The sequence below is a fragment of the Gilvimarinus polysaccharolyticus genome (assembly GCF_001187555.1).
Taxonomy (GTDB): Bacteria; Pseudomonadota; Gammaproteobacteria; order Pseudomonadales; family Cellvibrionaceae; genus Gilvimarinus; species Gilvimarinus polysaccharolyticus.
Genome location: NZ_LFIJ01000001.1, coordinates 1,798,107 through 1,975,709 on the forward strand (window position 1 = coordinate 1,798,107; position 177,603 = coordinate 1,975,709).

At 48.5% G+C, this 177,603-nt stretch carries 166 protein-coding genes, 3 tRNA genes and 1 pseudogene (1 of these 170 cut by a window edge); 83 read left to right on the forward strand and 87 right to left on the reverse strand.

What is annotated here, in order from left to right; translation table 11 throughout:
• A protein-coding gene (locus GILYN3_RS07830) for a TonB-dependent receptor (protein WP_049722323.1) crosses the window boundary here: on the forward strand, positions 1-2,176 show its 3' portion. It extends 968 nt beyond the left edge of the window; 2,176 of the gene's 3,144 nt are visible here — the last part of the coding sequence; the start codon falls outside the window, past its left edge; its stop codon occupies positions 2,174-2,176.
• A 190-nt stretch (positions 2,177-2,366) separates the two neighbouring features.
• On the opposite strand, the gene GILYN3_RS07835 is transcribed toward GILYN3_RS07830, so the two are convergent.
• The 4 genes and pseudogenes from GILYN3_RS07835 to GILYN3_RS07845 all read right to left on the reverse strand — a co-directional run bounded on the left by GILYN3_RS07835 (position 2,367) and on the right by GILYN3_RS07845 (position 7,386).
• On the reverse strand, positions 2,367-2,762 hold the full coding sequence (locus GILYN3_RS07835; RefSeq protein WP_049722324.1) for a hypothetical protein: 396 nt from the start codon (positions 2,760-2,762) through the stop codon (positions 2,367-2,369).
• An 84-nt stretch (positions 2,763-2,846) separates the two neighbouring features.
• Positions 2,847-2,957: pseudogene (locus tag GILYN3_RS17035) on the reverse strand (excalibur calcium-binding domain-containing protein); the annotation flags it as partial.
• 523 nt (positions 2,958-3,480) lie between these two features.
• Positions 3,481-6,102 carry a delta-60 repeat domain-containing protein gene (locus tag GILYN3_RS07840; RefSeq protein WP_049722325.1) on the reverse strand — a complete coding sequence of 874 codons (2,622 nt, stop codon included), beginning with the start codon at positions 6,100-6,102 and terminating at the stop codon, positions 3,481-3,483.
• Between the two features lie 357 nt (positions 6,103-6,459).
• On the reverse strand, positions 6,460-7,386 hold the full coding sequence (locus GILYN3_RS07845; RefSeq protein WP_049722326.1) for a LysR family transcriptional regulator: 927 nt from the start codon (positions 7,384-7,386) through the stop codon (positions 6,460-6,462).
• Between the two features lie 133 nt (positions 7,387-7,519).
• Here GILYN3_RS07845 and GILYN3_RS07850 point away from each other — a divergent pair, with 133 nt between their 5' ends.
• Positions 7,520-8,560: a zinc-binding alcohol dehydrogenase family protein gene (locus tag GILYN3_RS07850; protein ID WP_049722327.1), complete on the forward strand. Its 1,041-nt coding sequence runs from the start codon at positions 7,520-7,522 to the stop codon at positions 8,558-8,560.
• 67 nt (positions 8,561-8,627) lie between these two features.
• Here GILYN3_RS07850 and GILYN3_RS07855 read toward each other — a convergent pair whose 3' ends face one another.
• The 11 genes from GILYN3_RS07855 to mrcB form a co-directional block, all read right to left on the reverse strand.
• On the reverse strand, positions 8,628-11,771 hold the full coding sequence (locus GILYN3_RS07855; RefSeq protein WP_049722328.1) for an efflux RND transporter permease subunit: 3,144 nt from the start codon (positions 11,769-11,771) through the stop codon (positions 8,628-8,630).
• Complete coding sequence (locus GILYN3_RS07860; RefSeq protein WP_049722329.1) at positions 11,768-13,132, reverse strand: efflux RND transporter periplasmic adaptor subunit; 1,365 nt, start codon at positions 13,130-13,132, stop codon at positions 11,768-11,770. Before GILYN3_RS07860 ends, GILYN3_RS07855 begins: the two co-directional genes overlap by 4 nt.
• Positions 13,133-13,194: 62 nt before the next feature.
• Positions 13,195-13,641 (reverse strand): hypothetical protein, encoded by a 447-nt coding sequence (locus tag GILYN3_RS07865; RefSeq protein WP_049722330.1) that lies wholly within the window; start codon positions 13,639-13,641, stop codon positions 13,195-13,197.
• A gap of 162 nt (positions 13,642-13,803) precedes the next feature.
• The gene (locus GILYN3_RS07870) at positions 13,804-14,163 is read right to left on the reverse strand and encodes a VOC family protein (RefSeq protein WP_049722331.1); all 360 of its coding nucleotides are present in this window, start codon (positions 14,161-14,163) and stop codon (positions 13,804-13,806) included.
• 268 nt (positions 14,164-14,431) lie between these two features.
• Positions 14,432-14,593 carry a GRAM domain-containing protein gene (locus GILYN3_RS17060; RefSeq protein WP_198147328.1) on the reverse strand — a complete coding sequence of 54 codons (162 nt, stop codon included), beginning with the start codon at positions 14,591-14,593 and terminating at the stop codon, positions 14,432-14,434.
• A gap of 460 nt (positions 14,594-15,053) precedes the next feature.
• Complete coding sequence (locus GILYN3_RS07880; protein ID WP_157484876.1) at positions 15,054-15,320, reverse strand: hypothetical protein; 267 nt, start codon at positions 15,318-15,320, stop codon at positions 15,054-15,056.
• A gap of 155 nt (positions 15,321-15,475) precedes the next feature.
• On the reverse strand, positions 15,476-16,045 hold the full coding sequence (locus GILYN3_RS07885; RefSeq protein ID WP_049722334.1) for a Rossmann-fold NAD(P)-binding domain-containing protein: 570 nt from the start codon (positions 16,043-16,045) through the stop codon (positions 15,476-15,478).
• Positions 16,046-16,130: 85 nt separating this feature from the next.
• Positions 16,131-16,553 carry a hypothetical protein gene (locus GILYN3_RS07890; RefSeq protein ID WP_049722335.1) on the reverse strand — a complete coding sequence of 141 codons (423 nt, stop codon included), beginning with the start codon at positions 16,551-16,553 and terminating at the stop codon, positions 16,131-16,133.
• An 81-nt stretch (positions 16,554-16,634) separates the two neighbouring features.
• The gene (locus tag GILYN3_RS16630; protein ID WP_157484877.1) at positions 16,635-16,964 is read right to left on the reverse strand and encodes a hypothetical protein; all 330 of its coding nucleotides are present in this window, start codon (positions 16,962-16,964) and stop codon (positions 16,635-16,637) included.
• 905 nt (positions 16,965-17,869) lie between these two features.
• Positions 17,870-18,382 carry a tetratricopeptide repeat protein gene (locus tag GILYN3_RS07895; protein WP_049722336.1) on the reverse strand — a complete coding sequence of 171 codons (513 nt, stop codon included), beginning with the start codon at positions 18,380-18,382 and terminating at the stop codon, positions 17,870-17,872.
• A 47-nt stretch (positions 18,383-18,429) separates the two neighbouring features.
• The gene (gene mrcB / locus GILYN3_RS07900; protein ID WP_049722337.1) at positions 18,430-20,775 is read right to left on the reverse strand and encodes a penicillin-binding protein 1B; all 2,346 of its coding nucleotides are present in this window, start codon (positions 20,773-20,775) and stop codon (positions 18,430-18,432) included.
• 153 nt (positions 20,776-20,928) lie between these two features.
• Here mrcB and GILYN3_RS07905 point away from each other — a divergent pair, with 153 nt between their 5' ends.
• Positions 20,929-21,927, forward strand: a complete 999-nt coding sequence (locus GILYN3_RS07905) for an adenosine kinase (protein ID WP_049722338.1) — start codon at positions 20,929-20,931, stop codon at positions 21,925-21,927.
• 378 nt (positions 21,928-22,305) lie between these two features.
• On the opposite strand, the gene GILYN3_RS07910 is transcribed toward GILYN3_RS07905, so the two are convergent.
• From GILYN3_RS07910 to hemA, 6 genes are all read right to left on the reverse strand, one after another.
• Positions 22,306-23,433, reverse strand: a complete 1,128-nt coding sequence (locus GILYN3_RS07910) for a M48 family metallopeptidase (RefSeq protein ID WP_049722339.1) — start codon at positions 23,431-23,433, stop codon at positions 22,306-22,308.
• An 11-nt stretch (positions 23,434-23,444) separates the two neighbouring features.
• Positions 23,445-24,830, reverse strand: coding sequence for a YjgN family protein (locus GILYN3_RS07915; RefSeq protein ID WP_049722340.1), 1,386 nt, complete (start codon positions 24,828-24,830; stop codon positions 23,445-23,447).
• Positions 24,831-24,899: 69 nt separating this feature from the next.
• Positions 24,900-25,655 carry a HesA/MoeB/ThiF family protein gene (locus tag GILYN3_RS07920; RefSeq protein ID WP_049722341.1) on the reverse strand — a complete coding sequence of 252 codons (756 nt, stop codon included), beginning with the start codon at positions 25,653-25,655 and terminating at the stop codon, positions 24,900-24,902.
• A gap of 5 nt (positions 25,656-25,660) precedes the next feature.
• Positions 25,661-26,494, reverse strand: a complete 834-nt coding sequence (gene prmC, locus GILYN3_RS07925; protein ID WP_408606310.1) for a peptide chain release factor N(5)-glutamine methyltransferase — start codon at positions 26,492-26,494, stop codon at positions 25,661-25,663.
• A gap of 14 nt (positions 26,495-26,508) precedes the next feature.
• Complete coding sequence (prfA, locus tag GILYN3_RS07930) at positions 26,509-27,591, reverse strand: peptide chain release factor 1 (protein WP_049722343.1); 1,083 nt, start codon at positions 27,589-27,591, stop codon at positions 26,509-26,511.
• Positions 27,591-28,925, reverse strand: coding sequence for a glutamyl-tRNA reductase (gene hemA, locus GILYN3_RS07935; protein ID WP_084005202.1), 1,335 nt, complete (start codon positions 28,923-28,925; stop codon positions 27,591-27,593). The genes prfA and hemA overlap by 1 nt, the downstream gene beginning before the upstream one ends.
• 190 nt (positions 28,926-29,115) lie before the next feature.
• On the opposite strand from hemA, the gene GILYN3_RS07940 reads away from it, so the two are divergent.
• The 8 genes from GILYN3_RS07940 (at position 29,116) to ychF (ending at position 36,178) form a co-directional block, all read left to right on the forward strand.
• A complete protein-coding gene (locus tag GILYN3_RS07940; RefSeq protein WP_049722345.1) occupies positions 29,116-30,849 on the forward strand; it encodes a tetratricopeptide repeat protein in 1,734 nt (577 codons plus the stop codon).
• Positions 30,830-31,483, forward strand: a complete 654-nt coding sequence (gene lolB, locus GILYN3_RS07945; protein WP_049722346.1) for a lipoprotein insertase outer membrane protein LolB — start codon at positions 30,830-30,832, stop codon at positions 31,481-31,483. Before GILYN3_RS07940 ends, lolB begins: the two co-directional genes overlap by 20 nt.
• Positions 31,484-31,526: 43 nt before the next feature.
• Positions 31,527-32,402, forward strand: a complete 876-nt coding sequence (gene ispE, locus GILYN3_RS07950; RefSeq protein ID WP_049722347.1) for a 4-(cytidine 5'-diphospho)-2-C-methyl-D-erythritol kinase — start codon at positions 31,527-31,529, stop codon at positions 32,400-32,402.
• An 8-nt stretch (positions 32,403-32,410) separates the two neighbouring features.
• Positions 32,411-32,485, forward strand: a tRNA-Gln gene (locus tag GILYN3_RS07955).
• Positions 32,486-32,691: 206 nt separating this feature from the next.
• On the forward strand, positions 32,692-33,624 hold the full coding sequence (locus GILYN3_RS07960) for a ribose-phosphate pyrophosphokinase (protein ID WP_049722612.1): 933 nt from the start codon (positions 32,692-32,694) through the stop codon (positions 33,622-33,624).
• 105 nt (positions 33,625-33,729) lie between these two features.
• On the forward strand, positions 33,730-34,362 hold the full coding sequence (locus tag GILYN3_RS07965; protein WP_049722348.1) for a 50S ribosomal protein L25/general stress protein Ctc: 633 nt from the start codon (positions 33,730-33,732) through the stop codon (positions 34,360-34,362).
• Between the two features lie 33 nt (positions 34,363-34,395).
• Positions 34,396-34,977: an aminoacyl-tRNA hydrolase gene (gene pth / locus GILYN3_RS07970; RefSeq protein WP_049722349.1), complete on the forward strand. Its 582-nt coding sequence runs from the start codon at positions 34,396-34,398 to the stop codon at positions 34,975-34,977.
• 109 nt (positions 34,978-35,086) lie between these two features.
• Positions 35,087-36,178, forward strand: a complete 1,092-nt coding sequence (ychF, locus tag GILYN3_RS07975; protein WP_049722350.1) for a redox-regulated ATPase YchF — start codon at positions 35,087-35,089, stop codon at positions 36,176-36,178.
• A 162-nt stretch (positions 36,179-36,340) separates the two neighbouring features.
• Here the strand turns inward: ychF and GILYN3_RS07980 are convergent, their stop codons facing one another.
• The 12 genes from GILYN3_RS07980 to GILYN3_RS08035 all read right to left on the reverse strand — a co-directional run bounded on the left by GILYN3_RS07980 (position 36,341) and on the right by GILYN3_RS08035 (position 48,995).
• A complete protein-coding gene (locus tag GILYN3_RS07980; protein ID WP_049722351.1) occupies positions 36,341-36,814 on the reverse strand; it encodes a hypothetical protein in 474 nt (157 codons plus the stop codon).
• A gap of 111 nt (positions 36,815-36,925) precedes the next feature.
• Positions 36,926-37,567: a CDP-alcohol phosphatidyltransferase family protein gene (locus GILYN3_RS07985; RefSeq protein ID WP_049722352.1), complete on the reverse strand. Its 642-nt coding sequence runs from the start codon at positions 37,565-37,567 to the stop codon at positions 36,926-36,928.
• A gap of 4 nt (positions 37,568-37,571) precedes the next feature.
• The gene (locus tag GILYN3_RS07990) at positions 37,572-38,243 is read right to left on the reverse strand and encodes an ATP-binding cassette domain-containing protein (RefSeq protein WP_049722353.1); all 672 of its coding nucleotides are present in this window, start codon (positions 38,241-38,243) and stop codon (positions 37,572-37,574) included.
• Positions 38,236-39,888 (reverse strand): ABC transporter permease family protein, encoded by a 1,653-nt coding sequence (locus GILYN3_RS07995; protein WP_049722354.1) that lies wholly within the window; start codon positions 39,886-39,888, stop codon positions 38,236-38,238. The genes GILYN3_RS07990 and GILYN3_RS07995 overlap by 8 nt, the downstream gene beginning before the upstream one ends.
• Entirely contained in the window at positions 39,885-41,030 is a 1,146-nt protein-coding gene (locus tag GILYN3_RS08000; protein ID WP_084005206.1) for an ABC transporter substrate-binding protein, read from the reverse strand. Before GILYN3_RS08000 ends, GILYN3_RS07995 begins: the two co-directional genes overlap by 4 nt.
• A complete protein-coding gene (locus tag GILYN3_RS08005; RefSeq protein WP_049722355.1) occupies positions 40,999-43,353 on the reverse strand; it encodes a TonB-dependent receptor in 2,355 nt (784 codons plus the stop codon). The genes GILYN3_RS08000 and GILYN3_RS08005 overlap by 32 nt, the downstream gene beginning before the upstream one ends.
• A 63-nt stretch (positions 43,354-43,416) precedes the next feature.
• Complete coding sequence (locus GILYN3_RS08010; RefSeq protein WP_049722356.1) at positions 43,417-44,217, reverse strand: DUF547 domain-containing protein; 801 nt, start codon at positions 44,215-44,217, stop codon at positions 43,417-43,419.
• Positions 44,214-46,373, reverse strand: coding sequence for an FAD-dependent oxidoreductase (locus tag GILYN3_RS08015; RefSeq protein WP_049722357.1), 2,160 nt, complete (start codon positions 46,371-46,373; stop codon positions 44,214-44,216). Before GILYN3_RS08015 ends, GILYN3_RS08010 begins: the two co-directional genes overlap by 4 nt.
• 289 nt (positions 46,374-46,662) lie before the next feature.
• Positions 46,663-46,863, reverse strand: coding sequence for a zf-HC2 domain-containing protein (locus tag GILYN3_RS08020; RefSeq protein WP_049722358.1), 201 nt, complete (start codon positions 46,861-46,863; stop codon positions 46,663-46,665).
• Between the two features lie 21 nt (positions 46,864-46,884).
• Positions 46,885-47,475 carry a sigma-70 family RNA polymerase sigma factor gene (locus GILYN3_RS08025; protein WP_049722359.1) on the reverse strand — a complete coding sequence of 197 codons (591 nt, stop codon included), beginning with the start codon at positions 47,473-47,475 and terminating at the stop codon, positions 46,885-46,887.
• Positions 47,476-47,540: 65 nt separating this feature from the next.
• Entirely contained in the window at positions 47,541-48,386 is an 846-nt protein-coding gene (locus GILYN3_RS08030) for a sterol desaturase family protein (protein ID WP_049722360.1), read from the reverse strand.
• A gap of 27 nt (positions 48,387-48,413) precedes the next feature.
• The gene (locus GILYN3_RS08035) at positions 48,414-48,995 is read right to left on the reverse strand and encodes a TetR/AcrR family transcriptional regulator (RefSeq protein WP_049722614.1); all 582 of its coding nucleotides are present in this window, start codon (positions 48,993-48,995) and stop codon (positions 48,414-48,416) included.
• 274 nt (positions 48,996-49,269) lie between these two features.
• Between GILYN3_RS08035 and GILYN3_RS08045 the strand changes: the two genes are divergently transcribed.
• The 3 genes from GILYN3_RS08045 (at position 49,270) to nrtS (ending at position 50,867) form a co-directional block, all read left to right on the forward strand.
• Complete coding sequence (locus GILYN3_RS08045; RefSeq protein ID WP_049722362.1) at positions 49,270-49,707, forward strand: MauE/DoxX family redox-associated membrane protein; 438 nt, start codon at positions 49,270-49,272, stop codon at positions 49,705-49,707.
• 261 nt (positions 49,708-49,968) lie between these two features.
• On the forward strand, positions 49,969-50,418 hold the full coding sequence (locus GILYN3_RS08050) for a hypothetical protein (protein ID WP_049722363.1): 450 nt from the start codon (positions 49,969-49,971) through the stop codon (positions 50,416-50,418).
• A 212-nt stretch (positions 50,419-50,630) separates the two neighbouring features.
• Positions 50,631-50,867, forward strand: a complete 237-nt coding sequence (gene nrtS / locus GILYN3_RS08055) for a nitrate/nitrite transporter NrtS (protein WP_049722364.1) — start codon at positions 50,631-50,633, stop codon at positions 50,865-50,867.
• 151 nt (positions 50,868-51,018) lie between these two features.
• Here nrtS and GILYN3_RS08060 read toward each other — a convergent pair whose 3' ends face one another.
• Genes GILYN3_RS08060 through GILYN3_RS08075 form a run of 4 tightly spaced genes read right to left on the reverse strand, consistent with a single transcriptional unit; the run spans position 51,019 to position 56,240 of the window.
• The gene (locus tag GILYN3_RS08060; protein WP_049722365.1) at positions 51,019-51,807 is read right to left on the reverse strand and encodes an ABC transporter ATP-binding protein; all 789 of its coding nucleotides are present in this window, start codon (positions 51,805-51,807) and stop codon (positions 51,019-51,021) included.
• Entirely contained in the window at positions 51,804-52,841 is a 1,038-nt protein-coding gene (locus GILYN3_RS08065; protein ID WP_049722366.1) for a FecCD family ABC transporter permease, read from the reverse strand. Before GILYN3_RS08065 ends, GILYN3_RS08060 begins: the two co-directional genes overlap by 4 nt.
• Positions 52,834-54,048: an ABC transporter substrate-binding protein gene (locus tag GILYN3_RS08070; protein WP_049722367.1), complete on the reverse strand. Its 1,215-nt coding sequence runs from the start codon at positions 54,046-54,048 to the stop codon at positions 52,834-52,836. Before GILYN3_RS08070 ends, GILYN3_RS08065 begins: the two co-directional genes overlap by 8 nt.
• Positions 54,042-56,240 (reverse strand): TonB-dependent receptor, encoded by a 2,199-nt coding sequence (locus tag GILYN3_RS08075; RefSeq protein ID WP_049722368.1) that lies wholly within the window; start codon positions 56,238-56,240, stop codon positions 54,042-54,044. Before GILYN3_RS08075 ends, GILYN3_RS08070 begins: the two co-directional genes overlap by 7 nt.
• A 411-nt stretch (positions 56,241-56,651) precedes the next feature.
• Between GILYN3_RS08075 and GILYN3_RS08080 the strand changes: the two genes are divergently transcribed.
• The 10 genes from GILYN3_RS08080 (at position 56,652) to GILYN3_RS16855 (ending at position 62,428) form a co-directional block, all read left to right on the forward strand.
• Complete coding sequence (locus tag GILYN3_RS08080; protein WP_049722369.1) at positions 56,652-57,026, forward strand: MerC domain-containing protein; 375 nt, start codon at positions 56,652-56,654, stop codon at positions 57,024-57,026.
• The gene (locus GILYN3_RS08085) at positions 57,020-57,424 is read left to right on the forward strand and encodes a TraR/DksA family transcriptional regulator (protein WP_049722370.1); all 405 of its coding nucleotides are present in this window, start codon (positions 57,020-57,022) and stop codon (positions 57,422-57,424) included. Before GILYN3_RS08080 ends, GILYN3_RS08085 begins: the two co-directional genes overlap by 7 nt.
• Positions 57,414-58,622, forward strand: coding sequence for a zinc metallochaperone GTPase ZigA (zigA, locus tag GILYN3_RS08090; protein ID WP_049722371.1), 1,209 nt, complete (start codon positions 57,414-57,416; stop codon positions 58,620-58,622). Before GILYN3_RS08085 ends, zigA begins: the two co-directional genes overlap by 11 nt.
• Complete coding sequence (locus GILYN3_RS08095; protein WP_049722372.1) at positions 58,622-59,284, forward strand: DUF1826 domain-containing protein; 663 nt, start codon at positions 58,622-58,624, stop codon at positions 59,282-59,284. Before zigA ends, GILYN3_RS08095 begins: the two co-directional genes overlap by 1 nt.
• Positions 59,281-59,886, forward strand: a complete 606-nt coding sequence (locus tag GILYN3_RS08100) for a ZrgA family zinc uptake protein (RefSeq protein WP_049722373.1) — start codon at positions 59,281-59,283, stop codon at positions 59,884-59,886. Before GILYN3_RS08095 ends, GILYN3_RS08100 begins: the two co-directional genes overlap by 4 nt.
• Before the next feature lie 5 nt (positions 59,887-59,891).
• Positions 59,892-60,359, forward strand: coding sequence for a Fur family transcriptional regulator (locus GILYN3_RS08105; RefSeq protein WP_049722374.1), 468 nt, complete (start codon positions 59,892-59,894; stop codon positions 60,357-60,359).
• Positions 60,360-60,401: 42 nt separating this feature from the next.
• The gene (locus tag GILYN3_RS08110; RefSeq protein ID WP_049722375.1) at positions 60,402-60,830 is read left to right on the forward strand and encodes a MerC domain-containing protein; all 429 of its coding nucleotides are present in this window, start codon (positions 60,402-60,404) and stop codon (positions 60,828-60,830) included.
• A complete protein-coding gene (hisI, locus tag GILYN3_RS08115; RefSeq protein ID WP_049722376.1) occupies positions 60,827-61,264 on the forward strand; it encodes a phosphoribosyl-AMP cyclohydrolase in 438 nt (145 codons plus the stop codon). Before GILYN3_RS08110 ends, hisI begins: the two co-directional genes overlap by 4 nt.
• A gap of 73 nt (positions 61,265-61,337) precedes the next feature.
• Positions 61,338-62,264 carry a GTP cyclohydrolase FolE2 gene (folE2, locus tag GILYN3_RS08120; RefSeq protein ID WP_084005210.1) on the forward strand — a complete coding sequence of 309 codons (927 nt, stop codon included), beginning with the start codon at positions 61,338-61,340 and terminating at the stop codon, positions 62,262-62,264.
• A gap of 80 nt (positions 62,265-62,344) precedes the next feature.
• Positions 62,345-62,428 carry an SEC-C metal-binding domain-containing protein gene (locus tag GILYN3_RS16855; RefSeq protein ID WP_232305550.1) on the forward strand — a complete coding sequence of 28 codons (84 nt, stop codon included), beginning with the start codon at positions 62,345-62,347 and terminating at the stop codon, positions 62,426-62,428.
• A gap of 231 nt (positions 62,429-62,659) precedes the next feature.
• Here the strand turns inward: GILYN3_RS16855 and GILYN3_RS08125 are convergent, their stop codons facing one another.
• A complete protein-coding gene (locus tag GILYN3_RS08125; RefSeq protein WP_049722377.1) occupies positions 62,660-63,208 on the reverse strand; it encodes a DUF3299 domain-containing protein in 549 nt (182 codons plus the stop codon).
• Between the two features lie 66 nt (positions 63,209-63,274).
• Here GILYN3_RS08125 and GILYN3_RS08130 point away from each other — a divergent pair, with 66 nt between their 5' ends.
• From GILYN3_RS08130 to GILYN3_RS08150, 5 genes are all read left to right on the forward strand, one after another.
• Positions 63,275-63,946: an ABC transporter ATP-binding protein gene (locus tag GILYN3_RS08130; RefSeq protein ID WP_049722378.1), complete on the forward strand. Its 672-nt coding sequence runs from the start codon at positions 63,275-63,277 to the stop codon at positions 63,944-63,946.
• Positions 63,943-65,157, forward strand: a complete 1,215-nt coding sequence (locus GILYN3_RS08135; RefSeq protein WP_049722379.1) for an ABC transporter permease — start codon at positions 63,943-63,945, stop codon at positions 65,155-65,157. The genes GILYN3_RS08130 and GILYN3_RS08135 overlap by 4 nt, the downstream gene beginning before the upstream one ends.
• Positions 65,158-65,428: 271 nt before the next feature.
• Positions 65,429-65,974, forward strand: coding sequence for a PIN domain-containing protein (locus tag GILYN3_RS08140; RefSeq protein WP_049722380.1), 546 nt, complete (start codon positions 65,429-65,431; stop codon positions 65,972-65,974).
• A 146-nt stretch (positions 65,975-66,120) separates the two neighbouring features.
• Positions 66,121-66,636 (forward strand): hypothetical protein, encoded by a 516-nt coding sequence (locus tag GILYN3_RS08145; protein ID WP_049722381.1) that lies wholly within the window; start codon positions 66,121-66,123, stop codon positions 66,634-66,636.
• Positions 66,637-66,928: 292 nt separating this feature from the next.
• Positions 66,929-67,447 (forward strand): DUF2726 domain-containing protein, encoded by a 519-nt coding sequence (locus tag GILYN3_RS08150; protein ID WP_049722382.1) that lies wholly within the window; start codon positions 66,929-66,931, stop codon positions 67,445-67,447.
• Here GILYN3_RS08150 and GILYN3_RS08155 read toward each other — a convergent pair.
• Positions 67,414-68,112, reverse strand: a complete 699-nt coding sequence (locus tag GILYN3_RS08155; RefSeq protein WP_049722383.1) for a phospholipase D family protein — start codon at positions 68,110-68,112, stop codon at positions 67,414-67,416. The two genes, GILYN3_RS08150 and GILYN3_RS08155, sit on opposite strands and share 34 nt — an antisense overlap.
• Before the next feature lie 631 nt (positions 68,113-68,743).
• Positions 68,744-68,825, reverse strand: a tRNA-Met gene (locus tag GILYN3_RS08160).
• Between the two features lie 40 nt (positions 68,826-68,865).
• On the opposite strand from GILYN3_RS08160, the gene GILYN3_RS08165 reads away from it, so the two are divergent.
• From GILYN3_RS08165 to GILYN3_RS08285, 24 genes are all read left to right on the forward strand, one after another.
• On the forward strand, positions 68,866-69,735 hold the full coding sequence (locus GILYN3_RS08165; protein WP_084005214.1) for a ParA family protein: 870 nt from the start codon (positions 68,866-68,868) through the stop codon (positions 69,733-69,735).
• The gene (locus GILYN3_RS08170; RefSeq protein WP_049722385.1) at positions 69,732-70,130 is read left to right on the forward strand and encodes a hypothetical protein; all 399 of its coding nucleotides are present in this window, start codon (positions 69,732-69,734) and stop codon (positions 70,128-70,130) included. Before GILYN3_RS08165 ends, GILYN3_RS08170 begins: the two co-directional genes overlap by 4 nt.
• 3 nt (positions 70,131-70,133) lie before the next feature.
• Positions 70,134-71,792, forward strand: coding sequence for a ParB family protein (locus tag GILYN3_RS08175; protein ID WP_049722386.1), 1,659 nt, complete (start codon positions 70,134-70,136; stop codon positions 71,790-71,792).
• Between the two features lie 27 nt (positions 71,793-71,819).
• A complete protein-coding gene (locus GILYN3_RS08180) occupies positions 71,820-72,380 on the forward strand; it encodes an STY4526/YPO1902 family pathogenicity island replication protein (protein WP_198147301.1) in 561 nt (186 codons plus the stop codon).
• Positions 72,380-73,738: a hypothetical protein gene (locus GILYN3_RS08185; RefSeq protein ID WP_049722388.1), complete on the forward strand. Its 1,359-nt coding sequence runs from the start codon at positions 72,380-72,382 to the stop codon at positions 73,736-73,738. Before GILYN3_RS08180 ends, GILYN3_RS08185 begins: the two co-directional genes overlap by 1 nt.
• Positions 73,739-74,175: 437 nt before the next feature.
• The gene (locus GILYN3_RS08195; RefSeq protein WP_049722390.1) at positions 74,176-74,493 is read left to right on the forward strand and encodes a hypothetical protein; all 318 of its coding nucleotides are present in this window, start codon (positions 74,176-74,178) and stop codon (positions 74,491-74,493) included.
• Between the two features lie 72 nt (positions 74,494-74,565).
• Positions 74,566-74,802 (forward strand): hypothetical protein, encoded by a 237-nt coding sequence (locus GILYN3_RS08200; protein ID WP_049722391.1) that lies wholly within the window; start codon positions 74,566-74,568, stop codon positions 74,800-74,802.
• A 37-nt stretch (positions 74,803-74,839) separates the two neighbouring features.
• On the forward strand, positions 74,840-75,691 hold the full coding sequence (locus GILYN3_RS08205; RefSeq protein ID WP_049722392.1) for a PFL_4669 family integrating conjugative element protein: 852 nt from the start codon (positions 74,840-74,842) through the stop codon (positions 75,689-75,691).
• A gap of 26 nt (positions 75,692-75,717) precedes the next feature.
• Entirely contained in the window at positions 75,718-76,290 is a 573-nt protein-coding gene (locus GILYN3_RS08210) for a hypothetical protein (protein ID WP_049722393.1), read from the forward strand.
• A 245-nt stretch (positions 76,291-76,535) separates the two neighbouring features.
• Entirely contained in the window at positions 76,536-76,955 is a 420-nt protein-coding gene (locus tag GILYN3_RS08215; protein ID WP_049722394.1) for a single-stranded DNA-binding protein, read from the forward strand.
• A gap of 32 nt (positions 76,956-76,987) precedes the next feature.
• Positions 76,988-77,233, forward strand: a complete 246-nt coding sequence (locus GILYN3_RS16710; protein ID WP_049722395.1) for a hypothetical protein — start codon at positions 76,988-76,990, stop codon at positions 77,231-77,233.
• Positions 77,234-77,246: 13 nt separating this feature from the next.
• Complete coding sequence (pilL2, locus tag GILYN3_RS08225; protein ID WP_049722396.1) at positions 77,247-78,500, forward strand: PFGI-1 class ICE element type IV pilus protein PilL2; 1,254 nt, start codon at positions 77,247-77,249, stop codon at positions 78,498-78,500.
• 8 nt (positions 78,501-78,508) lie between these two features.
• Positions 78,509-80,026 (forward strand): hypothetical protein, encoded by a 1,518-nt coding sequence (locus tag GILYN3_RS08230; protein WP_049722397.1) that lies wholly within the window; start codon positions 78,509-78,511, stop codon positions 80,024-80,026.
• A gap of 7 nt (positions 80,027-80,033) precedes the next feature.
• Positions 80,034-81,254 (forward strand): hypothetical protein, encoded by a 1,221-nt coding sequence (locus GILYN3_RS08235; protein WP_049722398.1) that lies wholly within the window; start codon positions 80,034-80,036, stop codon positions 81,252-81,254.
• Positions 81,255-81,258: 4 nt separating this feature from the next.
• A complete protein-coding gene (locus GILYN3_RS08240) occupies positions 81,259-81,921 on the forward strand; it encodes a hypothetical protein (protein WP_049722399.1) in 663 nt (220 codons plus the stop codon).
• A 15-nt stretch (positions 81,922-81,936) separates the two neighbouring features.
• Entirely contained in the window at positions 81,937-83,688 is a 1,752-nt protein-coding gene (locus tag GILYN3_RS08245; protein WP_049722400.1) for a GspE/PulE family protein, read from the forward strand.
• Positions 83,678-84,781: a type II secretion system F family protein gene (locus tag GILYN3_RS08250; RefSeq protein WP_049722401.1), complete on the forward strand. Its 1,104-nt coding sequence runs from the start codon at positions 83,678-83,680 to the stop codon at positions 84,779-84,781. The genes GILYN3_RS08245 and GILYN3_RS08250 overlap by 11 nt, the downstream gene beginning before the upstream one ends.
• 2 nt (positions 84,782-84,783) lie before the next feature.
• Entirely contained in the window at positions 84,784-85,230 is a 447-nt protein-coding gene (locus tag GILYN3_RS08255; RefSeq protein WP_049722402.1) for a prepilin-type N-terminal cleavage/methylation domain-containing protein, read from the forward strand.
• A gap of 2 nt (positions 85,231-85,232) precedes the next feature.
• Positions 85,233-85,745, forward strand: coding sequence for a type II secretion system protein (locus tag GILYN3_RS08260; RefSeq protein WP_049722403.1), 513 nt, complete (start codon positions 85,233-85,235; stop codon positions 85,743-85,745).
• Entirely contained in the window at positions 85,742-86,863 is a 1,122-nt protein-coding gene (locus GILYN3_RS08265; RefSeq protein WP_049722404.1) for a competence type IV pilus major pilin ComGC, read from the forward strand. Before GILYN3_RS08260 ends, GILYN3_RS08265 begins: the two co-directional genes overlap by 4 nt.
• A gap of 164 nt (positions 86,864-87,027) precedes the next feature.
• Entirely contained in the window at positions 87,028-88,521 is a 1,494-nt protein-coding gene (locus GILYN3_RS08270) for a hypothetical protein (RefSeq protein ID WP_049722405.1), read from the forward strand.
• Between the two features lie 337 nt (positions 88,522-88,858).
• On the forward strand, positions 88,859-89,611 hold the full coding sequence (locus GILYN3_RS08275) for a DUF3577 domain-containing protein (protein WP_049722406.1): 753 nt from the start codon (positions 88,859-88,861) through the stop codon (positions 89,609-89,611).
• A gap of 211 nt (positions 89,612-89,822) precedes the next feature.
• On the forward strand, positions 89,823-90,062 hold the full coding sequence (locus tag GILYN3_RS08280) for a hypothetical protein (protein WP_049722407.1): 240 nt from the start codon (positions 89,823-89,825) through the stop codon (positions 90,060-90,062).
• A gap of 728 nt (positions 90,063-90,790) precedes the next feature.
• A complete protein-coding gene (locus GILYN3_RS08285) occupies positions 90,791-91,018 on the forward strand; it encodes a hypothetical protein (RefSeq protein ID WP_049722408.1) in 228 nt (75 codons plus the stop codon).
• A gap of 487 nt (positions 91,019-91,505) precedes the next feature.
• On the opposite strand, the gene GILYN3_RS08295 is transcribed toward GILYN3_RS08285, so the two are convergent.
• A complete protein-coding gene (locus GILYN3_RS08295) occupies positions 91,506-91,724 on the reverse strand; it encodes a hypothetical protein (RefSeq protein WP_049722410.1) in 219 nt (72 codons plus the stop codon).
• A 138-nt stretch (positions 91,725-91,862) separates the two neighbouring features.
• Here GILYN3_RS08295 and GILYN3_RS08300 point away from each other — a divergent pair, with 138 nt between their 5' ends.
• The 6 genes from GILYN3_RS08300 to GILYN3_RS08320 all read left to right on the forward strand — a co-directional run bounded on the left by GILYN3_RS08300 (position 91,863) and on the right by GILYN3_RS08320 (position 94,524).
• Positions 91,863-92,093, forward strand: a complete 231-nt coding sequence (locus tag GILYN3_RS08300) for a hypothetical protein (RefSeq protein WP_049722411.1) — start codon at positions 91,863-91,865, stop codon at positions 92,091-92,093.
• Positions 92,093-92,344 carry a hypothetical protein gene (locus tag GILYN3_RS08305; protein ID WP_049722412.1) on the forward strand — a complete coding sequence of 84 codons (252 nt, stop codon included), beginning with the start codon at positions 92,093-92,095 and terminating at the stop codon, positions 92,342-92,344. Before GILYN3_RS08300 ends, GILYN3_RS08305 begins: the two co-directional genes overlap by 1 nt.
• Positions 92,345-92,496: 152 nt before the next feature.
• The gene (gene radC, locus GILYN3_RS08310) at positions 92,497-92,994 is read left to right on the forward strand and encodes a RadC family protein (protein ID WP_049722413.1); all 498 of its coding nucleotides are present in this window, start codon (positions 92,497-92,499) and stop codon (positions 92,992-92,994) included.
• 69 nt (positions 92,995-93,063) lie between these two features.
• Positions 93,064-93,297 (forward strand): DUF987 family protein, encoded by a 234-nt coding sequence (locus GILYN3_RS17065; RefSeq protein WP_084005220.1) that lies wholly within the window; start codon positions 93,064-93,066, stop codon positions 93,295-93,297.
• Between the two features lie 120 nt (positions 93,298-93,417).
• Positions 93,418-93,792, forward strand: coding sequence for a hypothetical protein (locus tag GILYN3_RS08315; RefSeq protein WP_049722414.1), 375 nt, complete (start codon positions 93,418-93,420; stop codon positions 93,790-93,792).
• Between the two features lie 297 nt (positions 93,793-94,089).
• Complete coding sequence (locus tag GILYN3_RS08320) at positions 94,090-94,524, forward strand: antirestriction protein (RefSeq protein ID WP_049722415.1); 435 nt, start codon at positions 94,090-94,092, stop codon at positions 94,522-94,524.
• Between the two features lie 115 nt (positions 94,525-94,639).
• On the opposite strand, the gene GILYN3_RS08325 is transcribed toward GILYN3_RS08320, so the two are convergent.
• From GILYN3_RS08325 to GILYN3_RS08340, 4 genes are all read right to left on the reverse strand, one after another.
• The gene (locus tag GILYN3_RS08325; protein WP_049722416.1) at positions 94,640-94,882 is read right to left on the reverse strand and encodes a hypothetical protein; all 243 of its coding nucleotides are present in this window, start codon (positions 94,880-94,882) and stop codon (positions 94,640-94,642) included.
• 147 nt (positions 94,883-95,029) lie between these two features.
• Positions 95,030-96,346: an RHS repeat domain-containing protein gene (locus tag GILYN3_RS08330; protein ID WP_049722417.1), complete on the reverse strand. Its 1,317-nt coding sequence runs from the start codon at positions 96,344-96,346 to the stop codon at positions 95,030-95,032.
• Between the two features lie 67 nt (positions 96,347-96,413).
• The gene (locus GILYN3_RS08335) at positions 96,414-96,899 is read right to left on the reverse strand and encodes a hypothetical protein (RefSeq protein ID WP_157484882.1); all 486 of its coding nucleotides are present in this window, start codon (positions 96,897-96,899) and stop codon (positions 96,414-96,416) included.
• 114 nt (positions 96,900-97,013) lie between these two features.
• Positions 97,014-108,767, reverse strand: coding sequence for a carbohydrate-binding protein (locus GILYN3_RS08340; RefSeq protein WP_049722419.1), 11,754 nt, complete (start codon positions 108,765-108,767; stop codon positions 97,014-97,016).
• Between the two features lie 451 nt (positions 108,768-109,218).
• On the opposite strand from GILYN3_RS08340, the gene GILYN3_RS08345 reads away from it, so the two are divergent.
• The 4 genes from GILYN3_RS08345 (at position 109,219) to GILYN3_RS08360 (ending at position 113,036) form a co-directional block, all read left to right on the forward strand.
• On the forward strand, positions 109,219-110,637 hold the full coding sequence (locus GILYN3_RS08345; protein ID WP_049722420.1) for a KAP family P-loop NTPase fold protein: 1,419 nt from the start codon (positions 109,219-109,221) through the stop codon (positions 110,635-110,637).
• 220 nt (positions 110,638-110,857) lie between these two features.
• Positions 110,858-111,442 carry a YkgJ family cysteine cluster protein gene (locus tag GILYN3_RS08350; RefSeq protein ID WP_049722421.1) on the forward strand — a complete coding sequence of 195 codons (585 nt, stop codon included), beginning with the start codon at positions 110,858-110,860 and terminating at the stop codon, positions 111,440-111,442.
• Between the two features lie 395 nt (positions 111,443-111,837).
• On the forward strand, positions 111,838-112,164 hold the full coding sequence (locus GILYN3_RS08355; RefSeq protein ID WP_049722422.1) for a hypothetical protein: 327 nt from the start codon (positions 111,838-111,840) through the stop codon (positions 112,162-112,164).
• A 140-nt stretch (positions 112,165-112,304) separates the two neighbouring features.
• Positions 112,305-113,036 carry a hypothetical protein gene (locus GILYN3_RS08360; RefSeq protein WP_049722423.1) on the forward strand — a complete coding sequence of 244 codons (732 nt, stop codon included), beginning with the start codon at positions 112,305-112,307 and terminating at the stop codon, positions 113,034-113,036.
• A 110-nt stretch (positions 113,037-113,146) separates the two neighbouring features.
• Here GILYN3_RS08360 and GILYN3_RS08365 read toward each other — a convergent pair whose 3' ends face one another.
• Both GILYN3_RS08365 and GILYN3_RS08370 read right to left on the reverse strand, forming a co-directional pair.
• On the reverse strand, positions 113,147-114,403 hold the full coding sequence (locus tag GILYN3_RS08365; protein WP_049722424.1) for a Y-family DNA polymerase: 1,257 nt from the start codon (positions 114,401-114,403) through the stop codon (positions 113,147-113,149).
• Entirely contained in the window at positions 114,387-114,815 is a 429-nt protein-coding gene (locus GILYN3_RS08370) for a LexA family protein (RefSeq protein WP_049722425.1), read from the reverse strand. Before GILYN3_RS08370 ends, GILYN3_RS08365 begins: the two co-directional genes overlap by 17 nt.
• Before the next feature lie 573 nt (positions 114,816-115,388).
• Between GILYN3_RS08370 and GILYN3_RS08375 the strand changes: the two genes are divergently transcribed.
• The 9 genes from GILYN3_RS08375 (at position 115,389) to GILYN3_RS08415 (ending at position 128,151) form a co-directional block, all read left to right on the forward strand.
• Positions 115,389-115,592 carry a helix-turn-helix domain-containing protein gene (locus GILYN3_RS08375; protein WP_049722426.1) on the forward strand — a complete coding sequence of 68 codons (204 nt, stop codon included), beginning with the start codon at positions 115,389-115,391 and terminating at the stop codon, positions 115,590-115,592.
• A 70-nt stretch (positions 115,593-115,662) separates the two neighbouring features.
• A complete protein-coding gene (locus tag GILYN3_RS08380; protein WP_049722616.1) occupies positions 115,663-117,228 on the forward strand; it encodes a type I restriction-modification system subunit M in 1,566 nt (521 codons plus the stop codon).
• Complete coding sequence (locus GILYN3_RS08385) at positions 117,225-118,403, forward strand: restriction endonuclease subunit S (protein WP_049722427.1); 1,179 nt, start codon at positions 117,225-117,227, stop codon at positions 118,401-118,403. The genes GILYN3_RS08380 and GILYN3_RS08385 overlap by 4 nt, the downstream gene beginning before the upstream one ends.
• Entirely contained in the window at positions 118,404-120,014 is a 1,611-nt protein-coding gene (locus GILYN3_RS08390; RefSeq protein ID WP_232305532.1) for an AAA family ATPase, read from the forward strand.
• Positions 120,015-120,022: 8 nt separating this feature from the next.
• Positions 120,023-123,136, forward strand: coding sequence for an HsdR family type I site-specific deoxyribonuclease (locus tag GILYN3_RS08395; protein WP_049722428.1), 3,114 nt, complete (start codon positions 120,023-120,025; stop codon positions 123,134-123,136).
• A 103-nt stretch (positions 123,137-123,239) separates the two neighbouring features.
• Entirely contained in the window at positions 123,240-124,499 is a 1,260-nt protein-coding gene (locus GILYN3_RS08400; protein WP_049722429.1) for an SIR2 family protein, read from the forward strand.
• A gap of 12 nt (positions 124,500-124,511) precedes the next feature.
• Positions 124,512-126,251, forward strand: a complete 1,740-nt coding sequence (locus tag GILYN3_RS08405) for an ATP-binding protein (protein ID WP_049722430.1) — start codon at positions 124,512-124,514, stop codon at positions 126,249-126,251.
• 131 nt (positions 126,252-126,382) lie between these two features.
• Positions 126,383-127,300 carry a hypothetical protein gene (locus GILYN3_RS08410; RefSeq protein ID WP_049722431.1) on the forward strand — a complete coding sequence of 306 codons (918 nt, stop codon included), beginning with the start codon at positions 126,383-126,385 and terminating at the stop codon, positions 127,298-127,300.
• Positions 127,300-128,151 (forward strand): putative phage abortive infection protein, encoded by an 852-nt coding sequence (locus GILYN3_RS08415; protein ID WP_049722432.1) that lies wholly within the window; start codon positions 127,300-127,302, stop codon positions 128,149-128,151. The genes GILYN3_RS08410 and GILYN3_RS08415 overlap by 1 nt, the downstream gene beginning before the upstream one ends.
• Here GILYN3_RS08415 and topA read toward each other — a convergent pair.
• Positions 128,138-130,111, reverse strand: coding sequence for a type I DNA topoisomerase (gene topA / locus GILYN3_RS08420; RefSeq protein ID WP_049722433.1), 1,974 nt, complete (start codon positions 130,109-130,111; stop codon positions 128,138-128,140). The two genes, GILYN3_RS08415 and topA, sit on opposite strands and share 14 nt — an antisense overlap.
• A 159-nt stretch (positions 130,112-130,270) precedes the next feature.
• Here topA and vapB point away from each other — a divergent pair, with 159 nt between their 5' ends.
• Together vapB and GILYN3_RS08430 are read left to right on the forward strand one after the other, a co-directional pair.
• Positions 130,271-130,498, forward strand: a complete 228-nt coding sequence (vapB, locus tag GILYN3_RS08425; RefSeq protein WP_049722434.1) for a type II toxin-antitoxin system VapB family antitoxin — start codon at positions 130,271-130,273, stop codon at positions 130,496-130,498.
• Positions 130,495-130,914, forward strand: a complete 420-nt coding sequence (locus GILYN3_RS08430) for a PIN domain-containing protein (RefSeq protein WP_049722435.1) — start codon at positions 130,495-130,497, stop codon at positions 130,912-130,914. Before vapB ends, GILYN3_RS08430 begins: the two co-directional genes overlap by 4 nt.
• 531 nt (positions 130,915-131,445) lie before the next feature.
• Here GILYN3_RS08430 and GILYN3_RS08440 read toward each other — a convergent pair.
• From GILYN3_RS08440 to traD, 22 genes are all read right to left on the reverse strand, one after another.
• Complete coding sequence (locus tag GILYN3_RS08440) at positions 131,446-133,044, reverse strand: conjugal transfer protein TraG N-terminal domain-containing protein (protein ID WP_049722437.1); 1,599 nt, start codon at positions 133,042-133,044, stop codon at positions 131,446-131,448.
• Complete coding sequence (locus tag GILYN3_RS08445; protein WP_157484884.1) at positions 133,041-133,409, reverse strand: hypothetical protein; 369 nt, start codon at positions 133,407-133,409, stop codon at positions 133,041-133,043. The genes GILYN3_RS08440 and GILYN3_RS08445 overlap by 4 nt, the downstream gene beginning before the upstream one ends.
• Positions 133,409-134,761: an integrating conjugative element protein gene (locus GILYN3_RS08450; RefSeq protein ID WP_049722439.1), complete on the reverse strand. Its 1,353-nt coding sequence runs from the start codon at positions 134,759-134,761 to the stop codon at positions 133,409-133,411. Before GILYN3_RS08450 ends, GILYN3_RS08445 begins: the two co-directional genes overlap by 1 nt.
• 20 nt (positions 134,762-134,781) lie before the next feature.
• Positions 134,782-135,834, reverse strand: a complete 1,053-nt coding sequence (locus GILYN3_RS08455) for a TIGR03756 family integrating conjugative element protein (protein ID WP_084005224.1) — start codon at positions 135,832-135,834, stop codon at positions 134,782-134,784.
• An 11-nt stretch (positions 135,835-135,845) separates the two neighbouring features.
• Positions 135,846-136,166, reverse strand: a complete 321-nt coding sequence (locus tag GILYN3_RS08460; protein WP_198147302.1) for a DUF1525 domain-containing protein — start codon at positions 136,164-136,166, stop codon at positions 135,846-135,848.
• Between the two features lie 98 nt (positions 136,167-136,264).
• Positions 136,265-136,645, reverse strand: a complete 381-nt coding sequence (locus GILYN3_RS08465) for a conjugal transfer nickase/helicase domain-containing protein (RefSeq protein WP_049722442.1) — start codon at positions 136,643-136,645, stop codon at positions 136,265-136,267.
• A 16-nt stretch (positions 136,646-136,661) separates the two neighbouring features.
• Positions 136,662-136,859 carry a hypothetical protein gene (locus GILYN3_RS08470; RefSeq protein WP_049722443.1) on the reverse strand — a complete coding sequence of 66 codons (198 nt, stop codon included), beginning with the start codon at positions 136,857-136,859 and terminating at the stop codon, positions 136,662-136,664.
• A gap of 25 nt (positions 136,860-136,884) precedes the next feature.
• Positions 136,885-139,713, reverse strand: a complete 2,829-nt coding sequence (locus tag GILYN3_RS08475; RefSeq protein ID WP_049722444.1) for a conjugative transfer ATPase — start codon at positions 139,711-139,713, stop codon at positions 136,885-136,887.
• Complete coding sequence (locus tag GILYN3_RS08480; protein WP_157484885.1) at positions 139,710-140,126, reverse strand: TIGR03751 family conjugal transfer lipoprotein; 417 nt, start codon at positions 140,124-140,126, stop codon at positions 139,710-139,712. Before GILYN3_RS08480 ends, GILYN3_RS08475 begins: the two co-directional genes overlap by 4 nt.
• Positions 140,092-141,504: a TIGR03752 family integrating conjugative element protein gene (locus GILYN3_RS08485; RefSeq protein ID WP_049722446.1), complete on the reverse strand. Its 1,413-nt coding sequence runs from the start codon at positions 141,502-141,504 to the stop codon at positions 140,092-140,094. The genes GILYN3_RS08480 and GILYN3_RS08485 overlap by 35 nt, the downstream gene beginning before the upstream one ends.
• A complete protein-coding gene (locus GILYN3_RS08490) occupies positions 141,494-142,279 on the reverse strand; it encodes a TIGR03749 family integrating conjugative element protein (RefSeq protein ID WP_084005226.1) in 786 nt (261 codons plus the stop codon). The genes GILYN3_RS08485 and GILYN3_RS08490 overlap by 11 nt, the downstream gene beginning before the upstream one ends.
• On the reverse strand, positions 142,276-142,890 hold the full coding sequence (locus tag GILYN3_RS08495; RefSeq protein ID WP_049722448.1) for a PFL_4703 family integrating conjugative element protein: 615 nt from the start codon (positions 142,888-142,890) through the stop codon (positions 142,276-142,278). The genes GILYN3_RS08490 and GILYN3_RS08495 overlap by 4 nt, the downstream gene beginning before the upstream one ends.
• Positions 142,887-143,255 (reverse strand): DUF3487 family protein, encoded by a 369-nt coding sequence (locus GILYN3_RS08500; RefSeq protein ID WP_049722449.1) that lies wholly within the window; start codon positions 143,253-143,255, stop codon positions 142,887-142,889. Before GILYN3_RS08500 ends, GILYN3_RS08495 begins: the two co-directional genes overlap by 4 nt.
• Before the next feature lie 9 nt (positions 143,256-143,264).
• Entirely contained in the window at positions 143,265-143,651 is a 387-nt protein-coding gene (locus GILYN3_RS08505; protein WP_049722450.1) for a hypothetical protein, read from the reverse strand.
• A 10-nt stretch (positions 143,652-143,661) separates the two neighbouring features.
• Positions 143,662-143,892 carry a hypothetical protein gene (locus GILYN3_RS08510; RefSeq protein WP_049722451.1) on the reverse strand — a complete coding sequence of 77 codons (231 nt, stop codon included), beginning with the start codon at positions 143,890-143,892 and terminating at the stop codon, positions 143,662-143,664.
• A 5-nt stretch (positions 143,893-143,897) separates the two neighbouring features.
• Entirely contained in the window at positions 143,898-144,254 is a 357-nt protein-coding gene (locus GILYN3_RS08515; protein ID WP_049722452.1) for an RAQPRD family integrative conjugative element protein, read from the reverse strand.
• Positions 144,251-144,739, reverse strand: coding sequence for a PFL_4695 family integrating conjugative element protein (locus GILYN3_RS08520; RefSeq protein ID WP_049722453.1), 489 nt, complete (start codon positions 144,737-144,739; stop codon positions 144,251-144,253). The genes GILYN3_RS08515 and GILYN3_RS08520 overlap by 4 nt, the downstream gene beginning before the upstream one ends.
• On the reverse strand, positions 144,736-145,266 hold the full coding sequence (locus GILYN3_RS08525) for a transglycosylase SLT domain-containing protein (RefSeq protein ID WP_049722454.1): 531 nt from the start codon (positions 145,264-145,266) through the stop codon (positions 144,736-144,738). Before GILYN3_RS08525 ends, GILYN3_RS08520 begins: the two co-directional genes overlap by 4 nt.
• Complete coding sequence (locus GILYN3_RS08530) at positions 145,263-145,988, reverse strand: TIGR03759 family integrating conjugative element protein (protein ID WP_049722455.1); 726 nt, start codon at positions 145,986-145,988, stop codon at positions 145,263-145,265. Before GILYN3_RS08530 ends, GILYN3_RS08525 begins: the two co-directional genes overlap by 4 nt.
• A complete protein-coding gene (locus GILYN3_RS08535) occupies positions 145,985-146,746 on the reverse strand; it encodes a hypothetical protein (protein ID WP_049722456.1) in 762 nt (253 codons plus the stop codon). The genes GILYN3_RS08530 and GILYN3_RS08535 overlap by 4 nt, the downstream gene beginning before the upstream one ends.
• Before the next feature lie 8 nt (positions 146,747-146,754).
• Positions 146,755-147,435, reverse strand: coding sequence for a DUF4400 domain-containing protein (locus GILYN3_RS08540; RefSeq protein ID WP_049722457.1), 681 nt, complete (start codon positions 147,433-147,435; stop codon positions 146,755-146,757).
• Positions 147,432-149,492, reverse strand: a complete 2,061-nt coding sequence (gene traD / locus GILYN3_RS08545) for a type IV conjugative transfer system coupling protein TraD (RefSeq protein ID WP_198147303.1) — start codon at positions 149,490-149,492, stop codon at positions 147,432-147,434. Before traD ends, GILYN3_RS08540 begins: the two co-directional genes overlap by 4 nt.
• Before the next feature lie 293 nt (positions 149,493-149,785).
• Here traD and GILYN3_RS08550 point away from each other — a divergent pair, with 293 nt between their 5' ends.
• The 3 genes from GILYN3_RS08550 (at position 149,786) to GILYN3_RS08560 (ending at position 153,186) form a co-directional block, all read left to right on the forward strand.
• A complete protein-coding gene (locus GILYN3_RS08550) occupies positions 149,786-150,196 on the forward strand; it encodes a hypothetical protein (protein WP_049722459.1) in 411 nt (136 codons plus the stop codon).
• A complete protein-coding gene (gene mobH, locus GILYN3_RS08555) occupies positions 150,193-152,136 on the forward strand; it encodes a MobH family relaxase (RefSeq protein ID WP_049722460.1) in 1,944 nt (647 codons plus the stop codon). The genes GILYN3_RS08550 and mobH overlap by 4 nt, the downstream gene beginning before the upstream one ends.
• Positions 152,137-152,253: 117 nt before the next feature.
• A complete protein-coding gene (locus tag GILYN3_RS08560) occupies positions 152,254-153,186 on the forward strand; it encodes a tyrosine-type recombinase/integrase (RefSeq protein WP_049722461.1) in 933 nt (310 codons plus the stop codon).
• A gap of 183 nt (positions 153,187-153,369) precedes the next feature.
• On the opposite strand, the gene GILYN3_RS08565 is transcribed toward GILYN3_RS08560, so the two are convergent.
• The 4 genes from GILYN3_RS08565 to GILYN3_RS08580 all read right to left on the reverse strand — a co-directional run bounded on the left by GILYN3_RS08565 (position 153,370) and on the right by GILYN3_RS08580 (position 159,055).
• Positions 153,370-153,446 (reverse strand) — tRNA-Met (locus GILYN3_RS08565).
• A 153-nt stretch (positions 153,447-153,599) separates the two neighbouring features.
• Positions 153,600-154,481: an alpha/beta hydrolase gene (locus GILYN3_RS08570; protein WP_049722462.1), complete on the reverse strand. Its 882-nt coding sequence runs from the start codon at positions 154,479-154,481 to the stop codon at positions 153,600-153,602.
• A 527-nt stretch (positions 154,482-155,008) separates the two neighbouring features.
• Positions 155,009-157,906, reverse strand: coding sequence for a thrombospondin type 3 repeat-containing protein (locus tag GILYN3_RS08575; RefSeq protein ID WP_084005290.1), 2,898 nt, complete (start codon positions 157,904-157,906; stop codon positions 155,009-155,011).
• Positions 157,907-158,542: 636 nt separating this feature from the next.
• Positions 158,543-159,055: a hypothetical protein gene (locus GILYN3_RS08580; RefSeq protein WP_049722464.1), complete on the reverse strand. Its 513-nt coding sequence runs from the start codon at positions 159,053-159,055 to the stop codon at positions 158,543-158,545.
• A gap of 142 nt (positions 159,056-159,197) precedes the next feature.
• Here GILYN3_RS08580 and GILYN3_RS08585 point away from each other — a divergent pair, with 142 nt between their 5' ends.
• From GILYN3_RS08585 to GILYN3_RS08595, 3 genes are read left to right on the forward strand one after another with little or no spacing between them, the layout of a single operon-like run.
• Positions 159,198-159,854 (forward strand): paraquat-inducible protein A, encoded by a 657-nt coding sequence (locus tag GILYN3_RS08585; protein ID WP_049722465.1) that lies wholly within the window; start codon positions 159,198-159,200, stop codon positions 159,852-159,854.
• Positions 159,841-160,455 (forward strand): paraquat-inducible protein A, encoded by a 615-nt coding sequence (locus tag GILYN3_RS08590; protein WP_049722466.1) that lies wholly within the window; start codon positions 159,841-159,843, stop codon positions 160,453-160,455. Before GILYN3_RS08585 ends, GILYN3_RS08590 begins: the two co-directional genes overlap by 14 nt.
• A complete protein-coding gene (locus GILYN3_RS08595) occupies positions 160,448-162,778 on the forward strand; it encodes a PqiB family protein (protein WP_049722467.1) in 2,331 nt (776 codons plus the stop codon). The genes GILYN3_RS08590 and GILYN3_RS08595 overlap by 8 nt, the downstream gene beginning before the upstream one ends.
• A 4-nt stretch (positions 162,779-162,782) precedes the next feature.
• Here GILYN3_RS08595 and ylqF read toward each other — a convergent pair whose 3' ends face one another.
• The 9 genes from ylqF to GILYN3_RS08640 all read right to left on the reverse strand — a co-directional run bounded on the left by ylqF (position 162,783) and on the right by GILYN3_RS08640 (position 170,829).
• Complete coding sequence (ylqF, locus tag GILYN3_RS08600) at positions 162,783-163,718, reverse strand: ribosome biogenesis GTPase YlqF (RefSeq protein ID WP_049722468.1); 936 nt, start codon at positions 163,716-163,718, stop codon at positions 162,783-162,785.
• A gap of 9 nt (positions 163,719-163,727) precedes the next feature.
• Complete coding sequence (locus GILYN3_RS16640; protein ID WP_049722469.1) at positions 163,728-163,943, reverse strand: RNA-binding S4 domain-containing protein; 216 nt, start codon at positions 163,941-163,943, stop codon at positions 163,728-163,730.
• A gap of 30 nt (positions 163,944-163,973) precedes the next feature.
• Entirely contained in the window at positions 163,974-164,747 is a 774-nt protein-coding gene (locus tag GILYN3_RS08610; protein ID WP_049722470.1) for a hypothetical protein, read from the reverse strand.
• A complete protein-coding gene (locus GILYN3_RS08615; RefSeq protein ID WP_049722471.1) occupies positions 164,740-165,915 on the reverse strand; it encodes an ABC transporter permease in 1,176 nt (391 codons plus the stop codon). Before GILYN3_RS08615 ends, GILYN3_RS08610 begins: the two co-directional genes overlap by 8 nt.
• A complete protein-coding gene (locus GILYN3_RS08620; RefSeq protein ID WP_049722472.1) occupies positions 165,899-166,642 on the reverse strand; it encodes an ABC transporter ATP-binding protein in 744 nt (247 codons plus the stop codon). Before GILYN3_RS08620 ends, GILYN3_RS08615 begins: the two co-directional genes overlap by 17 nt.
• Positions 166,639-168,201 (reverse strand): alpha/beta fold hydrolase, encoded by a 1,563-nt coding sequence (locus tag GILYN3_RS08625; protein WP_049722473.1) that lies wholly within the window; start codon positions 168,199-168,201, stop codon positions 166,639-166,641. Before GILYN3_RS08625 ends, GILYN3_RS08620 begins: the two co-directional genes overlap by 4 nt.
• The gene (locus tag GILYN3_RS17000; protein ID WP_049722474.1) at positions 168,198-168,488 is read right to left on the reverse strand and encodes a GntR family transcriptional regulator; all 291 of its coding nucleotides are present in this window, start codon (positions 168,486-168,488) and stop codon (positions 168,198-168,200) included. Before GILYN3_RS17000 ends, GILYN3_RS08625 begins: the two co-directional genes overlap by 4 nt.
• Before the next feature lie 221 nt (positions 168,489-168,709).
• Entirely contained in the window at positions 168,710-169,351 is a 642-nt protein-coding gene (locus GILYN3_RS08635) for a GDSL-type esterase/lipase family protein (RefSeq protein ID WP_049722475.1), read from the reverse strand.
• A complete protein-coding gene (locus GILYN3_RS08640; RefSeq protein WP_049722476.1) occupies positions 169,348-170,829 on the reverse strand; it encodes an AAA family ATPase in 1,482 nt (493 codons plus the stop codon). The genes GILYN3_RS08635 and GILYN3_RS08640 overlap by 4 nt, the downstream gene beginning before the upstream one ends.
• Before the next feature lie 201 nt (positions 170,830-171,030).
• Between GILYN3_RS08640 and coq7 the strand changes: the two genes are divergently transcribed.
• Positions 171,031-171,675 (forward strand): 2-polyprenyl-3-methyl-6-methoxy-1,4-benzoquinone monooxygenase, encoded by a 645-nt coding sequence (coq7, locus tag GILYN3_RS08645; protein ID WP_049722477.1) that lies wholly within the window; start codon positions 171,031-171,033, stop codon positions 171,673-171,675.
• 86 nt (positions 171,676-171,761) lie between these two features.
• On the opposite strand, the gene GILYN3_RS08650 is transcribed toward coq7, so the two are convergent.
• A complete protein-coding gene (locus GILYN3_RS08650) occupies positions 171,762-172,181 on the reverse strand; it encodes an OsmC family protein (protein ID WP_049722478.1) in 420 nt (139 codons plus the stop codon).
• A 288-nt stretch (positions 172,182-172,469) separates the two neighbouring features.
• Here GILYN3_RS08650 and crp point away from each other — a divergent pair, with 288 nt between their 5' ends.
• A complete protein-coding gene (crp, locus tag GILYN3_RS08655) occupies positions 172,470-173,105 on the forward strand; it encodes a cAMP-activated global transcriptional regulator CRP (protein ID WP_049722479.1) in 636 nt (211 codons plus the stop codon).
• Between the two features lie 129 nt (positions 173,106-173,234).
• Positions 173,235-173,627: a globin domain-containing protein gene (locus GILYN3_RS08660; RefSeq protein ID WP_157484886.1), complete on the forward strand. Its 393-nt coding sequence runs from the start codon at positions 173,235-173,237 to the stop codon at positions 173,625-173,627.
• Between the two features lie 48 nt (positions 173,628-173,675).
• Here the strand turns inward: GILYN3_RS08660 and GILYN3_RS08665 are convergent, their stop codons facing one another.
• From GILYN3_RS08665 to GILYN3_RS08675, 3 genes are all read right to left on the reverse strand, one after another.
• A complete protein-coding gene (locus GILYN3_RS08665) occupies positions 173,676-174,905 on the reverse strand; it encodes an MFS transporter (protein ID WP_049722481.1) in 1,230 nt (409 codons plus the stop codon).
• Between the two features lie 77 nt (positions 174,906-174,982).
• The gene (locus GILYN3_RS08670) at positions 174,983-176,128 is read right to left on the reverse strand and encodes a Gfo/Idh/MocA family protein (RefSeq protein ID WP_049722482.1); all 1,146 of its coding nucleotides are present in this window, start codon (positions 176,126-176,128) and stop codon (positions 174,983-174,985) included.
• Positions 176,128-177,183: a sugar phosphate isomerase/epimerase family protein gene (locus GILYN3_RS08675; protein ID WP_332307863.1), complete on the reverse strand. Its 1,056-nt coding sequence runs from the start codon at positions 177,181-177,183 to the stop codon at positions 176,128-176,130. The genes GILYN3_RS08670 and GILYN3_RS08675 overlap by 1 nt, the downstream gene beginning before the upstream one ends.
• Positions 177,184-177,603 lie beyond the last annotated feature (420 nt).

The following is a 177,603-nucleotide window of genomic DNA, read 5'->3' on the forward strand; positions in this document are numbered from 1 at the left end:
AGTGGAAGGTGTATCAGCGCAACAAATCGCCGAGATTGAGCGAATTTCCAACGACGTTTACGGTTACGATCCAGGCTACTTTCCATCAAGCCTGCCGGTAGAAGATGAAAAACTTCTGGTTAAAGTTGACTGGAACATTAACAACAGTCACCGCGCCGCACTTACCTATAACTACAACGATGGCTACTCTATATCGCAATCCGATGGCGACTCAAACGAGCTTGAGTTTTCTAATCACTACTACGAACGTGGCGCAGAGCTTACCTCTTATGTAGGGCAGCTGTTTTCTGACTGGAGTGATGCATTCTCGACCGAAGTTAAAATCGGCTACCAAGAGCTGGACAACCGCCAATTATCTCTCGGCGGAACTGACTTTGGTGAAGTTCAAATCAGCACCGAAAATGATCACGACAACGACGGTAATTTTTCTGAAGCGACCGTCTACCTGGGCTCGGACGACTCACGTCACGCCAACAAGCTAAGCTACGAGTCATTCAATCTTAAGCTTGCCGGTAGCTATCGGATGGACGACCAAACCTTCACCTTCGGCTACGAGCGTGAAACCTTTGACGTATTCAACATGTTCATCCAAGAATCTGAAGGTGAATACCGTTTTGACTCCATCGCCGACTTTGAAGCGGGTACACCCAGCCGCATCACCTACGAGAACGCAGCAGGCAGCAACGTTAAAACCGATGCCGCCGCTCAGTTTGAGTACGCGATTAACACTTTGTATTTACAAGATGAAATATTTTTAGATGGCGGCGACTTAAAAATTGTGGCGGGTTTGCGTTATGACTACTACGAGAGTGATGACAAGCCTACACAAAACTACGATATTTTAGCGGCCTACCATATTAACAGTGCGCAAAACTTAGACGAGGCCGACCTATTACAACCACGTATTGGGTTTAACTGGAACCTCACTGACGTGTTAGAAATTCACGGTGGCGTGGGCTTATACTCAGGCGGCAACCCCAATGTTTGGCTATCAAACAACTACTCAAACGACGGCGTCACTCAGATCGAAGTTCAAGATCGCTCTGGTGACTCGATCTTAGATATGGCATTTAGCGGCGAAGGCCGGCCAATTTACGACATTCCACAAGGCCTATATGACCAAGTCGCCAACAATCAAGGTTCTAACGGTGGCGTGAACTTACTGGACCCTGAGTTCGATCTACCCTCGGTTTGGAAATACGCCTTAGGTGCTAGCTATGAGTTTTCTGGTGATCTGATTGTGTCGGGAGACATTCTTTACAGCCAATATGAAGACTCCGCTATTATTTCTGACATCTCACGAGTTGCCACTGGCACCGCACTTGATGGCCGCCCAACCTATGGCAGTATTGATGGTCGCTCGCAAGACTTCATGTTAACCAACGTCAAAGGCGACTCTGGCGATGCGCTAACCATTTCGGTAGGGGCCAGTAAGTACTTCGATGTTGGTTTAGAAGTGGCAGCAGGTTACGCCTATAGCGATGCCAAGGACGTAAATCCAATGACCAGCTCGGTGGCCTACTCTAACTACACCAACTTAGCGACCAGCGACCCAGAAAACCCCGGTGCCGAGACATCCAACTACAATATCCCGCACCGCTTTACCACCAAAATCGCCTATGAAGCTGCTTTATTTGACGACTATGAAACGCGCATTACTCTGTTTGGTTCAGCCAACAAAGGTCGCCCTTACAGCTACACCTTCAACCAAGGCAGTATGTTTGGCGACTCGACAGGCTTTGTATCGCGCCACCTGTTGTACGTGCCCGACACTAACGATAGCAATGTCGTTTACGGTGACGATTTTGACGTGGCAGCATTCAACCAATGGATTGATGACGAAGGCTTGGAGCGTGGCGAAATCCTTGAACGCAACAGCCTAAACAGTAACTGGTGGACTAAGATCGATCTAAAAATCGAGCAAGAGCTTCCGGGTATTATGGATGGACACAGCTCATCTATTTACTTAGTCGTAGAAAACCTAGGCAATCTGCTTAATGACGAGTGGGGCGTGAACTACGAAACAAGCTTCCCCCGTGCGCAGGCCGCCGTCGATGCCAGCATGGATGATCAAGGTCGCTATGTGTATGAGAAGTTCCGCGATCCCGCAGGCCCAACCCGCGTAGGTAGCTCCTCGTTGTGGGAGCTGCGTCTAGGCTTGCGTTACGAGTTCTAAAGCACTTAAATCAACAGCAAAAAGTAACACCAATTAGATTAGCCCAGCGTTGCGTCATGCCGCGCTGGGCTTTTTTATAACCGGCTCTAAACCTAAGCGTTTATAATACAAATAACACATCTTTGATGGCTATCTTTCTAACCTAAAATGTACCACGCCCTCAGCTTTGTATGTTGCATAGCAACTCTAATTAATAAGACACCTTAGCCTTATTCTTGAGCTTGTCTTTGAACACCGGATAAAGGTTATAGGTTGGATAGAACTCATTGCTAAAGGCTTTCCAAGCGCTTTTCTCTACCGCCAAATTAACATCGCGCAGCTTGTTGGCGGGAACCTCTAGTGTCACCACCTGCCCTATACCCATCATTACGTACCAATTTACAACAGAAGTCCCCTCTGGAGGAAAACTCTCAAAAAAGTTCTGCTCCTCTAGAATCTGCTGATATTCCTCAAAGCTATTGCTCTGATCATGTTTTAAAAAAACCGTCAGCAATATTGAATCTTCAGGTTGCTTATGGACTTTTTGCTCGGCGAAAGATGTAACACTGATTAACAACGCCATAACAACAGCAGATAACTTAAACATAGAGTTTCCTCATCAGGTAGGGACTTAAAGCACCATTGGCTTTAAGAGATTTAACACGCGGCACACAATTGCCAACGCATAAAATTAAAATCTGGAGTCATTCTCGCAAGGAATACCGTCATGATCACCATCCATTTTGGTATCTGGGCAGTTTCTAATAAAGAAAACGGCCTCTTGCCTAGAGGTCATTTGACTGCAGTGTTGACGCCCATCACAGCTAAATTTTTGGTTAGAAGGCTTATGTTAATTTATAGGCCTTTGGGTTACCCGCGACTCATCAGTTACCATTCGATCTTAGTACAGCGTCCAGCCGGCGAACGCCAGCACACCCATAACTAAGACTTTCTTTATCATTATTCAAACTCACTTGGATTTATATAACCCTTCTTTGCCAAAAAAGCTATAAAAATTATTCCAACAGATAGCTTTCGGTTAATTGCACTTTAGCTATAGAGAACTCTACATGGGATTCAATACTTAAGCTAAAAAGATTCACTTATAACTTTTTATACTATTTAAAAAATAAGCAACTGTATTTTTATAAACGACCACGATGCCTAATTCTACGGCCTAACGTTAAAACCTAAGCCTAAGACCTACAGTTAACATTTGTATACCTACCCCAACACCTACATCCAGCACATATAAAAAAGAGCCCATATAAAAAGGCCAGCTATTGCTGGCCTTTTTAAACACTGTATAGCACTAAAAAATTATACTACCAAATAACATTGCCAGTATTTTTATCAATCGCAATTACTGGCTGATGAGCCCGACCGGCAATAAAGCTGAAAGAGCCAAACAGGTACAGAGTATCGCCATCCAGAATTATATCTGCGACTTGGGCATTGGGCTCCAATCCCAAAGTGTCAGCTGACCAGCTAGACAAATCGTAAGTCAAGAACTTATGACAACAACCAAGATCTTCATCCATCGTCATCATATCGCCCCCAAGGTACACATTCAGGCCATCAAGTAACGCGACTTCTACCGATCCTAAGACTTGGCTGGAAGTTAATATTGGATTGACGATTTCACCATTAAAAGTATTAACCGAGTAAAGCGATTTTTCCGAGCTATCTGCACCACCAATAATCAAAACATTCTCATTGGCCTCAAGCTCTTGAATATCAATTTTGTCTAGAGCTTCGGCATCAACTTCAAAGTCGGTTAATTGGCCGCTAGCAATGTCAAACTGGGCAACACCATTACGATCTTCGCCATCGACGCTTGTAAACTGTCCACCAATGTACAGTTTATCCTCAACCGTCGCCAAGGTTACAACACTGCCATCAATAGCTGCGTTCCAATCCAGCAAGGTATTGCTTGAAAAATCAAATGCGGCGAAACCATTACGACTCTCACCGTTAACCTCGGTAAACTCACCCGCTATAAACAGTGTGTCACCAGACAGTTCAAGCGCGTCAATCGGAGCATTGACCTCTAAAGGCCAATCTACTTCTTTCCCATCCGATACTCTGACCGTACGTGTAAAATTATAAGCCGGTTTGTAAACAGGAGGGTTAGAGCCCTCGACTAGAACGACACCACCGTGTTCTAAACCTAAATATATAACACCGTTGTGTTCAACCATATCATTCGTGGCCGACACATCCACTTCACCTAACGATCCTTCAAATAAGCCAGTATCGGCTTGGTACACTTGCAAGCTTTGAGTTTGCAGCTTGAACCAGCCCATATAACCTGCAAGCAAAAATTTACCCTGCGATACTTCTAGATCGTTAATTGCCCCCAAAGGTTGTGCGGGGATATTAATCAGTGAATCGGTAGTAATATTGTAGGCTCCTAGCGGCTCATTTTCACCGTTAACAAAAGAACCTAAAAGCAGCAGTCCCTCATTGGTCTGAGCAAAGAAGGCTGTATCACTGTGTTCCGGCAAAGTCCAAGATACCTCTGCAGCCGTTTCTACATCAAAGGCTATAGGGTAAGTAGGGACAGTTCGATTTGGCATATCAAACGCATACAACGTATCACCATCAACGGCTATATCAACAATAAAGGTGTTATCGGCCAGCTGCGGCTGCCACTCACTCAGCTCACCCGCCGTGTTAATAAATCCAAGATCATATGCACTTATTATTGTTTCAGTATAAGCGTGAGCAAAGAAAACTCCATCAGCATTAGCGCTGATGCTCATTATCTTTCCGGCTAACACGTGATGCCATAACCACTCGCCGCTTGAAACACTTAAAGCACTGAGTACACCATCACCAAAACCACCGTTCTCTTTCGGTTCATAAGATGCAATATAGAGTGTATCACCCGCCAACGAGACATCTTGCCATTGGTAAGCTTCAGTATAATTTTCGTTATTCGCTATCGTTGGCAACTGCCCTGTCGCAAGGGCCAGCCGCGCGACACCTTGGCGAGAGAAGCCATCGACCGCAGTGAAGTCTCCAACTAGAACGAGATGGTCAGCGACTATTTCCAGATAATTAACTTCACCATCAACTGAAATATTCCAATCTTTATCGACACTTCCCTGAAGGTTAATCCGTGCAATATTAGCGCGAGGCACTCCAGCCACGGCATCGAATTCACCGGCAATAATCCAGCCATCATTATCGGCCACGACAGAATTTACGATGCCATTAACCTGTGGTAAAGCTCCCGTTAACAGACCGTCCGCGCCATCGACCTGAGCCAACGTAAATGTTGTGTAGGCTTTATCGTTTGAAGTGACATATAACTTATCGTCAACAAGCACCGCAAGCTCGCTATTGCTTGCAGATTGAACTAACGGCTTACCCGCTGCCAGCGGCGAAAAACCAGCATCCGACTGTAAAACAAAATAGTAGCTTTCTCCCAGCAACAAATCGGCGGAGGCAGAATCCCAAACCCCTTCACCTGCATTCACACCCATTTGCGCACCCGCGTTTTCACAAGATGCGTAGTTTTGCCAGTCACAATTAGGGTCTGTAGACCATAAAATGTCTACCTCTAGAGAGCTATCCCAGCTTATTTTTACAGCCTGAGGCTCAGAAACTACTTTTAAAGCATTAGGCTTTTGCTCGATAGATATATCGACATCACAACTTTGCGTCACCGACGAAAGCCGAAAAATAACCTCATCATTTTCTTCAATAAGACTACCACCACACCCTGCCGCTGAAACAACCCCAAAACCTGCTGCTAGCCCCAGATCAACATCAAATGCCCCACCATCAGCAACTTGCATAGAGGTGGTAGATGTCTCGCCGGACACAGTTTGATTAACAGTAACGGTATTGGAATCGGAATCTGATGAACTGCTCGAACCTCCGCAAGAGGTCAGCATTATCGCCGATAATGTTGCAATATAGAGTGGATTTACTCGCATGCTCTTTCTCCTTAAAGTTTAAAAAACATGAATCCTGTCAGTGCGAGAGCGCGCAATAGATATTTTATACGGGGAATGTATGCGCAATGAAATTGCGGCGATAAACCAGTAGGCAGAGCTGTCCGTTGCGTACATCATTCCATCTCGAGCACAAATATAACTTTATTGGGCCGAGTCTATCACAACAAATAATAATGACTATTAATATTGTGTGAAAACATTAACTTGAGCCTTATATGTAACACTTTATTACATCTAAGATGGTTGCTTAGGCTTTATCTCGCGCTAGCGAATCGGCCCCCTCCTGTGTACAACTTTATTACTCCGCGTTAAAGCTCTAACGTGTTTTTATACGCGCTATTGGTCAGGCTGCTTTAGCCGCAAGGCAAAGCGCTCGCGCAGAATATCGCGCAGCAGTAAAACCGCTGGCGTAATTTGTTTTCGGTTAGGGCAAACCAAGTGTAAATCGATGGGGGGAGATTGATACTCAGACAACACCCGTACGACTCGCCCCGCTTGTAAATCTGGTGCCATCTCGATGCGTGACTTAAATGCAATCCCCTTACCCGCCACCATCCAGCGCCGCACGACATCGCTATCGTTAGCACAGCGGTTACCCGCTACCCGTATATTAACCGACTCCGATGACTTAGCGCCCACGCCCTGTGTCGGCACAAAATCCCAAACATCGTAAGTGCGGTTGCTGACCTGAAACAGCAAACAATTGTGGCGAGTTAGCTCCTCGGGAGTTTGCGGCGTACCAAATTTGGCCAAATAATCGGGCGCGGCACACAGCACCCGCTCAAGACTGGCCAGCTTAAAGGCTACCCGCGATGAATCATCCTGCTTGCCGTAGCGGATCGCCAAATCCATCCGATCGAGAAAAAAGTCGGCCAATGAATCGCCCAACATTAAGTTAATCGACAACGCTGGATGCTGATCCATAATGTCATCGATCCAGCCAAGCAGCAGGTTGCGGCCTAAATCAGAGGGCGCCGAGACACGTAACTCACCGGCAATTTTACCCTCCAGTGCATGAATCGAGGCGCGCCCCGCCGCAAGGTTATCTAACGCTTTGCGGCAGTACAGCAAAAAGCGCTCGCCCTCATTGGTGATTCTAAGCTGCCGAGTCGAGCGAATAAACAGCTGCACCCCAAGCTGGCGCTCTAACCGCTTAAGCGCTGCACTGGCTGCCGCAGTGGTAATATCCAGCTGCTCGGCGGCGCGGGTAATACTGCCGCAATCGGCGGTATGAACAAAAAGAGCAAGATCGGCTGTATTCATTGTCAAATAATTTTTGATTATGTTTTGGCTATTACCCTATTTATAGCACGCTCTGTACGATCAATAATAGCCCTACGCCGTTACCTAACGGCCCCAAACATAACTCAGTATGACACTTAACAAGGAATCACATATGAAAGCCGTCGGTTATTTAGAGCCTCAAACCATCGATCAAGCAAGCGCCTTAATAGACATCCAGCTGGATACACCCACCGCCACTGGCCGCGACCTTCTGGTTAAAATTCACGCAATTTCGGTCAACCCAGTGGACACCAAAGTGCGCAGCGGTGCCAAGCCCGATGCCGGTCAGCATAAAATTTTAGGTTGGGATGCGGTAGGTGAAGTCGTCGCCACCGGTGATCAAGCGCAACTGTTTAACATCGGCGATTTGGTCTGGTACGCCGGCGACATTACTCGCACCGGCTCTAATGCCGAGTTTCAGTTAGTCGATGAACGCATCGTGGGTGCAAAACCCAGCTCGCTCTCAAACGTAGAAGCCGCCGCCATGCCCCTTACTGGTATCACAGCGTGGGAGCTGCTGTTTGACCGGCTGGACTTTACCCCACTATTAGATGGCCAAGCGGGTGCCTCATCAAATGCACCGCAAGCGCGACTATTAATTATCGGTGCCGCCGGTGGTGTAGGCTCTATCTTGACCCAACTGGCCGCCAAGCTCACCAACGCCATAGTCATTGGCACCGCCTCACGCGAGCAAAGCCAACGCTGGGTAAAAGAGCTAGGCGCAGACCATGTAATCAATCACCATCAGCCGCTAGTGCCGCAACTTAACGCACTGGGGATAGAAGACGTCAGCCACGTGATTAGCCTTACCCACACCGAGCAACACTACGATCAACTGGTAGAGGCACTCGCCCCGCAAGGCAAACTCGCCTTAATTGACGACCCACAAGGCGGCCTTGATGTGATGAAGCTAAAGCTAAAATCACTATCTCTGCACTGGGAGCTAATGTTTACCCGCTCGATGTTTAACACCTGGGACATGCAAAAGCAGCACGAGCTGTTAACCCAGCTGGCACAACTTATTGATAAAGGCGTAATTAAAACCACCCTAGGCGAGCACTACGGCACCATAAATGCCGAAAACCTAAAGCGCGCTCACGCGCATATTGAGTCTAATCAAGCCGTAGGTAAGATTGTTCTGGAAGGTTTTTAAGCCAGCGGTGCTTTTCAAGCTCCGCCTGAGGCGGAGCTAATTTTCTTGATGCCGGCCAAAGCCGACATCAAGCCCCCTTAACCCCCACCTGCCGCCAAAGCAAATAAACCGCCGGCAACACCAACAACGTAAGCACCAGCGTGGTGAAGGTGCCCCCCACCATAGGCGCCGCAATGCGCTGCATAATTTGCGAGCCTGCTCCTGCGCCAAACATAATCGGTAACAAACCGGCAAACAGTGTGCAGGCCGTCATCACAATGGGACGTAACCTTAAGCCCGCGCCTTGCAACACCGCCAATTGCACATCGACGCGGGTTAGCTCGCGGCCTTCTTGCGCGCATTGCGATACAACCTCTTGGTAGGCGATATTAAGGTACACCAACATCAACACCCCGATCTCGACCGCAACACCCGCCAGGGCGATAAAGCCCATCGCCACCGCGACCGATAAATTGTAGCCAAGCGCCAACAGCAACCAAACCCCGCCCAGTAAACCAAACGGTAGCGTGGCTAAAATTAACAGCACCTCGGTCATGCGTCTAAAGTTTACGTACAACAGCAATACAATAATGCCTAAGGTCATTGGCAACACCAACATCAGCCGGTCGCGGGCGCGCTCCATGTATTCATACTGCCCGGCCCAGCTGATCGAGTAACCGGCGGGCAGTTGCAGCTCACTCGCAACCAATTGCTGCGCCCGTTGTACATAATGACCAAGGTCTGTATCTTGAGTGTCGATAAAAACCCAACCATTTATTTTCGCGTTTTCACTTTTAATCGCGGCTGGGCCATCCTCGATTACAACCCGCGCCACATCACCAAGCGCTAGTGTTACACCGTTTTCGGTCACAATTGGTAACGACTCCAGAGCGTCAAGCGATTCGCGATACGCTTGCGGATAACGTAAATTAACGGGATAACGCGCTGCGCCCTCGACAGTGTGAGTAACCACCGCGCCACCCACCGCCGTGTTCACTAGCGTTTGCACATCGACAATATTAAGCCCAAATTGCGCGGCCTTTAAACGGTCGATATCAATACTCACATAGCGCCCACTCGCAACCCGTTCGGCGTACACCGAGGCGGTGCCGTCTAAATCGGCCAGCAGCGTTTCTAGCTGTTGGCCAATAGCACTAATCACGGCTAAATCAGGCCCGGCGATTTTAATACCCACGGGGGTTTTAATGCCGGTGGCCAACATATCGATACGGGTTTTAATGGGCATAACCCAGGCGTTGGTTAAACCCGGAAAGTCGAGCAGCGCATCAAGCTCTTGGCGCAGCGATTCAGGCGTTACCCCGGCGCGCCACTGGGAGCGCGGGTGAAACTGAATCACGGTTTCGATCATGGTTAATGGCGCGGGATCGGTGGCGGTTTCGGCGCGGCCGATTTTGCCAAACACAGTATCTACCTCGGGCAGGGTTTTAATAATCTTATCGGTTTGTTGTAAAATTTGCCGCGCGTTACCAATCGACAAACCCGTATAGGTGGTGGGCATATACATTAAATCGCCCTCATCCAGCGGCGGCATAAACTCGGTGCCCAAATGTTTCGCCGGCCACAAACCCACCAACATTAACAGCAGTGCTAATAACAACACCGTTTTAGGTGCGCGCAACACCGCGGCCAATACCGGCCGATACGCCGCAACTAATCCCCTGTTAATGGGATTTTTATGCTCGGCAAGAATACGCCCACGAATACAATAGCCCATAAGCACCGGCACCAAAGTAACGGCCAACCCCGCAGCGGCAGCCATGGCGTAGGTTTTGGTAAACGCCAGCGGGCTAAACATTTTTCCCTCTTGCGCCTGAAGCGCAAACACCGGTAAAAAACTCACGGTAATAATTAACAGCGAGAAAAACAGTGCCGGCCCCACCTCGGCCGCAGCCGTTGCGACAGTTTGCCAGCGCTGCTCGCCGGTAATCGGGCCGCCATGTTTAGCCTCGGCGCGCTCTAAATGTTTGTGCAGGTTTTCTATCATCACCACGGCACCATCGACCATAGCGCCAATGGCGATAGCAACACCCCCTAACGACATAATGTTGGCGTTAATGCCTTGCAAGTTCATCACAATAAACGCGCACAAAATACCCAGCGGCAAACTAATTGCCACCACCAACGCCGAGTGAAAATGAAACAAAAATACCGCACAAATTAACGCGACAACTAAAAACTCTTCACCAAGTTTTTGGTATAAGTTTTTAACGGCCGATAAGATCAAACGCGAGCGATCGTAGGTGGTGATCACTTCAACGCCGTCGGGTAAGCTTTTTTGCAGCTCGGCCAACCGAGTTTTTACCGCTGCAATGACCTCGGCGGCATTTTCACCGCTGCGCATAATCACAATGCCGCCGGCGACTTCACCCTCACCATTTAGCTCGGCAATGCCCCGACGCATTTGTGGGCCAGTGCGAATATCGGCAATGTCGCCCAGCAACAAAGGCGTACCCTCATCACTTAAGCCTAACGGCACTTGGCGCAAGTCATCTAAGCTTTTTAAATAACCCGATACCCGCACCATGTATTCGGCCTCGGCCATTTCGATCACCGATGCGCCGGTTTCTTGGTTGGCGCGGGCAATGGCGCTGCGTACATGGGCCAGCGGCATTTGATAAGCGCGCAGCTTGTTTGGGTCTACCACCACTTGGTATTGCCGTACCATACCGCCAACGCTGGCCACCTCGGCCACGCCAGATACTGCTTGCAGCTCAAACTTTAAAAACCAATCTTGCACGCTGCGCAGTTGCTCTAAGCTGTGCTGGCCTGTTCGGTCAATTAAGGCATAGTTAAACACCCAACCTACCCCAGTGGCATCGGGGCCCAGCTCGGGCTTGGCGGCGCTGGGCAGCTGAGCGCTTACTTGGCTTAAATATTCCAATACCCGCGAGCGGGCCCAATACAAATCGGTGCCTTCATCAAAAATAACGTAGATGTAAGAATCGCCAAAAAAAGAAAACCCCCGCACCGTGCGCGCATTGGGCACCGACAACATCGCCGTAGTTAGCGGGTAGGTGACCTGATCTTGCACCACTTGCGGCGCTTGCCCGGGATAGCTGGTTTTAATAATCACCTGCACGTTAGACAAATCGGGAATTGCATCGACAGGGGTTTGGTACAGCGCTCGCACTCCCACCAGCAACAACACCACACTTGCCAACAGCACAAAGCCACGATGTTTAATGGAGGCGTAAATTAGCTTAGTAATCATGGCGCCACCTGCTGAGCTTGGCTGCTGTGATTCATATTGCTGTGATCCATGCTGTCGTGATTCATACCGCCGTGATCCATTTCGGAATGATTCATTTCATCGGGCTGCATGTTTGAATGATCACCGGCATTCTTTTGCGCCGCCGATTCCATACGCATCAGCTCGGCATCTATATTGGATTCTGAATCAATTAAAAACTGCGCGTTAATGACCACCCGATCGCCCTCATTTAAACCTTTGAGCACCGCAGTTTTACCATTAGACGTGCGCCCTACCTGGATACGGCTTGAGCGAAAAACCCCATCACTGATTTGGCGCACCACTCGGGTCGATTGCCCGGTGCGAATCACCGCACTTGCGGGTATCACTAAAGTGTCGTCAGCCGGTGCCGCCGCAATAGCTAAATCCACCAGCATATTGGGCTTTAGTCGCGCATCACGATTAGCAAAAACAATACGCGCCTTAACCGTGCGATTAGCCGGGTTTAGTACCGGGTACACATACTCTATTTGGCCCTGCCATTGCTGCCCCGGATAACTGCGGCTGGTAAGCGTAACCGCTTGCCCCTGCTGCAATAAACCCGCGTTGCGCTCAAACACCTCGGCCAGCACCCAAACATTATCGAGCGTACCAATAGACAAAGTGCTTTGATCGAGCTGTACGTAGCTGCCATTAGAAATGTTAATGGCAGCTACGTAACCGTCGCGATCGGCGTAGTAAGACAATTGTGGCCGCAGTTTTCGCTCGCGGGTAATGGCGTTTATCTCTCGCTCACTAACGCCCTGGGCCTTAAGCTTTAAGATCGCCGATTGCGCCAGCGCGGAGTGATTACCCGTGAGCGCCGATAAATATTCTTGTTGGGTATTTAAAATTTCCGGCGAATAAAACTCAAACAGCTTTTGCCCTTTAGTCACCGGATCACCCTCGGCCACTACCGACAACTTAGACACCCAACCGGTCGCGCGCAAATGAAAATGCCGCAACGCTTGGCGATCAAAATCGACCCGCCCTACCGCCGTTAATGGCGTTACCATAGTGCTGAAATAAGCGCTGGCGGTACGCAAGCCAAGGTTGTGTTGCACCGTGGGGTTAATGCGTACATCGCCTGTGCTGTCAGCGCTATCGGCTTGAGCATAGACTGGGACAAGATCCATCCCCATAGGAGACTTACCCGGCCCATCCCGCTTAAAAGAGGCATCCATAGGCGCCACCCAATACAGCGGCTTGCGCTGGGCGCCGGGCGCGGTTGGCGTGGTTAATAAGCCGCCATTAGTAGGCAGCACAGAGGGAAGGTATACGCCGGCACTATAAGCCAAAAGCACAATAGCAAGCGCGGCCGCAGCCATCAAAAACTTGTTCATACGAAGTGTTCACCCAAACATGATCGGTTAACCGCGCAAAACGCGGACGTAACTGTCTTGTGTTAGGCGATAATGGGAGGACGTAAGTGGTCTGCTAGAGAAAGGTCAATCAGTGAGTGAGCAATAAACATAAATTCAGTGGCGCGGTTAGCGCCTAGTGTTAATGCAAACTGCGGTAAAATAGCCGCCGCACTAGAACAAGCCCCAGGGCAACAACAGCTGTTATCACACGCGTGGTTAGCGCTTGTCTCAGCCGTATCTTTAGCATCGGCGCCGCTCATTTGATGGGCAGGATGAACGCCATGCTCCGAGCCAGACATTGTGCTCATATCCATCGTGCCGGTTTTGCAGTGCGCCATATCGGCACTGTTCATAACCGCACCTGTCATAACCGCACCCTGCATAGCCGCGCTATTGACCATCGGGGAGGCAGTCGCCAAAGTACCGGCCAGCGCCTGACAGACGATAACCAGTACGAGTACAAATTGGCGTAACTGCTGTTTTAACATGGGTTGAGTATATCACTACTTTTTAGATATGACGTACCGCTTAAACTTTAAGTTTTGTAGGCGTTGTGGAGCTTATCGGCGTGACAACTCGCCTAACACAGAGGTAACTGGCTGACTTAAAGCGAGATCCGCTGGCCGCAGGCAACGTATTTAATAGCCTGATTATGCATCGGGCTCAGACCAAACAGCGTATTCATTTCCACTTGGATCAGTAAAGTGGAATCTCCGCCCACCAGGGAAATTGAATATATCCTGAACCACCTTGCCGCCAGACGACGTGACCCTCTTCAAGGTTTCCTCAAGCTCTGAACTATAAAGAACGACTAATACGCTACCACTTTCGGGGGAAGATACTTTGTCGGATTTGTAAAAGCCGCCATCTAATCCGGCATTCTCAATAGCCACATACTCGGAACCATAGTCAACGAATGACCACCCAAAAGCCGAAGCAAAAAATGCCTTCGTTGCCTCAAGATCCCTTGACGGAATCTCGACATAGTTGATTTTCCCCGTTCCCTTCATGACGTTCTCCTGAATGCATACACCTGTATATGGGACGACTGAAACGTAGCGAAAAACGAGCAAAGTAAGCCGTCCCAGCCGCGAAACTGGCGCCATGATAGCTTGTATGATTGATTTAACACGACTTCCGTTCCTTGTATGATTTTTGTGACAAAATAGCTGACTCCCATGAACTTCGACCAAAAAGTACAAAGCTAAATACTTTGTCATCAATCGTTTTAACAGCCAACGAATTCGGAATTATAGGAATAAAGCCTAAAAACTTAGTTCAACATTTTTTTACCGACTTTATGTCAGATAACTGAATCTCTGTAATACCTGTTTGGATATTAATTTTATGAGATTTAAAAATTAAACGCTGATTGGTTAAATGAAGTTCCCCTCCAACAGTTTCAATATTTTTTTGGAGGTTGGCACCACCTTCTTTGATTTAAATTTCACTTGGATTTAACTCTACTTTCATCATAATTCCTTTTATAACAGCTAACACTGAATTTATATTAAGCGCCTAACGCCCGCCATAAACAGCGCGAGGAACGAGCGTCCGGCGATCAAAGGGAGCGCATTTAATGGCTTGGTTATGAATTTGATTTGTCACTGAAACCATCTTTCGATAGCCCTTGGATTCGATTTTATGTACCAGCGAATTAGCAATGCCACGCTCAAATACAAAATTGTAAGTAGCGATGCCCCACCAAGCTCCAGGTTTTTGAATGCTCCTTGTGGGTAAATTAATGCTGTAGCTACGAAGCAGAATCCGATATACATTGACCAAAAAGCGAGCTTCTGATTCTTGCTCATAGTCTAAACCCTTGTGTATTCATAACGCCTCAAGCATGGGCGAAGTGCGCAGCACTTTGTCCAATGCCTTGATTTTTTATGCGCTGAATTCATGTACCAGTTCCCAGGCCCATTAAACCAATAAGTAACCAAGCTATAATACCCGCAATTGCACAAACCTGGCCGGTTAATATTTTACTATTTTTAAAGCCATAAATGACAGCCAGCAAAGATAGAGCGAGACCAACGACCATTGCTATTTTGGTTAGTAGTGGGAATGGATAAAGTAAACCCATTGGCACGCCAATTACTCCACCTAAAAGAACCATTAATGGCAACCATGCATTACCTTGCGTGAAATATGAAACAACACTCAAAATAATTAACAATATTGCAATAGTTAAAAATATCCGCTTAATTATTTAGTTCCTCGTGGCGCATAACGCCCGCTCAAGCGGACCAAAATAGTGGGTTAAAATGTGTAGTGAAGCGAAACGTAACCCACTGTTTTAGTTCCGTTTTAAAGCGTTTGTTATGAATTTACATTACTAACTAGACGAGATGCTGCCCGTGTAAATATATAGAGATTATCACCCTTTGAATTATAATCATGACGAAGTAAGCCATATTCAATTAATGTTTTAAGATCATCTTCCACAAACCTAAAATCCGCTATATCTAAAGAGCCACTAGTTTCTAGAAACTTGTATTGAGTTCCCCCCATCATTTTTAATTCGAGAATCTTTGTAGCTCCTGATTCCTGAAATTGTTCGAGAATATTGACTGCTTGGGTTGAAAGTACAGCGTTTGGATTAACTGCATTCGCTAAAACATCGAAACCCTCAATAGTACTAGCAAACGCAGTTATGGCTTTATCAATTTTGTCTAACTTTTCTTTGAAAACTTTATGGTCTTGATTTAAAAGAGCCTTAATGTGAATTGTAGTATTTACATTCAACTCAAGAAGCTCTTTAATTTCCACATGATTGGCTTTAGTAAGCCATTCCATAAAATCATTAAATTCCACTTGAGCTTGGCCCCCTCGTTCCGAACGAAATTGCCCAAGTAGTCCAACAATTACAGCAAACGATTCTGCTATCAAAATATATTCCCCAGTTCAGTGATTCATAACGCCCGCAGCAAGGACCGAGTGAAAGGAGGTCCAGCCGAAGGCGATCTTGACTGTGTTATATTTTCTCGTCATAGAACTCATTAGCAACCTCTTCCCATTTTCCTGTTTTAAAGACAAACGGCCTAAAAATACCTATTTCAAAAGATTCATACGCTGCTTTTAGCTGCATTGTGATACTTGTAAGCTCTAGCGAGTATTTGAAGTACTCGTCGCTTTTCTCGCCCCACCTACTGAAATGATAATTCTCCCACTCATACTCCATGAAGTACTCTTCACATAAATCAACATCAGACTTCAAAGAGATCACGCTATCGTATGCTTCTTTGAAGTCTGATTTGGATATAAAATAGTTATTTTGTTCATGTAACGGGGCAAGAATCTCTTTAACCGAGGGCTTTATAGACTCAACTTCAACTTTACATTCTCCGAATGCGAGAATAGGAAGTATCGGAATTAAAGTGAGAAAAATAAGTTTCATAAAATATAACGCCGCGGTTTGGGGCTGACATGGAGCGCCAGCGGAATGGCAGTCCCAGCCGAAGGCGACAAAACCGCCTTGTTAAGCATTTGGCTTGGCCACCGCAATATGACGTTTAGGAACGCCGTGTTTTTGAATAAACTCAACTATGCCTCTTGTAACCTCACTATCAGCACCCAAACTGGACTGGATTACAAAGCTAAATGATTCGTTGCCAGATATTAGCTTTGAAAGATAACGATCAAATTCAGCCATGGACATCGGATTCTCTACACCCTGAACAAAGATTTCATTTTCAGATGTAAGAGCAACCACTTTGGTAGTAGTTGATTCGCCTGAGCGATGCACTATTGCATCATCTCCACAGGAGGCCAATAAAACTGTCAGAATTATTACTAGAGTCCGTTTCATATTTTGTATGCTTAACAGCTTATTAATGTGCGTGTTGAAAAATGCACATGGCAATGTAACACGCCTAGAAAGCTTTTAAAAAACCAACCCAACTCACTGTAAAGCATATTGTTTTCCTAACTTTGGCGCGGTTTTGTAGAAAGGTAAAGAAGCCAACTTGAACAGCAGACGGCAATGTATCATATCTATTAAATACCGTGAATTTTGATCTTTAAGCCTCTGAAACATTTACCAAACATCAAATTTATTATTGCGATTTCAGAATCTAAAAGTAAGCCGTCTCATGTTCACCGTTGAATTTAGCGCAGTTTGAGACTCCGGTGTGCGCTATTTTTACGATTAAACGTAAGCCTGCTCACAACACATTCGCGGTTACGCGTTTTAGTTGTAAAGGAGCCAAGAGAAAGAGGATAAACGGGGGGGGGGTAAAACCAAACATCCATTTAAACACTACTCTCCATTTGAATACGTACCGATACTGTCTAAGCACTTATTATTGAATAAGACTAACCGATAATGATTTTTATGCCAAGCACAATGTACCGGCATAAGACTTACCCAAGCAACTACGAAGTGCCGCTTTTGGGCCCCCTGCAGCCAGCCGAGCGCAGGCCTATTTTAGGGGGTAAGCACGCATGGACACGTGCGCAAGCATCGCCACGCCATGGACGGCGTGTCGATGCGGCCCGCTAAAATAGGCCGGAGCGAGGGAACCCGTTAGGGCTGAGATGCCGGGGTGCGCTTCTTGGTTACTTCTTGCCGCATCGCAAGAAGTAACTCGCCCGCCCGGCGACCGAGGGCACACAAGGCAGTAGTCAACCAATGTAATCGTGTGGCACCCGCTCACTACGTAGCTAGCTTAAGTCACTGGATACCGGCTCAAGTCCGGTATGACAAAAGCCAAACTACAACTCCCCCAACACCCCCCGCAACGCAGCACTAACCGTGTAATCATCACGGCTATAACGCAACCCCTGTTGCGCAAATTGCTGCGCCTGATCGCTATTGCCCAAACGCAGGTAATTCTCGGCCAGTAACAAATACACCGCCGGGTTGCGGCGATCGATCCGCAGCGCGCGCTCGGCACTGGCAATGGCGCGGCTGTAATCGCCGCTTTGGTATTCTGAGCGGCCTTGAGCCAGCAGCGCATCTACCGCTGAGTTACTGCGCACTTGCACAGGCGCTTTGGGCTCGGCCACAGGTTCGACAACTCGCCAACCGCTGTTGTCTTGTTTATCTTGTTGGTCTTGCTTTGTAGTGTCACTGCCGGGCTGCGTGGGGGCTGGCATACCCGGTACGCTAACACTGGTGTTGCTGTCTTCTACCGGTGCGCCACCATGGGTGTTTACTTGGCTGGCACAACCCGCTAATAAGGCAATCGCCAACAGCGACCCGAGCTTGTTTACTGCACACTGCATAATATTTTGCCTAGTTTGTTTGGCTCGACACTTGAGCCGCATTACATTTAATTCCAAAAGCGATGCCACCAACTGTTCTCGCGCTGCTGCTGATCTAACAAGCATTCAACCGCGCGGCTGGGGGCAAAGTCCGTCTCTAGCGGCACCCAAATGGCACCTTCACAACCCTCGGCACTGAGAGCGCCAGTGGCGTGGTCAAGCCAGTCAAAGCTGACGCCATCGGGCGGGGTTAAGTTTACGCCACGGGTGGGTAGCTGGGTCATTAAATCGGCCCATACTTGTAGCGCACCGCCACTGCCGGTTAACGGCGTGGCCGAGTTGTCATCGCGGCCCACCCAAACCACCGCTAAGTGCTCGCCGCTAAAACCGGCAAACCAGCTATCGCGCTGATCGTTGGTGGTGCCGGTTTTACCCGCTAGCGGTAAGTCGGCCGGAAACTGATTATACACACGCTGACCGGTGCCTTCGCGCAGGACCGCTTGCAGCGCGTATTGCAGCTCAAACGCGCTTTGCGGTTTAAAGCGCTGTTCGATACGCAGCGGGTAGCGTTTAAGCGGCTCGCCAGTGGCGGTTAACACGTCGCGAATCGCTCGCAGCGGGGTATAGCTGCCCTCGGCGGCCAGCGTATGGTAGACGCCCGCGACCTCAAAGGGCGACATCTCTACCGAGCCTAACGTCATGGCCGGCACCGGTGGTATATAGCCTTCAAACCCGGCGCGCTCTAGGGTATTGGCCACTTGCGCCAGCCCCAGTTGCATACCCAAACGAGCCGACGCCTGGTTGTACGAGTGAACCAAGCCATCAATTAACGGCACCTCGCCATGGCTGCGGTGACTGGCGTTTTGCGGCTGCCACAATTGGCCGTCATCGCTGGTGACGGTTACCGGTGCATCCGATATGGTGGTGCCTAAGTTGTACTGCGCCGGCTGTTCTAGCGCGGTGAGATAGACAAACGGTTTCATTAGCGAGCCAATCGGGCGGTGGGCATCCAGCGCGCGATTAAAGCCTGCGTAGCGGGGGTTTTTATCGCCCACCAGTGCCAATACCTCACCGGCACCCACCGAGGTGACCAGCATACCGGCTTGTAAGTCCTCTACTTTGTGTTGCGACTCGAGTGATTTTAAGCGCTCGGCCACGGCTTTTTCGGCTTGGCGCTGCACCATGGGTGAGAGCGTGGTAAAAATGCGCAAGCCTTCGCTTTTTAAATCTTCATCTTGGTACTCGCGGGCCAGCTGGCGCTTTACCAACTGAACATACGCCGGGTACGTGGTTTGCGCATTGCTGCCGGGCTCTACCACCCCCAGCGAGGCGGCTTTGGCGCGCTTAAATTCGGCGTCGTCAATTAGGCCTTCGCGGTGCATTACCAGCAAGACGATGTCGCGGCGTTTTTTGGCGCGCTCGGGGTTGCGCCACGGGTTGTAGTAAGACGCGCCCTTCACCATGCCCACCAATAGGGCCACTTTGGGTGTGTCTAGCTCTGACACTGGCTGGCGAAAGTAGTACTGCGAGGCCAAGGCAAAGCCGTGAATCGCCCGCGCCCCGCTCTGGCCCAAGAACACCTCGTTAACGTAGGTTTCTAAAATCTCAGACTTGCTGTAGTGCACCTCTAGCAATACCGACATCACCGCCTCTTGGGCTTTGCGAGTTAGAGAGCGCTCGTGAGTTAGGTAAAAGTTTTTTACCAACTGCTGGGTTAACGTGCTGCCGCCTTGCACCACATTGCCCGAGCGCAAGTTAACCCACGCGGCGCGAGCAATAGCCAAGGGCGACACGCCGTAGTGATCTAGAAAGTTTTTGTCCTCGACCGCCAGTAACGTCTCACCCAGCAGCGGCGGTAAATCAGACAGCTGCACCAACAGCCGATCCTCTTGCGCGGTGGGGTAAATGCCGCCTATCTGCTCGGGCTCGAGCCGCATGAGCGCCAAGGGTTTATCGCCGCTGACTAAGCGCGATACCTGGCCCCGATTAAGCGTTAAACCAAACCGGCGGGCTTTATCACGGCCGTCCCAAAACTCAAAGCCTCGGCTGTGAATGTCGTAGCCTACTTGTCCGCCACTGGCGTGTTTACTCACCTGCCCTGGGGCCGACACTCGGCTCACAAAGCGGTAGCCCAATGCATTTAGCTCACTTTCGAGCAGCGTTGGGGTTAGCGCCATACCCTCATATAGCTCCAGCGGGCGGGCGTATACCCGTGCCGGCAGCGACCATTTTTTACCGTCAAACTTATTGCGCACCACAAAATCTAGGTACACCACCCACAGGCCAGCGGCGATGACGGCAAAGCCTACCGCGTACCAAAACCAGAGTTTAAGCAGCGCCCAACCGTGGCGCTTTTTAGCAGAAGCCTTTTTACGAGATTTACGGCGTGGGGCGGGTGTACGGCGTTTGGTCATAGATAATTCTGTATTAGCGGCAAGCGAATTACTCGCACTTTGATTAGAGCGCGCTTATTTTGCATAATGTGCGCCCAAATACAACGTCGATGCGTGATTTGTCCGACACTTACGACGATTCTGTGTTCCTTACCCCCATATTAAAGGCTCAACATGACTGATCAATTCCACATCTATGGCATCGGCGCCGCGCTGGTAGACACCGAAATTACCGTTAGCGACGACGATCTAACTCGTATGAACGTAGATAAGGGCGTAATGACCTTGGTGGATGAAGCTCGTCAGGCCGAGCTTATTGGCTATCTGCAAGATAACGACATCGCCTCGCAGCGCGCCAGCGGCGGCTCGGGCGCCAACACCATTATTGCCGCCGGCTATTTTGGCTGCCGCAACTTTTACTCCTGCAAAGTCGCCGGCGATGACAACGGCGATTTTTACTTAAACGATATTCGCGATGCTGGCGTCGCCTACCCCACAAGTTTAGGCAGCCACGATGGTATCACCGGTAAATGCCTAGTGATGATTACCCCCGACGCCGAACGCACCATGAACACCTTTTTGGGCATCAGCGCGACCGTATCGGTAAATGAGTTAAACGAAGCCGCCATTGCCGCCTCCCAGTGGGCTTACATCGAAGGCTACTTAGTTAGCTCCGACACCGGCCGCGCCGCTGCCATTAAGCTGCGTGAACTGGCCGAGGCCAACAATACTCGCACCGCACTCAGCTTATCGGACCCTGCCATGGTGAAGTTTTTTGGCGACGGTCTGGCCGAGATGATTGGCGGCGGTGTTGATTTACTGTTTTGCAACGGCGATGAAGCGCTGGGCTACACCGGCACCGAAACCTTGGCTGACGCTATTACTGCGCTCAAACCTATCGCCAAGACTTTTGCCATTACCTTAGGCGCCAAAGGCTCGGTCGTGTACGACGGCAATAACCTGTTAGAAATTCCCACCGCACAAGCTAAGGCAATTGACACCAATGGCGCGGGCGACATGTACGCCGGTGCCTTTTTGTATGCGTTAAGCCAAGGTGAATCCATGCAGCGCGCTGGCGAGTTTGCCAACCTAGCGGCCACTAAAGTGGTTACCCAGTACGGCCCACGGTTGCGTGCTGAGCAGCATGAAGAATTAAAAGCACAGTACTTTTAAGTGCTGTGCTTTTAATTTAAGAGTGGAGGCTGCCGCTGACGCGGGCTTTATTTATAAGCTCGCATCGCCGAGCGTGGCGAGTAACTTTTCTTTGTTTGGCCAAAGCAAAGTAACCAAAAGGCCGCTCCTGCGCATCCATGCGCTCGCGGCATTAGTGCATCCCTGCACGTCAAAGGCCACCCCGGCGTCTGACCCTAACGGGTTCCCTCACTCCAACCCATTTTAGGGGGCCGCATCGTCAGGCAATTCCTTGCCTGACGATAGCTTGTGCAAACATCCTTGTTTGCTTACCCCCTAAAATAGGCCTCCGTTCGGCTCAGCCGCAGGGGAGCTCAAAAGCGGCACTTCGTAGTAAAGCTCGCCTTTACAAATCGCTTGTTACTCAGCGGTAAAATCAATCAACCGCTGCTTTAACCCAGGGTGGGTCGATAAATAATCTTGCCATTGGCTGTCGTCTTCATCGCCCCCTTCTGCGATCAGCGTTTCGCACAAGGCTAAACGCTCGGTATCCGACAACGCGTCTTCATCAACGTCCTTAGCGTCGTCAATCAGCTCATTACAGCGCATGGTATCGCCCAAGCGTTGCATAAGATCGACAAACGCTTGGCGCTCTATACCCGCATGATCTAAAAACTGGGCGGAGAATACATCGGCCTCTGTTTCGTGATCGCGAGAATATGACATGGTGGTAGCCAACACCGGCAAACCAATCAGCAAATCGCCCATCGCGGTGCCATCGCCCACTAAGGTGACATAAACAAAACCCAACACAGCGTTTTGAATGACTGCTCGCAAACTGTGGCGCTCGGCCACATGGCCGATTTCGTGGGCCAGCACCGCAATACGCTCGGCGGCAGTTTGCGACAGTTCGATCATCTCGTCGGTAAAAATAATGGTGCCGTCGGGTAAAGCAAAAGCGTTGGCACCGATGCTATCACCGCCCTTACGAAACTCGACTTTCAGTGGCATATCGGGGTATTGCGCAAGCACCGGTTTAAACTCCGCCTGTAATTGTGCTTGGCGCTCATCACTCAGCTCACTGTCATCAAAGTGAGTGCGATCCAATATGCCCATGGTTTCGGCGGCAACCGTATCAAGGGTATTTTGTGGCAACTGAAAAGCAATTAGGCGCGCGGTGGCGGGCACGCCATAAACAGCGCCGCCCACCACCAACACGATTACCAAGATAGCGGCTACAGCTACCAATCCCAAGTGCGACTCTAATTTGTGTAATAGCCCTTGGCCGGTGCTTTTATGCCAGCTTTTTTGCAGCGCATCAACGGCGGCGTTATCCACCGTCTCAAACGCACTGCCATTGGCAAAGCGAACAAATCGCGCGCTATTGCCCAGCCGCGATGAGATGTCCAGCTCGGCAGTATCGACCTCGATCAGCACCTCATGGCTGGCCGCATCAGTGACGCTGATTCGACCCGTATCATTTAGCACCAATAAGGCATCACACGACTTAGAGCTTTTGCCATCAAACCAACGGCCTTTAATGGTCACAGTCAACTCCCTTAAAAACCAATTTCGATATCAAACAAATCGCCTACCGATTCGCCCAAGGCATTCACTTTAACTTGCTCGTCAGCGGCCATTGCATCCATATCGCCCACAAACACAGCACTGGTGTACTCAGCTTTAAAGCGCGCGGTGCGCACTTTGGCCCACGGAATAAATAGGCCAAGAGTAAGAACAATAAGCAATGTATTAGAAACCATTAACCAAAGGTAAGGACCCAGCTTCCAATTAGCACGCAGCGCGTGATCGTTAAGGGTTATGGCGTTGTAGTTGATGTTGGCGATTCTAACCATCGCAAATGCAAGCACAACTAGGTACCCAGGAACAAAGACCAGCTGAAACAAAGCAGGATTAACGGTCGTAGCCAACAAAAACCCGACACCCGCAAACAGCGCCAACATCCCAATACCCAATAAAAACGCTAGGTAATAACTACCTGCGGTGGCCGAGAAACGAAACGGACTAGTACCAAAGCTATGATTACCGTAAATAAAATGTTTTTGCTTACAAAAAACAAGCGGAAACAAACCGAACAATACAACAACCATCAGGATAGGCAAAATAAATATCATCTGAATGGTATCAAAGAATATCCAACCCGGCGCAGCCAGCAAGCCCACCACCAGAAAACCCAACATAGGCCAAAATATAAACGCACAAGCGGCGCCCCATACCTTGCCATTAAAAGCAAACGGGACATTGCGATAACTGCTATAGCGAGCATTAAATCGCAGTGACTTACAGATTACCCACGGCATAAACACCATAAGTAAAATCCCCATCACGCCACTGGCAATAATACTCAGCTGTCCAGACACGCTGTAAACAATTAAAAACACCAGTGCGATGATGCGACCAATCAAAATCTTTACTGGGTTGGCGGTATAAGAAAAACTCACATCATCTAAATAGGTATTACCGTAAAAGTATTGTTTATTGCGCACCTTGGCCCAGGCGGAATAAATACCCAGAGTGACAATAGAGAGCAAAATATTGACGATCCAGATTTTAAAATACTCAAAGCCATTACCGTTAAAGACAAAAGCCACGGGCCGAGGCTTAGAGGCTACAGCAGATTGTTCCGCAGTCGGTTGTTCCGTATTAGCTGCAGCAGTAGATTCTGCCGCAGGGCTTGCTACTGGCTCTGCTTGCTGCGGTGATTCTTCACGCATTTCACAGGCAACACCCACCGCAGCCAGCTTGCCTATATAAGCGGTGGCTTGCTCGGAGGTTAAGCCCGATTTTAAAACGCGACCGGTTTTAGCAAACATTGGCGCAGCTTGCTCGGGGGTTAATTTAAATATTTTGGCAAAGCCTGCTTGCGCCTGAATATCGCTAACGCCGGGCGCGGCGCCCAACAAGATGATTTTATAAGTTGGCATAATTTAAAGTTCCTTTTCTATCGCTGTTTTTTATTGTTGATGATACTGATTGAATTTATTTATTCTTTATCACTGGTATGCTCGATCTTTGCATACTGGGCAATCTGGGTCGCGCGGTAAGCGCATTTCGCGCCACGCGCTTTTACGTGCATCGTACAACTGCAGTCGACCGGTTAAACCATCACCGATACCCGCCAGCAGCTTAATGGTTTCTAACGCTTGCATAGAGCCTATCACACCCACCAGTGGCGCCAACACGCCACTCTCTGAACAACTTAAGTTCTCGTCATTTTGCTCGTCGTACAAGCAACGATAACAAGGGCTGCTAGGGTCGCGTGAGTCAAACACCGCCACCTGCCCCTCTAGCCTAATCGCGGCACCAGATACCAACGGTATTTGATGTGCAACCGCCGCCGCATTTAACGCGAACCGAATGGCAAAATTATCGCTGCAATCGAGCAGCACCTGTACCCCATCTAAAAGCGGCGTTAAATTAGCCGCGCTTAACCGCAGACAATGAGTTGTTACCGCCACATCGGGGTTAATAGCCTTAATACTTGCCGCCGCACTTGCGACTTTGCTTTGGCCGATGTCGCCGGTGTGGTGAATCACTTGGCGCTGCAAGTTAGACAGCTCAACAACATCGTCGTCAACCAACACCAGCGCACCCACCCCAGCCGCTGCCAAGTACATTGCCACCGGCGCACCGAGTCCACCCAAGCCCACGATCATTACGCGGGCATCCAGCAACGCCGTTTGCCCTTCGATGTCAACGCCCGGCAACATAATTTGCCGCGAGTAACGCAGTAGTTGATCGTCGTTCATCTCTCTCATGGTTGTTGTCCCACGGTTACTCTGTCGCGGCCGGCCAAATCTTGATGAGTGGCAACGGCGATAAAACCTGCGGCGCTTAAGCGCTCTCGTACGGCACTACCCTGCTGCCAACCGTGCTCTAACAAAAGATACCCACCGGACTCTAAATGCGCTCCGGCATCGACGGCAATACGCTGAATATCGGCCAGCCCTGCGGCGGGTGCAACCAGTGCCGAGCGCGGCTCAAAGCGCACATCGCCTTGGGCCAGATGTTGATCGTCGGCATCAATATAAGGCGGGTTGCTCACAATAAGGTTGTAGCGTTTATCGGTAAGCGCGGCAAACCAATCGCTCTGTAAAAATGTCGCATTGTTGATCGCCAAGGCTTTAGCGTTACGGCCGGCTAGCGCTACCGCCTCAAGTACACGATCAACCCCCGTTAGCAACCAGTTAGGTCGCTCGCTCGCCAAGGCCAAAGCGATTGCGCCAGTGCCGGTGCCTAAATCGAGCACCTGCGCTGGGGTATTTGGCGCGAGCGTTAACGCAAGCTCGACCAAACATTCGGTATCGGCACGGGGAATTAACGTATGGCGATTGGTCATCAACGGCAGCGACCAAAACTCTTGGCTACCCGTTAAATAGGCAATCGGCTCGCCGGCCGCTCGCGCGATAACGAGCCGCTCAAACTGAGTTTGTGCTGCGTTATCCAGCTCGGCCTCGGGCCAGGTGTACAAATACACTCGTGCTTTTTGCAACACAAAAGCCAACAACACTTCGGCATCAAGCCGTGCGCTGTCGCTCGCCTCCAGTTGCGCTTGCGCCCAGCGCAGTGATTGTTGCACATTCATCAGACTGTCACGCTGAATTATTCCGCCAAAGCGGCAAGCTGATCGGCTTGGAACTCATGGGTCAAAGGTTGCACCACTTCATCCAGCGCGCCTTGCATCACTTCGTCTAATTTGTACAAGGTGAGGTTAATACGGTGATCGGTAACGCGCCCTTGCGGGTAATTGTAAGTGCGGATACGCTCCGAGCGATCGCCACTGCCCACCAGCGATTTTCGCTCTTCGGCAATAGACGCTGCGGCGGTTTCTTCTTGCGCATTTTTTAACCTGGCAGCCAAAAGCGACATGGCACGGGCACGGTTTTTGTGCTGCGAGCGCTCATCTTGACACTCGACCACGACGCCGCTGGGTATATGGGTAAGACGAATGGCCGAGTCGGTTTTGTTAACGTGCTGACCACCGGCACCCGAAGCGCGAAAGGTGTCGACTTTAAGATCATTTTTATTGATCGCAATTTCATCCAGCTCATCGGCCTCGGGCATGACTGCAACGGTACAAGCCGAGGTGTGAATGCGACCTTGCGACTCTGTCTCGGGGACACGTTGCACCCGGTGTGCGCCCGACTCAAACTTTAAACTGGCGTACACGTTGGCACCGCTGACACGAGTAATAAGTTCTTTGTAGCCACCGTGCTCGCCAAGGTTTTCGCTTAGCACTTCAATCTTCCAGCCGCGCTGCTCGCAGTAGCGCGAATACATACGAAATAAATCGCCCGAGAAAATTGCCGCTTCGTCGCCACCGGTACCGGCGCGAATTTCCAAAAATACGTTTTTATCGTCGTTGGGGTCTTTAGGCAGCAGCAACCTTTGCAGCTCGGCTTCAAGCGGCGATTTTTTCTCGTTACACTCGTCAATTTCCTCGCGCGCCATCTCGCGCATATCGGCGTCGCCTTCATCAAGCATCGAACGCGCTTCGGCAAGATCAGCAAGCACCGCGCGATAACGATCATAAGCGACCACCAAAGGTTCCAGCTCGGCGTACTCTTTTGACAGCTCACGAAATTTATTTTGGTCAGAGATAACACCGGCATCGGAAAGCAGTGCGCTTACCTCTTCATGGCGTTCGCTTAATCTATCCAGCTTTTCTAAAATAGAAGCTTTCATTAGTTCTCGTTTTCATCCGCATTGTGGGGTTCAATCGTCTCGTTAGAAGACGTTCTCACCGCGTCCGATTGTTGTTCGATATCGTTTTCAGTAATGGCAAATAACCGATGCGCCAAGCGTACTGTCTCGTACTCACCGTTGGCACTTGCCTCACGCAGCGCGGTAGTCGGCGCGTGGAGTAACTTGTTGGTTAAACTGCGGGCCAATTGCGTTAACGCTTTTTCTGGATCGGCTCCGCCGTGCAGTAATTTAAGTGTTTTCTCTAACTCTTGGGCGCGCAGTTGATCGGCTTTAGAACGGTAAGCCTTGATGGTATCAACCGCATCCATCGCTCGCAGCTCGCGGGCAAATGCCGTAATTCGTTGTTCGATAATAGCCAGTGCGGCATCGGCGGCATCGGCACGACTTTTTTTGTTTTTCTCGATAACAACATGCAAGTCATCGACAGTATACAAATACACGTCATCTAAATCGCCCACCTGCTCTTCGATATCGCGCGGCACGGCAATATCCAACATAAACATCGGTTTGTGTTTACGTTTTTTCAGCGCCGCTTCGACCGCGCCTTTACCCAACAAAGGCAACTGGCTGGCGGTGGATGAAATCACAATATCGGCGCGCGCCAAACAGGCGGGGATGTCTGCCAACAGTATCGCCTCACCACCAAACCGCTCGGCCAGCTGTTGCGCCCGCCCCAAGGTGCGGTTAGCCACAATAATGTGCTTAATGCCCTGCTCGGATAAATGCTGCGCTACCAGCTCGATCGTCTCACCAGCGCCAATCAAAAGCGCGGTATCTTGCTTTAAATCCGAGAAAATCTGCTGCGCTAAGGTGACGGCGGTATAAGCTACTGACACTGGGTTTTGGCCAATGGCGGTTTGCGTGCGCACCTGTTTTGCCACCGCAAATGCCTGTTGAAATGCCCGGCGTAAATGCGCCCCTAACGTGCCTGCCTCGTCTGAGGTGGCGTAGGCTGACTTCATCTGCCCTAAAATTTGCGGCTCGCCAAGCACCAGTGAATCCAGCCCACCGGCAACCTTCATCATGTGCCGCAGGGCCTGATCGCCCGAATACAAATAGTGACACTCGATCAATTCAGCTTTGGATACACTCGAGTGATCAACCAGCCAATCCAGCAGAGCATCTGGGTGTTGCTGACTGTGCAAGTACAGTTCGGTACGATTGCAGGTCGACAAAATCACCGCCTCATCGGCACCCGCTTGGCTTTTTAACGCCGTCAGGGCCGCGATGGCCGCATCCGGCGCAAACGCTACCCGCTCGCGAATATGCAGAGGGGCGGTTGTATGATTGATGCCAAAAGCCAATAATGTCATGCAGTCTGGGTCATTACCGATACAGGATTCAAAGGGCGTCATTGTCCAGCTAGCAAAGGCTGCTGACAAGTGGCATTTTATCACGGACTGGCCATTGCCTTGTCATTTACGATCATTCCGCCTTGGTATACTTAAGTTCAAGGCTCAAATGAGCACCGTATTGACCCTGTTTTACGTTTAGGAAGCACACATGAAAGCCGTACATTTAACGATCTACGCAGCCGTATTGGGCGGCCTGTTTGGCTGCGCGCAACAGCCGCCACAAGAAACCGCCCCGCCTAAGCCACAACAGGCCGTTACCGCTAAACCGGCCGCACTACCGGCGCGGGCTTTTACCAGCGATACCTTGTACGCGCTATTGAGCGCCGAGCTTGCCGGCAGCCGTGGCCGCCTAGATGTAGCGCTGGCTAATTACCTACAGCAAGCCCGCCAAACCCAAGATCCACAAGTAGCCGAGCGCGCTTATATGATCGCGCGCTACATGGATATTAATGAGGCGATATTAAGCTCGTCGACGCTGTGGGCCGACACCGCACCCGACAACCAAGACGCTCAAGCCGCCGCCATATTGGCGCAAATAGATGCCGGCCATCTGTTAGAGGCGCTTATGCGCACCCGCACCGCTCATACTCGCGACAATGGCGCCCTATTACAAAGCATCGCCGCCAATGCCGCCACCGCGACCGACACCCAGCGCGAAGTGCTGCTTGAGCACTACGAGCAATTATTGGCCGAGCAACCCCGCGATATTCCATTACTTATTAGCACCGGCCTGTTGCGCCAGCAACAGGGCGATTTCGATGGCGCACTCACATTGGCTAAACAGGCACGCGAGTTGGCTCCCAACAACACGCCGGCCCTGATTCTAAACAGCGGCTTATTACATCAGCGCGGTGACAACGCCGCCGCACTGGATTTGGTTAACAAACAATTAAAAATCGCCCCAGACAACACTCGCCTACGGCTACAATACGCGCGATTACTGACGTTTGAGCATTTAGAGCAAGCGCAGCAGCAATTTCAACAGCTGGTCGATACCAGCCCAGGGGACCCTGAGTTATTAAGAGCGTTGGCGTTAGTGGCTGAAGAGCGCGGCGACACCGATACCGCCGCCGCCAGCTACCAAGGCTTGCTCGACATTAACCAGCAAACCGACGCTGCGCATTTTTATTTAGCTACATTAGCCGAGCAAAATGACGCCCCAGAAGAAGCGATCGCGCACTATCGTCTGGTGCGCTCCGGCGAAGACTTTAACCGTGCCACTACCCGCGTATTAACGCTGTACTTGCAGTTAGATCAGCCCGAAAATGCGGCCGAGTTTTACCAACAACTACGCCACGATTTACCCGAGCAACACGATCACTTAGCGCTACTGTACAGCCAAAGTTTATTAATGACCGGCGACGAGCTGCAGGCCGTAACTGTGCTTAACGATGCGCTAAATGAGGCCCCCAACAATAGCCGCTTATTGTACGCTCGCAGCATGCTGCACGAGCGCTTAGATCGCATCGACTTGGCCGAGGCCGATCTGCGCAATATTTTAGAATACGCCCCCAACGATGCCGCCGCACTGAACGCCCTTGGGTATATTTTGGCAGACCGAACTGATCGCTACTCCGAGGCTTACGACTTTATTAAACGCGCCTTAGAGCAGCAGCCTAACGACCCCGCCACACTCGACAGCATGGGCTGGGTGCAGTACCGACTAGGCAACCTTGAGCAAGCTCAGCAGAATTTAGAGCAAGCCATGCAGCTTTACCCAGACGACGAGATCGCCGCACACTTGGGCGAGGTGCTGTGGGTATCCGGCCAACATAAAGCAGCCCTGAATGTTTGGCGCAGCGGGCTCGAAATAGAACCGCAAAGCCAGCACATTTTACAAACACTACAGCGCTTAAATATTGATGCAGACACCCCCATTTAATATCGCTATGTGTGCTTTACGCATTGCCACAGCACTGCTGGCGATACTGCTATTGAGCCGCTGCGCCCAACTGCCCGGCCCCGCGCCAGCGGCACCGGTAGACCAACAGGCCCACGAGCAACGGGTGCGCGCCATAAACCAATGGCAGCTGCAGGCCAAAGCTGGGCTGCGCTCGCCGGCGCAAAATGGCTCGGCGCGACTCGACTGGCAGCAAACACCAGATAATTTTCAGATCAGTTTATCGGGCCCGCTGGGCCAGGGCCGAGTAGAGCTTAATGGTAACTCCGAGGGCGTTACGCTCACCCAACCGGACAGCGCACCACTGCATTCCGCTAGCGCAGAGGCGTTACTGTACGAACAAACCGGCTGGGAACTACCGGTAAGCTTACTGACCGATTGGCTGCTAGGCTTGCCGGCTTTGACGCTGCCCATCGACAATCTAACCCGCGATGACAATGGTTTATTAAGCACGCTAAGCCAAGCTGGCTGGCAATTGTCGTACGCCAATTATCAAGCTGTCGAGACAGTTTTTTTACCCAGCCGATTAATTGCCAGCCGCAAACTTGATAACGACCAAGAGCTGCGTTTGGTTATTGCGGTATACGATTGGCGCATCGAAAACACAGCACCATGATTGCCAACAAACCATCACCCCATCCGCGTGCAGTGCAACAGCCATGACACACACCACAACTCAGCCCAGCAGCTTAACGTTAACCTCGCCGGCCAAGCTCAATTTGTTTTTACACATTACCGGGCGCCGCGCCGACGGTTATCACAACTTACAAACCCTGTTTCAGTTGCTGGACATAGGTGACCTACTAACTTTTACGATGCGCGAAGACGACTGCATTAAACTCTCGCCAGAATTACCCGGAGTCGCCACAAGCGATAATTTAATTTATCGCGCCGCCAACGCCTTGCAGGCTTATATGCAAACCACAGGCAAGGGCTTACTGGGCGCCGATATAACCATCGACAAGCGCCTACCCATGGGCGGCGGCATTGGTGGCGGCAGCTCAAACGCCGCCACTGCGCTTATTGCTTTAAACCACTTATGGCGCGCCGGCTGTTCGCGCGATACGCTAATGAGCATCGGCCGCACACTGGGTGCCGACGTGCCCGTGTTTGTACAGGGCCGCTCGGCCTGGGCCGAGGGCATAGGCGAACAACTCACCCCGGTACAATTACCGCAACAGTGGTTTTTAGTGCTTTGCCCCAACTGTCATGTCAGCACTCGCGAAATTTTTTGCCACAAAGGTTTGACAAGAGACACACGCCCCATTAAAGTAGCGGCCTTCTCGCAGGGGGGCACTCGAAACGATTGCCAGCCATTAGTTAGAGAGCTTTATAAAGAAGTCGATAAAGCACTGATTTGGTTGAAGAATTTTTCTAACCATGCGAGAATGACAGGAACAGGAGCGTGCGTATTTGCCGCCTTTGATTCAGCCGTTAAAGCCGAGCAAGTTTTGGCTCAGTTGCCAGACGGTATAACCGGATTTATCGGTCGCGGAATCAACAGCGCATCTTACTACCACCTAATTCCTGATTAAGTTGCTACTGGGGCGTAGCCAAGCGGTAAGGCAGCGGGTTTTGATCCCGTCATGCGAAGGTTCGAATCCTTCCGCCCCAGCCATATTCCAAAGCGACGCGGTACCCTTGGCACAATATTATTGCCGCTTGAGCTTTTAGGCACTTCTCTACTACCTACCTCGCTCTGGCCATTGCCGGGTATCATCGCCACACTGCGCATAGCGCGGTGTTTTTGTATTACCCTTTTAAAACTTAAGGGCAAACAACCCGAACAGCTGACTAACAAAGGTACCTGACGTGACAGACTTAATGGTCTTTACCGGCAATGCCAATCCCGATCTGGCAAAAAAAGTTGTCGATCATTTAGGCATGAGCCTTGGTGACGTCTCAGTCTCCCAGTTTAGCGACGGTGAAGTCGCTGTTGAGCTTAACGTCAATGTTCGAGGCCGAGATGTCTTTGTGGTGCAGCCGACTTGTGCGCCCACTAACGACAACCTAATCGAACTGATCGTTATGGTCGATGCTCTGCGTCGCGCATCAGCTGGCCGCATTACCGCAGTAGTCCCCTACTTTGGCTACGCTCGCCAAGACCGTCGCGTTCGCTCGGCCCGCGTACCTATTACTGCTAAAGTGGTTGCCGACATGATGGTTGGCGCTGGCATAGATCGCCTGTTGACAGTCGATCTGCACGCCGAGCAAATTCAGGGCTTTTTTGATGTTCCAGTAGATAACGTGTATGCCTCACCGGTATTGCTCGAGGACATCGAAAAACAACAATTTAAAGATCTGGTGGTCGTGTCTCCAGATATCGGCGGCGTCGTTCGTGCGCGCGCAGTGGCAAAACAACTGGGTGTTGATCTGGCGATTATTGATAAACGCCGCCCCTCGGCCAATGTTGCCGAAGTTATGAATATTATTGGTGATATCGACGGCCGTACCTGCCTACTGGTCGATGATATGGTCGATACCGCCGGCACTTTGTGTAACGCCGCTATTGCTCTTAAAAAGAAAGGCGCCACCAAAGTTGTTGCCTATGCGACTCACCCAGTGCTATCGGGTAAAGCCGCAGAAAACATAAACAACTCCGAGCTGGATGAATTGGTTGTTACCGACTCCATCCCGCTTAGCGATGCCATTAAGCAGTGCGGCAAAGTGCGCACCTTAACGCTATCGCGCATGCTAGCTGAGGCGGTACGCCGTCTTAGCAATGAAGAATCTCTGAGCGCGATGTTCCGCGAGTAATCGCCGGACACCAGCGCTTGGACAACTGCCGCACCAGCGGCTACAACTAACCCACGAAACGTTCTGGTCGCGGACCTTCGTGGATTTACCTTAAAGGAAACTCTCATGAGTGAAGATTTTATTTTGAATGCTGAAGGCCGTAACGATTTAGGGAAAGGTGCGAGCCGCCGCCTGCGTCGTTTGGCTGGCGTGGTTCCTTGTATTGTATATGGTGGCACTAAAAAACCTGCCAGCATTACTGTTAGCCACAAAGAACTCACCAAACACCTAGAAAGCGAAGCGTTTTACTCGCACATCATTAGCTTGGTTATCGATGGCAAAGCCGAAGACGTGATCCTGAAAGATCTGCAACGTCACCCAGCTAAGCCTTTGTTGATTCACGCCGACTTTATGCGCGTCTCTAAAACCAAAAAGCTAAACACTAGCGTACCGTTGCACTTCCTCAACGAAGAAACCAGCAAAGGCGTTAAAACTCAAGGCGGCAACATCGTGCACAACATGGTACAGCTGGAAATTAGCTGTTTACCTGCCAACCTGCCTGAGTTTATCGAAATTGATCTGGCTGACGTTGAACTGGGCCAAGTGGTACACATCTCAGACATTAAATTGCCTAAAGGTGTTACCTCTGTTGCTTTGGCACACGGCGAAGATCACGATCTGCCTGTTGTTGCTATCAACAAGCCTAAAGGCTCTACTGCTGATGATGCAGAAGACGCTGGCGAAGCTGACAGCGAGTAAGTTGCAAGCTTAGCGGTAAAAAGGCACTGCATTATGGATACACCGGTTGAGTTAATTGTAGGTTTGGGTAACCCCGGCCCCGATTACCACCGAACCCGCCATAATGCTGGTGCTGATCTGGTGTCTGAACTGGCTCGCCAGTCAGGCACCAGCCTCTCCTCTGATAAAAAGTTTTTTGGTGACACCGCCCGCGTTAACATTGGCGGCCGCAACGTTCACCTGCTTATCCCCAATACCTTTATGAATCTCAGCGGTAAAGCTATCGCTGCGCTAGCTCTATTTTACAAAATCCCACCGCAAGCTATTTTGGTCGCGCACGACGAGCTAGATCTCGCCCCCGGTGTTGTCCGACTAAAAATTGGCGGCGGCCACGGCGGCCATAACGGCTTACGAGACACCGTTAGCTCGCTGGGCAACAGTAAGGACTTTGCGCGCATTCGCATTGGCATTGGCCATCCGGGCTCGGCGGCACAAGTCACCGGCCACGTGTTAAAGCGCGCCCCCCAAAGCGAGCAGCAGCTAATTGACGACGCCATAGATCGCGCTATTAACGCACTGCCCGATGCGGTAGCCGGCCAGTGGAATAAGGCCATGCATCAGTTGCATAGCCAGTAACACCTCGCGTCAAATCTATCTCTAGCCTCACTCCCCGTTCAACAGCAAAATTCATGTATAATCGCGGGCTTTCACCCAGTGAACACATCAGCAACGCGAGAGATCAACAATGGGCTTTAAGTGCGGAATCGTCGGCTTGCCGAACGTAGGTAAATCCACCCTGTTTAATGCATTGACCGATGCCGGCATTGGCGCAGAGAACTTTCCTTTTTGTACTATCGAGCCTAACGCTGGCGTGGTGGCAGTACCGGACCCGCGTCAAGACAAGCTGGCCGAGATCGTCAAACCTGAAAAGACTATCCCCACCACCATGGAATTTGTCGATATTGCGGGCTTGGTGGCTGGCGCCTCCAAAGGCGAAGGTTTAGGTAATAAGTTCTTAGCCAACATTCGCGAAACCGACGCCATTGCCCACGTGGTACGCTGCTTTGAAGACGAGAATGTGATTCATGTTGAAGGCACAATTGACCCTGCCAGCGACATTGACGTTATCAATACCGAATTGGCATTGGCCGATTTAGAAACCGTTGAGAAAGCTCACCTGCGTTTTAGTAAAGCCGCCAAAGGCCAGGACAAAGACGCCATTGCCATGAAAGCGTTGCTAGAAAAAATTCAGCCGCACCTAGATGAGGCAAAACCACTGCGCTCGTTCGAGCTAACCGATGATGAGGCCAAGCAACTGCGTCAATTATCGTTGATGACATTAAAGCCCACCATGTACATTGCTAACGTGGCCGAAGATGGCTTTGAAAACAATCCACACCTAGACACCGTGCGCGCCATCGCCGCTGCCGAAAACGCTATTGTGGTGCCTATTTGCAACAAGCTTGAAGCCGAAGTTGCCGAACTAGAAGAAGACGAAAAAATTGAGTTTTTACAAGACTTAGGCATGGACGAGCCGGGCTTAAACCGTGTAATTCGCGGCGGCTATCAGCTACTAGGCCTACACACCTATTTCACCGCAGGCGTTAAAGAAGTCCGTGCTTGGACCATCCCGATTGGTGCCACAGCGCCGCAAGCAGCAGGCGTCATTCATACCGACTTTGAAAAAGGGTTTATTCGCGCCGAAACCATCGCCTATGACGATTTTATCGAATACAAAGGCGAGCAGGGTGCAAAAACAGCGGGCAAGGCGCGCAAAGAAGGCAAAGAGTATGTGGTAAAAGATGGCGATGTACTGCACTTTTTGTTTAATGTTTAGTGCTGGCGTTTATGTGCCCGTGTAGCCGATTGTAGCGGGTAGCTTTTGCTTTTTTAAAGTAAGAGGTAACGAGGCTGGCCCTGTGCGCGGCCTCGTTACCCTTCAGCCGTTTAAAGGCCATCATCTTAGCCAGGCCGCTTAATCACTACATACACATACGACTCAACATTTCTCTACGTACTTTTTCAGATAAGCAAAAACTCTCGAGGTATCTACTCGGTCATCCGAAGAGAAAAGTAGTATTTTCTTGTCCGCAACCTTGTCTACCAGAAGAATAGAACATGCCGCGTGCGACCCATACTCCCCCCCGGGCGACCCTCGCATCATTCGAACCGCTTCCGTATCTAAGCAACACCCGCCATAGGAAAATTCTTTAACCCAGGTAACACCCAGAGATTTCTCTACATACAACAGCTTTTCTTCAGGATCAACAAATAACCGAGTGCGATACAACACAAAAAAAAGTACGAGTACAAATAATACTATAGCGCCGATCAAACCAAACCATTGCTCCGCACCACTGCCAGTACAAGCTAAATAAGCAAACGGACACACACCAAAAACAAAAAAAGCAGCGCCAAAAAACATTCTTTTGGGTGACACCCGCTGACCTTCAACCCATTCTTTATTACTCATTAAAAAAACCTCCTAAGCTCACCTAAACAAAACCGCTTACTGCGCCGACAAATACCCCGATACCGCTCGCGAATATTACGCACTGTAATTCACAGCCTATAAAAGCTCGCGCTAAAGGCCTTCGCTCTCACTCACCTCTACACCCAACCTCTTCAAGGTAACATAACCGGCAACAATTCTAGAGCCCGTTGTAATCCAACATAACACTGCAAAAATCCCCGCCAGCCACGGAAAATACGCCGGAAAAAGACAAAACAATATTAAAAAGAATATAGTCTCGGAGCCCTCGGCTAGACCGCCCATGTAGTAGAGGGATTTTTGTGGGTAGTCTGGGTTGGCGATATTATGTTTACTGGATACCGCAGAGAAAGCCAAAAAGGTTGCGCCGCTGCCCATAAAAGAGAGCATTAATAAACCTGCCCATACACCGTTACGATCTAGATCGGCCAGTAAAAAACCAAAACACACCGCACTGTAAAAAATAAAATCTAATACGATATCTAAATACCCACCGGCGTCACTGATGCCGTGAATACGTGCAAGGGCGCCGTCTAGTCCATCAAATATCCGGTTTAGCGCAATTGCAGCCAATGCCACGCTATACCAATTTAATGCCAGTGCAGGCACGGCTAAAATGCCAATGGCAAACCCCACCAGAGTGACCTGATCGGCGTTAACCCCCCAGCGATGTAAGTAGCTCGCCAGCCATTTTAACGGTGCCCGTGTCAGCGGCACTATGCGCGTATCAAACATTGTTTTACTCCTGTACTAAATGCGTGGCGGCGTTGCCGATGCTGAGTAACGGGCCACGTTGTTGCGCCAGCGCAGGGCGATCTTGCAGATCGTGGCTCACCATTAGTGCCGGTATTTGCCATTGGGCAATTTGCTCAAAGGTCCACTGCCGCACCTCTTCGCGCCGGTGTTGGTCGAGCGCGGCAAAGGGCTCATCTAACAACAACGCTTTAGGTTCGTTGATTAACGCGCGCAACAACGCAACCCGCGCTTGCTCGCCACCGCTGAGGGTATCTGGCATCGCTTTGCGCTTATCCGCTAAAGCCACGGCCGCCAACAGAGTTTCGACCCGCGCTAGCCGTGCTGCACACGATTGATACGGCGCGCGGCGTGGCAAAGCAAACAATAAATTTTGCTCGACCGACATATGCGGAAACAACAAACTCGACTGAAATAACATACCAATACGCCGCGCACTCACTTCCTGCTGGGTAATATCTTGATCGTTTAAACTAAGCTGACCGGCAATATCAAAAGTCGCGGGCGCTTGGCCTAACAACCACAAAAGCAGCGTCGATTTACCACTGCCACTGGGCCCCATAATCATCCCAACCTTGCCTGGCGCCACAGTTAGCTCGGGCACCTGCAACAAGGTTTGCCCTGCCCGTGCGATTTTTACCTGTTGCAACTTAAGCATTGTGCCTCCTAGATGCCAACGCTAAATACACCGTTACCGCCAGCAATGCGACTAGCGGTAAAATAAATTGCCAAAGCGCGTAAAAACTTAACAACTGACGGTCACCGCCACTGCTAACATTAACCGCCTCGGTTGTTAGCGTAATAATTCGGCCGGCGCCCAACAGTTGCGTGGGCAAGTACTGAGCGACGCTAACGCTAAACGCGATCACCCAGCCGTAGAGTACAGGCCGGCGCAACATTGGCAGTAATAACGTAAACCAACAGCGCCACGGCGAGTAACCCAGCGATTGCCCCACCAACAGCCAGCGCCGATCATAGCGCTGGTAATCTCCGGCCAATACCAAGTAAGCATAGGGAAACGCAAACACGCAGTGGGCCCAAAACACCCAGCCCAAATGGGGCGTAAGCTGATAAAAACTAAAGCTGTACTGCCAACCCATCACCAAGGGTAACTGCGGCGCTAACAGCGCCAACAGCATCGGCCACTGGGGCCAAACCCGGCCCTCTTTATGTTGCGCCTCTAAGCACGCAAGCGCCGCCACAAGTGCCACGCAGGCACTGGCAATCGCAAGGCTGAGGGTAGTCCAGATCATCGGCCGCACAAACGGCCACTCTCGCACCCACACCTCGGCATTCAACCCGGCAGGCAACCAACGCGGGTAAAACCAGCCGGCCGCCAGCGACCAAACCAGTAGCGAGAGCAACACCCCAAGCCCAAGCACAAACATCAGCGGTAACCAAATGCGCGCCACAACCATAGCACCACGGCCAAGCCAAGCCAGCAACCTAGGCAGCACCCATCCGTGCCGCCACACTCGTACCAACAGCCAATGGTACAGCGGCTGATGCAATCGGTTCACCCCCAGTAAGCCCAACGCCAGCAGCAGCAACAATACCGAGCCGAGCAAGCCATTAACCGCAGCGGCTAATGAAAAATCCCGTTGCCAGGCAAACACCTCTTGCGCCAAAACCCCTGGTAAATTGGGGCCAACCAGCAGCGGAATATCCACCACCGATAAGCTGTAAATCATCACCGCCGCCATCGGCAGTGTTAACCGGCGCAACAGCTCTGGCACAACTAATTGCCACCAACTGGCGCTAGCCGAATAACCTAACGATTGCCCAAGCTGACGGTAGCGCTCGATGGGCAACTGCGAGCAGGCGCTAAAAATCATTAATAAAAGAAACGGTACTTCTTTTAAGATCAGTACCACCAGCAACGTTATAAAAGAGCGCTCGGGTAACAATGCCCAATCGGGCGGTGCGGCAAATGCTCCACTCACTTCGTGCAAAACACGAACTATCCAGCCGCTGGGGCTAAACAAAAACACCATGCCCACAGCAAACGCCAAGTGTGGAATCGACAACAGCGGCGACAACCAAGCCACCACTTTGGCCGAGCTGCGAGCACTAAAAGCCAGCGCCCAATAACAGGCCAACAAAGGTGCCAGCAGCGCCAGCGCCAATGAATACAAGGTCGCTGCGCCCAACCCCGGCGCATGGCTAAAAGTGTGCAACTCGGCGGCCGTTACCCCGCTAAGCTTTTGACCAAAAGCCAGCAGCGCCAGCCCCAACGGTAAAATAATCAGCCCCAGCAAGCTGATCACAGCCGTTGGCGTAAATAAACGCGAGGCTTTGATCACCGCTGGTATCTCTGCAGCCAGTGCTGCTCAAGTAAGCTCTGCCAACTGGCGTGCAGCTCTGTTGCCGCCGGCAGCAAGGTGCCAGCTTGAGGCAGATCAATAACCGGCGGGTCGCCCCAATAAGCGGTATCGGCTTTGCGCGCTTGGGCGGCCTCAGAGAGTAAAAAGTTGATCGCCACTTTAGCCGCCGCAGGGTGCGAGGCATTGCGCGGCACCGCCAGATAATGACTGTTGGTAATAGCGCCGAGGGAAAAATAATGTTGCTGTAAGTTGTCGGGCAGGTGTCCGCTACTCATTTTGCTGGACAACTCTTGCGGGTTAAAGCTAAACGCCACCGAGAGTTTGGCATCGGCCAGCCACTGCAACTGTTGCGCCGAGCTTTGCGCAAAGACCTTGCCCTGCTCCGACAACAGCGGGTGCAGTGCATCTAAGTAATGCCACAACAATGGCAACAGTTGCTCGGCGGCGTTATCGGTAGCAGGCTGGTACAGGCGCGGGTCTTGCTCGCTAAGCTCCGCTAACAGCGATTTTAAAAAAGTGGTACCAATGAAATCGGGCGGTTTGGGGTAGCTTAATTGCCCCGGATTTTGCCGCGCAAAGGCTAATAGTTGCTCGGCATTAATCGCGCTATCGGCAAAGCTATTTGTGCGGGCCATAATATTAAATTGGCCAATTCCCCAAGGCACCTCTAAACCATCCACCGCCACGCCAAAATCACTCGACAACGGTAGTTTATCGTTTAGCAACAAAGCGCTATTGGGCAAAGCGGCCAAGACATCGGCGCGCAGTAGTTTAGCGCGCTTTAGCACATGAAAGTTCTCACCATTGATCCACAACAAATCAATCGCGCCATTGTTAGCGCGGCCGGCTGCGGCATCCAGCTGTAAACGCTGCACCGCTTCGGCAATATCGGCCACTTTAACGTGTTTTAAGCGCACCCCGTAATGACGATTAAGCTCGCCGTCGACCCAACGCAAATAGCGGTTAACAGCATCGGAGCCGCCCCAGCCATAAAAATAAACCGTATCGCCGCGGGCCTCGGCCAACACCTCGGGCCAGTCTGCGACGGCACAGGTACTGGCCAGTAACCAAGTGGCAATAACTAAACGCTTAAAAATATTGCGTAAACTGAGCTTGAACATAACGTGGCTGTTCCGGAAAAACCAAAGATGACCCAAAGTAACCGCCTTCAAACACAGGTGTCCAGTTTTCTTCATCGGTTAGATTAAAGACATCCAAGCGAATACGGCTCGCGCCTTGATTAAATTCATAGACAACATTCGCGTTAATGGTGAACTGTTCGCCAACGGTAACCGTTTGCAAATAATCCAGCGGGTAAGCGCCGGTCACCACCAAAGAGCCGCCAACCGACCAGTTATCGCTCAGCTGATAACCGCCAGCGGCGGACGTGCTCCACTCGGGTAAACCTTGCAAGCGCTGATTAGAAACCGCAAAAGCAGCCGAGTTAGGCGCCCCAACACCAGTGCCCTGGATAATATCGGGTCGCGAGTTATCAAAAGTATCGCTCACTTGCCGGGCCACTTGAAACGCTGCCGAATTATCAAACTTAGCCTCGAGCCAATTTGCCCCCACACTTGCCCAGGCGTCATCACCGCGATAAAACAGCTGCGCCTCAACACCGCGAGTGGCAATACCGCTATTGCTGCCATCGCGATTGCGCAAACTGCGGGTCTGCTCAAACGCGGCCACATCGGCGTACCAAGGCGATCCGGCCGGTGCGTACTTTACCCCCAGCTCGTACAGTGTGTTTTCGGTGGCAAAATTAAGTGAATCAATTTTATTATCGCCGCCCAATACCGTGCCGCCGGCCATACTGTTTGAGGTAGATTCGCTATAGCTGCCAGTGGCATATACCGCCAGTGCAGCGGTTGCACGGTAATGCAGAGTTGCCTCGCCAGCTTTAAGAAAGTCATTGTGGCTATCGCGCGCGGCTGTCACGGCCGCTGGAGCAATAGGGTCGCGAGCGGTTACATCGTACCAATCGCCGCGCGCCCCTAGAGTTAATTGCAGCCGTTCGCTCAACGCTTGTTGGTGCTGAATAAACAGCCCGGTTTGCACGCTGGTAGAGTCTGTGGTGTCCGATAAATTAAAGTCACCAAGCCCGTCGTTATTAAGATCGTACTGCGCGCCGGGGGAGACAAACAACCCAGGACGCAACTGCACTAAGCGTGCTTGCTGCTCGGTGCTAAGGGGAATCTCGCGGTTACTGAGCGGGCCGGTTAAGTCGCTGGGCAAATCGGCCTCTGTGCTGAATTGACTGTAACCCAGCACATCGTTGTAACGCACTGTGGCGCCCACAATGGTGTTGCGGTAATGCAGTTCTAAACGGTTTTCAAAGCTATCGGCACCATCGATAATCTCGACAAAACTGTTTTGCGCGATCTCCTCGCGCTCAAGGTGCTCATAGTAAGAGCGGTTTACCAAGCGCAGCGAATCGCCTAAATCGATGGATAACACCGAGTGCAGCAGCGCAGTCTTGGCGCCGTTAATATCATCCGGGTGCGTCATTACTGTACTGCGGGGAATTTTTATCTCGCCAGTGGGGCTAACAAGGGCAAAAGCCCCAGGTACTGTCGAGCCGTTGGGCTGCACACCTTGGCCTTGCACATATAAACCGTGATCAATCAAATTTTGTGTCGGACGGTTTATCCCAGCGTTATCGGTCCACTCGACATCGTAATATTCTAAAGAAACATTCCACTCGGTTTGCTCATTGGGCACAAGCCGATACGAGGCAAACAGGTTGGTGCTGTCTAGGCCCGCGTAGTCATAAAAACTACCCTCGTCTTTGTGCTCCACACTAATCCGCGCGCCCTGACGCTCGGGGTCGATGACCCAGGCGTAATCCAATTGTCCGCCGTACTGATCCCACTCGCCGGCACTAAGGCTAAAGCGCCCCTCGGATGCGGTTAAATCGGCGCGCTTAGGCGTGATATTAACAAACCCACCGGTGCGCTGAGTTGTGCCCAAAATGACCGAGGGCGTACCGCGCACGATATCGATTTGCCCCACCGAATTAAACGACAGCGGAATACCCAAGCCGTTGTTGCCCGCTTGGCGCCGCATGCCCGCCGAGAATAACTCTCCCAGCTGGCCACGGAGAGTGGGCAAACTGGGCGCGCCAAAGCCTTTTGCCTGAAAGGTATTGGGCGCAACTCGCTGCAATTGCTGCAAGTTATCAATCGCGGCCTCGGTTAACATGCCCTCTGTGATCGGGGTGATGGAGCGGCCAATATCGGCGAGTGTTTGGCCTAAACCAAAAGCGCCATCAATATCTTCACTGCGGATATTACCCATACCGCTCAGTGCCTCGCCCACCACCAACACGCTTTCTATGCGCTCTACTTGCCCATAGCTGGGCAGACTTGCCATTAACACTGCGCTGGCACACAAGCTGCGCAGCTGGGCTTGGGTGGGCCTATATGCCCCAAAATAAAACGTCATTAACGCACTACTCCTTGATTCGATAAACTTAACCGTACGATCCACTTAACGCTGTCCGTAGAGTTATTCTGCCGCGCTATTTAAACGCCAATCGTAGGGTAAAAAACGGTATTCAAGCTCATTGTTTTTAAGCTGTCGCTGCTGATTTTGATCAAGCTCCATGCTGTCGGCATAGCGTAGAAAAAAATCATTTAAGCTATTGCTGTTAAGCCAACCCTGCGAAAAATCTTGCCGATACCATTTAAAAATTGCCGACACTTGGAGCTCACCATCGCGGTATCGGTTACGGCTTTTATCGCGCAAAAACCGCTGGGTGCTATCCTCTAATTGCCACTCTAATTGCTCGGCGGTAAAAGGCTCTGGTCGCAACGCCGGGCAACCCAGTGAGGCGCAGTTAACGGCAAAGTGAATACGCGGTTCGTTAAAGCGGCCGGACTCGCGAATAAGCTGGTGTTCTAGCTCATCTAAGCTCCGCTCGGCCCCCAGCAAGTTAAAAAACTTTTGTTGCCAGGGGCTCTGCCAAAAACGACCAATGTCTTTAATAGACTTTACCGGATAATTCTCAAGCACAAGCTGCAAAGTAAAGCCGTTGTAAGCGTTGATTAAAAACGCCAGTTGTTGGCTTTTGCTCCAAGCATCAAAGCTGTGCTGATCAACCTCAGACACCTGCACCAAATATTGCGTTAATGTGTTTAAGCGAGCTTTTACTGCGGGGTAATCCACGCCCGAGCTGCTGCCATCTTCACTCCAACTAACACTGCCGGTTAACAGCTTGGCATAAGCGCTATGTTGATGATCAAACTCTGCGGCTAAGACACTCTGAGCACTCACTATAAAGGTCAGTAACCATAAAACTTTTTTCATCGCTCGCCGCCACGTTTCCAAGTGTGGAATTTTTCAAGCCACTGTAAAATTCGCTCGGGCTTATGAGCTTTTTTCCATTCGCCTGCCGTGTACTTATTGGCTTCTGACAACGTAGGGTAAGCGTGAATCGTACCCAGTATTTTATTGAGCCCAAGACCATGGCGCATGGCTAAAACAAATTCCGCCAGTAGGTTACTGGCCTCGGCGGCCACAATCACCACACCTAATATTTTGTCTTTACCCTTAGGCGTTAACACTTTAATGAACCCTGTTGTCGCACTATCGGCAATGGCCCGGTCCAGCTCATCCAACTCAAAGCGAGTCACTTCGTAATCAATGCCTTGCTCAATAGCGTCGGCCTCACTCAGGCCAACACGAGCCACCTCTGGATCAATAAACGTCGTCCAAGGGATAACGCGATAATCCACCTTGAAGCGTTTAAATTGCCCAAACAGCGCGTTAACGGCGGCATACCAAGCCATGTGCGCGGCAACGTGAGTAAACTGATACGGCCCCGCAACATCTCCCGCGGCATAAATATTAGGGTAAAGGGTTTCCAGATACTCGTTGGTCGCAACAGTGCGCTCGGTAACAACACCCAACGTTTCTAAGCCATAACCGGTCAAGCGAGCTTTACGGCCTACGGCCACTAGCAGCTGATCAAACGCTAAACGTTTTTCTTGGCCGTTGTGTTTTACCACCAAATATTTATCGTCGCCGTCGCGCTCACAGCGCAGCGCCTCATGCTCGGTTAGCACCTCGACGCCATCTGCCGTCATGACTTGATGGGCCAACTCGGACACCTCTTTATCTTCTTTAGCCATAATACGTGCGCCGCGCTCGACCTGGCTTACCTGCGAGCCCAAGCGCGCAAAAGCATGCGACAGCTCGGAGCCAATAGGCCCACCACCGAGCACAATCAATCGCTTAGGGGGTGCGTCTAATTCGGCAAAGCGATCCCAAAGCGTGTCGCTGGTCACATAGCCGACCTCGTCTAACCCCGGCAGCTCGGGCACTAATGGCTGAGCACCGGCGGCAATAATGATGCTACGTGTTGTCAGCCGCTGGGTGCCGCCATCGTTAAGGGCAATATCAACGGTCCAAGGGTCGACAATAGTGGCGTAGCCTTCCACGACATCTACACCTAAACTGGTATAGCGCTCGACGCTATCATGCGGCTCTACCTCTTTAATCACTCGATGAACACGGGCCATGACCGCGCGAAAACTAAACTCGGGCTGGGTAGCGGCTAAACCGTATTGATCTGCGTGACGCATTTGCTGCGCGACTTTAGCGCTTTTAATCAGGGCTTTACTGGGGACACAGCCATAATTAAGGCAATCACCGCCCATTTTATGAGCCTCGACCAGTGTAACTTTGGCCTTAACCGTCGCCGCAATATAGGCCGATACTAAACCTCCAGCGCCGCCACCAATAACCACTAAGTTGCGATCAAAGTGTTTCGGTTTTTGCCAACCTTTATACACTCGCTGACGCTGAACCAAGCGCACGATGGCTTTAGCGAGCCACGGAAAAACACCTAACAACGCAAACGATAAAATCAAACCGGGCGAGAAGATCCCGCCAACACTGTCGATCTCAGCCAGCTGTGTTCCGGCATTAACATACACAATTGTGCCGCCCAACATGCCCAACTGACTAACCCAGTAAAAGGTCCAGGTTTTTAACCGAGTAAGTCCCATCACTAAGTTGATAATAAAAAACGGAAACACCGGCACCAGGCGTAAGGTAAACAAATAAAATGCTCCTTCACGCTCGACTCCACGGTTAATGGCTTTTAGCCGGTCACCAAAGCGGCGTTCAACCGAGCCCCGCAGTAAAAATCGGGCCGCCAAAAATGCCAAGGTGGCACCAATACTTGAGGCAAAAGAGACCAGTAACAGGCCTTGGGTAAGACCAAACAAAGCGCCACCGGCCAGCGTCATAATGGCGGCCCCCGGTAAAGACAACGCCGTTACCAACACATACACAGCAAAAAAGGCTAATGGCACCGCCAGCGGGTATTGGTTTAACCAAAGGTCAAACTGAGCTTGGCTGTTTTTAAGTTGTGCCAAGGTTAAGTAGTCATTTAGGCCTGTGGCAAAAAAAGTGGTGATTAGTGCAATAATAATCGCCACTATTAATAAACGTTTCATACGGTATCCCGTTGCGTTGGTCTTGGGCCCATTTAGACAAATAGGCCACGTTTGAGTAGTAGTCGCGCTAGATTCGATTTTCTTACAAAAAAATTTAATAAAATTAAAAACAATGTGTAACCGTCATTAATAATAGACACTAAAGCACAAAATAATTGACTGTTTTTCATCCAGCCCTTACTGTACCCCACCGTTAAGCCCCCAAAGCTACTGCGTTAGCAGCTGGGTTAAAGGTTGATAAATAGTGGGGGAATAATAAATAAGAATAGAAAGTGACCAGAGCGCTGCGTTACGCTTTTGGCTCGTCATCGGGGTTAGGCTTACTTTTATAACGTTGCGCGGCCTGGCTCAAAAAATCTAGCTGCCCATCAAAACGGCGGCAGGCACTGCACATCATGGTATGAACCCGCAGCGCCATCCGTTCAGTCGCTGATAACGGACGCTCTTTTGATTCAGACATTAAGCGGGTTGCTCGACGACAATTCATCATAATCAGTAGCTCCTGTTAATTTTACGGACGGTTCACCTTAAACCAGTGCTCTTCTAGACAGCCACGCAACCTGAGCCGAGCGCGATGCAACAACACATGTAAGTTACTAACACTTAAAGACAAAGACTCGCAGATTTCATCGGCGCTAAGGCCAATAAATTCGCGCATCATAAATACTCGCGCCTGCTGACCTGGCAAATGCTCAAGGCAAGAGTCAAATACTCGCCAAAAGTGCTTATCCTCTAGCGCCTGATCGGGGTTGGGCCACACGCCGGGGCGTTTACCGGCAGACCAAAGACCAATAGCTTTAAATGGATCATCTAAATCGCTCGGGGTATCGATATCCACCGCTTCGCTTGTAAGGTGTTTTTGGCGACGAAAATGATCGGTGATCTTATGCTTTAAAATCGCAAACACCCAAGTCTTAAACGCCGCCGATGCGGTAAAAGATTCGGCATTTTTCAGTGCGCCGGCTAAGGCCTCTTGCACCGCATCTTCGGCCGCCGCAGTATCTGATATTTGCAACAAAGCAAAGCGAAACATTTGTCGCCTTAAATCATTTAGGTAATCCTTATCAAGCAATAAACTTTTAGGCTCAGTGGATAAATCCATGGTCTATTCTCATTAGTAACTAAAATTTATTGCTGCACGCCAGCAAACGGCTAGCACCACACAGCTTAGCGCCTTATAGTTTGATCGGCGTCGGTAGCATCAACCGTAGGTGGGGTAAGAAACGGCTGGATCAGCATTTTATCCAGCCGTAAGTCGGCCGGCTGACGAAACGCCTCAATCCCAATAACCATCCCCAGCTGGCCAGCGCTTGGCTGCTTGTTATAGGTTGTAAATAACCGGTCCCACCAAGGTAAATTAAACCCAAAGTTACTGTCGGTCTCTTGGCGAACAATAGAGTGATGCACACGGTGCATATCTGGCGTTACCACTATGAGTCTAGCCCATCGCTCGGCCCACGCTGGCAAACTAACGTTGGCATGATTAAATATTGCGGTGCTGCTTAGTACCACTTCAAACAACAACACCGCCAGTGCGGGTGCGCCAAGGGCAATAACCACCATGATTTTAAGCGCAATCGACAGCAGAATTTCTACCGGATGAAAACGTAAGCCGGTGGTGATATCAAACTCTAAATCGGTATGATGCACCCGATGTAAACGCCACAACCAAGGCACCCCATGAAATAAACGGTGCTGAAAATAGATGGTCAAATCCAACAAAATAAAACAGACCACTACGGCCAACCAACTGGGGAGCGCAATCAGGTTAAATAAGCCCCAGCCACGATCTGCCGCCAAGTAAGCGGCCCCTACCGCCGCCAAAGGGAAAAACAAACGCAACACCAGTGTATTTAACACCACAATCAGCAAGTTACTTGGCCAGCGCTGCCAGCGACTAATGTTCTGTGGGCGAAAACCCGCTAGCGCCTCCCATAGCGCCATCGCCAATAAAAATGAGGCAAACACCCCCACTCTAATTAACGCCTCATGTGACATGACAGTCGCCCCCATTTAACACTCCAGTGTTTACCGCAAACCTTAGGCAATAATAGACTTAGCCTCTGCGGCAATAACATTAAGAGCCGACTCGTGATAAGCACCGCGCCCCAAAACCCGAATGGCCAACGCCAACGCCAGCATCGCTTTAGCCTTGGATTCCGGTTGAATATCTTGCCTAATCTCACCGCGCACCTGACCAACTTCTATGCAGCGCCGAAAAAAGCCTTCTATTTCTCGCAAGCCGTTAGCAACGATGGCGTTCACCTCGGCATCGTGCTGTTGAGCTTCCAACACCGTATTAAACAAAAAACAGCCTTTGTGCTCGGTATCTTCAACCGTGCTAATCACCAGATCATCAAAGAAACGGCTAATGGCCTGGCTGGGTTGGTCTAACGCCTCAAGCTTGGCCAATGTGGTTTTTCTGTACTCTTGGTCGTACTTAAGCAGCGACTTTACAAACAGAGCTCGCTTGCTGCCAAAAGCATTGTAAAGGCTGCCCCGATTAACCCCAGTTTCTTCGATAAGGTTAGTAATAGACGCCGATTCAAAACCTTTGCTCCAAAACACCTGCATCGACTTTTCTAGCGCTGTATCTACATCAAACGACTTTTCCCAGGACATATTCTTACCTTCAACATCAACCAACAAGCAGCTTATACCGATCAGTATAACAAAAAGCTTACTAAACCCCCACCCTAATAGCCAAAACACTATAGTTATAAGGGTATTAACAATAAGACTAAAGGCCAGCGTTGACCGATCAGTTTAAACTGATCTAGACTAGACCAATCGGTACAGACTGTTACACAGCCAAATGGAGCTGCCTCCAGACGCTTAAATTTACCCTGCATACCGAGACAGCCCCCTTTAACCCACTCAATTTGAGGCAAGAACATTGAATAGCGGACACACACCCAACAATCTAGAAAAACCATTAGCACGCTCACTGCTGGTATTACGCCTTGGCATATTTGTGGTTATGCTGCTGTGGACCATCGATAAGTTTGTTAATCCCACGCACAACACTGGGATATTGAGCGGCTTTTATGGCATTGATTGGCTGTCTCACAGCTCCTCATACATCATTGGCGGCCTCGAACTGATCCTTGTCATAGCCTTTGTGTGCGGCCTTTACCGCCGCTGGACTTATGGCACCGTTCTGGTCATTCATGCCATGTCCACGTTTATCTCTTACAAACAATACCTGTCGCCTTTTGATCACATGTTGTTTTTTACCGCATGGCCCATGCTAGCGGCTTGTCTCGCACTATACTGGTTAAGAGACTGGGACAACTTACTGGCCTTTGCTCAACGCAAAAAAACCAACGCCTAAGAGCTTTACGTGGGTTATTAGTAGGGACTTTATAAGTGCGGGTTATGAATAAACAGCCGTCCACCCATTACACGGCTGGCCCGCCGCTACTTTACGACACGCTAACGCCCGGCTCGATTGAGCGGCTAACCACCCCCCAAACGGGCTACGGCTACAGGTAAAGATTCGGAGTCTAACGTGTAAGAAGATCGGCCCGGGCTCGACTAAGATGCACAACATCTATTAATGACTTAACCCCCAAACAAACAGAAGAGCATACTCATGAGTAAAACCATACTGCTAGCTAGGCCCCACCCCTTTATTGTTACCGAGATGAAACCTATTCTAGAAAAGTGCGGCTACAATGCGCTAAGGCCAGAAAGCGTGGCCGACTTAGATGCTTATGCTAAGCGTTGCGATGCAGCCATCATCTCTTTAGCGGTTTACTCGGACATCGAAGCATCCGCCGAAGAAGTGGCGGCCAAAATACGTCAAGCCAACAGTAAAACCCCCATTATTTTTGCTTCACTTTTATCGTTCGACCGAGCTGAATTTATTATTTCTCGGCTACTACAAGCACTCGGCGTTAGCGCCAAAGTTGTCGGCACCTCAAACTCAACCGACTCACACCAAGCCGTCGCCTCATCGGTGCTTTATCTTGCGAAAGATGACCTAACAGACCCAGCTTTACGTGCGCGCGCCGAACAGCTATTACGACGCTACATTGGGTAACGCAAAGTCATTACAGCCATGCACTGCTCAATATTTACTCAATCAAAAGCAAAGCACACAACAGATTTTTATACCCTAACCGCGCAGCATTTAGTAACCTACAAGTTACAAGTTATGCGCGGTAACCTATCTGCGCTTGTCACCCCTTTGGCAACAACAAGCATCACACAATAAAATTAATCAGATTAAACGCACCACGGAAGCCTATCTTAATGAATCGTTTTGGCCGCATCCTAATAAGCCGACAAATCGTTATCAACGCCCTACGTATCGCTTTAGTCGTAGGCACATTGCTTAATATCATCAACCATGGTGCAACACTGATGGACGGCCTACCCATCCCCTGGGGCCATATTGCCATGAATTTTATTGTGCCCTACTGCGTGGCCTCTTATAGCGCAGCCAAAAACAAAATGATGAATCAGGAGAAAAAATCCAAGACGATTTAAAATAAAGGGGCGGCAAAACAGCAGATTTTTTACCGCGCCGCTTAAGTAAGCAGCGCAATAGCAATAAATTTTTATTTATAGACGTGGGAATGCTATAACTGAGAGCGAGTCGGCAGGGATCTACTCAAATACAAATAGCTTTCGCAAAAGCTCAAAGCGCGTGTTTTTTTGCCGCCGTATCAAGTAACTCAAATTGACCTGTCGTTTGTGAATAAGCAATCATGTCAGAATCAAACGCATCACCAATATAGCCATGTTGCAATAACTCCTGTGGCGCAGCACAACGGCATTTACCCTTACCATCGAGCAGCCATATGGTATCCGCCAACTGTAAAGATAGTTCCAGATCATGACTGGAAAGAATAATCGTCGCCGCATTTTCGGCCGCATATTGTTTTAGCAGCAACATACTGGCAACTCGTCCGGGTAAATCCAGAAAAGCCGTTATTTCGTCCAACAGCATAACCGTAGGGTTCTGCGCAATGGCTCGGGCGATCATCACGCGCTGCTTTTCGCCATCGCTAAGATCATCCAAATAACGTCCGGCAAATGCCTGCGCCTGTGTTATTTTCAACGCGTTGTATACATGCTTTTTATCGGCATCATTCAGCTGACCTCGCCAACCTGTGTGCGGGTGTCTACCCATGCTCACAGCATCTTCCACGGTTAAGCCAAGACCAAACTGCCTCTCCGTCAAAACCACCGCGACCTGACGAGCACGCTCCACCGGATTCATTACATGGATATTCTGTCCGGCAATCGTTACCTGTCCAGCCAAAGGCTGCTGCAGCCCAGCCAAAGTGCGCAGTAGCGTGGATTTTCCGGTGCCATTACGCCCCAACAGGCAAACCAAACCACTATGGGTTTGGATATTCAGGTTCTGCAAAACCGAACCTTTTTCACCGAAATAACCTACGGTCAAATCTTCCAACTCAATCATGACTGTCGCCTTACAACGGAAGAAAATACCAACAGAAAAATCACCACAGGCGCGCCAATCATGCCAAGCACGGCATTGAGGTGAAGAAAATGCGCATCCCAAGGTAAATGCACGATCAAGTCAGCACTAAGAGCTAATGCAGCTCCAGCCAAAGCCGACAAAGGCAGCAATGGCAAAATTTGTGCAGAGCGAGAAATTGCGCGGGCTAAATGTGGAACAATAAGCCCGAGAAAAGTAATAGGACCGCAATAAGCTGTTACCGGCGCCACCAAAAGCACCACCGCCAACAAGGTAAGTCGCTGTAAGCGCGCCACATCCGTACCTAAACTGCGAGCATAAGTTTCCCCTAACAGTAAAGAGGTAAGCGCCTTACCGTTGTTTGCCGCCAATACCAAGCCTGCGCTTATCGGGAGCAACATCATCCCGATACTGTCGAAGCTTGCCGCTGCGAACGTACCATCAGCCCAACCTGAATAAACTTTACCCCCAACGCGGTTGGCAAAGTGGATGATTACGCTGACCAAGCCTTGCACAGAAAAGCCCAGCATCAACCCCACCACCAAAAGTGAAATAGTACTCACTCGTCGCGACAACGCCATCATCCCTAAAGCTGATAACAACACACCCAAGCCAGCAGCAAGCGTCAGGCTAAGACCGTCAAAAACCTGAATAAACCCGATCGCAGCCGGCCCCACAAAACCAGCAGCAGCTATGACGATGGCGACTCCAAGCTGCCCACCCGCGGTCAACCCGAGAGACCAAGCATCAGCCATCGGATTTCGAAATAAGGTTTGCATTAACACACCGCCAACCCCCAGAGCGGCCCCCGCCACAATCGCCATCAAAACGCGCGGCAGACGAATGTCACTAACAATATGATCGACGGTAAGATTGCCGGAGCTTCCAAATAAAGCTCCGACCACCTCTGAAAAAGTCAGTGCAACTTGCCCAACACTCAGAGAAACAGCAACCAATAGAAATAACACAGACGCCAGTACTAAAGCGCCAAGCTGCACGCGGTTACGGCTATTCATAAAGAGTCTGATCCGGTTGAATATAACTGAAGGAATCCTCGTCACGAAGCTCTGGGTGCAGCATGTGCACCAGATCCTTTAACACTAGATCTGGCCGAATGACGGCACCCTCGTAATAGTCATACGCATCCGCTTGTGGTTTATTCATGCCATCGATAGCGAAGACACAACCATCGCGATAAGCGCGAAACTGCATCAGCGTCTTCTCATCACGAAACGGCTGAGAATGGCTATCACGTAAAATGGCGCACTCGGCTTCTGCGCCACGCACAATCAATTGCTCTGTACCGAGTTTTTGAAACTCATCGCGCCTTGGGTCATCGGACTCTTGCAACAGGTTGCGGCCATTGGCATCGCGCAGAAACGCAGCCTCGGAATTGCGCATAGTAGCCATCCACCGACCGCTGCCGCTGTACCACGCAGAAATCACACTTGTGGGCGCAAAGGCGGCCGCTTGAGCCTTGAGCGTCTCAACATTCTCGGTGACCATCTTCACATAAGCTTTAGCCTGTTCGTCCCGCCCGGTTAACAACCCCAAAAGTCTGATGTATTCGACTTTGCCCATATAGTGCGGCTCGGAGTTCATAAACATAGGCAAGACCGGCACATCGAGCTGGCGAATTCGATCCATCTGATGGCTATGACTTAAATCCCCCATAGCCATTAGCAGCAAATCCGGCTCTGCACTCAAAAGTGCGTCGAGGGTCGGCGGCATATGCCAGCCATAACCAATCTGCGCGAGCTCTCCATCAAGCACTCGCTGACGTATAGAATCGTTATAAGACTTAGGCCCCCCCACAGCCACCAACCGCTCATCCACACCAAGTGCGGTTAGCATTGATTCGAACGGTGCCAAATTGACCGCGAGCCGTTCCACCGGCACTCGAATCACCTGCGCACCAGCAAACGCCCCCTCAAGAGGCGGCACGGTACTATCTGCGGGAACCAATAGCAGTCGCGCTCGCTGCTCCGGTCCTGCAGCCTCGCCTCCCCAGGTTGCAATACTGGCTCGAAGGTCGACTACCCAAAACTCACCCTGCCAAGCCGCACTAAACGTCTGTGCAAACTCAAGCTCTATGGGTACCCAGCCAGAAGGCTTGCCAAGCTCTGGCGCGGCCGCTTCACGAATACTGGAATCAGTATTTTCTCCACAGCCGGCCAGTAATAAGCTAAGCATAAAAATGCCAGCACTTACGATCCTCACCACTGAAACTCCACGCTCGCGCGCAGCTCGCGCTCAGCCCCAGGAACTGCGTAAGTGGGTACAGTTCGATCGCCAAAATAGAAGTAGTAATCTTCATCTAAGGCATTAAGCGCGGTCAGCTTAATTGTCGCACCCGGCCACCAAGACGGAAAAATACTTGCTCCCAAAGTTAAAAGATCGTAGCGACCACCGTCGACGCGGTTATCTTGAGTAATTTGATAATCATCGTAAAACTCGTAAATCGCACGCACCTCTAACCACGATGCCAAACGATGATCATAGGAAAGATAGAAAGTGTTCTCAGCCACACCAACCGGAGTGGTACCGGACAAATCAATTTCAGTGCCGTAGCTGTTAATAATATACTCATCCCATTCTGGGTTGATATGACTGGCAGCAATACCCAACCGAGCGTCCGGCGTCAACATATAAGACAACGAAAACTCCACACCTTGGCTGTCGTACTGCTGGCCATAAGTAATTAAATTGGATGGTTGCGAATAGTCGTTCTCTGCAGCCGGATTGGGAATGCTTGAGCGCCGGTCTTGCTGAAAAGTTTGGAAAACCGCAAGCTCAAGCTGCATACGCTGCTCAAGCGCTGTCGCCTTCCAACCCAATTCATAACTGTCAATCGTCGTCGGCTTATTTTCTAGACGCGCGTAGTTAGCCGGATTCCACTCAAAGATTGGACCAAAGTTAGAGTTAAATCCCCGGCCGTAAGAAAAGTAAACATTCCCCACACTACTGTCCCACGACAATGCTACTCGCGGCGACAAGGCATCGGTATCACCACTTAAGTCACCGCTGGCGCTGGAACCCGCCACCGGCTCAAAGGATGCGTCGCGCTCAAAAGCGTCGTAACGCAACCCCAGCGTAAGAGTCAGCGATTGGCTAAGTGCAATTTCATCTTGAACAAATACACCCCACGCAGAGTTTTCCACCTCGTTATCACTGAACGGCAAATCGACAACAAAACAGGGGTTATCGCGGTTGACTATTTCGCCGGTAGAATAATCGACTTCGATAAGAAAAAAGCTAAACCCACACGCCGCGGTAAATCCGTTTTGACCCGACCACATATCCAGCGCGGTGGAGCTGGCGTGATCCACACTAACACCTGCCACTAAGTCATGATGATCATTATGCCAATTCACACTGCCATCAAAAACCACAGCGTCTTGAGTTTTTTCACTGCGAAAACCATTAACCGCGTAGATATTTCTCTCGGGCGAAAAGCCAAAAGAGTCATAAAAGTTAAAGGAGTTTTCACGCTCACTACGTCGCAACTGCAAAGAACTTGTCAGCGATAGGTTTTCATTAAAAGAATGATCAAGCTTTAGTGTGCCGACCCATAATTGCTGATCGTCCTGAGGCTCACCAAACCCGAGAAACGCGGTGCGCCCGCCGGCCACCGGCAGTACGTTGCCAACATTATCGAGCGGCAGACCATTAGGAGCCTGCTTTTCGGCATCAAAATAATTTAAGTAGGCGGTTAAATCTGTCTGCTCAGCAATAGGCATTTCCAGCTTGCCAAATAAATTGATTTTGCTATAACCACCCTGTTCTCGCCAGCCATCGTATTCGTCGATCGTTGCATCCAAAAGCACACCCGCACCATTGCTCAACTGACGCGTCAGAGAGCCTTGACCACGAAAGTAACCATTGCTTCCGCCACTTAACGATAACCGAGTTTCATTTTCATCCACCGCTTTGGTCATGTAATTAGCTAAACCGTAAACAGCCCCACGACCATACAAAGTAGACCCAGGTCCTTTAACCACCTCGATTCTATCGATTACGCTATATGGAATCTGGTCTAATGGCGCCTCTTCGAATACACCCACGTAAGGAATACCGTCGATTAGCGCGAGATAACCATCAGTTCCCGGAGAACCGCGAAAAGAAACAAACGGATAGAGATCCCCCCCACCCTCACCACGCCGAAAAGACACCCCTGGGACACCACGAAACTCATCGGTTCCATAGGTAAAGCCATTTTCCTGCAGCGCTTCCATTTCTTGCACGCTAATAGACATCGGGGCATCTTGAATATTCTTTTCAGTGCGAGTTGCCGATACTATTATCGTTTCGATGGCACTCGAACTGCTCTCAGGCACATCAGCGAAACAAATACTTGGCATAGCCAGTATCAAAACCAATTCCGCCAACCGGCGCGTTATCAAAACTTTCTTCACCTTATCTCCTTAGTCATTGAACGTATATGCAGCCCCACCGAAGAACTTCAGTTAGGATAAATCAACCCTACAATCATTATGTTATAACATAACAAAAACAATCTCCAACACAAAAGAGATTTAGCCGCCGGGATCATCACTCAATCGAGCCCTAGCCGCCAGGAACAAGCCGTTACCACCGACTGGCGATTAAAGATGAAACCCGTTAGACGCAAAAACCGTGCATAAGCTGAACGCGCAAAATGCGCCCGGAACCATTAACAAAGACATTCAGGACACTAGCAAACCCACAAAGCCAACCGTGGAGGAAAGCCCCACACTCGTAACCCCGAAGCTGATAACCATTGACGAGCCTTCAATTACGCGATATGTTATGTTATAACATTACGAGCAATTTACGTAAGGACACCAATGAAAGACGAAACCGCAGCTTTCTGCTCAGGCTTGTGCCTGATTCACTGTATTGCCACGCCAGTCTTACTGTCGCTGGGAAGCCTGGGACTGATAGGAAGCATTTTCACCTCCGAATGGTTCCATGCAGTGCTCTTTGCCCCCATTGCGATACTGGCACTGGTAAGCCTACCCAGCGGTTGGAAACGCCACCGCCGCTGGCCACCTAGCGTCGCGGCCTTTACTGGTCTTGCTCTGCTATTGGCTGCGATGTTCGCACCGCACGAGGCAGAGGCCATCCTATCAATCAGTGGCGGACTGTTACTGATTGGCGGCCACCTCGGCAATCGTTTCCATTGCCGCCAAATGTCACAGGGCGAGGATGTCGCATGTTAACCAAACAACAGCTGTGTAAGGCGCCGGCCTCTGACTACATGAATGAAGCCCAGCGGGATTTTTTTAAAAACAGCTTGTTGAGCCTAAAACAACAGGCTCAGGCACATATCGAGACAATCAAACAACAACTGGCAAACCCGCCCGAGTGCAATGATGAAGCCGACCGCGCTCAGTACGAAGACGATATGTATCTCAACCTGCGGCTAGTCAATCGCGAACATCTCTTGGTGCGTAAGATCGACAGCGCCCTGCGTCGCCTACAAACCGGCGAGTACGGTTATTGTCAGGAAACAGGCGATCCAATTGGTATAGCGCGATTACTTATTCGGCCGACCGCAGAGTTTGGCACGGACTCTAAAGTAATTAATGAAGAGAAAGAGAAGTTCTATGCAAGCTAAAACAATCAAACTGCCGGTCACCGTGTTATCTGGGTTTTTAGGCGCAGGTAAAACAACTGTACTGAACCATATTCTGCACAACCGCGACAATCGCCGAGTGGCGGTTATCGTAAACGACATGAGCGAAGTGAATATCGATGCCGATTCGGTGAAAAGCGATATCACCCTTAACCGTAGCGAAGAAAAACTGGTAGAGATGAGCAATGGCTGCATTTGCTGCACTCTGCGTGAAGATCTACTGCTGGAAGTGCGGGCCTTAGCCGAATCGGGAAAATTCGATTATTTATTAATAGAGTCAACCGGAATCTCCGAGCCTTTACCGGTAGCCGAAACGTTTACCTTTGCCGATGAAGATGGCGTCAGCTTATCCGACATCTCTCAACTGGACACCATGGTTACCGTAGTAGACGCCGTCAACTTCAGTGCCGAATACGAATATGCCAAAGACTTAAAACAGTCGGATGAAAGCTTAGGGGAAGACGACGAACGCAGTGTGACCGATTTATTGGTCGAGCAAGTCGAGTTTGCCGATGTGATACTCATCAGCAAAACCGACTTGGTCGATGAACAAGCGTTGCAGCAACTGCAAGGCTTGTTACGCGGACTTAATCACGATGCCGAGATTGTGCCCATTGCTAACGGAAAAGTACCAATCGATAAAGTCCTTGGAACTGGTCGGTTTGATTTTGCACGCGCGCAGCAATCGCCCCTATGGTTAAAAGAAATGCGTGGTGAGCACACACCGGAAACGGAAGAGTATGGCATTGGCAGTTTTGTTTACCGTGCGCGCCGGCCTTTTCATCCAAACAAGTTTTTCGATTTTATTCAAAACCCCGCCCCCACCGGTCGCCTAATTCGCTCCAAAGGTTATTTCTGGCTCGCCTCACGACCTGAACTTGCAGGACAATGGAGCCAAGCTGGCGGCATCGCCCGTTACGGAGCGGCGGGCATGTTCTGGCACGCCATACCAAAACAATACTGGCCAGAAGATGAAGACACCCTTAATTTTATTAAAGAAAAGTGGCAGGAGCCCTTTGGCGATATGCGCCAAGAATTGGTATTTATCGGTCAGGGGCTGAATGAAGCCAGCATTATTGAGCAGTTGGACGCATGTTTATTAAGTGATGACGAATTAATTGCCGGCAAAGAGTGCTGGAAAAAACTGCCCGATCCGTTCCCCTCATGGAGTGATGCCTAATGCAAAATACCGCCATGGTTTCAGCCACACACTTTAGTGTTAGCCAGAGCACTGATCCGGCTGTTTTTACCAATATTTACGATGCCGACATTAACCTTTGCGTATGGCAACGTGAGCTTAGCAAAGAAGTCACGCAATACAGTGACTTCTTACTCAATCAACACCCCTACGCGACAGAACTACGTTTATCCGGTAACGCTAAAGAACTGGAATTAGAGCTCGGTAATAATTTGCCCGCACACAACCAACAACAAAGTTTTATTAGCAATGTCGGCTTATTGGCCGAGATGCTAACTTGCCTGCTCGGGGCAAAGGCTGTGGGGCTTCGCCTATGTGTTGCTAGCAAAGCCACCTGCCCGCGCTTTCACGTAGACAAACTCGGATGCCGCTTAATTACCACGTATCGAGGTAAAGCTACCGAGTGGTTAGACAACGCCAATCTCGACCGAACCAAATTAGGCCGCGGAGCCAAGGGGCAGGACGACAGCAAAACAGGCCTTTACCCTAATTCGAAAATCATTCAGCAGTTGAACTTTGGTGATGTAGCTTTATTTAAAGGCGAGCTTTGGCCGGACAATGAAGGCAGAGGCATTATTCATCGTTCGCCCTCCCTGAACGAGAGCGAGCGTCGACTATTTATCACCATGGATGCGATCACGTGAAACTTTTTAAAAGCTTAAAAAACGCACTTTGTCAGCAACGCATGTTCGCCGCAGCAACAGCACTAGCGTTATCAGTACTTGCAGCGCCAGCTACTGCGGCAGGCATGCAAGCTCATGCTCACGGTGTAGCTCAACTCACTATCGCCATGCAAGGCGATATCATGGAAGTGGCATTGGTATCGCCGGCGGCCAATATTGTTGGCTTTGAACACAAAGCCAACAATGCACACGAAAACGCTGTCGTTGCTAAAGTGCAATCACAATTAGAGCAGCCGAGCCTGACATTCATCGGTGGCGATTGTGATCTGCATAAAACAATCGTTGATATCGATGAAGTTTCACCGCCTCATTCTGATCACAGTCACGAACATCATGAGCGCGCGCAGAAACACGCTCAAGAGCACGCAGAGTTAGATAACCACAGTGAGATCAGCGCTCAATATCATTATCGATGCACAGCTAACGAGCGTCCATCCAAGCTAATCGTTGGCTTATTTAACACATTTGAAGGCATTGAGAGAATCGACGCTATGTGGATTCAACCCGCGGCGCAAGGTAGCGCAACGCTCACCCCAAAAAATACAACAATCGAGTTTAAATAATAACAATGAACGCTGTTGACAAGATTATCGATAAAGCAGAGCAAATCTGCCTAAACCGAGGCACTCGGTTAACCGCCAAACGCAAACAGGTACTGGCGGGGTTGATCGAGTCTAACAAAGCATTATCGGCCTATGAGCTTATCGACTTTTGCGAGAGCCATTATGGCGACACATTCTCGGCCATGTCGGTATACCGAATATTAGAATTTTTAGAAGAGGAAGGATTAGCGCATAGATTGAATATCGCAAATAAATACGTGGCCTGTGCTCATATTAACTGTGGCCATACGCACGAAACACCGCAATTTTTAATCTGCCGAGAGTGCAGTAAGGTTCGAGAAATAAGAATTACGCCAGATGCGATCTCGAACCTTAAAGACAACGCTTCAGACGCTGGCTTTATGTTAGTGACCCCTCAGTTTGAGATGAGTTGTATCTGTAAAGATTGCGCCCCCCAACAGCCTAACTTATAACCCTTCGATCATTGCGAAAATTACGATCAAATAGGATTTTTCATGAAAACCGCACAAATAGTGACTGACAAATTAGCAATAAGTTTATCAATGGCTTGCGCCATTCACTGCCTCGCCTTACCGCTCATATTGGCATTACTTCCCAGTCTGGCCGCCCTACAGCTTAACCACGAAACCTTTCATATTTGGATGCTGGCAGCAGTCATTCCCACCAGCATCTACGCTTTAACCTTAGGCTGCAAGCAGCACCGACGAACTCGAGTGCTGGTATTAGGCGCTATTGGATTAACCAGTTTAGTTCTAGCAATAGCGTTGGGAGAGGCACGTATCGGCGAGTTTGGTGAGAAAGCATTAACTCTACTGGGAGCAACTTTTGTAGCTACTGGGCACTTAATTAATTACCGTTTGTGCCGCGCGGTAAAAGTAAATGAATGCGCTTGCCCTGGCGATCGAGCTCGGACGTCATCATGAAGCGAGAGTTTTTTATTGGCCTTGAAGGGCACAGCCAAAATACACCATTGCCGTTACCCGAGCTGATTTCACAACTGGCGTTCAACCGAGATGGGTTAATTCCCGTGATTACCCAAGATGTCCACTCAGGCACCATTTTAATGTTCGCTTGGATGAATAAAGATGCGTTAGAGCAAACGCTAGCAACCCGTTGTGTTACTTACTGGTCTCGCAGCCGCCAACAGCTATGGATCAAAGGCGAAACCAGCGGCCATACACAACGTTTAATTTCAATGTCATTTGACTGTGACGGTGACGCCGTATTGTGCAAAATCGAACAGGAAGGTGCCGCTTGTCACACAGGACGAGCATCGTGCTTTTACCTGGAGGTGGAGCAACAGACACAGAAAGTCTGGGTAACCGGGGGCGCAGGCCGCTCATGTGAAAAACATTAGCCGGTGACGACTGAGCTTAGCGTCAGCCGTACCACTTCTTTAAATTTTAAACAAAACCAAGAGTTCATTCATAATGAATATCGCAACAGCATTGCCAGATATCGCCAAATCCCGTACCAAAGCAGCCAGCGGCTGCTTGCAATGGGTGGGTATGGAGGGTATAGCTGTACCACTTACTCTGGATAGCGGCACAAGCCAACAACAAACCATTGCGGCCAAGGCTAATGTGTATGTTAGCCTGGATGACCCAGCCGAGAAAGGCATTCACATGTCTCGTTTGTATGCGCTTCTCAATCAACTGTCGAGTAAATCTTGTGATAAAGCTGGTCTCGATTCTCTATTGCAGAATATGGTCACATCACAAACAGGAATTAGCCAAAACGCAAAATTCGATGTGTGCTTTGATTATTTGATGACTAAGGATTCGCTTTTAAGTAACGAAACCGGCTTTCAGTCTTACCAGATCGAGATCGGCGGACAAATCGTTAACGGTAAATATGACTATCGCCTTAAAGTCACTGTGCCTTACTCCAGCACCTGCCCTTGTTCCGCCGCACTGGCTCGGCAGCTACTGGCCGACGCCATCGATACACAATTTGATACCGTCAATATCAGCAAACAGACATTACTCGACTGGGCTAAGAAAACCAGTATCGCCACTCCCCACAGCCAACGCTCTTACGTTTATCTTGATTTATCACTCGGCGATAATGCATGGCCATCTTTAACATCGTTACTTTTACAGTTTGAAGATGCCTTGGGGACACCAGTACAAACTATGGTAAAACGCCGCGATGAACAAGAATTTGCCCGTTTAAACGCCGAGAACTTAATGTTCTGCGAAGATGCCGCACGCAAAATCAAAACGTTGTTAGAACATTCCAACTGGATAGAAGACTATTGGTTTAAAGTGGAACATCAAGAAAGCCTGCATGCCCATAACGCCGTGGTTATAGATTCCAAATTTCACAATATTAATGAGGTCACCGCTACACTATGAACACACCACAAAACACCAGCGATGAAATGACAGACTCGTGCTGCGCCAGCTCAAGTTGTTGCGCACCTACAGAGCCGGCAATGCGTAAAACCCCAAAAGTGGGGCGCAATGATCCCTGCCCTTGCGGTAACGGCAAGAAATTTAAAAAGTGTTGTGGTCTGTAGGTTAACGCTAAAAAATTACTACGGTTATGAGTAAAGCGAGTATGGTCGCTTGTTTAACGCTTCGACTTGGCGAATTAAATATCGATCAGCTGTGATTCTACGATAAAAGCTTACACTGAAATTTTCTAATGGCCATTGGGCGGGTAAAATAATCCAAACCTCGCCCCTCTGGCACAAAGCTTTATTTATGAATAATATCTACGCCGCTCCCGCAAGCATCCAGCAGCAAGCTTAGTCCTCTTCATACAGCTCCATTTTATCGACGACCATTTGATAGGCGGCCTGAGATACATCTGTTTCGATCAGCTCGACACTTAACGTACCCGACACCCAGTAAGGATAGTATAACGCATCGAGAATAATGCCCTCTTCAAACGTTGCGTAAATAACCTGATTGGGCGGTGGTGGAGGCAGGTGAATACAAGCACCAAAAAAAGGCACCAACAAAAACTCGGTAATACGTTGCTCATCGTCAAACCGTAACGGCACCACAAAGCCCGGCATACGTATCGCTTTACCATCAAATTCAGGCACGGTTGTCGCCGAACGTAATGCGCGGCTGTAAGGGTCATCTTGAGGCAGGCCCTCCCCTGCAGGAGGCATCTCATCGGCGACACCGCCTTCGGGCACCTCATCTATCCACTCGGGGCGATTGAGCAGTGCCTCCAGATCCTCGGGAGGCATCAAATCTGGCCATTCGATCCCCTGATAGTCTTTCGCCCAACCTACCGCGCTAAACAAACTCATTAGTAATAGCGCACACATTGACACTGTTTTCATGTAACACCTTGCTAGTCGTAAAACACACGTTATAACATAACTAATTCACCACAAGCGACCCAAAGTATGCTGAACGAACCCGCACTAAACATTAGCGATATCGAATACGGCCATAAACATGGACCGCGTTGGCGCTTGCCCAGCTGGCATATAGCCGCAGGACAAACCATCTTTATGCAGGCCCCCTCTGGGACCGGAAAATCTACGCTATTAAACGTACTGGCCGGACTTTTACCGGTCAGTAGCGGCGAACTAACCGTATTACAAGAGCCACTGCACCTGCGCCGCAGTGCCCAAACCGCTCAGTGGCGGGCACGCCAGCTGGGTATTATTTTCCAAAATCTTAATTTACTGGACTACCTAAGTTGCCTAGACAATATTCTGCTGGCCACACACTTTGCTAAAAACCGCGAGCCGCGCCTTGCCGACAAAGCTCGTGAACTTATGAGCCGGCTCAACTTACCGCAACAACTGCTGCATAAAAAAGCCTGCGAACTCAGTGTTGGACAGCGACAGCGAGTGGCCATTGCACGGGCGCTTATTAACAACCCTCGGCTAATTCTTGCCGACGAGCCCACCTCGGCATTAGATAACGATAATAGTCAGGACTTTTTAGCCCTACTGTTTGAATTAGTGCGCGAGCGAGGTTGCACGTTAATACTGGCCAGCCACGATCAAGGTCTTGGTAGCGCTTTCGATCAACACATAAGCCTGCACGAGTTAAGCCAACCATTATGATGTTACGCCTTGCCATAAAAAGCCTAATCAGTCGTCGCTTTAGCGCGCTTGTCTGCATCAGCATGGTCGCCTTAAGCGCTATTGCCCTACTGAGCGTAGACACCCTTTACCGTGGCACCCAATCGGCCTTTGGCCGCAGTGTACAGGGCATTGATTTAATTGTTGGCGCACCCACCGGCGATATTAATCTACTGTTATTTTCTGCTTTTCAAGTAGGTGCCCCCAGCCGCGAGCTCAGTATGGCTACCTTCACTCGCTGGCAACAGAACCCCAATATTGCCCGCGCGGTTCCACTGATGCTGGGCGACAGTCATAAAGGCTTTCGGGTCATTGGCACCGATGCCAATATGTTTGAACATATACAAGCGACCACTGGGCATAAAGCGTTTGCCCAAGGCCATGCCTTTAAACATGTTTTTGAAGTAACACTGGGTTTTGAAGTGGCGCGCAAACTGGATTACCACCTGGGTGATGAGCTTATCCTCAGTCACGGTTTGGGCCATCACAGTTTCCAACAGCACAAAGCGCGCACCTTTACCGTGACCGGCATCCTTGCGGCTACCGGCACCCCTATCGACAAAACGCTGCAAGTTAGCCTGGACGGCATCGAAGCCATACATTGGCCCCCGGCCACACTGGCCACCCTAGCCGCACAGCCCAACATTGGTGAGAACCCCGCGTTAAAACCCGACAGCTTAGCCGCGTTCTATTTAACCTTGAGCAATAAAGTACGTACTTTTCAGGTACAGCGATCCATCAACCAAAGCGAAGATGAACTCGCCCAAGCCATACTGCCCGGGGTCGCCATCACTCAGTTGTGGTCTATGCTCGATTGGATAGAAGCGGCGTTACTCGGACTAGGCTCGCTGGCAGCACTGATAGCCATCATAGGCGTAGGCAGCACGTTATTAACTCTTTTGGATAAACGCATGGATGAGTTTCAACTACTGCAAACTCTAGGTGCTAAAAAACGATTTATTTGTACTCTTTTAGCGGTAGAAACAGCAACCTTAGTCACGCTTGGTATGTTAGCAGGGGTTGCTCTAACGGTAATGCTAGAACGAACCCTACTGGGCATAGCACAAAATCACTGGGGGCTGTATTGGCCGCTGGACATTAATTGGCTCTGGCTGGGCGGGGCCATACTAACACTGCCCCTGATAAGTGGGTTGCTGCTTGCTGGCGTTGGAGCATGGCGGCTGCGAAACTGACTCTAGGCAGTATTTATAAATCTGTGTCACGTCTCGACGCGGAGTAAAGAGAGCGTTGAGTAAAAAATATTTACACCGTTTAGGGCTTGGCTCATCGCTTGAGTACAATGAGCGAACAGAAATATTTTGTGAGCCAGCCGGCAACCTCTGCATGATGAACGCCTTACAACCTGCCTCAAAAAACACTTGGTAGCATCAAATATAGTAACTGGATGGTAGTTTTTATGCGCCACTAGTGGCAGAATCGAGAAAAAGGAACAGGGAGCTAACAATGAAGTGGGCTTTTGTGGATTATGAGAATATCGGAAGTTTAGGGAAGGTAGACCTCTCCAGTTATGCGCGCGTGATTGTCTTTCTAGGTGCCAAGCAACCCAAACTCGACTTTACCGATACCAAATACGACCGCCCCATTAATTTGGTCGTCATTCAGCTCAAGGCAGTTCAAGCCAATAATTTAGATTTTCACCTCGCCTACTACCTTGGCAAGTTTGATAGCGAAGCCCCTGCTGGCGTTGCATTTGACGTTATTAGTAATGACGGTGGCTTTTCTCCCCTAATTGGCCATATCAAAACCAGCGGTAGAGCCTGTAAACAGGTAAAAATCGCTAACACCTCTCTTGATACGCAAAAGCTCATCGATAGCCTCATGGTTCGGCCTAAAGATAAGCGACCGCAGAAAGTGATAAGTCTTCGCAACCATATCGCTTCCCACCTTAGAATTAAGGGTAATGAAGTGGCGATTCAAAATCAGCTTAACCAATTGGTTTCTGCCAATTTAATTAGCCTCAACGCTGACGGTGTTGAGTATAAAAAGTGACTACTTCAACATTTCATCTAGAGTGCACACTTGTACCCTTAATAAAAGACCATCTCTGACATGTCAAAAAGTCAATCATCTGCAGATGCAGCCAAACATAGTGGTTCATCGATACAAAGATATAACTGTTCCGAGACACATTAACTATGAGATCTAATCTTTTTTCGCGCGAAGCACTTCAATTTAAAGTTAGTAAGGATAGCCTTAGGTTTAGTAGGTTAAACTGGAATTTGGTATTCAAACCAAGAGTTAAGTCATTTTTTGAACAGGCCATATTATCCTGCAATGAGGCTGGGCACCTTTCATTTTCTATTTTTGAGAGTTCCAACACCGAAAATGAAGGGACTCTTCAGCTTACTGCCCCCAAACAATATACTGGCATAACTGACTTTATTGATGAACCGAATCGAAAAAGCCCTTCATCTGACATTGAAAAAGGGGCAAGTTTAGTAGTAAGTTTTACCGCGGTAGGAACCGTGTTAATTTTAATTACACCCTACACCAGCGACAGACTGAACAGCAACGGGAAAAATATAATTTTAAAGAACAACCTACGCCCCGAACAATTGACAAAAAAAATTACTTACCAAGCATTTAAAAGACTTTTTTATTTATTTGCGATCAACAAGTGTTTTTGGCTATTGCTCTACGAAAGGACTTAGCCTACCCCGCCTAAGATTATTATACCTGCGAACTATAGACATTAGAAACCGAGAGGATTTAGTAGGAAAAATAATAATCTTCACATTTGAAGTTTTTAAGCTCGTCATTGCCGGGGGGATTGGTTACGTAATTGCAGCTTCAAACTAACGTAATATATTCACACGACCGATTAAAAACAAAGAGTATCGACATTAAATAACATCTAGGTCAGTCATGCATCTTACATATACCCTTAGATTTTTTACGCCTTCGTTAAAACCTAATTAAATTAAACACTCGACTTATACTCCCATGACATATTTAACATTAATAGTTTCTGCGATAGTGATTCTCGCCTTAATTGGTGGCATCACCGTTAAATCTAAAATTAGCTATAGGAAGCTTACAACCTTATTCACCAAGGCCGAGCGATCATTCCTCGGGGTATTAGATCAAGCCATTAGCGATAATTATCGAATTTTTGGTAAAGTTCGAATCGCCGATGTTCTGACCCCGCAAAAGGGAATGACCAGAAGAAACTGGCAGATTCTTTTTAATAAAATCTCTGCCAAACATTTTGATTATGTTTTGTGTAGAAAATCAGACTTATCTATAGTCGCCGTTATTGAACTAGACGATAAAAGCCATAATAGTAAGCGCACAAAGGCGAGGGATTCATTTTTAGAAAAGGCTTGTGCTAGCGCTGATTTGAAGCTGATTCGATTCCCTGCCAAAGCGTCTTATCAAGTTCAGGCTGTTCGAGATAGCATAAACAATGCTATCTCGCCTCCAGCCGATCAGACTTCCATTTCGGCTGGCCACAAGAAATAAGGGCCAAACCGACCTTTCGGCATAAATTGTCCACCTACCGATTTACCCTTATCGGTAATATAGTGTTTTCCGTCTTTTTCTTCTAAAAAGCCTTTATCGCAGAATATACCTAAAAGCTCGTCGGTTGTTTTACCAAGCTTTTTGGCAAGCTTCGACGTTGTTAGCTTTTCTACCTTCGACTCATCAGCGTTTTCTGGTTCAACCTCATCAGACTTAGGGATTCGCTTAAGGCTTACCCTCACCTCTTCGCTAACTCTTATAATTCGCTGGGCTTCTTCGTAAGCTTCTTTGAATGTATCCGAGTCGTCTTCTTTACTAAGCAAAACGCCCATTTCATTATTATTCACTTGGCTAAACTCATAGAGGTTCAGGCTGGTAATAATGCAAACGTCTTCATTTAAATAGCACTTGGCGTGAAGGTTTTTGCAGAAGCTTGTTCTGACGTAGGTTAACTCATTAAGCCAGTTTATCTCTTCTGGTTGAAGCTCGCTTTTACCGTAGACGATTCTCACGTCAATTTTTAATCTATTTTTATCGGTAATTAGCTCTTTAATTCGATCGTTAAGCTTTAGAAACGGGCTAATCAATATAACCCTGTCTCTTGCATCTTTAATTAGCTCTTCTAAAAAATAATTTGTTCCGCTTGTGTTTAAAAACTTTGCCATTTTATTGCTCCAGATCCTTCTTCCGTTTATTACCTGTACATTTACCCAAATATATTCCTGTGATGCTCCATCACGATCACAATAATTTAATTATTACATCTTTATTTATTGGCCGCATTAACCGGATTTTTCGTTAAATTACTTAACCTTTTATTGCTTTATCTCTGTTTACCACAACAGCCTTACTTTAGCAGATCCCCAAGCATGGTATAGCCCATGCGCCCAAGGTAGGTTGCGCCCAGCTAAAGCCCACACATTTTTACCGTGTTGTACCTTGCCTATAGGAATAGCGTTATTTATGTATAAAAACCTTAGCGGTCAATACTTGATCAAAAATCAGCCAGGCTGACGATTGGTAATAATACTGAATATAAACCCGATTGTGGCTTATTGGCTATGGCGAATAAAGATCAACGGGGTAATTAAAAAAGGCCGGATAAACAGCAGAGGATGGAGCGTGAGATCAGGGAGGGTGAATTGTAAAACACTAAAGCGTTTTACAACCCTTCGGGCTTCGCTCGTTGCTGGGTCGCAATGAGTGAACTGGGGCGGTTCTGCGTCTTACCGCATAGCACCATATAAAAAAACAAAACCCTCGCAGGCAAGCCTGCGAGGGTTTTGTTTTTTTATATGGTAGCTAGGGGCGGACTTGAACCGCCGACCCCAGCATTATGAATGCTGTACCCAAAAAATGGTAGCTGGTGAGCTCTGCTCTATCGTTGTGTGATATTTAAACAACGGTTGGAGAGTAAAATGGCTAAGATCTATTCCCTAGTTTCTACCAAAGGTGGAGTCGGAAAAACTTCTATAAGTGTTAATTTGGCAGCGATGTTCGCAGATTTGCGACAGCGTGTGCTTTTAATTGATACAGATCCCGCTCAAAACCTGAGCAAATATTTTAACATTCCTTTCCCCGCAGATGCTGGCCTGACACAGCTCATTACCACAGTTGAGCCCGAAGGTTGCATCAGTCACACCGGCTTTTCCAATTTGGATATCATCGTTAATGATGATTCCAAGGGCGATAAAGGTGGCCCAATACTCCCCTTCTTACGCGAATCCAGTAGTCATGTATTGTATTTTCATTTGGCTGTTCAAAAACTAGCGAGTGAATACGACTACATCATCATCGACACCCAAGGTGCCATAGGCTTACTTCAAGAAGCCGTTATTTTGGCGTCCGATGAAGTGATCAGCCCCGTTGTTCCCAATTACTTAGACAGTACGGAATTTGTGACAGGCACAGTAAACATGCTGCGCTCCTTGTTGCCGGCCCCCGGCATGAAAACCACCATTGCCGGTCGTCCCTTGCCCACCTGCAACGCACTCATCAACCGGATGGGGCGCACCAACGATGCCCGTGAAATGGCGGATTGGTTGCGTAAAGAGTTCGACGAAGTCGGCGACGGCATGGTTCGAGTATTGAACACCATCGTCCCCGACATTGCGGCTTACAACAAAGCGGCAGGCCGCTCCGAGCCGGCACATCGCTTCGAGCCAAAGCGCCGCGGTAAGACGCCGAGCGCTCAAGAAACCATGCTAGAGCTCGCCTACGAGCTACAACCCAAGCTGACAGGACGCCGACCCTCCGACGTGCTCTCTGCGGTGGAGGTGTCGTCATGATTTTTAGAGCGGTAGCAGAATGCTGGGGCGAAATTGACGCAAACTCAACAGCTGGATATGTCTATTTTGTGGCGAGCAACCATGATGATGCCCGGCATCGTCTACACATGGCCTGCACGCTTTGGTTTAACGGCCACCAGTACGATGCCTATAACCTTAATTCCGAGCATGAGCTTTTCAGGGACAGCACTGACGACGTCTTTGAAGATGCCCATCTGCTTGAGGCTGGCTGTATTGGACAACGCGTTGTTTTTACCTACCCAGGCCACTCTGAAAACACCCAGTTAGCGCTATTTCTCCCGCCAAAAGAGCTGCAACGACTGGAGGCGGCATTCGCTAGAGCAAAAGCGTACGCCGAAAGTTACACCGAACACACTGAGACCATAGAGGGGTAATTCATGGCCAGTTCAAAAAACAAACCTGTCAATCTATCGGAGCGGCTAAATCGTCAATCTCGTACGGTCGATACGGTTAAAACAGACCCTACAATCCCGACTGAAGTCACCGTTACTTTGGACGAATTGGTGCCTAGTGAGTTCAATCCGCGCCAGTCGGTAAATCCAAAATACGATGACATCAAGGACTCAATCAAAGCACGAGGCATTGATCATCGTTTTAACGTCACTCGTAAGAGTGTTGACGATCCTTATCAGATTGCAGACGGCGGTAATACCCGTCTGCAGGCCTTGCAGGAGCTTTGGAAAGAAACCGGTGACGAAAAATTCTTTCGGCACCAAGTCACGTTTAAGCCATGGGTAGACGATGAAGAATCGTTAGCTGGCCATCTGGTCGAGAACGATCTACGCGGCGACATGAAACTCATTGAACGCGCGTTGGCCGCTAAGCGCTGGATTGCCTTAATTGAAGAGAAAGAAGGTAAGACGCTTTCAATGCGTAAGGTCTCAGAGCGCATGAAGTCCAAAGGATGGAGTATTGATCACAGTAATCTTTCTGTCTTGTTGTATGCCGTAGATGGATTAGTTGAGTACGTTCCTGACCTTCTCTGGGCAGGGGCTGGCGTGCCTACAGTCAAAAAACTTCGAAGTCATGAAAAAGCCTTCAAAGCCTATTGGGATTCACTCATTGAAAACGGCGAGCAACCCTCTGAGGAGTGGGAAACGTTGTGGCAAACAACGCTGAAAGAATTCGACGATATTTCTTTTGATTTCGATACGTTTTTTCAACAGTTGAGCATTAAATTTTCGGATGCTGTAGACGAACCTTATAGTGCTGTTAGCTCCGAAATTTTTAGCATTATGAACGGCGGTAAGCCTTCCGGTGTGAAGTCGCCGCAGCCTAACCACCCCATCGCGCAAGGTGACTCGCCATCGGCGCTTGGCGCGGTAGTGGCTGGTCACTCGCCGGCTCCCTCTCCCAGCACTGGCAGTAGTGAACAACCAACTCAGAGTGTCAACGGTCATACGCCCGCTGAGTCTCCAGCCAGAACAGTGGCCACTGAGACAGCGGACGATTTATCCTCCGCTAGCGCTACGCCCAGCGTGGTAGTCGGTGGTATTACAAGCACACAGGCAGAGCCAGAAGCTGCCATGCCAGAGCTAACGCTGGATAATTTGTTAGAGCAATCCTATATAGCGATCAGGGAGGTGACCGATGCCTATGATATCGGCCATCTGTTACTCCCGACATTTGGGGAATACGAAGGTGCACCCGGTATTGGTTGGTATATTCCGTTGGAGTTTTACGACGGCTTTGACCAAATTCTATCTGAGCTAACCCCGATACAACGACTCTGGACGTACTCGTTGCTGATCCCGCTTATCGGGATCGCACACGATTGCGAAATGTACGGTCAAACAGAGGTGGTCGCTACGATCAATGCGCTACTACCTAAGCGCTATGATCAGTTGTTGGACGACCATACCCTTCAGCAGGCTTACATCCACACATCAATGATCCGCACCTTGCCAGAGTTTGACGGTGTCGACCCAGCGCACGTGCGCTGTAAGCACGGCTTGTTGGCCTTTGATCGCATTTTTGCGGCCCTACGGCGGCGTTTTAACGATGATTACACAAGTCTGTTTTTGGAACCCAAATAGTTAATGCTTGCGCATGGAGGTATCGCTGTGGGGCGAGATAATAAACCATTAAATACTAAACAGCTGGCAACGCTTAATCGCGAAGCCCTGTATACCGCGGCCACGGCCGCACAGACATCAAACTACGCGCTTCTTAAAAAGATGGGCGTGGATGAAGCCTGCTACGACATGCTGAGATCTATCACCTTGCGGGCGCTGGATCGCATGAGGGACTTTCCCGCACCTTTGGTGGATGTGTCGTTTAACAGCAAGGCGCTGAGCAACTTTCTAAACCACCAGGTGAAAGAGCATACGGAAGAGTCGGATACCGACCGGTCAATCCGGTTAGGCATCCGACAGCCCATGCTTGCCAAGCTTACGGGCATTAGTCGTCGAGACTACGATCAGCGCAAGCAAGCGCTGGGCCTGCCTCCCCAGGAGCGCGGTCGCATTGAGTCTCTTACCGAAGCCGAAGAGCTAGATGCGTTACGTCAATGGGAGCAGATGAAAGAGTCTAGGATTGGAGAGCTGTGTAAGCTATGCACGCTCTCTGAATCTACCGGCATTGGTATAGACCGGTTGTGGAACGCGATCATGGAGGGCATCTGATGTCCGACTTGTCTCCAATCATTCAGCAAGTCTCGTATGCCGAGCAAAGTTTGCTACAGCAGCGGCGTACCGACAGCGGCGGTGCTAATAACGCCGGCAGCACCGGTAGCAGTATGGGCGTTATCTTCACGGGTAACTTTCATCACAGCGTCCCCAATCATTTAATCTTTGATGGTCAGTTGAGTCCTGCTGACAAGCTGCTATGGCAAGTATTGCGAGCTTTTATTTCAAACCCGAAAATGCCTGGCTATGTGCCTTCTCGCGAGGAGCTGAGTGCCGCGATGGTGTGTTCAGCGCCTACGGTGGCCAAGTCCCGAGCAACGCTTCGTATTAACCGCTGGATGACCTATTGCCGGACGGTGCGTGATGAGCGCCAGCGCTTCGTGGGTGATGTTTATCTGCTCCACGATGAGCCGTTAAGCTTGGCTGACACGCTTGCATTGGATGCGGGTTATATCCACTTTTTGGAGGCACAAGTCAGCGGTGCCAGCGCGGGCAAAGCTAACCGAAACCTAGCAAGCTTGATGTTAAGTCAAGTTGAGGCTTTGGAGTCAACCCCCAGAAGTCCAACGCAATTGGAGTCGATAGAGGACCGAATCAGGGAGGCGGCCTTTGGCGAACCTCGTTTCATCAAAACCATGCACGACGAGAGCCGTGTTAAAAATTTTAACACGGCTCAAAACGCCGGCAATGTTGAAAATAGTCACGATGAACTCCCTGAGTACGGTGATTCAGGGCCTTCAGGGGAGATTCAAGCGAGCCATGATAAGATTTTTAACACGGGTTCCGAGAGCCATGTTAAAAATTTTAACATGGCTTTTGATCAAAATTTGTCCGGCAAAGAAAATTTTTTACACGGCTCTGGAAAAAATAATTTTTTTAATTCCCGTAGTATTTGTAGTAGTAGTATTAATATTAATAAATATATTACTACGCGCGTACGCGATGAGCCCTCCGAAAACACCCAAATCAACCCGCTACCGCAATCCGAGCCCAGTGAACTCTTGACCGATTGCTTGGGCGGAGCCCACATGGGCTGGCTGGTCAGCGAGGCGACCCAGCCGATGTTGTTTCTCTGGGAGATCTACCGGCCCAACATCCCCGTCCTTGGGCGCCTGCTCCTTGGTTTGCCAGATCAAGCTCGGCGCGAAGTGGTGTACCAGCTCTTCGGTCGCATGATCTTCAACCTCAAATTCCCTGGCACCGAGCCCATTCACAACATCGTCAGTTTTCTTCGAGCCCTCGTTGAACGCCGCAAAGCCGATTCGATGATGCTCGATGAATGGGGGCAGCTGGTCAAAGAGGCTGTGGAAGACGGTGAACCGCATTTCTTGATTGGCCAAGGGGGTGCGAAGTGAGGATGCTCCCGAAAAGTGGGGTAAGTTACCCCAGTTTGAATCTGAATTCGATGCATCGGAAAAGTGTGGTCGCCGACCACACCCTGAACATGCTCCGGATGAATCCCGAGAGTGTTGTGCCCTACCCCACTCTGGAGGCTACCAATGCCTAGAGTCGAATTTGTCTGGCATGCCCGCACGAGTGGCAGTCAAGTTCCCATCCCTGGGCTGACCACTGGAATTTGGCATGGAGATAATCAGCCGCTTATCCAAGCCGTCTTGGTAAGCGCCACTCGCCTGCCTGGCAATCGATATCGCTTGGTGTTGTCCACCAGCGATCTGAGAATGCAGAAACTCAACCAACAATGCCAACACAAACTTATGCCAAACGGTCAGCATGGGCCTGACGTTTACGTGCGTTGCAATATCGTAATCGGTGAATGTCTTGAGAGTCCGCAATGAACTGTGAATACGTGAGAGATACTTACAAAGTGCCTGCTGAGATTGGACGGCGGGTATCGGTGGATGGAAAGCTAGGGATTATTGCCGAAGATCGTGGGCACCACCTTGGTGTAAATTTCGATGAAGACAAGCCTGGGATAGTTATCCCTTGTCATCCCACATGGCAAGTTGAATATCTAGAGTTCGGTACCGTTCGATCTGCCACCAAAAGTCAGCAACGCTACACCCGGTATCGTGAATACGGTGACGGCTTTGATAGTTTTATTGATTACTGCCGGTGGGATACCGATCCAGAGCGGCCATGGAATTCTTAACGTTCCACGTGGAATAAAATTTGAAAAAGTGACCGTTAGGTCACGGCACGCTCAGACGGTTGGAGAATGAGTATGGAGCAATTAAACCCAAGAACGCTGCGTGACATGGCAGTAGACTTGTCGTCAATGGCGTCTACCGCTGACGGTGAGTATGTCGAGGGCTACATACGAGGCGGTGCGGTATCGCTGATGATGTTGGCCAATAGTATTGAGCAGGGGCAGATTGAGATTACAGAAATTGAAGGTCACTTTGTGGAAATGATCAGTGACCGAAAACTTCAAAAGAAAATGCGCGAGTCTCGTTGGTGAGGCTGGTACAGATAATTTTAATGTAGGGGAATCAACCATGGACACTGATACAAACTCGGAAGTTATTTTGGATTTTGATTTGGATGAAAAAGCGCAAGAACGGCGTGAGGCTCGTAAGAGTCTGAATCGGTCGCACCCTGATGGCGCGGATAGCCTTGTGAAGCCTGCCTCAGTACAGGGGCGACCAGGACGGCTTGAAACCGGCGGTGGCAAGATCACATTGGAGACACGTCAAGCACACGCATTGTTTTATGGGCGCCGAGGCGACAAGGAAAACAACGTTTTTCCGATTGTCGGCCTGGTGCGCTTCGCGAAGAATATCGCAGAGATTTGGCATGCGTCCGAGAATGATGATCCCTATGCAGATCTGACGCTGCTGGAAATTGAAGAAAAATTTGAGGATGCCGTTGCTTTTATTAAGGCGCAGAAGACGCACATCGAGCGGATGCTGGAGAACGAGTTGCAAGGCATCGATATGCCGAACACTCACAGCGTCGATCCGGCTACGATGGATATTCAGTTTTACTCGCCGTGGGCCTATCGTGCGGCCATTGTGCTTACGCAATTTGACCGTGCCGTGTTATCGGCTATGACCGCTAAGAAAATGGGTCTCATGTTTGAGGATGATTGGGCGGCCAGTATCGTTAAGTGCTCATCCATGATTCGAGCGGTATTTGAGGCGAGCCGGTTGTGGGTGAACACCTCAGTCAAGCGCGATGATATGGCGGCGAACAACAAGGTGGCCCAGCGAGCGGTTAAATTGTACGGGGCACATAAGCCGGCGCTGCCGGATATGCCTGAGGATGTCTTGACGGGTGAGCACCGTGCGAAATTAGCGCCGCGCATCAGAACGGGTGAGAATGCAGCTCGACAAGATTCACTATCATAAATTTGACAGAGAGGAATATCGGTCACATGGCGGTCATCTCTTTAAAAGGCCTTTTAATGGATAAGGGCGGTCACTCGGTTGACCGCTGGCGCGATCAGGTTGTGCAGCAGCTTCATGTTGCCGACCAGACCGCGCGAAACGTTGTTAAGGACTGGAGTCGCTTTAACGGCCCTGGGAATGATTACATCACCCTATGTTATACCCAGAGAGGCGGAAGTCACGTTAAACGCTTTGATCTGCCTGAGGCGCGCGTAGGCGACCTACGGTGGCGAGTCATGATCAAGGGGCAGAAGTTTGGGTTTGCGCTTCACTCGTTTGTGAGGCTGACATCGGGTGTGCGCGAGCGAGTCGATAATTCCGCGAAGGTAGCGTCCATGATCAGTCACATGAAAACCGAATCGCCTGAGTTGGTTGAGCGAATGTACGCCTATGATGCGGTGGCTATGAGATTACGAGCTGAGATAGATTCGTATCAGGCCATCTTTAAATCGTTGGTAATGGCGCAGGTGTGGAAAGACGATGTTTCATGTCAGTCGTTTTCATTCGTCGATAGCAAAACAATTCTTCAGCGATCAGCCGTAAAGAATTTTGAAGTGTGATTTGTTTATAAAATTATTTGCACAAAGTAAGAACAATTTAATAGTTGTTCGGTATCGCACTCGCGTTATACTGAACCAACTTGCCAACAGTCCGACCGACTAAGCGAGTGCGCAATTTGCGGGGGTTCGCCCCCGTTTCTTTTCCCCCCTCCTAATTTGCACACCTCTTGTTCAGTTAAAAGCTCTAACCCGTTCATAATTTTAAGTATCCTCAATCCTCCAAAATTATATTGAGAGGATGTCCCATGGCGTTGAGCATATTTGCCCACGAAGGCAACGTAGGTTCTTTTGAGCTAAAAACGGTACCGGTGAACGGCGAAGAGAAATCCGTATTAAACATATCCTTCCGCGCTGATGTGAAATCGCGCGGTGCATCGGGAGATTGGGACAAAGATCAAGGCTTTTGGGTTGACGTTGAGTATTGGGGTAAGCGCGCTAAGCTTGTGGCAGATCTTTTGAAAGTGGGTGCTCGAATCATCGTGCTCGGCGAGCAGAGAATGGAGTCATTTCCATCCAATGATCCCAGCACACACGGTCAAGATATTCACCGCCTTAAAGTACGCGCGGATTCCATCTCGTTTTCATCAATGGGCATTGAGTCCATCCAATACAAACCCAAGGCTGGTCCAGCAAACTCACAGAACGGAGCGCTTCCTCAAGGCTGATCTCTCTATGAACCACATCGCGGGGGCAGGCGATGGAAACCAAAAACTTCTTGCGGAGTCTGCAAGCATTTGAACGTGATTTATTAAGGCTGCAACAAGTATCTCTGGATAAAAATGTAACGATCATTGACCCAGAGGAAAAGTTGTTTAACCGAATCGGGGTGATCAAATCATTAAAAATGACGAACACATGTATTTACCTAAACATTGAAGTTGGTTCAAAAGTTGGGTTGTACAGGTTGGAGCAACTGGGCGTATTTCGAACGCCCCTACATTAAACCGGCGATGATTATGAGATATGTATTACTGATAGCACTGACACTTTCTGTGTCGACCGGCTGGGCGGGACAAGATCCGGTGACCATCAAAACGGATCGATACACGTTGGCTTTAATGGAGCCGACACGCACTTCGGTTAATCCACTGCAAACAGTCGTTACGGCCGCTTTTGCCACGAACATTATTACCATCGGTGAAGCCGTCGATGAAGTCTTGGATGGGACAGGCTATCGCGTTCGTCGCAATGCCGATCAAACCCATCGGGGGATTTATCTTGATTCAATTCTGCTGAATCAGCCCCTACCGGCCGCACATCGTGAGCTGGGACCATTGCCGCTGATTGAGATCCTTCAAGTGATCGCGGGCTCCTCCTGGACGGTGAAGGGATCGGATCTTTCTCGGACGGTAACGTTCAGTTTGAATGACGCCGCCGCTCCTTTGGGATCGCTTTTGGATTTACTGGTCGATGAAGTCGATGACTTGGCTTACACCATGCGCGCGCCCACGGAGTATGTGAGCACTCAAGGATTGGCGGCTGAACACTATGAGCCCAATGCAACGACAAGTCGCCGAAATGAAGCTGGCAGCCAGAACGAGACTCGCCAAATGGGTGCCGAAATGGTCTCTGACGCGAATCTAAAGCATTCCCTACCATTACGTGAGGTTGCCGGCGCAATATCGCCAGAGAGCGGTTCTATAGCGGCTGAGCCCGTTTCGGCTCAAGCCGGCGGAACCGAAGTTGAGATCACCTTGCTTGAAGGTGAGAGTCTGGTGTCGGCCATCATGAAACTTCAGTCGGGATTTTCGATTGATAATGTTGTGTACAGCGTTCGCGATAAGTCGCTTGACATCAACCGTCTCACGATCAGTGACGACATCGATGTCAGTGAGGAGTGGGTTCATCGTCAGTCCATTGAATTAAACGAGTTATTAACGGGCTTTGTTGTGGCAGCCGGTGATGAGAACACCCTGATCATTACCGACAATCGGTCATTACTGCCCACCAATACCGTTGTCTTCGATGTGAAGCCTGGGAGTGTCCAAAGCAACGCCAAGCGTCTACTGGCCGAGCTGGGCTGGCAGATGCCTTTCAAGGATGGCTGGCAGGCCCAGGACTATCCCATTACATCGTCTTTCCCTATCGCGATATCAAGAGAAGATCCACGTCAGGCCTTCAGTGAATTGCTCTCTGAGTACCCGATTCAAGCGCGACTTAATCCAAGCACCGAAACCGTGAATTTCGTGCGACGTAATCCAAACCAGTAGGGGCAGATATGTTAATCCGACAATACATACAGCGCGGGCTGTTACTGATCTCAGCCTGTGGGCTATCGGCTTGCGGCGTGATGTCCTCTTTCGATGACAGTGAGGAAGGCATTAAAAGCGCCGAACAGAGAATATCAATGGCGGCAACAGACACGAGTGACGATGCCGCTATTTACGTCCAGCGCCCCGCGCCAAACCTCGAACCCATTAAAGAGCCCGCGGGGCCGGAGTGGGTAAATCAGCCAATGGCGCACGATGTGGAGGTTGCCGGACTGTCCATTGATCAAGTCATGGATTTGGTGTTAACCGATACAGGTATCGTCGCGCAGCTGGACTACAATGTGGATCCAAGTTTCCGAATTTCCCTCTCACACAAAGGCAGTGTGCGCGATGCCTTAAATAAAATCTCGTCCCTCACAAACTATTCCTATGACGTCAGTGACACTTCAGTCCATTGGAGTGCTTACGAAACTGAAATGTTCACACTACCGATTCCTCCGGGTGGTGATTACAGCTACATGGTCGGCAAAAAGAAGCCTCGTGATGATAGCGGATCCACGGGCGGATCAAGCGAATCGACTTCCATTGATACCTCCGCGTTCGATGTTGATCGTGACCAGTTCAGTAACACTCAGGCTGATGCCCTTAATCCCTTCACGGATGCCAAAACCACCATTGAGAGTATTGTTGGTGAGTACGGTGTTGTAATTCCGTCTAAATCCTCATCAACGATTTTAGTAAAAACAACGCCCGATCTTATGCGTACGGTGCGTTCGTATATGGGGCCGCTCATCAATGAGCTATCTGCGCAGGTGGTGCTTGAAGTCAAAGTCTTACAGGTCACTACCGAGAACAACGCAGAAGTCGGTATCGATTGGTCGGCAGTGAAAAACACCGCCAGCAGCCAATTAAACTTTTTTGGTGAATCTCCTTTTGGTGTGTTTACCAATGACGCGCCCATTGCTTTTTCAGGCAGCAAACAAACCGGGTCAAGTTCGATTGATGTATTGGTAAAAGCGTTGGAGCAACAAGGTCGTGTTTCGTTCGTCACAGAGCAGCGCGTTATGACCCGCAGCGGTAGCGTGGCTGAAGTTGAATTGGCGGACATCGAAGGTTACTTGGCCGCATCAAGGACAACGAATACCACCGACGTAGGAAGTACCACAGAGCTCATTCCAGGAATACTGCAAGGTGGCTATACGCTCTACTCAATGACTAAGGTGTTCGATAACGATCGCGTATCCGTTGTGTTAAGCAATAGCGGTTCTGAATTACAGCCAACAGAAACCATTGGTACAGATACAGACTTCATTCAGTTGCCTCGATTGAAGCGCAACCGATTCAATATTCAGCAAATCGTGAGTGATGGAACCACGGTGGTGGCCGCCGCCGTACGTCGCGAAGAAAACATGAGCAAGCAGGATTCGCCGATCAAGACGGGTTGGGCTTCAACGTCTGCCGGCGCCAAACATCGTGTGACCGATATATACCTCTTGGTTACCCCTAGAATTATCCGGGATATCTGAGGTTGTTATGGGTGTGATTATCAATAATACCTGTTACGTCGTGGGCGCTCAAAGAGAGCGAATCCCAGCGGCTCAGCAACGCGGAAAAATCGACAGTAAGGTTCAGCACTACAAAGCGATCTATGAGAAGAATTACCCTTACGCCTCGATGTACGAGCACCAAGGGTATTTGCATCTGGTGTTCAGTCCTGAGCAAGGTGTCTCCTTAGGAGACCTTGTTCGGCACAACGTTCAGGAAGATCGTTTCGTTTGGATTGATCAGCTAGAAGATGGCTCGCACCTCGTTGTCGTCCTCAATGGCCATGATTTGGAAGACAAACACTTCCAGCCGAACGAAACCGATCCATTGTTCTGGAGTGCCATCAATAAAGACCTTGCTCAATACACGGTATACCTTCACGGCGATTTACCAGAAGACTTGAAGGGCTTTCAGCAGTTTGCCCTGGATGAAAATCCTAAGAACGTTGTGAGCGATAGCCCTTTGATCTCCAATCTTACAGGATTCTCCGGGGCGACACTTTCCACCCTTGAAACCGCTATCAGTCGGCCTCGATCTGCTACCGGTCCGTTGGCGCTCGTTGCCGGCGTTACCGTCATCGGAGTGATAGCACTGTTTTTCTTTTTTTCGGCTGGCAAGGCTGAATCGGAACAGCAAGTCGTTGATAACTTTCGTGACTATCGTGGGCTGTTTGAAACCCCATCCGCGACCTCAGTGCTTAAAAGTACGTGGGAGACCATTGAGAACTTGCAGTTTATAGCGGGCTGGAATCTGCGCAGCTGTAGCGTTACAGGTCGTCAACTGTCCTGTGAGTTATCGCCATCGATCTCTGGGTACCTGAGTGATATCGAACATCGTTTAGACACTCTAGGCCTTGATTATTCGGTTCAGCTAATGAAAGAAAATGCGGTCGTCGACATTACCTTGCAGTTTGACGACAACACGCGGCCTTACTTAATTACACCCGTAACCGACACCGAGAAACTGTTGAGATACAACCTTGTATCAAACCGTGTTGTTGACAGCATTGATTATGACAGCGCGATCCCTGGGGATCACTGGCTAACCAGAAGTGTTCTGTTGAAAAAATCAGGCGCCAGCTCATACACAATTCTTCAATTAGCTAACGCGTCTCGTGAGCTCCCCGTTTTTGTCGAGTTGTTAAAGATTGATCGAGCGGGCGTGGCATACAACGTTGAGGCAACTCTTAAACTGGTAGGTGCGAAATAATACGATGAAAAATTCAGAGAAAGCCCTTATTGGAATATTGGTCGTGGCCGGTGTGATCATTGGTTATTCAGAACTCTCTGGCGACTCAGGCAATACGGCCGATAAAGACATTGTGAAGATTCCCGATCCCGTTATGGTGCCTGTCCAAGACTACAAGGCCCAGGCGGTTGACCCTGAGATCACTCTGCCAGCAAATGCTCAGACCTTGGTGGCAAGAGAGCACAGTTTATTAGTGGCCGGGTATGACGCCAAGATTGCGGAGCATAAAAAAACAACGCTGCTGGCGGATGTTGACGTCGATAAAGCGAAAGCTGAATTGGCTTTACGGCGTAAAGAGAGTGAGTCCTTTGAGAACGATCAATCGAGGTACGAGCGCGATTCATCGCAGGGGCAATCGAGAGCCGCGGCGGCAACCCAAGAGCGCTCACCCGCGCAGGTAAGCATCAACACGTTTCTTCCCGATGGCCGAGCTATTACCTCCATCAATGGCGTGTCTGCTACGGTCTCCGAAGGGCAAAGCTTTGATGGTCTGTTGATTAAGAATATTGATCCGGTCGGTAAGAAAATCACCTATGTGGATGGCAATAAAACAAAGTCTGCATTTTATGCCGCATGGGCTGGTCGCTCTCACCCGAGCGTCAAGCCCATGAAAACCACCAGCAAGTAACGGTATTGACGTCTTATGACCTCAGATATTCATAATATCGCAAAGATGTGTCAAACCAGTCCTGTATTGGATATGCGTGATATTGAAGGTTCGCCGGTAAAGGGTGGAGACCTAAAGTCATTTCTGGATGACTTGCAGTATTGCGTATTGCTTGATACCGACGAGCTGCTGACCTCTGACTTGACAACGAAAGGTTTGCAAGTGGCTCGGCGAGCTCAAAGCTTCCTGAAAACTTCGCACGGCCTGGACATAAAAATACGGCCGGCTGAAGAACAAATAGTGTCGATGTTACGCTCCAAAGATTCAGAGCCTACCGAAGTGGCTGTCGAAGCCAGTCAAGGTGAGCTCAATAAATCTGAGCGTACGGCCATTCAGCGACTGCTCGACATGTTGGTTCAGTCCGCGTATCAATCGGGCTCATCCGATATCCATATTGAGACGGATGAAGCTCGCAGTGAGTCCGTCGTCAAGTTTCGTGTGTTAGGTGCATTGGTGGAGCAAACCGGCGCCAGCTTTAAGTTAACCGCGGTTCAGGGCGCAAAGCTCGGTGCGTTGATCGTTAACTTTGAATCCTACCGAACCGGTGGCACGTCTCCCAAGCCGTTTGACGTGAATATACCGGTAGACGCCAGTGTCACCGTTGAAATCAGTGTTAACGGCCGACTTCGTCAGGTCAAAATTCGTTATGCGCATCAACCGACGGATGACCCGAAAGGCATTAGTATTGTATTGCGATTGTTGTCGGCCGATGGCGAAGGTAAGAACCCTTCATTTTTGGAGCTTGGTTACGATCCCGATCAGGTCGCACTCCAAGAGAAAGCCTTTGCTTTCCCTCATGGCATTGTTCTGTATGTCGGTCCTACAGGTTCGGGAAAGTCCACAGCGTTAACCGCTGGCGTGGGAATTTTAGCAAGCTGTAACGAGAAGAAGATCATTAGTTACGAAGATCCGGTGGAAAACCGGATGCCCGGTGTTTGCCAAACACAGATTAATGATAAGCGTACCGAAACCACTTTGGCCAGCTATGCCAGGGCCGCGGTTCGGCAAGATCCCGATGTCATTATCTACGGTGAGATCCGTGACCCTCACGTGCAGTCTAGTGCTTTCCAGCAAGCGAATACAGGTCACCTGGTGTTATCCACTCTTCATGCGAACAGTGCCGTGGTGGCCATTGAGCGAATGGTGGATCTGGGCGCGCAGCTCAGCCGTTTATCTTCTCCTGGACTCATTCGCGCCATCATTGCCCAGCGGCTGGTACCCGAACTTTGCGCGCGGTGTAGTGTGCCCCTGACAGAAGTGGTTGAAGGACCCAGTGCCACCGACGACCACCGTCGCGTTCTCTCACATTTTTCGCGATCAAATCCCGACTTAATTTCACGCATTCGCACAAAAAGCGTCGCCCGTACAACGTGCCAAAACTGTGATGGTCACGGTGTGACAGGACGCATGCCAATCGCCGAGATTATCTTCCTGGATAAAATCGGGCGTGGGTATATCCGTGAGGGTGACCTCAACGGATGGTTGGATTATTTGAAGTCGCGTGGGTGGAAGTCGATGGAGGACAGTGCGGCCGAGAAAATACTGCGTGGTCGGTTGTGTCCGATCATTGTGGAGAAGTCGCTGGAGTCGCCTTACGGTATCAATGCTGACTCATTTGATTACGATCAGTTTGAAGCCGATTTAGAAGACAGACGTCAGGCTGAAAATGCCGCGCTTCGCCGGCTAGTGAACCCAGAGTTCGTTCAGGAGGTTGCACATGTACGGTGATCTTCCCAACCGTTTAACCGCCGATGCGCTCACACAACAGGCGAGCGATTGGACGACAATGATGTCGCGCAAGTGGAAATTCGGTAAATCAAAGCAAGCCGAGTTTCTTCGTACTCTGGCCGGCCCAATGTCCGTGGGTAAAAAACCTATTCAAATTTGCGAACATATTCGTAAGCACGGCACCGCCGCTCAGAAGACGCTCGCCGTTCTCATTCTCGACTCACTGAGAGAAGGTGGTGGGATTTGTAATGCACTGGATGGCTGGATTGATTCGGTCTCCCTTTCGGCCTTAAAAGCGACCGAAGAGGCCGGCTCTGATATTTTTGTTCGCGCGTTAGAGCGAATCGCTGACTCACTCGAAGTGGCGTCTCAGGGGCGCACGAAGATCTTAAAGCTCGCCATTTATCCCGCGATGATTTTAGTGGCCACCATTAGCATTATGATCTACCCCGTAGGTCCCGTGGTGGAAAGCTTAAAGCTTATGATTCACGGTAAGTCCGATCCAGCACTCGATCAGATGACCACGCTCATTGCTTTTTACACTCACTGGCTTTGGTTGACCGTAATGCTGGGGGTACTAATGATTGTGAGCTATCGATGGTATATGGCCAACAGCATTTCCAGCTTTCGGCATAGCGTTGACAAAATCCCGTTGTTCTCAGGATATCGTTTGTCGATCGCCAGTAAATTCATCTCAACATTTGCGTTGCTTAAAGAGTTCGGTATGCCGGCGCAACGCATCTTTGACATTCTCGGAAGCACTGGGAATACCTACCAACGTTATCACAGCACTTTGGCTCAAATTAATTTGGGCGAAGGTGCGATGAGCGAAGTGGATGCCATGGACACGGGGCTGCTTGATGATGCCCAGATAGCGACGTTACATTTGTACGCTAGCTCCGATGACGACCACTTAATCGCTGCAATGAACAAGGCCGCAGACGTTATCGGAGAGTCTACCTCTAAACGTTCAACGTATGCTGCGTATCTTGTAGCCCTCCTCATCGGTGGATGGGCTTTCTTTAACGTCATTATGATCGTATCTGTACTCGTTGGATTTAACCCCAGAGATCACATGCAACTTGGAGTGTAACCATGAAAACCCAAACTCACCTTAAACGCCAAGCCGGCCTTACTGCCATCGAACTGATTGTTGGTATCGCTGTACTGGCTCTTATCCTTTTATACGCCGTTCCCAAGGTGAACGGTATGTTTGAAGCCAAACAAGAAGAAACCTTGATCAGTGATATTGCTATGTTGGTCGGTGGTGCTAAAAAAATGCGTGGAATTCGTAGCAGCTATGCGGGTGTGACGTGTAATGGTATTGCGTCTCAAAAATATGCGTCTCTGCCTTGGACAAGTTGTACCGGTTCCAACCCACAGGGTGGTGACTATACCTTAGCGTCCAGCGGCGCTACTTTGACGGTCACTGCAACCGGTCTTGAAACCAATTTTTGTGCTCGGGTTGAAAATGCCATTGAACCGTCAGCCACTTCCGCGGCCTGTGCTGGTGGAACGCTTACGGTGACCTTCCGGGGCTGATCGTGAAATCAATACGGGAAAGAGGATTTACCGTAATAGAAATGGTGGCCGCGCTTGCGGTCCTATCTCTTGTTGCGTTTGCAGGAGTGAAGGCCGCTGAAGGTTATTTCTTTGACGCAAAGCTTAGAGAGCTAGAACGTAATGTGTCGGTTGTAATGAGTGGTTTAAACGCTTACTACGAATCACGCTGTAGTTCTGGTTCTTTTCCCCCTAGCTTTACGGTGTCTACTTTAGTTGGACTTGGGTTTATTGACGATATTTCCCACACGATCAATCCGTTAGACGGCAGTCCCCTTGGTGTTGCCTTTCCAAGTAGAAGCCCCCCCATCTTACAAGTAAATATTCCGCTGTGGCGTGGCAGCGTTTCACCGCAAAGCCTCGCCTCTAATACAGGAGCTACCGGTTATAGCCGGTTAGGTCTTTACTGGAATTCCGCGCCGACCGTCCTGACTGCCGATGACAATTTATACAACATGCAATTAAAACACATGTACGAACCAGGAGTGTGCCAATGATATCTTTTAGAAAACCGAAAGGTTTTACCCTGATCGAGCTAACAGCAGCACTGGCGGTACTTGGTTTGATCGCACTGTTTGGCATTCCCAAAATTGAGGAGGAGTGGGCCGAGCGGATCGTGAACCATGCGGCCAGCCAAGTGCATGACGTTCTAACCGCATCACGCAGTTATCGATTGGACACGCAGACATGGCCATCAGGTACTGGAAATCTTATATCAGGTGGCTATCTCAACAGTTCGATGACGGTTGCACCGCTGGGAGGTAGCTACACTTTTACCCAGGTGGGTGATAACTTTGAGCTGCGATTCAGTGCCTCGCAAAGCATCTATGCAAATCGTCTGTTAGCTCGACTGCCTTACGCTCGTCGAATTGGTGTGGTCGATGTCGCGACCCAAATACCTATACCTGGACACGAAGTATCGTACGCCGCACTTGATGATAAATACTACCACCGTGACGGCTCCCGTGAGTTAACCGGAGCGCTTGCCGGTGGCGATCAGGACGCGGTGAATTTACGTAATATTGAAATGACGATGCTAACGGATCGTGATGACATAACCAAAGTGCTCGATCCTTCTGATTTATCGGTTATTAATAATTTAACGGCAAATGAAATTGATGCCAACAGTGTGCGTAGTGATTACGTTGAGGCAGATGCACTGAATGTGACTCGGACGGCTAGGGAGAATAGAAGCTGTGGTTCAACTACCACAGGTAACATTGCCATTGATGAAAACGATAATAGACGCATCTTAATATGTGTATCTAATGGATCGACTTCCTACTGGAGAGCCAAGCAGGATCCAACTCAATTTTATGTGGATGAGGAATACCTGCGACCCGGTTCCAACGTCCGTGCAGATTGGAATGGTGCGAAGTATGCTCTGGTATCTGCCCAGTGCCACATCAGTGGTGGTCATTCAGGCCGGTACACTATTAGTGCGAATGGCAGGGAGGTTTTGGTGGCTCAACACGGTGGTGACAGCGGCCATAGTGATACTGCCTTCGGAATGAATGTTGTTCCATTCAGCAGCAACAGTGTACGAATTACTGAGAGCGGAAGTTATATGTGTACTTCAGGCAGAGATATCATCGTTTTAGGGTACTGGAAATAAATTAATTTTATTGTTTGAGGGCTTTGAGTTTCGAGGAGTTGGATACATTCTTTAAGATAGGTAAAATATTTTCGCTAAATCGTTATGAGACTGTATATCAGATTGACAGGAATTAGGCAACCCCTAAGCTGATGTCATCGAAGAAAAATCAAAGGACACTGACCATGATGAAATTTGTTCCTCTTATTATAACTTCTGTATTTCTCGTCGGCTGCGGCTCTGGATCCGGCTCTACAAATAGTGGCGGCTCCGGAGGTGGCAGCGAACGAGGCGATATTAATGATCGCCCCTTTGCTGCAAGTGATTCTGATTACACAATATCGATTATTGAATACAAGGGCGAAGATGTATTCCGTACTGAAATGCTCGCATTCAGCGGTTTCCCTATGGAAATATATTTACTTGGTGCGCAATCATTAGATTATGAGTTTTTTGAAATTCAAAGTGCTGAAGGGTGCGGTGGAGTTCGTAGGCTTAATCCGGAAGATGACAGTGGCTGGGAAACCATTAACAATGTTCCCGGCAACTGCACTGTTACGGTGAATTATCAATCAACACTTAAGACCGATTTTCCCCATCTCGTTAACACCGAAGTTAGCGGATACGGCGCGAGCGTTTCTCCCGCTTTGTTATCTGTACCTGATGGGGGGCAGGCGCATCTTTTTCTGAACATTCAAGATGGTTATGAGGCCGTCATGTCGGGTTGTGGTGGCCAAATGCTGACCGATCGCTACGTGATAGACTCAGTTGGCGAAGACTGTACAGTCCACACCACAGTAACACCAATATCGAGTCAGCTTGTTTCTATCACCACTTCGGCGATGCCTGGAGCTCGCATCAAGCCGGAGGTGGCAAACGTGAACGCGGGAGATATTGTACGGTTTAGTATCGATGAGGGTGTCGGCTTTGAGGTGACGGCAGCTGGCTGTGGTGGCACGCTAATTGATGGTATTTATCAGTTTACAGCAGCCGCTGATTGCACTGTAAGTGTGGAATCGTATCCCGAGCAGGATGTCCCAATCATTTTCATTGAGGCGACAGGCGGGGAGTCTGTGATGGTTGAGGTTCAAGTTAACAATGATGATGATTATTCCTATGTCCGGAGTGTGGTGCCCGAGGTAGCGCTTTTGGATAACATTTCTTTCGTTCGGGCCCAATTAAAGCGCCCGAACAAAGCAATCATTAGCTCGGCTACCGGCTGCTATTTTAACGAAGAAAGCTTGAGTTATATCTACGCAGGCCTAGAGCTGTACCGTAAAGGCGATGAACTTATAGTGGGAGAAGGCCCCGAAGAAGCGTTAGATCAGATTGAGACAGACTGCACATGGACGTTGAGCACAGAACCATCTAGCTATAGAAAGTTTGGCATTTCAAAGCTTGACGTCCAATTGCTAAACAACGAAGGCTATGATGGTTACCAAGATGAAAAATTTGCTTTTAACGGCACCGCTTCGCAGTTTATTGTCGATGAAGCAGGTTATGAATTTTATGGCGTAAGCGGTCCAGGAGACTGCACCGCTGAGCGCACTGAGAGTGTAGTAACTGTGTATCATGGTCAAAATTATTTTAAGGATGTTAATGACGTTGAGTATGGTGAACTTCCTGAGTTGTGCACCGCTGGCGTGTTAATGCACTCTAATGATTACGTAGGTCGCTGAAAAGAGCTGCTAACGTTTAAAGGTTCATCACTTACTCTTACGAAATAATAAATGTACACACTAAGCCGGGGCATCTGCTCCGGCTTTTTTGTATAAAATTTATACCAAAGCCCCTTTACAATCGCCCCCCTTTTGCTAAAATCAGAATTGCATAGTGGCCACTGCTACCAGTGGTACCTTTGTTAGAGCTTTCGTGACGCGGTAGCAAGCTCAGGGTTCATCCCGGCGTTCATATCAAGCCTTCGGGCTCAAATCAGTTGTACCAACCCAATGGGGAGAATCTTCCCGTTGGGGACAGATGTCTCCTCTTTTTTTGTTCCTAATTAGGAGAGAGACCATGTCTTACAACCAATCCAATGATAACCGTTACTTCAACCTTCACCTGGAAGGCTTCGCTAACTTGTACGATGCGCGAATGATTAATCCTAAGCAAGGACAATCATTTGAACCATTCTTGCAAGTCCGTGCAACTTTTCTGCAAGGTAAAGCTGATGATGCTCAGCCTATATTCGTTGACCTTAAAGTCACGGGTAAGAAGGCCAAGAAAATCATCGAGAAATTTCAACCTCAAATTGCTAATCGTGATATTAAGGTTAACGGCGTACTTAAAGCTGGCGATCTTCGTTTTACAATTGGTAATCCTAAAGCGCCTGGGCAAGAGCATCGAGTGTTCACTAGCGCTCGATTACTTTCAGTTAAGTACTTGAAAGTGGATGGCCAGCAGATTGAGCTGAGTCAGTTTGATGATGTTGATTCGAATGCAAATAGCGCTTATCAGCCTCAACAAGCTAATCCTACTACAAGCGCTATTGTGCCCGATCGCGTGACACTTGATCCGGCAGCGACTGACTTTGCACAGCGTAAAGCTGAACTGGTTGCTGCTGGCTATACATGGAATCGTGATGACAGTACATGGGTTGCACCTCAGGAGAATAAAACACTCGAAGCGCAAGCCAGTGTTAACTCTCAAAGTCGTGTGGTTAAGCTCGATAAAAATCAACCTGATTTTGACGCCCGTAAAACCGAGCTGAAGAGTCAAGGCTACAAGTGGGATAGAGAGCAGACAGCGTGGGTATTGCCTGCCGCTTGAAAGTCCGTCCCGATAAGAGTGGTTAAGGGCACCTGGCTGGCAGCATCGCTGTCAGTCCAGGTTGCCTGGATTTTTTATAGTGCTCTAACGCGCTGATACACCATTGTGGTGTGTTTGCGTTTTAGTGGGACCCGTGCTTAACGGGCTCCCTAATAGACTCACTGAGCCTATTAGGGAGCCCGTTGGGCCGACAACACTAAAGGAGTACATCATGAGCATTCACACAGCGGCTAAGCCATCATCTCAATCAAACCTTTACCCCAATCATGTTATCGCGATAGGGGTATGTATTACCCAACACGTATCAGGCGGGTTAGCTCGGTATGTGGTGAAGACTATCCAGGGTATACAGGTGTTCAGCGATTTCGATATGAAAGTACGAGCCCTGGATGTAATAACCACGCTGTTCGATATCGAGAAAGGCAATACCTTTCAACAGGAGGCGGCATAGCCGGCACTGCCGGCCATCTCCTTTGATTTCTTTGGTTTGACAATTTTGTTATCATTCTCCAGCCAGTAAGTTTGACCAGCTTAGTTGGTTTCCCAAAGTAGTTCTGATGAGAATATTTTGGCAAACCAGTTCTCCCGTCCCACTACGGATTTAGTGGACCTTAGCCGCAACTGCGGTTTGATTCAGTCGTACCGGTGAAATACTGTTCAAAGGTTCTGTTCTGCCCCACAGCCAGACCTTTTCCGGTTTACAGTCAGTCAAGTACCCTCCAACCGTCTTGACTGGTTGCTCTCAACAGACGACGTGAGAATCGTCTCATCCAATGTCAACCGAGGTCGCATCCGTGACCTCGGCCTATAATCGCTACTGGTAAGGCCTTTGTGATGAACATATCGGGTAACGGCGCCTGGTGTTTTTATCACAGAGGCCATGCCAGCTTGCCAGGTCAACGTATCGCGCCACGTATAGTCGCGAACCTTAGCACAAGCTTGTGCACTGATATTCAAGAGGTCCGTCACCCGACGGACCATTTAAGAGCCTTGATGCAGGGTTTTTAAGTGGTCTGATTGTGCTGCCGGCGAGCCTAAACGCCGACCTTTATAGCTGTTCGTGGATCTGATCAGGCAATGCCTGAAATAACAGTAACGTGATCCTTACCTTCAAATTTTATCACCCATTGGGGAATACTCCCCGTGGGGTGTTCCTCTATTTTTTTCAGGAGCACATCCATGGCCATTTCCCCAACGTTCAAAATAGGCTACTTCACTGTAGTTGAATTTCATAAAGACGGTGAATACCGCATTCGAGTAGCCGATGCCCGTACGGGCGAGAAAGTTACTTTTAATGCGCTATCTCTTCCTGATTATGACCAGCTCTTATCCGAGCTTGAGTCTGACCCATCAACTGGTTGCTTGACCAGCCTCGCCGAAACCTTTCGGGAGGCCGTGAATGGTTAACCTTCTTGATCTTCGTTATCTCATTGACTGTAAGCGAAAAGTCATTGATCTGGCACAGGATCCTGAGTATGCGTCGCAAATATTGGATTGGCTAAACACCAACCCAGATATGCGCGATGAACTCTCAGAGGTCTATGTGTTGGCGATAAAGACTATTGAGTCCCAGGAGAAGCCGTAAGGCTTTTTCTGGGACTCAATTCTGAGTATGGAGCACACTATGGATTTTCCACAAAGACACAACCTAGCGGCTCGTCATCGACACGCTATGAATCAACGGCCGAGACAGAAAGATCTTGAAACCACTACGCGTAATTTGTGGTATCGAGTCTATCGGTGCCGACGCGTGGCTTTTCAGGCCGGAATTTTGGAGCCATCGACTGATCTTGCTTTCTATCAAGGGAACGAGATAGGTTGGTTTGCTGCAAAATCACTTGAATCAAGAAGCCATTAATATTCAACGGCCGTCTAACAAAGCGGCCGTTGAATATCATTTCAAATTGGTATCGATCAAATGTTGCATTAATTTTTCTTCGGCTGTGTTGCCCGCAAAGCGTTCCATACTGGCGGTTTTAAATTTATCGAATTCATCCTGGCTGGAAAATCGCGCTCGATCACAGTCGGTAAGATCCTTTACGGCTTTCTTTTCTCGTAGCGTGAGGTGTAGCGGCACGGCATTCGCGGTGCCGGTTGGTACGGTTTTTAGCATTGGATTCAGCTCTTAGTATTTGACGCTCTTGAGTTTATCAGCAAATGTAGGTTTCTCAATATGAGACTGCATTTTCAGGGTTGTCGGTGTCCCGTTACGGTTCTATACTAACGACATACACTACACAGGGAGATTATTATGAGTGCTAATGATGATAATATTCATACCGAATCAAACACATTAAATACAGTGATTACAAATCTTTTAGATCGAGGTGTTATAAAGCCCTCGCAGGTTCAGGTATGGAGTTTTGTGGATCTTTATAATGCAGACCCTTCAACATTATCGCCAGACGATCGCCGCTCTCAGATCGAGTACAAAAACTCATCGCAGTGGGCTGAGCTCAGAAAGAAACATGGATTGCAGTGATGACACCGGATTCCACTCCACACAGCGAAGCGTTTATTACCAGTGTTAACTTCGACTTGGCGTTAAGAGGTCTATCGAGAGAAGCGCCAATCCACTGGACGTTTGAAGGGCTATGTAAAGCTCCTCCTACCGATTTGACGCCGACTGAACGCAGGCTACAGCTTATTTATCTTAATTCGCCAGATTTTAAAGATCAGCGTGAGAAACTCGATATTACTCATTGCTTGGTTCCTGGTGGCAACTACCTTTAGTTGCACCTTGAAATGCGGTTGTGATGCCTGAAATACCGCACCCTTACCGGGGCATCTTTTTTCAATAATTTTATTCCATTCAAGAATTTATCCCACCACGGGCACAATCTGCCCTTGGGGATAGGTTGCGCCCATCTATTGGAGCTCAATCTATGTCTATGTCTGTATTTAAGGTCGCTGACGCTGAAGGCACCTACACTGTTGATCAACCTGTTACCGAAGCCGACATCATTGAGATGGCAAGTTATATTGCCATTCATCGTGTAGTGGGCCTCGACCCGCTAACATCTCCAGATTTAACGCGACGGTATTTGCGAGCCAGAATGCTTCCATTGGAGCATGAAGTCTTCGCCGTCATTTTTCTTAACAGCCAGCACCGCGCAATTAAGTACGAAGAGGTGTTTAGAGGCACATTAGATTGCGCATCGGTATACCCGAGAGAGGTAGTAAAGCTAGCTCTTTCTCACAATGCCGCTGCTGTTATTTTAGCGCACAACCACCCATCAGGATGTGCAGAGCCAAGCCAGGCAGATCGACGTATCACTGAACGACTTACAGATGCTTTGGATCTGGTTGGCGTAAGGGTTTTAGACCATCTTGTAATAGGCGCTGAGGACACGGTGTCTTTTGCCGAACGCGGGCTAATTTAACGCTCAATAAATCTACCTAGAGGGTATCTTCCCTCGCGGGGATTCCTCTATTTTTATAGAGGTCATTCAATGAAACGAGCTATCACCGTTACTACTGGCTCAGAGGCAGATCGTATCCTAAAAAATACGACTGGTGCCCGGCGTTTTCCTTATTGTTCAGGAAAGTATGCCTGGCATGGAACGGCCAAGGATTACATCGGCCGATCGCTAAATGTGCCGGATGAGATCTTGTGCGTGTATGTTCAGCGTCGTGCTGACAATCATGGCGCCTACGCAAAATTTATGTGTATTACATCGGCATAAGTTTTATTTTTTAAGTCTTACTTAACCCCTGAGGGATTACCCTTAGGGGGAAATCTCTCCAAATTTTCTGGAGAAATTTATGAACGCTGCTACTGAATGCCTCAAAGAGAGGGTTGCAATATGAACATTTATACTTGCGCCTATCGTTACAAGAAAAAAGCATGGCTACAACTGCAATCTCTTGATGAAGTAGCTATTAAAGAGGCTGTTCAAAACTTTTTTGATAAGGGCTCTGATTATTGTGTCGGCACAATTAATTGCTCTGAACATACAGGCATCTTGCATCAGGATGACAGTCCATTTACGCCTTACATTCAATTTATTCAAGGATCTTCGGTGTTGGTAGGGGATATGCCTACTAATAGCAAGGGCGGCGAGCATCGTAGCTTCTATACGTCGCCAGAACATCTAGCTGAAGCGAAGGTGGAAATGACAAATAGAAAGCAAGGAATGGAGGAGCGAATAGATCGCTATTATGACCAGCTATGGGTCTGATAAGGTGTGACGATTTATTCAATCCGTAAGCATGTACTGCTCGGCTTATACGCAGACATGCGTGTTGCAGACGGACGTATAAATAATTGCCCCTCGATGAGGGGCACACCCTAAACGCATCACTAGGTGCTTTTAGGATGTGAATCACGGTGGCAACTACCTTTAGTTGCACCTTGATAGCGGTTCGTTTGCCTGAAAAACCGCACGGAAAACCGAGGCATATTCTGGGCGTTACGCCTACAACCCAACTGGGGGACACTTCCCCAGCGGGGGACGTCTCCCATTTTAGGAGGCTTTATGCAATCTAGCACAGCAGAAAACCAAGAGCAGCCAATTATGGCCAAGATGGCTTCTTCCAACGCCGAAAGAGCACGGATAATGCCAGATCTCTTTCCTCAATGTTTTATTGAAGTCGAGACAACAACCTTTAGTGTTGCTGACAGGATTTCAAAAAATTACAACGGAGGGTACTGGGAATTTTATCGCCTCACAAATGGTGGTTTTTTTATGGCGCCAAGCGTTACCGATCGCATGCAAGTATCAATACCCTTTGGTAATGATTTTTCGGGAGAGATGAGTGCGGAGGCATTCGGTATCACTGTTACCTTGTTTACGTATTGCTTTCTTGCTGAAAAATTTCCAAATTCGAGCTTAGCTGATCATTACAGTAAATTGTATGAGTTTATGACTGAGCACGCCGAAGCAAGTACGATTTGGCAAGCCATCGACTAAACGACCATTCGGTCATATCCAATTCACAGCCCTCAATGAGGGCTCATTTTAGGAATGCATTTATGGCTTACGATCGTTATAAAAAGTCGACAAACGTCCCGTTATTGATGCTTAACTAAGCATCAATAAACGCAAACCCTATCAACATCACAATCAGTGCCAATTGCAACCCACCCGCACGAACACAAATATTTCTATCTTTTTCTGAAAACATATTTGTTTTAAAAAACCAAAATGGATTTGTGTGTAGATATTTAGCATGCTCAGATTTCTCAAGACTTCCTAAAGCTTTCGACCAACAAGCAATATACATCATCACTACGATACCAAACACTAGCATATAAATTATTTTAATCATGTAACCACTTTCAATTCAGACCTGCCCCTTTTTTCAGCCTCTTCCGTGATAGAGGTGAATTTCTCAGCCTTGACTATCAGTTGCTCTTGAAATGCAAATGACGCCAGAGCAATGATAAGTAATAAAAGTATAATTTTTTTTCTATGTTTAAATACATTCACATTCATTACCACTATTCTTCATATTATTAATTCTTTCTAGAACCTGCTGACTGACTAGATCAGCATTTACCTCTGGATCAAGAAGCCTAAAGTTTTCTAATATATTTCGAATTATTCTCCATGGCACCCCTTTCCTTTCTTCAAGATGAGCATATTCATGGGCCAAGGTCTGAGGGAGGTACTCCAAATTCTCTGAATTAAATAATTCTGGTACTATATTGAAGTTATCAAACCATCTAGATGCCTCACCCAAAGCACCCAAGCCATCCATTAAGTTTTCATCAACACCAATTTGATTGTTATTTAACATACGAGTCAAATTCTCAGAACCTTGACTGTAGCCAGCGCATTTTAGCTTTTTAATTGCTTTTTCTATTTGATTGCGCTCATTTTCGTTCAGGTTCCTAGTCCTTTTAAGTAAGCCATTGGGATCAACCCAATTAACCGGACTCCCCAACACATACCCATACAGATTAGTATCCCCACCACCAAACCCTATCGGATCCCTAGCCGTCCAGCGCCCTATCACAGGGTCATAATCCCTAAAACCAAACCGCACCAAGCCGGTATCGGCATCATACAACCCACCCGCAAAACCAAACGGAATACTAAAGGTTGGGTTAGAATCCTCAATCACAACGCCATAACTATCATAGCGAATAGATTTAACCACAGCACCGCTAGCATTTGTGATGACCCTAGGCGAACCTAAATGATCGGTTTGAATAAAGTAACGTTGCCCGCCTTGTGTAAAACTTGTGGGTGTATGCCCCAACGTATGCTCAAAGCGTTGTTTGAGGTTACCCTGGCCATCGTAGGTGGCGAGCAAGGTGGTTAAGTCTTGCCATAGGTACTTCTCAGCGAGCACACCATCCACCAGTTTAGCCACACGATTACCCAGCGCGTTATGACGGTAGGCGATGCTTTTGGTTGGAGTATCGACTTGTTTTAGTCGCCCTACACTATCGTACACGTAGGTGGTTAGCTCGCTGTTCTCGCCATCTACTAACAGCTTTTCACTTAGGCGTGCATTACTGTCGTAAGAGTAGGTGACGTTACCCTGAGCTGCTAGCTGATCGCCTGTGTTGTGTGTAGCGGCTTGGTTGATTACCCCTAACTCGGTGCTGGTGCGTAAATTACGGTTGCCGTTGGCGTCATAACCATAAGCCTCCACAACGTCGCCATTTTTTTGCACCTCGGTTAAGCGGTTGCGAGCATCGTAGCCGTACACGTAGGTATCTTGTGTTCCACCGGACAGCATCTCGGTTTTTTGAATAATCTGGCCGGCATCGTTGTAGTCCATCGCCGTTGCTTACTCGGCGTAAACTTAAGACGTCAGAGAATAATTCCGCCCTCTTTTATTTCGACAATCAACAATCTTTCAACGACGGAGTTTCGGACAAGAACTTTTCTACTACCTCCCCTACATCCTCTCCTTCTAAGAAAGTATAGAGCAGCTCTCTTTTTTCCTTATTAACATCAAAATCAATAACTTTTTGATTATAATTACTATAAAAAACCAATGACCAATATAAAGATGAAATCATGTTCGACCGTGATTCTAATGCATAGCTTTCAGACTCCATTAGCACTTTAATTGCCCCAACATATCCTTCATTTGCCAGAGATTCTACATAATCAATATTTATTCCATAGTCTGATATTCTTGAAAGCCTATATTGATTATAAACCAATTCACTTTTAACAATACACTCATCGTCTATATTTTTTACACCATCAAGTATTTCGCCAATTAAATTTTTTGCTTGTATATTATTTATATCAAGTAATGAAACCGCACACCCGAATCTCTCGACAGGGTCTTCGGACTTGCAGCTTCCGTTCACCAATCCCATACACCTCTCATCACCCTCGTCGCAAATAGAAGTGTCAGAAGCGCCAACATAATCCGTGCTCCCCATCAAACATAGAAAAAATATTGTCCTTAAGTGATACATATTTAACCCCTCCTATTTACTTGGACTAAATGTTTGCCAACTACCAGGATTAGAATAATCGGCCTTCCCATTTTGATCCGTTGGATAAACGCCCATAATCGAACCATCGGAGCCTACCCAAACAAAATCTGTAGGTGCTGTCACATCAACCTTCAGTATATCTGCTAGCTGCTGAGCAATACCATTGGGGTCGCTCCCGGTACTACAAGAAACTAACCTTACAGACTGACCTTCAATCCAGCCTTTACGCCTCATCACATCAGCCAAATTACTGGCTGATCTTTCATATTTATAATGAATGATTTCGGTATTGCCGTGACCAAAAACCACATATTCCCCGGAAAAGTTACTTGTATCGAGCACCGTTCCAACTTTATGCTCCGTCATCAAAACATCGGTGCTCGTACTACCTGCATACGGAATATGCCTCCCTCCGTTCAAATCCGCCTGAAGCCCATTTAAATCGACAAACTGTATAGGATTATTTGAGACATATCCATAAAGATTAGTATCACCACCACCAAACCCAATGGGATCACGTGCTGTCCAACGCCCAATGTCCGGATCATAATCCCTAAACCCAAACCGTACCAAGCCTGTATCGGCATCATACAACCCACCCGCAAAACCAAACGGTATTTTAAAGGCTGGATTAGAATCCTCAATCACAACACCATAACTATCATAGCCAATAGATTTAATCACTGCGCCACTGTTATCGGTAACGACTCGCGGTGAACCCAAATGATCTGTCTGAATAAAGTAACGCTGCCCACCTTGCGTAAAGCTTGTGGGTGTATGCCCCAACGTATGCTCAAAGCGTTGTTTGAGGTTACCCTGGCCATCGTAGGTGGCGAGCAAGGTGGTTAGGTCTTGCCATAAATACTTCTCGACAAGCACACCATCCACTAACTTGGCCACACGGTTACCCAACGCATTGTGACGGTAGGTGATGCTTTTGTCTGGAGTGTCGACTTGCTTTAGTCGCCCTGCGCTGTCGTAAACGTAGGTGGTTAGCTCGCTGTTCTCGCCATCTACCATCAGCTTTTCACTTAGGCGTGCATTGCTGTCGAAAGAATAGGTGACGTTACCCTGAGTCTCTAGCTGATCGGCATTATTGTGAGTAGCCGTTTGGTTGATTACCCCTAACTCGGTGCTGGTGCGTAAATTACGGTTGCCGTTGGCGTCGTAGCCATACGACTCTACAACCGCGCCATTTTTTTGTACCTCGGTTAAGCGGTTGCGAGCATCGTAGCCGTACACGTAGGTATCTTGTGTTCCACCGGACAGCATCTCGGTTTTTTGAATAATCTGGCCGGCATCGTTGTAGTCCAGGTTGTAGGCATAGTTGGTGTTGCTGCCTTGGGTGTATTGAACATCATCCACCTCGCCATAGGGTGTCCAGCTGCGGCTCTGGCTCCAACTGCCGTTGTTAATATTTTCTGGCAAGCCATTTAATCCATTGTAGCTTAGCGTAAAGCCATGGATGCTCGTGACTAGGCCATCGTTATCGTAACCTATGGCGGTTGTATCACCGGCGTAGGTTAAGGTATCAACCGCAAAGTCAGCGTTGTAAGTATAATCAATAGCCGCATTGAGCTCGCCTTGATACCGCTTTTGGATGAGTAGCGTGCCGTCGTAGCTGTAATCTACCAGCTCCGTTCCGGTTTGCACCTCATCGAGCTGGTCGCCTAACTGGTAGCGGTATTCAGTGGTCGACTCGGGCCGTATTACTTGAAACAGCTTGCCTTGGCTGTACTCATAATCAATGGTGTTGCCCGAGGGAAGTGTTATTTTCTTTACCTGACCCTCGCCATTGTAAGTGTACTGCGTACTCTCAAACTCTGGCCTGTCTTGAGTTTTTACCTCGTTGATCTTGTTGTAGGCAAAATCGTGCTCCGCTAGCGTGGGAACGGTCACCTTAGTGGTATTACCGTTCTCGTCGTAGCTAAACTGGGTGGTATAGCTATCGTCATAGGTGATTTCCGATACACGCCCCATGACGTCATAGTCGTAAAAGGTCTCTCGATTATCGGGTGTTACGACTGATGAGAGTTTTCCACGCTTATTCACATCATCGTAATTATAGGTGGTAATACGGCTGGCAGACTCTACCTCCATTAAGCGACCGCGAGTATCGTACCGGTACAGTACGTCATTTAACCCAGGCACTACTGATCGGCTCAGCGTTAAACTTTCTGGATCAGTGTAGGACGTACTGGTACGGCCTTCGGGGGTAGTGACGTTTGTAACGCCGGTGTGCCCGTTTTTCACTAGCGTTGTCGACTTACCATTGAGCGTTGCAGTCAGGGTGTAAGTCAATGTATCGGCACCGTTTTCTGCATACTCTTTGTCAATCGCCCCAGTTCGTACAATACCGCTTGGTGTTGTCACGGTAACTTGGCTAGGCGTTGGCCTTAGAGTTTTAGTGTCCAGCTCGCTTGTAATCTGCGCCGTCATCCCATAAGCACTAACGGTTTCTGATAACTCGTCGGCACTTACTGTTATTGTACGTATAGCACCCGCCTTACTGGCGCTGGTCGTCTGAACGTCGCCATTAGCTAAGCTCTGTCTTGTAACCTCATATCGGTTATTCTCAGCCGTTAGATAGCCATACTGACTTGTACCCGTCGCAATACGATTATCGTAAACCTCCCAGAACCCTGAGGCTGGGTCCCACACCTCTTCAATCCGACCTAGGGTATCGTACTGACGCGTATAGGTATTATCTCTTCTATCTACTTTACTCGTTAGCAGCCCGCCTTCGCGATAGCTAAAGCTAAAGTGATTGCCGTCCTCATAACTAACTTCTTTTAGGTCGTTATTTTCGTCAAGGAGTAGCCACGTTGTTTCGCCATCGGGTGCGATAATACGATCTGGCACCCCTGAAAAGTCTCGCTCAATTTTGGTTTCGTTATTAAAACGGTCGGTTATGCTTATGACTTGGCCGGCATTGTTATAGCCGAATGTATTTAAGGTGACGCCACTGGCCATATCAATCGTCTTGGTGTGTTGACCTTTGTTATTAAAAATAAAGGGCGAGCGCGATGCACTGGCGTCTTCACGTACACAACGAACATTGTATGCGTCGAGCTTATCAAACCCCTGACTATTGTAAGAGATACTTTCGACAGCCCAAGCCTGCTCTTCATTCTGAATATTGGTTGTTGAGCTCCAATAAGGATTCCGATCAGGATGGCCTGGGCCCCATAGACCCGTAAAGCTTGTTTCATTTTCAAACACGTCATTCGGAAGTACGTAAAGTAACTCGTTGACGTTGGGAAGCCTCCAATTATCGTAACCAGCATGAATGGACGCTTCACAGTAATCAACGCTACCCTCCCAACCAAGAACGACTGAAGTATTATCGGATGAATCTTGCCACATCAATCCATTGTCTTGATCAATTACGACCTCTTTAGAGCTGTCACGCTGCAAACCACTCACTACCCTTATGTCCAGAGGCGTCCCGCGTACACAAACAGTTGGCACTTTTTTGCCATAGGTACTTAACGAGGACTGGTGCCATTTATTGAAAGCTTGCGCCATGCTGTAAACTCGGCTCCCTGACGTCCCACCAGATTTATCAATTGTATACCCTACCTCCTTGTTCGTCGGCAATCGCCAACCACTGTCTAGCGGTTCCGCATCATTCGCACAATAATCAGCAGCCTCTGATTTAGTCAGAGCAAGATAAGGATTAAAGGTGTTCTGCCACTCCAGCCCAGTTACATTATCAATCAGTACGTTCTCATCGCTGATTGAGTAGTCAACCGTATTACCACCCGCTTGGTAATAGCCATCATCGCCGTCAATATAGCTGAAAGTTTGCCCAGTTATCAGAATAAGCGAGGCCATGGGGACTTCCGTCACTGTGCCGTGACCAAGATACACTTTGCCTGATGGATCCAGTTCGTGAACATTAGAAAGCGACCAGCCCTCGGCCAATTGACGGTCAAAAGTGTTTTTTACGGTAATGCCGCTGCTCTGCCAAGCAACATAACGACTACGGCCCGGTACCTGTGTGGTTATATCGCTCACCGTGGCCCACGCTCTTGGGTATTCATTCAAGGCCATCTCATCGTTAGCAGCATTGCCTGGACTGGTATAGACCGTTTGGTACTCAAACCCAATACTGACCTTACCTCTTACAAGGCCGGAAATCTGACTGCCATCAACCGCTGTTCCATCCCAGATAAATTCAGCTTCGACATTAGATTCCGGCAAGAAGCGTTGCTCGTAAACTCTACCAGCGATTTCCAACTTGGCGATCATTGCCAGCAGTGTGGTAGGAACCTCACTGCCACTAACAGGTACTCGAATTTTATGTTTATATCCCTGTGTGCGCTGGCTGGCGTAATGTAAGGTTAAGTTAGTACCGGCAACGGGTATATCTTCATGAAAGGTCTGCTGAAATGCTTTTAAGTATGAACCAGTACAACAAGTGGCATTATTATCCGTACTTTGTTCTCCTGTCTCAACTTTAGCCTTTTCGGGTGACTTATCTTCAACTTGCCCTTGGTTCAAATCATACGCAGAAAAATGACTAACAGAAGCCCACCAGAGTGTCACTCCTGGGGAATAACCAATCAAGCCAACCGCTTCATCTGCTGTGCTACCGTTACCATTTAGATCGTCGGGCAGGCCATCACCGGTATAATCTAAGCCATCAATAGTGCCATCGCCGCTGGAGTCTAGCGTCATTACAACCACAGCGTTATCTTCAGCATCCCAAAAAGCTGTTCGGCGGTTGTAGTAGCCAACTGGTATTATTTCACCCACCTCAAAATTTAAAAAGTTATCAACAAAAACGCTCACATTTTTATCAAACATTACAACATCAGCGTAATGAGTGCCCTCTATATGAAAGTCTGATGCCCACGTAAAAGCGACCTCTTTGGGAAGCTCACCAGGCATTGACTCTGGCGTCTCAAAGTCGGTGGCACTTAGGTCAAATTCCTCTAGCGGTCTCAGCTCGCCATCAACCGACTGAATAGTGGCAGAACTAACGCCATTAAAAACCAGCGTTGTCTTTCGTTCACCGTGCTCATCGACAATAGGAGTTGACTGATGCACTTGAGTCAGCCCGCTTGTAAGGTCTATGTGTGTCATTTTGCTATCGCGCGGCAGCAAACTAACCTCATTTACTACGGCCCACTCTGAGCTCGCACCTATCAATGTGCGCTGCACCACCACGTAGCCTGACTTTTCATAGACAACAGTTTGCTCGCCAGCCGGACCTGTGAGGATAAAGCGCCCATCATTGTCGGTAACAACTGATCCGTAATTTTTTGCATCTAACAAGCTGACCTGCACGTCATGCAGCGGCACACCGTAACGATCTGTCACAACACCGGTGTAAACAGCCATTGCTTTGGGGTTAAACTTCGCCGTGGTGGAGCCTGCCTCAGTGAAGGAAAGCAACTCAGGCAGAGTCGCATTTCCGGCGAGATACGGCGCTACGATTTCAGCATTAGTACCAATAAAGGAGCTTACATTTACCGGGCTGCCAACCGTGACATACAAGCGATTTGATTCAATATCGCCAAACTGAGCATACACTTTTGCCGGGCCGGGTTGTAGAGCAGAAACGGAGCCCGCCTCTACCGACACAACCGATTGGTCGTTGCTGGTAAGCACACCAAGGCTTGTTAGATCTTGTTCAGTCCCATCATCATATTGCCCAATAATTGACACCGAACTCGACTGCCCCAGTGCCAAATGCATATTGCTGGGCTCCAAACGTAGCCCAGTCAACCCTTGAAGGACGGGGTCACCTTCGGGAAGGTCAATTGCATAAGGTATGCAGCCCTGCGCCTGACTTACATCAACAACCCCAATGCGAGACTGATCCCAGTTTGTGCCCTGATCGATCGTATTTAATCCTACAACTGAGCCGTAGGTCGCGGGAGAAGCTGAATCAGGGTCAAACAAGCCTTTCGAGACACTGAACCCGATGACACCTTCTGATGTTATCTCACCTTGATTTTCCTGCAACCCCGTCTGCAGTAAGTGATCTCTATGGCCCCACGCGTTCCCAGAGGACAGCCCAAAGTCAAGGAACCAATCTTTATCTGCGTAAATCCAATTATAAACAGCAAAAGCTATCGCATGGGAGTCTGCTATAGGTGACGTATTTCCATATAGCTGGAACAATGATTCCGACTTCGCAATATATAAATCAGCGTTACTTTGTATGTAAGTGTGATCGAACAACCGACTCGTCGGCGTTGAATCGAGATAGTAATGATCAATATCAATATTTGAATCCAGTATATAGTCAGTGTAATCCTGAATGACATCAACTACCGAGGCATCGTATCCCGCATGAGGCTTGATTCCTCGCGCGACACGTTCGGCATTAACCAGAAATAGACCTTTTTGCTGAAGGCTCATGGCATCCCAGTCGATTTGGCTTGGCATGACTAAATACTGGTGAATAGAGGGGTCTTTCATTCGAGCGAAGTTAAAAGCTCTTTGTATATCCTCAACATTCCCCGATTTCTCCCCCAACCATGGAATATTGTCCTCAGGGTAAATGTGATTGTAATCAACATCCTCCGCAACCGGTGCATAGGGACAAGCTGCAAAATCAGAAATGATTTCTGATACCTCTACGTCGATTATTTTTGTTACTGAGACGCCAAAACTAGAAGTAACTGTAAGCTCGATCTCGTGTTGGCCCGCTTCAACAAAATTTATAACGAGGTCATCACTATCGGACACAACCTCTCCATTGTACTGCCATAAGAAAGAGACGGTACCATTTGCCACGTAGCTATCCCCAGCGAACAAATCAACTTCTTTATATACCAATGAAGAGATTGAGTCCGGAGCTATAACAGTCGGCGTATGAGCCTCATCAAGCTCCACTACATCTATTAATATCAACTGGCTTTCTGACAGCCCCATATTTGTAGTGACTACCAGCTCTATTTCTTTAATTCCTAACGTTGAAAATTGATACTCTAAAATAGGAGAATGGGAAACGGTATTGCCGTTGTATATCCACTCGAAAGTTATGGTTCCCTCATCTACAAAGCTATTGCTAGCATCCACAGTCAGCAAGCGGTCTTCATAAACAGTTTGATTATCAATAACGATGATCTGTGGAGAATTTGCTATATTAATGACATAAGATTCAACGTACTCCTGTCCGTTATTATCTATAGCAATAAGATCATAAACATGCCTACCTACAGATAAGCCAACAAGAGTGACATCAACACCAGCTGACACTTCCTCACCAGTGAAATGGTCTACCCAGCGATAACTTACAAATTCTTCGCTATAAAAGAGACTATCTTGCGCCGAAATCTCTACATCCTCGCCCGAGACAGAAACCGGCATGTCGATTGCCCTGTCTCGCACACGATAAACTGCTCCGTGTAGACCTTTGGAGACATTCTCCCGTGAGCCATAAAGAAGGTCTACGGAAACAGCAGTACCCCCATCTATAGAGGTGGAGGTCCAGTACGGGCCTCGCATGGAGCCGAGGAAATAATTTCGGTCAATTGTAAGAGCCCATCCTTGCTGCATATACAGATCAAAGAGTTCGCCGTCATCGACACAACCTGAATCATTCGGGCCCCATTCGCTTGGGTCTCCAGACCTACAATATATTATTTCTGAAAACTCTTCGGCAGTCGGAACTCTCCATCTTCCATCCGTAACGCTTTGTAGCTCTGCCCATATCAAGGGTGTCTCGTCGCCCACGCACTCTGCACCATCCCATGATCTACCGTAAGCGCACTGCTCCCACTCCTTGCCAGTCCATCTATCCCAGACCACACCAGGTGAAACACTCATAAATCGATCTGGAACAGTTGATTCAAAGTACGCCGTAGTCGTTTCTTCTTGGCTCAGCCCACTAATTTCGCATGTTTCGTCTTGCCCATCGCACACACCATCCCAATGAGAAAACTCACTCCCAGCAGCGGCTTCAGCAGTCAATACTATTGGAGATTGCTCCCCAACCCAATAATTACAGGTGCCTGGGCAGTTAATTGCTTCAGGATACGATGTTACAAAACCAGATCCGTCTACATTTAACTTAAGCACATCTGGTCTTTGCAGAGGCCCCTTTACTAGAAGAGCATATCCCAAATCAGTGCGACTGTAGTACTCCCCCCCATCATTAAAGCTAACATAATCTGTATTGTAACCGCTTGATGTGTCCGCCAAATATAGCCCAGCATTTACATCCGGAAAAACTGTTGTATTAATTGTTGGCTTTGAAAACTCGCCTTCGCACTTCGGATTAAGAATAAAACCTGTATAGAATGGCCGCCAAAACCAACGATCCCCAGAGGAACAATATACTAACGTGTTCAACTCAAGTACCCGAGCAGCTCGCCAGTCGTTGGTTGGGTCTCCTATAGAGATATCATCATCAGACGAAATTTTTTGCTTTTCGCCAATGCATTCAGAGCCATTCCACTGATTGCCAAAGCTACATCTTTTCCACTGATAACCAGTCACCAAGTCAAGCACAACCCCGCCAGGCCTGGCCTCAAACCTATTATCGATAATGCCTGAGCCTCCAGATGGAATGAAGGTTGTTGTCGAACCCCCGGCACCGCCGATAGCTCTATATGGGCCATTTTTAGGTACGACGTAAATGAAGTACTCTTGCGCATTACTAAGGTCGTAGATCTCAGCAGGGGATGTCACGTTTTCAAATTTAACGACACCTTGCTCAACCCCAAACTCATAAATGTCTGTGAGGATATGATCCGATACAAAAATATCATAACTTTCAGCGTTCGGGACTTCATCCCAATAAACTAATGCCGATTGATCTCCGGGTAAAACTTCAATATTTTTGGCCCCGGATAATACAGGCCTTAGAATTACTTCTATTTCGCAGTCATCATAAATCGGTGATGTCCACCAGCCAAACCCATAACCTCTTGACCCCCTAAATGCCTCACAACCGACAACATCCTCAACCCAGAAACCACTTGGTGTTTCCAGTTCGAAAAATATACTACTGCCGCGCCTTACATCACTACTGGATGCAATTAATTGGACATCAGATGGGGTGACTGAAACGGCGTATGCTTCGTCATCAAGACTAGGGGTAAGGGGTATAATTTTAATTGTGTCTAGCTTTACATTCTCATCATGCAAAGTAACAAAAATAGTGTGATCGCCCTCATTTAAACTAACGGGGACCTCAAAGTTAATCCACTTATTTCGCCATGCGTTTGTAGATACGTCTATATCGTCGATTTCATTTTGTTCGTCATCCAACCCAAATGCTATACCGTAATCACCACTGGTCGACAACGCTTTCACTACTATAAGATAATCCCCTGAATTTTCAACGTTTATAGGATATTGCAATTTCGCGCTGTATTTTTTAACTCCCTCTAGGTATTCGGGTATATAACGAATAGACCAACCAGTTTCTGTCGATGGTGACTTTTCATGGTACACAGCATCGGCATCAAAATAGTTCTCAGCCGGAATAATATCGTTCACACTATACGGCCCCGAATACTCTGAACCTTTGAGAGCCTCAACCGTGAAGTTATCTATCGACCACCCAGCACTTCTGTTCGTCAAATTATATGGTTTTCCGCCTCTGTCCAGTGAGACTATTGATTCAATCAGGCTCCACTCTGAACTCGGGAACCAATCACCAACATCTGTATAAACCTCTGTACCATTATGTGCATCAAAAGCCATTTCAACGTATACCGAGCCATCACCTTCGACTTCCAACCCTTTTACCGTATATGAAACGCGATACTTATCAGTCGAAGGGGTCGTAAAATGATATCCGGTCCACCCCGGATAACTCACCATTGATAACGCCTCCGAGCCGCTTGCACTCTCATCTGCGATCAATTCCCCTCCAGAATTATAAAGATAGTTTTCCGCTTCAACGGTAAATAATGGCTCCTTCTCGTCAATTAAATACTCAGCGTCAATTTGGGGTTCGATTAACTCAAAGTCTATATAATTAAGCCTCCACCCTGTAGATATCGAATCGATATAGACGCTATATTCACCAGCGGGTAATACCACACTACGTTCCACTGTATCCCAATTTTCTATACCAGTTCCGTCTACATCAACAATCTCGAGTACGCCCGAGTAATCGTGAAATTTAAAATGATAACCAGCATACTCCGCCGCAACTCTGAAGCTTAGTTTATAATTCCCTGATTCGGGAATATCGATTAAGTATTGAGCCCTATCACCAGAATCGATATTTATGAGATCCATCCCTCCAAGCTCATCTGTGGTTGACGCGACCTGTAGACCGTTCTGGGCTGTATAATCTTCGGCTTCAATGCGAAAGCTCACTGATGAACTGCTACTGCTTGATACTGAAGAGTGTGAGCTTGAGGTCGAGCTTGAGGATGACTCTTCAAAGCTTGTCACCTCAAACCAGTTTAAATTCCAGCCGCCATGATCTATAAAAAATTCTAGCTCATTTTCGCCGGCATTAAGATCCACAATAAGCTCGACCTCCCCCCACGAACCCCACCCACCCGTTGAAGGAAAGCCAACAACGCCTAAAAGGTCATCTCCGCGCAATATTGTTAACCTACCTCCACCCGACGCAGAGACATATCGAAACTTCATGCTGTACAAGCCCGATTCTTCGACTTCAACCATGTATGATAAATAGTCACCTGGGTCAGTCCAGCTAACGATATTTGTTGGACCCTCGTCCCACGAGCTTTCAACCTCTACCCCCGCCATAGACGTAAAACTTTCCGCTTGCACACGTGAAACCACAGGGTTTTCAGAGCTAGAAGGCGCGGAAGAATTAGATGAAGCTACCGAGGAGCTAGATAAAGTGCTAGAGCTGGAGGATTGCTCAGAAGAAGATGCACTCGATGAGCTATCGTCATTCGGTGAAATCTCAAACCAATTTAAGTTCCACCCCCCTTGCTGAGGCATAATTATTAAATCAGTTTCCCCGGCTGGTAGCACTGCGGTTGATTGTATCTCCCCCCAACTACCCCAACCACCGGTTGAAGGCAGCTCTACCACATCGACCAAAGTGTCGCCAGCAAATAGGTGAATAATGCCACCACCCGCGTCAGACGCATAGCGGTAAGTAAAAGTGTGAAGCCCTTGAACATCGACATCCAATGAATAAATTAGATAATCACCTGGATCGATCCAAGAGGCAATTGTCGCAGTTGCTTCATCCCACGAGGGTTCAGTCTGGACACCAGACATCAAGGTATAATCTTCCGCCTCAACGTGAGTAACGCCATCGACTTGGATCAACTGCTGGCTTGATGAGCTTGATGAGCTTGCCTCACCTATTCTTTCAAGCTCGATCCAATTTAAATTCCACCAGCCTTGGTCTACGAACATCATTAAGCTTTGAGCACCAGCTTCAAGTGAAATTGTCGTTTCGCTCTCACCCCACGTTCCCCAGCCACCACTTGAGGGTAGCGTGGTCTGGGCGATTATCTTACCTTCTTGGAAGAATGACAGGGCACCACCAACACCGACATCTGAGGCATAACGGAAAGTAACTTGATATTCACCCGCCTGACTGACATCCAGGTCATAGGTGAGATAGTCACCTGGACTGATCCACGAAACAATTTCCGCTTCGCCATTATCCCATGACGTTTCTACCTGTACTCCAGCCATGCTTGAGTAGCTTTCCGCTTCAACCCTATAAAGGTCAGATGTCTGAGCGAACGCGAACGCCCCTAGCGATATTAATACGCCAAAGATAATTGATCGAAGAGCAAAAAAAGGGCGAAAAGGCAAACGGTGAGCCATGTACAGTTCCTTTGTATGTAACATCCCTTGCTGGAGTGCTTGAAGGGTTATATATAAACGATGACATAGATTGTAAAAAAGAGCAAATCCACTTTATCGCGGCTATGCGTACTAAATGATTCAAATAGTATTTGTCTGAAGCAGCATGTAAGAGCAACAATCAGCTCTTGTTGGATTAAGTGCCAAAATCAGAGCGCACACTTTTTTGTCATTACACACTCATAATTTTCTTACAAGAAATTGTCAGTGATCTCGTACAGAAAAAGAGCATAGCCACAATCATGCCGAAGAATAATAAAACAAACTATTTACGCTAACGTCTCACACTCTATGCCTAGAAGGCCATGAACACTCGAAAACTGGAGCTGGGCTTGTCTGACCTGAACGCCCTAACCCAACCTCTCATCTAATGTTAGGATGTAACCATTGAAATCATCTGAGCTATGAGCGCATGAAAAAATTAAAAGACATAGAAATTCCACCCCAAGAGCCTTTTAAAAACTCTGTGGCAGGGCGAGATCAAGTTGGACGAGCATTAACTAACTTTCTAGATCAAACTGACACCCCTTTAGTCATGTCTATTGACGCACCCTGGGGGCAAGGAAAGACCACCTTTTTGCATATGTGGAGAGAGCATCTGAAGCAAGAAGGCTTCACAACAATCTACTATAATGCATGGAATAGCGATCATGGTGATAACGCTATGCTAAGTTTGATTGGCGAACTTTCATCGGCGTTTTCAGGAGATAACACGCAACCCGACCAGAAAGGTGATCTTTCTAAATCACAAAAGCTTTTAAGTCAGGTAAAATCCGCCGGGGCCGATGTACTCAAGCACATGTTGCCTCTGGCCGCAAAATTGGCTACCAACGGCGTGATAAATCTGAACGGCAATGCCGAGGAATTACTATCGAACGGTATTGAATCTCTTGTTGAACAGCAAATAAATAGTTATGACGATGCTAAGAACTCAGTGACTAACTTCCGCACAAAACTGGCTAAATTCGCTGGTAGCGTCTCTGATGATGGCAAACCCTTGATCATTATCATTGATGAGCTAGACCGTTGTCGCCCAAGTTATGCGATCGAGATTCTGGAAAAGGCAAAACACTTTTTTAATGTAGAAAATGTTGTCTTCGTGTTGGGTGTGGATAAACGGCAACTGGGCTCCTCGTTTAAGGCTGTTTACGGTGAAGGTCTTAATGTCGATGGTTACATGCGTAGATTTTTCGATGTGGATTTTTTACTGCCACCGCCAAAGTCTGAAGATTTCATTCAATTGTTACTGAAAAGGTTTGGACTTGATGACCTTCTAAAAAAAATGAACCTGCCAAACCATTCATCTTATTTTAAAGAGTCACTGTCGGCCTTGAGTGACATTCATGGTCTATCTATGCGAGATAGAGTGCAATGCGTGTCTTTATTGTATTTTTCGCTTAGCACTATAGATCACTCAACAATGTCAACCCCTCACCCAATGGTGTTGTGCTATTTTATAGTGCTCAAAATTAAAAACTCAGAGCTTTACAACGATTTTCTGGACGACAAGATAGAGCCCAAGGCGTTACTCCAACACATAGTGAAGCGTCCTGGCGGTACGGAGTTATTAATGACCAATGGCGGACTTCAGCTTGAGGTTTTTCTTTCAATTGTAAAGATAAGTAGCAATCGTTTTGAGTCCATCAAATATCACTTTAAGGAAGAGGCTGATAAGATTACTGGAACGGATTCTGAAAGTACGGCAAAAAGAGATGTCGCGGTGAATAAAATGAAATACATGGAGAACGATTTCGTGGAAGACTTTTGCTACTCGAAACAATGGATGGAAGTTATCAACCAAATCGAGCTAGCTGCTCGATTTAATCGATAAATGAGACGCATCAGGATCATCACCTCTCCACTTGATCCACACCTTCGCTGCCATCTCGACAGCGAAGATGCTGGATAGTCGAGTAGCGATCCAGCATAAAATTGTGCCAGAGTCGAAAACCACGGCCCACTATTAAAAATTTCCACGCAATTCACGGCAATTCGGTACCTCGCCACCCATGCGAGTATAAATTGCATATGACAGCCGAAATGGTAAATTTATGGACAACATTGAATATATTGAGATTATCGACTTTGCAACAACTAACTCCCAGAGTGCAATCAATAGCATCCCCAAACATTTAGAGTTGATGGAATCGAATCTAGCAGGAAAACTGGCCGGATCAAAAATCAATACAATGAATAAATTACGTCGGCTTTACGATGCGATGGATAAGATGAGCGCTTATTTAGACAAATATTCCGCATGCAAGTCGGGCTGTTCTAACTGTTGTTATTACCCCGTCACGATTTCTGACATTGAAGTTAAATATATTGAAAAAAATGAGCACTTAAAGCGGGCTCGTGTAATACCCAAAAGCTCAAAAGACAAATATAAAGGGGCGGCTTGTACATTCCTCAAAGACGGGAAGTGTTCAATTTATTCCTCTCGACCATTTGTTTGTCGGCACATGCTATCAATGGCCAAAACATCCAAAGTATGTGAGCCGAAGTACGCTTTTGACTACACATTGCCGCTCATACGGTTTGATGGCTTTAGATCCGCTTACGATCTTATCAAGATTGAATCTGGACAAGAGATTAACATCTATGATATTCGTGATATTTTTTACAGAAAATACTGACAGGCACCGGATGAAAAACGAGAAACTGTCCAATCAAGCCTGAACTACTACCACTAATCAGCGTAAAACGCAGCTGGCGGAAGGTTCGGCGCCTTCCAGCACCGGCCGCCGCCTAATCTGATCAAGGCCGCCCATACGGGTGGCCAACACAAATTACTTTTACGTCACCTTAGAGGTATAGTAATCAAGCTGCCCCGCCCGAAGAGTATTGGCATGATCTGTGCTTGACAAAAGCCCATATCCATGGTAAACTAAAGGTAGAGGCTCAAAGAAAACTTCACCACCCTCTCGCCTCAACCTTCCAGCCACTCACATTTTAAATGTGACCACCCAATTCTTTGGGAGGTTTGCTCGTGGCTGGCCATTTGTAATCATTACCATATAAGGAGCTAATTATGGCTATTCAACTAGAAAGCAATTTCTTATCAAAACTGTTCGATGAAAAATCGACTGACAGCACCCCGATAGGTGCTTCCAACTACGGGCTGGATCTCTTAGATCGTTTATATAACCACTTTTCATCTATTGATGGAGGGGACGCCGCAAGTAACTTTCTATCATATAGAACCGTTGCTCGCGCCTTGAGGCAGTGTCGTCTTTATCATAGCGGTGAAGATCTATCAATTTGCTATGACGACAACTGTATCTATGCTGAGCATGCCTTTTTCTACCTCAAAAGAGCTACATCACTTTTAAATGAGCAGAAAAATGACAATAGATAACTTTAAAAATGGCAACCAACAAATAAATCAATATTTTTGCAATAATAATGAACTCATCTACCTCCTTAATGTGACTTTCCTTGATGAAAGGTTGAGCTTTATAGGTGGAGATTTTGGCAGGAATTCACGAGGATCGAGCGATGGCATTTGAGCAGACAACACCTAACAATCCTTATAATATTACAAAGCGACAGCACTTTCATATGCAGGCAATTCTCAGAAAATTTTCGATTAACAACCAAATAAAGATCACATTGAGGTCTGGCGGTGAGTCTAGGCTTTCAGACGCTTCGGACCATTGTTTTATTGGGAGAAGAGCATGGTCGGAAGAGTGCGAAAGTAATAATTGTCACCCAATCGAGAGAAAGTTCTTGGCTCAGGTTCGGCGAGTTGAGAACTCTGAGTGTATTTGCGATCACAAAGCAATCTCTGAATATCACTTTCTGTGGTATTTGCGGTATCACTTTTCTCAAAATGAAGTTGAAGATTACAGCCTTTATGATAATTTTCCGTGTGGAAGTTTTGATAAGGCAGTTGAGGAATTGATCGAATCCGAGGGAAGAGCTCCTGTGAGATCCGGAGGTAAAATTGCCGGAAGATTTAAAGCAACGCTTAATATAAAGCAATTGCTCGAAGAGAATGATAGCTTGTACGAAGGTTACAAATGGCAGGTGGTTAAATCCACTGGGAATAATTTCATATCTTCTGACTGCTACGGTGAAAAATTAATGATGGCAATAACACCTAAGATAATTCTTATAGGGTCAAAAAATATTAAAGAACCTGTTTGCATGGTCTCGGATGAAGAAGTTAGAGAGCTCAATGAGAAAACAATGGAATTCTCTAGCGAATTTTATTTCGAGGCTCCTTAGTATCGATATAGCTGTAGCTGTAGCAAATATTTCACCTTTTCATATGCCAGACGCGGTTCCGCGCAAACAGTTTTCCTGGTAAAAAACGAAGTTTTTTACCGCTAAGTTGATTATTCACAATTTACACTTGGCAGCTGCCCCCAAGAGGTCATATATCGTGGCGAGCTGTAAGATTGCCGCATCGCCCACTTTTTCTTTACGCCTTCAGCGGCCGAGAAAGCTGTTCCGCTGCCAAACCGCTTATTGACCGCATCCAGTGTTTCCATGATTTTTGTCGATCGGAGTGGTTGTGCCACCTGAAATAAGTCTCCCTGGTCGTATGCCGGATCGATGAGGTCGATCAGCCCTACCCCTGATTTAAGGTATTGATACCCCTCTTTGTAGAGAGAATGAATTGCTTGCTTGGCGGCACGTGTAATTAGGCGTGTGTCGTCGGTCGGGTAAGGCAATTTCACCGTCACAGACTTGGAGTAGCGTTTTTCCGCAAAGGGCGAGGTTTGCAGGAATACCAGGATCTCACGCACCAGGTGTCTTTGCTTTCGGAGCTTTTCGCTGGCACGCCTGGCATAGAGTGATGTCGCCTGCAGGATGGGCTCTATCGAACTCGCCTTCTCGCTAAAGGATCGCGTACAGTAGATTTCGCGTTTTGCCGGCGGCGCATCCTCCAGCGGGAGACAGGATATTCCGTTCAGCTCCTCGATCGTGCGCTCCAGGCAGACACTGAAGTGCTGACGGGCCCGCTTGGGGCTCATATTGGCCAATTCCCAGCCTGTGGAGACACCGAGAGTATTCAGCCGCGCCGTGAGGCGCCGGCCGACACCCCAGATGTCATCCACCTTGGCTCGCCTAAGGAGCCATTCACGCTGTTCCTCCCGCTCCAAAATACAAACGTAGTCCAGGGCGGGAATTTTCTTGGCGGCTCGGTTAGCCAGTTTGGCGAGCGTTTTGGTTGACGCCATGCCGACGCCCACTGGAATTCTGACATCGCGCCAGACGGTTTCACGCACACGGTCGCCGAATTGTTTCAGGTTGCCATCTGGACACCATGGACGAATGAACACCTCATCGATGCTGTAGACCTCAAGGTCTTCGGCAAACTCCTGCAGTGTGGCCACCACCCGGCCAGACAGGTCGCCATAGAGCGCATAATTGGAGCTGAAGATTGCTACGTTGTGCCGCCGTAACAGCGGCTCAATTTTGAAGAATGGCTCTAGGTCGGGAATGCCAAGGGCTTTGGCCTCCCGGCTTCGGGCCACCACAAACCCGTCGTTGTTCGACAGTACGACGACGGGTTTTCCCCTGAGGTCGGGCCTGAACACCTGCTCACAGCTGGCGTAGAACGAGTTGCAGTCAACCAGGCAATACATGGTGATACCTCACGGATGCCACAACCACCCCCTCTGAAACCCAATCCATATCGGCGCTACACTCAATGGGCGGGTAGAGATCATTACCGGAGAGAAGTCGGTGATATTTGGTATCTAGGACTTTGCAGGTCAGCTCGCCCTCGACGGCCGCGATAATCACGTTACCGTGTGCAGCCTCGATGGAACGATCGACAATCAGTAGATCACCGTCGTAGATACCAAGTTGCTGCATGGAGTCGCCCAGGGCTCGCACAAAGTATGTCGCGGCCGGTCGTTTGATCAGGTGTTCGTTGAGGTCAAGAGGCCTCTCCAGGTAGTCGTCTGCTGGCGATGGAAAGCCAGCGCGAACCCGGCAACCATACAGCGGGATTTCAATAGCAAGTCTGTCTATCGCGAGGGGGATAATCTTCATCACTTACCAATACTGTATATATGTACAGTATAGTGACAGATTTGCTAGACTCGTCAAGGCTATTTAATCAGCCAAAGGGGTAGATTTATGTGTGGACGTGTTTTCGTCGCGCCCTCAGCCGCCTCTGAGCGGCTTTTGGCCGACTACGGGCTAGAGGGGGCTCAGCTGCCTACCTTGCCAAATGTGGCACCTACAGAAGCTGTTCCGGTGCTTCACAGGGCTGAGCAAGGCTATGCACTGGGGCCCATGCGATGGTGACTACACCCGCACTGGTCGCCAGACCCACCTAACCAAGCATTTAGCATGTTCAATGCGAAAATTGAGACCGTACTTACCAGTCGAGCATACCAGGGGCCGATACGGCACCGCAGGACGCAGTATTTGTGCGGAAGTTAAATACTAGGTTAACGTTCTGAGCATCAAAGATGGAATGATTCACAGTAATACAGCGCCTATAAGATCTCAGTTTGAAGACTTAAAATGCAACTTCAAATCATATAATGTCATTCTGCTATAAAAATTCATGGTAAGCTTTGGTAATAATTTCCAACCCTATTCACTAGAGGCCCAGCTATGATCCGCTGCCATCTTGCCCGCATCATGGGTGAACACAAGATGCGTGTTGCCGACGTCGCCAGAGAAACAGGACTCAGTCGCGCAACGGTGACTTTGCTTTACAGAGAAACAGCCCAGAAAGTGGACCTCAAAGCCATCGAGAAGCTGTGCCTGCTATTTGAATGTCAAGTAGGTGACCTACTTGAGCTTACACCAGCATGAGGATTCCCTTTAAGCCGGAAAGACCATGCTGAATTAGCATACATAAATGAATGAAAACGAGAAAAGACTCATGACAAGTTTACAACAACGTGCCGAACTTCAACGCCAAATATGGGCGATTGCCAACGATGTTCGAGGTTCAGTGGATGGTTGGGATTTTAAACAATATGTACTGGGTACGCTGTTCTACCGTTTTATCAGTGAAAACTTTGTCAACTACATCACAGGTGGTGATGAGAGCGTTAATTATGCAGCCATGTCTGACGATGATGAAAACATCACGTTTGCTAAAGAAGATGCCATTAAAACCAAAGGCTATTTTCTTTACCCTAGCCAGTTGTTTAGCAATGTGGCGACCAATGCGCATAAGAACGAAAATTTAAATACGGATTTGGCCGCAATTTTTGCTGCAATCGAAAACTCAGCCAATGGCTATGACTCAGAAAAAGACATCAAAGGCTTGTTTGCTGATTTTGATACCACCAGTAATCGCTTAGGTAATACGGTAGAGGCAAAAAACAAACGCCTAGCTGCGGTGTTAAAAGGCGTGGCCGGTTTAACTTTCGGTAACTTCGAAGACAATCAAATTGACTTATTCGGTGATGCTTACGAGTTCCTGATCTCCAACTACGCGGCCAATGCGGGTAAATCAGGTGGCGAATTTTTCACCCCTCAGCATGTCTCAAAACTCATCGCGCAGCTCGCCATGCACGGCCAAACCAGTGTGAATAAAATTTATGACCCTGCGGCGGGGTCGGGTTCGTTGCTGTTACAAGCTAAAAAGCACTTTGATGCGCATATCATTGAAGATGGTTTTTTTGGTCAAGAGCTCAACCACACCACCTACAACTTAGCGCGTATGAACATGTTTTTGCACAACATTAACTACGACAAGTTTAATATTCAGCTGGGTGATACCTTAACCGAACCACACTTTTTAGATGACAAACCGTTTGATGCGATTGTATCTAACCCGCCTTATTCGGTGAAATGGATTGGCAGTGACGACCCAACCCTAATCAACGATGACCGCTTTGCACCCGCTGGCGTATTGGCACCCAAATCAAAAGCCGACTTTGCCTTTGTGCTTCATGCACTGAGTTACCTATCAAGCAAAGGTCGTGCAGCCATTGTTTGTTTCCCCGGTATTTTTTACCGTGGTGGTGCTGAGCAAAAAATTCGCCAATACCTAGTAGATAACAACTACGTTGAAACTGTGATTTCACTGGCACCTAACCTGTTCTTTGGCACCACCATTGCGGTGAATATCTTAGTGCTGTCTAAACATAAAACCGACACTACCACCCAGTTTATTGATGCCAGTGGCGAGGCTTACTTTAAAAAGGAAACCAATACCAACGTTATCACCAATCAGCACATCGAAGAGATCATGAAAGTGTTTGCCAGCAAAGAGGACGTGGATCACTTTGCCAAATCCGTTGATTTGGATGTTATCGCAGGCAACAGCTACAACCTTTCGGTGAGCAGTTATGTAGAAGCGAAAGACAACCGCGAGTTAGTAGATATTGCAGAGCTTAATGCCGAACTTAAAACCACAGTCGGCAAAATCGATCAACTTCGTACTGATATTGACGCTATTGTGGCGGAAATTGAGGGTGAGGAGCTTGAGGCATGATTCAGTTGAACTATTTACAGAAACTCTGGGGCGGTGTAGATGTTGAGTGGCTGCCATTAGGGAATTTAGCAGAAATTGGCACTGGTAAGTCAAATAGGCAAGATGAGACTGAAGATGGTGAATATCCATTCTATGTTCGTTCAAAAAATATATTGAGATCAAGTACTTTCCAATTTGATGAAAAAGCGATTGTAGTTCCAGGAGAAGGAGGGATCGGCGACATATTTCATTTTGTAGAAGGTAAATATGCTTTGCATCAAAGGGCCTATAGAATAAAGGCTACGAGTGGTGTTCTAGATACAAAATTCCTGTACCACTTTATGTCTTCAAAATTTAAGCAATATATTTTGATGAAAAGTGTTGGCGCAACATCAATCTCAATAAGAAAGCCAATGCTAGAGGGATTTCAAATCCCCATCCCATGCCCAGATAACCCAGAAAAATCGCTGGCAATACAAGCTGAAATTGTTCGTATTCTGGACGCATTTACCGCCATGACCGCCGAGCTGACCGCCGAGCTTAACATGCGGAAAAAACAATACAACTACTACCGCGACCAGTTGTTAAGTTTTGAAGAGGGTGACGTTGAGTGGAAATCATTAGAGTTCCTTTGTAAGTCCATCTCTGCCGGTGGAGATGTTCCTAAAAATAGCGCTAAAGGACAAACCGAACCAACTTCTGAATATCCATACCCAATTTATGCAAACGCTACAGATGAAAAAGGGCTATATGGTTTCACTGATAACTATAAGATTGATAGTGATGCAGTCACCATTTCTGCGCGTGGTGCAAAAGTCGGTTATCACACTGTAAGGGAAGCTAAGTTCACACCAATTATTCGTTTAATTGTTTTAGTTGCTGATAAAAATTTAGTTACCACAAGATATTTAAATTATGTTTTAGACATGACTCCAATAGGTGGTACTGAAGGGGGAATACCGCAACTCACTGTTCCAATGGTAAAAAAGATCACAGTTCCAATTCCATTTCCAAACGATCCTGAGAAATCACTGATCGAGCAAGCGCGAATTGTGGCTATATTAGATAAATTCGACACGTTAACAACTTCGCTGCAAGAAGGTCTCCCACGCGAAATCGAGCTACGTCAAAAGCAATACGAATACTATCGCGACTTACTGTTGAACTTCCCCAAACCTATGGAGGAAACAGCGTAAATGAGCGGTCAAATGTACAACCTGATCATGGCAAGCGTGCCTAGCTTGTACTCAGGCGATCAAGGGGAATTCTCGATTCCGAAAGATAGGTTTCTTGAATACACGGAAGCCTCTATCAAAGGACAATTTCAATCATTAGATCAGGATGCAATAAATAAGCTCAAGAATCTTCCAACTATGTTTGCGGTAGAGGATGAAGTTGCTGATGCAAGAATTGGGAAAATTACCGATATTAAAGTTAATTCGAATAATTTACGCATTAAGTATAGATTTGACAAAGACTACTACCCATTAACCAGAGGGCTTCTAAAGGAGAAACAACAAAAATTAGATATCGATGATTTTGAGTTTCACCGGGGGCATTGGGCCGTTAAGAAATGTGATATTTCTGAATTTTATGGGGAGTATTTAAAATCACTTGCAGGGATTGCCCATAAATTAAAGAATACTGATAAGAAAGTGCAGTTAATCTATGCCTTTAATGGCACAGGTAAGACGCGTTTGTCGCGTGCATTTAAAGAGCTCATCGCGCCAAAGGAAGATGGACTTGGTGATCTTGATGGTGCAGAGCAAGCGCCACTGTCGCGCCACAGGATTTTGTATTACAACGCGTTTACGGAAGACTTATTTTACTGGGATAACGATTTAGATGCTGATGCAGAGCCGAAGTTAAAAATCCAACCCAATACGTTTACCGATTGGATTTTGCAAGAGCAAGGGCAAGACATGAACGTGATCAGCACGTTCCAGCGCTATGCCAACGATAAACTAACGCCACGCTTTAATCCGCAATACACGGCTAAAGACAAAGACGGAAAAGATGTTACCGTCAAAGCCTTTTCTGAGGTGACGTTTTCACATCAAGGTGGTGATGACGAACCGGATAGAAAAATTAAAATATCAAAGGGTGAAGAAAGTAACTTTATTTGGAGTATTTTTTATTCATTGCTCGAACAAGTGATTAGCATCTTAAATGTACCTGAAGATGCTGGCCGCGAAACTGACCAGTTTAACCAATTACAATATGTGTTTATTGATGATCCAGTGAGCTCGTTAGATGACAACCATCTAATAGAGTTGGCTGTTGATTTAGCTCGTTTAATTAAGTCGAGTGATTTCGCTATTTCTGGTCTTAAGTTCATCATCACCACTCATAATCCGCTTTTTTATAATGTTTTGCATAACGAGTTTAATCGAGCACCCAAGTTCGTTTTGCGCAAGCTCGATGATGGTAAGCATGACCTGATTGAGCAAGAAAATGATTCTCCCTTCTCGTATCACCTGCATTTAAAGAATGAGTTAATGAAAGCGGCAGACTCAGGCGATATCCACAAATACCATTTTAATTTTTTGCGAAATGTACTCGAAAAAACCTCAACGTTTTTGGGGTACGAAGAGTGGGGGGAGCTGTTGCCCGGTGTCAAAGGTAATAGGGCTACGGGGCAAGTGAACCCCTATGCACGGGTAATTAATTTATATAACCATGCAAAACACGCAGGCCATGAAGTGGCCGAAGTCGAAGAAGATCATAAGCGCGTCTTTAAGTTTCTAGTGAAAGAGATCGACAATATTTATAAAGGCATGCGCACTCAACAAGGGACACAGGCTTAGGAATAGATATGGCAGAATACAAAGCAATCGCAGAGTCTAAAAATTACATTGTTTTAGATAAATACACACGCCAAGAGCAAATTGCTGAGGGCTACCAGAGCGAAGGTGATTTAGAACGTGAGCTGATTCAGGACCTAAGCAACCAGGGCTATGAGTATTTACCTGCGCTAACGACGCCAGACGCCATGCTGGCGAATGTGCGCAAGCAGCTACAAGCCCTTAATAAGGTCCAGTTTACCGATGCCGAGTGGGCTCGCTTTTGCGAGCAATACTTAAACACCCCAAGCGATAATATTCTTGATAAAACTCGCAAGGTGCACAGTGACTATATCTTCGATTTTGTCTTTGATGATGGCCATATAGAAAACATCTACCTGTTCGACAAGAAAACCATTGCTCGTAACAAAGTGCAGGTCATTAAGCAGTTTGAGCAAACGGGAAGCCATGCCAATCGTTACGATGTGACGATTTTGGTCAATGGTTTGCCTTTGGTGCAAATTGAACTGAAAAAGCGTGGTGTGGCGATCCGTGAGGCGTTTAACCAAATACATCGCTACAGCAAAGAAAGTTTTAATGCAGAGAACTCCTTGTACAAGTTCTTGCAGCTGTTTGTGATCTCTAATGGCACCGACACGCGCTATTTTGCCAATACCACTAAACGAGACAAAAACAGCTTCGACTTTACGATGAACTGGGCGAAGTCAGACAATACGCTGATCAAGGATTTAAAAGACTTTACCGCCACTTTTTTCCAGAAAAAGACGTTGCTTGAAGTGATCTTGCGTTACTCGGTATTTGACGTCAGCAATACCTTACTTGTAATGCGCCCCTACCAGATTGCCGCTACAGAGCGCATTTTATGGAAGATAAAGAGCGCGTTTAACGCTAAGAATTGGAGCAACACCGAGAGCGGCGGGTACATTTGGCACACCACGGGTTCAGGCAAAACACTCACCAGCTTTAAAGCGGCACGTTTGGCCACCGATTTAGACTGTATCGATAAAGTCTTTTTTGTGGTGGACAGAAAAGACCTCGACTATCAGACCATGAAAGAGTATCAGCGGTTCTCACCTGATAGTGTGAACGGTTCAGACAGTACCGCAGGGCTTAAGAGTAACCTGGATAAAGACGATAACAAGATTGTTGTCACCACAATCCAAAAGCTCAACAACTTAATCAAAAGCGAAAGCGATTTAGCTATATACAACAAGCAAGTTGTCTTTATTTTTGATGAGTGTCATCGAAGCCAGTTCGGTGAAGCGCAGAAAAACCTGAAGAAGAAATTCAAAAAGTTCTACCAGTTTGGCTTTACCGGTACGCCAATTTTCCCTGAAAACGCCTTGGGTGCTGAAACCACGGGCAGCGTGTTTGGCCAGCAGTTGCACACTTATGTGATCACTGATGCCATTCGTGATGAAAAAGTACTCAAGTTCAAAGTGGACTATAACGATGTTCGCCCGCAATTTAAGAGCATTGAGACTGAGCAGGATGAAAATAAGCTCAGTGCCGCAGAGAACAAGCAAGCGTTCTTACATCCAATGCGCATTCGTGAAATCTCGCAGTATATTCTGAACCATTTTAACCAGAAAACGCATCGAGCCTATTCTGGTGCCAAAGGGTTTAACGCCATGTTTGCGGTCAGTAGTGTTGATGCAGCGAAAGCGTACTATGAAACCTTTAAAACATTGCAGGCCGAGGCCGAAAATGGACCCACGAGTAAACCTCTGCGCATTGCGACTATCTTCTCATTTGCAGCCAATGAAGAGCAGGACGCCATTGGTGATATTTTAGATGAGAGTTTTGAAGTCAGTGCCATGAATAGCAGCGCGAAAGAGTTTTTGAGCGCCGCGATTAACGATTACAACGCCATGTTTAAATCTAACTATGGCGTGGACAGTAATGGCTTTCAGAATTACTACCGTGACCTTGCACAGCGCGTGAAGAATAAAGAAATTGATCTGCTCATAGTGGTCGGTATGTTTTTAACGGGCTTTGATGCGCCTACGCTCAATACCTTGTTTGTTGACAAGAATTTGCGCTATCACGGCTTGATGCAGGCTTTTTCTCGCACCAATCGCATTTATGATGCAACGAAGACCTTTGGCAATATTGTTACCTTCCGGGACTTGGAACAGGCAACCATTGATGCTATCACCTTGTTTGGTGACAAAAACACCAAAAACGTGGTGTTGGAGAAGAGCTACAAAGAATACATGGAAGGCTTTAACGATATTGCTACTGGCCAAGCGCGTCGAGGCTTTGTTGATATCGTAAAGGAGCTGCAAGAACGTTTTCCAAACCCAGAAAATATTGAAAAAGAACAAGATAAGAAAGAATTTGCCAAGCTGTTTGGTGAATACCTAAAAGCAGAAAATATTTTACAAAACTACGATGAGTTTGCTGGATTAAAAGCACTGCAAAGCTTAGATACCAGTGATGAACAAGCTGTTGAAGAGTTCAAGTCAAAGTACTATCTGGACGATGCTGACATCGAGGCAATGCAAACCATCGATATGCCAAGCGAGCGTGCTATTCAAGATTATCGCTCTACCTACAACGATACCCGCGACTGGTTGCGACGCGATAAAGAAGGTCAGGACAAAGATAAGTCAACAGTAGACTGGGACGATGTGGTCTTTGAAATTGATTTGCTTAAATCTCAGGAAATAAACCTCGATTACATTCTTGAACTGATTTTTGATCACAATAAGAAGAACAAGAGCAAAGCAGGCTTGATTGAAGAAGTTCGTCGTATGATCCGCGGTAGCCTTGGCAATAGAGCGAAAGAGAGCTTGGTGGTTGATTTTATTAACCAGACAAACCTAGATGAGATCAATGACAAAGCCAGCATTATCGACGCCTTCTTCAAGTTCGCCCAGGCGGAGCAGAAGCGCGAAGCCGATGCCATTATTGCCTCTGAAAAGCTCAATGAAGAAGCTGCCAAACGTTATATTGCGTCATCACTCAAACGTGAGTACGCCTCTGAAAATGGCACTGCACTTAATGAGGCGCTGCCCAAACTTAGCCCATTGAACCCACAGTACCGAACCCAGAAGCAAACAGTTTTCCAAAAAATCGCCGCTTTTGTTGAAAAATTCAAAGGTGTAGGTGGGCAGATATAAGTGTTATTACGTGCTGTTCAGGAAGGAAGTTAAATAGCGCAAGTGTCTTAAACTTGTAGATTTCTAAGCCGGTTGTCTTTTACGTGGAAGGTGAATTAAAAAAATGGAAAATGAAAACATAGTAAGGTTTTTGTCATCAGACATAAAAAGGAACTCCGCGTCTTCGAATAGAGAGCCAATCGAAATTGATCTTTCTAATGGTGTCTTAGATGACGAGCTGGCCACATTTTTTCGTTTTATCAATAAAGTTTTAGATACTGATAATTTAGTCATACTGGCTGGCTCAGGCACGTCTTTAACATTTAATAAGCCTTCTCAGCAGAATAAAGCGCCTATCGCTCCAAGTATGTGGCACCTTTGGGACTATTGTAAAAAAGCAGATGAGAATCTTTTTCAATTGGTTTTGAAGGCAACAAATTATAATGCCCTTCAAAAAAATCGTGAAGCAAACGGAGATGCAAAGCCAGACATTGAACTATTATTGTCTCTTTGCGATTCCTCTTTAGCCGTTGGTAACCTTTCAAATCAAAGAACTAATCAAGTAAGTAAGTTCCTTGAGCAAGCCAAAAACATAATTTTAGCTAAAACTACCTTTACTGAATCGATCCCTGAATCAGACTGGGTTAGTCATGATAAATTTATGCGTGCAGTAGGTAGAAGGAGTGCTCAGCAACAACGACTTAAACTTTTCACGACTAATTATGACTTGGCTTTTGAGCACGCTGCATCAAATACTGGTTTTGTTGTTATTGATGGTTTTGAGTTTTCTAACCCCTCTTTTTTTAATCCTATGTGGTTCAAGTATGACATAGTGAACCGTGGGCACTCCAAGAGCAGTGAAGGCGCATACATATCCAATGTGGTTCAGCTATACAAGATGCATGGCTCTGTGGACTGGAGAAAATTTAACGGCAGAGTTAGAAAGCTAGGTGCTGATAGCAAAATTGGTGAACCTGTTTTTATCTATCCAAGCAGTAGCAAATATCAGACATCTTATGATTCTCCTTATTTAGATATGATGACTTCTTTTTTGGAAGTAGTTAAACAACCAAAAACGGCTGTATTGTGCCTAGGTTTTGGTTTTAATGATAAGCATATAAATAATGCGCTGACTATGGCGCTTAGGACTAATCCTGAGTTTATGCTGATGGTTGCAACGAAAGACCCATTCAGTGTAACGGGTTCATTTAATAATGAGATTAGGAATCTGCTAATGGCAGCTATTGACCATGGGGATGGCAGAATCGCGATAATGGATTCAACGTTTAAACAGTTTTCTAGTCTGCTACCTGAACGAAGATCAACAACTCCCGAGGACGAACTCTTCAAAGCATTTGAGAAAATCACAGCGAGTATTAAATAAGGGAGACTATTCATGGGGCGGAAAAAGTGGTTTTCCCCGTACGATCCAACAAGACGGATTGGTAGCGTCATTAGCGTATCTGCAACCGAGCTTATCATTAACTTATCTAAAGCGGGATCTGGTGAGCCCAGTTGGTCATTCGGAAATCGAATAGCCGCTGGTGAAGTAAATGAATTTGTATTCATCGACATAGGCGAAACAGCGATACTTGGGCGCTTAGTGAAAGTGTGGATTGAGGGTGGAGAGAGATTAAGTGTTGACGGTTTGGCGGATAAACCATCCGAAAATCACCCAATTGGACTGGTTCAATTATTAGTGAGTTTGAACCCAGCTAATGGTCGTAACTACAAAGGAATTAAACAGCATCCGAGATTAGGTAGCCAAATATATTCAGCTCACCCGTATCTGGTATCAATAATCGCTGAAGGTAAACAAGATGAAGAGCCTGGCCAAATCCATTTACCGTTAGCCTCACTTCCGCATGATGAATCCGTAACTGTTCACGTTACCCCAGAAAAATTATTTTCACGCCATTGCGCTATTTTAGGAGCTACAGGTGGCGGGAAAAGTTACTCGATGACAAACATCATCGAGCAAGTGATTGAGGCCGGAGGCAAAGCAATTATTATTGACCCGACGGGGGAGTATGAGTCACTTGGCTGTGACAGTTACTATGTTGGGAATCATGCAAAAGCAACTCCATTTAATCAGTTAACTTTTCCACATTGGCAGTTTACAGACTCAGATATTAGAGCCTTTTTAAGGCCTTCAGCGCAAAGCCAAGCGCCTAAACTGGAGGCAGCTATCGAGAGTCAGAAAATAGTGTGGCAATTTTGGCAGCAACAAAATCATGGCCTTGATATCAATGCAAATTATCTTTTGAACAAATCTGGCCAAGCAAAGGCTCCTTACGAAGCTGCTCTATTATCTATGAATAGCTCTATCCAGACAGCTCCATGGATGTTTAAATACATTGCTGACCAGATTGTAAACGAGTGTGTGTGGCCAAATGGCGGTAATTCTAATAATCCTAACCCCACTATTTGGGGCGGTAGAGCTGATAATGATGTTGGCCACTGTTTAAACCTGATAGCTCGGATTAAAGCCTATTCAAACAACCCAAACTTAAAATGGATGATTGACCCGGATGATAAATTAAAGACATTACCTAATCTTATTGATGATTTCTGTTCGCCAATAAGTAGCAATAATGTGCTGAGATTAGATCTTTCTGAAGTTCCATTTGAAGCAAACTCAAGAGAAATACTTGTTAATGCCATTGGTAGAAAGTTATTATCCGTAGCCAGGCAAGGTGCTATAAATCATGGTGCACCTCTATTAGTATTTATTGATGAAGCTCATCAATTTCTCAATAAGCGAATTGGTGAAGAAATGAACAAGTTTGAGTTGGATGCCTTTGGGAATATTGCTAAAGAAGGTAGAAAGTATGGTTTAAATACCATCATTGCTACTCAGCGACCACGTGACATTCCTGAAGATGTTTTAAGTCAGATTGGTACACTTATTGTGCATAGGTTGACCAATCAGCTGGACCAAGAAATTGTAAAAAAGGCTGTTGGCGCAATTGATCAACGTTCAGCATCCTTTCTCCCCGTCTTGGGTCAAGGAGAAGCGTTGTTGTTAGGAGTCGATTTCCCATTTCCTATGGCTGTGAAAATGAAACGTCCTGCAAATGCGCCAACTTCGAAAAGCGCTGGCTTTTCTAAAAGTTGGAAACCTTTGCAAAATTAGTTTCAATTAGGAGTAGATAAATAGCGCACCTTGCGATTCTATTGTTTATCAATGAATAACCATAAGCTCTTACAAATATTAGCCGCAGTACTGATAATGCCCAATCTTTAAAATTAGGACAAAGGATCTAAATGGAAAGCGAGCGATACTACTTGGATCAAAGTGTTCTCAGCGCTATCAGTGAAGGCAGCGTGAAATTAGGTTCAATAGGCGATTCTTATTTCGTTTATTCGAATGAACATTATAAAGAAATTCATCGCGGTAATGCTTCGTACATTCTAGACGCGTTAAGTTACATAAAGGCTAGGAAAATGATCATCCTTTCTGATGAGAATGGTAATCTCAATGACGACTGGAAGCTTTTTGGCTACATAGACCCACAGGAAAATTATCAATATTTCATTAATCATTGGGAGTCAAATATTTTGGCAGATAGACTTCTAAAGGAGATGTTTTGTGCTGCTGTGGGTAGAGATTCTTTGCGGGATCAATTCGAGGACACAACTGAGAAGATTGTTTTTAGTGAGCTGGGGAATAATTTTGATAACGTGATAAAACCGGAAATAAAAAAACTCGCCTCAGAGTTTTCAAAAACATTACCCAATGAATATAAGATTGAATCAAATCGTGAAAGGCTTGGGGTTTCTAAGGGCGGCTTGAAAAAGTTTAAGAAATACAAAAATCCAATACCTTTTATTTGGAGAAAATTAAACAGTCATTACCCTTCAAAAAATTATTCGATGGATGAATTATTTGGGTTCAAGGCCTCTGATTTTAGCGAGGCTTTTAATCCCAACCTGTCAACTTATCTCTCCATACTGCACTGCTATGGCGCACTGAATTATATAGGTTTTGAGCCTGATGATGGTGTCGCCAACCCCAGAAGAGTTTCCAATAACTTCAGCGATGCTTCGCATGTTGGTTTGGCAGCATACTGTCACAGGCTTTACACATGTGATGAACGTATGGCCACCAAGGCAAAAGCCATATATTCTTATAGGAATTTAGCTTGCAAAGTGATTCTCGTTAAAAAGAACGGAGTAAATTAATGAGATTGTTCTTTTGGGGTATTGCCGTCGTCGTAGCTTTAGTCTTTATTTTATTCTCCGTAGCAATTGTCTATTTAACTTGGCCTATTAGCACCAACACTGTAGAGAAGGCGGCTCATTTCGGTGATAGCTTTGGCGTAGTAACCTCTTTGTTTACGGCTTTTGGTTTTCTAGGTGTCTTAGCCACCATAAACCTCCAAAGAGAACAGTTCTACAAGGCCGAAAAAATATCACAAAGACAAAACAACGAGAACTCATTCTTCGGTATCCTTGACCTATACAAGAAAAATTTGGATGCTGTCAAAATTTCTAATTCTGACGGTCTTGCCATGGAAGGAGTTGGCGCATTTAAGTATATATTAGATATTCTAAACGAAAAGCTGACAAGGCATAATAAATACAAAGAGGATGAAAGATATATACAGCTTTATTATGTGGGGTTGCTTTCCGAGATATCGGCGATAGTTCACTATCAATCGAGATATTTGGAAACGTTCAAAAATGTATTAATTCAAATAGCCAGCGTAAAAGAAAGTGATGAAGAGAGAGAAAGATACATATGTTTATTTGTTTCACAGCTGACAAGCTACGAAATAAAATACTTATTCTACATATGTCTGATAGAAGACTGTAGTTCTGATCTCGTGGGATTAGTTCACGAATTTAGAGTATTCGAACGCTGCAGCTCGCTCCTCCCTAGGGGCAAACATAAACAATACCTATATGAAGTTATTCATGGAAAGAAATTTCCAGCTCCTAAACGAAAAAAAGCTCGAGTGTTCGATCAAGAGGAAATAAGACGGCTTCGACGAAATTACAAAAAAACTATGCAGCAGCCTACTCTGAAATAATACTACCTCTATTTTGGCGCCCGTCACATTTCGGAAACCCACTACAGCCCCAGAAGTCATAGCCAGACTTGCCGCCTTTCTTCCGGCGAACCAGCTCCTTCCCGCATTTCGGGCAAGGAGTTTCAGACACTTCTCGTTCTTTAGGTTTGCCTAGCTTACCATTTTTGTCAGGTAGTGTCACCTTGCACTCAGGGTAGCCAGAGCAACCCCACCAGGCCTTTTTGCCGGATTTACCCGGGCGGCGGGTCAGCGGTTCCCCGCACTTCGGGCACGGGTGATTCATTCCGGCCGGCACCTCGACTTTGACCGTATCCATGTTGGTGAGCTCCGCAGTCAATCGATCATCCAGAGTCGCGATCACACCCTTGTAGCTGGCGCGGCCTTCCGCGACCTCGTCCAACTGGGCCTCGATGGACTTGGTGAAATCCAGCTCGATAAAGCTGAAACGACTGGCGACCAGGCAGTCGACCACCAGGTAACCGGTGTCGGTCGGCACCAGGTACTTGCCGGCCGAGTCATAGGTGACGTAACCGCGGGACATGATGTTCTCCATGATCGCGGCGTAGGTCGATGGTCGGCCAATACCTTGCTTCTCCAGCTCTTTGATCAGCTGAGCCTCAGTGAAGCGAGATGGTGGCTTAGTGCGCTTATCCAAGACTTTGCCCTCAATGACTTTGATCAGCTGGCCTTCCTGTAGTTGAGGTACCGGGTTCGAAGCCTCCTCGGGATCTTGCTTGGACGCCGGCGTGTCGTCGGCATAGACGGTTTTCCAGCCGGCATCGAGCTCGGTACGGCCTTTCGCCACGCACTCGACGGGTTTGCCCTGCAGCTGCTCCCCAGCGCGAAGCCGGACAGTGCGCACAGCGTATTTGGCGGCTTGCAACTGGCAGGCGACTGTACGCTGCCAGATCAGCTTGTAAAGCCGTTGTTGATCAGAGGTCTCACCAGCCTCAATCAGGTTAATGTGAGTCGGCCGGACGGCTTCGTGCGCCTCCTGGGCATCACCTTTCGCTTTCCAGGTACGCTGGCGATCAACAACCGGTAGCCCATTGGCGTGGCCGTACTCGTGAATCTGCTGATAGGCGTCTTCAGACAAGTTCGGAAAATCTGTTCGCATGTAAGTGATGTGCCCTTGCTCGTAGAGTTTTTGGGCGGCGGCCATGGCGGCCTTAGGCTTCATCTTGAGGCGACTGGAAGCCGCTTGCTGCAGCGTAGACGTAATGAATGGTGGCGGTGGCGCCTTAGTCTCTTGAGTTTCATCACAGGCGATTACAGAGACCTCAGTGACCTTCGCCACCCATTCGGCCAATGAGCGGTCGAGCAAATACTCCTGTCCTTCTTGAAGGAAGGGCTTAACATCCCAATCGGCGAACCAGCCACCAAGCTGCCATCGAGCACCATAGTGATCCGTGGGCACAAAGACCGTGATAATACGTTCGCGATCGACGACAATCCGCACGGCCGGCGATTGAACACGTCCAGCGGAGAGGCCACGCTGCTTGGTTACATCGCCGAGCTTTGGCGATACACGGTAGCCTACTAATCGATCGAGTACTCGACGACCTTCCTGGGCGGCGACACGCCGGTAGTTGATTTTGCCAGGCTTACTGATCGCCGTTTTGATGGCTTTGGCTGTAATCTCTGAGAAGACAATGCGTTTGGGGTCCTTGAGTTTAAGTGCTTGCTGCAAATGCCACGCAATGGCTTCGCCTTCACGATCCATATCCGTCGCTAAATAGACTGCGTCAGCCCGCTGAACCGCTTTTCTAAGTTTAGCTAGGACATCTTTACCCCGAGTTGTGGGCACGTAGTTGGGCCGATATTCCGGCGCTTCAACGCCCATCTCCTTCTCGGGCAGATCCCGGACATGGCCAACACTGGCCTGAACCTCCCAGCCTGAGCCCAAGATTTGACTGATCTTTTTGACCTTACCAGGTGATTCGACAATGACGAGATTCATAGGATGTTTCCCTCAAAAAATGATGATTTATGGCAACTTGCGTGATACCCCTTTGCGCAGAGCAAGTTAAACCTAACGGCGGCCGCTAGAGGCATAGGCTTGACATATGCCAAGACAATTATATACTGGAACATCTGTAATACATGCTGGAGGAACAGTATGAAAACTGCATCTTTATTTCGTAACGGTCGAAGCCAAGCAGTACGGCTACCAAAGGATTTTGAATTTTTGGGCGTGTCTGAGGTGGAGATCATCCAAGATGGTGACTCACTGATTTTAAGGCCTGCAAGGAAAAGCTGGAGCAGCCTTGCCAAAGAGGGTAAAGCTGACCCAGACTTCCTAATCGAGCGGCCCGAAGTTATTGAAGAGGGGCGAGTCAAGCTGTGAAAAAAATCTTTATGCTCGACACCAACATATGTTCGTACATTATGCGTGAGCATCCTATAAGACTGCTCGACGAGCTGGAAAGACATGTTCAACAGCGCGACAAAATTGTGATTTCGGCAATTACCTATTCCGAGCTTAAATTTGGAGCCATCGGCAAAAAAGCCTCTCCCAAGCACGGCGTCATAGTTAATGATTTTATGAGCCGCGTAGATTCCGTGCTCGCTTGGGATCGAACTGCAGTAGACGAAACCACCCTCATCAAGCAGGATTTGGCAAAAAAAGGAACACCCATTGGCAGCAATGATGCCGCTATCGCGGGCCACGCAATAGCGGCAAAGTGTACCTTGATAACCAACAATGTAAGAGAGTTTGAGCGAGTCGAGGGCTTGGCCATCGAGGACTGGAGTATTGCTTAATACCGAGAGATCCGTGAAGTGGCGGCTAAGCTGGACACAGAAGGGTTTTAGCCTTCCGTGTCGGTGATTCCGCTCTACATCAGTTCGTAAACAGTTAACGGCTGCCACAGATAGATTCACATAACCCATTGATTTTCCTTGTGACCTCAAGTTACAACATTAAAAATCGACCCTTTTTACTGAAACTACAACAGCCGTGGTTGAACACGGAATAACCACCCGCTACACTGATAAGGCAATCAGGAGGATTTACCCATGCAAGCCACAGAAGCAGCACCCAACAAAGACCTCGCAGGGAAAGCCGCGACCGTAGCCCGTTGGACGGGTAAAGCTCTATGGTTTGTACTGCGCATTTTTTGTGTCTTGCTCCTTTTGGCAGTTGAACTCCTCCGTCGGTTCTCTGGCAGCTCAAGTCAAAATAATTCCGAACCGGATTTAGCTGGTCATGACCCTATGCGTTCAACCGAATTTAACTGGGGGCGACGTTACAGGGGGGATCAATAAGCTCCCCCACCCCTTATGTTCGCCACCCTATTTCCCGCCGAATTTACCTGCATCGCGAGGTGCAGACTTTCCAGCTTCTCCCGCTTCTCTGAGACCGGGGCCGGATAAAGCATCGTTACTAAGACCTCCTGCTTTAACACCCACTGTTGTCAACAATGATGTAAACAGGATCGGCAACAAAATATGCATCCATCGAGTAATAAAATTCAGAGCTGACACGGCGATGTCCATATTTTCGCCCTGCGAATAGCGCGAGTTAAAAATAATCCAACCACCTAGATCTCCGCCAGAAACACCGCTCCAGGCGGACAGTAAGTAATTGTCTAGCCATGCCGCAACTGCAAATAAAAATATCCAGAAATAGACAGAAAATTTGACCAGCATGATCGTAACGACGGCGCCCAAGCTGTAACCGCTGGCAATCAACATAATGGGAATCAAAAACGTGATTACCATCAGTAAAATAGCTCGCAACATGGGCGCGGCCGTCTGCGTTACCAGTGCCTTGCTACGATCTCCCATAGACATAATATCTGTAATAACTGCTACGCCTCGACTGGTCATTGCCGATCCATCCCTTGCTCTTTCTTTCCAAGTGCTACGGGGGTAATCATTGCCCATCACCATTTTTCTTGTATCGATGTCGGTCATTAAAATACTTTTCAGCAGCATGTCGTCATACGTTGGCCGCGGCGTCACATTGTTATCGAGCTGTGACTGGACGTATTCAGGCCAGAATGAGGCAAGGTCTGTATGGTCGGTTTTGAAGTGATGAATTAAGCGATCACGCAAACCGTTTTCAGGAATCATCCACCACTCATCGCAGAACGGATAACCCTTGCCGTCGGCTAGCGTATAGTTAGTTGCTTTTGCTTCATCTCTCGACGTGTCATAAGGCAAGCTTGTTAAGCCTTCTTCAGCACGAAAGTGGCGGTAGTATTGTTGGCCATTAAGAAAAATTTCACTGCCCGCCCACTCGACATCGTCTGCCGGTGCGCCGCCCATGGTCATCGGGGGTTTGTCATGCAGATAGCGGTTAAGGCTCGGACGCCAGCAGTCGCGCATAAACATACCAAACTCATCGGCGAGGCTCATGTCCTCAATTTTCGTAGTAGAAACGATCGTTGAGATTCTTCGAATGTCGGTTTGACACGGAAGTGCCGCCTTAGCACTCAATGATAATGACGACGCGACATAATCCCAGACATACCAGATCACCGGTATCTTAATAGTGTCGCTACCCAGATCCAGTTCCTGTACTTGATCGTAAGTGGTGCCGGTGTTGCGATAGGCGTTCTCTTCAACGTCGGGTGTGGAGCCCCCATCGCCTGGATTGCAGGTGCTGTCCATGGCTTTCACATTATTGACGGACAAATTGACCATCGGGTTAACGCACAGCAGAAGCACGAAGAACGCCACATACAGCTGCATTTCAGTTTTATTAAAAAATGAGACACCAATATCGTCTTTGTCACGATTGTTCCGCGCCTCAATGATGTTGCCGCCAATAATAAAAGCGAACGGAATCAGAATGATGCCGGTACCCATCATGAGCAGGAAAAGCCCATTATTGATATGCCAGCCCATCACGGTGGTATAAAGCTCAAAAGCGTCGTTGACGATCATAGCCAGTTCCCTACGTAGCCAACAAAATTGAACGGGAACAGCAGCTCGTAAACGATTAACACCCTCAATAGCGGCCACCGCCAGCGCATTGCATATTCGGCGACCTGGAGCCGACTTTCAGCGTCGATAAAGGTTTCTACAAACCAGTAAACTAACCTTGGCCATCCCACGATCAGCGCGGTATAAACAATCCACCGTGAAGCCGTGAACCACCAGAACGAGACTTCGGCAAAGGTACTCAACGATCGCGCGCGCTCAGGCGATTGAATCATCCAAAAACCGAGCAACGTTAATACGATCACGATGGCCAGCGTGGCCAATATAAACGCCATGCGCTTTTTCCAGCGAGAAACGAAAGTAGTCATTAGTTTCTCACCCCACCACTGAATGGCTGGATATCAGGCGAGGCTGAGCGGCCTATCGCGGCGCCGGCGTCTCCCGAACTCATACGCGCTGAGCGTCGTTCCATGAGCACCTGAGCTGTTTTAGCGAATACCCGTTGTTTGACGTTTTGCTCATACAGAATGCCGTCAATCTCGGATTGCAGACGGGCCAGTACCTTATCCGCTTCTTTTTGGTATTCCGCATTGGCCGCGACATTGGGTTCTTGCCGGCCGGCCTTGATCAGATCCATGGACACGAGTGCTTTTTCAACCGTCCGGGCAAGTGCAAGTTCGGTGGCCAAGCGGGCACCTAGAATGGATCGCTCGGCCGTACTGCTTTCTTCTCGCAACGCGCGAATCAAATCTTCGGTGACCATAATGCCCATGCCAGGCGCGCTGATATTATCGAGTTCATCCTTGGTGGGCTGGCTCGACATTCCGACTAGGGCACCCAACTCTGGGGCGATGTATTCGCGCTCTTCTTTGATTTTTGTACGAAGGCCTTGGCCAATTTTAGTTTTAAGTTTGGGTGAACAGCTTTTGCAGACTTTCACCTCTTTCTCGCCGACCACACTGGTTACCCAGTCAACGGCATCGTCTCGGTGCGACCATAAATTTTCTATTCGGCGCTCCGTGGAGGCCGGGTTAAGGTGATCGTACCCGGCGCCAACCACGTCACCTACGGTACGAATGGGCTCTTGGTAGCGGCCCCCAAGATCGACACCACCAGGACCCTGTATGCCTTCATTGCCGGCCGTGCGCTCCACAGTTTCCTCGGCTTGCCCTGCATCCGGTTCAGATGCCTGATTGTTCCAGCTATCGCGAGTGCCGATCGACACCCAGCCATCCACGGGGTTCTCTCCGTTGGCAACATCATTCGTCATGGCCTCGCACGATTTAACGCTTAAGTTGTACTCTTCTTTTGCGTCTACTAGGCCTTTGGTGATCAAATCGTAAATGCCCGGATTGGCTTCTTGCAGCTTTGAGATCCCCCAGCTCGCGACCAGCGTTGGAATGCTCGCGATCACATCATCGACATAACCATAAAGGCTACGCTCAGTATCACGCAGCGTGTTTTTGATTGACGCCTTTGGATCAAAGCCGGTACATACATTGCCAGCGCTCCAGCGAAACCCAACACCAAGATTTAAGTGATAGCGCTTATCGTAAGCAAACAAATAGGGTTCGCCGCCGCCTATGTTGTAGTACAGCGCGGAATTGTCGACAGGTCGTATATCGAGATTCGCAAAATCGATGTCAGCGGCAATAGCCGGCGCGCCGATAAAAGTTGCCGCCAGTACGATGGCATGCACTCGTTTAATGATTGTACGCATGATTAGCTCCCGGATAGATTTCACATCGAACTCCCGCCGGCATCGCCAAAATCAGCGCCGTCGGTATCCATGAAATCGTCAAAATCTTCATCGCCGTAGCTGTTCGCTTCGTTCTCGGTTAGATCAATACTAAAGATCAAGACCGCGCCTTGTCGGGAACAGCAAGAGTACGGACGCCAGAGCAGCCAAGCGTATTGCTCGTCGGTGTCGTATTTAAAATTTGACCAACCTGACTTGGTGCCGAATATCTCTCCTTTGGTCTGATACTTGGGTACCAGCATTTGCCACTTGTGCGTTGCCATATCGTTTTCAACAATCTCCTCCGGTGGCCAACACATATCACCACAATCTTTTTCGGGCTCGATGCGAACACGCGTGGAGTTATCAGGATCAGTCACAATGAATCCGGCACGCTGCGCCGATAACGCGGCCGCTTTCGGGTCCTCAGGATTAATCGACCAGCCACATCGTGGGTAGAGGTTGCCAAAGCGAACGGTGTTATCGCCTATGACGTTTGAGCTGGTATAGCTTTTGGTATCAAACATATCGGGTATGTTCATATGCCAGCCGACATAATCTAGGGCCCACAGATAATAGGGTTTGTAGGCTGTAATACCCGACTTACAGATCATTTCATCGGATGAATCATGGAGCTCTTCGTAAATTGCAACGCCCGGGTTCCCCCAGACCTCTGCTTTTTTAAACCTCAAGTGATCCATATGCTTACCCTGAGTGGTGGCAAAACCCGCTGCAAAACCAAAATATTCTGAGCTATCAACTAGGCTCTGCATTTCCGAAAACGGTGTTTTCGCGTTGCTGTAGCTTGTCACCACAAAATCCGGCACGAAATTCTTAAACCGGATGGAGTAATCAAAGTCGCAGCCCCACGGTGTACAGGTCATCCAGATGCAAATACCCACGGGCTTCCAGTCGACGCAATCAACACATTCGACAGACGCCTGCAGAAGCATTTCCGTATCGATTTCATCGGCGCGTGCGCTGACAAAGCACAAAGTTGCCAACGCTATTAAAGCGAATTTACGAATCACTGGTGTCCTTCCGAATGGCTTCATATAACAGCGCCTCAGTCATGGTTTCCTCGATAGATCATCAAAGCCTTGCGCACATTGGTGGTGCCGTAGACGACTTGCTTTCCGTCCAGAACGATCGCAGGTACCTTCTCGATGCGATATCGGATCGCCTGCCCGAAACCCCGATAGGACTCACGAGCGGCCGAGATATGATCCTTTCCTTGATCGCTGGCAAGCCAATCGCTCACTTTTTCGCGCACATCTTTTTCGGTGCCGGTAATAGAGGGCTTTTGGCGCTTGATCAGCTTAGGTTCGTCCAGATTCCAGAGAGTGATCTGCGCACCGGATAACCGGCTGATGGGCACACTGTGCATAGAGCTCCGGTAAAAGACTTCCACCTGAACAGGCTTTTGTGCATAACTGACTATCGATGCCACACAAAAATAAAAACACAATGCCGTTTTGTAAACTCTTAACCCCATTGTGCAACCTCCCGGTCAAACAAATGTGTTGAAAATCGTGGAAGCAACCGCTCAACATTTTGAAACGGGACAAGGATGCCGACCTTGCATAAATTCACGGCGAGAAGACCGCTGGGTCTACCTCTAATACGTTGACTGTGAAAATTACCTTGATCAACAGGGCTGCGTGCGTGCAACTGTAGTGATAAAAATTCATGTTGCGCGTCTAACCATTTGCCGGCGCAAAACAGCTTGAACGTCGTTGGTGATACGATAAATAATCCGCCTCTTACCACGTGCACGGGACTGTCATCGGCACCAATCTTAATGGCCCCATTGTCGATCGACTTTTGTAGCCACGTGATAAAAGCACAATTGTTCGTTTGCCCCACAGCACTATCTCCTTTGTTACACCGCTTCTATACTGGGTATTTCCCATGTTTCTCGATAAGCACCAGACGAAGCCTGCGCGCTTGCGGTTGCTTTCAGCAGCGGGCCTTTCACGCCACCCACTACTAGATAATAAATGTCATCGCGCTGTATATTGCTCGGATGACAAGGGCACATGCCGGTTTCAGTCTCTTTAAATGCAACGGTAATAGTCATTGATCTGCCCCAGTCAAATCGTTGTTTATCGATGCTCTAACACTGATCGCCGGCGCGCGTCACGAAGCCTGTCAGCCAACTTGAACGCCGCTTCCACTTCAGTGCAACCGTACTCATCCATAACCAAGCGGCGTTCGCGTTTTTCTTCTTTCTCGGTACCGGCCAGCAACAAGCAAGGTGCCGGTGGCACGTTGCGAAATAGCCCCTTCATGGTGTCACCGAGGACAACGCCTTCGGTATATTTTCTTTGGACTTTCTTGGTGTTGAGCAACATGCTGCGCTCGTCGTCGGTAAACGTTTTAAATTTCTCAATTTCTTTGAGCTCTTTCGAATTAACGAACAACACCAGCCACCACTCGAACATGGATAAGATCTTTTCCGCTTCGTCGGGGAAGTCTTCCATGTTCTGAGTGGCCATCCACAGCCAAACGCCGGCGCGCCGGCCTAAAAGTTTTGCCAACGTCACGAGGTATTTGGCGAGCAATCGCTCAGTTGTGATTACGTGCGCTTCATCGGTTAGAGCGATGGTGTCGCGACCGTCGTCTTTGGTGCGTTTCGCTCTGGCAATGATTTGGTTCATGATGGAGATGTAGGCGACGGAGAGCTTGTCTTTGGTGTCATTGCCGCTGGCAAGGATGCCGAGATCGATACGAATGTAATCGACATCTGGAAGCTCATCACCCTTACGATTAAACAACTCGCCAGCGAACCCATCGGTAAAGAGCTTCATCGAGTCGACCATCTCTTCGATGCGGCCGCGCTTCTCTTGTCGGTGCTCTTTGATGGCATCCAACGCACGAATAACATCTTCGGTGAGTAAGTATTCTAGGCCGGATTTCCGGCACTCAACGGCAGAGGTCAGGATGGCTTCTTTTAGGAGGGCGCCGTCCTGTCGAGTAAATCGTTTCTCTTCCGATTCGATACAACCCGTCACCATAATTTGGGCAATGATCAGTAGCTCACCCAGTAGGTCGCGCTCGATTTTTTCAGGTTCCTCTTCAGCGCCAGCATCGCCGGCATTATCGTTTTCTTCTATCTCGATAGCCGTAATGTCTTCTGCTTTAATGATATTGCCGTTGAGGTCCACCAGCTCCAGTGCGGATTGGAACGGCGCAAGGGACGGCGCGATTCCGGGCGACAGCGTAATATCGACGGTGCTAAGGCCTTGTTGCTTAAACAGCTCAGCCAAGAGACCAAAACTATTACCAGCTTCCATCACCACGAACCGTGGGCGGTAGACGGCCATGATGAGCATTTGCAAATACACAAGCGTGGCTGACTTACCGGCACCGGTGGGGCCGTAGAGGAACAAGTGAGCGTTACGGGCTCGATCTTCGAGGTTTAACGGATCCACCATGAAGGGCTCACCGCCACGATTGGAAAACAACAAGCCAGGATGCCCGGTACCGGTTTCGCGACCGTAGAATGGCAGTATGTTTGCCAGGTGCTGAGCATACATAAACCGGTTGCGGCGCTTGATGTGATCCAAACGATGGTCATAGCCCATCGGGATAAACCGAAGGTAAGAATCCAATCGGTACACGTCGTCGTCACCGGCGATCAGCTCTAGGCTGTTATTGCCGAGCCAGCTGGTGACTTCATCCATTTGATGTTCTAGCTCAACATCATCGTCAGCTCGCAGCGCGATAGCGATCGATACCGGCAGAATGGTGTTACCGGTCTGCATCTGTTCACGACCGTGCTGAATCGCCCGCCTCGTGGCAGCGGCTTCTTCAGTCTGAGCCTTTGAGCGCTTTTCCATCATGTCGAGATGCTTCTTAATCGCGCTGCGCGTAGGCATCACAAACGTGATGCTCAGGATGGCGGAACTGGGAAGCTGGTCCAGTACACAGATGGTGTGGTCATTGACTTGGCGCTCTGCGCTCAACACGCCAATTTCGGGGCGGTGTGACAGACGCTCTACCTGCAGCACCGTGTGCGGCAGCCCATCGAAGTACCAATTACCGGTTTTCTTGTCTGATCGAGCCTCGGGCGAGACCACATCATCGGCCAGTGAATAATCAAACGTCGTTGCGAGTTCGTCCTTACCGACATCAACGGACGATACATACCGGTTGGATTCCAGCAGCACCTCAGTGTCGCCATCGGTCTGCGCGGGTGCCGGCCGGAACCAACGGAACAGCCAATTGCGAATGGACTCTCCGGTAAGCCGGTTGGACTTTATGCCGGCCACCTGGAGGTTCATGGTCAACTTCTTGAGGGTGTTTTCCAGCTCTTGCACCGGGTTCATGTTGCGGCGCAGCTTGATACCCCGGCTCAAGCGCCGGTAAACCACCATATAGACCCGGCGATAGTTGCCACCCCAAGGCAGCTCGTTACCGCTGGAGGAGTCAATATACAAACCCTCTGGTGCTCTCATGTCTTCCACGTGAGGCCGAAAGACATTATCGACAAACCAATCGGTGTAGGGATGCACATCACCCACTTGCTTGGCTTGACGGCTATGAGCGTAATCGCGCACTCGGTCCGGCAAGTGCTTGAATTCGGCTTTATCCGGAAACGCAAATACTTGGCAGATCCAAGGGCTACGATCGGTACCGGGAAAGCTTTGTGTCAGAACTCGCTGAATCGCATCGCGCTGCGAGATCATGTAGTCCATCGAGCGAGCCTCGGTACTGATCGGTTTAATCTCAACGACGCCGGCAACGCTATAGCCATCTTCGAGCAGCACTGCATTGTCATCGCCGACAATGCCCAGCCATGGCAGTAGATCGCTGATACTGGCTTTATCACGGTAGCCACCTTCAAGATCCGCATCCGTTGCTGTTTTCTTGCCGAAGGGCGAACCATCGAGAAAAAGCTGCTTAAGAATGTCGAACGCGCCGGCACTCATTGGACACCTCCATCGAGGCGGTGATTAGCCGTCGGCGCTTCTCCGGGCATACCGTAGATGTCACGCGACCATAATTTGAATGGCACGGTATAACCAGGCACGGGTAATCCATCGGTACCCACAGTGCGAGGACGTACATAGAGATAAAGCGTTGGATTCGGCAGTGTTGGAAACAGGTTATCGGTTTCGTTTTGCACTTGGCGCGTGTACGCGCTGTAGTCAGGATCTGGCTCTACCAATGCTCGGCCACCGGCCACCTGAGCGGTGCCCCCAATAGCGCCGCCACCGACTTTTTGATCGTAGACTTCGCGCATATCAAGCCCGTCGTCTTCAGGCTCTGGTATCGTGGAGCACGCCGATAGCACGGTCATTAATCCACTAATTAAAGCTGTTCGGAGAATCCAAGGATTCATAGCTCACTCTCCGTGCGTTTTTGTCGTGATTGATTTGAAGATCGCGAGCAATGTGAATCGCCACCTCTTGCCCTGGTGCCACATAGATCGCATCGAATGTGTCTTGAAAGCGCTCTTCGAAAATGCCGATGGTTTTATCGAGGCCAGAAGCCGCGAGACCCCACTCGCCGTATTCACCACGATCACCGGTGACGCTGGATACGACGGTACCGCCGTCAACGCCAGTGGTACGCAATGAGTCAGCCCGATACTTTGAATAGCCTTGGGCGGCCCCCAAAATTGTCATGAGAGACGCTTGTTTATAAGCGTCGGTAATGCGCTTGCCGCCGATACACGGAACACCTTGGCGATCTGAGATATAACCAATGTTTTTGTTTTTCTGACCCTCGCCAAAACTCGCACCAAGTGAGTCAGCGCTGGTCACTTTGCCGGGTGGCATATGATTGATCGTGCCGTCGTCAAACACGTAGGTCGCGCCGGTAAGCTCAACGGAGACACAAGAAAGCGACCAATCGCCTCGTGCAATACCGTCAAAGATCACGCCATCGAGACCGGGAATGCGGTGTCCGTTGGCGGCCATGTTGTCGGAACCTACTATCAACTTGACCGGAAACGGATCTTGCACCTGACCACCAATCGGGACTCGGCCGATCAGTGCCGTCATTGAGGTCGCATCAAAGAACGTCGATCGAGCCGGTATCGTGTACACCGGTTCGCCCGAGTCCATAGGGTTGTTAAATTCCGGCATTGAGATACTGCCCCCAGCCGCCGCTAACAACTCTTTGGTCTGTGATACTCCAGCGCCAGTACTCAGTGTTTTTAAGCGGCGATAAGAAGGCCGTCCTTCTACGGCGGTGGTTTGTTCAAACGATGATGATTGATGTCCATAGGAAAAAGACTCGCCATCGATTTTGTAATCAATCGTGTCGTTTGCAATTGAGGTTTTGTTGCCATTATTAAAGCCAAAATCTTTAAGTACACCCCCTTGGTCATTCATCGAGAAGTTGCCGACTTTTAAGCTGTTTACTTTTTTCTCCAGCTTAGAGAGTTGAGCCGAGAGAGCCGAGTCGACATCAGCAATCTTGTCTGTTGATAGGTCTGTTACGCTTTTTTCTAAGGTGGAAATCTGATCGTCGCGTTGCTTGAGCTCGCGTCGTAGGTCACCGTACTGCGCTTGCACCGTGCGCAAGGTTTCCTCGGTCGTATCGCCCGAAGCGGAGTCGGTAACCGTCGGTGTGGCCGGTGCATCGGGCGCCTTCGCACCCACCGGCACGGATGGGTTACTGGTTTGGTTGTTAATGGCGACCACGATGACAACCACCACGAGCACGGCCGCGATCATCCAAGGCATGCGGTTGGGCTGGGCTTTATTGGCCATAAGGCAAGCCTCCTATTGCCAGTGGCAGTGGGTTATCGCTTATTAAATACACGGTGGTGCGATCCTCAAGTGCGCCCACTGGCCCCAGCCAGGTGTGCTGAAACGCAATGGAGTCAAAATCACCTCTTACTTGGCGCGGATCTAGCGAGACCTTAAGTGGCGTTCGATTAATCACCTCTACGGCCGTAACGTAATGACCCCAGCCACGCCAAGCGGCCACCGGCCGATAGTGATAAGTTTCACCCTCACGGCTACGGATAAGGTCGGCCACCTCGACGGTTGGCATGGGTACTTGCTTGATAGCGTTGTTGTGCGGGGCAAGGCGCGTTGGCCCGTAGAGCGTTTGCGCGGCAAAACGCGTCAACTCAACCTGATACGGATTGTTGAGCGCTGAAGTAGCTTCATCCACTTTGCTGGGTTTTTCTGCCAGCGAAGGATTTTCAATCAGGTAGTCAGCCGGTATTGCCTCTTCAGAGGCTTCCATGTCAATCAGGTAGACACGTTCTTGGTTTTCACTCTGAACAATCAGTCGACCAGGAGAGCTTGGCTCCAGAGCCTTAAAGTACGCAACAGATGGATTGGCTTGAGTCGCCTCCAGATTCTCCAGTAGCGCTGAGGGGATATCGATGCTCACGGGTTCAGGAAACACAACGCGAATCTCTTTACCGACCGGAAGAATAATGGTCACCGGATGGCCGGAATACACAAGCCGAGTATCCGCCAACGCTAACGTCGACAAGCAAAGAAGGCAGAGGGTTAACAGTGAACGACTCACAGCTCACCTCCCAAACCGATACGCACTGGATCGTTAAAGAATCCGCCCACCGACATGCCAAACTCATTGCACGAACGTGAGTCGCGGTATGCGTAAAGTGGATAACGCATGACAACGTTTTTGACTTCCTCTCCCACGACGCGCTCCACCAATGATAGGTCCAACCAGACATACCATGTGCCGTTGCCAAGAGATTTAACGTGTTCTTTGGTGTAGAAGGTCGCCGGTGAAACGCTGCGCGTACGAGACAGCTCACCGTTGCTTCGACGTTTTTTCACATCATCTTTCAGCCACTTGTACATATCCGGCGAGAGGTAGCACTTCATTTCATCCACATTGCTGTCGTAGTCAGCAAGGCCGCTTTCAAGCCACTCATTAATCTGTTTCCAGATGTAAAGTGTGTACATGTAGACGTTGGCTTGCTCGGGCATGTCGGGCCTAAGTACCGCGCCTTGCGATAAATCCGGTGGCACGTGCATGCGAAAATCTTGCTGTACATTTGCCAAACGGTAATGCGCATGAACTAGCAGTAAGCCGAGAAAAACGAGACCGATGGCCAGATACCAATTTAATCGCTCGCGTGCCGTTAATGCATTTCGGATACGGCTCATAAACTTCGCCCCCGTTGAAAACTTTCTGTTTTGTTGAATATACGATCCCCGACACTCCATTCGCTGAGCATTAACTGCAGGACCTCTTTGTAGTAATTGTCACCACGCTCTTCTTTGTTGGTCATCAGTTTGCGAAGCACATAGACCGACAATGCAATAGTGCCGCCCATGGCGATCACCGCCGCCGCCAGAATGGCCAAGCTCGATGACACACTGAAAAGCATAATGAACACGATCACTGCCGCGAAAAGTGAGGTCACACCACACACCATAGCGACCACGGAAATCTCGCTACCGGTGCAGCCCATAAACACCACCGGCTCGTTCGTGAGATCGTCGGCTAATTGAAATTCTGAGTGCTCCACAAAAGCTCCTTAACTGAAAAACTGGCTGCTAATCCAGATCGCAATAGCCAAAGCGACTAAGAAAAACATCACACCACTGGCAATGGACTTACCGGCCGAGATCCATTTGGTGTCGCCGTCTTTGGCATCGCGAATATCTTTTAAGGCCTCAAGCAATACCTTGACGCCCAAATAGGCGACGGCAATCCAAAGAATGACGGCAGCAACGTATTTGAATATGTTCAGAAGTATGTCTAGAGGATTACCGCTGTCGGTTTCGACCCCATCCATTTCGAGACCTGGTAATTGAGGTTGCGCTGAGGCGATTGAGGGCCACAGCCATGCAATGACAATAAGCAGGCAACTGAAGACCACGATTGACTGAACCTTTGATGCGGACAATGGAGTTTGGAACATGGTTATACCCTCAAGTGATACGTGGCGTTATCAGCCAGATAAAAAAGAAAAACAGCACAAATATTCGGATCAGAAGGTTCAATACATCACCTTCCTCCATCTCACCTTTTTGGCGACGTTGCCAACCCGCCACCAACGCCATCCAGATTAGAAGCGCGAGCAATCCGCCAAAAATGACGGCAAAGGTCATGTAGAAATACACGGGCTCTAAGCCTGATATGGCTTGAAATCTATCCAGCATGGCGATTACTCAACAAACACCCCGATGATGTTTTCTTGATCCGAATGACCCTGTGTCGACTCACGCGCTACATAATCGCTCTGAAGATGTTTGACCTTTCGAGGCGATCGCGATGGCGCTTTTAAGTGACGCTCCAGTGCATCTCGGATCTCGCTCATATCGGTGCTGAGTGCTGGGTAATTCAGTGGGAATCGCGTATCGATCGCGCTAACTGAATTAGCTTTAGCGACCAGCCCTTGAGCATCCTTCAAATACACCAAGACCTTTTCCAGCGCCAAACGCTCTTGATCGGTGACGTGGTCGACGCCCGCGGCTGAGGTGGCGGATATACAAATCATTAACGTCAGTACCAGGTATTTCATTGTGTTATGGCTCCCTGATGAACAAAGAATGGATAGTGCTCAACCCCCCAAAGCTCTATAAAACTCGAGCCAGATACGGCGATTAGCGATAAGGGTTTTAAGATGGAGCGCAGCTGCTCTAGCTGCGCGGCCGATTCGACATTCACGACAAAGCCTTTGGCGGACACATCAAGCAGCTGCGTCTTATTGGCATTTGCCCAATGAACGGAATATTTGTCGTAGCCAATCACGAAAAATGAAGGATGCAACTTTGCAGTGTCGTGCGGTAATGCCAGTTCGCCGCCACGAATCTTGCCCGGTGTCATACCTGGTGTATGAATCGGAAAGTGATTGTGGATATACGCATCACGACGCGGTCGAGCCAGTTGCACGTTGGGCAGATTTAAGAAGCTTTCACCACCAAAATCCGCAATGGTTTTAGGGGTTGCCGCAACACCGGCTACGCCAAACAGCATTAGCATCACAAACAGCGGTATACGATTCATTGGTCGGCCCCTGCGATCAGAGGCTGCCATTTGGATAGGACCTGCTTACGATAGGCCGATGCTAATACGGGATTATTGGGCGCATGGTAGCGTCCGGCCGCTTCGGCCCAACTGCCTGAGCGCTCAAACTCAGCACGCAGTAAAGCTGCCGCATATTGGATGTTGGCGTAGGGGTTAATAATGAGGTATGGATCAGCAATTACATGGGCATGAGCACACCAGTGGATCTGACATAAACCGATATCCACATCACAACGATCCTGTGACAGAAACTCAGACAATGCCGAGGCCGCCTCCTGAGCGCCCTCAAAGTAGGTGCCACGACCACCGAGATTGAGCGTCCATGGCCAAGGATGATACGAGCCTGACTGACTGTAGCCGCTTTCCTGGAGGCAGATGGCATACAGAAGTTCCGCTGGAACATTGGCGTGCTTGGCGGCAAACAAGTATGGATCTGGAACAGCTTTAGAGTCTGCTAACGCGGGCACGCTGAGAATGACCAGTAACCATGACAGTATAGCTTTCAAAACTTGACCTCCATAAGCTCACCGTCCATCCGGGGATCACGAAGGTAAACCTGAGGCAGATTGGTGTTATTCGGAGACATCGCCTTAAAGAGACCGCGATCAATATTGAGCGTGATGAGGCCTGCGTCATTCACCAATTCCGGTGGAATGGAATGCGTCGAAGCCCATTGAATGATGTCAGCTCGCTCGATCTTGCCGATGAAATAGACATCAAGGCGGGCTTTGCTTTGGATCACTTGCTCTAAAGCTTTTTGGCAGACCTGGACACAATTGTCGTCTGTGAACATCACCAATTTAGCGTCGAAATTAATATGATCGATTGAAGCCGACTCAACATCGATCATAGAGATCTGTTGGCCAAAGTATTCCTCTTTGGCCGACTTATATGAGAGGTGCCACGCTCGCTCATTCATGAGTCGTTGCCAGTCTTGACGAGCTGCAATTTTGGCGTACCGCGTACGCTCCAGTTCTGAGGCTGCATTGAGCCCAAGTACCGACACTGGGCTAATATTGGGTGTCCAAGTACCGCGAGGTCCTTGCATTATTTTCTCGTACTCAGCCCACTCGGTCTCTGTCAGTCCCCAGCTCAACCATGGTGCGGTTGTTTTAGTTTGACCGGCAAAGCTGTCGGTGCGACGACTGTCATTTACCTCGGTGGTCGAAGCCCCATAGGTGAATGCGTACACGCACACGCTGGCGATGGCTAATATGAAGCGCATCATATAGACACCGTAAGGCGTGTGATTTGGTCTTTGTGGGTGAACTGTACACGCCGGCCGGTCAGATCTACGCCGGTTAGTTTCCAGTCCATCCAGCGGCTATTCAGCCCAAGATCACGCCGTTCTCCGTTGTTAGTTACGGACACTTGAACAAGCGTACCGATCTGCTTGATGGCGATTACGGCAAACGGAAGCTCTGGATTCTTTAAGGGCGTAGAGGCTTTGTGATCTTCTTTGAAGTCAAAGAAGGAGCGGCGCAGGTTATTGATGTCAGAAGCATTGTCGTTATCGGTTTCGCGCATCTCTGACAGCTGCGCTTGAAGCTCCATCAAAGCACCTTGTATTACTTTGACCGAGTCTTTAACCGAATCGATATCGTCCTCCAACTCTTTTTGCACGGCGCTGTTTGTTTCTAGCACGACCGATTCAGAATAGAGATCATCGGAGGCGTCCAGCCGTAGTAGCGGCGATACTAAATCCGAGTCGATGTTATCGGTATTGGTTGGCTGAATCGTGATTGGTGGCTCGGGCACTAACACCCGCTCAGCAGGAAGCTGAGAGGGATCGGCCGGCTTGTCGCCGTTGTCGGAGCTTGGGAAAAAGAAAACCAAGCCAACAAATGCCGCAAGCACTAACAAGAGAACAGCGACAAGTCCTACTTTGAACCAAGCTGGCATAGCGGATCGTGGAGTCGAGATTGGTTCCCGTGCATCGTCGTCTTGCTCAATGTTTGGCAAGCTAGTGTCATGTGTGGTGTGCATACGATCCCCTAAATAAACTTCTTAAACGTTGACGCGGTGTAATAAACGAACGTGAAGAACAGCAGCTGAGGCACGATAAAAAACAGCGCCGGGTTGATTGAGAATGGCAGCGTTAGGTATAGGCCTGAGCTGAGGCCGATTGCGGGTTTCATCCACCCTTTAACCCGGTGATACACGAAAGACGATTCCACACCACCACAGGCCTTGCGGATATCCCGAGCGGCTAAACCGTCAACAAGTCCAAGTAAGCCCCAGAGAATAAAAGCCGGTAACGCCAGCAGAATCACCGCAAGACGAATGACTAAGGTGTAGGTAATGTCGATCGCACTACCGAGCGCGATGGCCAGCCAACCCACATACTGCGAAAGCAGTGCGAGTGCTTTAGGTAACCCGATAAAACGGTAAGCGTCATTCACCCAGCTAATGGCTTGGTCGGCTAATTGAGCAGGATGAAGCTTGAGCAATTGGTTTTGATCGATGTGTGAGAGATAACCAATTTCTTCGGTGAGCATGTGTCTCGCGTGGGTTTTATCCCACCAGCCCGCGAGCATCCCAATCCACTCAATGAGTATTGAAATAAAGACGGCAAACAGAAACCAAGAAAGCAGCGATGCCACCTGCGACAACGTGCTGCCCAGCATGGTCTCGCGTTCGGTGTCTGGACGGTTAACGCGTTGAGTACGAGTCATGCTGACTCCGCCCACCGGGCTGGCATTTTGTGCCAGCCTTCTGAATTCTTGGCAGCGTATTGCTTGCGCATCTCATTGGTGACGAACGAGAGATCCGACGGCAGTGACGCTTCATCATTCAACATGGGCAATCGAAGTTTGTACAACCGACTGCCAACCAACGCGAACGCTTGCCCTTTGGGTAATCGAGTTACATCACCAGGGTGTAATAGTGGGACTCGCTGCGAACCAATGTGCTGTTGAGTCGAAGACACAAAATCGATATCTTCGGAAGCTGGACTATCGGTTGCACCACTGCGTAACCCAATGGTGTGTACATCGACGTCCGACAGCTGCTCGGTCAAAAGCTCGGCTGTCGCGAGCTCTTTAACGCGAAGCATAACAATAGAGCCCAGGTTACCAATGACCTGCGCAGCCTTAGCCGAATCGCCAAACCTGACAATGATATCGCTCATGGTTTGCGTGTACGCGGTAAGCTGGAAGCCAGCGCCACCGGCTTTGTTTGCCATTGGCACAAACTCTTTGCCTACTAATTCGTTGAACTCATCGAGGTGCAGACATACCTTGCGTTTTTTGCCTGCCTTACCATCGACTTTGAGAAGGCCTTGATCGGATCCGAATTTGTAGATGGAGCCGGCAGTTGACGTCAGATCCGAAAACATGGAACTGCCAACCGCACTGGCCACTTCGGCGTCACTCAATGCATCGAGGCCGATATACACAATGCCGCCCTGACGAATAATGGACTTCCAATCAATGATCGGACGCTTGTCTTCCAAGTCGAGATAATCTGGCGAGAGCAGCTGTCCGGTTTTACCGGCGCAAAGCTTTTCCAGTAACGGAAAGAGTGAGGCGACCAATTTGTCATAGAACGATTTTTCGTACTCGAACGTCTTGATGAGCGCGTGGGCGACTTCATCGTAGAGGCCGTATTCTTTGTAAACGACAACAGCCGCCCACGCTTTACGATCACGCGCAGACATGCTGCGATCAGGTTTACGGTCGGACTCCTCAACGCGCTCAATATCTTTTTTCCACTTCGGGAACTCGGCTTCATTTTTCTTAAATACGGCCTGAAGATATTCGAACAACAATGGATCGATATCCGCACCGAACTTAAGGTAAAACTCGTAGGAAAGGCGTTTTCCGAGCTCAGTGCCGGCGCGGCTGATTACATTGACGTAGCGCCATGCAAATTCCCGGAACGCGGCACTGTTACCTTCGCCGGGTAATTGACTGGCAATCCGACTGGCCGGCTCGGTGATACGCCCAAAGGAGCCCACTGGGTTGTAGCGACACGATACATCTGGATAGCCCAAGTGGAACATATAGAACTGATGTTCACGCCCAGCTTTTACCGCTTCGGCCCACATCCGAATTAACAGCTCGGCGTCACCCTTTGGATCGAAGACAATCACAACGTCGTCGTTGTGAATGTCTTGCGTGACCAGCACTTCACAAAGCCGCGTTTTACCTACGCGCGTTGTCCCCACGACAAATTTATGCGCAACGCGCTCGCTTTGCGGTTCAGTAATGTCGTATTCGCCCTCCCATAAGCCAACGCCGTGGGTAGTCGTATCACCACCAAGGTCTAAATTTACGGGCGACCACGGATTGAGCCAACTGGTACTGCCGAGTAGTTGCGAGATGCCAGAGGTCAACGACGAGCGTTTAAATGTTTCCTCAATTTTTCGAGCACGTTTATACGAAGGCGCTGAATAGCGTTTGACGATGTGACGATGCTCGGGCTGCTTACAGTCATGATGACGCTGAGTGTGTATTGCCTCCCACTCAAAACCTTTGCCAAGAAATAAATCTTTTTTGCTGCACGGAATTTCTGTGCTGCTGATTTCCCACCAAGGCAACACGGTTAAACCATGTTGGTATTTCAATAATTTAATCGCAGAAGCTGTACGAACACAAAACCGATAACCACAAAAAGCCGCTAGTGAATAGGCGACCGAAGGTATGGTCAGCATCATGCCGGGACTCATGACCGCGAGAGATGCACCACTGGCGTAAGCGAGACTGGATGACAGCTCAACAGGTGGTCGCATTAGCGATTCGATGGGATGGTTATTGCTCATGACGCTGAGAATACTCAACGTGACGGAATTCGCATCAATTAAAGTGTACAAGGGCCGTGCAAATTGATTGCTGAAATTTGAAAGGAAAAACGATAAAAAGCGGTACTGCTTAATGGTTAACGGCGTCTATCAGAAAAGGCGCCCGGTCATCCACTAAAGTCCGTGGATGACCGGGCGGTTAAAGGGGCATAAGGGGCAATGGTCAATGAAGGGTAAATGGCCCTACGGGGTTAAAAGTAACCGCAAATGATAAAGGGTTCGGTATGACACAGTCTCAGTGGGAGAAATCAGTCACGGATGCACTCACGAAACTTGATAAGCCAAAATGGCTTCAGCCTCTGCAACAATTGTGCGCGGCATTCGAGGGTGTAAACCTCGACGGTGAAAACATCGGCTCGGAGATTGAGCTCGTGCTGTGGGATTTGGTTTCACTCAGCGATCAATCCGACAATCTACCGTTAGAGCGATTGTTTCAGCGTCGCCTATCCGAGCTTGGGTGTTGGACACATCGAGCGTTCAATCCATCCGGTGATCCGCAATACTGGAATCCTCTACAGGAAACCTTTAAGCAATTTAAATCCGATCAAGGTGTGTCAATCCGAGAATACACCGCCTCCAATGCACACCCTGCACAAGACATGATTCGCAAGTGGGCAGAAGCCCATTGTTTATGATCCGGCGCTGGTTTCGTAAAGCACTCCCGATCCCTCAGCCGTCGAAAGAGGCCGAGTTAAGATCATCACAGCTTGATATGACGACACTGCCCATACTCACCGCGCGTGAGCTGTTGGAGTACGTCGGTTATGACGCGACACTAAGCGGTATATACCGCCTGGTCGGATTGAGTGAAGAACATTTTGATACTCTATATCGTCAGCCGACTTATGCTTTTGCGTTATGCAGTCAACTTGCACCAGCCTCAGAGAACAACCACCATTCTGGCCCCGGAGGTCTGCTGCAACACACGCTCGAAGTCATCGAGAACGCGTTGCACATTCGCCGCAGCTACCAGTTGCCGTTAGGCGGATCTCCCGAAGAGATTTCCGCACAGGAGCATATCTGGACGTACGGGCTTTTTGTTGCCTGTCTTCTGCACGATATCGGCAAATTGTTTCAACGTATTCAACTGGTACCGAAGCAAGCCGATGGCCAGACCGGATTTTGGACGCCGCAAGACGGTTATATCAGCGACACTGACGCAGTCTCATACGCGATAGCGTTCAATGATGTGCCCTACAAGAGCCACCAACGGCTCAGCCTCACCATGTTTGGCACCTTGATTCCCAAGCCCGCTAGGGCGTGGCTGACGCAACACCCAGAGATACTGGATCAGATTATTCATTATTTGTGGGGGGAAGAGTATGAAAGCCAAGTGATCGCGGATATCGCCATCCAGGCCGATAGGCGCAGCACCGCGAAGAACATGGACATTAAAAAGCCCGGCTCTCGGATGCCGGGCGCCGTAGATTCTTTGGCTGACCGAATGATTACGAGGCTGCGACAGCTGATCGATGAGCGTGACATTAAATACAACCAAGACGGTGGTATGGGATGGGTAACCGGTGAGTACACGTATTTTGTGTGCCGGCCGTTAGCCCAAAGGCTGATCAGCAGCTTTGAGGATACCGGCACACCGGGGATGCCTCAGGATCCCGTGAGAATTTACAACGTGCTGCAAGAGCATGGGTTTGCTATTGAGAATGACGACGGCGGAGCCGTCTTTAAGATATCCATTGAGCATGCCCAGGGGCGCTTTAGTCATACGTTTACCTGCCTCAAATTCAAAACGAGATTGCTGTGGCGAGCCGTGAGGCTGCCTCAGCCTTTCGAGGGAACCATCCGTGAGCTCGGCGCCGATACGGCGCTTCGTAGTGAGACTGCACCAGCTCCAAGCAGGCACGAGCCGGCGAAGGCGAAAGCCCCAGAGACTGCCGACAAGCAACGTGAGCCTGAGCTTGAACGAACCGAACCTGTAACAGCTACTACCCGAGAGAATACACCCACTATTGAGACTGATGAGGATGATACGGATCCGTTTGCGGATCCGGTGCCGCGCGAGCCTGCACCAGTGTCACAACCCGCGCCCGAGGAAGAGCAAGTAGACGCCTTTGAGCCTGAAGCTGTCTCAGTCAAAACACCGGTGACGCCGAGCAAGCGAGAAAATGACACAGGGTCTTACGAGGCTGCCGAAGCTTTAGGGCCTGCAACCGATATCAAGAGTCTCGATTGGACTGATGATGTGGGTACCGCGTTCTTGGAGTGGGTAAAGCATGGTATTCAGCGTAAAACATTGTCAGTCAATAATGCCAAAGCGGGTCTCCACTTCGTGGAGGATGGTATTTTTTTGGTTTCACCCAGAATTTTTCAGCACTTTGTGAAAGAAGCAAAGCTCGGTAACGGTAGTGAATACACCAAGCTACAAAAACGATTCAGTCGACTCAAGATCAACCTTAAAACAAAACTTGAGCATCAAAATGTCCACCGATACACCGTAGATACCGGCAACAAACAAGCTCGCCTCAATGGTTGGCTCCTGCCATATTCGGCAATTTTTGATGATGACACTGAGCGGCCTAAGACCAATAAGTTTGTTAGGCCCTCAGATGATGATTAAACACTCAGGGTGCTGCGGGTGGTTGGGTTTCTGTCAATTGTGGCGCACAAATACATATTTTTCAGTTATATTGACGCCTTCCGTTTATTTGGATTGGGAATATAAGGAGTTAGAATTATGCGTATGACGGAAGCTGCGGAACTGTATATAGCGTTGAATGTTTATCAGCCTGATACCGCCGATACACTAATGCGAGCCGCTAAATTATTTGAGCTGAGGGCTGATTGCGCGCACATTGAGTCTATAGACCTTCAGAGCATTATGAGATTTCGCAACGAAACACTTAAGGTAGCTAAACCCGTTACCTATAACGGTTACTTGAGATATTTGAAGCTCTTAAATAAGTGGTTATTTGAGGAGGGTTACTCGAGTCGTAATTGGTTTTCGAAAATCAAAGCCGCGCCATTGCCCATGGCTCCCCCTAAAATCGTAAGTGAAGACGGGCTTTTAAAAATTATTCATTACTTAAAAAATGACAAAGATGCACCCCACCCCGCTTGGTTTTGGCTAATCGTTATACGGTTTTTGTATTTCACCGGCGTGAGACGGCGACAGATTGTCGCTATTGAGTTTCAAGATCTCGATATCAAGAACCACACACTGACCTGTAGTTACCGAGGATCAAAGACTTACCGCGAATGGGTAATACCGCTAGCAGACGAGCTAATCCCTGATTTAGAGTACCTAATGCGTCGGACATCAGATGTTATTGGGCGTGAATTACGAGAGGGGGATAAGCTTTTTAATGTCTGCTGGTTTTATCACCGGTACAAGCCTGACCCAAATAATCCACGAGCGATGCGTCGAGAGCAAGTTACGGGATTTATGCGTCGACTTTCGAATAAAGTTGAAGTTCGTGTCGGTGCGCACAGGATTCGTCATACGACGGCCACAGTCTTGTGCAACCCCAAAGATGAGACTCAGGAGCCTGATATATTTGCAGTTCAGAGGCTTTTAGGACATACACAATTATCTACGACACGAAATTACGTAGAAACCAAAGTTGGAAGGATAAGAACGCAAGTAAACAGAATGAGCTTGCCAAAGTGATATTTTTTTGGCCAAATACATCCTGAAGCTTGACAAGCAAGCCTTTAGGCGATATTAATTGCAGCCAAGCAACGAAGCAGGATTATACCTGTAGCTTAGAATTGCGCATTTAAACAACGATGAAACAGTCTCAAAGCCCATTAAATATGGGCTCCTACCAAAAAAAGGGCAGGCTACCAAAAATGGTAGCTAGGGGCGGACTTGAACCGCCGACCCCAGCATTATGAATGCTGTGCTCTAACCAGCTGAGCTACCTAGCCATATTTAGGGTGCGCATTTTGGCTATCTGGCCGATGAATGTCAAGCATTGATTGTTAGAAAAATCAGCGCCTAGCACGATATTCATTTATAACAGCCATTAAGGCTGCGGCGGCCGTACCAAATCTTTGGTTGGGCTTTTTATGCCGGCTTGCTTATGGCGCTAAGAATAAGCCCACGGCCTCGCTAAACGATGGCTCGGATACTTTACCGTGTGTCACCTGATAGCGGCGCTGAGTAATGCTTAAGTTGGCAAAGTTTTGGCTGCGTAGCTGAGTGACAAACTCGGTTACGTATGGGTCATTGCCTTCGGGTAGTGCGCTACTGGCGAAGTAATTGAGGGGCATGTCGCCGCTTGCCAAGTAACGGTTATTTAATAACTCTTTAGTCAGTTCAGGGTGCTGATACAGGCTGGCGTCAAAGGCTAAGTAGTTAGTAAAGTAAGGGGCGCTAACGTCATCTAGTAGCATGGCGACTGTCGCAAACACGCCACCAAACGAGGTGCCGACGATACTGCGCTCTTGGGTGTTTACGCGGTACATGGGCTCGACCAGGGGCATAAGCTCGGCCGTTAAGAATTGGTAGTAAGCCCGCGCGCCGGGCAATAGGTAATCGGTGCGGCGGCGGTCATCGGGGCCTTGCGATATGGCAACTAAAATTGCTTCGCCACCAGCCTGCTCCATTAAGTAAGGCAAGCCCGGGAACTGGGTTTGACCATCAAGGGCATAGACAATGGGGTATTCTTTACCAGAGTCGGCGTAACCCTCTGGAAGGTAAATATGCACAGGGTAATCGATACCGGTAATAACCGAGCTAACCACTTGAGCGGGCTCTACGCTGCCTTTTAGAAAGCTGTACGAGGTGTCGGCATCGATTTCTTCTGGGTTTTCTATATCATTTGCCGCTGACGATGAGCCTTGTTGTATCGACTCGCTTGGAGTAGTACCACCGGCATTGCTGGCGCTAGCTGCCGAGCCGCCTCCGCCACAAGCTGTTAATACCAATACAACAGACAAACTCCACCATAATGCCTTCATAACCCCACCTTATTTCTATAGGCGTATCTCGGGTTACAACACTCCAAATCGGCCGCACTCTAGCGCCCACTGTTAAAACAGCGGGAGAAGCTCCGACATCCGTCCGGAATATTAACCAGGCAGGCTTAATGCGGAGCTTTTATGCTCGCACAGGCCATAGCCATTGGAAGGTCGACGGTACTAAAACCGAGACACAATCTGATTGTCATCACTCGCAGTACGAGCGACAGGATCGTCAGTCTTTGGGGGGATATTCAGTAGTGCAGTACGAAGCTTCGCAGCGACATCCATGCAGGACACTGAGTCGATTGGTTACTGTTTTTATTGCAGCAGCCATCAAGCTATTCCGTCAGCGCCCCACCTAGACGCACTGAGCCATAGTATCGACTAGAAAGCAGCATGTGAAATAATCATTTCGAATAGAAAATGTACAATAATGATTTTTACGCCATATCTGGCGCATAAATAAGCAGCACAAAAAAGCCCCTCAATGGAGGGGCAATAGAGGGCTGAATGTTAATTAAGTACTAAGGTGCCGGCGGAGCCACACACATAGCGTGGACGCTAAGATTTTGCAGCGCTCCTAGTACCGCTCTTTTACTGATTTCGACTTTATCAAAAGCAGCGGAGGTTTCGATCATCAACATAGATTGATCGGGATTATTTAATAAGCCAAGCAGTTGCAGATTAAGCAAGCCACCCAGTCCACCACTTTGCTGCGCCGTACCATTGAGGTAGGTTGTAATGCTTAGATCTCCCAGTAAGGCCAAATCCAGCAAGCTATTGTTAACCGATACAACAACCCCAACACGATGATTACCGCTATGGGAGCCCACCGCGTATTCAGCACTTAAATGTACCGCACTGGCAACTGCTACAGGGGTTGATAGAACGGCTGCATTGTTTAGGTCGGCATCAATGCTATTGGAAGCGTTTGATACACCACACCCTAAACACAACACACCGCTAACACGCGAAGCTGTTGTGACATTGTTACCGATCATGGGTTGAAACAATTTGCCAACACCGCAGGCGATGTTTTCGGTTGCATCACACGCGTCACCAATACCGTCGCCATCGGTATCAGCTTGATCGGAGTTAGCAATCAAGGGACAGTTGTCAGCAGCATTGTTTACGCCATCATCATCACTGTCAGCATCACAAGCATCGCCCGAACCATCGCTATCGGTATCGGTTTGCAGTGGGTTAGCAACCGATGGGCAATTGTCGGTACCGTTATTGACGCCATCACCATCACTGTCGGAGTCGCAGGCATCACCTACGCCGTCCGAGTCGGTGTCTAACTGCGATGGATTGACCACCAAAGGACAATTATCCGAGCCGTTATCGACTCCATCATTATCCATATCGCTATCACACACATCCCCAATAGTATCTGCATCGGAATCTGCTTGATCGGTATTAGCCGTCAACGGACAGTTATCATCCGAATCAGCAATGGTGTCGCTGTCGCTATCGGTAAAAGCATCACAAGCATCGCCAATACCATCGCCATCGCCATCAGATTGATCGCTATTAGCTGCAACCGGACAATTATCGGTATTGTTATTTACTCCGTCGCCATCGGTATCATCATCACAGGCATCACCTCGGGTGTCATTGTCCATATCATCTTGAGAGGGGTTGGCAACTGCAGGGCAATTGTCGCTGGCATCATCTATACCGTCATTATCAGTGTCGGTATTAGAGTCACAAACATCACCTAAGCCGTCACTGTCGGAGTCTAGTTGGTTGGTGTTTGGGACAGCAGGACAGTTATCGCCGGTATTGCTAACGCCATCGCCATCGATATCGTCATCACAAGCATCACCGAGTGAATCGGAATCCCAGTCACTTTGATCTGTGTTGGCTGTCATGGGGCAGTTGTCATTGCCGTTTAATACGCTATCGCCGTCAGTGTCGTTGTCGCAAACATCACCTAGGCCATCGTTATCGCTATCGTTTTGATCCGCGTTGGCAACTAGCGGGCAGTTATCGCTCGTGTTGTTTACACCGTCGCCATCACGGTCGCTATCGCACGCATCACCAATGTTGTCGCCGTCCGCATCAAGTTGATTAACGTTAGGCGTGAATGGGCAGTTGTCGGCGCTATTAATAATGCCATCCATATCAGCATCGTCACCGCCGGTATTATTAACACTATCGCAAACATCACCAATGCCGTCGTTGTCGCTATCGGCCTGGTTACTGTTAGCGGTATCGGGACAGTTGTCTGTGCCATTCACAATGCCATCACCATCACGGTCATTGTCACAGGCATCACCGGTGCCATCATCATCTGCATCGTTTTGGTTAGCGTTGGCCACCGCTGGGCAATTGTCATTGCCATTGCTTACGCCATCGTTATCACGATCGCCATCACACACATCACCAATGCCGTCATTATCGGTATCGGCTTGATCTGCGTTAAGCATCATCGGGCAGTTATCGATATTATCGTTTACCAAATCGCCGTCGGCATCGCTATCGCAGACATCACCTAGACCATCTCCGTCAGTGTCTAACTGCAGAGTGTTAGCGACCAATGGACAGCTGTCACCAGAGTCGGCTACACCATCGTTATCACGATCGATGTCACATACATTGCCGATATAATCCATATCTTCATCAGCTTGGTCAGGATTGGCAATGGCAATACAGTTATCGATGCCGTCATCAATGCCGTCGCCGTCACTATCACTGTTGGTATCACAGGCATCACCAATAGTGTCGGCATCGCTATCAAGTTGGTCGGGGTTATTATCAACTGGGCAGTTGTCGTCGGCATTGTCGATACCATCATCGTCGCGGTCGCTGTCACACAACTCTCCGATACCGTCACCGTCGACATCTAACTGTGCCGTATTCGCTCTTTCTGGACAGTTGTCCGTGGCATTTTGCACGCCGTCGCCATCGGTATCACCATCACACACATCGCCTACTCTATCACCGTCACGATCAGCCTGATTGGTGTTTACCAGTAAACGACAGTTGTCTTGCAAATCGACCACACCGTCATTGTCGTCATCTTGGTCGCAGACATCGCCAAGATTATCGTTGTCGGTATCTCGCTGATCAGGATTAAACAGTGTGGGGCAGTTGTCTAGCGCATCGGCTAATCCGTCAAGGTCTGAATCAACATCTGACCCTACGGTGGGCTCGCACGCGTTACCTATGCCGTTGTTGTCATCATCAAGTTGGTTGGAATTAGCAACACTGGGGCAATTGTCGACATTGTCGGCAACGCCGTCTTCGTCTGTATCCGGATCATCGGGGATATCTATCGGATCGGGTTGTTCAAATACTGGAGGGTCTGAGGGGGGGGCGGTGCTGCCAGAGCTACTCCCTCCACCACAAGATGTTAACGTTAGTGTCACAAGTAACACACACCATAATATTACGACTTTCTTTACAGTTATAATCATGACATCCACCTCTAACTGAATCATCCTCATTAATCAGGCTAAATTCGCCTGACATTTTTTTGTCTATTCCTTCAGCCCAGCTATGGTCTTGTAGTCAGCTTCATCCAACAGTAACCGTGGAGAGTAATGTTACGTTTTATTGAAAACCAAAATATTATGCACACTCTCCTAACAATAAGTTGCCATTAGTTATGGACAAAACACTCCTCTTTTTGGGCAATAACACCTAGTTTATTAAAATTAGTTATGTAATAGCCTGCTTAACAATCAATGTGCATCTCGCGTGCGTTTAATCGAACAAGCGTTGTATGTTGTATAACTAAAAATGAACAGCCTTACTTAAATTAGTAACGCCCCATAAAGACTCGTCACACATAACCCTTTTCCAGATAATAGTTATTGGGGCTATGAATAATTTAAGGGGTTAATTTAAGTAATAGCAGTAAAAATGAAAACTTCAACGACAGGGTTAATCTATTTAATTCTAAAGAGTTTTAGAATTTGAGGATTTAGATGTATACCGAACAAGGTTACCGACAAAAAATATAAACTATGGGCGCTCCATTTGTTATCAACGCCCATAGCTTTTACGCAACACCATTGAGCCTTAGTGACAAAACTCTAGGCGACTGAATATCACAGTGCCTGCACCCTCAGCCTACGAGTATCGCAGCCTCTGGGGCCGCAGACTTCCGAAAATAGATACAGCGTTTGCGGCACCTCGTAAATCCAACGGCTTACGTTAACCGGGGCTTGATTAGCGCAACTGATGTTGTAATTTAACGAGTAGCCGCACACCTCATAACCGGTGCGATCACAGAATAATCCGGGGCCGCACGCAGCATCGTAAAATGTGACGCTGTCCGCAATATTTGGAGTTGGCCCTACGCTTAGGTAATAGCTGTAGTCACGGTTGGGGCTAACATCCCAGTAGACTTCAAATAGACCATCGTAGGCGTATGGATCTAAGGTGAGCGGGTCACCGGGGTACACTCCGCTATCAACACCGTAGCTATCTACCACAGCAAACTGTGTCAGTGTCACTGGCTGCAGTGTTACGGGGGGCGCGTTGTAGTGGTTTTTAGATGTCTTACAGGCGGTTAGCAGTGTGCATCCGATAATTAAAAGCAGAATTTTGTGACCGATCATGGTGCACCTCTTTTTTTTAACAAGATAAAACAACGGTAACCGTTGTGGTCTGAATGAGCGCTGAATCACGCAGCTTGTGTTTTAACAGGTAAGTTAGTACGTTCACGACTACAATAGCGACCCGACCTACAGGACAATAAATGTGCCGCCACTCTCACTGCCAGAGCTAGATACACCACCGCCGGGACAAGCTATGGTGGCATGCGCCGAGTGCGATCAATTAATGTACTGCCCGGTTCGCAGCAACCAAGGCATACCGCGCTGCCCCGTGTGCGGAGCCGCACAACACGCAAGCCGCCCTTTTAACCCGGTAACGCCGTTGGCGATTGCACTAACGGCTTTAATCTTAGCAATACCGGCTAATATTTACCCGCAGCTGACCTTTAGTTTACTCGGTCAGCCTAACTATTACACGCTAATGGGTGGGGCTCAGCATTTGCTTGATAGCGGTTTTTGGTGGGTTGGGCTATTGGTGCTAATAGGTACGGTTGCGGCGCCTTTGGGGCTGCTGTCGTTGATTTTACTAATTGGTATGGCGTGGTTTATCAAGGCCCCCTACGGCTACCTAGCACCATTATTAAAGGCGTATCGGCACTTAACATCGTGGGTTATGTTAGATGTTTATTTATTATCGGTTATTGTCTCGGTGGTAAAACTTAAAGATTTAGGCCAGCTGCAATTTTCGGTGGGCTTTTACTGCTTTGTATTATTAGTAGCCGCCCTAAGCGCGGCCATGACCACATTTAACCAAGAGCGTTTTTGGGATTTACTCGAGGAGCGAAACCGTGCGGGCGATTGACTACCAGATATGCCGCTGCTCGGTATGCGCGAAGCTGGTTTACAAACGCTCGCCCGGCTTTAGTGTTTGCCCGCGCTGTAATACGCCGTTGCACCTGCGCGAACCAGGCTCTATATCACGCACATGGGCACTGCTGATAACCGCCTTTGTGGTGTTTATTCCGGCCAATTTGTATCCCATTATGACTGTCGCGCAACTAGACCAAAAAACGCCCAGCACAATTTTAGCCGGCGTTATTAACCTGGCCGCACACGATATGCTGCCTATTGCGATTGTGGTATTTATTGCCAGTATTGCGGTGCCTTTATTTAAGTTATTAGGAATTGCGGCCCTGCTGATTACTGTGCACCGGCGCAAGAAACTTAATCCGCGTCAGGCAACCATTATGTATCGTGTTATTGAGTTAATCGGCCGCTGGTCGATGCTCGATTTATTTGTGATTTCAATTTTAGTAACACTGGTAAGCTTTGGTAAGCTTGCCAGCATTGAACCCAACATAGGAGCAACCGCCTTTGGCGCGGTGGTAGTGCTTACCTTATTGGCCGCCAAGAGTTTTGACCCACGTTTAATCTGGGACTTACAAGGACCTGAACATGAGTGACAAACACGGGATCGCCGAAGCTATACCCGGCACCTCTATCAACCGTAAAGCCGGCATATCTGCCATTTGGTTATTGCCGTTACTCGCGGTTGTACTTGGCGGTTGGCTGGCTTACAAACACTTTACCGAGGCGGGAGTCAATATTGTTGTTATTTTTACCACCGGTGAAGGCGTAGAGGCCGGTAAAACCGAAGTGCGCTATAAAGGTATTAAGATTGGCACGGTGAGCGAGCTAAATGTCCAACCTAATCTAGACAGCGTGGCGGCGCAAGTGACGTTAAGCAAACAAGTTGAATCCGCGCTGCGTGACGACACCCGCTTTTGGCTGGTAAAACCCGAGCTGTCGTTAGGTGGCGTGCAGGGCCTAGACACGCTGGTATCGGGCAACTACATTGCCATGCGCCCGGGCGAGAGCAACCGCACCCAGTATGTCTTTAAAGCGTTGCCAGAGCCTCCGCCGGCAGAAGCGGCCAGTGGCGATTTACAAATTCAGTTAACCGCCCCCGATGTTGGTTCATTGCACAACGGTTCCCCCATTCACTACCGCAAACTGCAAGTTGGTAAAATTGTCGATTTCTCACTCAGCGAAGATCGCAACCGGGTGGTATTTCAGGCGCAAATTAAAGCCGAGTATGCTGACTTAGTGAATAGCCACTCGCGTTTTTGGAACACCAGCGGCATCTCGGTTAAGGGTGATTTAAACAGTATAGAGCTTAAAACTGATTCACTGACCTCGGTCATTTTAGGGGGGTTATCGTTTGATACCCGCGCCGGTTTAGCGCCGGGTGAGCTTGCGAAGAATGACGATTTATTTAGTATTTACCCTAACTTTGCCAAAGCGAATACTGGCCATGAAATTGAAATTGAATTTCCCAGTGCCGACAGTATTAAAGCCAACTTTACCGAGATTCGCTATAAGGGCATAACGGCGGGGAAAGTTATTAAACTTGAAATGAAAGCCGATTACAGCGGCGTCATTGCTACCGCCAGTATCGACCCGCTAGCCGATGTACTGCTAAACGAAAGCACTCAGTTTTGGCTGGCAACTCCAAGTATTTCGCTGTCAAAAATTTCGGGGTTATCGACGCTATTGACTGGCACTCATATTGAGATGGATTTTTCTCAAGAGCCGGCTGCACAGCAGCAACACTTTGTTGCGTTGACCGAATCGCCCGCGCCGCGTAAAGACAAACCGGGCCTGTACATCCAACTGGCATCTGCTGGACTTGAAGGCATCACTCGCTCCAGCGATATTTATTATCGCAATGTTAGCATCGGCACCGTCATTGATTACCAACTTAACGATGACAACACCCAAGTGTTAATGGATGTGCATATACTTCCAAAATTTGCGCCACTCATTACCCGTGAAGCACGTTTTTATCAAAACAGTGGTATTGATGTAGAAGCCAGTTTAAAAGGCATTAGCATCCAAACCGAATCACTCGCCAGTGTGCTGCGCGGCGGCATTGGCTTACTGCTACCCGAGGGCGCAATTAATACACCTAAAGCCGCACCCAACAGCCAGTTTACGTTACATTCATCACTGCAAGATGCCAGCAAACGCGGCCCCGCCATTGCGGTATCTTTTGTCGATGGTCAAGACCTAAGCGCCGGCACGGATATTCGTTACCTTGGCGTAAGCGTAGGGGTTATTGAGCGAATTGAGCTTAACTACCCGGAGCCCGGCATTACCGCACACATTGCCCTTGCCCCCGGTATGGATACTTTTGCCACCACCGGCAGTGTGTTTTGGCGAGTAAAGCCAGACATTAGCTTAACGGGAGTCAATAATTTAGGGACCTTGGTGTTTGGCCAGTACCTTGCGGTAGAGCCAGGTGCCGGCGCCGCACAGTATGATTTTGTCGGTCGCGAATCACCACCCGAGAAATATCTAAGTGACAACGGTTTAACCTTAACCCTTAAAGCACCATCGCTGGATTCAATAAAAACAGGCCGCTCGGTATTTTATCGCGAGGTTCCAGTGGGTATTGTGACGGGTTTTGAGCTGGACGACAGCGCGCGTCACGTCAACATTTACCTGCACATCGATCCGCGCTATGCGCCCTTAGTAAAAACTAATTCGGTGTTTTGGAATGCGACCGGCATTAGCTTTGATTTTGGTTGGCTATCTGGGGCGAGCCTTAAAACTGGATCGGTTCAGTCGGTATTGATGGGAGGCATCGCGTTTGCCACCCCCAACAATCCGGGTGTGGCAGCGACGGACGGCATGAACTTTACCTTACACGATGCACCCGAGCAGCAGTGGCAAGAGTGGGCGCCCGAGATTCCATTAACGCGTAACAGCAGCAAAATGCAGTAGCCGATTAGCGGTTTTTTCGGCTACGCTTTTTACGCTCAAGTTTTATCTCGGCTTTGCGCTCAGCTATTTGTAACGCTAGGCGCTCGCCTTCGATGACTTCACGCGCCACCATTTCGGGCGTCTCTAGACTAATACGGCCCAGCATGCCGATTCTAAAATCGTTAACAAACAACTCTGATATTTTATTAAAATCAGCAATACCACCCGCGCCTAAACAGCCACGGCGTTTAGCGATAATTTCTAAAAACTCTACTTCATGATCTGGCAAATCAGTTAACTGATAGCGCTCTTTAAGTGCCTCGGGGTAGTTTTTAAGCAAGTAGCCGGCACCAAAATAGGCAACATCGTCGTACGCCATCGCGGTGTCTTTGATCGCGCCGGTAAACGCCAGCCGATAACTGGAGTTTTCAAACTGTTGTTTGGGCCACAAAATACCGGGGGTATCTAGCAGCATAAAATCATCGGCCAGCCAGATTTTTTGCTGGCGCTTGGTTACCGCCGGCTCATTGCCGGTTTTTGCCACCGCGCGGCCGGCTAAGGTGTTGATCAGGGTAGACTTACCCACGTTTGGAATACCCAAGATCATCGCCCGCAGTTTTTTATAACCGGTGCCCGTTAACGGCACCAGCTTACGACATAAATCTGGGAGCATTTTCATGCGGTTTGGATCGTCGGTAGAAATGGCCAGCGTTTTCGTGTTGTGCTGACTTTCAAAATGCTCCTGCCACAGGGCAATATTTTCGGGATCGGCCAAGTCGCTTTTAGACAACACTTTAACCACGGGCTTATCGCCTCGCAGTTTTTGTATCATGGGGTTTTCGCTGCTAAAAGGAATACGGGAATCGAGCACCTCGATCACTAGATCGACCTCTGGCAGCACTTCGCGCATTTCTTTTTGGGCTTTGTGCATATGCCCGGGATACCACTGTAACGTCGCCATTAAATTACTCTACTTGTTAATTACAATGGCATTGCCATTAAATTCAATACGCTGGCCCGGCACTAATTTACAGCGCTTGCGGGTTTCTGTGACGCCATCAACGCAAACCATGCCGTCATCGATCACCTTTTTAGCCATTGCACCGCTCTCGACCCATCCCTCTACTTTTAAAAGATTTGCCAAGGTAATAAATTCGGTGCCGTCCAATGTAAATGTGTCGGTCATGAATGCCTCAAAGTTTTAATTAAGTGGCCCCTAAGGTTTAGGCTCTTGGGGGTAAAAATCGCGCTGTAATGCTTGCAGTAATTGTGGCCACATAAGTCGCCAGGCGTGCCAATTGTGTTGGCCATCAACCTCAATAACGTTAGCCGCCGGCAGCATATCGCCAAGCGCCCTGCCCGGCACATAAAACTTGTCCGAGCGCGCCAGCCCCAAATACCAAACACCTCGCTCAGCCACAGAAGATGTGTCCAGCCACGGCCAGAGGTTTTTCTCGGCCTCGCGCTGTTGCGGCTCGGTACTAGGATCAAGCTTGTATTGGTAATATTCGGGATCACCCAAATAAGGGGTTAATAATGTCATCGAGGCCGGACGCCCCTGGGCATTATCGCGCCAGTATATCAGACTCCCAAAGCCACCCAATGATACACCGGCAAAGTGCAACTTGTGGTAACCGGCATTTATCGCTGGCGCCAGTACATCTTGTCGTAAGCGCGCCTGTACAGTGCGACTGCGGTAATAGCCAAAGTGGGCATCGGCGACAAGGGCATCCAGCGGCAAGTTGGCTGCGCGCAGCTGATCGATCAGCCCCTCTTGCTCAAAACGTGTCACGCTATCGCCTATGCCCGGTAGCATAATCATCACATCTGCTGCGCGCGGGCAATCTTGCGGATTTGTCAGTTGGTAATCTAGGGCTCGGCAATACAGCTGAGCTGGCATAGGGGTATTGGCACGGCGCAGCTGGTAACAACCCGAGCCACTGATAACCGCCAATAATACAATAACGCTAACCTTAAAAAACTTATCCATAAATAACCTTAGCTCGTCGCAGTTGCCGCCCCGCAAAACCCAGTGCTAATAACACCACAGGAACAGCCGATAACCAAAAGGCGGTAAAGGCCCAGCTGGGCGCGGCATCGCCTAGCAGCAGGTCTTTAAGCACGGTTTGGTGCCCTAACAACGGCACCCACAGCTGCCAGTCAGCGTAAATACCGGGGCTGGTCATAACAATAAAAAATGGAATCATCGGCAGCAGCACCAGCAAACTCATATAGGTTTGAGCGTCTTTAAACGAGCGCGATAAAATACCCAACGCCAACTGCAGTGCCGCGGCAATCATCGCAACGGGTATTAACGACCAAAAAATAGACAGTACTGCCATCACCCCCACATCTACCCGAAACCCCATTTGGTTAAAAGGCAGTAATGCCAGCGCAATGCTTAGTAACACTAGCGTTAGGGCAACTACGCTTAAGGTTAAGCTCACCGCCGCCAGCCACTTGCCAGTAATAAACAGCGACGATGAGGTTGGATTAATCAGTAATGGCTCCAACGAGCGGCGCTCGCGCTCACCGGCGGTCATATCGGCCGCAAATCCCATGCTGCCCATCATTGCGCTCATAAGCAGTAGCAACGGCACACCGGCCAAAATTAAACCGCCCATTTGCTGGTCGCTAGCAACATTGGTTTCTTTAATGCGCACCGGTGCCATTAGCTCGGGGCTAAGGCCGCGGGCCATTACATTGATGGCGGCGTGACGTGATGAAAACTGATAAATAAGGTTTCTTACCGTACCCAGCGGGCCATGCACATTTTGATTAGCGGCGTTATACACCAGCGTTACCGGCAATGGCTCTTTAGCACCTGGAGCTTGTGGCTCGATAGGTAGACTTAAGCCCATATCCAAATCACCGCTTTCTACGGCTTGGTATAAGTCTTTATCACTCTCATCAATATCATGCCGTTTAATCTTAATTTGGTTTTCTTCTAGCCATGCAATTAACTCTGGGGCGTGGCCGCTTACGTTAAGCTCGATATTGCTGCGCACTTCTTTTTGCAAATGAATAGCAAAGCCAATACCCAAGGCAAAAAACACCACCATATATACCGGTGGTAAAAACGCTAAACGTAACGCGCGCTTATCGCGCACGGCATCTATTAACTCTTTGTAAAAAATGGCTTTAAGGGTGCGCCACATAATCGTGCTCCTTGATCTCGGACAACTGCACAAAGGCCTCTTCTAAACTGGCGCAACCGGTATGACTCACCACCTCACTCACTGTGCCGTCGGCGACAATACGACCACCCGCAATCACCACTACTCTATCGCAGATATTTTCTACCTCGTACATTAAATGGCTGGAAAACAACACACACTTACCCGCTGCTTTTTGCGCTTGCAACAAACGGCGAACCGCGCGAGTGGTAATAACATCCAAACCATTGGTGGGTTCATCTAATAGAATATGCGCAGGGCCGTGAACAATCGCCCGCGCCAGCGCGGTTTTCATGCGCTCCCCCAACGAGAAGCCATCGGCGTAGCGCTCGGCAATGCTTGCCATGCCCAACAACTCGATCAGACGATCACAGGCGGGCTTAATCGCGGCTTCATCCATGCCTTGCAAACGGGCAAAATAGGCAATGTTTTCACGGGCGGTTAAACGTTTGTATAGGCCGGCGGTATCGGGCAGTACACCCAACGCGCGGCGTGCGGCATCGGGTTGTTGCACCACATCAATACCGTCAATGCTAATGCTGCCTTCACTGGGGGCAAGTAAACCTACCAACAGCCGCATTAAGGTAGATTTACCTGCGCCATTTAAACCCAGCAAACCGACAATCTCGCCATCGTTAATGCGCAGCGATACGTTATCCAGCGCGTGCACATCGCCAAAACGTTTACTGATATTTTTGATCTCGATCATAATGCATCCACCTCGGCATTATTGCTTTGAGGCGATAAGTACGGCAGCAGCGGTTGAATTTTCTCTATGCACTCTGCGCGCCCTTCGCTTAACTGGGTGTTGTTAATAAAGTCGGTAATCACATCGGACGTGCAGCCTTCTTGAGTGACGCCGTGGTGTGCGCCTTTTGCCACCAGTAACGTGGCATTGGTTAAAGCACTGGCGGCTTGCTCGGCCCAGTAAGGCGGCGTTATGGGGTCACGCTCACCCGATAATAGCAGCGCCGGCACATCACTGTGTATCGCGTCGTAATAATCGCTGGCGATATTTGCCTTGGGCCAAAACTCACAAATACGGGTCACCGGTGCGGCTAAATCCACCCCGATAAAAAGCTCGCTCTCGGGGCGTGGGGTTACGCCCGCATCTTCATTACACAATATGGTCATGTGCATACCCAGTGCTAAATTGGGCATATTGGTACTGGTGGCTAGGCGGGCGATAAGACTTGCCACTAAGCGGTAATCTTCATTGGCGGCGGCGGCCAATGCCGCAGGTAACAAACGGCTGGCCAGCCGATCATACAAACTAAACCGCACCAGTCCAGCGAGCTTACTGTCGTCTAGCAATAGCGGTGTGGGGTGTCCCGTTAATGGATGCTCGATCGTTAAGGTGACAGGCGCGGCGCGCAATCGCACAGCCGTTTTATTGGCTGCGACGGCAACATCGCCATAGCGTTCGGCACACGCTGGCAGCGCCAAACATTGCTGGGCAATTAACCCCAGAGCACGTGTCGCATCACCACCAATGCTATAGGGCATAGCTAACTGCACGGGTGCCACGCCATCCATCACCACCGCGCGTAACGCTTTAGGGTGAGTTGCTAGGTAGGCCAAAATAACTCGGGTACCGTACGAGCCACCCCACAGGTTAATAGTGCGGTAACCCAGCGCTTTGCGCACGGCTTCTAGGTCGGCTACCGCCTCGGGGGTGGTGTAATACGCGGCGCGCGGCGCCAAGCTGGCAGCACAGGCACGGTACTTTTCAATACTTGCATCGGTGGCCGCTGCGGAATGTCCCAACAGTTGATCGGCTTCATCTATGGTGCAATTTAACGGGCTCGACAAACCAGTGCCACGCTGATCCACAAACACAATATCGCGCTTTTTGCGCAGCTCGTAAAACGCACCCGATAACATATCGGCAATATCGGTGGCCGATTGCCCCGGCCCACCGGCAATCACAAACAACGGATCGGCCTCAGGCGCGGCGCTGATAGCTGGCCAGCGCTTGATGTATAGCTCGATGTTCTCTGCACTCTTGATACTTTCGGCGCTGTCGCTTACCGGTTCACCCGCAAGATTATTATCACTCGCGTTAGCAATATTACCAGCGCGGTTTAATGGCACCGCCAAATAACCACACTCGGCGCCACTGACCGCCGGGGTATCACCGGCTAGGCGCTCACAGGGGGCAAGTTTAAGCAACTGAAGCGGCTGATGCTCACCATCTTTGTTGCAAGCAGACAAAAACACGGAGACAAAAGTGCCAACTAACAACCATAGAATACCGCCACGTCTCACAAGCCACTCTCCTTTTTTATATAACGGGCCACTAGTTTCGGCAGTGCTTGAGCGTCAACACCCAACTGTTGCGCCGCCTGCCATAGCTCTTTTAACTGTGGTTCCAGATATTGCTCTGGAGCCTTGAAAGTATTTTTAAGTGCCGCCACCTCCATAGGGCAACCGCGCTTACGCAACAGTATACCCTCCACCTCTAGCTGGCTGTATGCTTTAGAGATCGTCATGGGATTAACCGCTTGAGTACTGGCAAGCTCACGTACCGATGGTAAGGTATCACACAGGGGCACTTCCTGATTTGGCGTAGAGTTTGCCCCATTACCGCAGGCTCGCGATAAGCGACCAGCAACAACCTAGCCGCCCGCCGATTAGGTTTAACAAAGCTGGCCTTAAGCAGACTTAGCATAGTGGCGGTAATCTTTAGCGAGTTAAAACGTAGGTTAAAGAGAACTGAGTCAATACCGTCGCCTAAAGATTACCGAGCAGCACCAGATCGCCCATTATGCCCAGATTAAATAGCGCCGACATCGTGCAGTAAATCACGCACGGCATTTGCTAACTGCTGGTAGCCTAAACCATTGGGATGGACTCGATCGGAGCGCCAGTCGGCCTGAGCGAGTATGTTTGCCACGATATCACTCTGCAGCGGGATATTATTGTGCTCGGCCAACGTTTGATACAAGGGTTCTGCGCGCAGCAGTAACGAGCGCTGCGGTACAGCAATCAAGACGACAGGGATGTCACGAGCTTGGGCCAAGTCGATCATTGCCTGTAAGTTTTCGGCAAGCTGGGTTTTATCAAGGGTGCGTAAAATATCGTTGCCGCCATGGCACAGAATTAATAAATCGGGCTGCACCGTGTCGAGCACGCTGGGTAAACGCTGTAGCCCCTGGGCGGATACCTCACCGGGCACCCCCGCATTGACTACTTGACGCCCCAGCACCTGCGCCAAAAACTCTGGATAGCTTTGCCCAGCCGCCGCGCCAGTGCCTTTTGTGAGACTGTCGCCAAACGCCAAAACACGCGCATCAGCTGCCAGCGGCGCCAGTGCTGGCGTTTTAGAGCAAGCACTTAGTACCAACAACAAAGACAACAACAAAGACAACAACAAAAACCGCAGTAGCCGTTGCCCATTGCACGTTTTTATATTCATGCGGGTACTGTTCGGTCTGCGGCCCAAGAGCGTAGCTGGGCCATTTGCTCGGCCATTACCACCGACAAAGGACTGGTGTCGGCACAAACTGTCAACAAGGTATGGGTATCAAGTATTTGTTTATTGGTGTTGGCTTGAAATAACCCCGCGACAATCGCTTGTTCGATTTCGGCACCATTAAAGCCAGCACTGGCATCGGCCAATTGTGCAAGATCAAAATCCGCAGCATTTAAGTGACGCTTTTGTAAGTGAATGCTGAAAATATCTTGCCGTACTTTGGCGTCGGGTAGGTCGACAAAAAATATTTCATCCATACGCCCTTTGCGTATTAACTCGGGCGGTAGGCGACTGATATCGTTGCTGGTGGCCACGATAAACACACGACTAGGACGCTCGGCCATCCAGGTAAGCAAGGTGCCCAACAATCGCTGGGCAACGCCATTATCGCTACCGTCTTGGGCCATGGCTTTTTCAATTTCGTCCATCCATAGCACACAGGGTGACATGGCATCGGCCAGCTGCAAGGCTTGGCGTAAATTGCGCTCGGTCTCGCCGATGTATTTGTTGTAAAGCGCCGCCATATCGAGCCGCAGCAACGCCAACCCCCACATGCCGGCGACAGCTTTAGCCGCGAGACTTTTGCCGCCCCCCTGCACGCCCAATAGCAACATACCTTTGGGCCGGTCGGTAACGGGGGCGTCGCTGGTAAAGGCGTCACGGCGATGCTCTAGCCATTGCTTTAGATTATGTAACCCGCCCACGTTGGTAAAGCTATCTACCTCTTGCTCAAAGCTGACGATTCCCTCTAGATCCAGCATTTGAAATTTGCTGCGATTAATCTTCGGCAGATCTTCGGCCGATATCGCGCCGTCATCCCAAATGGCAGCCCGCACCAAGCGTTGAATATCACTAGCGCTCATGCCTTGTAAGCTTGCGGTGAGTTTTTTAAGAGTGATGTTATCTGTGCGAATACGGGTATCACCGTGCTTTTGCGACCAGCGCTTTGCCTCATCACGAATGATACGCATAATATGCTCATCGTTTGGCAATGCCATGGTAAAGGTAGCAGCGTAACGCGATAATCCTTTAGGTAACTCTAGCCGATGACTTAAAAATATTAGGGTATTAGGCACGGCCAGATGGTTAAGTGCGATGTCTTTGATCAGTCGCACCACCTCGGGCTGGTCTTGCAAAAATGGATGAAAATCGCACAACACATAAATATAAGCCTGATTGGAGGCTTTAATATGGCGCAGTAGCTCGACAGGTTCGTTCAGGCGCGTTTCTTTTGCGGCTAATTGTGGCCCAAAACTGAGCGTCGTCAGACCATCGGTGAGGCTCCAGCGAGCCAGTCGAATATCGCGCTGACGAGAAACCCGCAAAAGCATGTCTTCGGCTTTTTTTTCCTCATAGGTTTCGACTACAACCAACGGAATACTGGCATCTATGATCTGATTTATATCGGACGTATCTTGCAAACGGCATCTCCTTAGGTGGATTAAATGCTGCCAGTGTTAGCGCAACAGTGCAAGTGCCTTGGCCTTAACCCCAATAGCGGCTACTATTAAAAACACGGCGCGCAATACTTAACCAGACACTAACTAAGCCCTAATTTTTAGACGCTCGACCCAAACCATACAACACAGCGCTTATTAGTGACGCAACCCAAAAGGCAAACGATGACTCAGGCTCGATTCTCACCTATTGATCAGTTAATTATCCGCGCCGATAAAGCGTTACAAGCATTTGCTGGCAGCCAAACATTAACAAACCGGCCATCGCCTGCTGATTCTTGCCCAGAAAACGAGCTAAACCGTGCCGAACGCAAGCATTCGACTGGGCTTATGCGGGTAAACCATGCCGGTGAGGTTTGCGCCCAGGCGTTATATCAGGGACAAGCACTCACGGCCAAACTGCCGGATGTACGCGAGAAGATGCAAGAGGCGGCAGCCGAGGAAGAGGATCACTTGCTCTGGTGTCAGGATCGAATTAACCAATTAGATGGCCACACGAGCGTGCTCAATCCGCTCTGGTACGGCGCCTCATTTGCTATTGGCGCCGCGGCTGGACTCATTAGCGATAAAGTCAGCCTAGGGTTTGTCGCCGCCACCGAACAACAAGTGTGCAAGCATTTGGAATCACACCTGGATAGCCTGCCGGTAGCCGACGTGAAATCGCGTGTGGTTGTCAAAAAAATGCTGGCGGATGAAGCTCGCCACGCACAGACTGCACTTGAGGCGGGCGGGATACAGTTTGCAGCGCCGATAAAGGCGCTGATGACTCTAACCTCTAAGGCAATGACAACAGCAAGTTATTATATTTAAACGCCTCTGCGGTAGAGGGCCACAACACGCTTTAACTCGTTATTGAAACGCGGTGATGCTTATCACCGCCAGATTAGTTATGTGTATTAAGCCTCAACAATTTCAAAGTCATGGCTTATTGCTACACCTGCCCCTTCAAGCATAATAGAAGCCGAGCAATACTTTGTTGCCGATAACTCTACCGCCCGCGCTACTTGCTTTTCTTTCAACTCGTCGCCGGCAACAATAAAATGTAAATGAATTTTAGTAAACACAGCGGGCACCGCATCTGCACGTTCGGCGGTAATATTAACTCGGCAGTCGCGCACTTGCTGACGCGCTTTTTTTAAAATGCTGATCACATCAAAGGTTGAGCAACCACCCAGACCTAGCAACAGCATTTCCATTGGGCGCACACCAGTGTTGCGCCCACCGTGGTCTTCTGGTCCGTCCATAACCACACTGTGACCACTACCTGATTCACCCAAAAATTGAGCGCCATCGACCCACTTTACTGTCGCCTGCATATCACTGTGCCTCTTTTTTCAATTTACTCTAGCGCTACAATTTTTAACATTTTACTTGTGCACCAATTGTGGCGGCAAGATTACCATATTCACACCTCTCGCCATACGCACTTCAGCTACAATTGACGCGTAATACGACATTTTTACATAACTAAAATATAATTTTACCGCCTGCGTTATAACTAGATCACAAAGATAAACTTACCTTAGTGTCTAAGTTTGGTACTTTGCGCATTTAACGGCATAATGCCCCACCGATATTGAGACATTTATGTCAGGAGCAGCACATTGAGCGCCGCCTCACTAACACCACACATTACCAATGTAGATGATTTCCTCATCCATTGTCATCGTCGTCGCTATCCGGCTAAAAGCACCATTATTTACGCAGGCGATACTAGCGACTCTTTATACTACATCGTCAAAGGCTCGGTTACCGTTCTGATCGAGGATGACGAAGGCCGTGAAATGATCGTCGCGTATTTAAACGATGGCGACTTTTTTGGCGAGATGGGCCTGTTTGATACAGAGGATTCTCGTAGCGCTTGGATTAGAGCAAAATCTGAGTGCGAAGTGGCCGAAATTAGTTACTCCAAATTCCAAGAAGTCGCTGAAGTACATCCAGAGTTTTTATTCTCATTAAGCTCACAAATGGCAAAACGATTACGCAACACAACGCGTAAAGTTGGCGACTTAGCCTTTTTAGATGTTACCGGCCGGGTTGCTCGCACATTGCTCGATTTATGCAAAGAGCCCGATGCAATGACCCACCCAGATGGCATGCAGATTAAAATCACCCGACAAGAAATCGGCCGTATTGTTGGCTGCTCACGGGAGATGGTCGGCCGCGTATTAAAAACCTTAGAAGAGCAAGGCTTGGTCGATGTAAAAGGTAAGACAATGGTAGTTTTTGGTACACGTTAAACTTTAAAAACTATTTTGAATTACGCCAAACGCCCGCAACTAAGCGGGCGTTTTAAATTTAACTAACAATTCCCCTCGCTTATAGCCTGCGTTATTATGCCCGCCTCAATACCAACTAGGAGTATTAAGGTGCAAGATCACGATATCGTTTTTCAAAGCTATGGCCGCTGCTGCAACAGCGATTCCTTTTTTGTCGATTTTTACGATAACTTTATGTCCAGCTCCGACGAGATCAGAGCATTGTTTGTCGATACTGACATGAAGCAACAAAGGCATCTGCTCCGCAACGGTATTATGCAGTTAATTCTTCACGCCAGAGGCATGCCAGCCACCAAGCTCGAAGCGCTCGGAGAAAGCCATAGTCGCGGCGGCTACAACATAAAACCGCATTGGTACCGAGATTGGCTTAAAGCATTGATCGCCACCTTAAAAAAACATGACCGTGAATTTGACCAGAACATAGAGCAAGCTTGGGTTAGCGCCCTCACTCCAGGGATCGAGATTATTAAAAACTCATATTAATAAAAAAACCCGCTAAAAAGCGGGTTTTTTTATTGCTTATGGAACACATTAATCGGCCAGTGGCGCGGCCTTGATCTCACCTTTTACTAACTTTTTACGAATAATAAACAAGAAGGTAAATGCCACAATAAGAGCCGCAGGGAACAGCGTCATATTTTCTAGGGTAGCCACACCCGCGGCAAGATCTGCTTCGGCGCCAACTTTACCAGCCAAAATAGCCTCACTTTTAGCCGCATCTAACCAACCACCAATCACTGGGTTCCAAATACTAACCGAGAACATACCTGCACCACCAATAAGCGACATGCCTAATGCACCCGTTTTAGGTAGGTACTCGCTGACAAAACCAATCATTGTCGGCCAGAAATACATTACACCAATAGCAAACAATATTGCCGCCACATAAATCATGCCACCGGTGGCAAAGCTCATTGTATAAATACCAATAGTAGCTATCACAGAAGATGCCAACAGCACACCCGCAGGATTAAGAGCCTCAATAACAGGGCCGGCAAAGTAACGTCCAACCGCCATTAATCCCGTCACCATCGCTAAAATCACCATTGGGTGAACGCCGGAACTGCCAAGTGTCTTTTCCACCCACTGCTGCGGACCAAACTCAGAAATGGCGGTGACGCTCATGCAGATCACCATAAAAATAAACAGCGGTGATATCAATGCTTTGATGTTGTTAACCGTTGAAGTTTCGGTATGTATTAAGACTGGGAATTTTTCGACAAATACCAAATAGCCGTAGATAGCTGTGGGGATCAGCATAATAGCGATTTGCCACTGCCAACCAAAACCCATTTTACTCATACCTAATGAGACTAACGAGCCAATTACGATACCGCCCGGAAACCAAACGTGAAACTTGTTAAGCATCGCGGTCTTTTTGTCGTGATACAACTCAGTAATCAATGGGTTACATGCAGCTTCTACAGAACCATTGGCAAAGCCAATAAAGAAGCTCGACAACAGCAAGGTCATAAAGCCAGATGCGGTGATAGTTAACACCAGCCCCGCAACGTGACAAATAAATGCAATAGCGAGTAGCTTTTTAGGCCCTAGATAATTATAAATTAACCCGCCAAACATCATGGCGACAGGAAAACCTAAAAATGCCATGCCATTGACCCAACCAAGCTGGGTGTTGGTTAAAGTGAAATCCTGCATCAGCTCGCTAAGAATGCCGGCGCGAATAGCAAAGGTCATGGCGGTTACAATCAACGCGACGCAGCTCGCCGTAAATATTTTGGTACGATGGACTTCAGTCATAATCTTCAGCCTTTGGTGTTTCTTTGGTTATTGTTATGTTAAGCGCTGAGCACTTAGGTACTCAGCGCTGGTTTATATTACAAGGCCGTCCAGCGGCTGTCTGCCTCGGACGAAGCAATCACCGCCGAGATAAACTTTAAGCCTTCTACGCCGGTTTCTATTCCGGGGATCCAGCTTTGAATATCAACCGTTTTGCCTTCGCGCTTCGCTTGCAGTACATCTGCAATATCACTATAAACCGTGGCAAAACCTTCAAGATAGCCCTCAGGATGCCCTTGCGGGATACGAATCCCTCGTGCGGCAACGTCGCTATCAATATTGTCACTGCGCCGGGTGATACGCTGATGATGGCCAAACAATGGGGTTAACCAAAGCTCGTTAGGAGTTTCTTGCGACCATTCGAGTCCGGCCTTATCGCCGTAAAGTCTAATTTTAAGGCCATTTTCACAGCCAGGAGCTACCTGACTAGTCCACATCATGCCTTTGGCGCCATTTTCAAAGCGCATCATGACGTGGACGTTATCGTCCACCGCTCGGCCCGGCACAAAAGCGGTTAAATCGGCACACACCGAACTCACTTTTTGACCGCTAATAAAACGGGCTAATTGGAAGGCGTGGGTGCCAATATCACCCAGACAACCACCTGCACCGGAACGGGCAGGATCAGTGCGCCAGGACGCTTGCTTATTATCATCGCCTTGCGCCTCTGTCAGCCACTCTTGCGGGTACTCAACCTGCACCAAGCGAATATCCCCCAAGTCCCCGCGTTCGATCATCTCGCGGGCGTAACGCACCAACGGATAACCGCTGTAGTTATGGGTCAAAGCGAAGAAACAATCGGAATTATTCACCAGCTTTTCCAATTCCAACGCTTCTTCGAGTGTACGAGTAACAGGCTTATCGCAAATGACGTTAATACCGGCCTCAAGGGCGGCTTTAGCAACCGGGAAGTGCATATGGTTAGGAGTGACAATAGCCACCGCCTCAATACCGTCTGCGCGTGCGGCCTCAGCTTTAAACATCTCCTCGTAAGAGGCATACGAACGCTCTGGGGAAATCAATAAATCTTCAGCGGATGCCTTGGCATTATCTGGGTTAGACGATAGCGCGCCGGCAACCAGCTCATACTTACCATCTATTCGTGACGCAATACGATGTACCGCACCAATAAAAGCACCTCGGCCACCACCGACCATACCTAAACGGATTCTTGACGCTGCCATTACTTACCCCCCAAACCAAGAATACGACGGTTACTGGCTTCATCAGCCTCACCGCCGGCAAAATCATCAAACGCTTTATCGGTAATGCGGATAATATGCTCCGAGACAAAACGTGAGCCTTCTTCTGCGCCAGCTTCAGGGTGCTTCATACAGCACTCCCACTCAATGACGGCCCAGCCATCGTAGTTGTGTTGGGTTAACTTCGAGAAAATACCTTTGAAGTCGACCTGACCGTCACCCAAAGAGCGAAAACGACCCGCACGCTCGACCCACCCCTCATAACCGCCATATACACCCTGCTGTGCGGTAGGGTTAAATTCGGCATCTTTAACATGAAACATTTTAATCCGATCGTGATAACGATCGATAAAGGCTAGGTAGTCCAGTTGTTGCAGCATAAAATGACTGGGATCGTACAGAATGTTAGCGCGTGGATGATTGTCTACCTCTTTCAAGAAGCGCTCAAAAGTCACACCATCATGCAAGTCTTCACCGGGGTGCAGCTCGTAACAGACATCAACACCAGCTTCATCAAAAGCATCCAAAATCGGCTTCCAAATACGTCCGAGCTCAGCAAAGCCAGTTTCGACCAAGCCCTGTGGACGTTGTGGCCAAGGGTAGATGAAGGGCCACAAGAGCGCGCCAGAAAAAGTGGCGTGTGCTTTTAAGCCAAAGTTTTTACTGGCCTTAGCAGCCAAATACAACTGCTCGACGGCCCATTTTTGGCGTTCTTGGGGCTTACCGTGCAGTTCTTCAGGGGCAAAAATATCGAACATTTCATCGTAAACTGGATGCACTGCCACTAATTGACCTTGCAAGTGAGTCGACAGTTCGGTCAACTCCAAACCATATTTAGCGAGAGTTTCAGTGACCTCTTTGCAGTAATCTAAATCGGTGGCGGCACGCTCTAAATCAAACAGACGCTTGTCCCAAGACGGCATCTGGACACCTTTAAAACCGAGGCTGCCAGCCCACTTTGCAATATTTTCTAGGGTATTAAACGGAGCTTCATCACTGGCAAATTGTGCCAAAAACAGAGCGGGGCCTTTGATCATTTTCACAATTATTCTCCCATGATCGGTGTAATTGAACGCAACATAGGGTGCTCCGTCCTACTTCCACCTTACAGTTTTATATGCAAATCTATTTTTATATGAAGCGATGCACTTTAGCGCGTTTGATGAGCTGTGCCAACCGCTACTATTGGACCGGACGAGTATAGCAAGCCACAGCAAAATACCCATCATAAGCCACCAGACTTGGCAGAAGTTGGCACTTCTTTACATAAAGGTCAAAGCGACAACAACCACCTAACCTACCCTTTAATGGTAACAATAAATTGGCACCACGATAGCGCCTTAGTGTATAGGCGCGCACAGTGGATGTGACCGCCAGCACGGCGATATTAGGTGAGCATGGGAAGTTGAAGGGGCGTGTATTACAAATAAATACTGCTAAGGAGATTTCTGATCACA

Bases quoted from the DNA above. Each gene is read 5' to 3' on its own strand.
- GILYN3_RS07835 (WP_049722324.1), bottom strand. From the start codon at position 2,762: ATGTTTAAGTTATCTGCTGTTGTTATGGCGTTGTTAATCAGTGTTACA.
- GILYN3_RS07840 (WP_049722325.1), bottom strand. From the start codon at position 6,102: ATGCGAGTAAATCCACTCTATATTGCAACATTATCGGCGATAATGCTG.
- GILYN3_RS07845 (WP_049722326.1), bottom strand. From the start codon at position 7,386: ATGAATACAGCCGATCTTGCTCTTTTTGTTCATACCGCCGATTGCGGC.
- GILYN3_RS07850 (WP_049722327.1), top strand. From the start codon at position 7,520: ATGAAAGCCGTCGGTTATTTAGAGCCTCAAACCATCGATCAAGCAAGC.
- GILYN3_RS07855 (WP_049722328.1), bottom strand. From the start codon at position 11,771: ATGATTACTAAGCTAATTTACGCCTCCATTAAACATCGTGGCTTTGTG.
- GILYN3_RS07860 (WP_049722329.1), bottom strand. From the start codon at position 13,132: ATGAACAAGTTTTTGATGGCTGCGGCCGCGCTTGCTATTGTGCTTTTG.
- GILYN3_RS07865 (WP_049722330.1), bottom strand. From the start codon at position 13,641: ATGTTAAAACAGCAGTTACGCCAATTTGTACTCGTACTGGTTATCGTC.
- GILYN3_RS07870 (WP_049722331.1), bottom strand. From the start codon at position 14,163: ATGAAGGGAACGGGGAAAATCAACTATGTCGAGATTCCGTCAAGGGAT.
- GILYN3_RS07890 (WP_049722335.1), bottom strand. From the start codon at position 16,553: ATGAAACTTATTTTTCTCACTTTAATTCCGATACTTCCTATTCTCGCA.
- GILYN3_RS16630 (WP_157484877.1), bottom strand. From the start codon at position 16,964: ATGAAACGGACTCTAGTAATAATTCTGACAGTTTTATTGGCCTCCTGT.
- GILYN3_RS07895 (WP_049722336.1), bottom strand. From the start codon at position 18,382: ATGCAGTGTGCAGTAAACAAGCTCGGGTCGCTGTTGGCGATTGCCTTA.
- mrcB (WP_049722337.1), bottom strand. From the start codon at position 20,775: ATGACCAAACGCCGTACACCCGCCCCACGCCGTAAATCTCGTAAAAAG.
- GILYN3_RS07905 (WP_049722338.1), top strand. From the start codon at position 20,929: ATGACTGATCAATTCCACATCTATGGCATCGGCGCCGCGCTGGTAGAC.
- GILYN3_RS07915 (WP_049722340.1), bottom strand. From the start codon at position 24,830: ATGCCAACTTATAAAATCATCTTGTTGGGCGCCGCGCCCGGCGTTAGC.
- GILYN3_RS07920 (WP_049722341.1), bottom strand. From the start codon at position 25,655: ATGAACGACGATCAACTACTGCGTTACTCGCGGCAAATTATGTTGCCG.
- prfA (WP_049722343.1), bottom strand. From the start codon at position 27,591: ATGAAAGCTTCTATTTTAGAAAAGCTGGATAGATTAAGCGAACGCCAT.
- hemA (WP_084005202.1), bottom strand. From the start codon at position 28,925: ATGACATTATTGGCTTTTGGCATCAATCATACAACCGCCCCTCTGCAT.
- GILYN3_RS07940 (WP_049722345.1), top strand. From the start codon at position 29,116: ATGAAAGCCGTACATTTAACGATCTACGCAGCCGTATTGGGCGGCCTG.
- lolB (WP_049722346.1), top strand. From the start codon at position 30,830: ATGCAGACACCCCCATTTAATATCGCTATGTGTGCTTTACGCATTGCC.
- ispE (WP_049722347.1), top strand. From the start codon at position 31,527: ATGACACACACCACAACTCAGCCCAGCAGCTTAACGTTAACCTCGCCG.
- GILYN3_RS07960 (WP_049722612.1), top strand. From the start codon at position 32,692: ATGGTCTTTACCGGCAATGCCAATCCCGATCTGGCAAAAAAAGTTGTC.
- GILYN3_RS07965 (WP_049722348.1), top strand. From the start codon at position 33,730: ATGAGTGAAGATTTTATTTTGAATGCTGAAGGCCGTAACGATTTAGGG.
- pth (WP_049722349.1), top strand. From the start codon at position 34,396: ATGGATACACCGGTTGAGTTAATTGTAGGTTTGGGTAACCCCGGCCCC.
- ychF (WP_049722350.1), top strand. From the start codon at position 35,087: ATGGGCTTTAAGTGCGGAATCGTCGGCTTGCCGAACGTAGGTAAATCC.
- GILYN3_RS07980 (WP_049722351.1), bottom strand. From the start codon at position 36,814: ATGAGTAATAAAGAATGGGTTGAAGGTCAGCGGGTGTCACCCAAAAGA.
- GILYN3_RS07985 (WP_049722352.1), bottom strand. From the start codon at position 37,567: ATGTTTGATACGCGCATAGTGCCGCTGACACGGGCACCGTTAAAATGG.
- GILYN3_RS07990 (WP_049722353.1), bottom strand. From the start codon at position 38,243: ATGCTTAAGTTGCAACAGGTAAAAATCGCACGGGCAGGGCAAACCTTG.
- GILYN3_RS08000 (WP_084005206.1), bottom strand. From the start codon at position 41,030: ATGTTCAAGCTCAGTTTACGCAATATTTTTAAGCGTTTAGTTATTGCC.
- GILYN3_RS08005 (WP_049722355.1), bottom strand. From the start codon at position 43,353: ATGACGTTTTATTTTGGGGCATATAGGCCCACCCAAGCCCAGCTGCGC.
- GILYN3_RS08010 (WP_049722356.1), bottom strand. From the start codon at position 44,217: ATGAAAAAAGTTTTATGGTTACTGACCTTTATAGTGAGTGCTCAGAGT.
- GILYN3_RS08015 (WP_049722357.1), bottom strand. From the start codon at position 46,373: ATGAAACGTTTATTAATAGTGGCGATTATTATTGCACTAATCACCACT.
- GILYN3_RS08020 (WP_049722358.1), bottom strand. From the start codon at position 46,863: ATGATGAATTGTCGTCGAGCAACCCGCTTAATGTCTGAATCAAAAGAG.
- GILYN3_RS08025 (WP_049722359.1), bottom strand. From the start codon at position 47,475: ATGGATTTATCCACTGAGCCTAAAAGTTTATTGCTTGATAAGGATTAC.
- GILYN3_RS08030 (WP_049722360.1), bottom strand. From the start codon at position 48,386: ATGGGGGCGACTGTCATGTCACATGAGGCGTTAATTAGAGTGGGGGTG.
- GILYN3_RS08035 (WP_049722614.1), bottom strand. From the start codon at position 48,995: ATGTCCTGGGAAAAGTCGTTTGATGTAGATACAGCGCTAGAAAAGTCG.
- GILYN3_RS08050 (WP_049722363.1), top strand. From the start codon at position 49,969: ATGAGTAAAACCATACTGCTAGCTAGGCCCCACCCCTTTATTGTTACC.
- nrtS (WP_049722364.1), top strand. From the start codon at position 50,631: ATGAATCGTTTTGGCCGCATCCTAATAAGCCGACAAATCGTTATCAAC.
- GILYN3_RS08060 (WP_049722365.1), bottom strand. From the start codon at position 51,807: ATGATTGAGTTGGAAGATTTGACCGTAGGTTATTTCGGTGAAAAAGGT.
- GILYN3_RS08065 (WP_049722366.1), bottom strand. From the start codon at position 52,841: ATGAATAGCCGTAACCGCGTGCAGCTTGGCGCTTTAGTACTGGCGTCT.
- GILYN3_RS08080 (WP_049722369.1), top strand. From the start codon at position 56,652: ATGAAAGACGAAACCGCAGCTTTCTGCTCAGGCTTGTGCCTGATTCAC.
- GILYN3_RS08085 (WP_049722370.1), top strand. From the start codon at position 57,020: ATGTTAACCAAACAACAGCTGTGTAAGGCGCCGGCCTCTGACTACATG.
- zigA (WP_049722371.1), top strand. From the start codon at position 57,414: ATGCAAGCTAAAACAATCAAACTGCCGGTCACCGTGTTATCTGGGTTT.
- GILYN3_RS08095 (WP_049722372.1), top strand. From the start codon at position 58,622: ATGCAAAATACCGCCATGGTTTCAGCCACACACTTTAGTGTTAGCCAG.
- GILYN3_RS08105 (WP_049722374.1), top strand. From the start codon at position 59,892: ATGAACGCTGTTGACAAGATTATCGATAAAGCAGAGCAAATCTGCCTA.
- GILYN3_RS08110 (WP_049722375.1), top strand. From the start codon at position 60,402: ATGAAAACCGCACAAATAGTGACTGACAAATTAGCAATAAGTTTATCA.
- hisI (WP_049722376.1), top strand. From the start codon at position 60,827: ATGAAGCGAGAGTTTTTTATTGGCCTTGAAGGGCACAGCCAAAATACA.
- folE2 (WP_084005210.1), top strand. From the start codon at position 61,338: ATGAATATCGCAACAGCATTGCCAGATATCGCCAAATCCCGTACCAAA.
- GILYN3_RS16855 (WP_232305550.1), top strand. From the start codon at position 62,345: ATGCGTAAAACCCCAAAAGTGGGGCGCAATGATCCCTGCCCTTGCGGT.
- GILYN3_RS08125 (WP_049722377.1), bottom strand. From the start codon at position 63,208: ATGAAAACAGTGTCAATGTGTGCGCTATTACTAATGAGTTTGTTTAGC.
- GILYN3_RS08130 (WP_049722378.1), top strand. From the start codon at position 63,275: ATGCTGAACGAACCCGCACTAAACATTAGCGATATCGAATACGGCCAT.
- GILYN3_RS08135 (WP_049722379.1), top strand. From the start codon at position 63,943: ATGATGTTACGCCTTGCCATAAAAAGCCTAATCAGTCGTCGCTTTAGC.
- GILYN3_RS08140 (WP_049722380.1), top strand. From the start codon at position 65,429: ATGAAGTGGGCTTTTGTGGATTATGAGAATATCGGAAGTTTAGGGAAG.
- GILYN3_RS08145 (WP_049722381.1), top strand. From the start codon at position 66,121: ATGAGATCTAATCTTTTTTCGCGCGAAGCACTTCAATTTAAAGTTAGT.
- GILYN3_RS08150 (WP_049722382.1), top strand. From the start codon at position 66,929: ATGACATATTTAACATTAATAGTTTCTGCGATAGTGATTCTCGCCTTA.
- GILYN3_RS08155 (WP_049722383.1), bottom strand. From the start codon at position 68,112: ATGGCAAAGTTTTTAAACACAAGCGGAACAAATTATTTTTTAGAAGAG.
- GILYN3_RS08165 (WP_084005214.1), top strand. From the start codon at position 68,866: ATGGCTAAGATCTATTCCCTAGTTTCTACCAAAGGTGGAGTCGGAAAA.
- GILYN3_RS08170 (WP_049722385.1), top strand. From the start codon at position 69,732: ATGATTTTTAGAGCGGTAGCAGAATGCTGGGGCGAAATTGACGCAAAC.
- GILYN3_RS08175 (WP_049722386.1), top strand. From the start codon at position 70,134: ATGGCCAGTTCAAAAAACAAACCTGTCAATCTATCGGAGCGGCTAAAT.
- GILYN3_RS08185 (WP_049722388.1), top strand. From the start codon at position 72,380: ATGTCCGACTTGTCTCCAATCATTCAGCAAGTCTCGTATGCCGAGCAA.
- GILYN3_RS08195 (WP_049722390.1), top strand. From the start codon at position 74,176: ATGAACTGTGAATACGTGAGAGATACTTACAAAGTGCCTGCTGAGATT.
- GILYN3_RS08200 (WP_049722391.1), top strand. From the start codon at position 74,566: ATGGAGCAATTAAACCCAAGAACGCTGCGTGACATGGCAGTAGACTTG.
- GILYN3_RS08205 (WP_049722392.1), top strand. From the start codon at position 74,840: ATGGACACTGATACAAACTCGGAAGTTATTTTGGATTTTGATTTGGAT.
- GILYN3_RS08210 (WP_049722393.1), top strand. From the start codon at position 75,718: ATGGCGGTCATCTCTTTAAAAGGCCTTTTAATGGATAAGGGCGGTCAC.
- GILYN3_RS08215 (WP_049722394.1), top strand. From the start codon at position 76,536: ATGGCGTTGAGCATATTTGCCCACGAAGGCAACGTAGGTTCTTTTGAG.
- GILYN3_RS16710 (WP_049722395.1), top strand. From the start codon at position 76,988: ATGGAAACCAAAAACTTCTTGCGGAGTCTGCAAGCATTTGAACGTGAT.
- pilL2 (WP_049722396.1), top strand. From the start codon at position 77,247: ATGAGATATGTATTACTGATAGCACTGACACTTTCTGTGTCGACCGGC.
- GILYN3_RS08230 (WP_049722397.1), top strand. From the start codon at position 78,509: ATGTTAATCCGACAATACATACAGCGCGGGCTGTTACTGATCTCAGCC.
- GILYN3_RS08235 (WP_049722398.1), top strand. From the start codon at position 80,034: ATGGGTGTGATTATCAATAATACCTGTTACGTCGTGGGCGCTCAAAGA.
- GILYN3_RS08240 (WP_049722399.1), top strand. From the start codon at position 81,259: ATGAAAAATTCAGAGAAAGCCCTTATTGGAATATTGGTCGTGGCCGGT.
- GILYN3_RS08245 (WP_049722400.1), top strand. From the start codon at position 81,937: ATGACCTCAGATATTCATAATATCGCAAAGATGTGTCAAACCAGTCCT.
- GILYN3_RS08250 (WP_049722401.1), top strand. From the start codon at position 83,678: ATGTACGGTGATCTTCCCAACCGTTTAACCGCCGATGCGCTCACACAA.
- GILYN3_RS08255 (WP_049722402.1), top strand. From the start codon at position 84,784: ATGAAAACCCAAACTCACCTTAAACGCCAAGCCGGCCTTACTGCCATC.
- GILYN3_RS08265 (WP_049722404.1), top strand. From the start codon at position 85,742: ATGATATCTTTTAGAAAACCGAAAGGTTTTACCCTGATCGAGCTAACA.
- GILYN3_RS08270 (WP_049722405.1), top strand. From the start codon at position 87,028: ATGATGAAATTTGTTCCTCTTATTATAACTTCTGTATTTCTCGTCGGC.
- GILYN3_RS08275 (WP_049722406.1), top strand. From the start codon at position 88,859: ATGTCTTACAACCAATCCAATGATAACCGTTACTTCAACCTTCACCTG.
- GILYN3_RS08280 (WP_049722407.1), top strand. From the start codon at position 89,823: ATGAGCATTCACACAGCGGCTAAGCCATCATCTCAATCAAACCTTTAC.
- GILYN3_RS08285 (WP_049722408.1), top strand. From the start codon at position 90,791: ATGGCCATTTCCCCAACGTTCAAAATAGGCTACTTCACTGTAGTTGAA.
- GILYN3_RS08295 (WP_049722410.1), bottom strand. From the start codon at position 91,724: ATGCTAAAAACCGTACCAACCGGCACCGCGAATGCCGTGCCGCTACAC.
- GILYN3_RS08300 (WP_049722411.1), top strand. From the start codon at position 91,863: ATGAGTGCTAATGATGATAATATTCATACCGAATCAAACACATTAAAT.
- GILYN3_RS08305 (WP_049722412.1), top strand. From the start codon at position 92,093: ATGACACCGGATTCCACTCCACACAGCGAAGCGTTTATTACCAGTGTT.
- radC (WP_049722413.1), top strand. From the start codon at position 92,497: ATGTCTATGTCTGTATTTAAGGTCGCTGACGCTGAAGGCACCTACACT.
- GILYN3_RS17065 (WP_084005220.1), top strand. From the start codon at position 93,064: ATGAAACGAGCTATCACCGTTACTACTGGCTCAGAGGCAGATCGTATC.
- GILYN3_RS08315 (WP_049722414.1), top strand. From the start codon at position 93,418: ATGAACATTTATACTTGCGCCTATCGTTACAAGAAAAAAGCATGGCTA.
- GILYN3_RS08320 (WP_049722415.1), top strand. From the start codon at position 94,090: ATGCAATCTAGCACAGCAGAAAACCAAGAGCAGCCAATTATGGCCAAG.
- GILYN3_RS08325 (WP_049722416.1), bottom strand. From the start codon at position 94,882: ATGATTAAAATAATTTATATGCTAGTGTTTGGTATCGTAGTGATGATG.
- GILYN3_RS08330 (WP_049722417.1), bottom strand. From the start codon at position 96,346: ATGGACTACAACGATGCCGGCCAGATTATTCAAAAAACCGAGATGCTG.
- GILYN3_RS08335 (WP_157484882.1), bottom strand. From the start codon at position 96,899: ATGGGATTGGTGAACGGAAGCTGCAAGTCCGAAGACCCTGTCGAGAGA.
- GILYN3_RS08340 (WP_049722419.1), bottom strand. From the start codon at position 108,767: ATGGCTCACCGTTTGCCTTTTCGCCCTTTTTTTGCTCTTCGATCAATT.
- GILYN3_RS08345 (WP_049722420.1), top strand. From the start codon at position 109,219: ATGAAAAAATTAAAAGACATAGAAATTCCACCCCAAGAGCCTTTTAAA.
- GILYN3_RS08350 (WP_049722421.1), top strand. From the start codon at position 110,858: ATGGACAACATTGAATATATTGAGATTATCGACTTTGCAACAACTAAC.
- GILYN3_RS08355 (WP_049722422.1), top strand. From the start codon at position 111,838: ATGGCTATTCAACTAGAAAGCAATTTCTTATCAAAACTGTTCGATGAA.
- GILYN3_RS08360 (WP_049722423.1), top strand. From the start codon at position 112,305: ATGGCATTTGAGCAGACAACACCTAACAATCCTTATAATATTACAAAG.
- GILYN3_RS08365 (WP_049722424.1), bottom strand. From the start codon at position 114,403: ATGTATTGCCTGGTTGACTGCAACTCGTTCTACGCCAGCTGTGAGCAG.
- GILYN3_RS08370 (WP_049722425.1), bottom strand. From the start codon at position 114,815: ATGAAGATTATCCCCCTCGCGATAGACAGACTTGCTATTGAAATCCCG.
- GILYN3_RS08375 (WP_049722426.1), top strand. From the start codon at position 115,389: ATGATCCGCTGCCATCTTGCCCGCATCATGGGTGAACACAAGATGCGT.
- GILYN3_RS08380 (WP_049722616.1), top strand. From the start codon at position 115,663: ATGACAAGTTTACAACAACGTGCCGAACTTCAACGCCAAATATGGGCG.
- GILYN3_RS08385 (WP_049722427.1), top strand. From the start codon at position 117,225: ATGATTCAGTTGAACTATTTACAGAAACTCTGGGGCGGTGTAGATGTT.
- GILYN3_RS08390 (WP_232305532.1), top strand. From the start codon at position 118,404: ATGAGCGGTCAAATGTACAACCTGATCATGGCAAGCGTGCCTAGCTTG.
- GILYN3_RS08395 (WP_049722428.1), top strand. From the start codon at position 120,023: ATGGCAGAATACAAAGCAATCGCAGAGTCTAAAAATTACATTGTTTTA.
- GILYN3_RS08400 (WP_049722429.1), top strand. From the start codon at position 123,240: ATGGAAAATGAAAACATAGTAAGGTTTTTGTCATCAGACATAAAAAGG.
- GILYN3_RS08405 (WP_049722430.1), top strand. From the start codon at position 124,512: ATGGGGCGGAAAAAGTGGTTTTCCCCGTACGATCCAACAAGACGGATT.
- GILYN3_RS08410 (WP_049722431.1), top strand. From the start codon at position 126,383: ATGGAAAGCGAGCGATACTACTTGGATCAAAGTGTTCTCAGCGCTATC.
- GILYN3_RS08415 (WP_049722432.1), top strand. From the start codon at position 127,300: ATGAGATTGTTCTTTTGGGGTATTGCCGTCGTCGTAGCTTTAGTCTTT.
- topA (WP_049722433.1), bottom strand. From the start codon at position 130,111: ATGAATCTCGTCATTGTCGAATCACCTGGTAAGGTCAAAAAGATCAGT.
- vapB (WP_049722434.1), top strand. From the start codon at position 130,271: ATGAAAACTGCATCTTTATTTCGTAACGGTCGAAGCCAAGCAGTACGG.
- GILYN3_RS08440 (WP_049722437.1), bottom strand. From the start codon at position 133,044: ATGATCGTCAACGACGCTTTTGAGCTTTATACCACCGTGATGGGCTGG.
- GILYN3_RS08445 (WP_157484884.1), bottom strand. From the start codon at position 133,409: ATGACTACTTTCGTTTCTCGCTGGAAAAAGCGCATGGCGTTTATATTG.
- GILYN3_RS08450 (WP_049722439.1), bottom strand. From the start codon at position 134,761: ATGCGTACAATCATTAAACGAGTGCATGCCATCGTACTGGCGGCAACT.
- GILYN3_RS08455 (WP_084005224.1), bottom strand. From the start codon at position 135,834: ATGAAGCCATTCGGAAGGACACCAGTGATTCGTAAATTCGCTTTAATA.
- GILYN3_RS08460 (WP_198147302.1), bottom strand. From the start codon at position 136,166: ATGCACAGTGTGCCCATCAGCCGGTTATCCGGTGCGCAGATCACTCTC.
- GILYN3_RS08470 (WP_049722443.1), bottom strand. From the start codon at position 136,859: ATGACTATTACCGTTGCATTTAAAGAGACTGAAACCGGCATGTGCCCT.
- GILYN3_RS08475 (WP_049722444.1), bottom strand. From the start codon at position 139,713: ATGAGTGCCGGCGCGTTCGACATTCTTAAGCAGCTTTTTCTCGATGGT.
- GILYN3_RS08480 (WP_157484885.1), bottom strand. From the start codon at position 140,126: ATGAATCCTTGGATTCTCCGAACAGCTTTAATTAGTGGATTAATGACC.
- GILYN3_RS08485 (WP_049722446.1), bottom strand. From the start codon at position 141,504: ATGGCCAATAAAGCCCAGCCCAACCGCATGCCTTGGATGATCGCGGCC.
- GILYN3_RS08495 (WP_049722448.1), bottom strand. From the start codon at position 142,890: ATGAGCCGTATCCGAAATGCATTAACGGCACGCGAGCGATTAAATTGG.
- GILYN3_RS08505 (WP_049722450.1), bottom strand. From the start codon at position 143,651: ATGTTCCAAACTCCATTGTCCGCATCAAAGGTTCAGTCAATCGTGGTC.
- GILYN3_RS08510 (WP_049722451.1), bottom strand. From the start codon at position 143,892: ATGCTGGATAGATTTCAAGCCATATCAGGCTTAGAGCCCGTGTATTTC.
- GILYN3_RS08515 (WP_049722452.1), bottom strand. From the start codon at position 144,254: ATGAAATACCTGGTACTGACGTTAATGATTTGTATATCCGCCACCTCA.
- GILYN3_RS08520 (WP_049722453.1), bottom strand. From the start codon at position 144,739: ATGAATCGTATACCGCTGTTTGTGATGCTAATGCTGTTTGGCGTAGCC.
- GILYN3_RS08530 (WP_049722455.1), bottom strand. From the start codon at position 145,988: ATGATGCGCTTCATATTAGCCATCGCCAGCGTGTGCGTGTACGCATTC.
- GILYN3_RS08535 (WP_049722456.1), bottom strand. From the start codon at position 146,746: ATGCACACCACACATGACACTAGCTTGCCAAACATTGAGCAAGACGAC.
- GILYN3_RS08540 (WP_049722457.1), bottom strand. From the start codon at position 147,435: ATGACTCGTACTCAACGCGTTAACCGTCCAGACACCGAACGCGAGACC.
- traD (WP_198147303.1), bottom strand. From the start codon at position 149,492: ATGCGACCACCTGTTGAGCTGTCATCCAGTCTCGCTTACGCCAGTGGT.
- GILYN3_RS08550 (WP_049722459.1), top strand. From the start codon at position 149,786: ATGACACAGTCTCAGTGGGAGAAATCAGTCACGGATGCACTCACGAAA.
- mobH (WP_049722460.1), top strand. From the start codon at position 150,193: ATGATCCGGCGCTGGTTTCGTAAAGCACTCCCGATCCCTCAGCCGTCG.
- GILYN3_RS08560 (WP_049722461.1), top strand. From the start codon at position 152,254: ATGCGTATGACGGAAGCTGCGGAACTGTATATAGCGTTGAATGTTTAT.
- GILYN3_RS08570 (WP_049722462.1), bottom strand. From the start codon at position 154,481: ATGAAGGCATTATGGTGGAGTTTGTCTGTTGTATTGGTATTAACAGCT.
- GILYN3_RS08575 (WP_084005290.1), bottom strand. From the start codon at position 157,906: ATGATTATAACTGTAAAGAAAGTCGTAATATTATGGTGTGTGTTACTT.
- GILYN3_RS08580 (WP_049722464.1), bottom strand. From the start codon at position 159,055: ATGATCGGTCACAAAATTCTGCTTTTAATTATCGGATGCACACTGCTA.
- GILYN3_RS08595 (WP_049722467.1), top strand. From the start codon at position 160,448: ATGAGTGACAAACACGGGATCGCCGAAGCTATACCCGGCACCTCTATC.
- ylqF (WP_049722468.1), bottom strand. From the start codon at position 163,718: ATGGCGACGTTACAGTGGTATCCCGGGCATATGCACAAAGCCCAAAAA.
- GILYN3_RS16640 (WP_049722469.1), bottom strand. From the start codon at position 163,943: ATGACCGACACATTTACATTGGACGGCACCGAATTTATTACCTTGGCA.
- GILYN3_RS08610 (WP_049722470.1), bottom strand. From the start codon at position 164,747: ATGGATAAGTTTTTTAAGGTTAGCGTTATTGTATTATTGGCGGTTATC.
- GILYN3_RS08615 (WP_049722471.1), bottom strand. From the start codon at position 165,915: ATGTGGCGCACCCTTAAAGCCATTTTTTACAAAGAGTTAATAGATGCC.
- GILYN3_RS08620 (WP_049722472.1), bottom strand. From the start codon at position 166,642: ATGATCGAGATCAAAAATATCAGTAAACGTTTTGGCGATGTGCACGCG.
- GILYN3_RS08635 (WP_049722475.1), bottom strand. From the start codon at position 169,351: ATGAATATAAAAACGTGCAATGGGCAACGGCTACTGCGGTTTTTGTTG.
- coq7 (WP_049722477.1), top strand. From the start codon at position 171,031: ATGACTCAGGCTCGATTCTCACCTATTGATCAGTTAATTATCCGCGCC.
- GILYN3_RS08650 (WP_049722478.1), bottom strand. From the start codon at position 172,181: ATGCAGGCGACAGTAAAGTGGGTCGATGGCGCTCAATTTTTGGGTGAA.
- GILYN3_RS08665 (WP_049722481.1), bottom strand. From the start codon at position 174,905: ATGACTGAAGTCCATCGTACCAAAATATTTACGGCGAGCTGCGTCGCG.
- GILYN3_RS08670 (WP_049722482.1), bottom strand. From the start codon at position 176,128: ATGGCAGCGTCAAGAATCCGTTTAGGTATGGTCGGTGGTGGCCGAGGT.
- GILYN3_RS08675 (WP_332307863.1), bottom strand. From the start codon at position 177,183: ATGATCAAAGGCCCCGCTCTGTTTTTGGCACAATTTGCCAGTGATGAA.